The sequence below is a fragment of the Phyllobacterium sp. 628 genome, from assembly GCF_014189505.1.
In the GTDB taxonomy this organism is placed as follows: Bacteria; Pseudomonadota; Alphaproteobacteria; order Rhizobiales; family Rhizobiaceae; genus Phyllobacterium.
The window spans coordinates 2,923,676-3,153,606 of sequence record NZ_CP050301.1 but is presented as its reverse complement, the minus strand read 5'-3'; the positions used below and the strand labels follow the sequence as shown (position 1 = coordinate 3,153,606).

The following is a 229,931-nucleotide window of genomic DNA, read 5'->3' as shown; positions in this document are numbered from 1 at the left end:
AGGCCTTTGGGCGGGTTCCTTTGACAGGCCGCAGGATTGGCGGAAATTGCATGAAGGCAGCATGGAAACACCACCTTCATTCATTGATTGGCTGGTCGATGCGATCAATAGCGTTTATGGCTGGATTGATCAGAAATTGGGAGAGCTCTGGTGAAATTATACGATGGAGGCCGTGCGCCCAATCCGCGCCGTGTAAGAATATTTCTGGCGGAGAAGGGCATCGAGATACCGTCTGTGCCAATCGATATGGGGGCAATGGGACACCGGTCCGCTGAAATTACTGCACTCAATCCGTTACAGCGCTTGCCGGTGCTTGAACTCGATGACGGTACAATCATAACGGAATCCGTTGCGATTTCCCGGTACTTTGAAGAATTGAACCCCGAACCAGCGCTGTTCGGCAAAGGTGCTGTGGGCAAGGCCCAAGTGGAGATGTGGCAACGGCGGGTGGAATTGCATCTGCTGGCGACCGTTGCCGCTGCGTTCAGGCATATTCACCCGGCCATGGTGGAATGGGAAGTACCGCAAATCCCCGAGTGGGGCGAAGCGAACAAGCCCAAGGCACTGGCTTTTCTGGATATTCTCGATGAACGACTGGGCAAAAGTGCGTTCATAGCAGGAGATGACTATTCCATCGCTGACATTACGGGACTCGTGGCCATCGATTTCTTCAAGCCGGCACGCATCCAGATGCCCGAACATGTGACCCATGTCCGGCGTTGGCATGATGCGGTTTCAAATCGGCCGAGCGCCAAGGCATGATATTTTGAGCGCGCCTGCCTCCGTTCTTTCTGGCTTGTCATTTGATATCAAGGCGTGCCGGTTATGCCGTGACGCACCGCGTTATCTGCCGCCTCTGCCGAATGAACCGAATCCGGTCTGCGTCGCATCGCAGACGGCACGTATCGTCATTTGTGGTCAGGCGCCGGGCATCCGCGTTCACAATACCGGTATTCCGTTCAACGATCCGTCCGGGGATCGGCTGCGCGAGTGGCTGGGGGTGGACCGCGATACGTTTTATAACCCTGACCTATTCGCCGTTGTTCCGATGGGTTTTTGTTTCCCCGGCTATGACAAGCATGGCGGAGATTTGCCGCCGCGCAAAGAATGCCGCGAGACATGGCATGACCGGGTCTTTGCAGCCATGCCGCAGATAGAGCTTGTACTGGCGATTGGTCAGTATGCGCAGTCCTATCATCTGGGCAAGCGCCGTGGCGCGAATATGACCGATACCGTTTTGCGCTGGCAGGATTATTTCAATCCCGCAACCGGGCCATCGATTTTGCCTCTGCCGCATCCGTCATGGCGCAACAATGTCTGGCTGCGCAAGAATCCGTGGTTCGGGGAGAATGTTCTCCCTGTGCTGCGGGAGAAGGTCAAGAATCTAATTTAGGCGTAGGCCGGATGAAATTTTTTCGAAATTTACAAAGTTTAGAATAATTTTCTTGTACCAAGGTCGAATAACGGACCATAAAGTATCCCATTCCAAGGGGACCGTAGATCATGGACAGACTTGACCGAAAAATTCTTCGCCTCCTGCAAGAGGACGCAACGCTGGCGGTGGCTGATGTTGCCAAAAAAGTAGGGCTGTCCACGACGCCTTGCTGGCGGCGCATCCAGAAGCTGGAGGAAGATGGGGTAATCCAGCGCCGGGTCGCCATTCTTGATCCGGTTCGGGTCAACACACGCGTTACCGTCTTTGTCTCGATCCGTACCGGGGCACACAACAATGAATGGCTGAAGCGTTTTTCTGAAGTGGTTCAGGAATTTCCGGAAGTGGTCGAGTTCTACCGCATGAGCGGCGATGTCGACTATCTCTTGCGTGTCGTCGTGCCGGATATTGCGGCCTATGACGCGGTCTACAAGCGGTTGATCGCCAAGATCGATATTCGCGATGTGTCCTCAGCTTTTGCCATGGAACAGATCAAATATACCACGGAGCTGCCGCTTGATTATATGAGCATTGAAAAGGAATCGGGCTGATATCATCAGGCCGATTCCTTCAAGGCGGGCTTACTTCTCCAGCCGCGCCAGCAGGGATGATGTATCCCAACGCTTTCCGCCCATCGTCTGCACCTGCTTGTAAAACTGGTCAACCAGCGCGGTCACCGGCAGTTGTGCGCCATTGCGATCCGCTTCTTCAAGGCAAATGCCCAAATCCTTGCGCATCCAGTCGACGGCGAAGCCGAAATCATACTTACCGGCGTTCATGGTCTTGTGACGGTTTTCCATCTGCCATGAGCCTGCCGCACCTTTCGAGATGACTTCGATGACCTTTTCGATATCAAGGCCTGCCTTTTTGCCGAAGTGAATGCCCTCGGCAAGGCCCTGGACCAGACCGGCAATACAAATCTGGTTGATCATTTTGGTTAGCTGACCAGCGCCGGCCGGACCCATTAATCCGACCATTTTGGCAAACGACTCAATAACCGGCTTGGCCTTGTCAAAAGCCTCCGACTCACCGCCCACCATAACCGTCAGAGCGCCATTTTCAGCACCTGCCTGGCCGCCGGAGACCGGAGCATCGAGAAAATGAAAGCCACGTTTGCGCGCTTCCGCATCCAGTTCCCGGGCAACTTCAGCTGACGCGGTGGTGTGATCGATAAAGATGGCGCCCTTTTTCATCGCATGAAATGCACCATTCTCGCCGATGGTTACTTCGCGCAGATCGTCATCATTTCCCACGCAGGAAAACACAAAATCTTTATCCGCTGCGGCTTCTTTCGGTGTTGGCGCGTGCTTATCCTTGAATTCGTCCGCCCACTTCTTTGCTTTCTCGCTGCTGCGATTGAAGACGGTGACGTCATGACCGCCGCGGGTCTTCAGATGACCGGCCATCGGGTAACCCATAACGCCGAGACCAATAAATGTGACTGTTGCCATTCCGTAGTTTCCTCTGTCAGATAGGCTATGTGTTCGAAATATTGCGGGAGGTTAGGATAATGCGGCGGATCATCAAAGGCCTATTGTGGATTGTTTTTTCGCTTATTCCCCTCGCACTCCTTGCCGCTGGCGTCGGTTATGTCTGGCTGGCACGGTCCGTCGCGCCGGCAACCGGGGAAATGGTGCTGACAGGTCTCAGTGCTCCGGTAAGCGTGACGCGTGACAAGAATGCAGTTCCGCATATTGTTGGCAGCAATGTGAATGACGTTTTGGCGGCACTCGGCTTTGTTCATGCGCAGGAGCGGCTGTGGCAGATGGAAGTGACCCGCATGGCCGGGCAGGGCCGCTTGTCCGAAATGTTCGGTGACAAGACTGTCCCGACAGACCGGTTTTTACGATCCCTTGGTGTTTACGAATCCGCTGTCGCTTCGACTGCGGCGCTTGATGAAGCTGACCGCAAGCGGGTGGATGCCTATGTCAGTGGTATCAATGCGTTTATCGATAGCACCGGACGTCCTTTCGCATCGAAATACTCGCCGGAATTTGTCATTCTTGGCTACAAGCCGGAAAAATGGACTGCAGCTGACGTCATCGTTGTTTTGAAAATGATGTCGGTCACGCTGGCCGCCAATATTGATCAGGAAGTGTATCGTCTGAAGTTTGCCCGGCTTGGCATGACAGATGCAGAGATGACAGACCTTTTGCCAGCGGTTGCTGGTGATAACCCGCCGCCAATGCCCGATTTGAAACAAATTCTTGGGTTGCCAGGCGGGCCGATCAAAACCGGAGCATTGGAAGCTGAAAATCAGTTCGCGTCACTTAACGCGATCATGTCCACCGGCGCATCCAACAATTGGGTGGTTGGCGGCGCCAAGACGGAAACAGGCAAGCCAATCCTTGCCAACGATCCACATTTAGGTTTAATGGCACCGGCCATCTGGTATCTGGCGCATCTGGAAGTGAAAAACGCGGATGGTACGAGCAAAAATCTCGCCGGCGTGACCTTGCCGGGGGTTCCATTGGTGCTGCTCGGGCGCAATGACCGGCTGGCGTGGGGTTTCACCAATACCGGGTCTGACGTGCAGGATATTTTTGTCGAACGGATCAATCCGGCCAATCCAAATGAGTATCAGACGCCACAGGGCTTTGCCGCTTTCGAGAAAAAGCCCGTGACGATCAAGGTTAAGGGTGCGGATGCGGTTAATTTTGATCGTTTGAGCACGCGGCACGGTCCGGTTCTGCCTGCGGATTATCGCGGGCTGGATCATTATTTGCCTGAAAATACCGTTGCCGCATTGTCGTGGACGGCCCTTGCAGGCGATGACAAGACTATTTCTGCCGGTTTGAAGCTTTGGGATTTCGCGAGTGTTACGGAATTCCAGAATAGAATGCGGGATTTCGTAACGCCGATGCAATCAATCGTCATCGCCGATGTCGACGGCAATATCGGCCTGATTGCGCCGGGGAGGGTACCAATGCGTGACCCGGCCAATCAGATCATAGGACGCGCACCTTCGCCCGGTTGGGATGCGACTTATGACTGGAAAGGTTACATCCCCTATGAGGATTTGCCGCGCAGCTACAATCCGTCCGACAATGTCATCGGAACCGCCAATACCAAGATGGTTGATGCGGCTTACCCGCATTTCCTGACTTTCGACTGGGATGAGACGTGGCGCTTCGACCGTATCAAGGCATTGATTTACGATACGAACCAGCAATCGATGGAGACCAATCGCAAAGCGCAGGGTGATGCCTACTCCAATGCCTATGCAGCGCTTGGGCCGGTTATGCTCAAACTGGTCGAAGGGCGCAAGGACATAGACCAGACAGTTCTCAAGCAGTTGAGCCAATGGGATTATGTGGAAGACCGCAACCGCGTCGAGCCGCTATTGTTCGAGGCCTGGCTGCGCATGGCAACAAAACGCATTGTCGAAGATGATCTCGGCGAGGCATTTCCAACCTACTGGCAAGGCCGCGTGACAGCAATGCTGCGCTGGCTCGGACCCAATCCGGCACGCGACTGGTGCGATGATGGACGAACCCCGGAGAAAGAAAGCTGCGGCGATGTTCTGGCGCTGTCGCTGACGGATGCGTTGAAGGATCTGGATAAGCGACTTGGCTCGGACCGTTCCAAATGGAGCTGGGGCGCACTCCACTACGCTTATGGTGCACATCGTCCTTTCGCGCAGGTGAGCCCGCTGGACCGGATTTTCAATGTCGATGTTCCGGCCTCCGGTGGAGCGTTCACGCTGGACCGGGCCAAGTCGCTGTTTACCGATGAGAGCAATCCGTACCGTGCGGTGCATGGCACGAGTTATCGCGGGCTGTTCGATCTGGCCGATCTCAACCGCTCGACTTACATCCAGACAACCGGCCAATCCGGCAACGTGTTTTCAGCCAACTACCGAGACTTCGCACAGAAATGGGCCGACACACAGGCGATTACGATCTCGACAGACGAGAAGGTCTATCAGGATGGGTTGCAGGGTATCTGGCGGCTGAAACCGCAATAGCACCTCAGGTGAGGGGCGTCATTACGGTCTTCTGATAGGCCGGGCGTGTCTTCAGTCGCTCATACCATGCCAGCAGATGCGGTTGGTCGGGGCGCTTGATGGGCATTTCAAACCAGGCATAGGCAAAGCAGCCGAGCGGGATATCACCCGCACCAAAGTCAGCGCCGGACAGATAGGGCTGTGAGGCGAGCGCCGCATCGGCAATAGCAAACATCTCGGTGCAGGCTTCAATGCCTTTTGCCTTGGCGGCATGATCCTGCTGGTCAGGTGCAAGCCGCACCGTATTCCAGAAAACATCGCGGAACGGACCGGCGATGCTGGACGTGGTCCAGTCCATCCACTTTTCCGCGCTGGCACGCACAGCGGCATCCTCGACATATAAAGAAGTCTTGCCGTATTTCGCCACGAGATAGCGGACAATTGTGTTGCTTTCCCAGAGTGCAAAGCCGTCGTCTTCAATGGTGGGCACGCGGCTGTTGGGATTGATGGCGCGATATTCGGGATCGGTTACAATGCCATGGGCACCACCAGCGGGAATGTTTTCGTAGGGAATGGATAGTTCTTCGGCTACCCACAGCGCCTTTTTGACATTGGTAGAGTTACCGCGGCCCCAGATTTTCAACATGATTTGGTTCTTTTCAATGATGTGATCAGCGTATCAGATGTCGCGTGATGCGGCGCTCCATCCAGTCCCAGATGTGACGCAATACTTCTACGAGCACGAGGTAGAAGATAGCGGCCCAAAGGTAGGCCTGGAAGTCGAAAGTGCGTGAATAAGCAAGCTTTGTGTACCCCATGAGGTCATAGACTGTGACCAACGCAACGATGGCGGAGCCCTTGATCATCAGGATGACTTCGTTGCCGTAGGGACGCAATGCAACAATCAATGCTTGTGGCAGGATGACTTTGCGGAACGTGACAAACTTGGAAATGCCCAGAGATGCCGCGCCTTCCCATTGCCCAAGCGATACGCTCTGGATTGCGCCGCGCAATATCTCCGCCTGATAGGCAGCCGTATTCAATGCAAATGCAAGAAACGCGCAATACCAGGCTTCACGGAAGAACCACCAGAGGCCGACATATTCGAGTTTTTCTCTAAATTCACTGACGCCGTAATACATCAGAAAGACCTGCGCGATCAGCGGCGTGCCACGGAAAAAATAGACATAGGCATAGGCAATTGCCGACCCGATCCTGTTCTTGCTCATTCTGCCGAAAGCGACAGGGACCGACAGGATGGCGCCAAAAATGATGGAGCTGAATACGAGTGTCAGAGTGGTGACGAGGCCCTGCCAATATTTTGGCCCGTAGGTCTCGATCAGGGTGATATCCCAAGCGCTATAGAGATCAAGCACGAGCCCGATAATCAGCGCGGCCCAGAAAGCAACGAGCAAGTGGCCGATAATCCGCGTTTTGGTCCAGCGTTTGGCCGGTGCGGGTGGACGGGTCACTGTTGCTGTGCGCGCATTGATGAAGGTTTGGGTCATCGACGCACTCCACTGGCTGTCGTGCGCTTTTCAATGGCGTTGATAACGAACGAAGAAAGGATGGCGAGCACCAGATAGATCATGCAGGCCGTACCATAAAACAGGAAGGCATGTTTGGTGACGCGCGCCGCAACGCCGGTTTGCCGCAAGATGTCGGCAAGTCCGATGGCTGAAACCAGCGCAGTGTCCTTGAGCAGGATCATCCAGAGATTGGAAAGACCGGGCAGGGCGATGCGGATCAGCTGTGGCAGAACCACTTTCCACATCGTCTGGCCATAGGAGAGGCCTATGGCATAGCCGCCTTCGTATTGCCCGCGCGGGATGGCGCGAAATGCCGACAGGAAAACCTCGCTGGCATAGGACGAGAACACAGCGCCCATGGCGAACATTCCGGCCAAGAACGAATTGATTTCGATCGTTCCGGAAAAACCAAGCATAGCGCCGAGCTTTTGGATGCCGATCTGAGCGCCGAAATAAACGAGAAACAGTGTCAGCAGTTCGGGCAGGCCACGGAAGATCGTGGTGTACATGTTGGCCGCGAGCCTGATGGACGGTTCCGCCGCCTGTTTGCCGAGAGCCACGAAAAATCCGATGAGCAGTCCAATGGGCAATGTCGCAAGTGCAAGACTGACGGTCACAAGAATGCCGCTTGCAATACTATAGCCCCAGCCGCCTTCACCAAATCCCAATAACGCAATTGAGCCCATAGGCTTCTTTCATTCTTTTGCAGGCCATTCCCCAGTGCCCGATTATCGGACCGGCCTGTCATTTTTTAACTTAAGACATGGAAAGAGATGGCGGGATTATCCGCCATCCTTGATTGGTCGATTCTGAAAACGAGCTTTGATTACTCGGCGCCGTAAACGTCAAGCTTGAAGTACTTGTCGTTGATTTCCTTGTATTTTCCGTTCTTGCGGATCGCCACGATAGCGGCAGAGAACTTGTCAGCCAAGGCAGTGTTGCCCTTCTTGACCGTCACGCCGGCGCCGGGGCCGTGGATGATTGGATCCGGAGTAATGGTGCCCAGAAGCTTGCAGCACTTGCCTGCATCGCTGTCGAGCCACTGGCCGAGCACAACCGAGTCATCCATCGCTGCATCGATACGGCCATTGGCGAGATCGAGCTTATATTCGTCAGCTGTCGGGTACATCTTGATGTCGGCGCCGCTATACTTGGCTTCGGCAAAGTTCGAGTGGCTTGTTGAAGCCTGCACACCGAGGGTTTTGCCCTTGAGTGATTCCGGCGTGACGTCCTTCAGCGCGGAATCCTTCGGTACGGCAATGCCTGGAGGCGTGTTGTAGTACTTCTTGGAGAAATCAACCTTCTTCAGGCGTTCCTCTGTGATCGACATCGATGCGATGATGGCATCGAACTTGCCAGCCTGCAGGGCGGGAATCATGCCATCCCAATCCTGAGAAACGAATGTGCACTGTGCCTTCATCTCGTCGCAAAGGGCCTTGCCGATATCAATATCGAAGCCTTCCAGCTTGCCATCCGGTGTCAGATTGTTAAAGGGCGGATAGGCTCCCTCCGAAGCAATGGTCAGCTTCAGAGCGTCCTCTGCGTGTGCCGCTCCCACGGACAAAGCAAGGGCAGCGGCAGCTAAGCCGAGTGCGAGACGCTTGGTGATACGCATTATTCAACCTCTCTTTTGTGGCCCGGCTGTTCCCCTGTTCTTTTGGACAGCCTTCCGGGCAAGGTCGCAGTTTTTCTACTGCTCCTGACCGAGGATATTCCCACTAGTTTTCTGTTAAAAGCAACCGGGAATCTTTCGTCACCGAGCGATTCAAGACGGCAAAACCACATAATTGTTACGGGATTATATTTTTCTTGCGCGAGCCTCTCGCGAAACGTCATTTCATGACTGCGTCAATGCCCAAGGTTCATCTCGCGCTCAATTAAATCAGCCAGTCCATCGACATCATTGAGATCGAAGACAGGAATCGCACTGTCTTCGATGGTAAAGTCACTGGCTACGGCAACAATGGTGGGGTCATGAGGGGCCAGCGGGTCACCGGCTCTGCCATCACGGCGGCGGGTTTCAATCTTTTTGTGGCCTTCGCGCTTGTAGCCTTCCACCAGCACAAGGTCGCAGGGAGAAAATCGGGCGATAATCTCATCCAGGGACGGCTCGTTCTCATCCGCCAATTCATGCATCAGCGCCCATCTATGGTCGGAAACAATCGCTACTTCGCCTGCGCCAGCCTTGCGGTGACGCCAAGAGTCGGTGCCTTCCTTGTCGATATCAAAATCATGATGCGCATGTTTGATCGTTGAAATCTTCCAGCCCCGGCGGATCAGTTCGGTGACAAGCTTGACTGTTAACGTCGTTTTCCCTGAATTTTTCCAGCCGGTTATGCCAAAGATACGGTGGGTCATGGCGCGGTCTTCCATTAATGCGATTCTTCAGCCCGCAACCTAGCCTGCTCCAGATCGCCGGGTCGATTGATATTGAAAAACGGATCGAAAGGATCACCGGATTGCGTGGCAACCAGCGGAAAATTCGCTATTCGATGCGGATGGGTTTCGATCCACATGCGAACGCGGCGATTTTGGGGGTCGTGTAGCCATTGCCGAAGTTCATCGCGCTGGGCGACCGGCCAAAGGCCGAAAACCGGATGCCATATGCCACCTGAGATCGCAACTGCGATATGGTCTTCACGCTGATCGACAGTTTTGCAAAGCACAGCAGCCAGATTGTCCGGGAAAAATGGCGTGTCTGTTGCAACCGTCAGTATATGGGTAAATGGCATAGACTGGTTGGCCGCCCAGTCCATCCCCGCAAGAATACCTGCCATGGGGCCGGCAAATCCCGCGATGTCATCGGGAATAACAGGTATCTGCAGATTGGCAAATGCTGCAGGATCGCTGTTGCTGTTGATCGCGATTGTATCGAGCTGCGCCGAGAGCCGGGCCGCAATACGATCAATCAGGCGATCATCGCCGAAGGGCAGGAGTGCCTTATCGTTTCCATCCATCCGGCTCGACCGTCCGCCTGCCAGAATAATGCCTGCAATGCGCAATGCCTAAACTCCATCGGGCGAAGAACTGACCGCCGCTGCTGTGGCGACCGGTACCAGCCGGCCGACAATACGCTCACGGTAGAGCGTATATAGCCCGCTGCCAATGACGATCACAGCGCCGATGATCATGGGAATATCAGGCAGATCACCAAAGAACAGGAAGCCGAGCAGGATAGCCCAAATCAGGCTTGTGTAACGGAAGGGTGCAACGAACGAAATTTCACCTTCTCGCATGGCAAGGATGATGAAGTGATAGGCCACGATCACACAGCACGAGGCGAAAAACAAAAGCGCGGTATTGGTCAGGGTCATCGGTGTCCATCCGCCCAAGGGAATGATCATGCCGATGCCAGCGACTGAGACGCCAACAGATGTGAGGGCCGATATCATCAGAACAGGGATAGTCTTGGGAACTCTACGTGTCGCGAGATCGCGCATGGCTGCGAAGATCACAGTGATGACGATAAGCAGCACATAATGGCTTACGCCATCGTAACCGGGACGAACAATGATGAGCACGCCTGTAAAGCCGATGGCAATGGCAATCCAGCGCCGCCAGCCCACCGGTTCACCCAGAAACACCGCCGCTCCAAGCGTTACTGCCAGCGGCAGGGCTTGCAGGATTGCTGACGTCAAGGCGAGAGGCACGTGAACCAGCGCAACGAGAAAGCTGACTGTACCCACGACTTCACCGACAACGCGCAGGATGGTCATCCGGTGCAGCGCATGGCGCAGCGGTATGAGCATGCCCTGATGCCAGCCAAGCAGCAGGATCATAATGGTTGCGAATGAACCGCGCACCAGCATGACCTGTCCCATATTCATGTGTTCGGCGACGAGCTTCACGGTGGCATCATTGAATGTGAAACTGGCCATGCCAATGGCCATATACAGGCTGCCACGAAGGTTGGGCGAAAGCGCCAAGGTGTTTATTCCAAATGAGAGCTGACGATTCTCCCCCAGAATCGCTGATATTGATATATCAGGCCAGACGGCTCTGCGCATTCGGAATGTTGGATAGAGACTGCGAAGACTTGTTTAACCGCCGGTTACGCTCATATGGCGGGAAACAGCCGGGCGATTATGGTTGCGGTCTATGATGAAATCATGCCCCTTCGGCTTACGGCCGATAGCTTCATCAATCGCATTGCTGAGCAGTTCGTTGCCCTCAGATGCCCGTAGCGGCTCGCGCAGATCCGCAGCATCTTCCTGACCAAGGCACATATACAGTGTGCCGGTGCACGTAAGGCGGACGCGATTGCAGCTTTCGCAGAAATTGTGCGTCATCGGTGTGATGAAGCCGAGACGGCCACCGGTTTCCTTGATCGAGGAATAGCGGGCGGGACCGCCGGTCTTGTAAGGAATGTCTTCCAGCGTGAATTCCCGCGCCAGATCGCTGCGTACCATCGACAGCGGCAGATACTGGTCCGTACGGTCGAGATCAATCTCGCCCATCGGCATGGTTTCGATGAGCGTCAGATCCATATCGCGGGCATGCGCCCAGCGGATCATTTCAGGGATTTCGTGATCGTTAAAACCCTTAAGTGCCACGGCGTTGAGTTTGATTTTAATACCAGCGCGCTGCGCGGCATCTATGCCTTCCAGAACGCGGTTCAAATCGCCCCAGCGGGTGATCGCATGGAATTTTTCCGGATCAAGCGTGTCGAGCGATACATTGATGCGCTTTACGCCGTGATCAGCCAGTTCGCGCGCGTATCGTGCAAGCTGCGAACCATTTGTCGTCAGCGTCAGTTCTTCAAGTGCGCCGGTGCGCAGATGGCGCGACAGTTCGCCAATCAGATGCATGATATTCTTGCGGACCAGTGGTTCGCCGCCAGTCAGGCGCAATTTCTTGACGCCTTTCTCGATGAAAGCGGTGCACAGCCTGTCCAGCTCTTCGAGCGTCAAAAGGTCTTTCTTGGGCAGAAATGTCATATGCTCGGACATGCAATAGGTGCAACGGAAATCGCATCTATCGGTCACAGATACGCGCAAATAGCTGATTGTCCTGCCGAAAGGATCAATCATAGGCGTCTGGGCAACAGGTCTGTCAAGCAATGCAATGTGGTCCAAGGAAACCTCCTTTTGAAGAAATAGGGCGGCGACCATCTGTTGTCCAGTCAATCTAAGGTTATGTCGCAACTGTGATTGCCGACTTGCGGCTCCATTCTTAGCGGCATAGAGAAGAATTCGTATCAAGGAGTAATATCATGACCAATGTCTGGCCCAAGGAACTGCGTGTAAGCAAGGATCGCCGGTCGCTGACTATTACGTTTGATACGGGAGAAAGTTACGCCTTAAGCGCGGAATTGCTACGCGTGGCTTCACCCTCGGCAGAAGTGCAGGGTCATTCGCCGGAGCAGCGTGTGACTGTGTCGGGCAAGAGCAATGTCGAAATCACCAAGATGGAGCCCATTGGCAATTATGCGGTGCGTATTACCTTTGATGATATGCACGATACCGGGTTGTTCAGCTGGGATTATCTGATCGATCTTGGCCGGAACAGAGACGAACGCTGGCAGGCCTATCTCGATGAACTGGCAGCGAAAGGCTTGAGCCGCGAGCCTGTCCTCACGCGCCGCTCCCATTAGGTCATCGCAACACGACGACTCTCGTGCCGATCGGTACCTGATCGTAAAGATATTTCACGTCGTCATTGGCCATGCGAATACAGCCGGAAGACATTGCCTGACCGATAGTCCATGGCTGATTGGTGCCGTGAATGCGGTACATGCTGGAACCGAGATACATGGCGCGAGCGCCCAGCGGATTGCCGGGGCCACCGGCCATGTAGGCTGGCAAGATGCGTCCTTTTCGGGCTTCGCGCGCCCGCATGATGGTTGGCGGTGTCCAACCCGGCCATTCCGCTTTCCGGGAAATGCGGTTGCTGCCGCTCCATGTGAAACCTTCACGCCCAACGCCGATGCCGTAAGCCATGGCGCGACCGGGTTCCGTCACGTGATAGAGACGGCGCTGTGCTGTATTGATCACGATCGTCCCCGGCGCATAGCCTGTGGCAAAAGAGACATATTGGCGTGGTATGGGAGAGCGATCCGATTGGTATTTCCCCGTTAATTTTTTAGGTTTTCCGGCAAGAAATATTTTCTTTATAAGAGTATCTCGCGCATCGGCAGGTGTTGTTAAAGTACTTATGCCCATCACGGCAAAGAAAAGCATAGTTATACGGAAATAATTGTTCATCGAATCCCCCAATCCAATGTTTCGAGTCACTTATGCTGTGACATTATTGCATGTTTTGCAAAAGAATTGATTTGGTCAAGGGTCTAGCGCACGAATCGCGATGAAAGCTGTGATGAATCGGGTTAAATGATACGAAAGTCGTATTCACCGCGCTTTTGGCAGTCCGTGTGAATATAAATCGGGGGGCGGGTTATTGTTAAAAGATTGTAAATAGGATGAGGCGAAACTGGCTGTGAATCATCATTCGTGGCCTGCATTGTCTGCGGGTTGAGACTGTACCATCTGGGCGAGCAATATGAATTCCTATTCGAAAAAGCATGCGATCTTTGTAGCTGCAATGTTGTCAGCAACAGCCATTTCCATGTCTCCGGCATCAGCCGCTGAGAATCTGATGGATTTCCTGTTCGGTAACCGGCGCGTTGAATCAAAACAGGTCTTTCCGCCCCAGCCCATACAGCCGACAGCGCCATCACGTTCGGCGCCGATCAAGCGCGTTACAGTCACCGCACCAAAGAATTACGATTACAAACCGGAAGCGCTGGTTCGTATCGATTTTTCCAAGATAGATCCGCAACTGACTGCCTCGGCGGACCATACATCTGATTCCAGTGCGCAGGTTCCGATGGAACAGTTTGGCCTGAAGCTGGATCATATACGTGCGGCCAACGTGCTGGCCGAAAAGGACATTGCTGATGCAATCGTTGCTTATTATGCAACCAAGCAGCAGCCCATCTGGACATCGTCATATGACGTTTCGGCCAAGGCGAAAGCTGTCGCGGCATTGTTTAACGCAGCAAACGAAGAGGGCCTTGATCCACAGGATTATGCCGTCAAAGTGCCTGCTGATGACTATGACAGGTCCAATATTCCCGCCCGCCTGAAAGAATTGGCCGATTTTGAGCTGAGCATGTCGGCGCGCGCCCTGCGCTATGCGATGGATCAGGGTGACGGCCGTATCAATCCGAACAAGCTCAGTGGTTTCTATGATTTCGCTGTTGACCGCGTTAAGGCGCGTGATGTCATCAACAAGCTGGCCTCGTCCAGCGATGCAGCTGCAGTGCTTCGCAGCTTTGAACCACAGAACAAGTGGTACACAGAGTTGAAACAAAATCTGCACGAGATCGGCGACAGCAGTGGCGAGACAACCGTGCGCGTTGCACCGGGCACGATGATCCGGCCGGGTGACGAAAACCCGGAGATTCGCAATGTTGTTGCCCTGATCAAAGCAAAAGCGCCAAAGGATTTCTTGGCCAAGCATGAAGCCGTGCTGCAGGCGCATGAGACTGCTACCGTGTATGACGAAAGTCTCGTCGAGGCGATCAAGGATTTCCAGACAAGTCAGGGCAAAAAGCCTGATGGTGTGATCGGCCGTGGTACGATCAGTTCGCTGCAGGGCGAAACGAACAGTTCCAAACGTGATCGCATTCTCTATTCGATGGAACGACTGCGCTGGTTGCCGCATGATTTCGGCAAGCGCTACGTTTTCATCAATCAGCCCGCCTACCGTGCCCAGTATTTTGACGACAATACCGAAAAGCTGGCGATGAATATTGTTGTCGGTTCGCCGACGAACCAGACCTATTTCTTCAATGATATGATTGAAACCGTTGTGTTCAATCCGTCATGGGGTGTACCGCGGTCGATCATTCTCAACGAGATGATGCCGAAAATTCTCAACAACCCGTCTTATCTCGAGAATAGCGGCTACGAAGTTTACGACAAATCCGGCCGGGTTATTCCGTCAAGCTCGGTGGATTGGTCGCAGGTTGCTTCCAGTGGCGGTGGTGTTGGCATTCGTCAAAAGCCAAGCCTCGACAATGCACTGGGCGAACTCAAAATCCTGTTCCCGAACAGCCACGACATTTATATGCATGACACCCCGGCGAAGTCCTATTTTAAAAAGGATATGCGGGCTTTGAGCCATGGTTGTATCCGTCTGGAACACCCGCGCGATATGGCTGCGGCGGTGCTGGGTGTACCGGTTGAGGAACTAAACCAATATTTCGGCAAGAATGAGCGTCAGGTTCGCGTCAAAGACCAGTTGCCGGTTTATGTTTCATACTTCACCGCATGGCCGGACGCGAAAACTGGTGCCATCCAGTATTATGACGACGTCTATCAACGTGATGCCTATATGGAAAAGGCGATCGACAAGACGCGCGCTGTCCGTCAGTCCGTCACTACTCAAACGACGGCGAAGCTTTAATCAACTTCGAAAGTGGGCAGGCTTTGGAACGCGAGTTTCAGGGCCTGCGACCAGCCTTCCGAGATGGCTTTGTAGTAGGGATCATTGTGTTCGATCCGCTTTTCAAAGCCAAGTTTGAGGCTATCTGATTCATAAAATTGCAGATCCAGGGGCAATCCGACGGAAAGGTTGGATTTGAGCGTGGAATCGAATGATACGAACAGAAGTTTTGTGGCTTCTTCGAATGTCATCGCTGGATCGTAGGAGCGCACAATGATCGGCTTGCCGTATTTGTGCTCGCCAATCTGAAAGAATGGCGTATCTGGCGAGGATTCAATGAAATTGCCTTCGGGATAGATCAGGAAAAGTCGTGGTTCGCCGCCCTTGATCTGCCCACCCAGAATAATGGATGCGCCGAACGAATCCGCACGCTGGCCATCTGAATCCACGTCGTGAATAACACTCTTGATTGTGTCGCCGACAAGCTTGGCCGTCTGGAACATGGACGGCATGTCGAAGATCGACGGAGCCCGTTCAGATGGTATTTTGGTCCGCTCATTCAGGATGCTGATAACAGTCTGGGTGGTCGCCAGATTGCCGGAGGATAAAAGCGTGATAACGCGGTCGCCACTCTTCGCCCAAGTGTACATTTTCTTGAACGTTGAAATGTTATCGACGCCGGCATTGGTTCTTGTGTCGGACATAAACACAAGGCCGCGGTCCAATTTAAGCCCGACGCAATAGGTCATAGCGAATCCCGAATTCCAAAAAAGTCTGGGCGATTACTGCTCTACATTGAGGTCTACGGCAAGTGATTCCATGCCGGCACCGAAGCGCATACCGGAAATTGGAGCCGCTTCATTGTAGTCGAGACCGCAGGCAATACGCACATAGGTCTCGTTCGGGCAGATATCGTTGGCCGCATCAAAACCCACCCAGCCCAGCCCATCAATATGGGCTTCAGCCCAAGCATGGGTGGCTGTCTGCTCGATTGTATTGGTCAGCATCAGATAGCCGGAGACATAACGGGCGGGGATTTTCAGCACGCGGGCTACCGAAAGAAACACGTGTGTATGGTCCTGACAGACGCCACTGCCAAGAACGAGTGCTTCTTCAGCGGTTGTATTGATATTGGTCGTGCCAGGTGTGTAAGCCACCACCTGATGCAGCTTGCTCATCAGTTCGTGCATTGTCGCCAGTCTGTCGTCCTTGACGTTAAGACTGGCGGCCAGATCGCGTACGGCTTCACCCGGCTTGGTCAGATCGGTTTCGCGTTCGTACAGCCAGGTGGGCATGAAATTGTAGACCTTGCCGTGAACGCCTGTGCGATCTTCCGTCTCCACCTGTCCGGCAGCGCGAATGACAAGTTCCTTGGCATCGCGGTTAACACGCACGAGTTGCGTCCGGTTGCCATAACCATCGCGGTAGCTGGCTTCCTGCTCCGCACCCTCGACTGTTACGGACCAGTCAATGACCTTTTGCCCTGGAGAACTTGATGGGTGCAGGCGCAGACGCTGAACAGCGTACTGCACTGGGGAATCGTACTGATAGCGGGACGTGTGCTGAATGTTGAGGAGCATGTTTTTCAATCAAAATTGTAGGCTTCGGCAATTTTGCTGCCTAGCCCGTTTGTCTGATAGATCAGGTCGCTCAAAAACTCATGCAGACCATTGTCGAAAATAGTGCGGATCTCATTGTTCTCAAGCCTCGTCATAATGCTTTCCGACATGTCATGGCACTCGTGACGCTTGCCGTAATCATTGGCCAGAAACTTGAGGTTATCGACAATATTGGAATAGCAGAAATTCAGGGATCGCGGCATACGTGAATTGAGAATGAGGTAATCGGCAATATTCACCGGATTGTATTCGACATCGTAGACCCAGCGATAAGAGCGGTGCGCGGAAACCGAGCGCAAAATCGATTCCCACTGAAAGTTATCGAGCGTCGTGCCGACATAAGAAATCGATGGCAGAAGCACGTAATATTTAACATCGAGAATGCGCGCCGTATTGTCGGCGCGTTCGATGAAGGTACCGAGACGGGCAAAATTAAAAATCTCGTTGCGCAGCATCGTGCCATGGAATGCACCGCGAATAATCGCGGTCTCGCGCTTGATCTGATCAAGGACGCGAGGCAAATCCGTTTCTGGGATCGGCGAGGCAAGCGTTGATTTCAGGATCATCCATGTCTCGTTGACGCTTTCCCAAGCTTCACGTGTCAGCGCTGTGCGTACCATGCGGGCATTGGAACGGGCTGTCTCGATGCAAGACATGACGCTCGATGAATTGCTGAGATCACGAAGCAGATAATCGGAAACCAGACTGGCGTTGAATTCTTTGTATTTTGCGCTGTAGCCGATTTTGACGCCGGCGCTCATCAGAACAGATGACCATTCCTCGGGTGCATCGGATGTTTTCGTCAACGCCATCCGCAAGCCGGCGTCGATCAAACGCGCCATATTCTCTGCCCGCTCAATATAGCGGAACATCCAGTAGAGACCATTTGCGGTGCGACCAAGAAGCATGTTTTGGTTGTATCCCTCTTTTATTTATTGTCGGGGCCGTCTGTGGCAGCCCTCATTCCCCATAAAATAGCGCAATTAGTCGTCGAGAACCCAGGTATCTTTTGTACCGCCTCCCTGACTGGAATTGACGACAAGTGAGCCTTCCTTCAAAGCGACGCGGGTCAAACCGCCCGGTGTGATGCGGATGCGGTCGGATACGAGCACGAAAGGGCGCAGATCAACGTGGCGGGGTGCCAGACCCTTTTCGGTCATGATCGGGGTCGTGGACAGCGCCAGCGTGGGTTGTGCTATGTAATTCTTCGGGTTGGCTTTAAGCTTTAGCGCGAAATCTTCCCGCTCTTTCTTGGTGGCGGCAGGGCCGACCAACATGCCATAGCCACCGGAGCCGTGGACTTCCTTGACAACCAGTTCTGCCAGATTTTCCAGCACATATTTCAATGTGTCGGGCTCGGAACAACGGTGGGTTGGTACATTTTCAAGGATGGCCTTGCGCCCCGTATAGAATTCGATGATCTCCGGCATATAGGAATAGAGCGCTTTGTCGTCAGCAATGCCTGTACCGGGTGCGTTGGCAATGGTGATGTTGCCCGAGCGGTAAACGTCCATGATCCCTGCTACGCCAAGAGCTGAATCGCGGCGGAAGGTGAGGGGGTCGAGATAGGAGTCATCGACACGGCGATACAGAACGTCGATGGCACGATTGCCTTCGGTGGTTCGCATGACCACTTTGCCATTTTCAATCTTGAGATCGCTGCCTTCGACAAGCTCGACACCCATCTGATCGGCCAAGAATGCGTGCTCAAAATAGGCTGAATTGTAGATGCCGGGCGTGAGAACTGCGATGGTCGGCGTTCCCTTGCATCCGGGCGGTGCGACGGCTGCCAGTGATTGCCGCAGCAATTTGGGATAGGTTTCTACCGGGCGCACCTTGATCTGCTGGAACAGCTCCGGAAACAGCTGCATCATTGTTTCGCGGTTTTCCAGCATGTAAGAAACACCCGAGGGCGTGCGGGCATTGTCTTCCAATACGTAGAACTGGTTCTCTTCGGTCCTGACAATATCGACCCCAATAATATGGGTGTAGACGTTACCCGGTGGCCGGAAACCGACCATTTCCGGGAGATAGGCGTCGTTATGGGTGAATAGCTCCCTTGGAATGCGGCCCGCGCGGATAATTTCCTGACGGTGATAGATGTCATCAAGGAAGGCATTGAGCGCCATGACGCGTTGTTCAATGCCCTGTGACAGGCGGCGCCATTCGTTGCCAGTGATGATGCGGGGAATAATATCGAAGGGGATCAGACGCTCAGCGGCTTCTTCATCGCCATAGACAGCAAAGGTAATGCCTGTCTTGCGGAACACATTTTCCGCATCTCGCGCTTTCTGCGCAAATCGTTCCGGGTTCTGGGTATCCAGCCAGGACTGCAACTGTTCATATGGCGGGCGTACCTGGCCGCCGGTTTTGATCATCTCGTCAAATGGCTTCACTCAAAATCCCCTTCACATGCGATTCATTCAAGCGCGTTGGGAAAAAAAGCAAGCACATTCCGCCATTTACGTTGGGAGCATCAAAATAGCTTAAAAAATAGGCAGCAGTTCCAGTTTTGGGGCAAATTGGCCTCGACTTCAGGTTAAACCGTAGGCGGCGAGGCGATCTGAGGCAGAAAGAAACCCGGATTGTTGCAATCCGGGTTTCGGAATCATTTAAATATCAAGCGACCTAGCGCAATACGCATTGGCGACGTGGTCCATTGTTTGGCTGATAGGTATTGTCATATGCGCGGTAAGACCGGTAGCGGTTGTAGCAGGCCTGTGTGTGGTAGCTCGTACCGCGCCTGATAACACGATCATTGTTGATAGAGTTGCCAATGATCAGGCCACCGGCAAAAGCGGCAAGCGGAAACCACGCACCGTTATGATACCGATATCCTGGACGATGATAGCGATAGCCGCGATGGCCTCCGTACCAGCGATCACCGCGCCAACCACGGTCACCTCTCCAACCACGGTCACCGCCCCAATGACGATCACCACGCCATCCGCGATCACCGCGCCAACCACGATCGCCTCTCAACGGACGCATACGCCAATTGCCATGATCTCTTACTTGCATCACTTGTGAGTTGCCTTCAATGGATTGGGGCACGATCGGTGCAGAATAACTTGCAACTGTACCCGCTGAAATCATGCCAATAGACATGGCCGCTGCGGTAAATAACGAAATGAGCTTTCTCATATTTCCTCCTGGAATCCGAAGATTTATCTTCGTTTTCATGCATAGAGTGAAGAAATGCCAGACAGTGCGCGAACTCGCGCAAAGTCGATCAATGCTGCAACGCTTGATTGCAGCATTTGTTCCTTGATACGACATTTTTCTATGAATGGTTCAGTGCTTGAAAGTTACATTCCAGCAGTAAAATCAAGCGTCGACAGCGTTGATCAGCTTTTCGACAAGCTTCATGTCCAATTCACGATAGTGTGAAATCACGCGGCTCGGCTCATAAGCTGAAACCGGCAAATCCGAATAGCCAAAGTCCACCGCTACCACGGGAATTCCAGCGGCCTTGGCTGTATCGATATCGGTGCGGCTATCACCGATCATCAAGGCGCGGTCACGGTCACCGCCGGCTTTCTTGATTGTCTCAAAAAGATGCCGTGGATCGGGTTTGCGAAAAGCAAATGTATCCGAACCGCAAATGGCGGTGAAGCGCGCTGTTTGTCCCAAAGCGGTCAGCAGGTTTGTCGAAAGACCTTCGAACTTGTTGGTGCAAACGGCAAGGAGGTAGCCTGCGCTTGCCAGATTATCCATGACATCTTCGACGCCTTCATACAGGGCGGAATGACCGGGCATGTTCTTGCTGTAATGTTCGAGAAACAGGCCTATGAGCCAATCCAGCTGTTCAGGACTGACGATTTTTTGTTGTGCTTCGAAAGCGCGCTGGATCATCACACGGGCGCCTTGCCCGACATAACGGCGCAGCGCAACCGGATCGACCGTCTGCATTCCTGCAGCATCAAGGCAATGGTTGAGACTATCGAGCAGATCAGGTGCAGTATCGACCAGAGTTCCATCCAGATCGAAAACCACAATAGGTTGAGACATTTTGCGCACCTGAGAAATTAGCGTTAAACCTGTGATCATCACTCAATACACGTTTTGGATGATGTCGCCATCGGCCATCACTTACACTGAAGTATAAGTATTGGGTAAAATCAGGTATCGAGCCTTGACCCGGTTGTCTGACGTGTTAGGGAGCCAAGTGTCAAGTCAAAGCGAGAGAGGGCGCCCCGGATGGATGCCAGGACATTGAAGATCAAGGCGGCAGCCGTAGCATTGACTTATGTCGAGGATGGCATGCGCCTCGGGATCGGAACCGGCTCAACGGCTGAGGAGTTCGTCCGGCTTCTGGCTGATAAAGTCGCTTCGGGATTGAATGTCATTGGCGTACCGACTTCGGAACGTACCGCTGCGCTTTGCCAGGAGCTTGGGGTCAAACTCACGACGCTGGAAGAAACACCGGAACTTGATCTGACAATCGATGGTGCAGACGAGATCGGCCCGGAACTGGCTTTGATCAAAGGTGGCGGCGGAGCATTGCTGCGTGAAAAAATTGTTGCGGCTGCTTCCGCGCGGATGGTGGTGATAGCGGACGAGTCGAAAAACGTGGAAATGCTTGGGCGCTTTCCGTTGCCAATAGAAGTCAACCGGTTTGGGCTCGCGGCGACAACTCTCGCCATTAAAGCGGCAGCTTCCCGGCTTGATCTCGCGGGTTCGCTTACATTGAGGATGACGGGAGCCGAAGCATTTGTTACAGACGGCGGGCATTTGATCCTGGATGCATCTTTTGGCCGCATTCCGGATACAAGAGCGTTATCAAACGCTCTGCACGCCATACCAGGCGTTGTGGAGCATGGACTATTTCTGGGACTGGCGCGCGTGGCCATTTTGGCCGGTGCTGACGGTATCCGAACACGAACACAGCCTTAACCGGCACAGTCTTGAGAAAAACGGAGCAAAAAATCCATGAACCGAGCAACTGGCTTTCGCCGTCTGATTGCACCTTTGTCTATCGCGATCATGCTGGGCAGTCTTTATTCCGCGCAGGCACAGGAAATTACCGCATCGCATCTTGCGGCTGCCCGTGCGGCCATCGCTGCAATCAAGGCAACTGACGTATTCGATTCGATTTTGCCGGATGCAGCGCAAAACCTGAAGGCAGAGTTGATCCAGAAGGATCCTAACCTTGAGTCGATCATCAGCAATGCCGTCGATGAACAAGCTTTGGCCTTGGCGGCACGCCGCGTTGATCTCGAAAATGAAGCTGCACGTGCCTATGCTGTCTCTTTTTCCGAAGAAGAGCTGAATGCCATTACCGGTTTCTACAATTCTCCTGCAGGCAAGAAGCTCCTGTCGGAAGGACCGATTGCGACGCGTGAAGTCATGAAAGCCGCCACCATCTGGCGCGGTGGCATCGCCCGCGATCTGGCACAGGCTGTTGCTGAGAAGGTTGTCGCTGCTGCTGCCGCCACGGCGCCTGCCGCAGCTCCAGCACCAGTTGCAGAAGAGCCAGCACCTGCTGCCGCTCCAGCACCGGCACCAGCCAAGCCTGCAAAGCCAGCTAAGCCTGCAGCACCGGCCAAACCAGCAGCTCCGGCCGCGCCGAAGCCATAAATACTTCTTTGTATTGTGATGTTGCAAAGCCCGGTTTCATCGCCGGGCTTTGTTCTTTTAAAGCGCCGATATAAAACCCATATGCAATGATCATCTGAACAGATTATTCGGAGTATTCCAGCATGGCGACCTATGACTATGACCTCTTTGTTATTGGTGGCGGGTCAGGCGGGGTTCGCGCGGGTCGTTTGGCTGGCGCTATGGGCAAGCGGGTTGGACTGGCCGAAGAATATCGCATGGGCGGAACCTGCGTCATTCGTGGTTGTGTGCCCAAAAAGCTCTTCGTTTATGCTTCGCAGTTTCAGGAACATTTTGATGCTGCGGCTGGCTATGGCTGGACCGTTGGTGAGACGAAGTTTGACTGGCCAACCCTGATCGCCAACAAGGATCGCGAAATCACGCGGCTTGAAGGCCTGTATCGTAAAGGCTTGGAGAATTCCGAGGTCGAAATTTTTGAAAGCCGGGCGGTGCTGGTCGACGATCACACGATCGAGATATTGAGTACCGGCAAACGCGTTACTGCCGATCAGATCTTGATCGCTACCGGCGGGCACCCAAGCCCGCATCCTTCGTTGTCGGGCAATGAGTTCTGCATAAGCTCAAACGAGGCTTTCCATTTGGAGAAGCTGCCGAAAGCCATCGTGATCGAGGGCGGCGGTTATATCGCAGTGGAGTTTGCCAATATCTTTCATGGCCTTGGCGTGGATACGACACTTGTTTACAGGGGCACGGAAATCCTTTCACGTTTTGATCAGGACCTCCGTTACATGCTGCATGCGGCCATGGTGGAGAAGGGCATCCACATCCGTTGTACGGAAATCGTTACCAAGGTTGAACGTGGAGATGGCGGGCAGAAGCTTGTGCATCTGTCCGGCGGTGAGCAACTCCTCGTTGATGAGGTTATGCTGGCGATAGGACGCGTGCCGAACACAACGTCGCTTGGTCTCGAAAAGGCTGGTGTCGAGGTGGACGCACTTGGAGCGATCAAGGTTGATGCCTATTCGCGCACCAGCAAACAGAACATCTGGGCTGTTGGCGATGTGACCAACCGCGTTCAACTGACGCCGGTCGCCATCCACGAGGCCATGTGTTTTCTTGAAACAGCATTCAAGTATAATCCGACCAAACCAGATCATGAGTTGATTGCTACGGCCGTCTTTTCTCAGCCTGAAATTGGGACTGTCGGGCTGACTGAGCATGATGCTGTCAAGCAGTTTAAGGAAATCGAAGTCTACCGTGCAGTGTTCCGGCCGATGCGCAATACGCTTTCCGGCAGTACGGAAAAAATGCTGATCAAGCTGATTGTCGATGCGGCAACCAGGAAAGTGGTCGGCGCGCATATTCTCGGACCCGATGCGGGCGAAATGGCGCAGTTACTGGCTATTCCGATGAAGGCGGGCTGCACGAAGGAAGACTTTGACCGGACGATGGCGGTGCATCCAACAGCGGCGGAAGAGCTGGTGACCATGTACAAGCCGACTTACCGGGTCGTTGATGGTGTCAAGGCCGACACATAATGGACATCAGTTTGCTGGCCGAACGGGATGATGTTGTGGCCTATTTTGGCTACGGCTCGCTGGTTAACCGCAATACGCTGCGCACGAATATTATCCATGCCATTCCGGCCCGGCTGCTGGGATGGCGCAGGTTGTGGCGCCCTCGGCCTGACATGCCGGGCTTTCCTGCGGCTTTGCTTTCAGTCGCCCGAGAGGAGGGTGCCAGCATTGACGGACTACTGGTGTTCGATCATCGAGACAATCTGGCGTCGGTCGATCTGCGTGAGGTTCATTACGACAGGCGCGATGTGCACATTGGGCATATCGAGACCGACAGCCCTTTGCAGTTGAGCTGTCCAGTCTATGTCTACGAGGCCCAGCATGACGTCCCGCGTCATCCGGAGCCGCCCATAATCCTGCAATCCTATCTCGATGCAGTGATGCAGGGCTTTCTGATCGAGCACGGGGAGGCCGGATTACGCCGGTTTGTTTCTGAAACACGGCACTTCGACACACCTATCTTGCGAGATCGTGCGGTGCCCACTTATCCGCGTTCTGTCACCACCAGCGATGAGGAACGGTTCCTTTTTGACGGGCTGCTTAACGAGAGGAACGCGGTTTTTGTGGAAATGCCGGAGGTCAGACAGACTGGCGTTGGTAGTCAATTGGCTTAAGCGACCCGTTGCTCTTCACGGTGAATTGCGTCTCGCGGTTCGGTGCCGTTCAACAACCAGTCAATGACGGGCGGCCACAGCGTTGCTACATGGCTTTTGCGGAAAAAGCCGAGATGTCCAATAGAGCCGCCCGTTGATTGCTCGGGACTTAACCACAACTGGATTACCGGGGCGTTGCTGTAATGCATGAGCAGATGCTCGACCGCCTTGGGCGTCCCCCACGGATCATCCGTTATGCCAACCGCAAGTAGCGGCGTGCAAACCGATTGGAAGTAGCGGGATTCCGGCGTCCTGACGTCACCAAACAGGAAGTTCGGGCTGCGGCACCAGCGGGCCCAGTCACGGAAGACACTGCCGGGCAATTCTTCGCCTATACCGCTCCATTTGGGCAAGCGGCCAAGCGACATGGCAATCGGCAGGGCAATAAGGTTCATCTTGGCGAAGACGGCAAAGGGTTCCGCCGTATTGCGGTAATAGCCGGAAAGCGACGCCATCGAGGTATAACGTTCAAAATCGCCGGACCGGTTGCTCAGCCCAAGCGCAAGGCCGCCGTAGGAATGGCCAATGCCTACAAGGGGTTTTCCGCCTGCGTTGCTTTTAAGAAGGTCAATTGCGGCTGGAAAATCCAGCACGCCCCAATCCTTCATACCAAGACGTGATTTCCAGCGTTTTGGCACAGCCGATTTCGCGACACCGCGATAGTCATATGTCAGGACTTTTGAAGCGCCGGATGCAAGCAGCTCGCTGGCAAAATGGCGATAGAATGTGTTGGGAACAGCAGCGGCGGAAGAGATCAGGACCGCTGGCCCATCGCCTTTTCCTTCAAACATGGTTCCTTGCAGTGGAAAGCCATCAGAGGCTTCAAAAGCGATGTCGCGCATGGCCGCTCCAACTTTGACTTTAACGTCAACGTAAATCAAAATGCCGCTTGCGACAATGTCCATTTCGCCTTTCCGCCACAAACCTTAACGGGACTGGTATATTGGGGATATTTCCACTATATGAGCGCCTCCGGAAAGAACCGGAAAACTCAAACCTCCCGCTACCAGTGCGGACAATCGAAAACAGGTGCAATAATGACGAAGAACTGGACACCGACTTCCTGGAGAGGCAAACCGATCAAGCAGGTGCCTTTTTATCCGGACGCTCAGGCTGTGAGCGATGTCGAGGGCCGTCTTCGTACATATCCACCACTCGTTTTTGCAGGTGAGGCGCGAAAGCTGAAGCGCCAGCTCGCTGCCGTATCCAAAGGGCAGGGCTTTTTGCTGCAGGGCGGCGATTGTGCTGAAAGCTTTGCGGAACATGGCGCAGATAATATCCGCGACTTTTTCCGCGTGTTTCTGCAGATGGCGGTTGTCCTCACATTTGGTGCGTCGCAGCCGGTGGTGAAGATTGGCCGTATTGCCGGCCAGTTCGCCAAACCGCGTTCCGCTGACACCGAAATCAAGGATGGTATCGAGCTGCCGGTTTATCGCGGTGACATCATCAATGGTATGGAATTCACCGAGGCTTCGCGTATCCCTGACCCGAACCGTCAGGAAATGGTTTACCGCCAGTCAGCCGCAACGTTGAACCTGTTGCGTGCATTTGCTCAGGGTGGCTATGCCAACCTCGAGAACGTGCATCAGTGGATGCTTGGCTTCGTTTCGGATAGCCCTCAGGGTGAACGTTATGAATCGCTGGCCCGCACGATTTCCGACACGATGGATTTCATGCGCGCTGTCGGCATTACGTCCGAAACCAATCATACATTGCGCGAGACGGATTTCTACACCAGCCACGAAGCTTTGCTGCTTGGTTATGAGGAAGCATTGACCCGCGTCGATTCCACGTCGGGCGACTGGTATGGCACATCCGGCCACATGATCTGGATCGGCGATCGTACGCGTCAGCCAGACCATGCCCATGTCGAATATTGCCGTGGCATCAAGAATCCTCTCGGCCTCAAGTGCGGTCCTTCACTGGAGCCAGATGGTCTGATCAAGCTGATCGACCTGCTGAATCCGGAAAATGAGCCGGGCCGCCTGACCCTCATCGCCCGGTTTGGCCATGACAAGGTCGGCGATCATCTGCCGAAGCTGATCCGTGCGGTGCAAAAGGAAGGCCGCGATGTGGTCTGGTCCTGTGATCCGATGCATGGCAACACAATTACGGCCAATGGCTACAAGACACGGCCATTCGACCGTATCCTCAAAGAGGTCGAAGGCTTTTTGCAGTTCATCATGCGGAAGGCACCTATCCCGGTGGCATCCACATCGAAATGACCGGCAAGAACGTCACGGAATGCACCGGCGGTGCACGGGCTATTTCGGCAGAAGACCTGTCGGACCGTTATCATACCCATTGTGATCCGCGCCTCAATGCCGACCAGGCGCTGGAACTGGCGTTTCTTGTTGCTGAACTTCTCAAGAAGGAACGCAACAGCCATCCGCAGAAGATCGCCGTGAACGGCTGATAGAAATTAGACAATAGTCTATGAATACAGAGGGCGGTCTTTCGGGATCGCCCTTTTCTTTACAGGGATATTCGACAACAAAGCCGAGCAGATCACACATCTGTCAGAACATCGGATCGTTTTGGCTGGAATTTTAGTTCCTGGGATTCTATCAAGGTTGCATGACAACAAAACCTTCGCGCCGAATCCGCCTTACATCGTCTTTCCGTTCCTTCATTGAAAGTGAAGCTTCTGGCGGCATCATTCTAATGGTTGTTGCGGCTCTGGCGTTGATCATTGCCAATTCCCCGTTCAGCGAATGGTATTTCGGCCTTCTCAAGACCTATGTTGGGGGCCTCAGCATTCTGCATTGGGTGAATGATGCCCTGATGGCAGTGTTCTTTTTGCTGGTCGGTCTGGAAATCAAACGCGAGATGATCAGCGGACAATTGTCGAGCTGGTCGCGCCGTGCATTGCCGGGATTTGCCGCGGTGGGTGGCATGCTGGTACCGGCTCTGATCTTTCTGGCTTTCAATCAGGGCGAAACTGCCCGCGGCTGGGCTATTCCGTCGGCAACGGATATTGCCTTCTCGCTGGGCGTACTGTCTTTGCTGGGATCACGTGTGCCGCTGTCCCTGAAAGTCTTCCTGACGGCGCTCGCCATTATCGATGATCTTGGCGCTGTGATCATCATCGCCCTGTTTTATACAGAAGGGCTGAATATTCCGGCTGTAGCCGGTGCTGCTGCCATCTTCATTATCCTGATGGGTATGAACCGTTTTGGCATCGTAAGGCTTTGGGCTTATCTTATTCTGGGTGTGATCCTTTGGATATTGGTGTTCAAGTCCGGTATCCACGCTACCATTGCCGGTGTGCTGCTGGCTTTGACAATTCCGATGCGGGGATCGCGCACCGAAGAGGGCACGACTGAATCACCGTTGTTGAAACTGGAACATGCCATACAGCCATGGGTCGGTTTTGCCATTGTCCCGATTTTTGGCTTTGCCAATGCCGGCGTTTCCTTTAGTGGCGTTTCGCTATCCAATCTTGCTGATCCGGTGCCGTTGGGCGTGGCTGCCGGTCTTTTCTTTGGCAAGCAGATCGGTATTTTTGCCTTTGCTTATCTCGCGATCAAATCTCGTCTCGCCGAACGTCCGGCCGGAGCCAGCTGGTTCCAGATTTATGGCGTATCGATCCTCTGTGGCATTGGCTTTACCATGAGCCTGTTTATCGGCCTGCTGGCTTATGCCAATTCGCCGCTGTTGCAGGACGAGACGAAACTGGGCGTGTTGCTTGGATCGCTGTTGTCGGCCTTGGTCGGTGCGTTCTTCCTTCGCTTGTCGCTCGGGCGTTCGTCAAAGGCGTGATTGCGAAAGGCTGAAAGCGCTGGTCCGTCTATTCTTGGGTTTGGACTGAATGGGAGTTGCCGTCATGGCTGAATTGCATAGCGGATCGTGCCTGTGTGGCAATATCAGCTTCAAGACACGCGGAAAATTGCGCGGCATTGTCTATTGCCACTGCTCGCAGTGCCGCAAGCAATCCGGTCATTATTACGCAGCGACCAATGTCCAGAACGATGACATCACCATTTTGGGTGAAGACAACATCAAATGGTATGCGGCCAGCGAATATGCGGCGCGTGGTTTCTGTAAGAATTGCGGATCGGTGATGTTCTGGAAGCATCACGATCTGGATTATATTTCGGTCATGGCGGGATCGTTTGATCAGCCGTCTGGCCTGCGTGGAGAAACGCATATTTTTGTCGGTGACAAGGGTGATTATTACGACATCAAGGACGAGTTGCCGAAATACGTGGCAAGCGGCGGCGGTATTGTTGTGGCTGGTGACTGACCTCGTATCGAATGAGAAGGATTGACGCGCGCTGATCTGGCTTTATAGCTGCCGTTGATCGGACGGGAGCAGATCATGCAGCGGCTTATACTGGCATTCGTCAATTCCATGCGTGCGCTGAGGTATTTGGCGGTGCATGAAAAAGCAGTTCAGCAGGAACTCATTCTTTTTATCCTGTCGATCCCGATCGCCGCCGCCATTGCGCCTTCCGTGCTGATTTTCCTGATTTTGACGGGCTCCGTGCTTATCCTGATCATGATCGAAGTGCTGAATACGGGTATTGAAGCTGCATGCAACGCGGTTTCGCGCGATTTCCAGCGGGACATTCAGATCGCCAAGGATTGCGGATCACTGGCCGTGCTGATCTCGGTTGTTCTCGTCGCAATCGTCTGGTTCTATACAATTTGGCACGTGTTTTTTTCCTGAAGCGGCGTGCGAGTCGCATTGTTAAATCTCCAACGAAATGATATATGTTCATTATGAGCAAAAATACCGACATCCTTCGTATCGCCATCGCCCAGCTCAATCCTGTTCTGGGTGATATCAAGGGAAATCTGGCTAAAGCGCGTGACGCGCGAGCGGATGCGGCCCGGCAAGGGGCCGACCTCGTTCTCTTCACGGAGCTGTTTATCTCCGGCTATCCGCCAGAAGATCTCGTGCTGAAAGCAGCTTTCATCGAGGCGTGCGAGAAGGCGGTCCAGGATTTTGCGACGGATACAGCCGACGGTGGGCCGGGCGTGATCATCGGTACACCTCTGCGCCGTGAGAGCGGCCTGCACAATTCAGCCGTTGTGCTGGATGGCGGGAAAGTCATCGCCGAGCGCTTCAAGGTTGATCTGCCAAACTACGGCGAATTCGATGAAAAGCGCGTGTTCCAGGAGGGGCCCATGCCCGGACCGGTCAATTTTCGCGGTGTGCGCATTGGCATTCCCATCTGCGAAGATATCTGGGGTGAACTTGGCGTTTGTGAAACGCTGGCGGAGAGCGGCGCTGAAATTCTCTGTGTGCCCAATGGCTCACCTTACTATAATGGCAAAGTGGATATCCGCCATCAGGTGGTGTTGCGCCAGGTCATCGAGACCGGCTTGCCGCTGATTTTTGCGAACCAGTTGGGCGGGCAGGACGATCTGATTTTTGACGGTGCGTCCTTTGCGTTCAATGCCGACAAGAAGCTCGCATTCCAGATGTCGCAGTTCGAGGAACAGCTGATCGTCACGACCTGGCGGCGGGGTTCGGACGGCTGGTCCTGCACCGAGGGCCCTATGTCAAAAATCCCGGAAGGCGAGGAGGCACAGTATCGCGCCTGCCTGCTGGGTCTGCGTGACTATGTCAACAAGAACGGCTTCAAGGATGTGGTGCTTGGCCTTTCGGGCGGTATCGACTCGGCCATCTGTGCGGCGCTCGCCGTCGATGCGCTGGGGGAGGAGCGTCTGCGTGCCGTCATGATGCCATACACCTATACTTCCAAAGATTCGCTCAAGGACGCCGAGGATTGCGCCAAAGCGCTCGGTTGCCGCTACGATATCGTGCCGATCTTCCAGCCGGTTGAAGGCTTTCTGAAAGCGCTTGGCCCGACTTTCGAAGGCACCAAGGAAGGCATCACCGAAGAAAACCTGCAGAGCCGTGCGCGTGGCACGATCCTCATGGCGATTTCCAACAAGTTTGGTTCGATGGTTGTCACTACGGGTAACAAGTCGGAAATGTCGGTCGGTTATGCCACGCTCTATGGTGATATGAACGGCGGTTACAACCCGATCAAGGACATCTACAAAATGCAGGTTTACGCCATGTCCGAATGGCGCAACAGGAATGTTCCGGCTGGTGGACTTGGTCCATCGGGTATTGTGATCCCGGAGAATATCATCAAAAAAGCACCTTCCGCCGAACTGCGTGAAAACCAGACGGATCAGGATTCGCTGCCGCCATATCCAGTCCTCGACGATATTCTTGAGTGTCTCGTTGAAAACGAGATGGGCGTGGATGAAATCGTTGAACGTGGTCATGAGCGCAAGACGGTGGAGCGTATCGAACACCTGCTCTATCTTGCCGAATACAAGCGCCGGCAGTCGGCACCGGGCGTAAAGGTAACGCGGAAAAACTTTGGCCGTGACCGGCGTTATCCGATCACCAACAAGTTTCGGGATCGCGGTTAAGCCCGATTGCAGCAAGGTCGGTGCGTGGTTCGACAAGCTCACCATGAGGGAGAGTGAGGATTGCAGGGAGTCATATTCTGTAATGATTCCGATTGTTTCTGCAGCTACACTTCCCTCATGGTGAGCTTGTCGAACCACGCGCCAATATTATTGCAGCCATCTCTTTTTCTTAAGACTAAGGTCTAGTGTTGCAATCGCGCCGCACCAGAATTTGAAAAGCGTTTGCTCAAAAAATAGGCGCTTGGCGCGTCATTGCGAGTCGCCTATAAGCCATCTTTCCGGCAATAACGCTCGGGAGGTTTAGAATGGCACCAGTTTCAATGTCCCCTCGGGGCGGCGTCCGTTCCTGACACGTGATGATGAAAAGCCCAAGGGCTTTTCAATTGACTTCACCGGTCAAGAATACTCATCGCCGACCTTGGCCTTTCCTGTACTCAGGCAAGTCGCCAAACCAAATATGCCGTATTGAGTCCCTTGTTCTGTACCGCGGCATTCTCGTCTGAAATATATATTTGAGGCCGGTGCGCTTTTGCACCGGACGATTGTCATGTCATTTTTTCGTCTTGCTCTTCGCGGCGGAGCTTTCCGCAGCGTTCTTGGATTCACCTGGTTACACTGGCAAAAACAGCCGGTGCGTCTGACTATTATCCTTGGCGCAGTGTTGCTTTCGACACTGGCCGACGTGTTGACGCCGCTTTATTCCGGACGTCTGGTTGATGCGGTGGTCAATGGCGCAGCGACGGAAGTTGTTGTGTGGAATGCGGCCATTGCCGCGTTCTCTACGCTGCTTGCCCTGTCTTTGGGGGCGATCGTCATGCGTCACATCACGTTCATGCTGATTGTCACTCTGACGCTCAAAATGATGTCGGATATCGCGTCCGGGGCATTCTATCGTGTTCAGCGTTTCTCGACGGACTGGCATGCCAACAGCTTTGCCGGATCCACTGTGCGCAAAATCACGCGCGGCATGTGGGCGCTTGATCTGTTGAATGACACATTGCTTCTGGCGCTGTTTCCGTCCGTCGTCATGCTTGTCGGCTCAACAGCGCTGATGGCGTGGTATTGGCCCATGATGGGCGTGGTCATTGGCTTGGGCTCATTCATCTTCGTTGCTGTTACCGCGATGATGTCGCTTGGCTACGTTGCACCAATGGCAAGTCTCGCCAACCGCTGGGATACAAAGCTCGGCGGTTCGCTGGCGGACGCTGTCAGCTGCAACATGGTCGTCAAGGGCTTCGGTGCGGAAGGCCGTGAGGATGCACGGCTGCAGAAAGTTCTGTCCAAGTGGCAGGACCGGACGCGGCGCACGTGGATTCGCGGCACGCGCAATGGCACGACTCAGGGTTCGATGCTGCTCATTCTGCGGGCGGCTGTCATCGGCTTTGCGCTGTGGCTGTGGTCAAAGGGGCAGGCGAGTGCGGGTGATATTACGTTCGTGCTGACATCGTTCTTCATCCTGCAGGGCTATCTGCGTGAAGTTGGCATGCATATCCGTAATTTGCAGCGTTCGATCAACGATATGGAAGAGCTTGTTGACATTCAGAGTCAATCGCTCGGCATTGATGACAAGACGGGTGCCAAACCCATCCAGATCACCGATGGCAAGATCGTGTTCGACAATGTGACGTTCCATTATGGTGTGCATCGCAAGCCGCTCTATGACCGGTTCTCGGTAACGATCAAGGCGGGTGAGCGTGTGGGTCTTGTGGGCCATTCCGGCTCGGGCAAAACCACGTTTGTGAAGCTGATCCAGCGTTTGCATGACGTAAAGGCCGGTCAAATCCTGATCGATGGTCAGGATATTGCCGGCGTTACCCAGGCATCACTGCGTCAGCAGATTGCCATCGTGCAGCAGGAACCAATCCTGTTCCACCGGACGCTGGCCGAGAATATCGCCTATGCGCGGCCAACAGCCACGCAGAGCGAGATCGAGGAAGCAGCACGGCAAGCCAGCGCGCATGATTTCATCACGGGTCTGCCGAAAGGTTATGGCACGCTGGTGGGTGAGCGCGGTGTCAAGCTGTCCGGCGGTGAGCGTCAACGCGTGGCTATCGCCCGGGCTTTCCTTGCGGATGCTCCGGTTCTTATTCTGGACGAGGCAACGTCGAGCCTTGATTCAGAATCAGAAGTGCTGATCCAGCAGGCGATGGAACGGCTGATGCAGGGGCGGACGACACTGGTGATCGCGCACCGGCTATCAACGGTGCGGGCGCTCGATCGGCTTTTGGTCTTCTCGCATGGCCGGATTGCCGAAGAGGGTAATCATGAGGCCCTGATCCAGTTGAAAGCCGGTATCTATCGTGGCTTGTTCGAGCGGCAGGCGCTGGAACTGACCAAGGGTCTCGTGCTCAATGATGGATAAAGCGCTGGCATAAAAAGTGTGCGTGGTTCGACAAGCTCACCATGAGGGAAATGGAAGGCTGCAAAGCCAACAACAAAGTTTGCAGAAATTATCTTCCTGCAACCCACAGTCCTCCCTCATGGTGAGCCCCGTCGAACCACGCACGATGGTTTTGCAAGAACGTTCAACGTTGATGCTATAGGCCGCACGAAAGTGCGGCCTATATTGATATTCACTCGTCGTTCCGATATGCCCGACGCATGACCATTACCGTCCGTTTTGCACCATCCCCCACCGGCTATATCCACATCGGCAACACGCGTACTGCCTTGTTCAACTGGCTGTTTGCGTTGAAGAATAACGGCCAATTAATCCTGCGCTTCGATGATACAGATGTGGAGCGCTCCAAGACCGAATATGCCGATGCTATAGCCACAGATATCGAATGGCTGGGGATCAAGCCCGCGCGCATTGAATACCAGTCGAAGCGCTTTGCGGTTTATGATGCTGCTGTTGAAAAGTTGAAAACGGCCGGCTTGCTTTATCCCTGTTACGAGACGGCGGAAGAGTTGGAGCGCAAGCGCAAGCTGCGTCTCGCGCGTCGTCTGCCACCGGTCTATGGCCGTGATGCGCTGAAATTGACGGCTGAAGACCGTGCGAAACTGGAAGCGGAAGGTCAACCGCCGCATTGGCGGTTTCTGCTGCCCAATTTCAAAGATGATCCATTCATGCCGGTCCGTACCGACGTGCATTGGAACGACATTGTACGTGGTCCGGAAACCGTTGATCTTGCTTCGCTTTCTGATCCTGTTCTTGTGCGGGAAGACGGCACCTATCTCTACACATTGCCATCTGTCGTTGATGATATCGATATGGGCATCACCCACATCATTCGCGGCGATGACCACGTAACCAACAGTGGTGTGCAGATTTCCATTTTCGAAGCGTTGGGGGCCAAAGCGCCGGAGTTGGGGCACCACAACCTTCTGACCACCATTTCAGGCGAGGGGCTGTCCAAACGTACAGGTGCGCTGTCGGTTGGCAGTCTACGCCGGGATGGCTATGAGCCAATGGCAGTCGCCAGCCTTGCCGTGCTCATCGGTACATCGGAGAATGTCGTGGCGGTGTCGGATATGGCGGCGCTGGCGGAAATTTTTGATCCCAAGGCCACGTCGAAATCATCATCCAAATTTGATCCGGCGGAACTGGATACACTCAACCGCACGCTCATTCATGCGATGCCATTTGAGGCGGCTCAGATCCGGTTGACCGGGATGGGCATAGAAGGCACCAAGGCCGAAGCTTTCTGGCTAGCGGTGCGCGGCAATCTCTCCCGCGTTTCTGATGCCGGTCTCTGGTGGAGCATCATTCAGGATGGCCCGGTCAGCACCGAAGCGCTTGCCACCGAGGATATTGATTTTGTCCGTGCGGCCTTTGATGTTCTGCCGCCGGAACCGTGGAACCGCGAAACCTGGAAGCTATGGACTGATGCCGTGAAAACCCAGAGCGGCCGCAAGGGAAAGCCCCTGTTCATGCCGCTGCGCATCGCGCTTACTGGGCTGGCTTCTGGCCCGGAACTCGCAGATTTGCTGCCCCTTCTTGGTCGGGAAGGAACGTTGGCCCGACGACCCTAACCTTGCGGTTGGGATCAATGGGTTTGTCCGGTGACAGCGGTTTTGGTTGTTCGGCTTCAACTTTCGGTATTGCAGGCGTTCCCATCTGAATAATCGAAGATGGTTTTTTGTCGGTGGTCGTCGCAGGCGCTGCCGGCTCAACCTTGGCCTCAACCGGTACAGCTGGTTTGCTCGCCTCAGCGGGTTGGGCTGGCTTAGCAGGCGGCAAAGGTTCGGCTTTAACAGGTTCGACCGGTTTTATCGGGTGTGCAGGCTCAAGCGCCTGTTCTGCTGGAGCGGGAGCTGACGTTTTGGGCGGTTCCAGCTTGGCAGGTTCAGCCGGTTGCATCGTCTGCGCTGGTTTGGTCGCAGGCGCAATCCCCACAGGCGGAAGCGGCTTTGCCGGTTCTTTGGCAATTTCCTTTGGATTTCCCAAGGTGGTGTAGTTTCCAGCCGTCCGCTGGCAGGAACATTGCGGTGTGCCATTCGCGCCGACCTTGCGGAATTTGAACGCGTTGGGCATGTCCGTATAGGCCTGACCACGCAGCGATGTCATCTGATCGACTGTTTCACCTCGGGTTGCGTGGTAAAACAGTTTCGCTCCCGGGCATTGTGCCTGACATTGTGCTTCATCGCGTCCAAAATTTTCAGCACCGGTGGCGTAGGAAATAGGGAAATAATAGCCATCGCAAGTGCGCACGCACAGCGTCTGAAATTGTCCGCCATAGACAGGTGTTGTATCGTCCAGCGGCTCGGTTTGATCGGGCTGTTCGTTGCCAAGAATTTCGTAAGGGCGCCGGGGCGCAGGCTCGCGCGGCGGGATTTCGCGATCTTCGTCATAGGAAGCGGTGCAATTGTTAGCATCAAGCGCAGCCTCGACCCGGTCGCGGCGCAGGCTGAGTTCGTATTCGTCCGTATCATAATCATTGTTGATTTCGCGCAGCCGCTGTTCCATGCGGATACAGATATCCGAGGCCGCCGCCGCGAACTGCGTCGATATCAGCAGTGCGCCCATGGCGAATGCTGCAAAATGGATGACCCGTTTCATATAGTGCTCAAGCCCTGCCAAGATCATGCGCAACCAGTTTGGCTGAATGCGCATGAACCATCCATGAACGTGCGGCAGCAATAAGACGCCCGCTTATTATTCCAGGCGCTGGGACGCCTCGACAACGGCCAGCGCCGTCATGTTGACGATACCACGCGATGTCACCGAAGGCGTCAGAATATGCACCGGCTTGGCAGCGCCGAGCAGGATCGGCCCGACATGCAGCGCGTCTGTGACGGATTTGACGACGTTCAACGTAATGTTTGCTGCATCGAGATTGGGGAATACCAGAAGATTGGCTTCGCCGCTCAAACGGGAATGCGGCAGTACACGCTCACGCAGGATTTCCGACAGGGCGGAGTCGCCATGCATTTCGCCATCCTGTTCCAGATCCGGTGCCTTGGAGCGCAGGATTTCCGAGGCAGCGCGCATCTTTGCGGCACTTTCAGAATCGCGCGAGCCAAAGTTGGAATGCGAGAGAAGTGCAGCCTTCGGCTCGATACCGAAGCGGCGAATTTCATTGGCAGCAAGAACGGTTTTTTCCGCAATTTCTTCCGCGGTCGGGTCAATGCTGACATAGGTGTCCGTCAGAAACAGAATGCCGCGCTGCGAGATCAGGAGACTCAAAGCCGAGAAATTGCGAATACCTTCCAGCTTTCCGATAATCTGATCGACATTGCGCAAATGCCGCTCGAAACGACCTTCAAGCCCGCAGATCATGGCATCGGCTTCGCCGCGAACAATCGCCAGTGCCGCAATGACCGTACCGCTGGCGCGGACCATGGTGCGTGCAACTTCTGGTGTCGTGCCCCGGCGCCCAGTGAGATTGACCAGCAAGTCAACGTAGTCGCGATAGCGCGGATCGTCCTCCGGATCGATAATATCGAAATCCGTACCAACTTTGATCTTCAGGCCATAACGCTGGAGCCGTGTCTCGATAACCTGCGGACGACCGATCAGCGTCGGAATGGCTGTGCCTTCTTCAAGCACCACCTGTGCAGCACGCAGCACGCGCTCATCTTCACCATCGGCATAAATGACGCGTTTCTTTTCAGCTGTGCGCGCCGCTGTGAAGATCGGCTTCATGATCAGGCCGGAGCGGAAGACAAAGCGGTTCAGCCGGTCAAGATAGGCATCAAAATCTTCAATCGGACGGTCAGCGACACCTGTCTCCATGGCTGCCTTGGCAACAGCAGGAGCTATGCGCAGGATCAGGCGGGGATCAAAGGGTGAAGGGATCAGATAGTTTGGACCGAATGTTGGTGTTTCACCGGAATAGGCACGGGCGGCGACATCCGATGGCTCTTCCCGGGCGAGGGCAGCAATAGCCTTCACCGCCGCCATCTTCATTTCTTCATTGATCGCCCGAGCGCCGCAATCGAGCGCGCCGCGGAAAATATAGGGGAAACACAGGACATTGTTGACCTGATTGGGGAAGTCGGAGCGCCCGGTACAAATCATGGCATCAGGCCGTGCCGCACGTGCGTCCTCGGGCATGATTTCAGGGTTCGGATTGGCAAGCGCCATGATCAGCGGGTTGGGCGCCATTTGCTTCAATAGTTCCGGCTTAAGCACACCGGCAGCAGATAGGCCAAGGAACACATCGGCACCGCCGATAACGTCAGCCAGCACACGGGCGTCGGTCTTCTGCGCATAAACGGATTTCCAGCGGTCCATCAGCGTATTACGGCCGTCATAGACGACGCCATCAAGATCGCAGACCCAGATATTTTTGCGATTGGCACCGAGCTTGACCAGAAGGTTGAGACAGGCGAGGGCGGCAGCACCAGCGCCTGATGCGACGATCTTGACCTTGGACAGATCCTTGCCGGCCAGTTCCATACCATTGAGGATCGCAGCGGCAACGATGATGGCTGTGCCATGCTGGTCATCATGGAAAACCGGAATGTTCATCTTGGCGCGGAGGATTTCTTCCACGTCGAAACATTCCGGTGCCTTAATATCTTCAAGGTTGATGCCGCCGAAAGTCGGCTCGAGTGCGGCAACAACGTCAACGATCTTGTTGATTTCCTGCGCATCGATTTCAATATCAAAAACGTCGATGTCAGCGAATTTCTTGAACAGGACTGCCTTGCCTTCCATGACAGGCTTGGACGCGAGGGGTCCGATATTGCCGAGACCAAGCACGGCGGTGCCGTTCGAAATAACAGCAACCAGATTGGCGCGGCTGGTATAGTCGGCGGCCGTGGCTGGATCGGCATGAATGGCCAGACATGGAGCCGCTACGCCGGGGGAATAGGCTAGGGCCAGGTCACGCTGATTTCCAAGCGGTTTGGTTGCCTGGATTTCCAACTTACCTGGCCGGGGAAAGCGGTGATAAAAAAGTGCGCTCTCATCAAGGTCAGACTGGTTGGGCGTGTTGTCCTTGGCCATGGATCAGATCCTCCGAAAATTGGCTGGTCGCATTGTGGGATTTGCGATTCAATCTTTTTAGCATGCATAAATGACATGAAGAGCCATAAATGAAGTCTATTTTGTTACAAGTGTTTATCTTTCGAAACCACTTACTTTTCGCCAGCGTCATAAGACTGTGACATGAATCAGGTTTGTGTCGGCGTGTAGATACCCCGTGTGTATCAGCGCTGAACGGAGATCAGCATCATGGTCGAGCCAGAGGCCCGCAAGTTCCGTACGATCTTTTTGTCCGATGTTCATCTCGGCTCAAAGGGTGCGAAAGCGAATTTCCTGCTGGATTTTCTGAAGTATCACGATGCCGATACGATCTATCTCGTTGGCGATATTGTCGATGGCTGGCGTCTGCGCCGCAGTTGGCATTGGCCGCAGGAACACAATGATATCGTGCAGAAGCTTTTGCGCAAAAGTCGCAAGGGCGCGCGAATTCTTTATATTGCCGGCAATCATGACGAATTTCTGCGCGATTTTCAGGGCACGCATTTTGGCGGTATCGAGGTCATGGACCGGACGATGCACGAGACTGCGGACGGCCGTAAATTTCTCGTGATCCATGGTGATCAGTTTGACGTGGTCGTGCGTAATGCCCGGCACATCGCCTATCTTGGTGATTGGGCCTATGACGCAGCGCTGGCGATCAACACCGTCATGAACAAGGTTCGGCGCATGCTTGGGCTGCGCTACTGGTCGTTCTCGGCCTGGGCAAAATTCCGGGTGAAGAAGGCTGTCAATTTCATCGGTTCCTTCCAGACCGTGGTTTCCGAAGAAGCCCGCCGCATCGGCGCCGATGGCGTCATCTGTGGGCACATCCATCATGCGACCATCGAACAGATCGACGGCATTGAATACATCAATACGGGCGACTGGGTTGAAAGCTGTACGGCGATTGTCGAACATAATGACGGCAAAATGGAGCTTATTTCCTGGACGCATCTGATTGGCGAGAAGGCTGGTTTTGCCCCGGTTGTCAAACTGGAAGACAAGCGGCCCAAGGCGGCGAATGCGGCCTGATATCCTTCTCCGGCAAGGATTATTCCAATGAAAAGGCTCGTCATTGTTTCCGATGCCTGGCATCCGCAGGTGAATGGTGTCGTGCGGACTCTGACAAAACTGCGCGAGCAGATGGAAGCGCGCGGCGTTGAGGTGACGATCATCTCGCCTGCGGATTATCGCTCCGTGCCATGCCCGACCTATCCGGAAATCCGTCTGGCCTTGACCCATCCGGCTGCGGTGAAGTCCCGGATTGAGGCATTGCAGCCCGCTTTCGTTCATATCGCGACTGAAGGTCCGCTTGGTATCATGGCGCGGCGGGCATGCCTGAAGAACAAATGGCGTTTCACCACCAGCTTTCATACGCGTTTCCCGGAATATCTGCGCGAACGCCTGCCGATCCCCTTATCATGGACCTATGGCTTCCTGCGGCGGTTTCATAATGCTGCCGAAACCTGCCTTGTGCCAACGCAATCCATCTATGAGGAATTGACGGAACGCGGTTTTGATACGCTGAAGGTCTGGACGCGCGGCGTTGACCGCGCGCTGTTCAGACCGCAAGCGGACGTCGATCTTGGTTTGCAACACCCGGTGTTTCTGTGTGTCGGCCGCGTTGCGCCGGAGAAAAATCTGGAAGCATTCCTGTCGCTCGACCTGCCGGGAACGAAGCTGATTGTCGGCGACGGTCCAGACATGGACGAACTGAAACGGAAGTTCCCTGATGCTGTCTTTGCCGGCAAGAAGGAAGGCGAAGACCTCGCCCGCCATTATGCGGGTGCTAATGTTTTCGTCTTTCCCAGCCGCACCGATACGTTTGGTCTTGTGCTGCTTGAAGCCATTGCCTGCGGGCTTCCGGTGGCGGGTTATCCCGTTGCTGGCCCTAAAGATGTCATCGGTGCGACGGGCGCAGGCGTGTTATCAGCCGATTTGCAGGAAGCGGCACTCGGTGCCTTGAAGATGGGGCCGGTCGATCCCGATACCAAACTTCAGGGCTTCAGTTGGGAAGCCTGTGCCGATATTTTCGAAGAAATTCTCACGGCGGTCGTTGCCGTCAAACAGCCCATCGGCCGCCGGACTAAGGCTGCGCGGACTGTGTCGGCGCGCTAACGGGTTTGGTTTCCACTCGTATTACAGCCGTTGCTGCCAGTTGATCGTAAATCGGGTCGTTTTTCTGGGAAACTGAAACAATAATCCATATTGTCCAGCCAAGTTGGATGATGAACGCGATCGCCACGAAAAAGAAAACACCTGAGAAATTAGGTGCGGCTTGTAGACTCTTAAAAAATAGAAGAGCAAGAACCAGCAAACCGGGGATCGAACCGATCCACATGGCCAAATTTCGCTGGATTGCTTTGCGCAGCGGCAGACCTGAACGCGTTACATCAGCAATATCGACAGCTCGTATTTTTACAGCGCGCTTTCCGAAGGTGGAACCGGACTTAAATTCCATAAAAATAAGATATGCCAAAAAGATAATTATAGCTGGAATATCCATTGACCACGCAGTTCGTGGAACACTGTCAGGTCCGAGAGTGTAAGTTTGACTGACTGTTGTCGTGACAGATCCTTGCTCGGTGCTTTTGCTGATGACCAACTCTCGTGACATGTCGAAGCCAAGAAGACCGGTGTGACAATCGGTTATCGAGTCGTAATCAGCGGGAGGTGGAGGGTCAAGCTTGATACCCTCCGGCAGTGCAGACACTGAATAACAAATTGTGGTCGTAAACCCAAAGGTGCCCTGAACAGCTCCATTTGTTTGTGCGTAGAGTACCATTACCAATATCTGCAATGGTAGCAATACGATGATGGAATCGATTAACAATGCGCCGACCCGCCGCCAGAAATCTGATCGTTTCGGCTGAGAATAGTCGGATGTATCTGTCATTGTGATCTTGCCCCCGCGTGATCATATTTGCGTTAAGGTGAATGGATTTTTTGGTAAATACAATTCAAAAACGAAAATAAACTGTGCAACACCAATCATATATTCGAAATTTTTCGCCGGGGGCTTTTCCGTTGCAATGAATACTTAAACCCAACAAAAACCTTCAACGCTTCTAGGTCGTTGTCGCAAATCGTGATACTTCGGGAGACGGATCAATCTATATATAACATGCCGTTCCGTCTATTCTCCGAAAGTCCTACCCGATGACAGCCGCAACTGCGGATAATTTTCACGACAAACCGTCTCGTTTCGAGTTGCGGCTTGCTCTGGCTTACTTTGCTATCTTCATTTCGAGTGGTTTGCATCTGCCGTACTTTCCGCTCTGGCTCGAATTCAAATCGCTGTCACCGACGGAGATCTCGATCGTGCTGTCCATGCCGCTATTCGTGCGTGTGATTGCAGCGCCCCTGGTTTCCATTCTTGCGGATCAATCGAATGATCGCGCGCATATCCTGACGATCGCGACCATTCTTGCCGTCATTGTCGCGGCGTTTTACTTTTTGCCATTCAATTTTTTCGGCATCCTTGTCGTTTCGCTGGTCTTGGCCGCGCCCTGGACATCGCAGGTGCCATTGGCCGATACGATTGCTCTTTCAGGTGTGCGCCGCTATGGCGCTGATTTTGCGCGTATGCGTGTCTGGGGCTCTATTGCCTTTCTGCTGGCGTCCTTTGGTGGCGGTGTGCTGATCCAGCATACGGGTGAATGGATTATCCCAACGGTTCTGCTCGGGGCTCTCATTGCTGCCTGCGGGATGAGTTTTGTTGTGCCGCGCATTGGCAAGCCGCGCCGTCTGTCGCCGCTCTCTGACATTGATATGGCCGATGCGGGCAGGGCACTGCGGCGTCCGGCATTCGTAACGTTTCTGATTGCCACTGGTATCACGCAGGCCAGCCATGCCTATGGCTACAGCTTTTCCGCCATTTACTGGAAGTCGATTGGCATCGAGGAAACGGTGATCGGCGCCCTATGGTCGATCGCCGTTGTGGCGGAAGTGATTATGTTCACCTGCTTTCGCCGGGTGTTCGGGCGTCTGCATCCGGCCCGGGTTCTGATGATCGGCTCCGGTGTTGCTATCTTCCGCTGGACTGTCTTCCCGTTGATTGTGCCCGCTGGCTTTGGCGTCACCGGCTTTTTCGTGGTGCAGAGCCTGCACTCGTTTTCCTTCGCACTCTCGTTTCTCGGCATGCAGAAGATGATCGCCATGACCATTCCGGAGGAAAAGGGCGGCACAGCACAGGGCATCTCCACGTTTTTCATCGGTACATCGCTGGCAATCATTACGATGGTCTCTGGCCCGCTTTATAGCGCCACCGGCATTTACGGGTTCTATGCAATGGTCGTTCTGGCCGCGATTGGGCTTTTCCTCGCCAACGTTTCTCTTAAGCTGGAACAGCGCGAACGCTGAGGCCCTAGCCCCAGAGTTCTGGCTCCGGCGGTGCAACGCTGCTGCCTTCGAAGGCAAGGCCCGGCGCGCGGTCCTCTTTAAGAATCAAAGGGCCATCGAGATCGACAAAGTCTGCGTCTTGCGCCACCAGAAAGGCGGGAGCCATGGCCAGTGACGTGCCGACCATGCAACCAACCATAATCCCAAAACCCAGTTCGCGCGCACGCTTTTGCATGCGCATGGCTTCGGTCAAACCGCCTGATTTGTCGAGCTTGATGTTGATGCTGTCATAAATGCCGAGCAATGTGTGCAAATCGTCGGTACCGTGGGCGCTTTCATCGGCGCAGATCGGCACCGGATGGGGGATTTTTGCAAGAATGGCGTCTTTTCCGGCTGGAAGAGGCTGCTCAATCAAAACCACACCTGCCTTCGCAGCCGCGAGCATGTTTTCGATAATATTGGCGTCGGACCAACCTTCATTTGCATCAAGGATGATCCGGCTGTTCGGCGCGGCCTTTGCGACTGCACGAATGCGCTCGACGTCGTTTTCGCCGCCAACCTTCACCTTGATCAAAGGCCGTTCCGCGAGCGCTCGAGCTGAAGCTGCCATAGTTTGGGGATCGCCGAACGAAACAGTCACTGCGGTGGTCAAGGATTTTAAGGGCGGCAGGCCAAGCATGTCCGCTACCCGTTGTCCGCTTTGTTTGGCTTCTAAGTCCCAGAGCGCGCAATCGACGGCGTTGCGCGCCGCACCTGCTCCGATCAGTCCAGGTAAATCGTGCCGGGTAGCACCTTGAACCAGAGCCTCGCGCAGCTTTTCAATCTCAGCGCAGACAGAATCGAGACTTTCGCCGTAGCGTGCGTAAGGCACACATTCGCCGCGTCCGGTGTAGGGCCCGTTACTCAAAGTGCAAAGCACGATTGCCGCTTCCGTCTTGGAACCTCGAGAGATTGTAAACGTTCCAGCGATGGGCCAGCGTTCGACGGATACGATCAGATTTTTTCCCATTATGCGCCTTAGAGCCTTGCCTGCTTAAATGGAACCGTTCTGCCGGAGGGAGTTTGTGGACAAGATCAAGGGATTTGACGAGACCGATGTTTATCCATCGGGCGAGGTCAAAGCCCGCAGGAATTGGCCCAAATTCACCCGGCCCTTCGGGTTTCCGGCTGGCGGCCAACCACTTTGTCAGGCAGCTTCGTCCGATGGGTAAACATCGGCCTCGCTACCTTCCGCGTGGATTGTCTCGCCATCCGAGAAACAGAACCGGTTCTATTTAAACAGGCAAGGCTCTAATTGCTACAGTGACATCAAGAGCGAGACTCGATATGTGTGAGGGATGTTGACCGATAGAGCAAACAATTCAAGTGCTTCTACGGCCGCGGCGCCACATGTTGATCTCAGCATTGATGGTGATCGGGCGCTGATAACGCTTGCGGGCGCATGGACGACACGCAATATGCGGCGCGTTGATGAGCAGATGCGCGAAATTGGCCGCAAGAATGGCTTTTCCAGTGCAGTCATTGATCTATCAGCGGTCCAACTGCTCGATACAGCCGGGACTTGGCTCGTGGAGCGTTTGCGCACAGCGCTGGAAAAGACCGGCAAGGAAGTCACCATCCAAGGTCAGTCGGCGAGTTGGTCTGCTCTGTTTGAAGCTGTGGGCGAAGCAGCAACAGCGCCGGAAGAAATCGTACACGTTGACCGACCGTCGATGTTCACCAGTTTTTTCGAATGGATCGGCCGCCGCGTCTATGCGTTTCGCGATGACTTCATCATGTCGATGCATATCCTTGGTGCAACCATTCGCGGTGCGCAGATGAAGGGCAGCGGGCGCAGCGGTATCCGCCCTGCGGCTATCGTCCACCAACTGGAAAGCATGGGAATCGGTGCGGTGCCGGTTGTTGTGCTGATGTCGACAATTATCGGTGCCATTATCGCTCAACAGGGCGCATTTCAGTTGCGTTACTTCGGCGCTGAAATTTTCGTCGTCGATCTGGTCGGTATTCTGGTCTTACGTGAAATTGGCGTGCTCTTGACTGCGATCATGATTGCGGGCCGCTCCGGCAGTGCGATTACCGCCGAAATCGGCTCGATGAAAATGCGGGAAGAAACCGACGCGCTGACAGTTATCGGGCTCAACCCGGTTGGCGTTCTGGTGTTTCCGCGGCTTGTTGCGCTGGTTATCGCCTTGCCATTGCTGACCATTATTTCGGATTTTACCGCTCTGCTGGGCGCATCCATGATCACCTGGGCCTATTCGGGTATTTCGCCTGAAGCATTTTTAACGCGGTTACGCGATGCGATTGATTTGTCCAGTTATCTCGCTGGATTGATCAAAGCGCCATTCATGGCAATGATTATTGGTGTTATGGCTTCTGTCGAAGGCATGAAGGTTGGCGGCAGCGCGGAATCGCTGGGTCAGCGCGTCACAGCCTCCGTGGTTAAATCCATTTTTGTCGTGATTGTCGTCGATGGCATTTTCGCAATTTTCTACGCATCCATCAATTTTTAGGTTCAGGGACGCCCAAGGCGAATGAATTCAGCAGCAGATAGCCAGAACAACGGTCAGCACGCGGACGAAGTGATCCTCTCGGTTCGGGATGTCAGCGTGTCTTTTGGACGTTCGTCTGTGCTCGATCATTTGTCGCTGGATGTCTACCGCGGTGAAATCCTTGGCTTTGTTGGTGCATCCGGCACCGGCAAATCGGTTCTGATGCGCACCATTCTGGGTTTGAACCAGAAGCAGCATGGCGAGATCAGCATCTTCGGACACGATATCGACAAGGCGAGTGATGAAGAAAAACTTGGCGTCGATATGCGCATGGGCGTTCTGTTTCAGCACGGTGCGCTGTTCTCATCTCTGACTGTTATGGAAAACATTCAGGTACCAATGCGCGAATATCTCGATATTCCGCAGAAGCTGATGGACGAGCTTGCACGTTTGAAGATCGATCTTGTCGGTTTGAAGCCTGATACGGCGGAGAAGTTTCCATCTGAGCTGTCCGGCGGCATGATCAAGCGCGCCGCTTTGGCGCGGGCTTTGTCGCTCGATCCCGAAATCGTTTTTCTGGACGAGCCGACTTCAGGTCTTGATCCTATCGGTGCTGCCGAGTTCGACCAGCTCATTGCCAACCTGCGCGACACGATGGGTTTGACGGTCTATATGGTGACCCACGATCTCGACAGCCTGTTCGCTGTGTGTGACAGAATTGCCGTACTGGGTCAGAAAAGGGTTCTGGTTGAAGGAACCATTGAAGATATGCTGGCGTTTGATGACCCGTGGGTTAAGGAATATTTTCAAGGCAAACGTGCACGCCAGATTGTGTCGAATGGCAAAACCCGGCGACGTACAGGGCGCGAGCAGATTGTGCAACAGTCCGAGCAAGCGCCGAAGGGACAGGGTTAGGTGGAATAATCGATGGAAACCAAAGCCAACTACGTTCTGGTCGGAGTTTTCACGCTTGTGGTTTGTCTCGCAGCGTTTGTCTTCGTTTACTGGATTGCCCGTTACGGTGACCGTCAGGAAATGACGACGCTGGAAATCCGCATTGCCGGTTCTGTTACAGGTCTGGCCGAAGGCAGCCAGGTTCTCTTCAATGGTATCAAGGTGGGCAGCGTCCGCCGCCTGAACATCGACAAGACCAATCCCGACGCGGTTATCGCCCAGACTGAAATCGATAGCTCGACGCCGATTACACGTTCGACACAGGCCACCCTGGGCTTTCAGGGTTTGACCGGTCAGGCCTATGTGGAGCTCAAGGGCGGTAAGATTTACGAGCCCCGGCTGCTTGAAGAAGCCGACAAGGATGGGGCTGTTGCCCGTATCGACGCTGATCCGTCCGTGGTGAACAACCTTCTGCAGAAAGCACAGGACATTCTGGAGCGCGTCAATGCGGCCATGAGTTCGATCGAGAGCTTTATCACCGAAGTGAAGGGCCCGTTGGTTGATACGGTCAATAATACGAAGAAGTTTACCGACGCGCTGGCCAAAAACTCCGATGTGATCGACAAGTTCAGCCAGAGCGCCGAGGATGTGCAGTCCGTCGTACGCGAAGCACGCGAAATGATGACGCGGCTCAATGCGGCATCGGTGCGCGTCGATGGCGTACTGGCAAAAGTCGATAATCTTGTTTCGGACAAGGATGGCAGTGTGATCGCTGAAGCGCGTGATACGCTGAAATCCTATCGCGAAGTGGCTGACAATTTGAACAACAGGCTTGGACCAATTACCGATAATTTGAACCGTTTTTCCGGGCAGGGGCTGCGTGATGTTCAGGCACTCGTTACCGAGAGCCGCCAGTCTGTTCAGCGTATTGAGCGGGCGATCACCGATCTGGAGAAAAACCCGCAGCGGGTGATTTTCGGTGGCAGCGGTAATGTTCCGGAATATGACGGCCGTACACGGCGTTGACTTTGACAAGGCTGCATCGCATGAAGGTTAATGAATCATGAAGCTTTGCATGACAGGGACGAGACCATTGGTGAATTCAAGAACGACGATTGCCGCTCTGCTGATGGCCTTGTCCGTGACGGCGTGCGCCGGAACGAAAAAGCTCGATACATTTGATCTGACCAGTCCGTCACTGTCCGACAGCGCGTCGAAGAAACATGGCAGCCGCCAGATATTGATTGCAGCTCCATCGGCACTGAAAGCGCTGGATAGCGAGAATGTGGTTGTGCGGTCTGGCCCGAATTCGATTTCGTTCCTGAAAGGGGCCCAGTGGTCCGATCGCCTGCCCAACATTGTGCAGACGCGATTGGTGCAAGCTTTTGAGAGTTCGGGCCGTTTTGGCGGCGTTGGTCGCCCGGGCGAAGGACTGGCGATCGACTATCAGGTCATCAGTAATATCCGCACGTTTGATATTGATGCTTCGGGCAAGGAAACAGCTGTTATCGAGATCGCGATCAAGATTCTCAATGACAAGAACGGCACCGTGCGGGCAACGCGGGTGTTCCGTTCAACAGCGCCGGTCGGCGGGCAGGGCAATGCAGCTTATGTCAGTGCCCTTGATCGTGCGTTTGACAGCGCCGCAGGCGATATCGTCACCTGGACACTGTCGGTTATTTAAATTCTAAGCGGCCTGCTTGAAGGTTCCGGCTTCTGGTCCGGACGCGAAGGGTAATTCTTCGTCTTGCCAGCCGGTAATACCACCAATCATGATCTTGACCGGGCGATCCAGCTTGGCGAGCTTGAGCGCTGCCTGATCGGCGCCATTACAGTGCGGTCCGGCACAATAGACCACAAACAGTGTGTCATCGGCCCATTCAGCCATACGCTCTGCGGATATTTCTCTATGGGGCAGGTGGATTGCGCCCGGTATATGACGCCGTTCATAGGCGGCTGAGGTTCCCACAACATGCAGAAGAACAAAGTCCTGATCATCTGATTTCAGCGCTGACGCGACGTCTGCGCAGTCGGTTTCCAGCGAAAGACGCCGGGAAAAGTGTTCTATAGCGATCTTGGCCGGGGCTGCAGGATAGTCTGTGACATAGCTCATTGTGGTTCTCCTGTGGTGATGTGCAATCAATAGAACAGGCGGTCAGGGGCTGGTAGTTGGCGAGATTGCCATATATCGTCAAGATCATGTCAAACACGTCATTAGCCCCGAAACTTGAAAATCCGCTCGTTGTTGCCGTTGCCTATGACGGGCTCTGCACATTCGAATTTGGTCTCGTCGTCGAAATGTTTGGTCTGCCACGGCCGGAGATGGGAGACGATTGGTACAAGTTTGCCGTTGCGAGCATCGAAATGGGGGAATTGCGTGCCACCGGTGGCGTACGCATTCTGGCAGATGGCGGGCTCGATCTGTTTGAACCGGCTGGCACCATCATCATGCCTGGCTGGCGCGGCGTCGAGCATTCTGTGCCTCAACCCCTGATTGAGGCCTTGCAAAAGGCGCACCGCAATGGCGCGCGTATCCTGTCGATCTGTTCCGGCGTGTTTGTCCTGGCGGCGGCGGGCCTCTTGTCTGGACGCCGGGCGACGACGCATTGGCGTTATGCCGATCTTTTGGCCGAGCGCTATCCGGATATCGAAGTGGAACACAACGTCCTTTATGTCGATGGGGGAAGTGTACTGACGTCGGCAGGAAGTGCGGCGGGCATCGATCTCTGCCTGCATCTGATCCGCCGGGATTTCGGCACGGAAGCGGCGAATAAGGTAGCGCGCCGGCTGGTGGTCGCACCGCATCGTGAAGGCGGGCAGGCGCAATTCGTTGAACGGGCTGTGCCGACACCGCATGAGGGTGCAAGATTGTCGCCGTTGCTCGAACGGATGCGCACTGATCTTCAAAATGACTTTTCAATTGCCACGCTGGCCCAGGCTGCCGGTATGAGTCCGCGTACCTTTCTTCGACGTTTCGAAGCAGCGACGGGAACGACACCAGCCAAGTGGTTGTTGTCGGAACGGCTGGCCAAGGCGCGGGAACTCTTGGAGCAATCGCAGCTTTCTATCGAGCTGATTGCCGAGTCGACCGGCTTTGGTACGGCGGCAACGCTGCGGCACCATTTTCGCCAGCAACTGGCGACAACGCCCACCGCCTACCGTGAGATGTTCGGGCAGGGGTTGCAGATTGCTTGAGGAATTCTCCGCTTATCTCCCCCCTTGCGGGGGAGAAAGAATTTTCTTGGATTTAGCGTTGGCTAAATCCTTAGAAAATTCCAGAGAGGGGATTTGCTAAGCCGAAGAATATCCCCTCTCTTGCGATTTTAGGCACTTGAGCTTCGCTACGCTCGCTAAGATGCCGAAATCGCTTTCTTTCCCGCAAGGGGAGAGATACCCGGCATCAGCTATTGATCCCAAACAAACGGCAATAAAAAACGCGGCACAAGGGCCGCGTTTTTTAATCTATGGAACTACCCGTTTAGCGCAGGCGGTTACTCGCATGGGCCAGCATCGTGTAGACCTTGCCGGTGTCTGACGTCAGATAGTTCTGTGTCAGGACATTGTCGCGGTCGTTGCGGGCAACGTCTTCGAGCAGGCGTTCGAAATCATCCATGTAGCGGTCGACAGCACGGCGGAATTCACTGTCCGCCTGATACTTGCGCTTGATTTCATCGAACGTCTGCTGGCCTTTCAGCGTGTACAGACGGCGGGTGAACACATTGCGCTCACCAGCACGATAACGCTGCCAGAGTTCAACTGAAGCCTCATGATCGATCGCACGGGTGATATCGACCGAGAGGGAGTTGAGCGACTCAACGACCTGACCGGGTGAGCGAGCTTCCGGTGCCTTGGCCTTGGGCTCAACCGGCGCTTCGTCGCTGGACGCGCGGCGGAGCAGATCCGATACCCAGCCATTGCCCTGCGGCCGTGCCTGTTCCGTGTTGCCGCGTACATCCAAACTGCCACGGATAGCCGGTGCTGCTGCGGCAGCTGCCGGAGCCGTTGCCCGAGGCGCAGCAACCGGTTCTGTGCGCTGTGGCTGCGGTGCCGGAGCAACGGCTGCTGCCGCACGGGCAGGAGCTGGAGCGCGGGCCGCACGTGCTTCACCAACATCGGTCAAGCGGCCGGATTTCTGCACGATTTCCGATAGTTCCTTCAACGCATTTATCTGCTCGGAAACAGCCTTGCGCATCTGCGCGGTCGACTGCTTGGCTTCTTCCGGCATGTCCATGACGCCGCGCTGCAATTCGGAACGGGTCTCTTCGAGTTCCGCGCGGATGGCAGCCGAGGAGCGGCGGATTTCGTCCGTCGCATTGGCGAACTTCTGCGATGCCTGTTCGACAACTTCCGAAATCGAGTTGCGGATCTGTTCGGTTGTCTGGGTTGCCCGGCCTTCGGCGCGGTCGAAAGCAGAAGACACCAGAGATTCGAACGACCGCATGGTCTTTTCGATGCTCTCTGACTTTTCCACCAGACCGGTCGCAAGGCTCTGCAATGCTGCCTGACGATCGTCGAAGGTCGAAGCAAGGTTCGACTGCGACGAGTTGATCAGTTCGGATGCTGCAGTCAGCATCTGGCCGTGATCGTCGAAACGCTTGGCGATGGAGGCGATATCCACAAGTGTCGTGTTCGACAGGGTCGAAAGCTTGCCGATATTGCCATCGATAAGGCGTGTCGAGGACTGGAAGGACTCGGCCGCGCGCGTGGCGTTCTCGGCAAAGGTTGTCGTTGTATCGAGCAGACGGCCGTCAATGTCACCCAGGTTTTTGGTGGCCATATCGATCAGCTCACCCAGCTTCGCATTGGAAGAGGAGAGGCGGTCGATGAGGTTGCTGACGTCGTCTGTCAGACCTGCCTTGGCCTGCTGCACGGCAGTGATGGTCTCTGCAGTGCGGCTGGCAATGGCGTTGATCAGGGCAGCATTTTCCACGCGCAGCCGTTCGGTGGCTGCAGTGGTTGCTTCGACAAGCTGTGAAGCCAGTGTCCGGCCATTGTCGGCAAGGCTCTCGACCAGCGGCTGGGCCGTATTGTCGAGAATGCTGATAATTTCCTGCGAACGGGCGGAAAGAACTTCGTTCAACTCACGGGTACTTTCAGCCAGCTTCGATGCCGTCGAATCTGTTGCTGCCGAGAAGCGGGCTTCCAGAGCTTCCAGATTGGCGGCGGCTTCCGTCGCACGGTGACCAAGGCGTTTTTCAGTTTCGGCAAGACTTTCGTTCATGCGCAGGCTGAATGCCTCGCCATGACCGTCAAGCGCTTCACCGGCCTTCTGAGCTTCACCGGTGAGAGTGGAAGCGGCTTCGGTGATCTTTTCACGCAAGGTGCGGGCAACGACGGAAGCGCTCTGTTCAAGCGACTTGCGAACATTGTCGACACCCATGGCAAGCGCGCTCTGCATAGTCGTTGTACGCTCGTCGATAGTGCCGCCATGATTTTCGAAGGCCTTTGCCAGCACTTCGGCGCTGTCCTGCAAAACTGCCTGCAGGGCAACAGTACGGTCGCTGATTGCGCCTGCCTGACCGTCCAATGTCTGGTTGATGGCGGCGTTGCCCTGTTCCATGGCAGCGCGAATGCCGCTGATACGGTCATCAAGCACGCTTGCATGGGCGTTCAGTGTATCACCGATGCGAGCGTCGCTGTCCGCGAGGGTTGCAGCGATAATGGCAGCGCGATCATCAATCGTGTTGATGTGAGATGCCAGCGTATCACCAATGCGGGCATTGGTATCCGACAGTGCAGAGGTGATGGCCGCAGTGCGTTCATCAATTGTACTGGCATGTGACGCAAGCGTATCGCCAAGACGGGCATTGCTGTCCGCAAGGCCAACCCGGATTGCCGATGCCCGTTCATCGATAGCTGTAACATGTGCAGTCAGGGTATTACCGATCTGCGCATTGCTGCTGTCAAGGACGGAGCGGATGCCAGCTGTGCGCTCGTCGATAACCGACGCATGGCCTGCCAATGTCTGGCCGATCTGCGCATGGGTATTTTCAAGTGCTGCCTGGATAGCCGCTGTGCGTTCGTCCAGAGCGGAGGCATGCGACGAGAGGGTCTGGCCAATACGTGTGTCGCTGTTGGCAAGAGCCTGTTCGATGCCGGCGGTGCGATCTTCAATGGCGCTGGCATGGGATGCCAGAACATTGCTGATGCGCTCGTCACTGCTTGTCAGTGCACTTTCAATGCGGCTCGTGCGGCCATCAACGGATTCAATGAAGCCGCTGAGCGTGCCATCAATCCGCGCACCGCTGTTGAGCAGTGTGGATTGGATTTCCGCATTGCGCGCATCGATAGCCTGCGTATGCGCTACCAGTGTTTCACCCAGTTTCGCGTCGCTGCCTGCGAGTGCCAACTGGATATCCTGATTGCGCTCATCAAGGCTTTTCGCATGGGAATCAAGGGTTTGTGCAATCTTGGAATGCGTATCGACAAAAGCGGCGCGCATACCGGAGGTGCGGTCGTCCATGATCTTGCCATGGGCTTCGAGTGTCTGACCGATACGGGCGTCACCTGCCAGAATGGCCGCTTCAATGCCTGCACTGCGGGCATCAATGCTGCGGGCATGCTCATCAAGCGTTTGACGGATGCGTTCATCTGTATCCGAGAAGGCTGCATGCATGCCGGAGGTGCGGTCTTCGATGGCCTTGGCATGCGAATCGAGTGTCGCACCGATACGCGCATCATTGTCAGCAAGTGCGGCACGCAAGCCGGCAGCACGGTCATCAATCGATGCCGTATGGCCATCAATGATTTGGCCGATAGCCGCCGTGCTGGTTTCAAGCACGGACCGCAGGCCCGATGTGTGATCGCCAAGCTGGCCGGCATGATCGCGAATGACTGCAGCGGCGCGTTCGGTTTCGCCCGACAGCGTTGCAGCAAGTGCATCGCGACTTTCGGCAAGCTTGTCGGTAAAGGCGGCTGTATTGGCTGACAGCAGGCTGCCAACCGACTCGGAAAGGCTTGAAAGGTCGTTGCCGATCTTCGCCTTTGTCTCGTCAACGATACCATCAATCGAAGCACGGCCATCGCTGAAGGTCTTGGCGATATCGCGGGTGCGTTCGATCAACTGTTCATTGATCTGGCGTGCACGGGCTTCGAGAGCCGAATTCAGGCGCTCTGTGCTTGCATCGAGCGACTGGGCGCGGGTTTCGAATTCAGACAGCAGCGAGCGGCCACGTTCATTGATCGTGGTGTCCAGTCCGGCAAGCCGTGTATCGAATTCGCCGACGAGTGTCTGGGTGGCATTGCCAAGCAGCGAAAGCATGCTGTTGGTGCGGCCATCCAGCGTGTCGGCCAGCTTCATCGTTACATTATCGGTTTGTTCCGAAAGAGCTGCGATCCGCATTTCCAGAAGATTTGCAAAGGCTTCGCCCGATGTGGTGATCTTTGCCGAGATGTCATCGGAACGCGAGCCGATCGACTCGGAAATCGTCTGGCCGCTCTGGGTCAGGCGATCAATCAGCGAATCGCCGGACTGGCTGATCGACATTGTCAGGTTGGTTGAAGCGTTGAGCAGGTTATCGCGCAGCGAATCGCCAGCAAGCGACAGTTCATCCTTCAACTGCTCATGTGCACTCGAAATCGAGGCACGAACACGTTCCGCATGGCCGATAACCGATTCGCGTTCACCGCCGAGGCGGTCCACGAGAGTACGGATGCGGTGTTCATTGTCGGTGTAAACGCGTTCAAGCTGGTTAACTTCGGTTTGAACCAGCGTTTCGAGTTCAACGGCACGGGCGAGGGTACGCTCGACGCCTTCGCTCATGGCAGCGACTTCACGGCGCACGGCCTGACCCAGCGAGGCCACACGGTCGGATGACAGCATTTCCGGTTCAGACAGGCGCATCGCTGCTTCAGCCATGGAACGGGCGGCGTACTGCATTTCCTGCGCACGGCGAACCATCAGGGCAAATGCCCAGAACAGCATCACCGGAACGATGATCGCGACGGCGAGGGCAATCGTGTGCGGCGCAGCGGCGAAATCGGCAAAAGAGCGAATCGACCACAATGACGGACCGTAAAGCGCATGACCCAGCACCAGCACGCCTGCAGCCCAAAGGACGCTGACGATTGCCGTGATGAGATTGTAAGACCGCGGCGCCTTTACAGATGTGTTCGAACGGTTCGAAGCCGTATTCTGCAGCAAGTCATCATTTGCCGGCTTGAATGTCTGCTGGGGTACGGCAGGCATTTTCGGCGGCGCTGGTGGCGCGGCCGGAATCGGGTTCGCAGCCTGGATTTGCGGCTTGGGTGCGGGAAGCGGAATCGTGTTCTCTGTGGCGAGAGATTCCTTGATTTCAACCGGTTTCACCGGCTCTGGAACCACGGGCGGAATGTGTTTTTCCGCTGCCAGTTCCTGAGCTGCCTGCGAAATCTGGGCCTCAAGATCGTTAAAAGAGATCAGATCGTCATCGATCGGCGAAAGATCCATATCCATGCCGAGCGTCGACTCATCGAAATCAATTTCTAGAGCCTTTTCAAGAGCTTCACCAAGTTCATCCTCGGCTTTCGCTACTTTATTTTTCGGGGCTGTGGCCATGTTTACCTCGCAATATTGGGCGGTGACCACATGTGGAGCCAGCCGCGCCATACTCTTTACGCCTTAAGTGTATCGTACTGGCACATGGATTGGAAAGAAACAATGGATTCTGGAAATGCTTAAAAGTTTAAACACAAGGTTAATTTTTTGGGGTCGAACCAAATTTCGCCAGAATGTCAAATTTAACCATTTGTTCAGCATATCCGGCCAATTCCGGGGGTAGTGGTCATGCTTTAACCCAGAATATCCGGCATTCGATTAAACTTGTGCATTCATTCGAGTCTGTGTTCAGGAGAGTATCATGGCATTGCCACAACAAGCGTCAATGGCGTTTGCGCTGCCCGGCGGCGAAACATCCAAACCATCGCGCAAGCGACCTATCGATCTCGTTCACCTGACACGCGAGACGTTTGGTAACAGGGCACTTGAGACAGAAATCCTCAGTCTGTTCTCCCGTCAGATTTGCACAATCGTTGATCGTCTGTTGCAAGCCAACGTGGATGAGCGCGTGCGTCTTGCCAAATCGCTGAAGGGTTCGGCGCGGGCTATCGGCGCTTTTCGGGTTGCCGACATGGCTGAAACGATCGAGCGGTCCCCATCCGATACCAAGCATGTGCACGAGCTTCGTTTTGAAATCGACGATGTTCGCGATTATATAGCGGCAATCACCCGCTAGCGGCTGTCAGGCTGCGTCAGGGAGTGCAATTGACTTCCCGGCCCAAATCCCTATTTCAGCGGTAACTTTTCTGCTTGGGGCATTTCTCATGACAAAGATCACGTTTGTCACTTTCGACGGCGTCCGGATTGATACCGACGCCGAAAACGGCTCGACCGTAATGGAAAGTGCCATCCGCAATGCGGTTCCCGGTATCGATGCTGAATGCGGCGGTGCCTGCGCTTGTGCGACCTGCCATGTCTATATTGCCGATGCATGGAAAGACGCTGCCGGAGAGCCGGAAGCGATGGAAGAGGACATGCTGGACTTCGCTTATGATGTGCGCCCCAGTTCGCGACTTTCCTGCCAGATCCGCGTTTCCAATGAACTTGACGGCCTTGTCGTCCACGTTCCGGAACGCCAGGCCTGATTGCTGGCCTGATATTTTCTCATCGATCGATTAGAATTATGCCATTTCGGAGCTTTGACCGAAGTGGCATATTGCATTGGCTTGACCTGCGAAGACGCAGTCGATAGGCGCAATATAGCCCGCGCAAAGAACGCGCTAGCCAACCTCCCTCTTTTCGCCTGCATGCATGTGCAGATTGTCTTGCCATGAGGAATTGTCGATGAGTGAAATTGTCAAAACCGACGTTGTGATCATTGGGGCTGGGCCTGTCGGTCTGTTTGCCGTGTTTGAACTTGGCCTTTATGACCTCAAATGCCACCTTATTGATATTCTCGACCGCCCCGGTGGTCAGTGCGCCGAGCTTTACCCGGAAAAGCCGATCTACGACATTCCAGCCTGGCCTGAAATCAGCGGGCAGGGACTGACTGATAGGCTCATGGAGCAAATCAAACCGTTTGCGCCGCAGTTCCATTTCAACCGCATGGTCACGCGGCTGGAACGTCAGGCTTATGGCCAGTTCCACGTGGAAACGGATGAAGGTGAGATTTTCGAAGCCAAGGTGGTGGTGATTGCCGCCGGCGGCGGTTCATTCCAGCCCAAGCGCCCGCCCGTGCCCGGTATCGAGGCGTTTGAAGGCAAGAGCGTCTTTTACTCGGTGCGCCGCATGGAAGAATTCCGGGATCAAGACGTATTGATCGTGGGCGGCGGCGATTCGGCGCTGGATTGGGCACTGAACCTGCAACCGATTACGCGCAGCCTGACAGTTGTTCACCGCCGGGCAGAGTTCCGCGCAGCGCCGGACAGCGTGAAAAAAATGTTCGAATTGGTTGAAAGCGGCAGCGTACGCTTTGAACTTGGACAGGTTTCCGGTCTGAAGGGCGAGGACGGCGTTTTGACGGGGGCAACGATCAAGTCAGCGGATAGTGAAATTGAACTTCCCGTCACGCGCTTGCTGCCATTCTTCGGACTAACGATGAAATTGGGTCCGATTGCGGATTGGGGTCTCAATCTGCATGAGAACCTCATTCCGGTGAGCGTCGAGACTTTTGAAACGTCGCAGCCCGGTATTTTCGCCATCGGCGATATCAATTGGTACCCCGGCAAGCTGAAGCTGATCCTGTCAGGCTTTCACGAGGCTGCATTGATGACGCAGGCTGCCAAGCGCATTGTCAGCCCCGGCGAACGCGTGGTGTTTCAATACACGACATCATCGACAAGCCTGCAGAAGAAGCTGGGCGTGAATTGACCGAGGGAAGAAGGTCCGTCGCTCGAATTACTTCTTCTCCAGATCGCGTTTGATCCGGAACACCAGCAGGCGTTCAAACCGGCTTTCAAAATTCTTGCCTTCAACGCGATCAAACTGGATTTGCGCAGCGTCCTGCTTTTGCATCAGCTTGGTCATCAATAAACTGGCATCGGTTTTCATCGCGTTGCAATCACTACGCCAAGGCAGGGCCTTAAGCGCGCGCTCCATGTCGAAGGCGGCCGTACGGGCGATGACAATATGGCTCTCCTCATGCCGCTTGATGTCCTGTGAGAGCGTATCCCAGATCAGTGCGAGGTCCGGTTTGGCCGAAGCCCGCTGCTTCCAGCGCGGCAGGTGAACACGGGCATGAATGGTGATGTCAGACTCAACGACCCGGCAGCTTTTGTCATCAGAGCCATACTTGATCTGCGTATTGAAGCGCATTTGCGTCGCGCCGGGATGACGTGGACCGGTTTTGTGGAGTTGAGGTCCGCGGCGAGTCAACTCGCGATCGAGATCAGCTGCAGTCTTGCCGGAGAGGGTGAAATACTCATATTTGCGCAGGACCACAGCCGCGTTCGCACTTTCAACCAAAAATAGAAAGGAGCATGCAAGGGCCGCCGTTCTGGCAATATTCTTCATGAGGATGGGTCCTTGTCACATCAAGCCACGTCAGACTTACACGTCTTCATCTAACACTCTAGAAGCAAAAACGTTGCGGATGAATTGACGTGGCAGAGGTTCTGTTCAAAAACAGACGCAGCATCGAGCCGGTAGAGGAGTATCCCTATGCAAAGAGAGTGGCGCCTGGCGCACGGGCGATCCCTAACCCTTGGTCCGGCTTCAATCATCATGGGTGTTCTCAATGTGACGCCGGACTCTTTCTCCGATGGCGGCGTGCATCTTGCACTGGACAAGGCCATTGAGGGGGCAAGGGCGATGATTGCCGAAGGTGCGAGCATTATCGATGTCGGGGGCGAATCGACTCGTCCGGGCGCAACCCGCGTCGATCCGCAAACTGAACAGTCGCGGGTTCTGCCGGTGATCGAAGCTCTGGCAAAAGAAACCGATGGGTTGATCTCAGTTGATACCTATCGCGAGGAAACAGCCCGGCTTGCCGTGGCGGCTGGCGCGCATATCGTCAATGACGTTTGGGGCGTGCAGCGTGAGCCGGCGATTGCCGATCTTGCGGCGGAAACCGGTGCGGGTCTCGTCATCATGCATACGGGGCGCGAGCGGGAACGCGATCCGGATGTGATCGTCGACCAATTCGCCTTTCTCAATCGCTCGCTGGAAATTGCCAGACTGGCCGGTGTGGCACAGGATCAGATTGTGCTCGATCCGGGCTTCGGGTTTGCCAAGGAAACCGAAGAGAATCTTGCTCTGATTCAACGTTTTGGTGAACTTCAGGCCTTCGGTTATCCGTTTTTGGCTGGCACATCGCGCAAACGCTTTCTTGGTGCGGTGACAGGTCGCGACGCGGACCAGCGCGATGCGGCAACCGCCGCGACTTCGGCGATATTGCGGCTGGCAGGGGCGGATATTTTCCGTGTACACGATGTCAGGCCAAACCGGGATGCCCTCGTTGTGGCCGATGCTATTCTCCAATTGCGAGGCCAGAAGAAATGACCATTCGGTACAGGACGTGGCTGGGTCTCGGCGGCAATATTGGGGATCCGGTCCAGTCAATGGCAGAAGCCTTGCAGGTGCTGCATCGGCGTGATGATACGCGCGTGGCTGCTGTTTCGCCCGTCTATCGCACGCCACCGTGGGGCAAAACCGATCAGGCGTGGTTTCACAATGCCTGCGCACAAGTGGAAACCTCTTTGCTGCCGGAAGATTTGCTGGGGACCTGTCTTGATATTGAGAAACAGATGAAACGCGAGCGGAATGAGCGATGGGGTCCGCGCATCATCGATATCGACATACTTGCCTATGAAGGTATGGAAAGTTTCGTGAGCCAGTCGCTGACACTTCCGCACCCGCGCATGACGGAACGTGCCTTTGTGCTGGTGCCGCTCGCCGATATCGCGCCTGAACTCGTGATCAACGGGAAGACCATCGTTGATTGGGCTGATTTATGTGACCGCTCAGGCATAGAAAAAGCCCGCGCTGACGCGGGCTGGTGGAAGGAAACAACGCCCGACAGACCTTAGTTCTTGGCGATGCTGCCGACGGCCGTACTGTCCACACGCTTCAGAGTCATGCCGACGACAGGAATAAGTGTATCTTCAAGCCGCACCGAGATGGTGACGTTCAGCATGTTGTCACCAGTGAACTTTGCCAGCATGGCACCGGTCAGCTGCTTGCGGGTGATGTTGAGCACGACACGGTCGCCGGAAACACTGCCCCCAGTGATATCAAGGCCCTTGCCGGATGCGCCGTCAAGGAATGTTCCCTTGTAGGTGCCGCCTGAACGGGCAATCGTCGCCTTCATCGGCTGATTGAAAATGCCAACGCGGCAGGTGCCATCCAACGTCATGCCGGGAGTGTCGTCCGGTGTCGAGCCATCAAGGGTGCAGGTGAACTTCGTACCCTTGTATTTGCCGGCGACGATTTCGCCGGGGCCAACCCATTGGCCTTCGACGGTCTGGAAAAATTCCGCGTCTTTATCCTTGGCTTGTGCGGAAAACGCGAAAAGCGCGCAGGCGAACAAAGACATGGTAGCGGCAGCTGCGCGTGTTTTCATCAGGATACTCAACACAAATCATTGAAATGGCGTTGACCGATCATCGGTCGGAATGGTTAACGGATGGTTGTCATTCCTGCTGAAATTGCAACCCCATCCCCAGAATTATTCTTTCTTTGCACCACCAATACGCGCGATATCGCCGATAAAATCGCCAATTCCCGGCCGTTTTTCCGCATTGAACGGGAATGGCCGGACGAGATCCATCGCAGAAATACCAATGCGTGCGGTCATAAGCCCATTGATGACACCTTCACCCAGACGCGCTGACAGTTTTGCTGCCAGACCATGACCAACCAATTGCTGGATAATGCTGTCGCCCATGGCAACCGTGCCAGTCACAGCGAGATGCGCGATGACATTGCGGGTCAGTTTGAGAAAACCGAGTGTTCCGGGCCGTCCACCGTAGAGTTCGGACAGGCGGCGGATCAGACGGGCCGATCCGAACACGACATAGCCGATATCAACCAGCGCGCGCGGGCTGACCGCCGTAACAATTGAGACGCGCTTGGATGCAGCAAGAATCATTTCCCGCGCTTGCCGGTCCAATGGACGCAGCAGTTCGGTTTCCGTGAGTCGGATGAGATCACGTCCGTCGATCACATCATCACGCAGATCGTGCAGCAGCGCGCGGCCCTTGGCCGTCGCAGGCATGCTCTCGGCAATATTGACCAGCTTGGCAACAGCGGCTTTTGCCTCGCGTGCGTCATTATCAGCCGCCGCTTTCGCTGCTTCGTCACGCAGTGACTGAACCGATGCCAAACGGCGCAGGGCGAGGCCCTCGCGGACGACAATGGCAAACAGGGAAAAGGCGGCGATAATCCCGACGCCGAGGGCAACCCAGCCGAGCCATGGCGCCCGTTCGAACAGGGTACGGATAAGGCTGTCGGCCCAAAGACCAATGGCGAGCGATACCAGTACGCCCAGTGCACCGGTCAAGATCGAGGCGAAGGAGAGACGTTTCTTGCGCGGCAAGGCAGGCGGCGGCGTCAGGGCGTCCAGTTCATTTGCCGCTGCGGGATCGAGATCGAAAACATCAACTGGTGCGGGGGTAATCACCGCAACGTCTTTGATGGCGGTTGGCCTGCGGGTTTCGGTCCGTGTTGATTTTTCTGTCGCACTCTTCTCAACCGTCTGGGGTTTCGGTTGATCGATGCGAAACGCTGCTGGCTTGCGTGGGATGCTATCGGTCATGCGAGGCGGTCTCCGATCAGGAACTGAAGCGCGCGATCAAGCCGGATATGCGGCAGCGATAGGGTGAAACCCTCTGCGGTCTTTTCCAGCTTGGGAGGACGGAAGCGCACGAAGCGAATGGCCGGGTCTTCAGAAACTGATTCCGGTCCTTCGAAAATTGAATCTGGCTTTGCCGGTAAGTCACCGGGAAATATGGCGGTTTCCGTCTTGCCGTCGAAGCGCTCACCGTCGATGGTTTCGCCTTTCAGCGGTGTTCCGATGATAACGGGCAGGATTTCACTGCCTTGCGTGACGGTTGCCTCACGAGTGGTACGCACGGCTGCCATGGCCAGTACATCGACATTAGCGCCGGAGAAATCGACGCGTCTGACGGCCCGATCAACCAAGCGGCGTACGATGGCCTGCAGCCGGTCATGGCTTTCATGGTGCAGATGATCGGCTTTGGTCGCCGCGATCAGAATGCGGCCGATGCGCCGTTGCACGAGGCCCGTCAGGAAATTGGTGCTACCGGGGCGAAAGCACGACAGGATTTCCGTCAAGGCGCGTTCCAGATCAGCTATGGCCGATGTTCCGGCATTCATCGCCTGCATGGCGTCCACCAGCACAATCTGCCGGTCAAGCCGCGCTATGTGCTCGCGGAAGAATGGTTTGACCACATGGGTCTTATAGGCCTCGTAACGGCGCTCCATCATGGCGGCGAGCGAACCGGGGCGGTGCTTGCCTGCTCCAAGGTTCGGTAGGGGCGCAAAGGTGAGGGCGGGTGACCCATCGAGATCACCTGGCATCAGAAAGCGGCCGGGTGGCAGGGTAGACAGAGCCCGCTCGTCGGCTTTGCCGGCCTTGAGATAGCCGGTAAAGCTGCGTGCAAGGCGCTGTGCCGTCACCTCGTCAGCCTGGATATCCGGATCGGTACTGTCTGCAACCGCCAGCCATTCCGCTGCGAGTTCGTGGCGGCTTTCCAAACGGGCCAGCTCAAACGAATCCTTGGAGAATTCGGCAAAGGTTTTGTTGAGCAGCGGCAAATCCAGCAGCCACTCGCCGGGATAATCGACAATATCAACCGAGAGCTTGCCGCCGGAGAACATGCGGTTCCACATGGAAGCGGATTCATATTCGATCGTCAGCCGCAGTTCAGAAATGGCGCGGGTTGAATCGGGCCAGATGCGATCTTCAATGAGTGCCTTCAGATGATCCTCGTATTGGAAACGCGGCACTGCGTCGTCAGGCTGCTCTTCGAGGTAAGCCTTGGCGATGCGCCCGGATTTTTGTGCCTCGAACATCGGCAGACGCCCGCCATGGATCAAATTGTGCACGAGAGCGGTGATGAAGACGGTCTTGCCTGCCCGGGAAAGCCCAGTCACGCCGAGCCGCAAAGATGGGGAAACCAGTGCGCTGGTACGGTCCGCCAGCGTGTCGAGCGCGATCTTCGCCTCGTCGGTCAGTGTTGTCAGTGTTCCCAAGTCAATTGCCCTGTGCTTTCGCCCTGTTACCAGCCGGATATAGGCATGGCGCGTCTAACGACAAGAAGTTGGCTTTTTTCAGAGGTGTTCGGACGGTGAAAGGAACGTCGACAATATGCCTGTACCAGGGCGAATTTCGGCCAAAGGTGAGGGGAACTCGATCACTGCGAGCCCGGATGTTGGAAAACCCGCTGCAAATGTCGGATGTGCAGGCGGGCTGCCGCGCCCGGCGAGAGCAATAGCCACATCCTCCATCATCGGATTATGCCCCACCAGCATGACAGAGCTTGCTGTTTCGTGCTCGAGCCCCGCCATGCGGATTGCGGTCACATAGCTGTCTGCACTGCCGGAATAGAGCTTTTCCAGGTCTTCGAGGATGAATGGTGGTTTGAGATTAATATGTTCAAGCGTTTGGCGTGCCCGTACAGCAGTCGAGCAAATAATAATCTCGGGCTTGAGAGCGAGACGCTTCATTTCTTCGCCAAGAAGACTAGCCGCTTCAATGCCAACAGAATCCAAAGGTCGATCAAAGTCTTTCTGACCTGGGGAAGGCCAGACTGCTTTGGCGTGTCGGAGTAAATAGACCTGGCTCATCTCTAAACTCCAAGTTGTGGCAACGCCAGATAAGGTGTCATGGTTCGTTTGCGGACACAAATAATGGATAAACCTCTGCGACAAATGACGCAATTCTCAAAAAATTGTGCAAAACCGGCCTGTCCTATTTCTGTGCGACCTGCATTTCAGACAGGCAATACCTTCCCGACCTAACCGGATCAAAGCAGCTTAAATCACGAATTGAACCCGATTTCGGCTCAATTATCGTGTTTTCACCCTTTCATGTAATGGCTTTATGACATTTTTTGCCGATTTTTTGAGCAAAATTGCCTTGTTCGAATCCGCATGACCCTTGTCGTTTTGCAGTTGTGCGCCCTTGTGACACGACCTATATAGGCCTCCTCGCGTCTCATAGGTGCAGGGTGATTCAAAGATGAATAAACTTATCGATCTTGACTACAAGCCCACGGATGACGAGCCCTTCATGAGTGATCGGCAGAAATCCTATTTTCGTGAAAAACTGATCAACTGGAAAAATGACATTCTGCGGGAGGCGCGCGAAACGCTTGAAATCCTGCAGCAGGAAAATGCGAACCTGCCAGATATCGCTGATCGTGCGTCGTCTGAAACCGATCGTGCTATCGAGTTGCGGGCGCGTGATCGCCAGCGCAAGCTGATCTCCAAAATTGATGCTGCCTTGCAGCGCATTGATGATGGAACCTACGGATTTTGCGAGGAGACGGGTGATCCGATCAGCCTGAAGCGGCTGGACGCACGTCCGATTGCTACACTTTCGATTGAGGCGCAGGAACGTCACGAGCGACGCGAGAAAGTTTATCGCGACGATTAATGCGAACTCATTCGATACCAATAAAAAAGCCCGGATAGTCCGGGCTTTTTTATTATCTGGGACTTAGTCAGCGTTTTTCCGGTTTGGAAAGATCGCCGAGTAGGCGCTCCATCTCGTCCTCGATGCTACCGGCATCCTTGCGCGCTTCCGCATCAGGCGCGATGTGAAGCTCACCCTCAAGGTCAGTTTCGAATGCATCAAAGTCGATGTCTGCCAGATTGATTTCCGGTTCCTCGGCTTTTGTCGGGCCGAGAATGTCCAATGACGACTCGTCGTGGGTGGGTTTTACACTCTCGTTTCGTACTGCAAACGGGAAAGCGGCAGCCGTTGTAGCTCTGGTTTCGCTTGCCGTAGTCACTGTGGGAGCTTCATCATCGAAATGCGGCAGCGCATCAATGCGCGGTTCGTTGCGCTGCGTGGGCTCGTGCCGCTGTGTCGAGCCAAACGATGGTGCGGCAGTGCGCTCCCAGCCATTGTCCCGCTGCGGCGCGCCGAGGCTTGGTGCCTCAACGGGTAGCGTTGCGGGAGCAGGTGTCGACACAGCCTCCGGAATGTTGACCGGCGGTATGGGCGCCATCGGCGGAATGGGCGGTAACGGCGTTGCTGCTGCGACCGGACGCGCCGGTTCCTGTTGTTGAGTTTCCCGCGCAGGTATTGCCGGCTGGGATGTAGCGACTTGAGGTGCTGCGGACCGAATGGGGATGTGCGGTGCAGCTGCTGGTTGGGCAGGCGCTACAGGGCGCTGGACAGGTGTCGGCGCGACCGGAGGGGCAACCCGTGCTGCCGGTGCAGTAGGCTGCGGGCGCAGCGGTTCGCTCGGCTTGATGTCAGTCTTCGGTTCGGCTTCTGCCGGAGCGGCGTTTGCCGTTGGCTCAACCCGCGACTGCGGTTTGGCAAATTGGCGGATATTCTGCTCGATGACCAGATCGCTCGGGCCGCCGATCATAATCAGATGTTCCACATCATCCCGGCGTACCAGAACCAGACGCCTGCGATTGTCTACCGCTGCTGCGTCGGTGACGGACAAGCGCACCTGCCGGTTGCGGCCACCAGCCACAAATGTTCCGCCAGTCAAGCGCCGGAGAACGGCGAAGACCAGCAGAAGCAGGACAATAACCAATGCAAACAGAAGGACGAACCCGACAATCGGGGCAGCGGTTTCGCCGACGATAGCGACCAGCCAGTTATGCATGACGAACTCTCCTTTACAATCTCCGGTCCAAAACGCACGTCCCCCGACATGGACCCCGGAGTGATATTTCGTGCGACACTAGTGCGAGCTTTTGCCTGCTGCAACCCTGATGCATACGCAGTGTTTCGGAAGCCGGTTCACATAGAGGCGTCACGGGCCGTATTTGCTGCGCGAAATCGTGGAATAATAGCTGCTTGTTGAAGGTTGGGGTTTATACAGCTTCAAAGATATGATCCAAACGATTCGGAACCAGCGTTGATCGCAAGATCGCAGCCGGTTCAAAATGTGGTGGCCTGCCCGGGTGGCTCCGCGATGCAAAGAAGGGGTTTGAGACGCATGTCTCAAGAGACGAATAACGATCTTTATCCAGAGCCGATCATCGCCAACACGAAATCAGCCAAGGCTGCGTTGCGGCTTATCATTCTTGGTATTCTGCTGGTGGGCGTTTCTGTCCTCTATTTCATCTATCGCGACCATTTAGGGCAACAATTCCTTCTCGGGCTTCTCGGCACACTGGCGATGACAGGGGTATTCTACCTCTTCGGCTCGGCTATCAATGTCATTCAGTTCACCCCGCGCGGCACCAGCGATGAACTGACGCGCGCTTTTGTTGATACCTACCCCGAAGGTACCGTTGTTACCGATCAGAAGGGGCGGATCGTTTATGCCAACCGCGCCTATGCCCAACTGACGGGTGTTACCAATTCAAACGATGTGCGTGCCATCGAGCACATTCTGTCAAACGAGAGTGCGGCGTCCGATCCCATTTACCGTCTTGCCAATGCCGTAAGGGATGGCGTGCCGGGCCAAGAAGAGCTGCGGCTGTCGCGGCCACTTGATCCCGCACGTGAGCCCGTTCCGACGTGGTATCGCGTCAAGGCACGCGCAGTGGCTGGTATTCCCGGCCAGACTGCACCGGTTTTTGCCTGGCAGATTGCCGATATTTCCGCTGAACGTGCCGAACAGGAACGGTATTTTCAGGATATTCAGGAAGCGATCGATCATCTTGATCATGCTCCTGCGGGTTTTTTCTCCGCCGATCCGGACGGACGCATCATTTATATCAATGCGACGCTGGCGGAATGGTTAGGCGTTGATCTGACTAAATTCACGCCGGGTTCCATGACCGTTCGCGACATTGTCGCTGGAAATGGCATGTCACTTATCAATGCGGTGAAAACCGACCCCGGAACAAGCCGCAACACGGTGATTGATCTCGATCTTGCCAAGGCTAACGGCCAGAGCCTTGCCGTACGCTTCTACCATCGGGTGCAGACACAGCGCGATGGCAAGCGTGGCCCAACACGAACAATAGTCCTAAACCGTGCCGAGGGTGAGGACAATTCAGCTGCTCTGCGCGCCGCGGAAGTGCGGTTCACGCGCTTCTTCAATTCCGCGTCGATGGCGATTGCTGCCGTTGACGCCTCCGGCAAGATTCTGCGCACCAATGCCCGTTTCCTTGGCTTGTTCTCGCCGGTGGTTGATCGTGATGCGATTGACCGGCGCACGCCGCTGGAAACCGTTGTGCATGAACGCGACCGGGAGGCCTTTGACCGGGCGCTAGCCGCCGCCTTTGCTGGCAAGGCTGAAATCTCGCCGGTTGATACGGTCATTCCGGGACATGAAGAACGGCATCTGCGTTTCTATATCAGTCCGGTTTTTGATGCGGGATCAGAAGAAGGCGCCGAAGAGGCTGCTATTGTCTCGGTCGTCGAAACCACCGAGCAGAAGGCGCTTGAGGCCACTATGGCGCAGAGCCAGAAAATGCAGGCGGTTGGTCAACTTGCCGGTGGTATTGCGCACGATTTCAACAATGTTCTGACGGCCATTATCATGTCTTCGGATCTGTTGCTGACCAATCATCGCGCGTCCGATCCGTCCTTTGCCGACATTATGAACATCAAGCAGAACGCCAACCGCGCGGCGTCGCTGGTGCGGCAGCTGCTGGCATTCTCGCGCCGCCAGACCTTGCGGCCGGAAGTGCTTGATCTGACCGATGTCATTGCCGATGTGCGTATGCTGCTGACGCGTCTTGCCGGTACGCAGGTCAATCTTAAGATCGAACATGGCCGTGATTTGTGGCCAGTGCGCGCCGATTTGGGCCAATTCGAGCAAGTTGTGGTCAATCTGACCGTGAATGCGCGCGATGCGATGCCGGAAGGTGGCGACCTGATCATCCGCACGCGCAACATGAACGAAAGCGAAAGCGCTAGCCTGAATTACCGTGATCTCATTCCTGGTGATTACGTGCTTGTTGAAGTTCAGGACAGTGGCACGGGCATGGCACCCGAAGTGATCGAGAAGATTTTCGAGCCGTTCTTCACCACCAAGGAGGTGGGCAAGGGTACCGGTCTCGGCCTGTCAATGGTCTACGGTATCATCAAACAGACTGGCGGTTCGATCCATTGCGAATCCGAACTGGGCAAGGGCACAACGTTCCGCATCTTCCTGCCGCGCCATGTCGAGGCTCCGGTTCTCAACGAAGCGGGCGAGGTTGTCGTCGCAGAAGCCCCGAAGAAAGAAAAGAAGGTCGAGAAGGCCACCGATCTTTCCGGCACCGCAACGGTGCTTCTTGTCGAGGATGAAGATGCCGTGCGTATGGGCGGTGTCCGGGCTCTGCAATCGCGTGGCTATACGGTGCACGAGGCCTCAAGCGGTGTTGAAGCGTTGGAGGTCATGAAAGAGCTGGACGGCAAGGTCGACATCGTCGTTTCCGACGTGGTCATGCCGGAAATGGATGGCCCGACCCTGCTGCGTGAATTGCGCAAGGAATACGGGGATATCAAGTTCATCTTCGTGTCCGGTTATGCGGAAGACGCTTTTGCACGAAACCTGCCGGAAGATGCCAAATTCGGCTTCCTGCCGAAACCGTTCTCGCTGAAGCAATTGGCAACGTCAGTCAAGGAAATGCTGGAAAGCGAATAGACTGGTGGCTGTTTGGCATTGAGTTGATACTTCGAGCCTTTTCGAAGCGTTCCGGTTATCGTCGAGCCAATATGAGTCCGGTAACAACACGGGACAATGCCATGTCGAACAATGCAAAGTTTGCGGAAATTGCTGCGCTCGCCGGAGATCCCGGCCGGGCCAGCATGTTGACCGGTTTGATGGATGGGCGTGCCCTGACAGCCAGTGAACTGGCACAGCTTGCCGGGATCACAGCGCAGACTGCCAGCAGTCATTTGATGCGGATGACGGAAGCGGGGCTCCTGCAGGTGGAAAAACAGGGACGGCATCGCTATCACCGACTCGCGTCATCCGCTGTGGCACAGATGATTGAAAGCATCATGCAGGTTGCCGCACCTGTGGTGACAAATAAGACCGTGCGGACGGGGCCGCGTGATGCTGCCTTGCGGGCAGGGCGTACATGCTACGACCATCTGGCGGGACGGCTTGGCGTCTCCATCACCGATGCACTCGTTGATGGCGGTCACCTCGAGCTCGGTCAAGATGCGGGCGAGATGACCGGTGCAGGTCTGTCGCTGTTTGATCGTCTAGGCATTGATGTTGGTTCGATTGCCCAAAAGAAGGGCCGTATTCTTTGCCGCCCATGCCTCGATTGGAGTGAGCGGCGCCCGCATCTGGCAGGCGCCATCGGCGCTGTGTTGTGCACCCATTGTTTTGACAAGGGATGGATCAGGCGCGTTGAAGGCTCCCGCGCAGTGCTGGTGACACCGAATGGACAAAGGCATTTGCGTGAATCCTTGGGTGTCAACTTGATGTAGCAGCACCAGCATAGTGCGTGGTTCGACAAGCTCACCATGAGGGGGATTGAGGATTGCAGGGAGTTAGATTCTGCAATTTTTACGATTAGCTTTATAGCACCACTCTCCCTCATGGTGAGCTTGTCGAACCACGCACCATGGTTACGCAGCATCCAGCTATAGCTGCTCAAGAATCGTTTAAATGTGCCTGGTCACCCCGCCATCCGCGCGAATGTTCTGGCCGGTAATATAGCCCGCATCGTCAGAAAGCAGAAAAGCTGTCGTTTTGGCGATCTCGTTCATGGTGCCAAGACGCTTCATCGGGATGCCGCTCTCGGTACCTGGCTTATGCTCAAGACTATCGATAAAGCCCGGAAGCAGCGCATTCATGCGAATGTTGTCGGCCGCGTAGCGGTCCGCATAGAGCTTGGTATAGGCACCCACAGCAGCGCGATAAGCGCAGGAGACAGGAAAGACGAGGCTTGGTTCAAACGCCGCAAACGTGGTGATATTCACCCATGCGCCTTTGCCTTGCTTGATCATGTAGGGCGTGACGAGGCGTGCCATACGCACAACGCTCAGCACCATCAGATCATTGCCTGTCGCCCATTTCTCATCGGTGATATCGATGAGGTCGCCCTTTGGGGGATGGCCGGTATGATTGACGACGGCGTCGATGCGGCCGTAGGCTTCCGCTGTCTTGGCAACCAGTGTTTCAAGATCTTTGGCCTCGCCGGCGGAGCCCTTGATACCGATTGCACCCAGTTCAGCCGCAAGCTCGATGGCGCTGCCGGATGGTGACATCAGCCCCAGTCTGTAGCCTCTGGCGTGCAGCTCGCGCGCTATGCCTGCGCCCATGCCGCGTCCTCCGCCGGTGATGATTGCTACAGGTGTGTGTGGGGTATCGGTCATTGCAGTTCCTTATCCATGCAGTTTGAATGAGCGGAGCATCTTTGATTAGACCCGGCTGCGCAAACGAATTTCACCCGGCGCAATGCTCAAATTTTTTGAACGGGATGAGGTTTTGATTCAGCAAGCCCCTTGAAATCACTGATCTCATGGTGAAAGATAATCGCATGATCAACCGTTCGACCATCGTGATGCTTTGCACAATGCTCCTTTTCAGGGGTGGTGGAGAGCTATTGCGCTGACGTCGACGCGATCATTCACCAGACCCTGCCATTGAGGCGAGCAGGGTCTGACCAATGCTCTCCTCCAACCAACGGAGAGCAAAATGACAGACCAGAATTTATCCCCACCCGATTTCAGTGCAGTTTCGATCCGAGCTGCACGCGTAGCCGATTTTGAGCAAATCAACGCTCTGGCAAGTCTGCCGGGCTTTCGCGCCGGTACGCTTCGGTTGCCGTTTCACAGCGCCGACCAGACACGCAAATGGCTTGAAAGTCTGGGTGCGGGCACGACAAGCATTGTCGCCGAGATCAACCAGCAGATTGTCGGCCATGCCGGTCTGCACCGATCCGACGGACGGCGTGCCCATGCGGCAAATCTCGGCATTGGTGTGCATGATGATTTCACCAGGCGTGGCATAGGCAAGGCTTTGCTGCGTGCCCTGATTGATGCCGCTGACAATTGGCTGAACATCAAGCGCATTGAATTGACGGTCTATTGCGACAATGCAGCGGCAATCCGGCTCTACGAAAAATTCGGCTTTGAGCGGGAAGGATTGCATCGGGATTACGCCTTCAAACAGGGCGGATTTGTCGATGCCGTGGCGATGGCCCGGTTAAGAAAAATTTAGCCGGTTCCTCTCCATATTTTGCCGTATTCACTCGTATATTTGCCACAACTCCAACGGGGATTTGATTCCATGATCAAGAAGTTTGCCATCGGCTGTCTGGCGGCAACGTTTCTGGCCGGTTGCACCACAACCGATCCATATACGGGCGAGCAGAAAATATCGAATACGGCGGGTGGTGCGGCCATCGGCGCGGCAGTGGGTGCGCTGGGTGGTCTTGCAGTTGGCGGCGGCGGCAAATCCGGTCGCAATGCGGCGCTGATCGGGGCGGGGATTGGCGCGCTGGCTGGCGGTGCAGTCGGCAATTACATGGACCGTCAGGAATCAGAGCTGCGCGCCCAGCTGCAGGGAACCGGCGTTTCGGTGACCCGCAATGGCGATCAGATCATTCTGAACATGCCATCGAACATTACGTTCGCTACCGATCAGGATGCGGTGAAGCCGCAATTCTACGCAACGCTTAGTTCGGTTGCCGTTGTCTTGCGTAAATTTGACCGGAGTATCGTTGATGTTTACGGCCATACCGACAATGTCGGCGGACAGCAGTATAACCAACTCCTGTCCGAACGCCGGGCGCTATCCGTTTCGAACTTCCTGACCCAGCAGGGCATCGATAACAGGCGTTTTTCCGTTCGCGGCCTCGGTATGGACCGGCCGATTGCTCCCAACACCACGGAAGCCGGACGCGCCCAAAACCGGCGCGTCGAACTGCAGATTTCGCCGCTTACTTAATTTTTGTAAGGGCAACAGCAATGCGCGCCCCAAGCCGCGCATTGTTTTCCACCAGAGCGATGTTTGCCTTCAGGCTTTCACCGTTGGTGATGTCAAGAATTTCCGACAGAAGATATGGTGTTACGGCTTTGCCCGTGATGCCATTTTTTGTGGCGCGTGCCAGAGCTTCACGAATGTATCCGCCCATGATTTCTGCGGGAATTTCGCTTTCCGCCGGGATGGGATTGGCGATCAGCATGCCGCCGACAACACCGATGGCGCTGCGGGCCGCCTGAAATTTCGCAATGGCTTCGGGCGTATCGAGACGCAGGGGTGCCTTCAGATGCGATTGCCGCGACCAGAAGGCGGGCAGAATATCCGACCCGTTTACAACAACCGGTACGCCTTTGGTTTCAAGCACTTCCAGCGTCTTTTCAATATCCAGAATCGCTTTTGCACCGGCCGAGACAACGATAACCGGTGTGCGGCCCAGTTCTTCCAGATCAGCGGAGATGTCAAAGCTCTTCTCTGCGCCCATATGCACGCCGCCAATGCCGCCGGTCGCAAACACCTTGATGCCAGCAAGGTGGGCAGCAAGCATGGTTGCAGCAACCGTGGTGCCGCCGGTGCGGCCTTCCGATAGCGCAAAGGCTAGATCAGCGCGCGAAAGCTTCATTGCGCCTTTCACCTGCGCCAGTGCCTCGCGCTCTTCGGCGGAAATGCCAATCTTCAGGCGGCCGTCAATAATGGCAATCGTTGCTGGTACGGCGCCGCCGGCGCGAATGATTTCTTCAACATCGGAGGCCATGCGGCTGTTGTCCGGGTAGGGCATACCATGGGTGATGATCGTGCTTTCCAGCGCTACGACGGGCTGCCCGGCATCGAGTGCCTTCTGCACTTCCGGTGCAACATCCGTGAACGAATTGAGAGCGATGGTGGTCATGGTTATTTCCTTTGTCTTGTCCTTGGCCGTTCTAAAGAAGGGGAACAGCAGCGGGAATATGCGCAAGCGCGGTATTGAAGGTTTTGGTTGTGAAAAGCGGACTGGCCGAATGCGTTGCCAGCGTCAGCATGGAAGCCGCCATGCCTTCGCGCACGGCCTCGTGCAATGGCATGCCGCGCATCAAGGCAGCAATTGTGCCGCCAGCCAATGCATCGCCTGCACCGGTCACATCGGCAATCTCTGAAACCGGGGGTGGCAGAAGCGAGAAAGCGCCCGCATCGGAATAGACAAGCGCGGCTTCGCCGCCATTGCTGAGTACAGCATTGCGTAAACCCGCAGCACGCAATGCTTGGCATAGTTCGCCGAGACCCGCATGAGCGGGAAGATCGGTCAGAGCCAGAGCTTCACGCCGGTTGAGGAACAGGCAAGCGAGATCACCGAGAATAGATTTTAGCCGGACAGCTTTGGCGGGAGAAATCGCCAGTGCAAACAGTGGTTTGTAACCGGCGAGACCGGCCAGCCGTTGCAACGCTTCCGCAGGCAGGTTGGCATCGCCAAAAATTGCGTCAGCGGCAGCAATTGCATCGCGCACTTTCCGGCGGCGCAACTGCTTGGGAAGCACTATCTCATAAAGTGCCATGTCAGCAATGGCGGCAACCACATCGCCGCGATCATCGAGAATGGCTGTATAACTCGGCGTTGCCCGGTCCATGAAAACAACGGAGCTGTCTTTGATTCCGGCTTTCTCAAATGCGGCGCTGATGACATCACCCACCCGGTCGCCACCGCGCACCGACAGCATTTCGGCCCGCACGCCGCGTTGAACGGCCAGCCGCAGGGCATTGAACACGCCGCCGCCAGGCTCTTCGCGCATGATGCCGGGATTGGATGCGCCCGGGACAAAGGGCACGCTGCTTTGCCCGCGCCGGTCCATATGAGCGCCGCCGACAGCAAAGAGCAGCGGTGTGTGATCCTGGGTCATGATTGATTGCTTCGGCTGAACAAAACTATGGGTTGCAAGACACATGTCTTGTTTCTTCTCTAGATGGGTCCATGCTTCGGCGCAATCGTCCGAACGATTCAGAATCTGCAAATGTCCATTTTGCCTTTCAAGGATATTTCCGGCCGAAGAACATGTGGACAAGGCCATCAGGTCAATACCGAGAACGTTATAAGAACATTTTTTGATTATTATTGTATTTCAATGATTTGCGCATCTTGCAAAATGAGAACAAAACAGATACAAATATCTTCAAAGACCGGAGCGTCCGGACTTCATGGATAGCACAGGGGTAGTGTAACATGGCTCAAAATTCTTTGCGGTTAGTTGAGGGTAATTCGGTGGATAAAACGAAAGCGCTGGATGCGGCATTGTCCCAGATCGAGAGGGCCTTTGGTAAAGGCTCGATCATGCGGCTTGGACGCAACGAGCAGGTAGTGGAGATCGAGACGGTTTCGACCGGTTCACTTTCACTGGATATAGCCTTGGGCGTCGGCGGGTTGCCGAAGGGCCGTATCGTCGAGATTTATGGGCCGGAAAGTTCCGGTAAGACAACACTCGCGCTGCATACGATTGCTGAAGCCCAGAAGAAGGGCGGCATTTGCGCTTTCGTTGATGCGGAACACGCGCTGGACCCGGTCTATGCTCGCAAGCTTGGTGTGGATCTGGAAAATCTTCTGATCTCGCAGCCTGACACAGGCGAACAGGCATTGGAAATCACCGACACGCTGGTGCGTTCGGGTGCCATTGATGTTCTTGTTATCGATTCTGTTGCGGCACTGACCCCGCGTGCGGAAATCGAAGGCGAGATGGGTGATTCTCTGCCGGGCCTTCAGGCTCGTCTGATGAGCCAGGCGCTGCGCAAATTGACCGCGTCCATTTCGCGTTCCAATTGCATGGTCATCTTCATCAACCAGATCCGCATGAAGATTGGTGTGATGTTTGGCTCGCCGGAAACCACAACGGGCGGTAATGCGCTGAAATTCTACGCGTCGGTGCGTCTTGATATTCGCCGTATCGGTTCGCTGAAAGAACGCGAAGAAGTTGTCGGCAACCAGACCCGCGTCAAGGTCGTCAAGAACAAGCTCGCTCCGCCCTTCAAGCAGGTCGAATTCGACATCATGTATGGCGAAGGCGTATCCAAGGTCGGCGAACTGGTCGATCTCGGCGTAAAGGCTGGGATTGTTGAAAAGTCCGGTTCATGGTTCTCCTACAATTCGCAGCGTCTGGGCCAAGGCCGTGACAACGCAAAATTGTTCCTCAAGGAAAACCCGGAAGTTGCCGATGAGATCGAACTCGTCTTGCGCCAGAATGCTGGTCTTATCGCCGAGCAGATGCTGGACAAGGGGCCCGATGACATTGAAGACAATGACGGTCCCGAGGCTGCAGAAGGCTGATCCCAAGGGACAGACCGCTTCTGGTTTTTGATACCAAACCCGCATTCAGTTTCTGGATGCGGGTTTTTCTTTTGCGGGATATCGTTTGCCGGTTCAACCGGTGGTGGCAAGTGGGTGGTCTGTGCCGGGATTTTCTGGACAGGCGGCGGCGGCGTCGCTACAAGCGTTGCGTTCCGCTCCTTTGATACGAAAGGGGCCTGTTCCGCTTTGGTAAAAGACAAGTCAGAAGGCAATACACATGAGTGGCGTCAACGAGATCCGGTCGACATTTCTGAACTATTTCAAGAAGAACGGCCATGAGATCGTGGCTTCGAGCCCGCTCGTGCCGCGCAATGACCCGACGCTGATGTTCACCAATGCGGGCATGGTTCAGTTCAAGAATGTTTTCACGGGACTTGAGCAGCGCCCTTATAGCCGCGCGACCACCTCGCAGAAGTGTGTCCGCGCTGGTGGCAAGCATAATGATCTGGATAATGTCGGCTATACCGCCCGGCATCACACTTTCTTTGAAATGCTCGGCAATTTCTCCTTCGGCGATTACTTCAAGGAAGAGGCAATCAGCCTTGCCTGGAACCTGATCACCAAGGAATTCGGTCTCGACAAGAACAAGCTGCTCGTCACCGTTTATCACACCGACGATGCGGCAGCGGGTTTCTGGAAAAAGATCGCCGGGCTATCGGACGACAGGATTATCCGTATCGCTACCAGCGATAATTTCTGGGCGATGGGTGATACCGGCCCTTGCGGTCCATGTTCGGAGATTTTCTACGATCACGGTGAGGACATCTGGGGTGGACCTCCCGGTAGTGCCGATGAAGATGGTGATCGCTTCATCGAGATCTGGAATCTCGTGTTCATGCAGTTCGAGCAGGTAACGAAGGAACAGCGCATTGAACTGCCGCGTCCGTCTATCGATACCGGTATGGGGCTGGAGCGTCTCGCCGCTGTTCTGCAGGGTGAGCACGATAATTATGATATCGACCTGTTCCGTGCGCTCATCCGTGCGTCGGAAGATGCGACGGGTGTTAAAGCTGAGGGCAAGTTCCGCGCCAGCCACCGCGTCATTGCTGACCATCTGCGCTCGTCGAGCTTCCTGATTGCCGATGGCGTTCTGCCGTCGAATGAAGGCCGTGGCTATGTGCTGCGCCGCATCATGCGCCGCGCCATGCGCCATGCGCAGCTTCTCGGCGCCAAGGAACCGTTGATGTGGCGTCTGCTGCCAGCGCTCATTCGCGAAATGGGGCAGGCTTACCCTGAGTTGATCCGCGCAGAGTCGCTGATCTCTGAAACATTGAAGCTTGAGGAAACCCGCTTCCGCAAAACACTGGATCGCGGCCTTGGCCTGCTCAGTGATGCGACGGAAAATCTGGGTGAGGGTGATCGCCTCGATGGCGAGACGGCTTTCAAGCTCTATGACACGTTCGGCTTTCCGCTGGATTTGACGCAGGATGCGCTGCGTCAGCGCGGCATTGGCGTTGATACGGATGCATTTGCGGCAGCGATGGAACGCCAGAAGGCGGAAGCGCGCGCCCATTGGTCTGGCTCCGGTGACGCTGCCACGGAAACAGTCTGGTTTTCGGTGCGCGACAAGGTCGGTGCCACGGAATTCCTCGGTTATGAAACTGAAAAGGCTGAAGGCGTTGTTACCGCATTGGTGCGTGATGGCGCGCAGGTTGATAGCGCCGCTGAAGGGGAGAATATTGCCATTGTTGTCAACCAGACGCCCTTTTATGGTGAATCCGGTGGCCAGCAGGGTGATACAGGCGTCATCTCCGGTGATGGTTTCACCGTGGTCGTAACCGACACCCAGAAGAAGAATGACGGCGTGTTCGTGCATCTTGGCAAGGTGGTCAAGGGGGCCGTAAAGCTAGGTGTGCCGGTTGAACTCACTGTCGATAGCATACGCCGTACGCGTATCCGCTCCAACCATTCGGCAACTCACCTGTTGCATGAGGCGCTGCGTGAAACGCTCGGCACCCATGTGGCGCAGAAGGGTTCGCTCGTTGCGCCGGATCGCCTGCGCTTTGACTTTTCACACCCGAAGCCGATTTCGGACAAGGAACTGGCTGTCATCGAAGATCTCGCCAACGAGATCGTTCTGCAGAACGCGCCGGTATCAACGCGTCTGATGGCCGTGGATGATGCGATTGCCGAAGGTGCCATGGCGCTTTTCGGCGAGAAATACGGCGATGAAGTGCGTGTGGTCTCCATGGGTACGGCGCTGCATGGTGAGAAAGCTGGCAAAAGCTATTCGACTGAGCTTTGCGGCGGAACGCATGTGCGGGCGACGGGCGATATTGGCCTAATCCGCATTGTTTCCGAGAGTGCCGTCGCTGCGGGCGTTCGCCGTATGGAAGCACTGACGGGCGAGGCGGCTCGCCGCTATCTGGAAGAGCAGGATGAACGCGTCAAGGCGATCGCCAGTGCGCTGAAATCCTCGCCTGCCGATGCATTGGCCCGTGTCACGGCCCTGATGGACGAGCGCCGCAAACTTGAACGGGAACTGACCGAGGCGCGCAAACAGCTGGCGCTGGGCGGCTCTGGTGCTGGCGGTGCGCAGTCGGAAACGATCAACGGTGTCGGGTTCATTGGCAAGGTCGTCACCGGCGTCAATCCGCGCGATCTGAAGCCTCTGGCCGACGATGCCAAGAAGAGCGTGGGCTCCGGTATCGTTACCTTTATCGGTGTCTCGGATGATGGCAAGGCCAGCGCCGTTGTCGGTGTGACCGACGATCTCATTGGTAAGTTCAGCGCAGTCGATCTCGTTCGCATTGCCTCCGCAGCGCTTGGCGGTGCCGGTGGCGGCGGCCGCCCTGATATGGCACAGGCCGGCGGTCCGGATGGCTCGAAAGCCGAGGCTGCGGTAGCGGCAGTGCGTGAAGCGCTGGCTGGTTAAGCCCAATTTTCTACCCAGCCGCGCATTGTCGCGGCTGGCATCAATCCAGAGTTGGACTTTGGCATACAACTTAGTATCTATGTGGAAGCCATTGATATAATAGAGAATTTTGTATATATTTTTCGTATTGAAAAGCGCATCAATATTATTGTTTGTATGTAAATCATCACAACCGAAGAACTTCTGAACTGAATAGTGATTGTCTGGGTTGGCCTGCGAAGGTTGACGCTTTCATCGCGCGGCGAGGTATTGAGGTTAACCAGAACACCTCCAAATCCCCGCAGCTTATAAGGTAGCGCGGCAACCCCAACTGCTGACGGGAGCTTGCTCGGTTTGTTGAGGAGCCAAAGTATGAAGCGAAGTATGACTTTAGTGATTACATCGCTCCTATTGAGTTCTTGCTTGCCAAATCCACCACCCAAAATCGTTACAGACCCTCATTTGGGAGTGAGTATTGCCTATGGTTCATTCGCAAATGTTGCGGTGGACACCTCTTATCAGCTGTTTATTCCGCCGTTTAATTCAAGCCATGATGAATACGGCTTCTCCACGCTTCTTGATCGTCGCGGGAAAGCTTCCTTAAGTGAAGCATGGAGTTTTGGAAAAAAGCTGCATTATGAAAAAGGGGAGGTTCATACAATGCGGTGCAGCGACCGAGGGAACTGTCCAACGTTAGAATCCGGTATTGTAATGCTCGATGAATCTGACTTTCAAACAGGCGCAAAAAGTGGCTTCGAGTTCGAATTGATCGGAAAGGGTGGAAGAGCGATCGGGAAGATTGCACCGGAAAGTTTTCGCGAAGTCTTAGCCCTTAAAGGTAAACTTGTTCCGGTTGCAACCTCACAGGCAAAAGTGACCAAACCGTTGCCGCAATAGTCCCCTTTTTCAGTACCCGCTTGTTCCTAACTCGAATGCCAAGTTGCAAAGAAAAAGCCCCGGTAAAACCGGGGCTTTTCGTATTTGATGCTCTGCCGGTTCTGGCAGCCCGGATCAGGCAGCCATGGCCTTCTGCAGGTTTTCGTCGATCTTGTCGAGGAAGCCTGTCGTGGACAACCAAGGCTGATCCGGACCGATAAGCAGGGCAAGATCCTTGGTCATGAAACCGGCTTCAACCGTGTCAACACAGACCTTTTCCAGCGTGGTGGCAAACCGGTCGAGTTCCGCATTGCCATCGAGCTTGGCGCGATGCGCAAGGCCGCGTGTCCAAGCGAAAATCGACGCGATGGAGTTGGTCGAGGTTTCCTGGCCCTTCTGATGCTGGCGATAGTGACGCGTTACGGTGCCGTGCGCGGCTTCAGCTTCAACAGTCTGGCCATCCGGTGTCATCAGAACGGAAGTCATCAGGCCGAGCGAGCCAAAGCCCTGTGCCACGATGTCGGACTGTACGTCGCCGTCATAGTTCTTGCAGGCCCAGACATAACCGCCGGACCACTTCAACGCCGAAGCGACCATGTCGTCGATCAGGCGATGTTCATAGGTGATCTTCTTTTCGGCAAACTTGTCCGCGAATTCGGCGTCGAATACTTCCTGGAAGATATCCTTGAAGCGGCCGTCATAGGCCTTGAGGATGGTGTTTTTGGTCGAGAGGTAGCACGGAACGCCCCGGTTGTAGGCGTAGTTGAGCGAGGCACGGGCAAAATCGCGGATGGAATCATCCAGATTGTACATGGCCATGGCAACGCCGGCGCTTGGCGCATCATAAACATCGTGTTCGATCGTCTGGCCATCTTCGCCGACGAACTTGATCGACAGCTTGCCCTTGCCCGGGAAGCGGAAATCGGTCGCACGGTACTGATCGCCGAAAGCATGACGGCCAACGATGATTGGCTGTGTCCAGCCCGGAACCAGACGGGGAACGTTCTTGGCAATGATCGGTTCGCGGAAGATAACGCCGCCGAGAATGTTGCGGATGGTGCCGTTGGGCGACTTCCACATCTTCTTCAGGCCGAATTCCTCAACGCGCTGTTCGTCCGGGGTGATGGTGGCGCATTTGACGCCGACGCCATACTTGTTGATCGCATGGGCAGCATCAATCGTGACCTGATCGTCAGTCGCGTCGCGATGCTCAATACCAAGGTCGTAATATTTCAGATCGATGTCGAGGTAGGGATGGATCAGTTTTTCTTTGATATACTGCCAGATGATGCGGGTCATCTCGTCGCCATCGAGCTCGACGACAGGGTTTGCAACCTTGATCTTTGCCATGAATAATCAGCCTCTTTATCGCTGGTCCGGGTATGCCAGCATCGGTTTTCAATGAGGGTTCGCGCCCCTATAGCACTCGCAAACAAGAACGCAAAGACTGGCTTTAATTGTTTAATGGCAATCTTGGCGGAATATGAAGCGGGCACAGGCCCTATGCACGATTGCCCGCTGAAAAAACGCGTTGTATGACGGCGGCATTCACAATGGATTGATCATGGCAGGCACAGACAGACAGCGCACCCTCATCGCCGAAGGCCCGGCAATTATTCTGGTCGAACCGCAATTGCCGGAGAATATCGGCATGGTGGCGCGGGCCATGGCTAATTTTGGTCTGGCGGAATTGCGGCTGGTCAAGCCGCGCGAGGAGTTTCCCAACGAGAAGGCGCGATCGGCCGCCAGCCGCGCTGATCACATCATCGATGGTGCAAAGGTTTACGACGATCTGCCCTCGGCCATCCAGGACCTGCATTTCGTTTATGCCACCACGGCGCGGGAACGCGATGCTTTTAAGCAGGTGCGCGGCCCCGTCGAGGCTGGGCAGACATTGCGCCAGCGCTTCAACCAGGGTGAAAAGACCGGGATTCTTTTTGGCCGCGAGCGTTTCGGCCTCAATAATGACGAAGTCAGCCTGGCCGATGAGCTGGTGACATTTCCGGTCAATCCGGCATTCTCGTCTCTGAATATTGCACAGGCGGTTTTGCTCATGTCCTATGAGTGGATGAAGTCAGGATTGGCGAAGGAAACGGACACGGCGTTCCGTGGGCCGGAGCTTGAACCTGCGCCCAAGGAGCAGTTGCAGGGCTTTTTCAACCATCTGGAAGATGCTTTGCAGGCGCGTGGCTATTTCCGGCCGATGGCGCGCAAGGAAATCATGGTCAACAATCTGCGCGGCGTGCTGACCCGCGCCGGGTTTTCCGACTCGGAATTGAAACTTCTTCGCGGTGTTGTCGTTTCGCTGGATTATTTCAGCCCCAAGACGCCGCGCGGCTCGGGCGCGCCGGAAGGCCGCAAACGCGAAAAGCCTGCAAAAAATCAAACCGGTCACGAGGATACGCCAAGCGATGAGTGACAAGGCAGCGGACCGGCCAATCATTGCGTTCGACAGCGGCATTGGCGGATTGACCGTGTTGCGCGAGGCGAGGGTGCTGATCCCGGACCGCCGTTTTGTCTACATCGCCGATGATGCGGGATTCCCCTATGGCGATTGGGAAGAGGAACCGCTGCGCGAGCGCATTGTGGGCCTGTTTGACGGTTTCATTGCCAAGTATGATCCGGAGATCATCATCATTCCCTGCAACACGGCATCCACGCTTGTTCTGGATGATCTGCGGTCAGCGTTTCCATCTGTGCCTTTTGTCGGTACCGTTCCGGCGATCAAACCGGCGGCAGAGCGCACGTCATCCGGCCTCATCACGGTTCTGGCAACGCCTGGTACGGTGAAGCGCGCCTATACGCGTGACCTGATCCAGTCTTTTGCCACCAAGTGCCACGTACGGCTTGTCGGCAGCCAAAATTTGGCACGCATGGCCGAAGCGCATATACGTGGCGAACATTTGGACGACGCAGCAGTTCTGGCTGAAATCAAACCATGTTTCGTCGAGATGGATGGCAAGCGCACCGATATTGTCGTGCTGGCCTGCACGCATTACCCGTTCCTTGCCAATGTGTTCCGCCGTCTGGCGCCATGGCCGGTGGACTGGCTCGATCCGGCTGAGGCTATTGCGCGCCGCGCATTGTCACTGCTCAAGCCAAACGGTACAGGGATGGAGCCAGAACATGGCGATGACATCGCCGTCTTCACCTCAGGCAATCCGGATTTCTCCACCCGCCGACTGATGCAGGGTTTTGGTCTCGATACTGCTTAACTCTTGATACCCTTGAGTGAATGGCGGAAGTTGGAACTTCCGCCATTCATTATCTTCAAGCCAAAACTGCTTCCGTCTTTTCTGCGGAAGCAAATTCCTTGCGGATAACAGGCGCAACTTTCGTGCCGTACAGCTCAATCGCCCGCAATGTGTTTTTGTGCGGCAGGCTGCCAAGATCGATTTGCAGCATGAAGCGATCATGCTTGAAGTAGCTGTGCTGCAGCATGATCTTGTCGATCACTTCCTGCGGCGACCCGACCAGAAGCGCGCCGCGCGGGGTGCGGCCAGCTTCAAACTGTGCCCGGTTGCTTGGCGGCCAACCGCGTTCGCGCCCGATCTTGTTCATCACCACTTCGTAGGACGGCCAGTAATCGTCTCCGGCAGCCTGTGAGGTATCGGCGACATAGCCGTGCGAGTTGATACTGACCTTCAGCGTCTCCGGTGCGTGGCCTGCCTTGGCACCAGATTCGCGGTAGAGATCAACCAGCGGGGCAAAGCGATGCGGTTCGCCGCCAATGATGGCGACAGCGAGCGGTAAACCGAGCGTGCCGGCACGGATGACAGATGCCGGCGTGCCGCCAACAGCAATCCATACGGGCAGGGGATTTTGCAACGGACGCGGATAGACGCCAAGATTGTTAATCGGCGCGCGTAAGTTGCCATTCCACGTCACGCGTTCATTGGCGCGCAACTTCAATAACAGATCGAGCTTTTCGGTGAAGAGTTCGTCATAGTCGTTGAGGTCGTAACCGAATAACGGGAAAGACTCGATGAACGAACCCCGGCCAGCCATGATTTCCGCACGGCCCGAGGAGATCAGGTCGAGTGTGGCATATTCCTGAAAGACACGAACCGGGTCTTCCGAGCTCAAAACCGTAACAGCACTGGTCAGCCGGATATTTTTGGTGCGTGCAGCACCGGCAGCCAAAACCACAGCAGGCGTCGAAATAACGAAATCCGGGCGATGGTGTTCACCGATGCCAAAAACATCGAGACCGACCTGATCAGCCAATTCCATTTCTTCAAGCAGATTTTGCATGCGCTGGTGCGCGTCGATGGCAACGCCGCTCTTGGGGTCGGGAGCCATGCCTGCAAATGTATATATGCCGAGTTCCATGATCTTCACCTTTATTCTAACGTTGCTGCTTAATTAAGCGCGCGTTGGTGGCTTGTGAAGAACGCACATTGCGGTTGCCAAGGCACCAAAGGAAACCGCCCCGGTCGGGGCGGTATATGGTGCGTGGTTAGCCCTTCGACAAGCTCAGGAAGCTCACCATGGGGAAGATTACGGATTGCAGGGAGCTATATTCTGCAATGTTTCTACTCGGCTTGCAGCCATTTTTTCCCTCATGGTGAGCTTGTCGAACCACGCATCATGATCATGCTATCAATACCCAACGGTAAAGCGCTCTTTGACGTGTTTTGGCGTCTCAGCTTCATCCAGGATGGCGACGGCGAGATCGGAGGCACTGATTGTGCTTTTGCCCTCGGCGCTGAATACCGGGTTGTCCTTGCCAAGGCGATAGGCACCGGTACGCGGGCCGGGTACAAGCATGAATGGCGGCGAGACAAAACTCCAATCCAGACCATTTTCGCTCTTCAGATCGTTCAGAGCCTGGCGGGCGCCGAGTGCACCTTCCTTGTATTCTGCAGGAAAATCAGGACCATCGACGAATTGTTTGCCTTCCTGATTCAACAGGCTGCCAGCACCACCAACGACGATCAGACGCTTCACGCCAGCCTTCTTGGTGGCTTCGCTGATGGCCTTGCTGGCCTTGATGTGAACGGCCTGAATGTCAGGAACACCCCAGCCCGGATTATAGGCTGAAAGCACAACGTCGCTGCCTTTCAACTTGTCGGCCAGATCAGCCACATCGAGCACATCGGCCTTAACCGCGGTGACACCGTCGAGCTTCTCGACCTTATCGACATTGCGCACGAGCGCCGTAACGGAATGGCCGCGCGACACGGCTTCTTTCAACAATTCTGTGCCGACAAACCCTGTGGCGCCAATGAGTGCGATTTTCATATTGATCTCCTTGTTGATTGCGTACGGGCTGATCGCGTACGGATTGTTTTCTGGTTACTCTTAATAACCATCTATGCTACAGGACGAGCCTTGTGAAGAACGCACTTTTTCCGTTTCAGGGCACATGGAAGTAACCGCCCCAGTAAGGCTGAGGATCAATTGAAATGAGCATTCATTCAAAACCAGACGGCGATGTGCCATTGCTTTCAACTTCGGCAGCTATGGCTACCGATGGTCTCGGTCTGTGCCCGATGCGTGAGGTATTGGATATTGTGGGTGACAGTTGGAGCCTGCTGGTGGTGATCAATCTGCAAGGCGGTCCACGCCGCTTCAATGTGCTGCGCCGCATGGTCGAGGGCATTTCACAGCGGATGCTGACCGTTACGCTGCGCTCGCTGGAGCGGGATGGCCTCGTGTCCCGCACCGTTAAACCCAGCTCACCGCCTGAAGTGACCTATGCGCTGACGCCAATTGGTCATTCCATTGCGGTTCCGATTGGTGCTCTGGGTGACTGGGCAGTGAAAAACCGCGACAACCTGCGCAGTGCCCGCAAGGTTTTTGACGAGGCACTGCAGGGATAGGAATTCGTGGCCGCTGCATCGGCATTGTGCGTGGTCCGACAAGCTCACCATGAGGGAGATGCGAGGATTGCAGGGAGCTATATTCTGCAATACTTCCGGTTAGCTTTACAGCACCACTCTCCCTCATGGTGAGCAACTGTGTTTATGTTTGAATGTTTGGTTGCCAATCTGTTTGGTTTTTGATCATTGCGTTGAGGGTGACGATGAGCTTTCGCATGAGTGCGACAATGGCCAGTTTGAAGGGCTTTCCGTTGGCTCTGAGCCTTTGATAGAAGGCGGCGAGCGGGTGTTTTGCGCAACGTATGACGCTTAAGGATGCCATATAGAGGACGCGGCGGATGCCTGCCCGTCCGCCCTGGCACTTTCCGCTGCGGCTGCTGTTTCCCGATTGGCGCGGATGCGGAGCAACGCCGGTCAGGCTGGCCGCCTGACGGCTGGATAGCGTGCCAAGCTCGGGCATGGAGCCGATGAGTTCGGCGGTCAGGACGGGACCGGCTCCCGGCATCGAGGCGATGCGCCTTGCCGTTTGTGCCTGTGCGGGATTGCGGGCTATGGCGCTGCGTATATGTGCTTCCAGTGTCTTGATGGCTTTGATGTGCTGGTCCATCAACACGCCAATGATGCTGGCAGCATCCGCATCGCCCATGCGCGCCTCGTGGCTTTTCAGCTCACTCAGTCCGGCAATCAACCGGCGGCGCAATGTCGTCAACTCTTTGATGGCGCTCATGGTTGTGGACCGGATCGCCGGTTTGCGGGTGGCAACGGCAACCTGCAGTGCCCGGGCAATGGCGATCGCATCCAGCCGGTCCGTCTTGGCCCGCCGGCCCGTCAGGCGGCTATGGGAGCGCACATCGGAAGGATGCAGGCAATAGGCTGCCATGCCAGCTTCACCCAGCACAATCAGCAGGCAATCCTCATAACCGCCTGTGGCTTCACAGCCAAAGGCAACCCCTTCCAGCACACCGATGCGCTGCAGCAAAAGACCAACGCCTGCGCGGCTGTTGGGCACCCGCAGTTCCAGCCCATCAGGCAAACAATGCAGATCGAGGTAAGCCTTGCTCACATCGATGCCGACAAAACGCGTAAACTGTGTCATGATGAAAACCCCTGGCTTGTCATGCGGGGTCGATGCCCCTGGCAACTGTTCGGGTGTCATCGAAGGACCGGGCCTTGCTCACCATCGGACTGGCAAACGTCCGGCTGTCGAAACGGCCTCAGGTCCATCGGTCCACGTGCCGTCAATGGGCACGTGGACCAAGCCAGTATACACACTTCAAACAGACAAGCTTGTCGAACCACGAACCACGCGCAATGGTTCTGCAGTTCTCCCGTTGGAACTCTCAGCCTATCCCCACGTTCTCCCTTTGTAAAAAATCAACAGGGAGAAACCCAATGCCTGCAAAATCTCAAGCTCAGCAGAAAGCGGCTGGAGCGGCACTATCGGCCAAACGCGGTGATACCAGGAAAAGTGAACTCAAGGGCGCATCGAAGAGCATGTACGAATCGATGAGCGAAAAGCAGCTTGAAGAGTTCGCCGAGACAGACCGCAAGGATCTGCCCAACAAAGTCAAAAGCAAGAAATAACCCTGAAAGCGCGCTGCTACTGGCACAGGCGCGCTTTGCAACTCTTGCCATGACAGCCAAGATCAAGGTGTATATTACCCTGATGGGCTGCGTCGCCGTCGGGGCCAATCACCGTCATAAACTGCTCGCAGCTCGTTTTATGGATTGACCGCCAGAATTCCTGTTCCTCGGGCGTTCCCTTCCAACCTGTCGCCAGCTCCGTGGTTTTGCCGTTGGAGAACTTGAACGACATGATGTCGAGCGCATTGGCAAAGGCATGTTCCGATACGCGCCCCTTATGGCCATTGTTAACCTTGCGGCATTGGTAGTCTGATCCGGTACCAATGCTTTCGATCCCGGCACCGAAGGATTTTTGCGCTGCTTTTTCAACATCGCCAATCCAGACGGCGAGCGTCCCGGCCATCGTGCAGTTGGTTGTTACCGGGGCGGCAAACTTTATCGGATTTTCCTTGCCGATCGCTGTGATCTTAAGCGGAGAGCGTTCGCCGCACATGCCTTCGGACAGCGGGGGGATAATTTCGCCCTGAACCTCGCCGTTCATCAATGCAGGACAGGCATTTTGATAGACACGATCAGGCGACGTGGCCGGATCAGATTTTTCGGCCGTATCTTCGTCATTGGATTTCGGCTGGGATTTTCCTTCCGCCTCATCTTCAATCGGGCGATTAGGCCCCAGTTGTTCGGCGGGTTTCACCTCTGGTTTATCGGCCGGTTTGGCATCATGCTCGGGCTTTTGTTCTGGAACGGGTGTTGTTTCAGGATCAGCCTTCTGCACTGCCTCAGCGGGCTTTTCCTCAGGTTTGGGCGCGTCAGCAGCAGACTCGCTTCCCGGTTTGCTCTGTGGAACGGGGGGAACGGCGGGCAGTGCGGGGCGATTGCTAGCGCTGTGATGCCTTCGCTGCCTTGCATCGGCAGTGTCGGCTGTGCTGATCAAAGCTGTTGTTGCAAAACATGCCGTGAGGAATAAAAGGATCATCGTCGAACAGCGCGACGGCGTCGAGAATAGGGTCATTTCCGGCTCTACTCCTGTTAAGCGTATAGCCTAACGCCTGACAGCCAATATCGGTTTCAATATTTATGACCGGCCGAAATGCGCTGCTTGGCTTGACATCATCAAACCTTCACACTAGAAGCCACCCCAGCGCAGGGCTTAACAGCTCTGCGTTTCATTTGACGTGTCCCGTGAGTGGTTTCGCAAAGCGTGCGTGAATCATTCTGTCAGTCTTCAAAAACAGAAGGCAGAGGAGGGCGCGTTTCCTTGAATCGGAGCGCGAGCTTCGATTTGGTTTGGTTGAAAGGAAATGCGATGAGCAAGCGCGAATCGTCCAAGTATAAAATTGATCGCCGTATGGGCGAAAACATCTGGGGTCGTCCTAAGTCCCCGGTTAACCGTCGTGAATATGGTCCTGGCCAGCATGGTCAGCGCCGCAAGAGCAAGCTTTCCGATTTCGGTGTACAGCTGCGCGCCAAGCAGAAGCTCAAGGGCTTCTACGGCGACATTTCGGAAAAGCAGTTCCGCAAGACCTACGAAGAAGCTTCCCGCCGCAAGGGCGATACCGGTGAACAGCTGATCGGTTTGCTGGAGTCGCGTCTGGATGCAGTGGTGTACCGCGCCAAGTTCGTTCCGACGATCTTTGCTGCGCGCCAGTTCGTCAACCACGGTCACGTGAACGTCAACGGCCGCCGCGTCAACATTCAGTCCTATATCTGCAAGGCAGGTGACGTGATTGAAGTTCGCGAAAAGTCGAAGCAGCTCGTTATCGTTCTGGAAGCCGTTCAGCTTGCTGAGCGCGATGTTCCTGAATATCTCGAAGTTGATCACAACAAGATGGTTGCCAAGTACACACGCGTTCCGGCCTTCTCCGATGTGCCATACGCTGTGCAGATGGAACCAAACCTGGTTGTCGAATTCTATTCGCGTTAATCAGTTCTGAGTTTATGAAGAAGCCGCCCAGGAGCAATCCGGGCGGCTTTTTTTATCTTGTATCTGCCCGGAGCCAGTATGACCGACCTTCAAGATGTCATTGACAGCGTCTATCAGGACCTTGCGAGCCGCATAGGCGAAGGCAAGCTGGCGGATTATATTCCGGAACTCGCCACTGTTGATCCGAAGCAGTTTGGTCTGGCGCTGGTCACGGTCGATGGTCAGATGCATGTGGTAGGCGATGCGGATACGTCCTTCTCCATCCAGAGTATCTCCAAGGTGTTCACGCTGACGCTGGCTCTTGGCAAACTCGGTGATGGCTTGTGGAAGCGCGTCGGACGCGAACCCTCGGGCAATGCCTTCAATTCCATTGTTCAGCTGGAACAGGAAAAGGGCAAACCGCGCAATCCTTTCATCAATGCTGGCGCAATTGCCGTTGCCGACGTGGTGCTTGCAGGCCATCTGCCGAAAGAGGCGATTGGCGAGATTGTCCAGTTCATCCGGCATCTGGCCGATGATGAAACCATTGCCATCGACCACAACGTGGCGCGTTCCGAAACCAATACCGGCTACCGCAATGTGGCGCTTGCGAACTTTATGCGTTCCTTTGGAAATCTCAATCATCCGGCTGAGCACGTATTGGGTGTCTATTTTCACCACTGTGCCATCGCCATGTCATGCCGCCAACTGGCGCATGCGGGTCTTTATCTCGCCTCTGCCGGACGCAATCCGCTCAACGGTGGGAGTGTGGTGTCTGCGGGCAGGGCAAGGCGTATCAACGCGCTGATGCTGATGTGCGGGCACTATGACGGTTCGGGTGACTTTGCGTATCGGGTCGGTCTTCCGGGCAAGAGCGGCGTTGGCGGTGGTATTCTCGCTATTGCCCCCGGAAAGGCATCGATTGCCGCGTGGTCGCCGGGTTTGAACGAAAACGGCAATTCCTTGCTGGGTTCTGCGGCGTTGGAACTTGTGGCGCAAAGGACGGGCTGGTCGGTGTTCGGGCAGTAAGCAGGCTTGGTTTCCACGATGAGCACTGAGGGAGGCGTGTTATCTCCCCCCTTGTGGGGGAGAAAGCGATTTCGGCATCTTAGCGAGCATAGCGAAGCTCAAGTGCCAGAAATCGCAAGAGAGGGGATCTTTCGAGTTTCCATTCTCACTTCTTTGCCTCGTGTAAAATATGGGAGCATATACCATCAAGATTGTTCAGGATTTCATTGTTCCAGAAACGTAACGTTTTAAACCCTTTGGTTTCAAAATGAGCATCGCGTTTTAGATCAGATTGCGAACCAGAATGTTGAGCGCCATCAAGCTCAATGATCAATCTTGCTTCGAAACATATGAAATCAATGATGTAGCGATCAAATGGGACTTGGCGTCGGAATTTTAATCCGTTTAATCGCTTGTTTCGAATGGCTTGCCATAACATGTTCTCAGCCAAAGTCGCTTCCTTGCGCATTTCGCGCGCAAAGTTAAGAAGTTTTGGCGGTACGTACTGACGGATGTCTGATCCCCTCTCTTGGATTTTCTAAGGATTTAGCGAAGGGCTAAATCCAAGAAAATCCTTTCTCTCCCACAAGGGGAGAGATAAGGGTCGCATTGCTGTCGGCGCCGTTCAATTGAACTTTGGTCTTGGCATAACAAGAACCGTAGAATTGAGAATCATTCCTTGCGTTCGATCATGGGCCAAGGCAATGAAGGCGCCAGAGGTGTTACTATGACCATCCATGATCAGGATCTGACAGATGCGGCGGGTTGCCACCCGATGTTTCTCGGTGTGCCGTCCAATGTTGAGTTCAATAAGCTGCGCAAGCGGCTGTTGCGCAATACACGGCAGGCCATTGATGACTTTGCCATGATCAAACCGGGCGAGCGCTGGCTGATCGGACTTTCGGGCGGTAAGGATTCCTACGGGCTGCTGGCACTATTGCTTGATCTGAAATGGCGCGGGCTGCTGCCGGTTGATCTGCTTGCCTGCAATCTTGATCAGGGCCAGCCGAATTTTCCAAAACATATTCTGCCGGATTATCTGAAGGCAAATGGCATCGAGCACCGCATCGAGTACAAGGACACTTATTCGATCGTTACTGACAAGATACAGGAAAACCAGACCTATTGTTCTCTCTGCTCGCGCCTGCGGCGTGGCCATCTCTATCGGGTGGCGCGGGAAGAGGGCTGTTCGGCGCTGGTTCTTGGCCATCATCGCGAGGACATTCTCGAGACTTTTTCATGAACCTCTTCCATGGCGGGCGCCTTGCAGCCATGCCGCCAAAATTGCTCAATGATGACGGGGATATCATGGTGCTGCGGCCACTGAGCTATTGCGCCGAGGACGATATGGAAAAATTCGCCAGTGCGATGCAGTTCCCCATCATTCCCTGCGACCTCTGCGGCAGTCAGGATGGCCTGCAGCGCAACATGATGAAAGCCATGCTGACCGACATTGAAAAACGTATGCCGGGACGCAAGGAGATCATGATCCGCGCGCTGGCCAATACAAGGCCAAGCCATCTTCTCGATCGCAAGATTTTTGATTTTGCTGGACTTGCCGCAAATGGAGCCGACGCCAGTGCACTTTGATGACAATGCTATTGATTGGTTGAGCGATTTGCTGGCGGCGGTGGCCGTTCAGGAAATCATGCCGCGGTTCCGCCAGTTGGACAGTGCTGACATCAAACAGAAGACCTCTGCGCTCGATCTGGTGACCGAAGCTGACACCAATGCGGAACGGGTCATTACAGCACGCCTGCGCGAGCGCTATCCCGATGCATTCGTTCTGGGCGAGGAAGCCTGCGAACTGGATGCGTCACTGCTCGGCAAGTTGAAGGACGCGCCGCTGGCTTTCGTCATTGATCCTGTCGATGGCACCTACAATTTCGCCACCGGTGTGCCGCTGTTCGGTGTCATGCTTGCGGTGGTAGTCAATGGTGAGACGGTCGCCGGTATCATTCATGATCCGGTTGGCAAGGATTGGATCATCGGTATGAAAGGGGCGGGAAGTCATATCCGCTCGGCGACTGACGTCAGAAGCAAAGTCTCGGTTGCGCAGCCAACGGCAGTGGGCGAAATGCTCGGTGCTATTTCCTGGCAGTTTCTCAACGATCCGTTGCGTTCAACGCTGGCGCGCAACCATGCCAAGTGCAAAGCGTCCTTCGGATTTCGGTGTGCAGCGCATGAATACCGGCTGATTGCATCGGGTCATGCGCATTTCGCGCTCTTCAACAAGCTGATGCCGTGGGACCATCTTGCCGGTGTGCTTATTCATCAGGAAGCGGGCGGCTACGCTGCCCGCTTTGATGGTTCTGCCTATCTTCCCGCGCATCTGGATGGCGGCTTGCTGGTCGCGCCTGACAAGGCAAACTGGCGGGATTTGCGCAGCACGCTCTGGTCAGAATAGAGCAATCGCCGGTAATCAAACCGGCGGATTGTGTGGATGGAAGAGCTTGCCCTTTTCGGCAATCAGCACAAACATCAGGCCGATCAGCGAAACGACGAAATATCCCAGCACCAGCGGCAGTGTTGTTCCGTCATAGGCTTGACCAATCAGAGCACCAATCGCGCCGCCACCAGCCGTGCCCATGAAGCCCAGCACGGACGATGCCGTGCCGGCCACATGGCCAAGCGGTTCCATCGCCAGCGCGTTGAAGTTGGAGCCGATCCAGCCGAACTGGAACATCGCCATGGCAAACAGCAGCAGATAAAGCGGGAAGGGCGTTGGGTGCGGCCCAAACAGGGTGAGCAGCAGCCACACCGTGTTGATCGTGAGGAAACCCATCAGCGCACCATGCGACAGGCGGCGCATACCATACCGGCCGACAAAGCGTGAATTCACGAAGGACGAGAAGGCCATCATGATCGCCACGGCGGAAAACGCCACCGGGAACCAGATGCCAAGGTCATAGATGCCGATATAAATCTGTTGGGCTGAATTGATGAAGCCGAAAAGCGAGCCGAACAGGAACGCGCTGGCCAGTGTGTAGCAAAGTGCTACCCGGTTGGTCAGAACGATCTTGAAACCCTGTGCGACTGATTTGAGCGTGAAAGGGCGGCGGTCCGCCGGATCAAAGGTCTCCGGCAGGCGAAAATACATCCATAGAGTGATAGCGGTTGCGAGAACGGCCATGAAAATGAAGATGAGATGCCAATCGCCGAATATCATCACGACTTGACCGGTCCCCGGAGCGATGACGGGTACGATCATAAACACCATCATGATCAACGACATGACTTCGGCCATTTGCCGCCCGCCATAAACGTCGCGGACGATGGAAATCGTGATAACGCGCGTCGCGGCCGAACCGATCCCTTGGATGAAGCGGAAAAACAACAATGATGCAAAGGTGGGCACAAAGGCCGCACTGAATGCCGCAATGATATAAATAGCCAATCCGCACAGCAGCGGTGCTCGGCGGCCAAAGCGATCCGAGAGGGGGCCGTAGAACAGCTGGGAGACCGCGAAACCAAAGAGGTATGCAGAGATCACATATTGCCGGTGATTTTCGCTGGTCACGCCGAGACTGGCGCCGATCTGCTGCAAACCTGGCAGCATGATATCGATTGCCAGCGCATTAATTGCCATGAGCATGGCCATCAATCCGATGAACTCCACCTTGCCCATTCCCATCAGCCGTGGCGGGGTCGTCTGTAAGTTACTATCCATGGTATGACCTGCAAAACCAAAACAAAGACAAAGGCGCCGGTGTTCCCAGCGCCTTTAGAAAAAGATTCCGGATTTCCCCGGAACCGGTTGAAATTATTGCGTAGTTAGGCCGCTTTTGTAGCGACGCCCTTTTCGCTGAGCAGGGCTTGTAACTCGCCTGCCTGGAACATTTCGCGGATGATGTCGCAACCGCCGACGAATTCGCCCTTCACATAAAGCTGCGGGATGGTCGGCCAATTGGAATAATCCTTGATACCCTGACGCAGTTCATTGGATGTCAGAATATTCACGCCTTTATAGTCGACGCCGATATAATCAAGAATCTGTACGACCTGGCCGGAAAAGCCGCACTGCGGAAAGCCGGGCGTGCCCTTCATGAACAGGACAACGTCGTTGCTCTTGACCTCGTTGTCGATAAATTCATTGATACCGCTCATTTCGGCAACCTTTCATACCAAAGCACGACGAATCGTCATCAATGGTCCAAATTGATCTCTACTCCACAAATAGCGCTTCAATTCTGCCAAAACAAGGCTGGTCATTGTGTCATCTCGTATCACTTTAGTACTCTGCATCACATTTTTGGCAGTTGTTGCAGCTATTGTCTGGCTCATGCGACCCGTCGCGCCCGTGAAAACACCACCGAAACCCGAGATCAATATGACTGATAGTGACCTTCCGGCTATCTGCAGGACAATGACATTCGAAGGCGTGAATTCCATCGTTTGCGAAGTCGATCTGCGTATCTTTAAGATTGATCTTGCCCGCGCGGGCGCCGATGGAAAAGCCTATGGTTCTCTGCAGGCATTTATCGATGCGCAGTTAAAGGATGCACGACCGGTCCTTTCGATGAACGCCGGCATGTATGAAAAAGACCTGTCGGCGGTCGGCCTCTACGTGGAGGATGGCAAACAGGCATTCCCGCTCAAGACCGGCGAGGGCGAAGGCAATTTCTTCCTGAAGCCAAATGGTGTGTTCTTCATCGATAAGACCGGCACTCCAGGAATCCTTGAAACCGGTGCCTTTGCAACTGCCGCTGTCGATCCCCGTATTGCTACGCAATCAGGTCCGATGCTGGTTATCAACGGTCAGATCCATCCACGCTTTGAACCAAACGGTGCTTCGCGTTTCATCCGTAATGGCGTCGGCGTTCGCGATGCCAACACGATTGTTCTGGCGATCTCGAAAGCACCGGTCAGTCTGGGAAGTTTTGCCCGGCTGTTCAAGGATGGGCTGGGGTGCGCCAATGCGCTGTTCTTTGATGGCGGGATTTCAGCGCTGTCGAATGATCGCAAGACGCTGATCGGCGGGATGGACCCGGTTGGGCCCATCATCGCAGTATTCAAGAAGTGAGTTATTCAGGAGCACTGGTCTGCAGGGCCAAGGCATGCAACACGCCGCCCATATTGCCCTTCAGTGCGTCATAGACCATCTGGTGCTGTTGAACGCGCGACTTGCCGCGAAAGCTCTCAGCCACCACTTCTGCCGCATAGTGATCCCCATCACCGGCGAGATCGCGGATGGTTACCTGAGCGTCAGGAATGGCATCCCTGATCATTTTCTCGATGTCGTGCGCGTCCATAGCCATAGTCAGTCTCCCAAACGTTACCTGTCTTTCAGCAAGACGGGGTCATGCAGCCTGTGTTTCATCGCTGTCCTGACCATTCATATAGTCAGGGAACCACGATTCGTGTGCTTTTGTCAGGTCTGCAACAGATATGGAGGCCAGCCGTTCGATCGTCAATGTATTGCCGCCAACTGTTCCAAGCTTGCGGAACGGAACGCCCGAGCCTTCGGCGTTGAGCGTAATGAAGTTGGCCATATCAGGGGCAACGGCGATCAGATAACGCGCCTGATCTTCGCCGAAAAGCAGCGCATGCGCCGGGCCTTCACCCACGTTGACACTGGCGCCCTTTGAAGACGCCATGCACATTTCTGCAAGAGCAATGCCCAGGCCACCGTCGGACAGATCATGGCAGGCGGTGATCTGGCTGTTGCGAATGGCTGAACGGACGAAATTGCCGTTGCGCTTTTCAATGTTGAGATCGACGGGCGGCGGCGGGCCATCGGCACGGCCGTGCAGGTCGCGCAGGTAGACGGATTGGCCGAGATGCGTGCCGTCGCCGCCGATGAGGATCAGCACATCGCCATCATGCATGCCGCCGATCTTGGCTGTCTTGGTCCAGTCGGGGATGAGACCCACGCCGGCAATGGTTGGTGTCGGCAGGATCGCCTGACCATTGGTTTCGTTGTAAAGCGATACGTTGCCAGAAACGATTGGGAATGCGAGCGCGCGGCAGGCATCGCCGATACCGCCAATGGCTTTGACCAGCTGTCCCATGATTTCAGGACGTTCCGGATTGCCGAAATTGAGATTGTCTGTTGCTGCGAGCGGCTCAGCGCCAACAGCTGTCAAGTTGCGCCAGCACTCCGCCACCGCCTGCTTGCCGCCCTCATAGGGATCAGCTTCGCAATAGCGGGGCGTCACATCGGAGGAGAAGGCAAGCGCTTTGCTGCGGTGGCCTTCGATACGCACGACGCCTGCGTCGCCACCGGGAAGCTGCAAAGAATTGCCCTGAATCAGTGTGTCATATTGCTCATAGACCCAGCGGCGCGAGCACAGATCAGGCGAGCCGATCAGCTTCAGCAAAGCCGCGCCGTAATCATCAACATCTGGCACACTTGATGCCGGAAGCGGCGCGTGCTTGCCGGGTTCCATCCATGGACGGTCATATTCGGGAGCCTGATCACCGAGATCCTTGATGGGCAGATTGGCGACTTCTTCGCCCTGATGGATAACGCGGAAACGCAGGTCATCGGTTGTGTATCCCACAATCGCAAAGTCCAGACCCCACTTCTTGAAGATGGCCTGAGCTTCTGCTTCCTTTTCCGGACGCAGAACCATGAGCATACGCTCCTGGCTTTCCGACAGCATCATTTCATAGGCGGTCATGCGCTCTTCGCGCACCGGAACATCGTCCAGCTTCAGTTCAATGCCGAGATTGCCCTTTGCGCCCATTTCCACGGCCGAGCAGGTCAAACCGGCAGCGCCCATATCCTGAATGGCAATGACGGCACCCGATGCCATCAGCTCCAGCGAAGCTTCAAGCAGGCACTTTTCGGTAAAGGGGTCGCCAACCTGAACAGTCGGGCGCTTTTCTTCGATCGATTCGTCAAATTCAGCCGACGCCATAGTTGCCCCGCCAACACCGTCGCGACCGGTCTTTGCACCGAGATAGACAACGGGAAGGCCGACGCCTTTGGCTTCGGACAGAAAGATCGCATTGGTCTTGGCAAGGCCGGCAGCAAAGGCATTGACCAGAATGTTGCCATTGTAGCGGGCGTCGAAATTGACTTCACCGCCCACGGTCGGAACGCCGAAGGAATTGCCATAGCCGCCAACGCCTTCAACCACGCCTGACACCAGATGACGGGTCTTTGGATGCGAGGGAGCGCCAAAGCGCAGGGCGTTCATAGCGGCAATCGGACGTGCACCCATGGTGAAAACGTCGCGCAGAATACCGCCAACACCGGTAGCGGCGCCCTGATAGGGCTCTATATAGGATGGATGGTTGTGGCTCTCCATCTTGAACACGACGCAATCGCCATCGCCGATATCGACAACGCCAGCGTTTTCGCCGGGACCCTGAATAACCTGCGGGCCGGTTGTCGGCAGAGTACGCAGCCACTTCTTGGAAGATTTGTAAGAGCAATGCTCGTTCCACATCGCCGAGAAGATGCCAAGCTCGGTAAAGCTTGGCTCGCGGCCGATCAGATCGAGAATGCGTTGATATTCGTCCGGTTTCAGCCCGTGCGAAGCAACGAGTTCCGGTGTGATCTGGACTGTGTTGGAGAGACCCATGGGTAATACCAATTCCATTGCGCTTTTCTTGGGTTCTCTTAGAGCAATTTGTTCGGCGAATACACCGTCAAACGTGGAAAAAATGTCGCTTGTCCGGTTTCGTCAACAGGCGGTGTCGGATGATGATTTATTCTCAGCGCTGTATAACCCACCGCATAACCATTGTGCGTGGTTCGACAAGCTCACCATGAGGGAGATGGAGGGTTGCAGAAATTTAAATTCTGCAACATTGGCGATGAGCATTGCAACTCGACCATCTCCCTCATGGTGAGCTTGTCGAACCACGCACTAAATGCCCTGCCATCCTCACGAATAACTATCATAACTCGCATTGTCGCTTGCCATCAGCCGCCGCAGGATCGTCAGGCCATTGGCCACTTCTTCATGCGTGCCGGGCACTGAATAGCCGAAACGCACGCGATGGAAGGTCTTTTCCGTCCGTCCGGCCTTGAATTCATCCTCGTCGTCGATCAGCACTCCCTCATTCAGCGCGGCACTTTTGAACGTAGCAGATAGCCACGGTTCCGGAAGTTTCACCCAAATAAACGGCGAATAAGGATGCGAATTGAAATCGACACCGGCGAAAATGGATCGTGCCAAACTTTCACGCGCTGACGTTTCTTCCCGCACCTTGAGGCGGATGGCATCCGCTTCACCTGAGTTGACCAACTGCGCGCCGAGTTCCGCCATGAGGAAGGGCATACCGCCTGTCACCATCTTATGGGCAGTCAGTACACGCGAGGCGAGGTGAGGCGGACAAGCCACCCAGCCGCCCCGGACACCGGCGGCGACGGACTTGGACAATCCGCCAATATGAAATGTGCGCTCCGGTGCCATTTCGGCAATCTTGACAATATCGAGATTGACCAGAGAGCCATAAATCTCGTCTTCAATGATCCAGACATTGTAGCGCCGGGCAATATCGACAATCGCGCGGCGATGCTCTTCGGGCATGGTTGTAGCAGTCGGATTTTGCAGAGAAGGCATCAGGAAGACCAGCTTGGGATGCTGCTGGGCGCAGAGCCGTTCGAAATCATCCGGCGTCGCACTGCCATTTTCCGTGTTGATGATGATGCTGCGGCGTCCCATCAGATTGGCACTGCGGGCAGCCGAACAATAACTCAGGTCCTCAAAGGCAATGCGGTCGCCGGGAACCGTCACCGCAGCAATAATGGCGAGGATCGCTGAATGCGCACCAAGCGTCGGCACAATCGAACTGACGTCCGGGTGCCAATCCGCAGAACCAAGCCAGCGGCTGCCAGCCTGCTGCCACGAGAGAGGCAAAGTGCGGGAATAGCTGGCAATCTCGGCGGGATAGGTTTTAATGATGTCACGCAAAAAGTGGTCCATCACTTCCGATTGCCGGACATCAATGGCTGCTGTGCTGTCGAGCCGGATATTGCCCGGAGGAATGATGTGAGCGCGCGTCCCGCCAAACGGTTGCGAATGCTGGGTTGTCGGTAGTTCGATCAGTTTGGTCTGCTTGTGATCTATCACATAGGTGCCGCGGCCAACCTCGCCGCTGACAAGCCCGCGTTCGCGAATAAGGTTATAGGCGCGGCCCACCGTGCCAATGGTCACGCCAATGTCAAAGGCGAGGTTACGCTGGGGCGGTAATTTTGTCCCGGGCGGCAGCACGCCGTCCGCTATGTCGGATTCAATACGCTCAGCCAGCTGCAAATAGAGCGGGCCTTTGCCGTGATTAAGTTCAGGAAGCCAATTTGTCATGGTGACAATTATGTATATTGCGATTCCAATTGAGTCAATTCATTACAATTCCGCATGAAATTCGAGTCAACCTGACTTGGAAGGATGGGAATTATGAGTACAATTGATGCAATCGAAAGAGAATGTGCCGATATAAAGCTTGCAAACCGCGATTTGCCAGCGTTCGGCTTGGGAAGCAATACGACGGCGTTCAGCCGAATGGTAGAATGGTTTTGCGTGGCTATGAGAAAACATCGTACCCGCATTCATCTGAACGAACTTTCCGCTGAGCAGCTCAAAGACATCGGGATGACGCCGTCTGACGCGCGGCGCGAGTCGCGCCGTTTCTTTTGGGATTGAGTATCGCACTGCAAACCAGGAGATAGCCGGTTTTTCGCCTCGCAAGAATTGCTCAATCGGGATCAGACGTGCTGATACGGGCCTTCAGTAATATTGAATGAAATTTTTCAAAATTACATATATATTACATCTCAACCTGTTTCAGGGAGGCGACTATGGTTACGACTTTTGTAGAACCAAACCGGCCTGTTACCCGAGGCCTGACATACGCTTCACAGCCCGATTATCTGGCCCAGTTCGCCGGATGGATCGAAAATGCGATCATGAAACGCCGTACAAGACTCCAGCTCGGAAAACTGACCGATGAAGGGCTGAAAGATCTCGCGCTGACCCGCGATCACGTCGAAGCTGACCTCGACCGTTATCTTTCAGCCTGATAGGGCGATGCCGGTGCGCAAGGCACCGGCTTCTTTCTTTTACTCAGCTTTGAGCCGAGCAGGATGATTGTCCCGCAGCCCAGCGGCGCACGTCTGCCGCAATGCGGTTGCCAGACGAATGGCTCATCAACGGACCAAATGCTTCAACCTTGGCGGGATTGCCTTCCGCGTGAACGACCAGCAATGGCCGGTCGCCGGGATTGTTTGCCGGTACGACCAGAATACGCGGACGGCCTGAATAGGAATTCAATTCGGGCGCGAGGCGGTAAGGTTTGAAAGACGGGTCCTTGGACTTGAACCAGCAATTATTGGCGGCAATAGCCACACGTTCCATTGTCGCAAGCGCGGCTTTGTCTGAGCCAAAGGCGAGGGAGCCCGGCCCGGATTTGCTGGGTGATTGGCATCCGGCAAGCGCCATAAGCGGAATCATTATGGCAAGGCCAATCGTTTGCTTCTTCATCCAGCTATCTCTCTAATAATAAAATGGTGATCGGTTCAGCTTGTTTCGAGTTCCCCGAGGAACACTTTCAAGGCATCCGTCATTTCGAACCAGACCAGCGATAGCACCGGATCCTGAACAATAAGTTGCTCATAGGCATCGAATTTCGGAAAAGGCTCCAGTAACCGGGACCGGCGCGTCATGACGCGGAAATGGTTGAAGAGAAAGCGGATCGGCGTGAGCCATGCGTCGGCCATTGTCATCTGTTTGCCCAGCGCGTAGGGGCCGTGACCGATGCGGTGCTCGATCTCCTGCAGACCGGCCTCCAGTTGGGCGAAAAGCTTGGTGATACGTGCATCATCCTTGGATTTGGTATGGATAAGCTCAAACAGCTCCATAACAGGTGCCAGGATTTCCAGCTCGGCCAGACGCGCCGCCATGCGAACGACAGCGCGATCACGCGAGTCGGCAGGCAACAGGGCGGGTTCAGGGAAATGTTCTTCCAGATATTCGGCAATGACCGTCGCTTCGACGATTGTCAGGCCTGAGCCGGTAATCAGCACCGGAACGCGGTTAAATGGAGAGATGCTGCGAAACTCTTCCGGAATCGGAAAGCCCGGCGGCGGAGCCACAACCTTGATTGGCGCTTTCTTGTAATAAGCGATGCTGCGAACAATCGAGGAGTAGGGGGAGAGCGGCCGCGAGTAGAGTTTCATTTCTCAATTCCTCCATTTGAGCGCCGTTCCAACGCATTGCATGTCGAAACGGCAGAACTCAAACGTATAGGATTCTACTCAGGCGGCAATCCCAAGAATGCCCGCGAACAATGCGCGGCCATCGGTACCGCCATGGGCGGCTTCAATCAGGTTCTCAGGATGGGGCATCATACCGAGAACATTGCCCTTTTCGCTGATAATGCCGGCAATATCGTTCATTGCGCCGTTCGGATTGGTGCCTTGTGCGTAGCGGAAAACCACCTGACCTTCGCCTTCGATACGGGCAAGTGTTGCTTCGTCAGCAAAGAAATTGCCGTCATGGTGGGCAACCGGGCAGCGAACAATCTGTCCATGCGAATAACCGCGGGTAAAGGCAGTGTTGGCATTGGTGACTTCAAGTTTGACTTCGCGGCAGACGAATTTCAATGATGCATTGCGCATCAGGGCCCCGGGCAAAAGTCCGGCTTCCTGCAGAATCTGGAAACCATTGCAGACGCCCATGACCATAACGCCCTTGTCGGCTTTTTCGCGGATGGCCTGCATGACAGGCATGCGTGCAGCAATCGCGCCACAGCGCAGATAGTCGCCGTAGGAAAAGCCGCCGGGGATGACGATCAGATCAACATCGGGGATTTCAGTGTCCGTTTGCCAGACAGTCTGAGGTGCCTTGCCGGAAATCTTTGTCAGCGCCGCAATCATGTCACGGTCGCGATTAAGGCCGGGAAGAAGTACGACTGCTGATTTCATTTAGATAAGCTCCACCGCATAATCTTCGATGACTGTGTTGGCGAGCAGCTTTTCGCACATCGCCTTGACGTTGGCTTCGGCAACGGCCCGGTCCTTGGTGTCGATTTCGACATCAAAAATCTTGCCCTGGCGTACGGATGCAACGCCATCGAAACCAAGACTGCCCAGCGCGCCGACAATCGCTTTACCCTGAGGGTCAAGAACGCCATTTTTCAAGGTTACAGTGACACGTGCCTTCATCGACTGTCTTCTCCGAGATTGTTCAATCAGTGTTGTTTATTTGACCAGCACCGGTCCGACCGGACGCGTTTGCTCATTTTCATTCATAATGCCCAGACGTCGCGCGACTTCCTGATAGGCTTCGATCAAACCGCCCATATCACGGCGGAACCGGTCCTTGTCCAGCTTTTCGCTGGTCTGGCTGTCCCAAAGGCGGGCGGAATCAGGCGAAAACTCATCGGCGACAACGATACGCATCATATCGCCTTCCCACAAACGCCCGCATTCGATCTTGAAATCGACAAGCTGGATGCCGACGCCGAGGAACAGGCCACTGAGGAAGTCATTGACGCGAATGGCAAGGGCCATGATGTCATCGATTTCTTGAGGAGCAGCCCAGCCGAACGCTGTGATGTGCTCTTCGGAGACCATCGGATCATCCAGAACGTCGTTCTTATAATAGAACTCGATGATCGAGCGGGGCAAGACTGTGCCTTCCTCGATGCCAAGACGTTTTGCCAGCGAACCGGCTGCAATGTTGCGCACAACGACTTGCAGCGGGATGATCTCGACTTCCTTGATCAACTGCTCGCGCATGTTGAGGCGGCGGATGAAGTGGGTCGGTATGCCCATACGATTCAGCTGCGTAAAGATATACTCGGAAATACGATTGTTCAGAACACCTTTGCCATCAATGACTTCATGCTTCTTGGGATGCAGCACGGTGGTATCGTCTTTGAAATGCTGAACAAGGGTTCCTGGCTCTGGTCCTTCGTAAAGGATTTTGGCTTTGCCTTCGTAGACACGGCGGCGACGGTTCATTGCAGGTCTCTGGTATTGGAGTTATCGGTCGGCCTTGGTCACAGCCATCATGTTGGCGCGCTAACTATCTTAAAAGCAAGCATTCTACAATGATACTTTGTAGAGCTCCCCGGTTTTATGGATTATATGGAGATTCTACGACAAAGTGACCCATGTTTGACTGGAGAGTTCCAATTCAGACTTTCGATTTTGTGCAAAACAGTTATATGAAACCCAAGAAACAAATACGCATCGGGGCTTTGCCCTAAAAACGCCCAAGACCGGAACGCCATATCATACTGAATGGCCAATTCATTTTGCGGGAGCAAGAGAGGATGACAATGGAAGATCGCGAGAATGCCTTTGAGAACAAATATGCACATGATGCGGAAGTGCGTTTTCGGGCAGAAGCACGGCGTAACAAGCTGATTGGCCTTTGGGCAGCTGAAAAGCTGGGCAAGACTGGCGAAGAAGCTGAGGCCTATGCGCTTGAAGTCATCAAGGCTGATTTCCAGGAAGCTGGCGACGACGACGTTTTCCGCAAGATTCGCGCCGATTTTGATGCGGCCGGTGTTGATAAATCGGATCATCGCATTCGCCGCACCATGGACGAAATGCTGGCTGAAGCTATCCGTCAGATTCAGGGTTCCTGATTGTTTTCACTTCGGTGTTTATTGAAAACCGCCCTTCGTGGGCGGTTTTTTATTGGCGTGATGCCGTCATTTTTGCTTCACTGAGCCACGAGTCGTTCAGACCAGTTGAATCCGGGAGCCATCATGCCGTTAGCGTCACGCCTGAGAGCGGGAGAAACTGTTTTCTCCGCCTGGTGCAATTTGCCGTATCCATTGGTTCTGGAAACCCTGTGCAAGACGGATTTCACCGCGTTCATGCTCGACATGCAGCATGGTGCGTTTGACACGGAATCGGTGTTGCACAGCGTCGGTATCATCCAGAACGCAGGCAAGCATACGGTAGTGCGCATACCGGTGGACCGTTTCGACATGGCAAGCCGGGCGCTGGATTTCGGGGCTGAGGGTGTCATCGCCCCGATGATCAACTCCGTGGAAGACGCCCGCCGCTTCGCGACGTCGATGAAATATCCGCCAGTCGGTGAGCGCTCGTGGGGGCAATTGCGCGGACGTCCAGGCAGTTACGGTGCTGGCGGCTCCGGCGCTTATCTTGCTGAAGTCAACCAGAAGACGCTGGCCTTTGCCATGATCGAAACCCGCGAAGCCTTTGCCGCGCTGGATGATATTCTGGCTGTCGATGGTATTGACGGTGTCTTTGTCGGACCTTCGGATTTTTCCATTGCCTGGAGCAATGGCGCAGAAGTCGATGCGGGTTCGCAGGCTATTATCGAGCCGCTGAAAGAAATCGCTGCCAAGGCACGGGCGGCAGGCAAGCTCTGCGGCATCTATGCGGCGAATGCCGAATTGGCCAAGCGCTTTACAGGTCTCGGCTTCACTTATCTCCCGCTTTCGGTCGATACGGCCTATCTGCAAGTTGGCGCGCAGACATTGCTGGAAGCGGTTAAATCATAGCTGCGAGATAAATTTCGCAAAGACCATTGTGCCTTCCGGCCATGGCCCATGGCCGGATTCGGCGTTGAGGTGACCGGATTCACCCGCGTCGATAAACAGTGAGCCCCAGGCGGCTGCCAAATCTTCGGCGACCGCATAATCGCAATAGTGATCGTTGCGGCTAGCAACGACAATTGATGGGAACGTGAAGGGGTCACGCGGGTAGGGACCGAATGTCATCAGATGTTTAGGCCGGATTTTCGGATTCGACACGTCAGGCGGCGTGACCAGAAACGCGCCTTTGATCTTGCTGCCAATCTGCGGCAGGGCATGGATGAAGGTTGGCACCCCTAGCGAATGCGCCACCACGACAACCGGAAGCGTTGCTTCGTTGATAGACTTGACCACTTCGGCAACCCAATCCTCGCGGACGGGTTTGGACCATTCCTTCTGCTCGACACGGCGTGCGGTGGAAAGTTTTGCTTCCCAGCGGCTCTGCCAGTGATCGGGGCCGGAATTGGTGTAACCGGGAATAATGAGAATATCGGCGTCTTTGACTTTCATGGTCCTCATTTAGGAAAAATATCGGCAAACCGCAACGCTGCGTGACGGTAAACAATCGTGGTTCGCTGGTTCACTATTTGTGAACATGCTGTTCGCTCATGCGTGACTTGTATCCGGACGCAGAACAACCGACTTTAGTTCCAACGAAACAAAATGGATCGCAGAAAGCATATGAGGGTCACACGCAGAGATATCGTTGGTGGCGCCGGTGTGCTTGCCCTTGACGCGATCGCGGGAACAGCCCGCGCGGAGAGAAAGATGAGCGACGTACTTTTTGCAGCAACAGCCCCGACCCATGTGTCCAAGGTTGGCATCAAGGCCAAGGACGCTGATGCGCTGTCAAAATATTACAGCGACGTGGTTGGTTTGCGTGAATTGTCACGCAGGGGCCAAACCGTTATTCTTGGGGCAGGCGACACACCACTTCTGGAAATCGAACAGGCATCCACGGTGCGTGCTGATGATCCGCACAGCGCCGGGCTTTATCATACGGCTTTCCTGTTGCCACGGCGGGTTGATCTCGCTCGCTGGGCACGGCGTGCCATCGATCAGCGCACGCAGATTGTCGGCGCGTCAGATCATCTGGTCAGTGAGGCGATCTATCTGACCGATCCTGAAGGCAATGGCGTCGAAATTTATGCTGATCGTCCGCATGAAAGCTGGAAGTGGAATGGCTCATCCGTACAGATGGGCACAGCCGCGCTCGATGTCGGCAATCTGCTTAGTGAACTGAAGCCTGATACCGCGGCTTGGAATGGTGCGCCTGATGGTGCCATGGTGGGCCACCTGCACTTGCGTGTTGGCAATGCCAAGGATGCGGAATCGTGGTGGCACACCGAACTCGGAATGCAGACTGTTGCCGGATTTGGCGGAAGTGCCGTGTTTCTTTCAACGGGCGGCTATCACCACCATGTTGCTGCCAATTCGTGGCAGAGCAAAGGTGCGGGCAAGCGTGACAACGATCGGTCGGGTTTGGCTTGGGCCGAATTTGTCTCGCAAGATGCCAAGGATGAACGTGAGATCATCGACCCTTGGGGCAATGTCATGCGAATTGTTCCCGCCAAAGCCTGATCTCACAAAAAAGCCCGCAGAATTGCGGGCTTTTTCTTTGGTCAATCAACACGAGTTTAAGCTTCGCCGAACACCCGCTTGAAGATCGTATCGACATGCTTGGTATGATAGCCAAGGTCGAATTTCTCCCGGATCGTGTCTTCCGGCAGCGCAGCACGAACGTCCGCATCGGCCAGCAGTTCCTCAAGGAAATCCTTGCCCTGTTCCCAGACCTTCATCGCATTGCGCTGCACGAGACGATAGGAATCTTCGCGCGAAACGCCAGCCTGTGTGAGAGCAAGGAGAACGCGTTGCGAATGGATAAGACCACGGAACTTGTTCATGTTTTTCAACATGTTATCTGGATAGACCAACAGTTTTTCAATGACGCCGGTCATGCGGGCCAGAACGAAATCCAGCGTGATCGTCGCATCCGGGCCAATCATGCGCTCGACGGACGAATGGGAGATATCCCGCTCATGCCAGAGTGCCACATTTTCCATAGCCGGAATGGCAAAGGCGCGAACCATGCGGGCAAGGCCGGTGGTGTTTTCGGTCAGCACAGGGTTGCGCTTGTGCGGCATGGCGGACGAGCCCTTCTGGCCCGGAGAGAAATACTCCTCGACTTCAAGAACTTCCGTGCGCTGCAGATGACGGATTTCCACCGAAAGCCGCTCGATCGACGAGGCGATGACGCCAAGTGTGGCAAAATACATGGCGTGACGGTCGCGCGGGATCACCTGTGTCGAGACCGGTTCCGGCTCCATGCCGAGCGACTTCGCCACATGCTCTTCGACATAGGGGTCGATATTGGCAAATGTGCCAACCGCACCCGAGATAGCGCAGGTTGCGATCTCGGCACGCGCCGCGACGAGGCGGGTGCGGCAACGTTCAAACTCGGCATAGGCCTGCGCCAGCTTGACGCCGAACGTGGTCGGTTCGGCATGAATGCCGTGGCTGCGGCCGATAGTGACTGTGTCCTTGTGCTCGAAAGCACGCTTTTTCAGCGCCGCAAGCAGCTTGTCTAGATCGGCCAGAAGAATATCGCTGGCGCGCATCAACTGGACATTGAAGCAGGTGTCGAGCACGTCAGATGATGTCATGCCCTGATGCACGAATCGCGCATCCGGACCAACGATCTCGGCAAGATGCGTCAGGAAAGCGATGACGTCATGCTTGGTTTCGCGTTCGATTTCATCAATGCGGTCAATGTCAAAGGTCGCAGCGCCACCCTTTTCCCAGATCGTTGCGGCCGCTTCCTTCGGAATGACGCCCAGTTCGGCAAGCGCATCGCAGGCATAGGCTTCGATTTCAAACCAGATGCGGAATTTCGTTTCCGGGGACCAGATGGCGACCATTTCGGGCCGCGAATAACGCGGGATCATATTGTGTTCCTATAGGCAATCGATGGGCGGATGAGTGTGAAACCTGCTCTAACAGACCAAGACGCTGTACTCAACGCGGCTTTTCAGCCTGCACGGCGATATGGCCAGAAATCACTGTTGCGTGGTTACCGCCAACCAGCGGTGGTCGGGGCCCTCAAAGCCCATTGTGCGGACGGCAATCAAAATGGCGAGAGCAGGTTTGCCGTCTGCGAGGTAGAACGTCTGGACTGCGCCGATACTGTAGCCTTGCGGACAACTGCGGCTGGTTGGAATGGTTTTGTCCTCGTGCAAGGTCTTGATATCAGCTGACTTGCCCTGCTGCAGCTTCAGGCGAAAACCCTTATATGGTTCGGGCTCTGGACACTTATCCGGACGCGGCACATCGATTTCGTCCAACGTCACCGTCAACGGTTCGTCTATGGCCGGGAAAACCGGGCGGGGATTGAAGGTGACCTTGAATTTGTCTGCCGATAGTTCGGTGATCGGATTGGCAGCAACCGTATCACCCGAATTGGCGCGCAGCTCCTTGTCGGTAAATCCTGTCACGCCCTGCGCGTCACGGCCGGCTTTTTCGCGCGCTTCTTCGATGGATGCCTTTTCTTCGTCAAGACGCACACGAACCGGGGTCTTCGGCAGAAATGTGTCGGTTGCGGTGTCAATGTAATAGCGGTTGGCATAGGGAAATCCCGAGCCATCCTGAACGCCATATTCCTCGAAGGCAAACACCTTGCCATCCCTGGAAAACCCGAGGATATCGAGTTTGGCGGCATCTCCTGCCTGCGCTGCTAAAGACCATGAACTTGCGACAAGGACGACAGCGGCGCTGAGCAGGGAGGTGAGACGCATCATGAACCTTTGAACGTTGCGTTGCGGATCAACTCGATATTGGCGCGGTAGGAAGCTTCCGAACCGCCTTTGAACACCGCAGATCCGGCAACCAGTGCGTTTGCACCAGCTTCAACAGCCAGCCCGGATGTTTCGTGCGTTATACCGCCATCGACTTCCAGATCAATTGGCCGGTCGCCTATCATCGCTTTGACCTTGCGGATTTTCGCCAGCGTTTCCGGAATGAATTTCTGGCCGCCAAAACCCGGATTGACGGTCATGACCAGAATGAGGTCGACATCGTTCAATACGTATTCGATGGCGGATTCCGGTGTTCCGGGATTGATGGCAACGCCAGCCTTCTTGCCCAGCGCGCGAATAGCCTGCAACGAACGGTGCACATGCGGGCCCGCTTCTGCGTGGATGGTGATGATGTCGGAGCCAGCCTTGGCAAAGGCTTCAAGGTAGGGATCGCAAGGCGAAATCATCAGATGCGTGTCGAAAATAGCATCAGTCAACGGACGGATGGCTTTGACCACCTCCGGGCCGAAGGTGATGTTCGGGACGAAATGCCCGTCCATGACGTCGATATGCACCCAGTCAGCACCTGCTTTGAGAACAGTGGTGACTTCCGAGCCAAGCTTGGAAAAGTCCGAAGCGAGGATGGATGGGGCGATGACAAGCGGACGGCTCATGGCGTTCTCCGGTAGAGGTGTTGTGCGCGCCCGTTACCATGCGCTGCCAGCAGGCACAATGAAAACCCGCTTCACAGCCGTTAAGAACGCGCGCTCCACACAGGAAACAGGTCATTCGGCATCGCTGTTGCCGCGTAAACCCCGCGCGCCACAGCCCGCGCCATTGTTGAGGCTGCTGCCGCACAAAGCTCGATGAATTCGTCGATCTCTGGCGCGCGCTTGCTGGTTCCGGTGGCGAGTGCAAACACCAGATCGCCGTCAAATGGTGTGTGCGACGGCCAGATCGCCCGGGCAAAACCATCATGCGCGGCAATAGCGAGACGCTTGGCCTGTGCCTTGGTCAATTGCAGATCTGTCGCAATGACGGCGATGGTCGTGTTGGTATTGCTGTCGGTTTCCTTGAATTTTGTCCTGATATCCGCTGCATCGGCAGGCAGCGGGTGAGGCAATCCAAGGCCGCCAAATTCGCCGCCAATCTCAAAAGGTGCCGCCCAGAAATGGCGCGTGCGGCTGACCGTCACCGATCCCAATGCATTCACGGCAACAAGAGCGCCCATGGTGGCGCCGCTTGGCAAAATAGATGATGCCGAACCAAGCCCGCCTTTCAATCCCGTCACCAGTGCACCGGCACCAGCGCCTGTCGAGCCGATGGCGAAGTCGCGCGAAGCAGACTGCACGGCCTGATATCCAAGCTCGCGATAGGGCGGATAGAGGCCCCAATCCTTGTCGCCGCCATTGATCAGATCAAACAGGATAGCTGCCGGAACGATAGGAATGCGCTGGCCGCCGACCTTGAAGCCAATCCGCTTCTCACGCAACGCCGCCTGCACACCGGACGCGGCGTCGAGACCAAAGGCCGAGCCGCCCGATAAAACCAGTGCATTGATTGTTTCGACTGTGTTGTGCGGCTCCAACAGGTCGGTTTCACGCGTTCCGGGCGCGCCGCCGAGAACCTGTACGGCTGCCGTTGCCGGTTCATCGCACAGGATAACGGTTGTGCCTGACTTGATTGTCTCATCCTCAGAATTGCCGACGCTCAATCCCGCAACGTCAGTAATGAGATTGCGCGGCCCGGTTTTCAAAGGCATCAGTTGCTCTCCTGCACGAACTGTTTCCCGTCATAGCGCTGCAGACGGTAGGTATCGGCAATCCGCTCTCCATGCGCATCGAATTGCACAGGGCCAATGGCGGTTTCAAAGACATTCTTGCGCAACAAATCGGCAAGGGAAGCGGCCTGCGCCTGCGCGGTCGTCAAAAGCTGCACAGCAACTTCGCCCGCAGCATAGGCAGGAACGGCATAGCCCTCTGGCACTTTACCAGCCAGTTCAAGGGCATTCCTGGCATTGCGGGCGCTTTCGAGTTTGCCGGGATCGCGCGGCGCAATCATCAAGGTTCCCGCCGCGAGATCGCCGCCGCCGATGGCGGCTTCCAGGCTTTCTCCGCTGGCAATGACGAGCGGATAATTCAGCGCTGCTGCGCTGCGGCCGATGGCAGCCACATCATCACGCTCGCCGCCGATAAACACCTGCGTGGCTCCGGCCCGCTTCAACCGGCCGACAAGTGCGTTCTGATTTTCGAGGCCGGGACGATAGGTGTCGGCGAAGACCGGCTTCAGCCCTTTTTCTTCCAGCCGTGCCCGAACCGCCGAAGCCAGTTCGCGGCCAAAAATCGTCCCGTCGTCGATGATGGCATAAGGTGACGAGCGCCAGAGATTGGCAAGAATATCGCCAGTCTCGCGTGCAGCATTGCGCTCGGAAGGCGCGATACGGAACACCGGATAGGGTGTATCCGTGCGCATTTCGGTCAAAGTCTGCGCCCGAACGCCGGGTGTGATGACGGCAATACCCTTCTGACTGAGAATGGGCAGGGCCGCCTCAAGCGATTCTGTGCACAGGAAGCCAATTACGATTGTTGCATTGGCAAGCACCATTTCTTTTGCCGCCGCTGCACCGCCCGCCCCATCGCATTTGTCGTCAGCGGTCACGATGCCGATATCTTGTCCCTGCCTGTTACCTGTAACGGCGGCACTTGTGCCATCCACGATCTGATTGCCCAGGCGCGCAAAGGAACCGGAAAGCGGCGCAATGACACCGATTTTGTCCTGCGCATATGCGACACTGCCAAACAACAGGCATAGGCCACACGTTGCTGCGCGTATCATGGGATTCATTGCGATATTGCCGTACCTTAAACCGAAGGAGAACCAAACGTTCGATTTGGGTAAAGGTTTCCTTCTCTCTGCGCAATCCGGCTCTATATAAAAGGGTAAGTATGATGGGATAATATCGGCGTCGGATGCAGGATGCTGAAAAAATATTCTCCCCCTATGTCTCCAGCGCATGTTGCGTTAGTGATGGTTTGGACAACGGAATAAGAAAATTGCTTATCGCCAAAGATCAAAAGATAGAACCGCTCGCATTTCGCAATGCCATGAGCCATTTTGCCGAAGCGGTCCATGTCATCACCACCGATGGGCCGGCGGGCAGGCGCGGCGTGACGATTTCGGCTGCCTGTTCAGTTTCTGATAATCCGGCAACAATTCTGGTCTGTCTCAATCGCCAGCATGATTTCAATCATCTGTTCATCGAGAATCAGGTCTTTGCGCTGAATGTCCTGTCGGCAGGCCAACAGGCCGTCTCCGAAGCATTTTCCGGCAAAGGCGATCTGACGCAGGAAGACCGGTTCGCTATGGGTAACTGGCAGACGCTGCAGACGGGCGCGCCCGTGCTGATCGACGGGCTTGCCAGCTTCGATTGCCGCATCATTGCCACCCACGAAGTTGCGACGCATTATGTGATATACGGCAAGGTGACGGCGCTCAACATCGGGGAGCGCAGCCAATCCCTGGTTTATCTCAACCGTGCCTATCACGGCGTTGGAGAATAGAGGCAATAGCGGAGTTTTCATGGCCGACGTTTCGTCATTGCCGCAATCGATCGAAGATACGCTGGTGCTGCTGGAAACGGGTGGCTATGTGGCAGACCGGGCATTGGCAACGGTACTTTTCCTAAGCTTGCGGATGAAACGGCCGCTGTTTCTTGAAGGCGAAGCGGGTGTCGGCAAGACCGAAATCGCAAAGGTTCTGGCATCGACGCTGGACCGGCCTTTGATCCGGCTGCAATGTTACGAGGGGCTTGATGTTTCCTCTGCCGTCTATGAATGGAACTACGCGGCGCAGATGATTGAGATCCGGCTGGATGAAGCGACGGGCAAGGTCGACAAGTCAGCAATCGAACGCAATGTGTTTTCCGAAAAATTCCTGATCCGGCGGCCAGTTTTGCAGGCACTCTCAGGCGAAGCGGGCAGGGCACCGGTTTTTCTGATCGATGAACTGGACCGGACAGATGAAGCTTTCGAAGCATTTCTGCTCGAAGTTCTTTCGGATTATCAGGTCACAATACCCGAATTGGGAACGATCAAAGCCGCCGAACCGCCGATTGTGATCATCACGACCAACCGCACGCGTGAAATCCATGATGCGCTGAAGCGGCGCTGTCTCTATCACTGGGTCGATTACCCGACGGCGGAACGCGAGCTGGAAATCGTTCGCCGCAAGGTGCCAGCCGCCAATGAGCGGCTTTCGGACGAAATCGTCCGCTACGTGCAGAAACTGCGGGAAATGGACCTGTTCAAGCTGCCGGGTGTTGCGGAAACAATCGATTGGGCCGGTGCATTGACCGAAATGGACAAACTGGCACTCGATCCCGAGACAATCTCCGACACGATCGGTGTGCTGCTTAAATATCAGGATGATATCGCCCGGATTGCCAGTGGCGAGGGGCGGCGTATTCTCGACGAAGTCAAGGCGGAACTGAACGCGGCTTAGGGCGTCTGTAGGATATGGAGACATTCACTTCTTCACCGCACAACGCCCGGCAGGATAGTCGGCTTGCCGACAATATCGTTTATTTTGCCCGCACTCTGCGAAAAGCCGGACTGCGGGTCGGACCGGCTGCGGTCAAGGATACCATTGAGGCAGTGCTTGCCGGTGGCATAGGGTCACGCGATGATTTTTACTGGACATTACATTGCGTTCTCGTCACCCGGCGGGAGGATCATGCAACATTTGACGAGGCCTTCCGGCTCTATTGGCGTTCGCGTGAGTTGATCGAAAAGATGATCGCCATGTTCTCGCCGGTCGCGGTGGCGCACGAGCGATCAAAGCCTAAGGCGGCGGAAGCGCGGGTGGCCGAGGCGTTGTTTAAGGGCAATGCCCGTCATGAGCCGCTTGAGCGTCCGCCTGAAATCGATATTGACGCGCGTTTTACCTTTTCCGGCAAGGAAGTCCTGAGATCGAAGGATTTTGCCCAGATGACTGGTGACGAGCTGACACAGGCGCGGCGTGCCATGGATCAACTGACTTTACCCGTGGACAAAATAGAGACGCGGCGTTTTCGCAGCGATCCGAAAGGGCAACGCATCGACCCGAGAGCCATGATGCGCTCCAGTCTTCGCACGGGCGGCGATCTCATCCTGCCGAAATTCCGTTCGCGGCGTGAAGTGCATCCGCCATTGGTGGTGCTGGCGGATATTTCGGGTTCCATGAGCCAATATACCCGTATTTTCCTGCATTTCATGCATGCGATGATGGGCAAGCGCCGCCGGGTGCATTGTTTTGTTTTTGGCACGCGCCTCAGCAATATTACACGGCCATTGCGTTACCGCGACCCGGATGACGCCATTGCTCATTGCACCGGTGCCGTGCACGACTGGTCCGGCGGTACGCGGATCGGTGAGACCTTGCGTGAGTTCAATGTGCAGTGGTCGCGGCGGGTTTTGAGCCAGGGTGCAGTGGTTCTGCTGATTACAGATGGACTTGAACGGGAAGAAACCAGCGGCCTGGAGGCGGAAATGGAACGGTTGTCCAAATCCTGCCGCCGTCTGATCTGGCTCAATCCGTTATTGCGCTTCGAAGGTTTCGAGCCGCGCGCTCGCGGTGTCAGGGCGATGCTGCCCTATGTCGATGATTTCCGCGCTGTGCATAATCTCGATGCGCTGGATGATCTGTGCAAAGCCTTGAGCCGCCCTGCGGAAAAAGCCAACGATCCCAAGCGCTGGTTGCAACGTGCCTCTTTCCCCGAGCGCGGGTTGCACGCATAATGGTGCTGGAGGCACTGCCATGACTGCACACAATATGAGCGAGCTTGATCCCCTGCTGATTGCCGAGAGCTGGATGTCGGATGGCCGCAATATCGCTATTGCGACGGTTATCGAGACGTGGGGTTCAGCTCCGCGCCCTGTCGGCAGTCATCTCGTGATGGATGACAAGGGCAATTTTGAAGGTTCCGTGTCGGGCGGATGTGTGGAAGGCGCTGTCATATCGGAGGCGATGGACGTCATCACCTCGGGTGAGCCGCGCATGCTGGAATTCGGCGTTGCCGATGAAACGGCATGGCAAGTGGGTCTGTCCTGTGGCGGGCGTATCAGAGTCTATATCGAGCGGCTGGGCTGAGCGCGTATCGTGGATCCCTATTGCCTCAAGAAACTGAATATTGAACGCCGGGCCCGCCGGGCTGCGGTGCTTTTGACGGATATTGGCGATGGCCGCGACCGGGTTATCAAGGAAGGCGATCCTGTTGCTGGTGAACTTGGCGCGGTGATTGCCAGCCGGTTCCTGTCGGGGCAGTCAGGCGTCGCTGATATTGATGGACGCCCATTCTTTCTCAATGTCCATCTTCCGCCGCCCCGGCTTGTGGTTGTCGGTGCAGTCCATATCAGCCAAGCGTTGGCGCCCATGGCGAAGTTTGCTGGCTATGATGTCGAGATTGTCGATCCGCGCACGGCGTTTGCTACGCCGGATCGGTTTGCCGATGTGAAACTGTTCGCGCAATGGCCGCAGGACTATCTGAAGTCCCATCCGCTAGATGCCTATACGGCGGTAGCTGCTGTTACCCATGATCCGAAGATTGACGATCACGTGCTGGAACAGGCGTTGAAAGCCGGATGCTTCTATGTGGGTGCGCTGGGTAGCCGCAAAACCCATGCCACGCGGGTTGAACGGTTAGCGGCACTGAAGCTAAGCGAGAGTGAGATTGCTTCTATTCATGCACCGATCGGGCTTGATATTGGTGCGGCCAGTCCTGCCGAAATTGCCGTTGCCATTCTGGCGGAGGTCATCAAGGCATTCCGGGCCCGCGCGCTTCGTACATTGCCAAAGCTGGAAAAGTCCGCATGATTTTTGGTGAGACATCTCTCGACGAGGCACTGGGAGCCATTCTTGCCCACTCGACGCATGCAGGCGCGGTGAAGCTTCGAAAAGGCCATGTGCTGACCCCGGCTGATATTGATCAGTTGCGCGCCGCAGGGGTGCTGCACGTCGTGGCCGCGCGGCTCGATCCGGATGACCTTGAGGAAAATGCCGCTGCACGGGTTATGACTAATGCTTTGCAATGGTTTGGTGTGCGGGCAGGTCCTGCATCAACAGGGCGGGTGAATTGTTATGCTGAAACAGCCGGTCTGTTTCAGGTGGATGCGGATATTATCAATGCGATCAATGCAGTTGATTCATCGGTGACGATTGCCACGCTGAAACCCTTTGAGCGGGTGGAGGCCGGGCAAATGGTGGCGACGATCAAGATTATCCCTTTTGCAGTACCTGCGTCAGTCATTGCGGAGATAACCGATCTGGCACGTGGCCGCGATGCTTTCGGTGTGCATGCGTTTGCCGGTCTGCGTGTTGGGCTCATTCAGACCACGCTTGCGTCGGTCAAATCCTCGGTTCTCGATAAGACAACGCGGGTGCTGGATGCGCGAATAGTTGCCAGTCATGGAATCTTTGTAGGCGAGTTGCGCCCGGCACATGAGGCAACCTTGCTCGCTGCTTCGATCCGGCAATTGCAGCGCAGCAGCGACATTGTCATTGTTTTCGGTGCTTCGGCAGTCGTCGACAAGGATGATGTGGTGCCTGCTGCAATTCGTGCTGCAGGTGGCAATGTTCATCATATCGGCATGCCGGTGGATCCGGGAAATCTGCTGGTGATGGGCGAACTTGATGGAAAACCGGTCATCGGCGCGCCGGGATGTGCCCGCAGCCCCAAGGAAAACGGCTTTGACTGGGTGCTTGACCGGCTGATGGCCAATATACCGGTAGGCAAAGCAGATATTGTCAGGATGGGTGTTGGCGGCCTCCTCATGGAAATACCAACGCGTCCGCAGCCGCGTGACCCGCGGCCGCTTTTGCAAAAAGCCACCGTTGCGATTGCGGTTTTAGCCGCAGGACAATCGACACGGATGGGTGGCGCCAACAAGCTGCTTGCCACTTTCGATGGTGTTCCACTCATTCGCCGGTCGGCTCAGATGGCCATTGAAGCAGATGGTCAGCCTGTCATTGCGGTGCTCGGTCATATGGCGGAGCAGTGCAGTGCTGCTCTGGACGGGCTCAATATCGTTGTCGCGCTCAACAAGGATCACGCCAGTGGACTGGCTTCGTCGCTGCATACGGCCATCCGGCATGTTCCCGCATCGTCCGACGGCTTGATGATCATGCTGGCGGACATGCCTGCTTTGTCCTCAGCAAATCTGCAGAGCATGATCCGGCAGTTTCAAAGTGCAGGTGGACAGTCTGTCGTGCGTGCCACCTATGAGGGCAAGCGTGGCAATCCTGTTATCCTGCCGCGTTTTCTATTCGAGGAAGTGTTTACCCTTGCAGGCGACGTCGGCGCGCGACATCTGGTCGAGCGTGGCGATATTCCCGTGATTGATGTGGAGCTTGGCGAAGCTGCTGCCATTGACGTCGATACGCCGGATATGCTCAGCCGTGCCGGCGGCACTATCGTCGAAACCGTGCGGTAATCAGAGGGTTTTCATTTGCTCAGAACTATTTTTCTTGCGGCGATGGCTGCTGTCAGTCTTTCGAGCGCGGCGTTTGCCACACAGCTTGAGCCCTATAAGGACGATGTTTTCGCATATCCCGGTATTCTGAAAACTGCAGACAATGGTGATTACACGGTCGTTGATTATAGCGAGATGCGCGATATCAACGGGCGTGATGTTGTGCCTGAGCTGCGCGTTAAACCGAAATATTTGTCGCTGGATCCGAAAAAATCGCAAAAAGATCTGGTGGTCACCACCGAAACTGGTCCGGTCAAGGTTATGGCCGTTGGCAAGCTTGATCCCGGCGCATCTGTCATCACTATTTATCTGCACGGGCAGGGCGGCAATCGCCAGCAAGGCATGAATGATTTTACCTTTGGCGGTAATTTCAACCGGATCAAGAACCTCATGGACCGTAATGGCGGGCTATATCTCACGCCGGAATTCCGCGACTTTGGCGACAAGGGCGAAGCTCAGGTTGCCGGGTTGATCACCTATTTCAAATCGCAATCGCCGCAGGCCAAATTGTTCGTCGCTTGCGGCTCCATGGGCGGCAACCTGTGCTGGCGCCTCATACAGGATGGGAAGGTTTCCAAGGACATTTCCGGGCTGATCCTGATGGGATCATTGTGGGATGACAATTTCATCGGCTCGCCCGCGTTCAAGCGGCGTGTCCCGATCTTCTTTGGCCATGGCAGCCGTGATCCGGTCTTTGCAATTGACGATCAGGAAGCTTTCTACCGAAAGATTCGCACATCGGCCAAGGGGTATCCGGTACGCTTCACCCGTTTCGAGACCGGCAATCACGGCACGCCCATACGCATGACTGACTGGCGGGCCGTGCTGAATTGGATGCTCACGGTTTCGTTATGAGGAAGAGGCGGGGATTGTGGCAATAAAGTCCCATTGTGGCAGTTGTGCCACTAGACAAATGGTTAAAAGCGAATAGTTTCCGGCCTAATCAGACATCACCCTGCGATGAGACTTTGCGGAGAAAGCCATGCGCCTGCCAACCACCATTTTTAGCCGGATTGCCCCCTTGGCAGTTCTCATTCCTTTGGCCGCATGTTCTACGACCGGTGAGCCCAATATGGGCCCCACGTTCGCAACATTCTCCCCGGTTCGCCCCCCGGTGAGCTCAGCTTTGGCCGGTCCGTGCATCTCGGCCGCAGCGAGCAAATATGTGCTCTCCGAGAACAACATCAAGGCAGTCGACGAGCGCGCCGTTGGCAGCGGCATCAACGAAGTCTCTCTGAAAGTCGATATCCGCGATGCACTCTGCACCGTTACTGACAAGGGCAAGGTCCGTTCTGTCGTCGATACAATGCCCAAGAGTGCCGATCAGGTTGCGGCCGAAGAGGCAGCAGCCAACAAGAAAGCTGCTGGCCCAGCCACCGCTCCGGCAAAGAAATCCAAAAAGAAACAGCAGGAACAGCAAGGCTGAATGTTCCAGCTTTTATAATGATCCGGCGCAGCGAAAGCTGCGCCGTTTTTATTTGATCGGCGGTGCAGCGGGGACAAGCACCCGTAACTCGCCTGCGTGGATTTTGATTGTCACGTCACGCTCGAGCTGCACGAGTTCCCCATCAATGGTTGCTTTTGCATGGCCATGCAGATGCGGGAAATGCAAGTCGATCTCCCGGGCGAGAATTTCGTTGACGTCATTGTTCTTGCGCCATGAACCCATAAGGACGGTCGCTGCAAGCTTTGTTACCGACAACGGGGACAGGCGTTCGGCGATATAGATACCTAATTCTCCCCGGTCGAGCACGTCGGCGATCGGCAGCATGCCTTGCCCATAGGGATTGTTGGAGACGGAGATAGCCGAGACAGTGCGCTCGGTTGGTGCGCCATCAATCGTCAGGCGAACCAGAAAACGTGGCGGGCGGCCGATCGCCTTGGCGAAGGCCCGCATGCTTGCCAGCCGTTTGCCCCAGCGCGAATTGAATTCCAGGGTGTTGCGCAGCTTGATCATCTGCGGCTGAAAACCGATGGAGAATTGATGAACGAAGGTCTCGTCGTTTGCTGTCGAGATATCTATGGCTTGAATTGTTCCGCTGGCCAGACTTTCCAGCGCCGCATTTAATTCCAGCGGGATTTTCAAAGATCGGGCGAAGAGGTTCATCGTTCCGGCAGGAAGAACTGCTAGTGGCACACCGGCTTTCCAAGCAAGCGCCGCAGCAGCAGAGACCGTTCCATCGCCGCCGCCCGCCATCAGAACGTGATTTTCTTCGCTGGCAGCATTTTTGAGTGCCTTGACGATGTCTTTACCGGCAACGATCTCGCTTTCGAGTGTGTGGCCGTGTTTTTCAAATATTTCCTGTGCTGTGCGGGCGAATGCATCCATGTCCATCGTGCGAAACGTACCGCCATCACGGTTAAAAATGGCATGGACTTTCATGAATGATCCCCGGCAGGTGACATGCGATAACAGATCGACTGTGATCGACTGCTCCGAATGTGGCAATGCGCAATCAGCTGTTTGGTTCCGTACCTTCGCGCACTTCTGTAGCCAAATGTGGACTGGAAAAACCGAGTTTCTGCAAACCGTGCAAGATTTCCGGCGCGCTCATGAACAAATTCCACAACAGCCCGCTTCGATGGTTCTCAACCATGGCAACGATAGGTCCCTGATCGATCCCGAGATAGGTGCGCGCAAACCAGCCGCTGGTTTGTGAGAACGCATCGACGAAACCGAAACGGCCCCAGATTTTTCCTTCGGGTTGTCCAAAAAAATGATACAGGGCGGCCATGGCTTCTTGGGGCAGATAGGGCAGGCTGCATATGGCGGCAGTGGGAGCAATCAGGCCAAAATCGGAAGCGGGGGAACTGACGACATAGCCAGCGGGACCGTGACTTGACGTCAATCCCCAACAGTCCGGCCCATAGCCTTTATAGCCGTGAGGATTGTTGACGCAGTGCTGATAATTGATCTGGACATGACTGGTGTTCTGCAACCAATAGTCCGCGTAGCGGTCCGTAAGCCCACGCGGATCAAGACCGCAGAACGAATAATGCGCGAAGAACAAAGGTCCGCCAAAATCCGGGCCGAGCGGCAGATTGATACCGTAATAGTCGCGGCCATTGACGAACTGGCTACCGGTCGCAAAACCTTCATGATAAATTTCCGCATCAATCGAATGCCGGGATGCACCAGCAGCTATCACATAGGTGATCAGTGCTTCATTCCAGCCGCGGATTGGGACGTTGCGGGCAAAATGGAATCGCGGGCTGTGATGCCAGTACAATACTTTTTCATCGTGCTTGATATGAGCAGTCCATTCGACAGCGTGCCACAGCCGATTGATCCGATCACGTATGGCTGTGTCGGCAGGGGAGGCTGATGCAAAATACTGCCGGACGCAGATCAGACCTTGAAAAAGAAACGAGGTTTCCACCAGATCGCCGCCATCATCCCGAAAAGAAAAGGGAATGGTGGAACCGTCCGTGCCGTTAAAGAAATGCGGAAAAACGCCGTGATAGCGCTTCGTTCGCTCAAGCGCGGTGAGCATTTTTTCAATCCGGGTCATTGCATCGGAACGTTCGATCCAGCCGCGTTCGATTGCAACGACTATGGCCATGAAACCAAAACCGCTGGCTCCGGTGGCTACGAGGTCGTTGGCGGGATCGGCATTTTTACCCGAGCGGTCGCGCGCAAGGCCGCTCGGATGCGCACCCTTCCAGAAATACTCGAAACTGGCCCGTTGCACCCTGTCCAGCAGCGCGGCATCGTCAGCCGTTACGCCGATATTTTCGTGCACGAATCTTTGATCCATAAAGGCTGAATATTCCTGCTAAAGGGCACAATGACGCTGCATTTGCCGGATTGCATCGGACGATTGTCTGATCTTTATACCATGTGTAGCGTGATCATCAGTTTGCCAAGATCAAATTCGATTGCGGCGATCAATCCCGTGTGAAAGGCCCATGATGCAGAACGTCGAATACCTTTTCCAGCCAGTTGCTCAACCCGTCCTCAGTGTGACCGGGTCGGAAAAACTGTTTCCGGTTCACCGGATTTACTGTGTCGGGCGCAATTATGCCGACCACGCTATCGAAATGGGTCATGATCCGAACCGCGAACCACCGTTCTTCTTTCAGAAAAATCCGGATAGTTTGGTCAAGGACAATGGCAATTTCCCCTATCCATCCGGTTCGAACGATGTGCATTTCGAAATGGAAATGGTGATTGCCCTTGGCAAGGGCGGAACAGATATTGCCGTGGACAAGGCACTTGACCACGTATTCGGTTATGCGGTGGGGCTTGATATGACCCGGCGCGATTTGCAGGGCGAAGCGAAGAAGCTGGGCCGTCCCTGGGAAGTTGGTAAGGCGTTTGAAGCTTCGGCACCCTGTTCGGCAATTGTGCCGGCGTCAAAGACCAGTCACCCAAAGTCGGGCGCTGTCTGGCTCAATGTCAATGGCAAGGAGCGCCAGCGCGGTGATCTCAGCCAGTTGATCTGGAATGTCCCGGAAACCATTGCCTATCTATCGACACTGTTTACGCTGCAGGCTGGAGATTTGATCTTCTCCGGTACGCCAGCGGGTGTGGGTGCCATTGTGCGCGGCGACGAAATGCATGGCGGCGTTGATGGTATTGGCGAAATTCGGGCAAAGGTTGTTTGATTGTTGATACTGTTGCCATCAGCTTTGCCAGCGAAGGGAAACATTTCCATCGTATTTGCTTGAAAAACAGCAAAATATTTTTTGGTGTGTGCCTGTGGAAAACAAACCCGTGTTTTCAGCGGGCCGCGCTGGAAAATGCCTTAAGTGAGGTATTTTCCGGAGAGATTTCAAGGAACTGTCGCATTAATTCGATAGTACGCCGGATAACTAAATTTCCGTCACATTTTTGTTAGAAAAGCCCCTGTTGTCTTTGAAAATAAATGCTCTATTGATGAGCTAGTCTTTTGTAAATCCACCCTCTAGAGCGACCGTTTTATGAACCACCGCATCCTCTTTGGCTCCTATCCAATTCCGCGCTTTGCCGGAATTGCCAGCCATAACTTTGTGGTTTGGACTGATGAGACGGGCCGTCCGCTCTATGAAATCAATGGTGGCGCTGTTAATCCCGACGGCAGTTTCAATTATTGCGCCATTCGTGGCCGTTTAACCGCTGTTGTGACGGACTATTCACAGCGCGACCTGATCTATTGCCCGGAATTCTACGTGCGCCCCACGTCACGCACGACGTTGCTGCTCGAGGGCAGTTTTACGTCCGTGGCTACACGGTGGCGGGCTGCCGTTGACGTCGCAGCGCGTATCCGTACGTCGGGCCTTGGTTATTCCTTCTTGATTCAGAACAGCAATTCCGTGGCGACCGCTATTGCTGAAGGTATGGGGTTAACCCCGCCATCTACTGCCGTTGGGCGCGTCCGCGCTCCGGGATCGTATCGTCACCTCGCCTTCGATCGCGCGGCCTAGCACAATTCATCATAATGCAATAACAAGCACACAATAGTGCACTCGATTTTGGCTTGGCCAGAGTTGAGTGTTACCGTTGTTATGGCTTATTGCCGCCATTATTACGGAGCTTATCGCGCCCTGCTCAAAATCATGGTGATTGTGAGCATCCACTGGAAAGACTAGTCATTGATATCGGACCCAGCCACGTCAACGGTTCATAGCAACGAGAAGACGCTGCAGCGAATCAACGCGCGTGCGCAGTTGAAGTTGCCATGGGGCAAGAAGACGAAATCGGCTTTGTTCGCGTTCTTTGGTGTTGGCGTCGCGGTGCTGAGCTTGCTGGTCCTGACGCACCTGTCGAGCGAAATTTCCATTCGTGAGGTCAAACACTCCATCCATGCGATACCCGGCAGCACGTTGCTGTGGGCCCTTTTCTTTACATTCGTCAGTTTTGCTGCCGTGGCGCTTTATGACGTCGTAGCGGTTGAAACCATCGCACCAAAGCGGGTGCCTTACTATATTTCAGCCATGGCTGGCGGTGCCGGTTATGCCATCTCCAACGCTTTGGGCTTTTCATTGTTGACCGGCGGTGCATTGCGTTATCGCGTCTACGCCGCCGAAGGCATCAATGTTGCGGATATTGGCCGCATTATCGGGACGTCGTGGCTGGCGATCTGGTTTGCTTTCACAATCATGATTGCCGTTGCGCTGGTTATCGATCCATCGCGCATACCGTGGATTGTGTCATTTGGTCCGGTGCTCGATCAGCTTGTCGGCGCATCCATTCTTGTTGCTGTTGCCGTCCTGCTGTTCTGGCTGTCACGCCGTGAACGCACCCTGCAGGTTGGCCGTGTTTCCGTGCGCCTGCCATCGTCGCAAGGCGCGATGCTGCAGATTATTGCCGGTCTGATCGATGTGGCAGCTGCTGCCGCAACGCTCTATGTCCTGATGCCTCATGGGGCGGTTGGCAGCATTGCTGCCTTCGCGCTGATTTATGTTGTGGCCGTTGCACTGGGCATTATCAGCCATGCGCCTGGCGGTATTGGCGCATTCGAAGCGACTATCATTGCAGGTTTGGGGATAGGGCAGAACCCTGACGCGATTGCCGCATTGCTGGCTTACCGGGTGATCTACACGCTTATTCCGTTTCTGGTGGCGATTATTGGTTTTGTCATCTCGGAATTTCTGCGTCGCCGCCACCTGATTGCGGGCCCGACCATGCTGGCGGTGCGGGTGTTTGAAACACTGATCCCGCCGCTCTCTGCCGGTATCGCGTTTCTCGGCGGTATCGTCCTGCTCATCTCGTCGGTTACCCCCGATTTCAGCCGCCGGCTCGAGGTCTTGTCCGATTTCGTACCGATGCCGTTTCTGGAAATGTCGCATCTCGGTGCAAGCTTTGTTGGTTTGGCGCTGCTGATCGTGGCACGCGGGCTTGCTCGCCGATTGTGGCGTGCTTGGGTCATGGCGGTCATCCTCTTCAGTCTGGGCGCAGTCTTCTCTCTGGCGAAGGGTCTCGATTGGGAAGAGGCACTGGCGCTGACTCTGATGGCCGGTGTCCTGCTCCTGTTCCGCGATTCATTCTATCGCAAGCCGATGGGAGAGAGTTTCCGGCTGACATGGGGATGGCTTGCCAGTATCGGCACAACGGCGTTTGCGGTGCTGTGGCTTGGCTTCTTTACATTCCGCCATGTGGAATATGCCAATCAGCTTTGGTGGGAATTTGCGTGGGATGCGCAGGCCTCCCGGTTCCTGCGTGGCAGCGTGCTGCTTCTCACTGTCCTGGCGGCGATCACCATCAACACGATTATCAATGGCGTCGGGCGCGGCAAGCTGCGCGCACAACCGATCCCGGATGATGTGCCTGAACTTGTTGCAGCATCGCCGCGTGCGTCCGATGCGCTGGCGCTGCTGGGTGATAAGCGCTTCCTCATGGACAGCAAAGCGCGCGGGTTTGTCATGTATGCCCGTTCCGGCGGCAGTTTGGTGTCGATGGGTGAGCCGGTTGGCAGCGACGACGCTATTCCCGATCTCGCTTGGGCATTTCGCGATATGGCAGACCGTGCCGGTGCCCGTACCGTTTTCTACGGTGTCGGTCCTGAGCGGTTGCCGCTGTTTCTTGATATGGGACTGACGGCCTTGAAGCTGGGTGAGGTAGCGCGCGTCGAACTCAGCGATTTTTCACTGGAAGGCTCAAAGCGCCAGCCGCTGCGTTATGCTGCCCGGCGTCTGGAGAAAGAGGGGATTTCGTTTGAAATCCTGCCAAAGGAACAAACACCCGCCGTTATGAATGAATTGCGGGACGTTTCCGACGCTTGGCTGGAGATGAAATCCGGTTCTGAAAAACGCTTCTCGCTCGGTTCATTTGAAGCCGCTTATCTCTCACATTTTGACATTGCGGTGTTGCGCAAGGAAGGCGTCATCGTGGCATTTGCCAATGTCTGGCGTGGCGCCGGGCAGAAGGAAATCGCTGTCGATCTGATGCGCCACCGGCCCGATGCATCCAGTGTTATCATGGATGGCCTGTTCGCCAATCTGCTGATGGCGGCGAAGGGTGAGGGGTACCAATGGTTCAATCTTGGAGCTGCACCGCTCTCCGGTCTTTCAGACAGTCATCTCGCCTCGCGCTGGAACCGTATCGGTTCATTTATCTACAGACGGGGTGCTGAATTTTATCGATTTGACGGATTGCGCGCATTCAAGGATAAGTTCGGCCCGAAATGGACGCCCTATTATCTGATTTGCCCCCAGGCCTTGCCACACCACGTTCGCTGATTGATGCAACAAACCTGGTAAGTGGCAGCCCCTTCGAGGTCTTTAAACGATGAAATTCCTGCGCAGGCCGTATCTGTATCTGATTGCTGCCCTTCTCATCCTCAGCATTATCCTTTCCGCCACCGCCTATTATCTGCCCGGATTCGGTTTCGGAACATCAGGACGTATTCTGGTGACATCAGAGCGTCTCAGCAATGTGCCGCTGTTGCAGCCAAAGGGAAAGCCGACGGCTCTTGCCATTCTCGTGTCGCAGAAGGGCGGTATTGCCGCTGATGACGAGGCTCTTTCAAAGCTGCTGCTCGACCGCGGTTTCCTCGTTCTGACTGTTGACCTGGAAAAATGGCGCAAGGAACTCAATCAGGATACAGGCGAATGCACCTATTTCGTCTCTGATCTCGAGGGTATTGCCAAGGAAGCTCAGCGTATGATCTCTCTCGATACCTATATGCATCCTGTTGTGATCGGAATCGGCGAGGGCGGTGTCATGTCCTACGCCTCCATTGCCAACTCTCCGGCGGCTACTCTTGCCGGCGCGGTTGCCCTTGATCCATCGGTCGCGCTCAATACCAAATTGCCTTCCTGTGAAGGGGCGGATTTCGAGCCGGTAGAAGGACAAGGTTTCAGCTATTCCTACGATGCTGATTTGCCGAACCCCGCGACCATTGTACGTGAAAAGCCTGATCCGGCACCCTCTGGCCCGGCAACGGCCGGCTACTTCAAGGCGCAGGAAAAGTTTGCGGCGACCAAGCCGGAACGCATGCAGATCGCCGTGGACGCAGCGCTCGAAATTGCCAAGGAGGATGCATCGGCGGATTCCTTGCCGATCACAGATATTCCAAGCAGCAATGGCCCGGCAAAATATCTGGCCGTTTTCTTCTCTGGTGACGGCGGCTGGCGGGACATCGACAAGTCGGTGGGTGACATCATCGCCAAGGAAGGCGTTCATGTTGTGGGTGTTGATTCCCTGCGCTATTTCTGGTCGGTCCGCCAACCTGAAGATATCGCCAAGGATATCGGCCGCATCATCAAGAAGGCCGATCCGACAAGCAAGCTGCCGGTGGTTCTTCTGGGTTATTCATTCGGTGCAAACACCATTCCGTTTGCCTGGCCCTTTATCCCGGACCATCTGCAAAAACGCATCACGATGGTTGGTTTGATCGGTACCGAAGAAACAACGCCGTTCCAGGTATCAGTTGGCTCATGGCTTGGCATGGGCGGCGATAATGAGGTTGCGCCAGCTGTTGCCAAGCTGCCGCCGGAAAAAGTGCTGTGCGTGTATGGTTCTGAAGAAGATGACACCGCCTGCACGGATCCTTCGCTCAGCACGGTGCAGAAGATCCTGCTGCAGGGCGATCATCACTATGATGAAAAGTATGACACCCTTGCCGCCAAGTTGATGGAAGCAATTGCCGCTCGCCAAGCGCCGTAACGGGGTAGCGCTGTGAAGGAATATGGTCGCCACGGTAAACATGGCGGCCTTTTTCGTGCCCAGTGCACGCGTGTTCAATTGCAAGAGCAATCACGCAAACTCCGGTCAGTGACCAGTTGTCTTGGAAGAGCCGGTTTCAAGGTTGAACTGCTCAATTCTGGCTGGCCGCCCCAGATAATTGCCCTGTCCGCCCTGACAAAGCTCCCGTGTGAGGAATTCCATCTCTTCCCGGGTTTCGATGCCTTCCGCCAACACCGGTAAGCCGAGACCATTTCCGAGGCCAATCACCGCCTTCACGATAGTCGCAGATTGCTTGTTCTTATTAACGGATTTGACGAAGGATTTATCGATCTTGATTTTGTCGAAGGGAAAAGAACGAAGATTGGAAAGGGATGAGTACCCTGTTCCAAAATCATCCATTGCGATTTTAACACCAAGTGCCTTCAGTTTGCGAAGTGTCTGCAACGCGCTGGCGCGGTCTTTTATCAGGGCCGTTTCGGTAATCTCCAGTTCGAGATGCGCCGGGGGTAAGCCCGTTTCCATCAGGATGTTTTGCACATTACCGGCAAATGTCGGGTCGCGAAGCTGGACTGCAGAAACATTGACCGCGATGATCAACGGCTTTTTCCATGCGGCAGCTGTCAAACAGGCTTGGCGCAAGACCCACTCCCCGATCTGCCCGATACTGCCGTTCTCTTCGGCAATAGGAATGAATAGGGCAGGCGAGATTTCTCCCCGATCCGGATGATGCCAACGCAAAAGCGCTTCGAAGCCAACAATCTCACCATCGCTCAACGCTTTCTGCGGCTGGTAAACCAGGCTTAACTGACGCTTGGCAATGGCATGCCGAAGTTCGTGTTCAATCTTCCGGCGCTCGTTTGCCGCTGCTCCCATGGCTGCCTCGAAAAAGCGGTAACCGCCACGCCCTTCCGTCTTGGCGCGGTGGAGGGCGGTGTCTGCATGCACAAGCAGTGCCTCTTCACTTGTGGCGTCATTGGGATAGATAGCTATACCGATACTCATGGAAATGAAGCCGCCACTGTCTGCAGTCTCATTCTCAGTCTGCAGCAAATCTATGACGTTCTGGGCAACAAGACTGGCAGCCATTGGATCAATCAGATCAGGAGCAATGATCGCGAATTCATCGCCGCCCAAACGCGCCAGCATCTGATTGTTGCTGAGGACGCTGCCGGCATGTTTGGCAATCTTTTGCAGCATTGTGTCACCCGCCGCATGTCCGAAAAGATCGTTCACTTCCTTGAAACGATCAAGATCGAGATATAGCAGGGCAAGACAATGGCCTGACTCAATGTCGAGTGCTGCGATGTCCTGACGGAGTTTGTTGGTGAAGCTGCGGCGATTGGGGAGGCCGGTCAGTGCGTCGTGGTGAGCAAGGTGATGAATGCTCGCTGCGGCCGTATCGCGATCCCGCAAATCCCGCACCGCAATAGCTTTGCTGCTGTGCCCTACAAAGTCGATGGTTTTCAGGACAATCTCGACTGGAATGGGGCAGCCCTCGCGCGGAAGCAGGAGTGTTTCAAAAATCCCTGCATGGTTCTGGGCAAAGTCCTCGCTGTGTACAGGGTCTTTGAAAATCTGGTCAATGCGGATATCGCTGTACGGACTGCCTTCATGCCCGCTCAAAACGAGGAAGCTGTCATTTGCGGTCAGGATGTTGGTACCATCACAAATCACCAATCCCTCAGTCGCTACATTAGCCAAGCCTCTCATCCGCTCGATTTCAAGATTTTCCTGACGCCGGTTGCGCAGGTCAGACCATAGACTGAGAATCGCAACGGTGAGGATGAACAGGCTGAGCAGCATGACAGTCATGATAACCGCCGCCGGGGGCACCACACTGTTCAGCACCGACAGAGCGGAAGGCGAAAGTATAGCAGGTGCTCCCATCGCTATAAGGCGGTGGCTGGCGACAACCGCGACAAGCAATGAGACGCCAATCAAAAAGTTGGCGCGTTTCCAGCGCACTGATGTCATGCAATAAACCATTGCACCGAAACCGACGCCAACCACCAGTGAAACGGCTATCAATAACGCATCCCGCGCAGGCTGGTCTTGAGCATCGAGACGGGTAATGCCGGTGTAGTGCATTGCAGCCACACTGGCGCCGATAATGCCTCCGCCCAAAAATACAGAGCGCAGTCCGCGTGCGGGTAATGAAGCGGCCATTCCGATACCCACCAGAAAAATCGCCGCCGCCATGGAAATAAGCAGCCGCGAGGTTCCGTATTCATTGAGATTGTCGTTCCCATACATCAGAACGGTAATGAAATGGGTCGCCCAGACACCCAAACCACCCGAAATGGTGGTTATGAGTAATCGCAGCCGGCGCGCTTGTTCGCCGGCGAGCTTAATCTGATAAAAAATCTTGATGGCAGCAAGGGAGGCAACCACACAGATCATGACTGCAATGAAAAGCGAACCTAAATCGTGGTTGCTCACGATGTGATTATAAATTTCCAACATTATCGGTCTCAAAATATGAATGAATAAACTTAAAAGCTTCGTTGTAACGGATATTCATTGCGGTGCCGTTAATGTGGCGAAAAACGCAATCTGCAATGTGTATAAGGTGGTGTGGCTACACCGGTAGGCAAGTTTTCAGAGACTCGACATGACGCTTGATCAGTTACGTATCTTTATCGCCGTTGCCGAACGTAATCATATTACGCAAGCTGCCACGGCTCTCAACATGACGCAATCGGCAGTTAGTGCCGCGGTAACAGCGCTGGAAACCAGACATGGGGTAGCACTCTTTGACCGGATAGGGCGCTCCATTGTTTTGAACCAGACCGGGAAGGTCTTTCTGAAGGAAGCTCAGGCCGTTGTCGCGCGGGCAAAGGCAGCCGAAACGGCGCTGGCGGATCTCGTAGGATTGATGCGCGGTGAACTCTCCATCATGGCAAGCCAGACCATCGCGGGATATTGGCTGCCGGAAAGACTGGCCGCCTATCGAAAGCGTTATCCCGGTATCGCGCTGGATATTCATATCGGTAACACGGAGCAGGTTGCCACCGCCGTCGAAGCCGGAGCGACAGAGATCGGGCTGGTGGAAGGCAATGTCGAACACCCGCTGATGACCAGCAAAATCATCGCAGCGGATGATATGGTCATTATCGTTGGAGCCGGGCAGCCATGGGCCGTTCACCGGGTTGTCGAACCCAAAGACTTTACCAATGTTGCATGGGTTCTGCGCGAGAAGGGGTCCGGTACGCGCTCGGCGTTTGAACATTTGCTTGCATCTGTTGGCATGGATGTGTCGATGCTCGACGTTGCAATGGTATTGCCTGGCAACGAAGCGGTGATCGGTGCTGTTGAAGCGGGGGTCGGTGCAACGCTCATTTCCCGCAGCGTCGCGTCATCGCGATTGCGTGCCAAGCTCCTGCGGGAAGTTACTTATCCTGCTGCCGCGCGCCCGTTTCATCTGTTGCATCACCGTGAGCGGTATTACAGCAAGGCGGCGGAAGCTTTTGTTTCGCTGGTTAGTGAGCGTGCTTGAATTAAATCATTCGATTTTGTCGAATGGTTTAACATTATTTATGCGTTGGAGATGATGAGTAGGGTTTTGCTAGTGTGATCTCAACAACCATATAGAGATCAAATCATGACGACGCTCGATACGTCCAGCCGGTCCGTTCCCCGCACAACAATCCAAAGCAAAACTAGTCGCAACATTATTCGCCAATTCACCCCTAACTGGTTTGCGGCAACAATGGGCACCGGTATTGTGTCCGTTGCTCTTGGGCAGTTTCCTGAACATCTCATGATATTCACGGCTGGCGAGGCGCTGTGGGCGCTGAATATCGTGTTCTTTTCCGCGTGCAGCGTGATCTATGCCGTAAGATGGCTGGCATACCCGCACGAAGCAAAACTGGTATTCGAACACCCGGTTATGTCGATGTTTTTTGGCTGCATTCCCATGGGATTGGCGACCATCCTCAACGGATTTCTGATTTTCGGTATTCCCCATTTTGGAAACGCCGCCATTGCTATCGCCTCTGGCCTTTGGTGGATTGATGTAGCGTTGGCCGTTGGTTTGGGTCTTGCCGTGCCTTTCCTCATGTTCACACGGCAATCGCACTCCATGGAGCAGATGACCTCCGTATGGCTTCTGCCTGTCGTGGCCGCAGAGGTGGCTGCTGTCAGTGGCGGGCTATTATTGCCGCATATCGCGGATACACCCAGCCAGCTTACGGTGCTGCTGGCGAGTTATGTTCTGTGGGCTTTGTCGGTGCCGCTGGCTATGGGCATTCTTGTCGTGCTGTTCCTGCGTCTGATCCTCCACAAACTGCCAACAGCCAGCATGGCTGCGTCGAGCTGGCTGGCTCTGGGACCGATTGGAACCGGTGCGCTTGGGATGTTTGTCTTGAGCGCCAATGCAACTGATGTTCTCACAGAGCACGGGCTGGGCCTGTTGGCCAATGCGATCTCAGGAGCGAGCCTGCTCGCCGGTATTCTTTGTGGGGATATGGTCTGTGGTGGCTCGCCATGGCCACCATGATCACGATCCGGTATTTTCGCAATGGTGTGCCATTCAATCTTGGCTGGTGGGGGTATACGTTCCCATTGGGCGTTTATGCCGTCGCCACCCTGCGTTTGAGCCACATTTTTCCCGTGACCAGCCTTGCGCTATTCGCGAATGTGCTGGTTCTGGCCTTGGCCGCGATATGGCTCATAGTGGCTGCCCGCACTGTTCGCGGTATCTGGCTTGGATATGTCTTTGCCGATCCAAGCCTCATAGTACGGGCAGGTTAACCTGTCACTTCAGCTGCTGTCTTACTTTTGGTGGCCGGTGACGTTTCAATCTGAGCTGCGGCAGCCTTGTTTCTGGCATTGGCATCCGCATATCTTTTGGCGATAACAGCGCAGGCCATCAGCTGTATCTGATGAAACAGCATCAGCGGCAAAACGATACTGCCGATATTTTGCCCGGCAAAGATCACCGTGGCGATTGGTACGCCGCTGGCGAGGCTCTTCTTTGAACCACAGAAAGTAATGGCAATCTCGTCTTCGCGGGAAAAACCGGCCCAGCGACTGCCAAACATCGTGATGACCAATACCAGTGCGAGCAGGACGATGTTGACGGCGATAACAACGGCGAGATCACGCAGCGATGTGGTGCGCCACAAACCTTCATTCACGGAATCGCTGAAGGCCAGATAGACAACCATCAGGATCGAACCGCGATCGACCGGCATCAGGATCTTCTTCTTGCTGCGGATAAAATCACCGATCCATGGCTGTAAAACCTGGCCCAAAATGAAGGGGGCGAGCAATTGCAGCAGGATGGATTGCAATGCGTCAAGCGAGAAACTGGCGTGCCCGCTGGCAGAGAACAGCAATCCTGCGAGCAGCGGTGTCAGGAACATGCCGAAAATGTTGGATGCTGAAGCTGAACAGATTGCTGCCGGAACATTGCCCCCGGCGATCGAAGTGAACGCGATGGATGACTGCACGGTTGATGGCAGGACACAGAGAAACAGGATGCCCGTATAAAAAGCCGGTGGGAGAATGGCAGGAACGAGGAAGCCTGCACCGAGTCCGAGAATGGGGAACAGGACGAACGTGGCCGCAAGGATGGTGAGGTGTAATTTCCAATGCAGGAAACCAGCAATCACCACATCCCGCGACAAACGTGCGCCATGCAGGAAAAACAGCAGACCGATCGCCACCTTTGTTGCCATGCCGAAATAATCAGCGGCGTCACCGCCTACGGGAAAGAACGAGGCAAACACCACGGTTGCAACGAGCATCAGGGTGAAATTGTCAGGTAGAAAACGGGACATGGCTATTCATTCCAGAACGATAGATTTGCCGTAACATCATCTATCATGATACAGGATGCAAGAAATAACACTTATCATGTTTCAGGATGACATATGCTAGACCTGATGCAATTGCGCAGTTTCGTCGCTCTTGAACAAATGGGCAGCTTTTCGCTGGCGGCGAAAAAGCTTGGCCTTGGCCAATCGACGGTCAGCCAGCACATCCAGCGGCTTGAAGCCCAACTGGGGCGTAGCCTGGTTCAACGGGATACCCACCGGCTTTCCCTGACCGCCGAGGGGAGGCGCTTCTCGCCCATGCGCGTACCATGCTGACGATCAATGGCGAGGTTCAGGCGCTGTTTGCCGAGAATAGTTTGCGCGGGCACTTGCGTCTCGGTGTATCGGAGGATTTTGTCACAAGCCGCCTACCGGATGTGCTTGAGGATTTTGGCCGCGCGCACCCTTCGGTTGATCTCGAATTGACTGTTGCGCTGAGTGGCGTTCTCTATGAAATGCAGGATCGCGGCGAAATCGATCTGGTTCTGGCCAAGCGCAGGCTTGGGGATGCGCGCGGCGAGCTTGTTTATCGCGAGCCTCTGGTCTGGCTGGCGCGCGATCCCGGGCGTATTACCGGAAAACACAAGGCGTTGCCCTTGATCGCTTTCCCGCCACCAAGCATCACCCGCCGCGTCGCGCTGGAAACCCTGGAGAAACACCAGATACCATGGCGGATCGTATGCACCTGCAGCAGCCTCAGCGGTCTGATCGCCGCTGCACGGGCAGGCATGGGTGTGCTGGTTCAGCCACGAAGCATGGTGCCTGCCGGATTGCTGGAAATTCCTGCGGGACGGCTCCCCCAGCTCGAGGATGTTGAATTTGTTCTGGTGCCGCGCAAGGGCGCAGACCAGGAACTGATTTCCGCACTGTCCAAGGAAATCCTGTCCAATGTCAGGAATTTCCCGTCAACGGGTTGATCAAATCTCTTTCAATCCGCTGAACACCAGCCCGGTTGGGTTGGCTTTAGCCGTCGCCTTGATCGTGGCAATATTGGCGCTGACCTTGTTGACGTCCGCATGCATATTGCCCTCGTCGATTTCGAGAACGGCGATGCTGCAGCGCATCAAGGGAAAGTGGCGTTCACCGCCGGAACGGTCGTGGGCGCGAATGGCCCCGGCGGCGCGGTCCTCCGGTGTATAAAGATCAAGCACATTGCTCTGGAAATCGTTGAGCAGCACGGTCAAGCGTTCTTCAATATCGGCGCGGCTGCCACCCGTAACGCCAATGAAAAAATCGTCTCCGCCAACATGACCGAGGAATTTATCTTCGCCAACAAAATGGTGCCGGAGCAGGGAGGCAAAAAGACCAATAGCCAGATCGCCTTTCTGAAATCCATAATTGTCATTGAACGGTTTGAAATTGTCGAAATCGCAATAGCAGAAGAAACGTGCGGATGAACCGTCCCGCATCGCATCCTGAACATAGTCGCGAATGGACCGGTTGCCGGGAAGGCCGGTCAACGGGTTCTGATCCTGCGCAGTCTTGAGCTGTTTTTCGTTGATAATTTTCAGCAGCGATGAAGCGGATAAAACCCCGGCATAACGCAGGTTTTCTGTCAGGATCACACAATCGCTGCCGTCGATCCCGGCAAAGATCTTCAGCATTTGTTCGGCTGGCGTATCAAGGTCAGCTATTGGTGTTCCGGTGACGAAGTGAGATATGCCGCGCTGGTATATCCGGTTCTTGAGCAAATCCCGCCCGAAGGGATGATAGATCATCGCTTTGACGTGATATTCGTGCAGGACCCCGCGAGGCTCGTCATTGGCGCTTAAAACCGGGAAAAAGCTCTGTTGCGGGTTCTTGCGAAAGAGCTCAAAGACATTGTCGAGATCGTCATTCTCGCGCACGGCGGGCAGGCGCTGCACCTGCGCGCGGATCAGGATGCTGTCGAGTGTCGTCGTTTGTCTGCGGCCTGTTCCTGCATGTTCGAGATGCGGATAGGCGTCCTGCAGTTCTCCGGCATTGGTTGTCGGGCGGGCAATGTAATAGCCTTGGACAAGGTCGCAGCCGAGATCCCGGCATATGATAAACTCGGCTTCCGTTTCCACGCCTTCAGCGATGACGCGCGCGCCAAGCATGTGCGCCATTTGCACGATCTGTTTGACGATGTGACGTTTGCGCGGGCTTGCATCAAGTGCGGAGATGAAATGCCGGTCGACTTTGACGTAATCCGTCGGATAGTCGCACAGGAGCTTCAGGCCGTTGAAGCCGACGCCGAAATCATCAATAGCAAGCTTGAATCCCGTATGGCGCAATTTTTTGATCAGCGCGGCAAAGGCAGGGTCCTTGGTATTGTCAAAACGCTCGGAAAGTTCGAAGCAGATCGAGGAGGGGCGTATGTTGGCTTTGGTCAGATTGAAGGCCAGACGTTCGATAAAATCACTGCCAAGACTGATCAGGCGTGCATCAATGTTGATGAAAAGCATCCGGTGGGCAAAGCCGGGCAGGACGGAAAAGCCCGCAAAGGCCCGGTTGTTGATCATCTGTTCCAGCTCGGCGAGCTGACCAACGTCGTGGGCCTTGTCCAGAAGCTCGGGGGTGAGCCAAATCCCAGCCGGTCGAAACCCCGCATCAGCGATTCATAACCAAATGTCGCCCCGGTTGCTGCCTCGACAATGGGCTGGAATGCGGTTTCGATGGCGAGCTTGGCGAGTGTCACGAGCTGATCGTCACCAAATCGACGTAAAACCAGCATTTCGGCGGGTTGGAATGACATGAGGAACTCCGGCATGAATGCGAATTGCCGCCGGATATTTTGCCATTACCTTTGAATATTCCGTTTCTGCCAGATGACAGTTTTATGAAGTTTGAGATAGTCACGCAATTGGTGCGTGTAGTCAGTTGTTTTTGCGGACCCGTTCGTTCAAAGTTCACCCGATATTTCCCTCCGTCGCTGGTCCAACTCTTCACTGTAGCGGCGCAATGTATGGCTTTCAGTGAGCAGGCCTACAACTTTGCGCTCGATGAGGTTATCGACCACGGCCAGCGCTTCACTTTCCGTTTTGTCGAAAATTGCCATAGCCTGTTTGGCATTCATCTGTGGGTGCAGGAAATCGCCCGGATATTTCAAAAGGCCGCTGATACCCTGATCTTGTATCGTTGGATCAACGATTTCGGAATGCACCTCCGGCACGAGAACGATGCCCGCATATTTCTCTGTATCATCCAGCACAACGACGCGCTGTGTGGAACCAAGCGGAAAGTCATGCCTGAAATCGGCGATGCTCATGTGGATGGACGCTGTGCGCACATCGCGGCGCATGAGCCGGTCAACCGTCAGATTGCGGATCCAACCCACATCATGGGCACTACGGATACTTTCACCGCGCAGATGGAAACGCCATGTCGCGAAGGAATAGCCAAATGTATTTCGCACTGTAAGGGAAGCGGTGATAACGGCTGCCAGTACCAGCGCCGTGATGGGAAAGTCTCCGGTTATTTCCAAAGCAAGAAACGTCATGGTGAGCGGGCCGCCAATGACTGCAACCGCCAGCGAACTCATGCCGACGACAGCGTAGATAACTGGGGTAAGTGTTGCATGCGCAAAAATGAATGGGGCTGAATAGGCGAAAATCTTGCCAAGCAATGCGCCCATGAACAGTGAGGCGAAGAACAAGCCGCCGCGAAACCCCGAGCCGATGGAAACAGCAGACGCTGTTGATTTGAGCAGGAGTATTCCAAGGAGGGACGCTATCGTTGCCGTATGATCGAGATTGAGATGCAAAGCACCATGACCGCCAGAGAGAACTTGCGGCGAGATCAGTGCCAAACCACCGACAACGGCGCCGCCTATGATAGGCCGTATGGAGGGAGGCACCGAGCTTTTGCGTGTAAGCTCTTCAACGAACGAAACGCCCTTCATCAGCAGGATGCCTGCTCCGGCACACAATATCCCGAGCAATAGGGCTGGTACGTAGTCGGCAGTCACGACGGTGCCAAAATTACCCACGTCGATCGTGAAATCACTGCCGACCAAGGCGCGTGCAACCATGGTAGAGATTAGTGCAGAGACGACAACAGGTGCCAGACTGACGATGGTATAGGACCCGATGATCAGCTCGAACGCATAGAACGAGCCAGTCAACGGCGCATTGAATGCAGCGGCAATCGCTCCTGCAGCGCCGCAGCCAATCAATATACGCAGCTCCGCCCGGCGCAATTGCAGGGATAGGCCAAGTTTGGATGCGAGACCTGACGCCAGCTGTGTATAGCCGGCTTCCAGACCGACGGATGCGCCAAAACCATTGGAAATAATGTTCTGACCCGCCACGATGAGACTATCGTTGAGCGAAAGCCGCCCGCCATGCAGTGCATTGGCCTCGATCGGATCGACCATCGGCCGCTTTCGCCAGCGCGCCAATATAAGGGCGACGATGCCGAGCAGGACGCCGCCCGCGAGCGGGGCGGTAAAGACCACCACCTGATCCATCGTGCTCATGGAACTCAGCCGTTCGCCATCGGCGATTTTGAAAATCAGCTGATGCATTTCCTGGGTAATCAGGCTCATCCCGGTTACCACGACACCCGAGACAACGCCAATCACGGCGGCGGCCAGAACAAGCCCAAGCTCGTTACCGCGCGCGAAAGCCCTGAGACGGCTTGGTGCCAGAAAAATGGATAGAACACCGAGACGGCGGATGTTGAATTTACGGAACATTTTTGACTGCAAGGATGAAGGCGTCTGCCTCGGCAGGTTTATACTGAACCCATGAACACGTCAAAAAACTGGGACGCGTAAAATGTCAGGAGTGCTAGTTTCGCGTGTAACCCGGACGGTGCGGCTTCCATGCCACTGGCTTGAGCAGAGCCTTGGCAGCGGCAGCCTCCGCTTGCTCCCGGCGTAACTGATGCGCGCGTGCGGCATCGATTGTAAGCCGCAGTTCAAAGTTTTTGCGAACGGCGCGATCAACAGAAAGTTGCGCTAGTTTCTGGACGTCAGAGACGCCCGAGGTGAAAATCTGAAGAATTATCCCGGCAATCTCTTCCGAATATACCTTGGACCGCGGTCCTAGATCCAGCATGCGAAATGCTTCGGCATAGGCCTGACGCATGATCGCCACGTCCTGCGGCGAATATATCGGCCCTGCTGAATCACAGAAAATCATGTTACCCCCGACACACAACAAACAGAATATTTGCCGTTACAAATCAGTCAGCCCGCTATCAAACTATTTATAATAGTTTCCAAGAACAACTGGGAATCCTGTCGCGGCAAAAAATCATGTCCGGCGCGTTTATTCGCCTTTCAATACAGACATGTGACTTGCGCTGCCTTGGGTTAATGCGGACAGGTCTGCGACTGACCGTTCAGGCCCTGATGTTTGATTTCGAACGCCGCTTTGGCCACATCACCATTTCTGGTGATCGTCACGATATAGATGCTGTCAAAATCATCTCCGTCCCACTTCGGCACCTGCGCGCTGTTGCCGCCATTGGTGGTCAGCAGATCGCTGACGATGTTGTCGATCTTCTTGTGCTCCCACGCGACCAGAACACGCGCATTGCGGAGAGGCGTCTTGGTCAGAGCTTTGGCAAGATCATCAGCATCAGACACGCCGATGCTGACATTGACCGGCAAGCCGAACGATATTGCCGTAGGTTCGACAGTCGCCAGCGGACGAATGTAGTCGTAGCGCTTACCATCGTCCTTTTTCTGATCCGAAGGATTGGGAGCGAAGATGAAGTCGGGCCTGCCCAATGTCTTGGCGATCACCGACGGCAGCGCCAACGCACGGTTCAATCCCTGGCAATTGAGCTGTCCAAGGCCTTTCTCTGGCTTCTCGCCATGCCGGATGAAGGCAATGGTTTCCGTTGTGGCAGCACTCCAAGCGGGAGTTGCGGCAAATGTCAGAGCCATCATGGCGACAACGATCAATGATGCGAATGGGCGTAGCGCCATGGCTGGCTCCTCAGTTTAGCAATTTGGTGTTCCGGCTAACCCAGACAGCTATCGGATTCTTCAAAAATGTCTAGCTAAGCTTCGTGGCATGGCCATCCAACGTGATTTGACAAGCCCAATATGAGGAGTGGGGCGATCGCGGGCTGGCATGGTCTGCGACATCCTCAACAATCCGCCGTTTCACCGCTGACGTGAAAAAATATACTTTTATGTTAAAAACAGCCACTTAAGGATTGATAAAGGTTCTTTGATAAAGAAAAATGCAATCAAAAGAAGATGGGGACCGTAACTTGACCAAACACACACCGCTTCAGACAAGAATTCGCGACCAGTTGCAAAGACGCTTTGGGGAAGATTTGCATGTTGGCGACAGGGTCAACGAGGCCGAAATTGCGGATGCATTGGGGATTTCACGTACGCCCGTTCGCAAAGTGCTTTGGCAATTGCAGAATGAAGGTGTGGTCAGCTACGAGCAACACCGTGGATTTCGACTGGCGGATGCGAGCGCTGACGTTCTCGAAGCGGACGCTGACAAGGACGAACTGCTTGACGAGCGTGTGATGCGCGACATGGCGCTGGGTAATCTCAAGAGCGTCATCAGCGAACGGGCATTGATGCAGAAATATGCGGTTCCGCATGGCATTCTCATGTCCACCCTGCGCCGGTTGATGCGCGACCAATTGGTGGAACCCTCTGTGGGGCACGGCTGGATATTCTCGGATGTCAGCGCGGTGGCCCTCGAAAATGGCTATAATTTCCGCCAGATTCTGGAGCCTGCAACCATTCTGGCCGACCCTTATTTCATCGATGCGGAGGCCTTTGAAGCGCTCGATCGCGATCATGTCAACACAATCAAAAATATAGAGAAGCTTGACCAGCGCCGCCTGTTCGATCTGGATGCCAAATTCCACCGGCTTATTGCACTGGGCGCACGCTCGACCCACCTTGTCGATGCCATTGAACGGCAGAACAATATCCGGCGCGTCAATGAATATATCGGGTTTTCGCGGCTTGATCGTGTTCGCGAATCGTTGACTGAGCACCGGAACATCATAGCTGCCTTGCTGCGTGGGGAGCGCCAGATGGCGGCGGCGTTGATGCGGCTGCACCTGCAGGTGTCGCGGGATGAAACGTTCAAATATATTGATGAGGATCTCGAACGGGTCCGGTCTGGTGGCGTTCACCTGTCAATGGATGAAGATTAACCGCAGCTGGCGCTTTCCCATTCTGTCGGTTTTGAGTTTGAATATATCATAATGCAATCTTTTCATGCGATGCTGCGATGCCTTTGGCAGCGCGGCATGCGGGTATATTTATAAAATTCTCGCAAATATTCCAAATGCCGGCTATTTAAACCGCTTTTTCAAAGATGGCGGCGAGATGGTTTTGCTGCTGTTTAATGCCCCAACCTTTCTTGTTCTATGTAGGTAAAGTATTTTATATTGACAAAACGCAATATGTGGACGCTGAATGTGGGCGATGTGATAAGCACGTCGGTGCCTTTGGGAGGGACACATGGATACAACCGTTCAATCTTGGGAACGCCGGGAAGTCGGCAGCTTCTTTCATACATTCTCTGACCTTGCCTCATTGCGCGAGGATGGGCCCGCCATCGTCGAGAAAGGCGAGGGTGCCTATATCGTTGATACGGCAGGCAAGCGCTATTTCGAGGGAAATTCCGGGCTTTGGAACATGACGCTGGGCTTTTCCGAAACACGACTTGCCGAGGTTGCTGCCCGCCAATATGCGGAGTTTCCCGGGTACCACACCTTCTTTGGACGAAACTCCAAACCGACGGTTGCTCTGGCGGAGCGCATGATTGCCTTGGCGCCTGTGCCGATGAGCCGGGTATTTTTCACCAATTCAGGTTCTGATGCCAATGAATCCGCAATCAAGCTACTATGGATGATGTGGGCAGCGGAGGGGCAGCCGCAACGGCGCAAGCTGCTGACGCGCAAGAATGCTTATCATGGTGCGACGGTTATGGCGGCGGCGCTGACGGCCAAGGACTATAATCGCGCCTTTGGCCTGCCGAGTGCGGAGATCGTCACGCTCGATTGCCCGCATAGCTGGCGCAATGCACTTCCAGGCGAGAGCGATGAGGAATATTCAGCCCGCCTTGCAAGCAGATTGGAACAGCAAATCATAGCAGAGGGTCCGGAGACCATTGCCGGTATGTTTGCCGAGCCCATTATGGGGGCCGGTGGGGTGATCGTGCCTCCCCATGGCTATTTCCGCATGATTCAGCCTGTGTTGAAGCGATATGGCATTCCGCTTGTGGCTGACGAGGTCATTTGCGGCTTTGGCCGGAGCGGCAATTTATGGGGCTCGCAAACCGTCGGATTGGAACCTGCAATTATTGTGGCGTCCAAGAGTATGTCAGCGGGCTATTTCCCCATGGGGGCAGTGATGCTGTCGGCTGATATCGATAAGCGGGCAACCGCCGCCAGCGAAATGTGGGAAGAGTTTCCGCATGGCTACACGACGGGTGGTCATCCGGTTGGCTGTGCCATCTCGCTTGAAGCGATCCGCATTATCACCGAAGAGGGCGTACTGGATAATATCCGCAAGGTGGGCCCGCTTTTCCAGGCGGGTCTGCGTAAGCTGGCCGAACATCCGATGGTGGGGGAAGCGCGTGGCGTTGGTTTGATGGGCGCGCTCGAAATGGTGGCCGACAAAAAAACCAAAACAGCCCATGCGGCTGAGTATCGGGTTGGCGACCGGATTGCCAAGGCCGCCCGCGATCTTGGCTTTATCATTCGGCCTCTGGGTGCTTCTGTTGTACTGGCGCCGCCGTTCATTTCGACACAGGAACAGATCGAAGCTTTGCTCGATGTTCTCCAACGCATTCTGGACGATGTTCACTCAGGAATCTGCAAACACGCTGCCTGACTGATCCTTGCCGCCACGCCTTATTCAGGGCGTGGCGGCTTTATCGCTCGGGTTATCAAGTGGACAGGCCCGCATAGTCGCCGAGTTTTTTGAACTTGCTAGAGATTTGCGATAGCCGCGCTTCCCATTGCGGATCGGGCGACTGTCCTTCGATCGTGCGGAAATATGCCTGCAGCATGCAGGCAATGGCAAAAGGTTCGATCAAGGAAGCCTTCACCGCCCAGGCAAAAACCAGTGCGAAGATGAAGCCGCCTGACGACCATCCGCCCGGTATCCAGTAAACAACAGCCGCTGCTGGTGTCAGCATCAGAATGAAAACGGCGATTGACAGAATATAGACAATGATCGTCACAAAGGCTGCGTTCTTGAGCATCGTTCCGCTGTTCTGGGCATACAGAACCAATGCCTTTTGCGCGGTTTCCCATGCGTTATCGCTGCGCGTGCGCAGGGTATAACCGAGGATGACTTCGTCAATGAAACCAACGGCAATGCGCAGGAATGCACGGATCAGCGACATGAGCGAGTCAAGCCCGGGAATGGGCAGAAAGGATGTTATGCCCTGCACCAGTCCCGTAATCGCCGCCAGAACACCTTTGATCAACTGATCAACAGCAAACAGAATACTCGCCTCGGCAAACCGGCTGGAAACGATCTCCTTCGCATAGGCGATTTGCCCTTTATTGTCCGGTAATGGCCTGCCGTCGATCAGTTCAACGAGAACGGCAATGTGTCCGGCTTTGACAATGTAAAGCACGTATTCGCGCAAGAGATAGAGCACACCGGCGGTCAGGCAAAAACCTGACAGGCCACCGATGAAGGTAGAACTGGCGCGAAATTCTTCGTCACCAATTCCACCTATTCCCCAGCCAATCCCGGCACCGGTACCGGTGACGAGGACATAGGCGAGAGCCATGCCGAAATAAATCATCATTCTGAATGCAATGAAGGGTGCGGTTTGCACCATGAGGCCGAGTGAACGGCCAATGCTGAAGTTCCACATAATGTCCTGCCTGATATCGGGAGTGTGCAACCGCCGTGGACGCAATATTTGGCATTTTGTCTGTCAATCCGCCAGTGCTGATTGCATCCGCTCGTTCGGGTGCGTTTTGCTCCGCCGGCGAGTTTTGCGCGCCGCCGGAAAATTTGAAGATTTTCATTTAGCTTTGAGGAGTTCCGCCTTCTTCGTTGTCATTGCCGGCTGCCGTTCATCGCCAAAGCCGTACAAACATATTTCGTCGGCAAGTGCTTCAACATGGGTTCTCCCTTGCATATGTGTTCAACGGACTCAGGCGTTGCATATAGCTTAGAATTTTAAGCCAGAGCGCCATGCGGTTTTATCATACTTTTGCATTTTACAAGACTATAGCGCAAAATTGTCTTGCCCGGAAACAAGTCGAGCTGATAGATAGGCGGTCGAAACATGTAAAATGAAAATTCTGGACACGCACAATGAGCAAGATTCATATCAACCTGACCATGCTGAGGGCTTTGATTGCTATTGTAGAAGAGCGCGGTTTCTCGCGCGGTGCTGACCGGATCGGTGTCAGTCAATCGGCCGTCAGCCACGCCATCCGTGGTCTGGAGCTTGCCGTAGGTTCACCGTTGATCGAGCGGCAGCGGGGCAATGTCGAGCTGACAACGATAGGCGTAAAGGTTATCGAAGAGGCGCGGAATGTTCTGCAAGCCATTGAGCGTCTGCGCAAACTTGGACACGATAAAAATGTTTGCGGAACTGTCCGGGCTGGTATTGTTGCCAGCATCTCATCGCGGATAGCGCCAGCGGCGTTGCGTGATCTGCGCCGTAATTTCCCGGATATAAGGCTCGATATTTGGGAGGGAACGGATCAGGAAGTGCATGAATGGGTGAAAAATGACCTGATTGACTTCGGTATTGGCGGAGTCAGCGACCATTTGCATGCTGAGCATTTCATGGAAGACAAATTGCGTTTGCTGTTGCCGGAAGAGCATGTGCTGATTGCGCAAGAGGCTATTTCGCTGGCGGACCTCCAAGGGGCGCGATTTGTCATGCCGGCAATTGGATGCGGACCGCACGCCGATGCAATCCTCAAAAGTTCAGGTATCGATATCGATGTGATCGTTCGCGTGCGGGAGAAGGAAACATTGTTTTCCATGGTCCGCTCGGGTGTCGGCGTTGCGATCCTGCCGGAGCTTGTCTTGCCAACTGCCGTGGGTGGGTGCGCGTCGCGACCACTCACGCCGTCACTGTCGCGCATGCTCTATCTTTTGCGCGGTGATGCGGACATAAAGCCTTCGGCTGCGGAAGTGGCGGAAGCGTTCCGGAGGGCATGTTCAAGTTTTGCTTTTTATTCGCCTGAGGAAACAATTTTGGGCCCCGATGCAATCAGCGAAACAGCTGCCTGAGATTTGGGATTGTACTTTGTTCTGGTTTTCCGGCCGCAATAAAGAATGCCGGACACAAGGCCCGGCATTTTATGATGGCTTCCATGGGATTAGTGGACGAAGCCCATATAGCGGGGCAGCGACAGTGTGATCTCCGGGATGAAGGCAATCAGCAGGAGGCATACGAACAGGATCGCCAGATATTTGGCGATAGGCCGTACGGTTGCCTCCAGTGATACCCCGCCGACTGCACAGCTTGTATAAAGTCCAAGCCCAAGCGGTGGCGCGAACAGGCCAAGTCCCATCGCCACGATCAGGACAATGCCATAATGCAGCGGATGGATGCCAAAACTCTGCGCGACCGGAATGAGCAGGGGCCCGAAGATGATCAGTGCGGGAGCGCCTTCCAATGCGGCACCCATGATGATCAGGATCAGTATCGATGCGATGATAAACGCCCAAGCTCCTGCGCCGTGGCTGAGATTGATCATGGCTTCCGCCAACATATGCGGTACCTGATCGATAGTCAGCGAGAAGGCGACGGTCTGCGACGCTGCCACCACGAACAGGATCATACCGGCCAATGTGGCCGAGCGCACGAACAGCGTCACCGTGCTACGCCATGTCAATTCCCGGAACACGAGCTTACCAACCAGCAAGGCATAAGCGACAGCAAAAGCGCCGATTTCCGTTGCCGTGGCAAAGCCGGAGCGATAGCCGCCAAAGATGATAACGATGACACCGAGGCTGACTGCACTGCTCCAGAGCAGGTTTTTCAGGCTTCGCCCGGAGGTTTCGACCGGAGCAGGTGGTGCTTTTTTGGAAAAGATGATGACGCCAAGGATCAGAGCGCCGGCCATCAGGGCTGCCGGATAAATGCCGGCTGCGAACAAGCCGCCGATGGACAGGTTGGCGACATAGCCCAGGATAATCAGGTTGATGCAAGGCGGGATGGTTTCCGCCATAACGGCACTTGCCGCCAGCAAGGCAACACCTTCAGATGGATCGTGGCCCGAGCGGCGCATCGCCGGGATCATGACGGTGCCAACCGCCGTCACATCAGCCAATTTCGAGCCTGAAATGCCGGAGAACAGCACCATGCTTAAAATGGTGACGATGTTCAGTCCGCCTTTGCGTTGGCCGACGCCGCGGCGCAACAGTTCAATCAGCCGGACGGACATGCCGTTCACTTCCATGGCGAGACCGGTCAGCACGAAGAATGGCACGGCGAGCAGTACGAAATTGTCGATGCCGCTCGATGCCTGCTGGGCAAAGACAGCAAAGGGAATGAAACCGTCACCCCAGATATAGAGCAGGGCACCAACGCAGAGCGAGAAGGCAATCGGTATGCCGCTCGATAGGCAAATTGCGAACCCGACCAGCATGAGTGTCAAAGGGCTGGGGGCGAAGGAAGGCACCAGCGTGCTCCAGATGGCCACAACACCAATCAGAACAAGCAGCCCCGCCAAACCAGCCGCTATATCGGCCGTGCGATAGGCGAGAAGCCGCGCGGCGGTAAAGATTGCCATACCGAAGCCGCCGACAATCAGCGGGTACATGAAGAGATTTTGCGGCAGGCCAGTTGATGTCACCTGTGTCGATGCGGACTCGCAATATTGAATTGTGAAAACAGCAACAGCCAGTGTCACTCCGAGCTCGATCCACAGGCCCGCAGCTTCCACACGCGATGCCTGATGCGGTTGCAGTTTGTCGCGCAGAATGCGGATGCCGACGTGATTGCCCTTGGCAACAGCTGCCGCACCGCCAAGGAACGCTAACGTGATCAGCAGCATCCGGGCAACTTCATCGGCCCAGAGAATGGTGTCGTTAAAGACAAATCGCCAAAGAACAGCTGTTACGACCAGGAGAAGATCGGCCGCCAGGGCGATGGCAGCGAAAATCTCGACAATTCGCAAGAGAGCGCCGACAAACGGCGCGCCCCTTACGGCTGGCGCGTGAGCGGTGGGTAGTGCAGCCTCGACGGACATGACTGACCTCAAGCCTTGGTAATGGCGTCAAGCACAGGCTTGGTGCTTGGATAGGCCTTGGCAAACTCGCTCCATAGCGGCGTGACCAGCTGTTTGAACGCCGTACGATCGACCTCGTGCGTTGTCACACCATTGCTGCGCAATTTGGCAAGCGCACTGGCTTCGATCTCGTTGGCCTTGCTGCGCTGGAATGTCGATGCTTCTGCGGCCGCCTCGCGGAATGCTGGCAGATGTTCTGCCGGGACTTTCGACAGCGCGCGCTTGCCGATAACAATTGTCTGCGGGTTACAGATATGTTGTGTCAGCGAAATGTGCTTGGCCACTTCGTAGCATTTGAGTGCAAGGACAGTTGGTGCATCATGCTCCAGTCCGTCGATCACGCCGGTCTGAAGCGCAGTATAGACTTCACCAAGGGACATCGGGGTCGGCGACGCACCCATTGCCTTCAAGGTTGCCACGAAATTGGCAACCGGAAGCACACGGATCTTTTGTCCTTTGAGCAGTTCCGGCGTATTGGCTGGAGTGCGGGCTGTTACATTGCGGCCGCCCAAGCTATAGGCCCAACTGACGACTTCAACGCCGATCTTGTCGGCAAAAATACCGTTCAGCACCTTGCCAGCGCTGCCATCCAGCACTGGACCGGCTGCATCCATGGAATTGAAGAGATAACCGAGGTCAAGTACGCCGATTTCAGGCGCCAGTGTTCCCCATATTGAAGAGCCCGATATCATCATGTCGACAATGCCAAGCTTGACCTGTCCGACAATGTCGGCTTCCTTTCCAAGCTGATTATCCGGAAAATATTTGATCTCGACGGCATCGCCGAGCTTGCTTTTCAAGCCACTCTGAAAGCGGTCATACCAGAGCCAGTGGGCCGAATTGGGATCGGCCGGCAGGGACGAGGACATGCGCAGGGTAATAGGGGCGGCTTCGGCTTTTGTCGCACGGCTGATAATGGCAAATGTACCGGCACCGGCAAGACCAAGGCCAAATGCGCGGCGTGTCAGGCAAATATCCTTCATAGTATCTCCTCCACACGGACCACTTCGCGTGGCCCTGATTGTTCATAATGCCGGGCTGCCGGCATTATCCCCTTGGTGCCGCCCAAAACATGAGCGGTTTGAAACACGGCGGCAGGACTCCTCAACCTGATCGCCGTGCTGTTCAGTCATGCGAAAGCTTTGCTTGGTTCAGCCGGATTCATGTGCGACACCATTGATGTGCCGGGTGTTTTTGGCACTCTGTCATGGTACGCAAACATGCCGTCGCTTGACCCCAACTGGCTTGGCATATACTAGTATGGTAGTATGATATGGTAATCGTTGCAATGCAAGTGGATGGGAGAAGCTAATTTGACAATCGATCTCAGCCGCGGTGGTTCAACGGCGCACCGGCTTGAAAAAGAGCTGCTCAGGGCTATTGTTTCGCTTGAATTACAACCGGGCGTCCGGTTATCCGAGGCCGAGATTGCCGAGCGTTATGGCGTGTCGCGCCAGCCTGTGCGTGAAGCTTTGATAGCTCTCAGCAAACAACAATTCGTTGAAGTGCTTCCACAGCGCGGCACTATAGTCGTCAAGATTTCTATTCCAAAAATGCGGGAAGCCCGCTTTCTGCGCGAGGTTATCGAGAGTGCGGTTGTGCGCCGGGCTTGCGAACAGTTTGCTCCGGCAAGCCGCGAGAAGATTGACGAAGCGCTGGAATCGCAGGCCCGCGCTGCGGCAAAAACCGACCACCTAGCTTTTCAAAAATTTGATGAGCAGTTTCATATTGCCTTGGCGGAGGGGGCAGGCTGTCCGATGGCCTGGACAGTCGTCGGCAACCTCAAGGCGCATATGGACCGCGCGTGTCAGCTGACGCTGCTCAATGCCGCTGCCATGCAGTTGCTGATCGAACAGCATCAGGCAATCATTAATGCCATAGACGCTCGTGATCCCGACGGCGCGGAAGCAGCCATTCGCTACCATCTTACCGAGATACTGCGCGCTTTGCCCGAGATCGAACGAAACCATCCGGATCTGTTCGAGTAACTGATCCGGACGGCTTTCAGTGCACGGAATCGTGCCTGCTGGATTTTAGTTCGCGGCCCAAGATCAGCACAATCACAGCCGCAGCCGCGAGGCAGAAGGCGAGCACGCCCATGCCGAGCTGGAAACTTCCGGTGCTTTGTTTGATCCAGCCGACGAGATAGGGCCCGACAAATCCACCGAGATTGCCAACGGAGTTGATCAAGGCAATACCACCAGCGGCTGCCGTCCCCTGAAGGAAAACCGAGGGCATGGCCCAGAACGGTCCAAGGCTCGCATAAATGCCGATGGAAGCCACGCCGAGGCAAAACAAGGCGATCAGGTTGGATTGCAGGTAGACGCTGCCGATGAAACCGATGGCGCTGACCGCCGCTGCAATTGCCACATGCCAGACACGTTCACCGTGTTTGTCGCTGTGCCGCCCCCAGAGCAGCATGGCGATTGCGCTCGCGATATAGGGCAGTGCCGTGATGAACCCGACTTGCGTGTTGGAAAAGCCCATAGCCTTGATCATCTGCGGCAGCCATAGGCCAATACCATAAAGCCCGATGACGATACCGAAATAGACAAGTCCCAAAAGCAGGACGCGGCGGTCAGTAAGCGCGGGCCAAAGCCGGTGCTGGGTTCGTCCGGGATTGAGCTGGCGATCCTCTTCAAGTTTTTCCTGCACAATCCGGCGTTCCGTCAAGGTCAGCCACGGTGCCTGTGCCGGGCCATTGGGCAAGAGGCGCAACACGGCCAGACCCAGAAGGCAGGACGGTATGCCTTCGATGATGAACAGCCATTGCCAGCCTTTCAAACCCCAGATGTCATTGATGCCGATGATCAGACTGGAAAGCGGGGCGCCTACCGCGCTGGCCAGCGGCACGGCCGCCATGAACAAGCCGATGAACTTTGCCCGCTGTGCCGCTGGAAACCAGTAGGTGAGATAAAGGATCATACCGGGGAGGAAGCCCGCTTCGGCGACACCCAGCAAAAACCGCAGGATGAAGAAGCTCCACGGCCCCTGCACAAATGCCATAGCGGCCGACACAAGCCCCCATGTGATCATGATGCGGGCGATCCACAGCCGCGCGCCGACCTTTTCGAGGATGACATTGCTGGGAACTTCGAAGAGGAAATAGCCAAGAAAGAATATGCCCGCACCCCAGCCATAGACATAGGGTGTAAAACCGACATCATCATTCATGGTCAGAGCTGCGAAGCTGATATTGACGCGATCAAGGAACGCAACGAGATAGAGCACCATCATGAATGGAATGATGCGCAGGCTTATTTTCCGGTAGGGATCTACCGTTTCATTCAATGACATGTTTGCCTCCCCAGCCCCAATGTCTTCGTGGTCTGCTGATTCCCCTATCAGGCCAGACCGATACCTTTTTTCTTGAATTCATCCAGAACAGTCTCGTTGATATTCGAGATGATGTCGATACGGCCATTGCCGGGATCGCTGATCCAGAACCGTGTCAGCAGCTTGACGCTCTTGTTCTCAACGCTTGCCGTGTAGATTTTTGCCCCAGGTTCTTTGAGGACGCGCGGCTGTTTCTGCACAGCTGCCAGAAAGATGGCGCGGGCGGCGTCCAGATCGGTATCCGCCGATACCGTGATTGGAAATTCCAGCCGTACATTGCTGTCGGACAATGTTTCGTTGACGATGGTGCTGTTGATCAGCGTGTCATTGGAAACAAGCACGTCCAAACCATCCGTGGTATGGATTGTTGTGTAGCGGATTGTCATCTGGGTGACGCGGCCAACAATCTTGTCACTGATAAGGTTATCACCCACCCGCACAGAGCGTTCAAACAACAAAATCAAGCCGCTGATATAACTTGCCGCAAGCTTCTGCAGGCCAAGACCAATACCAATGCCGAGCGCGCCGCCAAAGGCGGCCAGAGCTGTCAGGTTGATGCCAGCGAGCGATACAATGATAAGTGCCGCAACAACCCACATCGCGACTGAAATGATCCGCTCCAACGCCAATGCCAGATTGGGTTGCAGGGTGGTTTTCCGGTGAAGCAAGCGCTGCACCGTTTCGGAAGCCCAGATCGTGACGATGAGGACAATAGCCCCGAAGAACAGAACATTGAAAACAACCTGGGGGCTGATCTTTGCGTCACCAATCTCTATCTCGGCGTCGAAAAAGCTCTTGATCGCCGGATTTGTCTGACCGAACAGGTAAATAAGCAATGCCAGCCAGAACAATACCTGTGAAGCCCGCAATATCGAGCGGAAGGGGTCGCGCGGCCGGAACAGTTGCTCGACGATCAGCCCGAGGACACGAATGATAAGAAAGAATCCCAGTGCACCACCGGTGACAAACATAAGCAGATTGGCGAACGTTCCGCTAAAAAGACGCATGAGCAGGAACAGGAACAGCATCAACAGCAAAATGGTCGAGAGGTAGTCGATCAGAATTCTGATGCGCGAGGTTTTCGGCCATCTCCGTTGCAGGCGCCGGGTAATCCACGTTGCTGTAATGAATGAGACGATAATGGCGAGGACGGTCAGGAAAGCGACAAGTGGATTTTCCAGAAACAACGAAAGGGCGCCGGTCGTTAAACCTGCCAGTTGGTCTGCCTCTGCCTGCTCCATTTCGTGCCCCGAGCCCACAAAACTGCGGCATTGCTGCAGCTTGATGAATATGTTCACTGTTGCAACTTGTGGCACAAACTTAGTCGCAAAAACAGATGGTGTGCGACAGGCATTTTAACCGGCTGACTTGACAGTACTGCGGGAGAGGGCTTCCTTCCATTGCGCTTGGAAAACGCTGGCCGTCTTGTGTCGGGCGAGCATCATTTTGGCAATGAACTTCAATGGGATAGCCGCATGGTCGGCAAAGGTGAATGCGGATGAAGATTTCGGATATGAACTGGATGCAGGTGGAACAGCGCGTCGCCAGTGATGATCGCTGCATCCTGCCGATCGGTAGTGTCGAGCAGCACGCTTATCTCAGTCTCTGCACCGATATGATTCTGGCTGAAAAGATCGCTGTCGATGCCGCAGAATCCTCTGGTGTGCCGGTTTTCCCCGCCTTACCCTATGGACTGGCCGCATCCTTCGCGGATTTCCCTGGCACCTTGACCTTCAGTCTTGCAACCTATGTCGGCGTGATCCGCGATCTGCTCGACAGCATGCATCGCTCGGGTTTCCGGCGCATTCTTGTCGTGAACGGTCATGGTGGTAACACACCTGCGGGAACAGTGATTTCGGAATGGCTCAACAGCCACCCGGACTCCTCCGTCAAGCTTCATGATTGGTGGCGGGCACCGAAGACGTGGGCAAAGGTGATGGAGATTGATCCTGCTGCTTCGCACGCGTCATGGATGGAGAATTTTCCATGGACCCGTATTGCCGGAGCGGCAGTGCCTGCGGAGCCCAAGGACCAGATCGATTTTAACAGGCTTGCGCGCGTTGATGCGAAGCGCAAACGTGAAATGCTTGGTGAAGGCAATTATCACGGCCTGTTCCAGCGTCCTGATGCGGATTCGCTGGCTTTATGGGAAGTGGCTGTTGCCGAGACGCGGGATCAGCTCGATAATGGCTGGCACTGAACCGGACTGACTATTCCACCGGATCGTGATGGCAGACGCAGATTTTGTTGCCTTCGGGATCCCGAAAATAGGCGCCGTAATAATTGGGATGATAATGCAGGCGCAGACCGGGCGGGCCCTCTCAGCGTCCACCATTGGTCAGCGCCAGAGCATGGATATTGTCGACGCTTGCGCGGTCCGGTGCCAGAAATGCCACCATCTGTCCATTGCCGGGCGTCGCGGCTTCTCCGTCAAACGGCCGTGACAGCAGAAACAGCGGACGTCCGCCGCCTTGGGGCTGCCAACCAGCCCAAGGCTTGCTCATATCGGAGAACCGCAACGGATTGCCCAACATCTCCATGATCGGTGCGTAGAATTCGAATGCGCGTGTGAAATCATTGGCGCCGACATTGATATGCGAAAACATGAACTTCTCTCCGGGGCTGCCAGACAATGGCGAATGACGTATTTGGCACCCGATCAGACTCGGATTTTGCTCGAAAACTAACACGAAGGGCGTTGCCTGCAAGCGCGGCAATTGTGTATCGATGGTTTTGCGAATGAAAGGAAAATCCAAATTGTCTTCAATAGCTTCCCCGGTTTTCACCAAACCGTTTTCAGCCCTGCTTTTCGATATGGACGGAACCATTCTCAATTCCATCGCTGCGGCGGAGCGCATCTGGGGTGACTGGGCGCGGCGGCAGGGGCTCGATGTTGAAGCCTTTCTGCCGACAATGCATGGCGTTCGCGGTATTGATACGATCCGCCATCTTGCTCTTCCGGGCATTGATCCGGAAATGGAAGCTGCAGAAATCGAGCGGGCTGAAATTGATGATGTTGAAGGTATTGTCCAGATTGCTGATGCGGCGGCATTCCTGAATTCCCTGCCGCCACAGAGCTGGGCTATCGTGACTTCAGCGCCTATCCTGCTCGCCAAGCGGCGGCTGGAAGCAGCGGGATTGCCGGTGCCGCAGACCATGGTGACAGCGGAAGATGTGTCCATCGGAAAACCTGACCCGGAATGCTATCTGCTTGGCGCCAGAAAGCTGGGCGTGGATATCAAGGATTGTCTGGTGTTCGAAGATGCGCCCGCTGGCATTAAAGCCGGTGAAGCTGCCGGAGCGGACCTCATGGTCGTGACGACAACACACCAGCATCCGGTTTCAACACCCCATGCGACGATTGCCGATTACAGCCATATTGCAGCTAAAGTTGGTGATGACGGCAAGATCGAGATCGTTAAAAGCTGATCATTAAAGGAAGGCGGCACACACTTAGTGCGCCGCCTTTGATCGCTGCTGATTAGACAGCACCTGGTACGACCAGAACCAGCCACGCAATGACCGGGCCGATAATCGCGATCAGCGCGCTGTAAACCAGCAGTTTGCGCAGGACGCTTTCACGTTCGGCTTCCGGCGCGTTCGCTACCACAAGTGCACCATTGGTCGAGAATGGACTTGTATCGACAATCGTCGTCGAAATGGCTATGGCCGCTACGACGCCGATGGCGCTGATATGCCCCTGCATCAGAAATGGTACGGCGAGCGGAATGATAGCGCCGAGCAGCGCCGTGGACGAGGCAAAGGCGGAAACAATCGCGCCGACGAAGCATAGAAGCAGTGCAGCCAGGAGCGGCATACCGAGCCCCGATATCCCTGATGCAACATAATCCACGGTACCGGCCTTCTGCAGCACGCCGACATAGGTAATGATACCGGCGATCAGCAGAACCGTAGACCAGCTGACCTTGTCGATGGCAGCCTTTTGCGTTTTGGGTGAGAGGAGGGCGAGGCCTACGGCAACGGTGATCGCGACAAGTCCAACATTGAACTTGAAGACGAGAGCGCCAACCGCAAGGGCGGTGAGGCCCACCAGAGTCATCAGGCGCTCGCTGGTCATGCCTTCGGTAGACGGAATAGCCGCGCCGGTAGGCGATACGGAACTGCGGTGATAGGCGGGCGAAGCGGGCGTGCCGCCATGTCCGACGATGGAGCGGGATGCGCCTGCAACATGCGTATCAGGGTCCGGGCCGGATGCGGCAGCATGTTCGCGCAGGTTTTTCCAGCCGCCGAATACGAAGAACACGACAATTGCAATTGCCAGATTGAAGAACAGGCTCGACAAGAACAGCGAGGTAGGGCCGTAGGGCAGGCCGGCCTTCTGGACGATCTGGTTGGTAATGCCGCCATATACGCTGATGGGTGAAAAACCGCCGCCCTGTGCGCCATGAATGACCATCAGGCCCATCATGACAGGGCTAATGCGGTATTGGGTGGCAAAACGCAATGCCACTGGTGCGAGAATGGCAACCGCTGCCGGACCAAGCGCACCGAAGCCGGTGATGATCGCCGCGACAAGAAACATCACCCAGGGAATCAGCGCCATATGTCCGCGCACCAGTCGGACAGCCCGCTCCACCAGCCAGTCAATGGTGCCATTGTTCTGGGCGATACCGAAAAAGATAGGTGATGCCGACCAGCGTCAGAAACAGATCACTGGGAAAGCCCGCAAAGATGTCATTGGGCGTCATACCCATGATGAGGGAACCGACGATGAAGGCGGCAGCAAAAGCCAGCGCGCCCATATTGATCGGCAGGATCGTCGCAATGACGAACATGGCGATCAAAACAAGTATGGATAATATCTCGATATTCACGGCAAAATCCTCCCTTTACGGCACTCCCTATAGCGGCCGTTTTTCATTGGTGGTTGCGGCGTAAGCTCCCCCTACACCTTTCGTCTCCCCTCCATCTTCACGATGGTGGAGCAGTCAGCATTCAAGCGCTGGCCTTGCTGGCATAGATATTGCCATATTGTTCGCGCAGGACATTTTTCTGCACCTTGCCCATGGTGTTGCGGGGCAGGTCATCGACAAAAATAATCTGTTTCGGCTGCTTGTAACGGGCCAGCCGGTTCTGCAAGGCATCGAGAATCGTACGCTCATCGAGGGCAGAACCGGATTGTTTGACCACGATTGCAGTCACACCCTCGCCAAAATCCGGATGAGCAACGCCAATCACCGCGCTCTCGATAACGCCCGGCAGCTGGTCGATCTCGCTTTCGACTTCCTTTGGATAAATGTTGTAACCACCTGAAATCACGAGGTCTTTGCCGCGACCGACAATATGCACATAGCCGCGTGGATCGATCTTGCCGAGATCGCCGGTGATAAAGAAACCATCGTCGCGGAATTCCGCCTTGGTCTTTTCCGGCATGCGCCAGTAGCCGATGAAAACGTTCGGCCCCTTCACTTCAATCATGCCGGTTTCATCAACTGGTAGCACAGCTCCGGTCTCCGGATGTGTCACCCGCACGGTGACGCCGGATAGCGGGAAGCCCACTGTTCCCGCTATCCGGTCACCCTCATAGGGATTGGATGTATTCATATTGGTTTCGGTCATGCCATAGCGCTCAAGGATGGCGTGGCCGGTGCGCTCCTGAAATGCGCGGTGGGTGTCGGCCAATAGCGGTGCCGAGCCGGAGATAAACAGGCGCATACCTGTAACCGCTTCGCGGGTCAGCCCGGCATTTTGCAAAAGCCTGACGTAGAATGTTGGAACGCCCATCATGGCGGTCGCCCGAGGCATTAATTCCAGGATTTCCGCCGGATCGAATTTCGGCAGCAGGAACATGGATGCACCCGATGTCAAAACCACGTTGGTCGCAACGAATAGACCATGCGTGTGAAAAATCGGCAGAGCATGGATCAGACGATCGTCTGCTGTAAACCGCCAATGATCGCGCAGGGTCAATGCATTCGACAGCAGATTATTCTGGGTCAACATCGCGCCTTTGGAGCGGCCTGTAGTGCCCGAGGTATAAAGGATTGCAGCAAGATCATCGGGTGCTCGCGTTGCATCGACAAAATCCGGGGATTCATCCTTCGCAAGGTCAATGAGCGAGCCCCCGCCATGGTCGTCAAGCGTTTCGACCAGCGCACCATATCTGGCGGCAACAGCCTTGATGCCCTCTGCGGCTTTTGGTGCCACAACAACCAGCCTTGGTTCTGCATCGCCGATAAAATAATCAAGTTCAGCCAATGTATAAGCGGTATTCAACGGCAGATAGACAGCACCGCAACGGATGCAGGCCAGGTATAACATCAACGCTTCTGCGCTCTTTTCCACCTGCACCGCTACGCGGTCACCCGGCCTAATGCCAAGCGTATCGATGGCACCGGCAATCCGGCCAGACCATTGCAGCATGTCGCCATAGGTCCAGATACGGCCTTCGCCGGTTTCAATAAACACGGCGTCGTCGTCAGCAATGCAGCGGCGGAGGGCGTCAAACAGATGATTGCTCATGAACTCAATTCCTTTCTGCCTGCTTTGTTCTTGTCATGCCCGGTGTCTTTCGGGTTGGCCTTTGCTGGGGGAGGCGTACTGCGAACCGTTTTGTCATTGCGCAGCAGTTTCTTGATCAAAGGTGCGGCAACAATTTCATTGCGCTGGGCGAATGCCTCGTGGTTGGTTTCGATATCATCAAGCTTGTAGAGATAATTGACCATCAGTCCGTGCGCCTGCCGCATGGCGCGGCTCGACCGGTCACCGAGGAAATTTATGCGCTCCAGTCTTGCGCCATTACCCAGATGAAAACGCGCAACAGGATCGATTGCCCGGCCATCTCCGGTTCTGCCCCTCAGGAAATACCAAGCGGCAGCAGGCATCAGAGCCGTCTTCACCGCCGAGGTTGTCGCTGTGTCATCAGTCCAGCCGGTATCATCCAGCGCGGCGAGGGTAGCCTGATCTTCCGGTGTCAGCACGTCGGAATGCTCGTTGCGCCGTTCGCGTGCCAGCCAGCCCGCAAAGCCAGGAACGGGTGAGAGCGTGACGAATGTATCGAGTTTTGGAAGGTCGCGCCGCAAATCTTCAACCACCTGTTTGATCAGGAAATTGCCGAAAGAAATGCCGCGCAAGCCGACCTGACAGTTGGAAATCGAATAGAACACTGCGGTTCTGGCGTCCTGTGCCTGAATGGGTGCACGCGTTTCGTCCAGAACATCCGAGATCGTTGCCGGAATAGTCTTGGTCAGCGCCACTTCCACAAAGATTAGCGGATCATCGGCAAGCTGCGGATGGAAAAAGGCAAAGCAGCGCCGGTCGGCCGGAGCCAGACGCCGACGCAGTTCGTCCCAGTTGCCGATTTCGTGCACCGCCTCATAATGGATAATCTTTTCAAGGATATGTGCAGATGTTGACCAGTCGATGGGACGGAGAAGCAGGAAACCCCGATTGAACCATGAGGCAAAGAGGTGGGCAAAGTCGGCGTCAACAGCCTCCAGATCCGGCGTGTCTGCCTTAAGGCTCAGCAGCTTTTCACGCATACGCACAAGGGTGGAGATACCGCTTGGGGCAAGATTAAGCCGCCGGATCAGTTCCTGTCTGCGCGGCTCCGCTGCCTGATGCAGATCCAGCACGGCCTTGGCGGTGCGTTCCGTACGATAGGTATTGATAGCCTTGTCGAGCTTGTCGGAATCGGGCCCGAACTTGCCGGAGAGAAGCAGCATGAAATCACGCTGTTCTTCATCGTTCAGTCGGGACCATTGCTGCAGGATTTCTGCTGCCAGCGCCATGCCCGATGCTTCGCCACGGCTCGACAGCAGCATGTTACAAAGGTGCTCGAGTCCAGCAAGGCCGGAAGGCATCCGTTCAGTACGCGGCGTAAACGACAACAGTTTGCGGCCGCGTTCCGTTATCGTTTGCACCATATCGCTGAAGAAGGATGTACCGGTCATTGCAGAACTCCGATCCGAAGGGTTTCCAGCATCGTCAGGGCAGGCATGATGTGCATCTCTATCCTCCCCCATGCTGCCTTCCCGCAGGTTCCGACTATAACGCATCTGACATGACAGCGCTTGTGCGGTGGTTCCGCGCAGCGCATCAAACCATTCGTTTGTTCCAATCCCTCCTCCAGGATGGTATGAATGATTGAGTGATATTGTATGTAAAGTCAACTATCTTGTATACAAGAATTCTTACATTGCATTTTATGAGGAATCATGGCCGAAAATATTGTGCAAAGACTGAGGGATGAGATCGAAAACGGTATTGTCACCAATCAGTATTCTCCGGGAGAACGGCTGGACGAAGTGCAATTGGCAACACATTTCGGCGTATCGCGCACCCCTGTCCGGGAAGCCCTGATGCAGCTCAGTGCCATTGGCCTAATCGAGATTCTGCCCACGGCGCGGTGCGGTGGTTGTCGAGCCGGGACCGCACCGAATTTACGAGATGTTTGAGGTCATGGCTGAGCTGGAAGGCATGGCCGGTTCACTCGCTGCCCGTCGTCATACCGATGCAGACCGGACATCGCTGCTCGCGGCTCACGCGAAATGCGAACAATCGGCCCGAGCTGACGATACGGATACCTATTATTATGACAACGAGGTTTTCCATCAGGCGATCTATGCTGCCAGCCACAGCAGTTTTCTAATCGAACAATGTCTGGCACTGCATCGACGCCTGCGGCCATACCATCGTCTGCAGTTGCGCGTGCGCAACCGCATGAAGACCTCTTTCAGCGAACATGCCGGCATCGTCGAGGCTATCCTTGCAGGGGAGGCTGATAGCGCGCGTAGCCAACTTCGCCAGCACATTGCCGTGCAGGGAGACCGCTTCAGTGATCTGGTTGCGACACTCGCGGCACAGCAGCAGGGCGTTTCGGTTTAATCCCGTCTCAATCTGGAGCCGTATGCCGTGAAACTCAACGGAAATCAGAAATTGGCAACACTGCGCGCGGCCCTTCGATGGTTTCTGGCACTCATTTATTGCGCTGCTGGCATTCTCCACATTTTGCGTCCGCAATGGTTCATGCAGATTACGCCCGCATGGGTGCCTTATCCTCTGCAAGTTATTCTCCTTACAGGTGTTTGCGAAGTTTTGGGCGGACTAGCGCTTCTGGGGCAGCGGTTTCGCAAGGCTGCGGGTTTTGCCTTGGCATTATACGCGGTCTGTGTGTACCCGGCGAATATCAAGCACGCAATTGATAGTCTGTCCGCAGCCAACGTGACACTCGGATGGTGTTATCACGCCCCGCGACTGGCGTTTCAGCCAGTTTTGGTCTGGTGGGCATTATTCGCTGGCGAAAACATAAACTGGCCGTTCAATCGCCGGGTTGAGTAATCATACCGACAAATCCTGTAGGCGGTGCAGGGCTCAAAGCGGCTGATTTCAAGTGCCGGGCAGTTTTGACGCCAGAATGTCAAGCATCTGGATGTCGGGCGGGCTGGCGAAGAGTTCATCTGCCCGTCCCATCAGTAGTTTGGCCAGATCACCGGCAAGATGGGCATCGCGCCCATTGGCGGTATTGAACACATCAAAAATTGCAAATGTGGATGGACCGCTGCGTACCGCGAACCAGGAGACCGTGTCGCGCTCCTTATTGACGATTGCCAGTCCTGCGGTAAGGAAAGCCGCAACATCATCTTCCTTGCCTGCTTTGGCTTCAAGCGGCACATAAAGACCATACTTTACCATCGGATTATCCTTTTCTGCCACCAGGTGAAAACTGGCCCCAATTCATACCGTGTCCGCGGGGCCAGTCGGTTCTTCGCTTAAAAACGTAGCTGGAAAAGACGTTACATCTTTGGCAGTAAGACCTTGTCGATGACATGAATGACGCCGTTCGACTGCTTGACGTTGGCAATGGTGACGTTGGCAACTGTCCCGTTTTCGTCGGTCAAAGTCAGCTTGTCACCTTTGTACTTAGCCGTCCAGACACAACCACCAACGGTCTTTACCGGGTGCGCACCTTTGTCATCATCAACCATCTTCATGATTGCCTTTGAATCGGCATTGGCTGCAACCACATGACAGGTCAGGATTTTGGCAAGCTTGTCCTTGTTCTCAGGCTTCAGGAGCGTATCGACCGTGCCCTTGGGCAATGCGTCGAATGCTTCATTGGTTGGAGCAAAAACTGTGAATGGACCCTTGCCCTGCAAAGTTTCCACAAGACCAGCCGCCTTAACGGCTGCGACGAGCGTGGTGTGATCCTTGGAGTTCACGGCGTTTTCGATAATGTTCTTATTTTCGTACATGGGTGCACCGCCAACCATCGGATTTTCCGCATAAGCGGCTCCCGAGATCAAGACAGATGCAAGTGCAACCAGGCGAATTGTTTTGATGAGCATTTCTCTCTCCACTGTTCTTTCCCTTTGATTGGGAAGCGGCGGAGTTACGAAAGGCTTTCTGTTTTAGTTTCAAACGAAGACAGGTCAATTTGAAGAAGGTTGCTATTTCACAACTTGAAAAGAAAGCGAAACACCGGCGGCGCGATGCAATTATCGCGCCGCCAGCAACAGATCGGGCGTTAGACCTTGCCGCCGTTCTTTTTGCAATCGCTGCGGAACTTGTGACGTTCCTTGCCATGCAGACCCTTGGCGTCGGCCTGTGCCGAGCAAGCCTTGGAAATGGCTGTTTTGGCCGGTGTGGTTGCTGCAGGTGCAGTAGCCTTCTTGGCCATGGCGCCGGCAGCGGGCTTCATGGTCGTCGTCGGCGCAGCAGGGGCTGTTGTTGTTGCTGCCGGTGCGGTTGTCGCCGGAGCAGCAGTCTGCGCCATCGCGCTGGTGCCGACAAAGGCGAGAAGGGCGGTGGCTGTAAGGGTGGCAACTAATTTCATGGTCGTTTCCTCTGAGTTACAAACCGGTTTGTAGCGCTGCAAGATTGTTTCTTCATCGACGCTACGGTTGCACCAGAGCACTGCTTGCATTTCGTCGGGCGCATTTAATTCAACAGAATCAATGTGCCCGTGCGTCATGCCAACATTGCTCGCGAGTGAGGTTATTGACGGACCGTGGTTTCTTTGTGTGCGCGAAAATTAAATTTCGTTTAACTTTTGGTTGCATTTGCAGTGCCGCTGTCTCAGTCAAATTCAGGCGCATTGCAACGATCACTGTGGTGTGTTCAACAAAGACGGGTGACACATGAGCGGTATGAGGCACTGCAAATGAAATCATATGTGTTGGGTAGCGTGGTCGGTGCCGTGCTTGCCTTGGCCGTTGCTATCATTAGCCTTGAAAGCCTCGATGCGCAGGGCAACCAGCTGTTTGGGCTTTTTCTGATCGGGTTGTCCATCATAGGCCTGCTTGCAGTCCTGTTATTGATCATATGGATCTATTATCTGACGCGGGACAAAGGACGCACACCCTTGTGCGCACATGGCATAATGTGGGGTCCGGTTGTGTTGGCTGCGTGCATTGTGCCGGTGTCGGAAAGCATGGATGACGCGCGCAAATCCCGTTTTGAAGATGCCCATCCGGTTATGCAGGAAATCCATATCAATCTGACCGGGCGAGATCTTTGGTTTGACCCTCGAAACACCGGAGGCACCCATTATACTGAAATGCCCATGCGCGGAGACAAACCGGAAAAGTTTCTGGAATGGTCTCTTTACCCGTCACCTGAACTGATTGGTTCAGGCGCATTTCTTTACGAAGGAAGCCGGCTTAAGCAAAATGTTCGGTCTATGCGTCTGTATACGGGCGAGCTCCTGGAGGAAAAAACCAAATCCATCGAGGTGCTGATTGCCAATAAACCGAGCTATCCCGATACGGATCGTCTCGCATCCGTCATGGGATTTCGGCAAGGCCATGATGCAACAATTCTGGTTCATCAATATTACCACTACCCCGATCATATTGAGGTTGCTCCAGCTCTTACCCGTTTTGCCGGCTCACAACGCGATCGGCTCTGGGGGAAAATTCAGCCTGTGGTCGAATTTCGCGGTGTCAATCTGGGGCAACAGCCGATTGCGAGACTAGAAATCAATGGTCAGGCGATGTCTTTGGGCGAGGAGGCCTTCAGTGTCGCAGACACATGCTTTTGGGCCAATACACCCGTGGGTGAGGCGATCCTGACACTGGACCAGCCGCTGCATTTGCGCTGGCAAACAATCGAACCGCCGCATCGCTGGCAAGAAGCGACGGTCCCCGTACCGAAATTTCTCACAGAAAATAGCAAAGGTGAGAGGACCCGCGTTCCCTCGGTAGTGCTTTATTTTACTGGCGAAGGCAGTGTGTTTGCGGAACGGTTTGAAGCCATCGATCTCCCGGCTCAGAAATTAGGAGTTCGTACGACTGGATTGCCGGAGGGCATGGCCAGCCCGCCACCGTGCGGCATGGCTTATGCAGGTTATAATCCCGAAACCGTGCAACTATTGCCACGATAGTCACGGCCGTGTTTGCTTGACGGAGAAATTCACCGTGCCTATACCGGCATGGCAAACAGACAGCAGTGAAGTCCGATGAAAGCCGCCAAGCTCGCAACCCGCTAAGCCGTAACAACTTTTTCAATCGTTGTTGCGGCATTCAAAGTTCTCAATATCACCGTGAGTTGGGATCGATGATCGCCGCCGAACTTCTCGTTCGCGTGGGATTTTTGCTATGCTTCCTAAAAACTGGAACTACACGCTGCCAGCTGCCCTGCTGCTGATGGCGCCCTTTGATCTGCTTGCTTCGCTTGGCATGGATATCTATCTGCCAGTCGTTGTTTATATGCCTGAGGTGCTGAACACAACGCCTGCTACCATTCAGTTGACACTCAGCCTTTACATGATCGTGCTTGGCTGCGGGCAACTGCTGTTCGGGCCGCTCGCTGACCGTATCGGCCGCAGACCCGTGCTACTTGGCGGTGCGCTGCTCTTCTGTCTTGCCTCGATTGGCCTTGCTTTGACCCACTCTGCCAGTGTGTTTGTGGCGTTGCGCGTGCTGCAATCTGCCGGTGGCGCCGCCGCACTAGTGGCAACGTTTGCCACTGTCCGTGATGTCTATGCCGAACGGCCGGAGGGTGCGATCATCTATGGCCTGTTTGGTTCCATGCTGGCCTTTGTTCCGGCTTTCGCACCGATAGTGGGAGCGCTCGTCGATCACGCGGTTGGCTGGCGCGGCATTTTCTGGCTGCTGGCAGGTCTTGCCGCTCTGGCGGGCTTGCGGGCATTTATCGGCTGGCCAGAGACCCGGCCGATAGAGACAACGCGACAGGCGTTGTTTGGCAGCTTTGGCCGTGTTCTCGGCAGTCTACCGTTCTGGACCTATACGCTCGGGTTCAGCACGGCGATGGGCACGTTCTTTGTCTATTTCTCGACGGCTCCCGGCATCCTCATGGGGCAGCTTGGGCTTTCATCCACCATGTTCAGCCTGGTCTTTGCGACAGTCGCGCTGGTGATGATCCTGTGCAGCCGTTTCGGTGCCTTCTTTGTCACCCGGTGGGGACGGAGTGGTTGCCTCATCAGGGGCATGGCGCTGTTTCTGGCAGGTGCCGCGCTGCTGGCATTGGGGCAGCTGTTCCTGCCTCTTTCGATAGCAACCTTCATTGTTCCGATGTGGGTGATGGCCGCCGCCATTTCCGTGACCTGCGCCGTGGCTGCCAATGGAGCAATACGGGAATTTGGCGATATTGCTGGTACAGCGACGGCTCTCTACTACTTTGTCGAGAGCGCGATTGTCGGCGTCGCGGGGACTGTGGTTGTTGTCCTGCTGCCTCCAGTCACTGTCTGGCCGCTGGTTGCATTTACTGCAATGGCGGCAATCGCCACGCTTGGCATGACGTCCGTGCTGCGGGAAAAGTCTTAGCTCGCCTCAATATTCGCGATCTCGACCAGATTGTAGTCGGGATCGCGGATGTAGATTGATCGGAGAGGCCCTGTTGCACCGGTACGGGCGACAGGGCCTTCCTCAATGACAATATCCAGTGCACCGAGGTGAGCAATGACGCTCTCCAGCGGTGTTGCCGTGATGAAGCATAGATCGCCGGAGCCAGGCGTTGGTGCTTTTGCCTTGGGCTCGAATTCATGGCCCGCCTGATGCAGGTTGATCTTCTGGTTGCCGAAACGCAGCGCCTTGCGGTCCTGACCAAAGGTTTCCACCATCATACCAAGTGCGTCAGCGTAAAACGTGCAGGTCCGCTCGATGCTTTCGACCGTCAGAACCAGATGGTCTATATGATTGATATAAACCGTATTCTTGGCGGGTTTGGGCTCGCGGTAGGATTCGAGTTCTGTGTCCAGTTCAACTTCTACAACATTGGTGAAGACGGTCGTTGCGATCATGATCCCGGCAAAGGCAACAAGGTTGACCAGTGTAGGCTCGTCATAGCGCGCTGCCAGCCGCTCCCATAAACGCTCTGGTATAGCTTTGGAATCCGCGACAATTGCCTTGCCGAAATCCATCAGGACCGTCTCGTCATCGTTGGGAATGATGGTCTCAGGCTGCAAGCCGGAATCAATCAGGGCGCGGCGAAAGAATGTGACGGGAATGTCGGCGTGGCTTGCCTTCGAGATAGCCAGCGACAAAAGCCAGATTGCGTGATCGGGAATGGCTGGGCGCAATTGCTCGCGCAGAGTGAACCATTCCGCATAAATGCGGTGCGCCACGGGTGAGTGCAGCATGATGCGTTTCATGTTCGTCATGCGGCCGCGCAGTTGCAACTCGCGGTCGTGCTCGGCGCGAGCCTCCGGCGATGCCTGTTCATACACAATCTGAGAAATGCGGCTCATGGGATATCCGTGCGTGACAAAGTTTCAGTTCGCGGCGGGCAGAGGTGGGCGGGCAGGGTGGGCTGGCCGCTGCATGACCACCTCAAGGCATATATTTTCTCCCGTCACAGCGCCATTGAAAACAGCCAAAGCCGCACGTGATTGGAGCTGTTTTGTCCTTTCGCCGGCTTCTGGAAAATTCGATCTCCCGTTTCGCGGTTTGTTGAAAGGTTATTCGCCTGCTGCACTGCACAAAAGATCATCATCCTTTGCTGAAACTTTGTGCATTGACGAATATCCGGATGAAACAAGGCGTTTCTTTCTTGAAGTTTAACACTGCCTACGGGGGCCAGATCATGACTAAAACCACGGAAAACCATTCAAAAAACTGGAGAATTACCCGGCGCGCAGCCCTGTTCGCCTTGCTTGCCTCAGCCATCACGCTTGCAAGCTTTGCCGCTCCGCAGTCTTCCTTTGCCGCCGACAAGTCGATCAAGGTCGGCATTATCAGCGGTGAAGACGAAGACGTCTGGAAGATCGTAACGGCAGAAGCGGCCAAGAACGGCCTGAAGATTCAAACTGTCGTCTTCAATGATTACACCCAGCCGAACGAAGCGCTGGAGCGCGGCGATCTCGACGCCAATGCCTTCCAGCACAAGCCTTACCTCGACAATCAGATCAAAACGCAGGGCTATCACATCGTGCCGGTCGGCTATACCGGTGTCTGGCCAATCGGCCTCTATTCCAAGAAGTTCACCAAGATCGCCGAGCTTCCGGCAGGCGCTGTCATTGGTGTGCCAAACGATCCATCCAACGAGGGCCGCGCTTTGCGGGTTCTTCAGGATCAAGGTGTGATCAAGCTCAAGCCCGATACCGGCATTCTGGCAACAACGGCGGATATCGTTGAAAACCCGAAGAAGGTGAAGATCAAGGAATTGGATGCGGGCATTGTCGGGCGCTCGGTCGAAGACCTGGATGCCGCTGTGGTCAACACGGACTGGGCGCTGAAGAGCGGTCTTACCCCGGCAAACCGCATCGCTCAGGAAAAGATCGATGACAATCCATACCGCAACTTCATCGCTGTGAAGGCCGGTCAGGAAAAAGAAGCCTGGGTAAAAACCCTCGTTTCTGCCTACCAGAATGACAAGGTCAAAGCCGAATTCGACCGTGTCTACAAAGGTACGGGTATCAGCGCTTACTGATAACGCACTGAAAACAATGCACATATAACAAGGCGGTTCGCGGCATGAAGATGCGGCGGACCGCCTTCGTGGTTGAAGCGGGTGCGATTGTGTGCACCTGTTCGAAGGGAAAACAGATGAATTCGCATGTCTCCGTTCCTGGCGGAATTGCTGCTGTCACCGCTGATATCGATGTCGTCCGGCTTGAGAATGTCAAACGGCATTTTGGCACCACGCCAGCACTGGATGGTGTCTCGCTCAGCGTCCGTAAGGGTGAAATCCTTGGCATTATTGGCCGTAGCGGTGCAGGAAAATCCACCTTGATCCGCTGCCTCAACGGGCTCGAACGGCCGGATTCCGGTTCGATTTTGGTTGAGGGCAGGCAGATTACCGGGCTGGATGAACGCGAGCTGCAACCCTTGCGCCGCCGCATCGGCATGATCTTTCAGCACTTCAATCTTTTATCGGCCAAGACAGTGGAGGAGAATGTTGCTCTCCCCTTGAAAATTGAAGGACGCCCCAGAACCGAACGGCTGAAGCGGGCGCGGGAATTGCTGGAACTGGTCGGGCTTTCCGATAAGGCCAAAGCCTATCCCTCATCATTGTCTGGCGGGCAGAAGCAACGTGTCGGTATTGCGCGCGCATTGGCGGCGCGTCCGGCCTTGCTGCTTTCAGATGAAGCCACATCGGCGCTCGATCCGGAAACAACCCGTTCCATTCTGGCGCTGCTTAAAGATATCAATGAGAAGCTCGGCCTTACCATTCTGCTGATTACCCATGAGATGGAAGTGGTGCGCACCATTGCCGACCGTGTGGCCGTCATTGATGCCGGGCGGATTGTCGAGCAGGGGCCCGTCTGGTCGGTGTTTGCTGATCCGAAGGCGGAGATCACCAAAAGTCTCCTTGCCGGTATTCGCCCGCAACTTCCGGCACATATCGCCAAAACGTTGTCCGCCGAGCCCGCTGGTGATGCGGTGCTTGGTGTTGATCTGGCAGGTGCGGCCGCGCAGGGCACATTGCTGGCGGAGTTGCCGGGTGCTTTCCGCCTTCTGCACGGCGGCGTTGATCATGTGCAGAACCAGGCAGTCGCCCGGCTCTATCTCGCGGTTCCCGTCGCCGGTGCTCAAACAGTCATTCAATTTCTTGAGGCCCGCACGGCCCGTATAGAGGTACTTGGTTATGTCGCCAGCAATGCTTGATCTTCTCATCCAATCGGTCTGGGAAACACTTCTGATGACCGGCGCTTCGGGGCTCATCTCGCTCGCGGCGGGATTGCCGCTTGGTCTGGCGCTGGTGGCGACAGACCGGGGTGGTATCGCGCCCAATCCTTGGATCAACAGCATCCTTGGCGCTGTTATCAATGCGTTCCGCTCGGTGCCGTTTATCATCCTGCTGGTGGCATTGATCCCGTTGACGCGCCTGATTGTCGGCACATCCATCGGTACATGGGCGGCCATCGTTCCGCTGTCGATCGGCGCAACGCCCTATTATGCGCGCCTCGCCGAAGTGTCGCTGCGCGAGGTGGATCGCGGGCTGATTGAAGCCGCGCGCGCCATGGGTGGTAATCGCTGGACCATCATCCGTGAAGTTCTGGTGCCGGAAGCGTTACCGGGCATCGTCGCGGGTTTCACCGTCACACTCGTTACCCTGATCGGCGCTTCCGCCATGGCTGGTGCCATCGGCGCAGGCGGTTTGGGTGATCTTGCGATCCGCTACGGCTACCAGCGTTTTGAAACCTCGATCATGATTGCGGTCGTCATCGTGCTCATCATCCTTGTCTGCGGCATCCAGTGGGCCGGAGACAGGCTGGTGAAGCGGCTCGATCACCGCGCTTAAAAGAAGCGGTGGGCTGGCCTCTCCAGACCGAGATTTTCCCGCAAGGTGGTGCCTTCATAGTCGTGACGGAAAATGCCGCGCCGCTGCAATTCCGGCACCACCTTTTCGACAAAGTCATCCAGACCGCCCGGCAGATAGGGGAACATGACGTTGAAGCCATCCGAGCCATCGGTTTCCAGCCATTCCTGCATCTGATCAGCAATGGTTGACGGCGTGCCGACAAAGGCAAGACCGGAATAGCCGCCAAGCCGCTGCGCCAGCTGGCGCACGGTCAGGTTCTCGCGCCGTGCCATATTGACCGCGCGTTCCAGACCGCTCTTGCTTGCGTTGGTGTCGGTGATATCCGGCAGCGGGCCATCAGGATCGAATTTTGACGCATCCTGCCCCAGCGCAATCGACAGGGAACCGATGGCATTGGCGTAATGCACCAGACTATCGAGATGCGCGCGCTTGGCCTGCGCTTCCTCAACCGTATCACCAACCACGACGAAGGCACCGGGCAGGATTTTGAGATGGCTATGCGGGCGGCCGATTTTGTCCATACGGGCACGGATATCGGCATAAAGGCTCTGGCCATCGGCAAGATTTGCCGGAGCGGCGAACACCAGTTCAGCTGTCTCTGCCGCCAGCTGGCGGCCCGGATCGGACGATCCAGCCTGCACGATAACCGGCCATCCCTGCACTGGACGGGCGATGTTGAGAGGGCCGCGCACAGACAGAAACTCGCCCTTATGGTCAAGCACATGCATCCGTTCCGGGTCGAAATACAGCCCGCTTTCGGCGTCGCGGGTAAAGGCGTCATCGGCGAAGCTGTCCCATAGGCCCGTAACCACATCGTAGAACTCACGCGCCCGCCGATAGCGCTGGTCATGTTCCATATGGTCTTCCAGACCAAAATTCAGCGCCGCATCCGGGTTGGACGTGGTGACAATGTTCCATCCGGCCCGCCCGCCGCTGATATGGTCGAGTGAGGCAAAGCGGCGCGCAATATGATAGGGCTCGTCAAAAGTGGTCGAAGCGGTGGCAATCAGACCAATATGCTCTGTCGCGCCCGCCAAGGCGGAAAGCAGTGTGAAGGGCTCGAACGAGGTCACCGTATGGCTGCGCTTGAGGGCTTCGACTGGCATGTTCAGCACTGCAAGGTGATCAGCCATGAAAAACGCATCGAACTTGCCACGCTCCAGCGTCTGGGCAAAACGCTTCAGATGGGCGAAATTGAAGTTGGCATCGGGATAGGCACCGGGATAGCGCCAGGCTCCGGTGTGGATGCTGACAGGCCGCATGAAAGCGCCAAGATGCAGCTTGCGTGTCTTGCTCATCACTTATGTCCTTCCGTGAAGCAGCTTCCGCGGGGAGGAATGCGGGTGCCGTATCAACTGAGATGGGAATGTCAGGTCTGTTGTACCAGCCCCGTACGCTTGGCTATGAACTTTTCTATCGCGGACATGCCGTCATAAATCATGACGGCGAGAATACCGACGATCAGGCCGCCCTGCAGCACGAAAGCGAGATTATTGGATTGCAGCCCAGCAATGATCACTTCACCCAAGGTTTTCGCCGCGACGGTTGAACCGATGGTTGCTGTCGCCAGATTGATCACCACGGACAGGCGAATACCTGCCAGGATGATTGGCATTGCCAGTGGCAGCTCTACTTTGATCAATCGCTGCCAGCCGGTCATGCCGACACCGCGCGCGGCATCGGTGACAGTCGGTGGCAGGGTGGTGAGGCCCGTCAGCGAATTCTCGAAGATCGGCAGCAGGCCGTAAAGAAATAGCGCGATCAGTGTCGGCTTTTCGCCAAAACCGACAGCAGGCACCGCAAGCGCCAACACGGCGACAGGCGGGAATGTCTGGCCGATATTCACGAGGCTGCGCGACAATGGCAGGAATTCCGCGCCGATTGGCCGCGTAACCAGAATGGCGAGAGCAATCGCCACAACAGTTGCTCCGGCCGTTGCAATCGCCACCGTGCGCAAATGCAACAAGGTCAGGGTGAGCAAGCTGCCCTGATTGTAAATCGCCGGTGCATTATTTTCCGTCAGCGGACGAAACACCGATGCAAACCATTCCGGTCTGATCAGAAAGACAATCAGCAGGGCAAACACCAGCAGCCGCAGAATGGTCGGGAAGCGCAGCTTCATGCGGCTGGCCTTGATGCGCGTTTCACCAGACCTTCGACAGTGACGCGTCCGATGGCCTTGCCTGCTTCGTTGATGACGGGCAGGGCGGGACGGCCCGACCAGAGAAGCTCGGCCAGCGCATCGCGCTGCGAGGCAGATGCCGGAATGGCTTCGCCCTCCGCATTACCGGGCTCCACCGCATCACCGGTGGAATTGAGTGAGAGAAAGCGGAAAGGCCGGTCTCCGGTGCCAACCAGCGTGGCGACAAAATCCGTTGCCGGATTGGCGAGAATTTCCGCCGGCGTTGCATATTGGAGCAAATTGCCGCCATCCATCACAGCGATCTTGTGACCAAGGTGGATGGCTTCTTCCATGTCGTGAGTGACAAGAATGATGGTCGTGCCGAAGCGCTTTTGAATGGAAAGCAGGTCTTCCTGCGCCTTGGAACGGATCACCGGGTCCAATGCGCCGAATGGCTCATCCATCAACAGGACGTTCGGTTCGGCTGCCAGCGCCCGGGCAACGCCGATACGCTGCTGCTGGCCCCCAGACAGTTCATGCGGATAGCGCGGGCCAAAAATTGTCGGATCGAGCTGGAATAGCGACAGCAGTTCTTCAACACGTTTGTCGATCTTCGCTTTATCCCAGCCGAGCAATACCGGTACGATGGCGATGTTTTGCGCCACAGTGCGGTGCGGAAACAGACCATGCCCCTGAATGGCGTAGCCAATGCGCCGGCGCAGCTCGTGTCCGGGCAGGGAGCGATTGTCTTCGCCGTCAAGCTTGATGATGCCCGACGTCGGTTCCACCAGCCGGTTGATCATGCGCATCAGCGTTGTTTTGCCGGAGCCTGAAGTGCCGACGATCACAGTGACCGTGCGAGGCTCAACGACAAGCGACACATCGTTGACGACGGTTGCTGCACCATAACGCTTGGTGATGTTCTCGATTTCGATCATGCGGATGTCCTCGAGTGGGATGGTGAACTCAATTCAACGGCTGCATCCAGAATGGTTGCGGCGGCAAATGCGAGCAAAACAGTGGGAACAGCCCCGAGCAGCACGAGATCCATGGCGGTCTGCCCGATACCCTGAAACACAAAGACACCGAAGCCGCCGCCGCCAATCAGCGCGGCAATGGTGGCAAGGCCAATGTTCTGCACCAGTACAATACGCACGCCCGTCAGGATCACCGGAAAGGCCAGTGGAAACTCTACCTTGAACAGGCGCTGCCGTTCCGTCATGCCGACGCCGCGCGCGGCATCATTGGCCCCGCTTGGCACGCCTGCAAGACCGACCACCGTATTGGCCACAACAGGCAGCAGCGAATAGAGGAACAGAGCGACAAAGGCCGGAGCCATGCCGATACCCTTGATGCCGATTTCAGCCGCGCCGGGCACATGGGCGGCAATCCAGCCAAGCGGCGCAATCAGGATGCCGAACAGGGCGATGGACGGGATGGTCTGAACGATGTTGAGAACGTTCAAAACAATCGCTCGCAATTTCTGCACGCGGTGGCAGAGCACGCCAAGCGGGATGCCGACAAGAACGGCAGCCACGAGCGATCCAATCGTCAGCGTAATGTGCTTGCCAGCCTCCGTCCAGAAGCTGTCGGCGCGTGCACCATATTCCTTGAGGATCGACAGCTTGTCCCAACTGCCGGAGGCGAGAACACCGCCGATGAAAGCACCTGCCAATACGAGCACAATGATACGCATCAGCGGCGTCGGTTGCAGCCGTGTCAGGGCATCTGCCGCCAGCAGGGCAAAGGCAAACAGCAGCAGCCAGAAGCCGGACGCGGGAGAAACGCGGGCATAGGTATTGTTGGCGGGCGTAAGGTGCTCCGCCGCCAAGCCGATGAGCAAGAACAAGGCAATCAGCGCGGCAAAACTGGCTGCGAGGCGAAAGGTTGCGGGTGTGCGAAAAAGCCCGATCAGCACAGCAATGCCTATGATCGCCAGAAGCGTTGGCCCGGCCCATGCGGGTAAAGAGTTAAGCAATGTCTGTGGTTCACCGGCCACGATCCGGTTGGCCCGGAATGTGGCAAACGGAGCCACGGTCACGGCATAACCGGTGATCACCGCAATCACGACACCAAGTTTGTCCAGACGCACAGGCAGGCTCTCCTCTTGCTGCAACAGGGCAGGGTTCCCGCCCGCCCTGTTTTCAGACAAGTGTCTGGCTTACTTGAGGAAGCCGTTCTTTTTCAAAAAGTCTTCGGCAACAGCCTTCGCCGGCTCGCCGCCAACCTGAACGCGGCCGTTGAGGTCCTGCAATGTTACGAGATCAAGCTTTTCGAATACCGGCTTCAAAAGCGTTTCGATCTCTGGATGTTCCTTCAGAACGGCTTCGCGGATGATCGGCGCAGGCTGGTAGACGGGCTGCACGCCCTTGTCGTCGTCCAGAACCACAAGGCCGGATGGAGCAATGCCGCCATCGGTGCCATAGACCATCGCTGCATTGGCGCCATTGGTCTTGTTGGCTGCGGCACCAATGGTGGCTGCCGTGTCGCCGCCCGAAAGCGTGATCAACTGGTCAGACTTCAGGGTAAATCCGTAAGTCGTCTGGAATGCCGGCAGTGCGGCGGCCGAATTAACGAATTCGGAGGACGCCGCGAGCACGATGGTGCCGCCTTTGCTGACATATTTGCCAAAATCCGAAAGTGTCTTCAGCTTTTCAGCGTCGGCCACTTCCTTGCGCACGGCAATCGCCCAGGTATTGTTGGCAGGCGATGGTGTCAGCCAAACGATCTTGTTGGCATCGTAATCAAGCTTTTTTGCTGTCTCATAGGCCTTTGCGGCATCTTTCCAGGCAGGGTCGCTGGCCTTCTCGAAGAAGAACGCGGCGTTGCCGGTATATTCAGGATAAATGTCGATTTCTTTTGCCGTAATCGCCTTGCGCAGGATCGGTGTTGCGCCAAGCTGAATACGGTCGGTTGTGGCAATCTTGTTGGTGTTCAGCACGGCCAGAATGATGTTGCCAAGGACACCGCCTTCGGTGTCGATCTTGGAGGAGACGACGACCTGCGCGCCGGCAGATCCGATAGTAAGCGCCAGAGCAAAGGTAGCGCCGAGAAAGGTTTTGCTTTTAGACATTCTTTTCGTTCCCTTATGGATATCCCGTGTCGAGACGACCTTTTAATCACGATTGCTGTGATCGGTCCGGGTATTTATTTTCGCGAAAGTGCCCTGCAACGAAAAATTTGCAGCTTTTCGTTCAGCCCAAGCTTGTCCTATTTCGCGCCATGTCTCAAGTCTGCTGTGTTTGTGGAGGAAGATAAAATGGCTGGGTGATTGCGCGGCGGCGTCTCAGATTGACTGGGGCCAGCTTTGGCAGGTACGACAGTCACGTCATGAACGTTATCATCTATCACAATCCGTCCTGCGGCACGTCCCGTAATGTGCTGGCTCTCATCCGCAATGCCGGTATCGAGCCGACAATTATTGAATATCTGAAGATCCCGCTGGCGAGGCAGGAACTCAAGGATCTGATCCGCAGGGCCGGGATGACGGTACGCGAGGCCATGCGCGAAAAGGGCACGCCTTACGCGGAGCTTGGGCTTGATGACCCTTCATTGAACGACGAACAATTGCTCGATGCGATGGAAGCCCACCCGATCCTCATTAACCGGCCCTTTGTCGTCACGGAAAAAGGCGTCCGCCTGGCTCGTCCGTCTGAACTGGTGTTAGACATTCTGCCGAACCGGAAACAAAAACCATTCGTCAAGGAAGATGGCGAGGTCGTGATCGACAAAGACGGAAAGCGCGTAGTCTGATCTTCTTAAATCTGACAAGTCAGGCGACCGCGCTGCATACGGCGGCAAAATGAATGGATGCGGCAACCAGAACGAAAGAATGCCATATCGCGTTGTGAAAGCGCATGCGTTCAAGAATGTGGAAGATTACGCCAAAGGAATAGACAAGCCCGCCTGCAAGGATAAGCCACATCACCGTTGCCGACAGCGCAATGGTTAGCTCCTGATAGCCGGCGACCCCGCTCCATCCAAGTGCAAGATAAAGCGCAATGGAGAGCCGGTCGAAGCGGTGCGGTTTCAAGAGTTTCAGCAGAATACCGGCGAGGGCGATTGCCCACACAATTGACAGCAACCACCAAGTGCCACTCTTGGCCATGAAAGGCGTGTAGGTTCCGGCAATCAGCAGATAGATCGCGGAATGATCGAAGCGCCGCAGAAAAAGCTTCGCCGGTGATACAGGCCAGATATTGTAGATTGCTGAAAGTGTGAAGGAAAGAACGAGCGTCGCGAGATAGACGGTCATTGCGGCATAGCTCGTCGCCTCGCCGGGCGCCAATGCGAGCATGGTGATTGCGCCAGCTATTGCCAGAGCAACGCCGGTCATATGGACGACGCCGTCAGCCCACAGTTCCGCAACAGAATAGGTGCGGAAAATGGCCGTGGGAAAGGTGGGCGATGCCGTCAATTCAATTTCCTTCGTTGCTCGTTGGCGATTTTCAAGCTCCTGATCATTTAGCAACAAAACGGCTGTCCGGGTAAATGCCAAGGCGTCGCAGGCCCTGTACGTCAGGTCGAATGACGCTTTGACAAAGACAACCCATGATTGTCAGGCATTTTCCAGGAGCTTGATTCTGACGACACTGACAAAAAATCCTTTCGAGTGTTCATTTCAGGCCTTTTGCAGCAGGCGCACGGGAAAACGGCTTTTTGGCAAGACATAATGGTAATCAATTGGAATCCTGCAATATTTTGTCGGAATTGTTGAATACTGCCCCTGCGTAATTCCAGTTGGTTACTTCTCTAATTTAAGCCATAATCATTTCATCACATGGGAAGACTATGGGTTTTGGGGGAAACCTACATCTGGTGCCAGTTTCTGAAATAGCGCCGTTGAAATTGAGGGAGTTCAAAATGACCATCACACGGAATCTTATACTGGCTGGAATCATTGGCGTGGCATCATTTACGGTTGCACCGGCCTATGCTCTTTCGGCAAAGGAATGCAGTACCAAGTATCAGGCTGCCAAGGATGCCGGTACGCTTGGCGGCTTGAAATGGAATGATTTCCGCAAAGCCCAGTGCGCCGATGCGACGCCAGCAGCCGCTGCTCCGGCAGCGCCAACCAAACCTGCAGCCAAGACAACGGCAGCAGCCCCGAAAGCCGCCGCTCCGGCGGATTCCGGCGGCGGGCTGACCATGAAGGAATGCAGTGCCAAATATCAGGCTGCCAAGACAGCGGGCACACTGGGCGGCCAGAAGTGGAATGATTTCCGCAAGGCTCAGTGCAGTGATGGAGCGGCAGCTGCTGCGCCAGCCGCTACACCAACCAAAGCCGCCAAGACTGCAACTGCACCAGCAGATACCGGTGCAGCAGCCGGTGGCCTGACCATGAAGGAATGCAGTGCCAAGTATCAGGCAGCCAAGGCTGCCGGAACATTGGGCGGCCAGAAGTGGAACGACTTCCGCAAGGCTCAGTGCAGCAGCGGCGCCACGGCAGCGGCTGATGACACAGCACCGGCACCTGAAACTGCGACCTACAAGGATGAACCGCCAGCAGCCACTACGGCTGCTCCGGCTGGCGTTGCTTTCCCGCGCGCTATCTCGGCAAAATACTCCACTGAAAGCGCTGGCAAGGCCCGTATGCATACATGCCTTGAACAGTACTATGCCAACAAGCAGAGCAACACGCTTGGTGGTCTGAAGTGGATCCAGAAGGGTGGCGGTTATTACAGCCTGTGCAATACCCGCCTGAAGAGCTAATCCATATTAAATAACGAAAGGCGGGATTTTATCCCGCCTTTTTCTTTTGCTGTCTGTGCGCCTATCAATGATATTGGGTTGGGCAATTTCGTGATTTCAGCCGTAAACGACCCGGTTACGGCCCTGATGCTTGGCTGAATAAAGATATTTGTCTGCAACCGCCAATGCCTCTTCCAGCGACTGGCCGGGCGTATGCAGTGCGACGCCGATGCTGACGGTAACGGGCGTTGCATCAAGCTCCAATTCCTTGCTGATGCTGCGGATGGCAATCAGGATCTTATGCGAGATCCAGTTGGCTCTTCCAAGATCGGCATCGGTGAGGAACACGGTAAACTCTTCACCGCCGATACGTGCTGCCAGATCGCGTTCGCCGATATTTGATTTGATGACGCGGCCAAGTTCGTGGATGACATCGTCGCCTTTGGCATGACCGTACCGGTCATTGATGGATTTGAAATGATCGGCGTCGATGTAGAGGAGGGCACCGGCACTGTCGATGGGGCGCGAACTTGCAAAGAGGCGCTGCGTCTGCAGATAGAATTCAGCCCGGTTGAGAAGGCCCGTGAGATCGTCCTTGCGCGATTCCAGATCAAGCTGTTCAGCCAATTGCTTCAATTTAAAGTTCAAGGCGACCAGAAATGCACCGAGGGGTAGGCTGACCAGCACCACAATCCCGGTGGTAACGGCGGCAACCCGATAGGGTGTCTCAAGGCCAACGATGTAAAAGCCAAGCACGGCAAGGATATCGGACGATATGACGGCCATGCCGACCATAATCGCGACCTGTTTGAACGGCGAGAGCGCGCCGAACTTCGTCATCCATGGGTTGTCAATGTTCATTTATTGCCGAATAGGTTGTGTTCAGCCTATTCAGCCAGAAACAAGTGAACAAAGCTATGCGCGGTTACACTTAATTCTAAACAATCCGTTTTGACTGAAACACGCCCATTTTCAACTGTCGAGTGCGTAGCTGATACGGACCGTTGTGCCGACGTCGGGCACCGAAGTGATCTTCAATTTACCAGCCATGGTTTTTACCAATTCCATACAATTGGTGAGACCAAGCCCGAGGTGAACACCTGCTTTGGTCGAGAAGAACGGCTCCTTAGCCTTCGCCAGCGTAGAAGGGCTCATCCCAATTCCGTTATCGGCAACGACAAGCACCAGTTGCGGGCGTTGCAAGAAGCGCCGGTTGACGCTCGCCCGGATGGCAATCATCGGATCCGGGCGTGTCGCCACTGCATTGGTTGCGTTGCGGACGAGCTCATCGATGATGAGATGGAACTGAGATGCCGGAATAAGGGAAGTTCGGGCAGCCTGCTCGATATCGAGCTGCAGGCTGATCGGGCTCTTGGAGACGATGTCAGCCAGCAGCTCACCCAATTGCACTTTCTTGAATTGTGTCTTGGAGTGACCGATCATCATCAGCCCCTCATTGATGCTTTCCAGCTCGGCAATGGTGCTCCGCGCTGCTTCGGTCATTTCCGACGAAGGAATGCTGTTATTGCCGACATAGCCGAGAAAGAGCCGCAGAGCCGCAATGCGGGTGCGTGTCATATGCGCAAACAGTGCCGAGAAAGAGCGGATGTGCTGATCTTTGCGCCGCGCCAGCAGGTTGCGCTGGTGAATCAGTAGTCCTGTGAGAATGAGCGCTCCGGCCGCGCCCAGCAGCTTGTTTCTCGCCACGTCAGCGGCAATGGTTGCCGTGCCTTGCAGCGTTATACTGTGTGCCAAAGTCGAGCCAGCCGTGCGGAAAATATCCGTTTCAATGGTCTGGACAGTTTGCAGCGCCTTGTCGAATTGATTGCCCGCCTTGATCTGCGGTATCAGGACGGTATCGACGGTGGCTATAGTTTTCTTTAAAGCGGCAATGTCAGGCGCGTCAAGAAACCGATCAGCGTAATCAAGCTTTTCCAGAGACTTCAGATTGAAGTTCATCAGCGTGACTTCTTGCAGCAGTCGAGGTTCGACCTGGCCCGCCCGGGTGGCCAGTGTCAAATATCCCTTGATGCTGGCGATCTTTTCCCGCGCCTGCGATGCCCGAACCTGAACCTCGAAGGTTTGGCTCATGATTTCATTGGTCTGGATACGGTATAGATCTGCTCGTATGAACGACCAGGAACAGAGCAATGCTGCGCCGATCAACACAATGTAGAAGAGCGGATCAAGATACTTGTCCAGTTTCATGATCAGTCGGCCGGCCGGACTGACGTCGCGAACCAAACCCATATGGAATTACGGGCAGGCACATAGGGTTTGGGCAGTTTGGCCAAAGGCCATACTATATAGAAGGGCCCGCCATCATCCAGTGACAAGGGGATATAATCCTGACCCTTGGGGCAGGTGCCGTTTTTCTTTTCATCATCCGAACACGCTCTTTCCAGCGCGACGATCGGGGCGAACTCGCTCACTTCTTCCATGGTGATTTTTATAATGTAATTATCGAAAGCGGCAACTTCGAGATTGGTTTTGTCGCCGATCTTGTATTTGGCCACCATGTCTTTCAGCGATGGGCCGCGAAAATGGATTTTGACGCCGTTGGTCCAGGGTGTTTCCGTTATCATGTCCACCATGGGGAAAGCCTGTTTCAGCTGTTCCTGTGTGAACGTTGCGAGCGGATCACCCGTGACGGACTGCATCTGGATCATTGCCGGATCGTCATTGGCAAGTGATACGCCGGGGATCATCAGGGTACAGGTCAACAATGCCGTCGCCAGAAAAGCAGCCAGATTTTTCCTGAAGTACCCACACCCCTTGTGGCCGGTATTTTCCGAGGTGGCAGTTTTGGGCGTTCCTGCTTCTGCCATCATGTGTCTTCGTCTATGCAATTCCAAAAATGTCCCCATCATAGCCCCTTTGGCAGGAGCCCGGTCTTCAAAAGCTTTGCGCGTGCTCGTTTATAATATTTTTCTGCCGATGCCGCGTCGATATCAAAGCGTTCCCCGAGCTGTTCATATATTTCTTTGCGGCTGATACCTGATGGCCGTTGGCGCATCCAGCCGAGTATTTCTTGTTCACGTGGTGTAAGGCCCGAATGATAAAACTCTGGCGGTGCTGTTGTCTCGTTAGAAAGCCTGACGCTATAACCGCGCTCGGCAACCTCTTGAAGCACATCCACCAGGGCTCCTGGCCTTATATTGTTCTTGGCCAGATATCCGACGACGCCGAGTTTCTGGCAATGTTCCCACTCTTCCTCCGTATCCGAACCCGTGACGACAAAATGAATGGCGTCAGGTGACAACTCTATGACAACCTGAACAACATCGAAACGGTCATCTTGCGATTTCGGATCATAACCCGGAAGACCTGGATCAATAACCACGAGATCGAACTGCTGCGATTCCAGCAAATCGAGAGCAATCGTTATGTTGGCCGCTCCATGCACGATGGATGCCGGCAGTGCCGCCTGTAATTCATGAATCAAGGCAAGTCGCATCAGGTGTTGATCTTCAATGATCAGCACCTGTGTATGCTTGGATGTTTGTTCCGACATTGCCATCACGCGCATTCCCGATTGCACGCCATCATACTCTGTAAAAAACAGCGGCGCATAAGAGAGTAGTGCGATTTCTACAAAGCGCAAAATAGGGACAGCTTTGTCCCTATTTTTCTGAAGATAAGGGCATAGTGTTCCGAGCGAAATCGAAGCGGTGCATCAGGGGACCTCACGGCGTGACTTTGGCTATCATTACCATCGATGGTGTCCGGGTTAATCCTGCCGAGCGCACTCCTTCATTTACAGCTGTGCTTGAACGGCACAAACATTCCAGACGTGAGTTGCAGTGGATCGTCCGGGCTTGCACGGATTGTGCAGATTCTAGTCAGGAAGATGCTGCGTTGGACCGTCGCCTTGCGGCGGCAACCGATGTGGAACATCACGCAAGAACAGCTGTTTTGACCTATCCGGCCAAAAGTCTGGAAGAATTTGCGGCGAAAGCCCAGCATATCTGTTCGCTTCTGCTGGAAAATGACGACAGTTTGGACAAATACGAGCTGTTTTCGATCCTACAGATGCTAATCGCACAACCACAGTCGGAATGCCAATAAACCATCCGCTGCCTGTCGTCAGATTCGGGCCCGTTCAAGGGAAACAGCCCGGTGTTGTACAGGCCATATGTTTCAGGGACGGTTATTTTCGAGGGAATGGATGACCATGCTGACCGTTTGGGAGAATTCCCAAGATATTGATATGGATCCGAAGACCGTTGAACTGATCAGCGGAGCCGAAGCCTTGATTCAAAAAAGATCAGTCCCTTGGCTGCGCTCTGCGACGAATTGCGCAAGCGGCTTGAAGCTTACAAGGATTCGCGCAATGCCGCTGAGCAGCAGGAGCGGTGGCGGCATGCCGTGGTGCTGCATAGTGAAATCATGGAAGTGTGGAAATCTGCTTTTCTCAATGCACGTGCGGCGGTTGACGATTATTTGCGCAACTATGATTTGAGCAGCTTTTTCACCGGACGCGAAATGCTCGTGGATTCGCTGCATGGACGTTGCAAGCCATCGGTTGGAATCGCGCTTTCCGTCATGCAGTTCGAAAGCGAACGAAATCTGCGCACCTTGGCGGAAATCCCTGTGGAGCTCGCTGTGAGCTGCGATATGGCGGCGCGCAAACTTCTTCGCGTTGTCTCGACCAGCAAATACCGCTGAACAAGCAGGTTTGAAAAGAGCGCCTGCCTGTTGGCCGACGCAGGCATATCGCGAGTGGCGTCGTATCCGCCTCAGCCTGTCGCCATGCACGTGAAGCAGCGGTCAATTGAGCATTGTTCGGAAATCAATCACGTCCAGTCTCGTCGAAGATATGAGGGTTTGAGTCATCAGGGCCGCGCAACTATTTGATTAAATGATAAAATAGCAGACGCTATGCTGCTTGGACTATGCGCGGTCAATCATCTTTTGTGCCCGGCTTGCATTTTTTAGACGACTGGTCTATTATTCACCCATGACGAAGATCGATACACGCACGGTGCTGGTGGAGGAAGGGCTGAAAGCTCTTCTCTCGCATGGTTATGAAGGAGCGGGGATTGGTCCCATCCTCAAATCGGCTGGCGTACCCAAAGGGTCGTTCTATCACTTCTTTCCCAGTAAGGAGGAGTTCGCCTCGGCGGTGCTTGCTTTTTATTTGGAACGCAATCAGGGGGTTCGCACCCGTCTTCTCACTGATAAGAGCAAGTCGCCCTTGCAACGCTTGCGCGCATATTTTGTCCATCATGAGCAGGAATATGCCAAAGAAAATCCCATCGGCGGCTGTCTGCTCGGCAATCTTGCTCAATCGATTGCAGCGCATAGTGATGTTCTAAGGCTGGAATTGCACCGCGCTTTTGCTGCATGGCAGCGTGACTTCCAGACTGTTCTGCGTGAGGCGCGGGATGTGGGCGAATTGCCCGCGCATCTCGATCCGGACCAGACAGCTGCCTTTCTGATCGATGCCTATGAAGGCGCGCTTGTCCGCATGAAAACTGAGGGCAGTATCGCGCCACTACAGCGCTTTATGACAATGACGCTGGACTGCCTGCTGACGAACCACAAATAACCATTGACGCAGGGCGCCTTGCGAGGATGCCTCAAACAAAAGGAGCTATATCATGTCTATTTACAAGACGACTGGTCTACTTGAAAGTGTAGAGTTTAATCACATTGCAAAGCAGCGGGAAAGCCACTCCCTTCTCTTGGTCATTCAGAAAGGCATCATACAAGCGTGGAAAAATGCCCGCGCGCAAGTAGACCGGTCTAACGAGCAGCGGGTCAGCAAGTTGAGTGATCATCTGCTCGCCGATATCGGTATCACCCGTCAGGAAGCAGAAGAAATTGACGCAAGAAAAGCCAAATGAACCAGCGTCTTCTCCCTCTGTTTTGATCGATTCTTGAACCTATCCGGCTCGACAGGAGTGTTGAAACGCTACTGGTTGATCTCTCGCCCCAATGGCTGACAACGTTGACAGCACGATTTGACCATCGCCCGTGTAAACGCGATTTTATTCGCGGCAGGATGGTCTTGTCGCTGCAGACCGATAGTATGGGGTGAAGTTGTTACCGGCGATTTGAAACCAGAGACGTTACGATGCGACCAATTTCTGCCACAGGGTTTCTCCTCGCTATTTTGCCCTGCCTTTCACCATCTCCTTCCATGGCCGCTTCCGGCCCATCGTTCAAATGTTCGCAGGCTGCCAGCGATGTTGAACAGGCCATCTGTGCCGATCCGGCATTGGCGAAGGTTGATCTCGCCATTGCCCATGCATTTCAGCAATTGCGGATCAGGCTTGATCCGGACGCGGGCAAGGCTCTCGCCAACGATCAGAAACTGTTCATTGGTGTCCGTGATAGTTCCCTCAGCGAAAACGCAACGCACACAACTCCGGCAGAGAACAAGGCATTTCTTGACGAAGCGATGCGTAGCCGCGCGGAGTTCCTCGCCTCTATTCAAACCGGTACGCAAAAGGATTTTGCCGGGACATGGGAGACGCTGAGCGGGCGGATTGTTATCCAGCGGGAAGCAGGAGGCATGCTGTCTGTTGCTGCCACTGCGGTGGACCAGTACGCGGGGCGCTGGATTTGCGATGCAAGCGGCAAGGCCAAGCCGGAGGGCAGGCGGCTATCCATCGTTGATGACCAATCCGACTCGACTTTGATCCTGAAACTGGAAGGCGCTGTTCTCAACGTGCAGGAAAACCCGAAACTGGGTGAAGGTGAGTCCCCAGCTTATTGCGGCGTGAACGGCTCGCTTGCGGGAACTTATTTCCGCGTGAAGTGACAGCCGGACGGTACGTTCACCACTCATCTAAATTTGAATATATTCAATAGCTTGCATACTTTGACGAATGTAACGCCGGGCTACTGCCGTGTCTTGCGGGCATAGCCACTTGCCGATTTCTCCCAACGAATTTTCCTTCATCCGCCGCTTGTATCCCATTTTCCTGCGATACATTTTACGATGCAATTTAAAGTTATTGTTTACAGATAGACTCAAACGATATATCTTTTGATATGAAAAGGAGAATAAGCAATGTTTAGAAATTGTAATCACGAACGATCCGACCGCGACGAGCGGTTTTTCCTCCATGCAATGGCACGCGGCTTCGGCCGTCATGGCGGTGGTCCAGAAGGCCCCGGTGGTGGCGGGCGTTTTGGCCGCAGAGGTGGTGGGGGCAGGGTATTTGCCTCTGGCGATCTGCGTCTGGTGCTGCTTGCGCTGGTCGCCGAGCGGCCGCGTCACGGCTATGAACTGATCAAGGATATCGAGGAACTGTTTGGCGGCGCCTATGCGCCGAGCCCCGGCTCGGTTTATCCGTCCCTGACATTTCTTGAGGAAATCGGTCAGTTGAGCGCCGAGGCGAGCGAAGGCTCAAAAAAGCTTTACACCATCACCGGGGAAGGCACGGCCTATCTGGCCGAGAACAAGAACCTTGTCGATGCCGTCCGCATGCGGATGGGTATGGTTGCCCGTTCAATGGCAGGTCAACGCGCGCCTGAGGCGATCATGCACGCCATGGATACGCTCAGAACCGCACTCAAACTTCACAGCCATGGCTGGGATGATGCGGAAGTCGAACGTGTCGGCAAAATCCTCAATCAGGCAGCCCTAGATATCGAAGCCGGCAAGAAAGACTAGAATACAATGCGTCAGGGGCGGCACTTGAAAAAGTGCCGCCCCTGATTGTCTTATTCGTAATTCAATTGCTTTTGGAAGCAGATCAAGCCTGACGGCGCGCCATCGGCAGCACCGAACCCGGCGTTGCACCATCGGCGAGTGTTGCAGCACGTGCGACATCAATGCCGGTCGCTACAACCGATACGCGGAAAACGCCGTCCAATGCATCGTCGAACGTTGCGCCAAGAATGATGTTGGCCTGATCGTCCACTTCTTCACGGATGCGGGTAGCGGCTTCGTCCACTTCGAACAGGGTCATGTCGCGGCCGCCGGAGATTGACACCAGAACGCCTTTGGCACCCTTCATCGATTCCACATCCAGCAGCGGGTTGGCAATCGCAGCTTCGGCTGCAGCCTGGGCGCGGCCCTGACCGGTGCCTTCGCCTGTGCCCATCATGGCACGGCCCATATCGCGCATAACGGAGCGCACGTCAGCAAAATCCAGATTGATCAGGCCTTCGCGCACCATCAGGTCGGTGATGCAGGCGACGCCGGAATAGAGAACGCGGTCGGCGGTAGCAAAGGCATCGGCAAATGTCGTGCTGGCGCTGGCAACGCGGAAAAGGTTCTGATTAGGGATGACAATCAGCGTATCAGCGCTGTCCCGCAATTCTTCCAGACCCTCTTCGGCCATGCGCATACGGCGCGTTCCCTCAAACGAGAACGGCTTGGTCACAACACCAACAGTCAGAATTCCCGCAGCGCGTGCAGCGCGCGCGATTACAGGTGCGGCGCCTGTACCGGTGCCGCCACCCATACCGGCGGTGACGAAGCACATATGCGTGCCGGCCAGATGGTCCATGATTTCGTCGATGCTTTCTTCCGCTGCCGCCCGTCCGATTTCCGGATGCGATCCTGCACCGAGACCTTGCGTAACATTGGCGCCAAGCTGGATCAGCCGAGTGGCTTTCGTCATGGAAAGCGCCTGCGCATCGGTATTGGCCACGATGAACTGGGTGCCCTGCAGGTTTTCGCGGATCATGTTATTGACCGCGTTGCCGCCACCTCCGCCGACACCGAACACAGTGATATTCGGTTTCATCTCGGAAATTTCCGGCTTCTGCAGGTTAATCGACATCGTGTAATCCTTATTCCTGACCGGTGATCATTGCCGGCATGCAGGTATGTCATTTAAAGACGGGGCTAGCGCAGAGAATCAAAGCTTCTCCGTACCCCAATGTCCCGCAAAGAATCAGACAGCGGGTTTCGGCGCAAGCCCTGAAATGGCATATCGTGCGGTTGCGTTGTCAAAAGTGTGGCCGCCGCCATATGCGATGAAAATAGCCACAGAAAACGCGGCTGCCAAAAGGCAGCATCTGCGGCACCAGACCAATTTGGGAACCATGCCGATACTTTAAAAGTTTCGTTTGAAGTCCCTGACAAGGAGAATTGCCTATGGAACTCGATCCCCAAAACGCCATCAGTGCTATCCAAACCGGTGTTCAGCAGGCGAGTGCTCTTGTGGTCACCTATTCCTTCTCGGTTATAGGTGCCATCGTCCTGCTGGTGGTCGGTTATATCGTTGCCGGGCTGGTCGAACGATGGCTGTATGCCGGGTTGGGGCAGGTCAGCGGCTTTGATCTGACGCTGCGGCGGTTCTTCTCAAAAATTGCGCGCTATGCTGTCCTCGGGCTCGTTATCGTTATGGTGCTTGGTCAGTTTGGCATCCAGACAGCCTCGGTTATTGCTGCGATCGGTGCGATCGGATTAGCCATTGGTCTGGCTCTGCAAGGCACGCTGCAAAACATAGCAGCTGGCATTGTGCTTTTGGCGCTACGGCCATTCCGGATCGGCGAATATGTTGAAGTGGGCAGCGTTACCGGCACGGTCGAAGAAATCGGCTTGTTTGCAACGCGGTTACGGGCAGCCGATGGTGTTTACCTTCTTGCGCCGAATTCAACCCTGTGGACTCAACCGGTGAAGAATTTCAGCCGCAACGGTGTCCGGCGCAATGATATCAGCATCAATATCGACGGCGAAGGCAATATTGATCAGATTCAGAAAGCCTTTGTGAAAATGGCTACCGGCGACAAGCGCGTTTTATCCGATCCAGCGCCTGCCGCTTTTGCCTCCGATCTGACGGACACGTCTGTTGCGGTTACACTGCGCTACTGGACCTCAGCCAGCGATTTTGCCGCTGTTAAAGCGGACTTCACCAAGGGTACCCGCAACCTTTTCCAGGAAAAGCAAATGGCTGCCGAATGATTAAGATGTGAGATTCATTTGGAACTACAGACCGCGACCCGCGTTTCCTCTAAGATGCAAATGAATTTTAATCAGGAGCATGGAGGGAATAATGTTTAAAAGTTTAGCTATTGCAGGTGCAGCAGCGTTGACACTGATGTCTGTCGCGCCGTCTTTCTCGCAGTCATTGCAGATTGGCCCGGACGGTGTACGTCTTGTCGAGCCGCGTGTTGATCGGCCTATGCGGCGGGGCATGGATATCAGTGAACGGGAAGCCGTCCGCGTTGCACGTTCTGAAGGGCTGCGATCCGTCGATAATGTTGACCGCACCCGGTCCCGCTTCATAGTGGAGGGTACGGACAGACGTGGAAACGATATGCGCGTGAGCGTTGACCGGCGTACCGGTGAAGTGATTTCCGTCGATTAATCGTGCCGTATTGGGTGAGAGAACGGGCCCGGATGGATACCATCCGGGCCTTATTCATTGGGTGCTCTTGTCGCCCAGGCAGCGTGAAAAGGAAGGGCAGTGTGGTGCCTCTTCACAGGCTAAGCAAAACTCCATAAATTCCGCCTGCTGACCGGCAAATTACGACGAGGGTATGAGCCCAAATGGCTTTCAATTTCCTTTTTGACGGACCTGTTGGGGCAAACCATACGATCCTGCTTGCTCATGGAGCCGGTGGTGCAATGGATTCTCCAGCGATGACAGGCATCGCTCAAGCTTTGGCGTCAGCCGGATCGCGCATTGCCCGGTTTGAATTCGATTACATGGCGGCCCGCCGGACCTCTGCCGGTCGTAAACCGCCGTCCCGAGCGGAAAAACTCATTCCGCAATATCTGGCTGCTATCAAGGCGCTGGATGTTAAAGGCCCATTGTTCATCGGCGGCAAATCGATGGGCGGCCGGATTGCCAGCATGATCGCTGACGAGCTCCATGCATCCGGGGATGTTGAGGGGTTGCTGTGCCTTGGTTACCCGTTCCATCCCATCGGAAAACCAGATCAACTGCGTACGGCGCACCTTGCCGAGCTGAAAACCCCGGCGCTTATTGCGCAGGGAACCCGCGACCTGTTCGGTACGCGTGAAGAAGTGTCCGGCTACACACTCTCCAGCGCTATCGAGATTCTCTGGCTCGAGGATGGCGACCACGACCTGAAACCGCGCAAGGGTGTCTCGGGTTTCACGGCTGCCGATCATCTCAAGACATTGGCGGGCAAGGTTGCTGCGTGGACCGATAAAGTCACGGATGCCACCTCTAAATAGCTTTCGCTCCAAGCTCCGTGCACCAGTGGGCAATCCTGTCCTTTGATATCCGGTCTCGTGCATAGGCAGGAAGGTCATCATCGAAGCGTTCGGTTTCCGTAAACGAAAATGCAGCTTCGCCATAGCCGTTCCAGGCTTCTTGCAAGCTGCGTTGCCGGTGGATGCCTTGGCGCAAGGTAAACCAGATGCGGTTTTGGATCGTGCCAAGATCCGGTGCACGTCCGACCCAGCGCTGACCTGTCGGTATACACAGGATGGCAAAAATCCCACCAACCGTTTTTCGTTCCTTATAGGCAGCAAGCGCAGCCTTTCTCTCGTCGTGTTTCATATCCTGCCTGTTCGATGTCTTGGCATCGCCAATAATATTATACGGGTAATATTGACTGTCATTAAATTACCCGGGTATATTTGTCCAGCCATCGCTTGTTGGTTGCGTATATTCGTACGCTTGCAGCGGGTATCGGGTGTCAAAATCGCGAATGGAAAGAGGGACCACGCCATGCCCCAGGTCGTAGCAAACCGGATTGCCATCGAATACGATACGTTCGGATCCGGGGATTCTGAACCCATTTTGCTGATCTCCGGCCTTGGCGTGCAGATGATACGCTGGACGGTTCCGTTTTGTGAACATCTGGCGGAGCAGGGTTACCGGGTTATTCGTTTCGACAATCGCGATGTTGGCCTTTCGACCCATTTCAGTGATCCAGTACCCGATCTGGCTGCCGTGGCGGAAGCTGTCTCGCGTGGTTTGAAGCCGCGCGTGCCCTATACGCTCTATGACATGGCTGACGACGCGATTGGCCTGCTGGATGAACTTGGCATTGCGCAGGCACATCTTGTCGGCAGATCATTGGGCGGAATGATTGCGCAACTGGCGGCAAGCGTTTATCCGCATCGCAGTCTGTCGCTGAGCGTGATCATGTCGAGTACAGGCAATCCGAAACTGCCTCCACCTGCGCCTGATGCGATGGCGACCCTTATCAGTCCTGCCCCGGATCCGTTGATTGATGAAGCGGGGTTTCTTGATCACAGCGTTGCCGCGTCGCGGATTATCGCCAGCCCGGCCTATCTGTTCGATGAGACCGCCCAGCGTGCTCAAGCTTTGCGTGAGTTCAAGCGGGCATATAATTCCGGAGGGTTTGGCAGGCAGATCGCCGCTCTTGCTGCCACAGGCGATATTCGCGCGCAATTAAAGGCCATCACTGCCCCAACGCTGGTCATTCATGGGCAAGCTGACAAACTCGTGCCGTCGGCGGCGGGCGAGGATATCGCTGCGAATATTAACGGGGCTGAACTCATGGTGATCAAAGGTATGGGTCATGATCTCCCGCCCGAATTGTACGAAACCGTGATAACGGCCATCGTAAACAATGCCCGCCGGGTGCATGGAAACTAATATTCAAACCGGATTCTTTGGCCGTCAAATTTCAGGCGGAAAAACTGCCCGACAGAACTCAATTTATGCGTTCTGCTCTGCCGCCGGTGCCCGAAGGATATCAATCAAAATACCCCGCTCGGCGAAAGTCGGGCGGTTGCGCGGCCATGTGATCCAATAGCCTGCTTCCATGCGCAGCGCGCGGTCGGCAAGGCAGATCAAATATCCGGATTGAATGGCGCTGTCGCACAGCGGCAGCGATCCGAGCAGAACGCCAGCTCCGGCTTCTGCTGCTCTCAATGCCTGCACGAACGTGTCGAAACGCAGGCTCGGTGCGGGCTGTATGTCGGCCCCTGTCGCAATCGACCAATCGCGCCAGCCGTCTCTCGGGCCGGATGTCGCGATGCGCGGCAAGGTTTCCCAATTCCCGTTTTCCTGCACGAGGGCAGGTGAGGCGACGGGGGCAAGTTCTTCCGCATAAAGCCGCTGGGCTTCCCGTCCAGGCCAATTGCCGTCGCCAAAACGGATTTCGAAATCGGCCTCAGATCGTTCGTAGTCCGGCAGGTGCTGGATTGTCTCAAATGACAATTGAACGTGCGGAAGCTGTTGAGCGATGTTGCGGAGCCGCGGTACGATCCAGAGTTCGATGACCGACGATGACGCCGCAACGGTGATCTTGCGGCGCGGCAGTTCGAACAGATTGGCGGTGCTGTGCAGGAGCTGGTTCAGCGCGCTCTGGACGTGCGGCAGCCACGATTCTCCCTGGATGGACAGGATAACCCCGCGCGCCTGCCGATTGAACAATTGCGCGCCCAGTTGCAATTCGAGGTTTTTGATGCGCTGGCTGACCGCAGCCTGTGTCAGGCCCAGTTCATTGGCCGCTGCGGTAAAGTTGCCGAGCCGCCCTGCAGCTTCGAAAACCCTGATCCATTCGAGTGGCGGCAATGTTTGATGATGATCAGCCATAACGGTTTTGATGCCATCCCGTGGGTATTCTTTGTTTATGCTTATGACGGAATGTGTGTGAAATGTCGAGCATTGCCAGAGGCGACAACTGGCGATCGTTGGCTGGCAATGACCAGCGATGAATTGATAGCCGCTCCTATAAAATACTCCAAAATCCATCGGTTCCGGCTTTTCGGCGGCATATATGTCAGTTTGCCACCTGTCATAAGCTTGGAACGAGATTGATCTACTCCTTCAATAATGTGGTTTTAAACCTATATGGTTTGCATTGCCCTTCCTATTCGGGCTCAAACAGCGAAAGAACAAAAGACAGTGCAGGATAATCAACCACGCGAAAGTAAGGGAATAGCCTCGACCCGATTGTATGAGTTGGCTGCGCTTAGCCAGTCGCGTGGCGGGCTTGAAATTGGGGACATACTCTCTGCCATGGGGCAAACGGGTACGGCCTTTATTATCCTGTTTCTGGCTCTGCCAGCCATTACCCCGATCCCAGGTCCCTTCGGCATGGTTTTCGGAACGGCTCTGGCTCTGGTCTCGCTCCAGATCATCGTTGGACGCCAGACCATCTGGTTGCCACAGAGTTTGCGCCGCCGCCGGATTTCATCCGCAATCATCAGCCGCATTGTTCAACATGCAGCCCCGATTATTGCACGGGTGGAAAGACATATGCGCCCGGGCCGCCTTGAGGCCTTCACGGGAACTTCGGTGCAGATGCTGCTCGGTATCCCGGTGTTTCTGCTGGCCGTTATCATTGCGTTGCCTATACCCTTTGGCAATCTCATGCCTGTATTTGCTCTGACAGTCATAGCCGTTGCCCTTATGGAACGCGATGGTTTGATAACGTTGATGGGATTGGTCTTGTCCGTCGTAGCATTCGGTGTCACTTTCGGCCTGCTCTATGCGGGCGCATCAATGCTGGCGGCCGTGCAAGCGTGACTGCCTCTCTTTGAGAACAAATTCGGGTAAATCAAATGAAGGATCACTTGCCGATTGCAGTCGTATTAGCTGGCATTGTTGCTTACCCGATTTTCGCCGCAGACCGCGTTTTTGCGTCTGATAAGCCCTAATAACAGACACAAGCATCACCTTGAACTAATGTTCTCTTATTAATACAGAAGCAATTTTATGTAACGTTTACTGTGGTTTTTACCCAAGATTTAAGTTTTTGGCGCAATTTGTCTGAATTTTTCTGAGATCATACTTCTCTTGCTTGACAACGCATTATGCGCTGCCTCTAAGAGGTCCAACGGCATTTTTTCTGGTGCCGGACAACACTGGCCTGCCCCCTTGAAAGTGGTCCTTTATGAAGTATGGCTTTTGAGCCGATAAAGGATATTGAGAATGCCAAGCAAACGACACAAGCCCGAAGAGATTGTCATGAAACTGCGTCAGGTAGATGTTCTAAGTTCGCAGGGGGAAGTCGATGGCAGAAGCCATTCGATCGATAGGTGTGACGGAAGTAACATATTACCGGTGGCGGGCCGAATACGGCGGCTTGAAGGGTGATCAGGTCAAGCGGCTGAAAGAACTGGAAGCGGAGAATGCGCGTCTTCGGCGGGCTGTTTCGGATCTGACGCTGGACAAGATGATCCTTGCTGAGGCCGCAAAGGGAAACTTTTAAGCCCCGCACGCCGCCGTGCCTGTGTGGAGCATGTGGTTGAGGAATTTGACGTGTCCGAACGACGGGCATGCCGGGTTCTTGGCCAGCATCGATCCACACAGCGCAAGCTCTTGAAAACACCGGACGATGAAGCGGCACTGACCGCCGACATCATTGCACTTGCTCTCCAATATGGCCGCTACGGATATCGCCGCATCACAGCGATGCTGCATCGTGCGGGTTGGGTGGTGAATGTGAAACGGGTTGAGCGGATATGGCGGCGTGAGGGGCTCAAAGTTCCACACAGACAACCCAAGCGCACACGTTTATGGCTGAATGAGAGTTCGTGCATCCGGCTTCGACCGGAATACCCCAACCATGTCTGGTCCTATGACTTTGTTGAGGCTCGCACGCACAATGGAAGGAAAATCCGTATGCTCAATGTGATCGACGAATTCACACGGGAATGTATTGCCATCAGGGTGGACAGAAAGTTGAAGGCGACGGATGTCATCGACGTTCTGTCTGATCTGTTTATCCTGCGCGGCATTCCTGGTCACATCCGGTCCGACAATGGCCCTGAATTCATCGCCAAGGCCTTGAGAGAGTGGATTGCTGCCGTCGGTGCCAAAACCGCCTACATCATGCCGGGTAGTCCATGGGAGAACGGCTATTGTGAGAGTTTCAATTCAAAGCTTCGGGATGAACTGCTCAACGGAGAAATCTTCTACACACTTAAGGAGGCACAAATCGTCATCGAGAATTGGCGACGGCATTACAATACTATCCGACCCCACTCATCCTTGGGTTACAGATCACCTGCTCCCGTGGCTATTGTCTGGCCGTCTCAAAATGGGCCAGCCTCAACGCCAGTGATGGCAATCAGACCAAGTCTGCACTAACATTAAACCCGGATCGCCTCATGGGGGCAGGCCAATAAGTCGATAATACGACATAGCTGCGCGTAGAAGTCACTCCGGGCGTTTCGTAGAGCCGTGACAAAAGGCCTTCCAGTGCCCTCGTATCCTCGGTGCGGACCTTCAGCAGCATGCACGAATCGCCAGCCACCGAATGGATTTCCTCGACCTCCGGAAGCTCGGAAATTGCCATAAGTTCCGGGGTCTTCCCCCAGCCCTTGGTATCAACATGGACGAATGCCAGCAATGGCTTGCCCACGGCCTTGGGATCGACAAGTGCCACGGTGTCACGAATACATCCGCTGCGCCGCAACCGCTTCACGCGTTCGTGCACCGCGGGCGGTGAAAGTCCCACGCGATCACCAAGTTCAGCATAGCTGACGGTTGCATCGTCCACGAGGACGCCTAATATTTTTCGGTCGATCACATCCAGTTCACGCCGGGCAGTCACTTTCTGCAGAATATCATTTGCTTCTTCATTCATCTGCGTAATACCCATTGATGCTGAATTAAATACGGTCATTATGGCGATATGTCGAAGATTGATCAATCAGCCAAATTGGCATCAGCGCCACCGATTCCTGCACTTGCTTACCTCCTCACGGGATGTATAGCGGTGATCGGGTCCAACTCTTTGGTTCTCGGCCCAATAGCTCCGGCCGTCGCTTCTTCCTTTGCAACAAGTGTTCCGGGGGTAATGACTGCATCTGCAGCCTTCGGCTTGGGTACATCCGCGAGTGCCCTGTTTCTCGCCCGTTACATTGATCGCATCGGCGCGAGCAATATGCTTCGGGGCGCCCTGGGCTTTTTGGCTGTGGCGCTGGTTGCCAGCGCGATAGCGCCATCATTGATGGTGTTGGTCATCGCACAGCTTCTCGCCGGTATTGCTGCCGGAGTAGCCATGCCGGCAATCTACGTTACTGCGGCGGCCATCGCTCCGCCGGGCCGGGAAAGCGGAACAATTGGTGTCGTGTTGACCGGATGGACGCTCAGCATGGTCGCAGGCGTTTCACTGTCGGCTGTGCTTGCAGACCTGGTGAATTGGCGTGCGGTTTTTGCGGCAGTTGCCGTTTTAGCCGTTATCGCCGTTCTCGGACTAACAATGGCATCGCTGCACGATATCAGAAAGAACGATCCGGCACCCACGCCTTTGGAAGCGTTGCGCATTCCGGGGATAGTGCCGCTTCTTGTAGCTTGCGGGGCATTTATGACCGCGTTTTATGGGGTCTACGGCTATCTCGGCGATCATCTTCATACCGGGCTCGGACGCCCGGTCAGCGCCAATGGGCTGGCAGCCCTTGCTTATGGCATCGGCTTTGGAATGGCTGTGTTTCTGGATGGCGTGATTGATCGCCTCGGTGCGCGCCGAATAATGCCGTTCGCCTATTTGATCGTTGCAATCGTTTATCTCGCAATGGCCGCTGCAAGCAGCCACTTCGGCCTAACCTTGGCGCTTGTCGCGGCTTGGGGCGCCGCCAATCATGTGGGGCTGAACGTGCTTGTAACCTGTCTCACCGCGCTCGATCCTGCGCGGCGCGGCACGATCATGGGGCTGAACAGCGCGGTCACCTACCTTGCGGTGTTTGTTGGAACGACTGCATTTGGGCCGCTCTATTCCAGTTTCGGCTTTGCTGCTACGGCAATTGCCGCCGTGCTTCTCATGCTAATCGCCGCATTGGCTGCAGCCTGGCGTATTCTGTTGCCAGTTCAGCTTGGAAAGGATGAATCGTAGCAAGCGAGGGCCGTTGTCTTCAGGGCGCTCGTTTATTCCGCAACAAATCCCGCATCCACGGAGAAACCCGCCAAGTCGACGGTTCACGTTGACCTGCCGCCGACCAATACCAGACTTGCCAGGCGTGCGTGGGGAAGTTTCCCGAGAGGCGAATCAGGAATTGATACCAGCGCGCATCCGACGACAAGTCGTCATCCAAATCTTCAAAGGATTGGATGATGAGATCTGCGAGCGTGAAAAGAATATCGTCGTCAATTGTCTTGTCGTCATACAAAGCGAGATAGACGTCCAGAGAACCGGGATCAGCGACCTCGAACGGCCAATCCTGTTGCCATTCGTCGAAAGGCAACGCCAATTTCTTCGACAAAAAATCAATGGACGCCCGGGTCCAATAGCGTTGAGGGAAGGGCGGCTTCATATAATGAATCTCACTTGGTTTGAGAATATATGATCCAACGTGGACCGCCATGGGATTCGTCCCTATGCGGTCCCTGAATTGGCTCTTGCGGCTCTATAATGGGATGTAGCTGAATGATGAGCCATTCTCGCTGATTTTGCCAACACCCGGAGAGGCAAGATGCGCGCCGGCCACATATACATTGGGGCGCGTGGCAAGGCGAAGCATCGATAAACGGCTGGAACGGGCCATATCCTGATCGGCATCATACTCCCAGGTCAGTTCCGGCCGGTCGAACTGAATCGACTGAACGTGGACAATGTCGCCCCAGATAATCAACGTTTCACCGGCGCTCGATACTTCATATGCGGTATGGCCAACCTCGTGGCCGGCTGCGTCTACGGCCGTGACGCTCGAGCTTAGCTTGAAACCACCGTCGATCGATGTGCGAAGCTGGCGGAAGCGGGCAACCCGCTCGATCTTGTCGAACAGCCGGATTGCGGCTCTTGCAACGAAAAGCTGCTGGAGCTTTGGGAACGCATCCGAACCATCTGCAGCCACCAAACCATGAGCGTGATCTTCGTGAGTGTGCGTCAATGCGATCGTGCTGATTTTTTCACGCTCAACACCGGCTTCCTCGAATGCAAGAAGAAGTTCGCCCATCGTCGAGCCTAAGGAGTTCGACGCTCCCGTATCGATGAGGATATGTTCGTCGCCATCAATGATCAGGAAGGCGTTAACGGAGAGCCGGAGCTTACCACCGACCAACTCGACTTGGTTGTGAAGATCTTTGAACGGCTGGTTGCCTGCCTGACGTAAACGGCTGGCGGGCATGTCTATATAGCCATCCCGCAGCGCAATCACTTCGATCTCGCCGAGACCGTATCGAACAAAATTGGTACCGGAAGTCAGTCTCTTCATTCTATCCTCTTTCACATTTTCAAAGGTCGCGATCAGCCGGGGAGGCGCGCACGAAACAATGTGCAGCCGTCTGCCAGGCGCGATCTGGAAATATTCTGGAACCCAGCCTCGCTCATCCACGCGCGATACTGGGCTTCAGTGTACGATTCGCCGTGGCGATAGAGGTTCAAGAAGGTGAGATTCAGAAAGACACCTTCAGGCGGGCCGAGGCGGTCATCATCGACGACACCCCACCCCGCAATTGCGATCTCGCCTCCGGGTGTGAGGCAACGTGCTGCGTTCAGGATCGACATGCGCGCCTTGTCCGGAGGAAGGACCTGAACGACGGCCTTCAGGATCGCCAGATCGTGCCGACCGATCGATGGTGCGACCGTTATGTCCCCCGTTTCGACAACCACGTCGTCAGCACCGTATTCTGACAGGATATCTGGCGCGACCGCTGCGACCGTTGGGAGTTCCATCAGCGTGGCCGCAATTTGCGGCTGCTGCTCGCGAAGTCCAACGAGAATGGTCCCGGGGCCACCGCCGATGTCGATCACCGAACGGATCGCCGAGAGATCCATCTCCCGGGCCAGTTGTCGTCCGAAAATCATCGCGCCCGGTGCGAGCATGCGGCTGAAAGCTGCCGCGGCCTCGGGTCCCGCTTCGGAAAAGTCGTGCAGCGCAGTTGGCCGGTTCTGTCGCAGCGAATCTGCGGTCAGCAGGTCAGCGCCCCAGAGCTCGCGCAGGAGTGTATGATCGCCGCCACGATAGGTCGGCTTGGAGGCGTCGAGGAAGGCTGACGCTTCGGCTCCGTTGCGAAATTGACCGTCCTTGACTTCGAGGAGACCGATGCTGGCAAGTGCATAGAGGAGCCGCGACAGACGATCGGGGTCGACTTTGAGTGCGGCTCCAAGGCTGTCAGCACTTACCGCGCCGCCACCGATCTGTGTGAATATGCCAAGATCCAGCCCGGCGCGAAGAGCCAAGGCGGGCGGCACCGCTGCGATCAGGCTATCGATCCGGTCAGAATCCACCATGTCACATCTCCTTTGTCATGGAATCGAAGAGCATTTGTAGTCGCATGGTCAACATGTGGCGGCTTTCGTACTGGGTCTTGACCCAGAACCTTTTCTCTACCTCGCACTGTCATCCAGTAGCACTAAATCGTGAAGAAGAGAGGCTCGTCTTTACTCGCGCACTCTCCTCGCAAACTCTTATTGCCCTCATCAACAAGTGGTTCAACAAAGTTGAAGCCCAAAGGCGGTACGGAATACGTTTCACACTCAATGCGCCCGATGCGGAATGATCCTATGTGCTCGCGGAGTACCGCATAGCGTTTGTATCTTCCGCTTCCCGAGAGCTTATTCTCACCGACGTGTTCTGATCCGGCCAATTCAATGCGGTGTTCAGCATTGATCCCTGCGCTAAAATATCCGCGAACGTCAATCCGCGCTTAAAGGGTCGACTCAACTGCAGAACGCAGGAGAGCAGCATTTTTTGCTCATGACGCGGTGATCTTTTTAACCTGCTCAATGCTTGAATCGAAGAAAGCCTGAGCGAGGGCTTGGTCGTTAACAGTGCGCGCAAGTGTCATTGCCCCAACCATTATGGAGAGAATGGCCAAGGCTTTCCCCTTTGTCGCCTCATCGTCCTTTTCGGAAATCATACGTTCCAATATACCGAGATACGTCTTTATTCCTGTTTCGAATGAAGCCTTTACGGTGGCGCCTTGCCGGGCGGCATCCGAACCAAGTGCCACGACAGGACAGCCTTCCATCTTTTCGTCTTGATGTGCCGCACTCAAATAAAATGCGATAACGCCTTGCAACTCATCCATAGGGTTAGCTGCTGCTGCCGTAGACCACTGCTGGGTTGCACTTTCCAAAGCCCGGGCAGACGCCTGTGCGATGAGATCCTCTTTGGATACAAACTGTTTATAGAACGCACCCTGCGTCAATCCAGCGGCCTCCATCAGACCCTTTAGCCCAATTCCATCAAAGCCATGCTGCCTGAAAAGGCGGCTCGCGGTTTCAATGACGGCTTGGCGATTTTCCGAAGCTTGAACGCGACTTACACGCATTTTGATCTTCTTTCATTATAGATTTCGTTCGAACTCTATAATCGATAGAAGGTCACCATGCAAGTTTTCTCAGTTCATCATTGCCGTGAGCACATCTTGTGGGCAGCGCAAAATGCGAACTGCCGGCTTACCAGCGGTACACCAACTCGCCTCGCATGTAATTGCTTCTAATTTAGATTGCGTTCGAACTTTAAATTGAATATAGAGTTTGACCACAATCTAAATTGCGCCGGTGCGCGTATTCTCACGAGGATTATAAACATGAGGCGCAAACGGCTTCTTTTCATTGGCACACTGGTGCTGACGGCCACAGCAATCACGGCAGCTGTTCTTTTTCACAATGGCCAAAGCGGGACGCATCCGCTGCAACCGATCCCCGTGTCGTCCCGCAACTTGTCAAAATTGTCGAAACTGCCTGTGTGGCTGGCACTGTGAGATCCTTCACGGGCACGGTTGCAGCGCGCGTACAGAGCAATCTTGGGTTTCGCGTTCCGGGCAAGATTGTCGAACGTCTTGTCGATGCCGGTCAGCAGGTCAAGGCTGGTCAACCTTTGATGCGCATTGACGACACGGATTTGCGTCTGGCCTTGACCGCGAAACGCAATGCGGTTGTGGCCGCGCGAGCGGTCTTCGTTCAGGCGAGCGCCGACGAGAAACGCTATGCGTCACTGGTCAGGGACAAGGTTGCAGCGACCCCGCAGCGTTACGAGCAAGCCAAGGCCGTGCTGGACACGGCTGAAGCACAGCTTGCTGCGGCTGAGGCGGATGCTAACGTTGCCGAGAACGAAGCGACCTATTCCACTCTGGTGGCTGGCGCAGACGGAACGGTGGTTGCTGCTCCCGGAGAAGCCGGACAGGTCGTTGCTGCTGGACAGACTGTGGTTCAACTGGCGCATGCGGGGCCGCGTGAGGCTGTGGTCGCTCTCCCTGAAACGATACGTCCGGCGATTGGCTCAGAGGCGGAAGCCAGCGTCTATGGTGGCACCGGGCAGGGCGGGTCTGCACGCCTCCGGCAAATTTCTGATTCTGCTGATGCCCAGACCCGCACCTATGAGGCGCGTTACGTGCTTGGGGGAGATGCCGCTTCGGCACCACTTGGCTCCACGGTTACGATCACAATCTCTAACAGCGAAAGGCAATCAGAAGTCTCGGTGCCGATCGGTGCCGTACTGGATGACGGCAATCGCACAGGGGTCTGGGTTTTTGATCGGGGCTCTTCGACCGTGCGCTTCGCTCCCGTTCAGATCAAACAGCTCGGCGGGGAAACCGCCATTGTCACAGGTATCGAACTAGGACGGGAGGTCGTGGCGCTCGGGGCCCATCTTCTCAAGCAAGACGTTGCCGTCAGGACCACGCTTCAGGCAGAGGCAGCAAACTGATGAGCTTTAATCTTTCCGCGCTTGCGGTTCGTGAGCGAGCCGTTACCCTGTTCTTCATCGTGCTTTTGGCTGCGGCAGGTGTCTACGCTTTTGCCAAGCTCGGGCGGGCAGAGGACCCGTCCTTTACCATCAAAACCCTGACGGTCACAGCTGCATGGCCGGGCGCGACGGCGCGCGAGATGCAGGACCTCGTCGCCGAACCGCTTGAGAAGCGCATTCAGGAATTGACCTGGTATGACCGGGTTGAAACAACAACGCGGCCGGGCTTTGCTTTCTTGACAGTCACGCTGAAGGACAGCACGCCACCCGGTGCCGTCGAGGAGGAGTTTTATCAGGCTCGTAAAAAGCTGGGAGACGAAGCTCGAAACCTGCCGCAAGGTGTTTTCGGGCCTTTTGTCAATGATGAGTACTCTGATGTGAGCTTTGCTCTTTATGCCTTGAAGGCAAAGGGGATGCCCATGCGAGAACTCTTGCGACAGGCAGAATTGATCCGACAGGACCTGTTGCATGTGCCAGGCGTCAAGAAGATCAACATTCTCGGCGAGCGGCCAGAACAGATCTTTGTCGAATTCTCCTATGATAAGCTCGCTACTCTTGGAATCTCCGTACAAGACATAGCCGCTGCGTTGCAGAGGCAAAATACAGTCACGCCCGCTGGCTCCATCGATACAAAAGGGCCGCAGGTTTTCATCAGGTTTGATGGTGCTTATAACAATAGCCAGGCAATCGCCGACACTCCGATCGTCGCTGCCGGACGCACATTGAAGCTCTCAGACGTTGCTAATGTTCGCAGAGGTTATGAAGACCCCGCGACCTACATCATTCGCCATGAGGGTGAGCCCGCAATCATGCTCGGTGCCGTGATGCAGCAAGGCTGGAACGGGCTGGACCTTGGTAAGGCTCTGGAAGAGAGATCAACGGCGATCGCACAGACATTGCCCCTTGGCATGACGCTCGCCAAGGTGAGCGATCAGGCGGTGAACATTGATGAGGCGGTAGGCGAATTCATGTTGAAATTCGCAATGGCGCTTGGCGTGGTGTTGTTCGTGAGCCTGGTCAGCCTCGGTTGGCGTGTTGGCATTGTGGTGGCGCTCGCCGTTCCGCTGACGCTTGCCGTCGTATTCCTTATCATGCTGGAAAGCGGCAGGTTTTTCGATCGCATCACGCTCGGCGCACTCATCCTGGCGCTTGGACTGCTGGTGGATGATGCAATCATTGCCATCGAGGTGATGGTGGTGAAAATGGAAGAGGGTATGGATCGCATCAAGGCAGCCGCCTATGCCTGGAGCCATACTGCAGCACCCATGTTGTCCGGAACACTCGTTACAATCATTGGATTGATGCCGGTTGGCTTTGCCAGATCATCCGCCGGGGAATATGCCGGCAACATCTTCTGGGTGGTAGGCTTTGCGCTGATTGTTTCCTGGATCGTCGCGGTGATCTTCACACCTTACCTCGGCGTAAAAATGCTGCCCGCGATCAAGCCGGTAGAGGGCGGGCATCACGCGATCTACAATACTCCAAATTACCGGAGACTACGGGGACTTATCACGTTTGCCGTACGCCATAAGTTCCTGACGTGCACTGTCGTCGGCATCATCATGGCTCTCTCCGTCGTTGGAATGGGGGTGGTGAAACAGCAGTTCTTCCCGACGTCGGATCGACCCGAAGTGCTTGTCGAGGTCCGCTTGCCGGAGGGCACAAGCATTGAAACGACAACCGCCTCTGTTGAAAAGTTGGAAAAGTGGCTGAAGGACCAGCCCGAGGCGAAGATCGTCACCAGCTACATCGGCCAGGGAGCGCCGCGCTTTTTCTTTGCAATGGCACCCGAGCTGCCCGACCCCGCCTTTGCCAAGATTGTCGTGCTTACTCCTGATGCCGAAACGCGCGAGACATTGAAGCATCGGCTCAGGGAAGCGGTATCCGCAGGCCTTGCTCCTGAAGCCTTCGTGCGTGTCACGCAGCTTGTATTTGGCCCATATACACCATTTCCCGTCGAGTTCCGTATTATGGGACCTGATCCGAAACAATTGTATCAGATTTCGGAGAAAGCACTCGACATCATGAAAGGTGTGCCCGACGTCAGGCAGGCAAACCGCGACTGGGGTAATCGTACGCCTGTTCTTCGCTATATCCCCGACCAGGAGCGGCTTAATCTGATCGGCCTTTCGCCCGCCGAGGCTGCCCAACAGATGCAGCTTCTTCTGACAGGTATTCCCGTTACGCAGGTCCGCGAGAATATTCGCAACGTGCCTGTCATAGCCCGCAGCGCCGGCGAGAACCGTCTGGACCCCGCGCGGCTGGCCGATTTTTCGCTGATGAGCCGCGATGGCCGCCAGGTTCCCCTTGATCAGATTGGACATTCCGAAATTCAATTTGAAGAGCCCATACTCAAACGTCGGGATCGAACGTCAATCATCACTGTCCGGTCGGATATCAATGAAGCGACGCAGCCTCCGGAGGTCTCACAGCAGGTCATGACGGCGCTGCAGCCATTGATAGCCTCGCTTCCAGTCGGATACCGCATCGAAATGGGCGGAAATATCGAAAGGAATCCCTCAAGGCCAACGGTGCGCTCTTGAAAATTTTTCCAATCATGATCGCCGCCATGCTGATTGTCATCATCCTGCAGGTCCGGAGCCTTTCGACAATGACCATGGTTATGCTGACGGCACCGCTCGGCCTTGCGGGCGTGGTTCCGATGCTGATCGCTTTCAATCAGCCCTTTGGTTTCAATGCCATCATTGGATTGATCGGACTGGCTGGTATCCTGATGCGCAACACACTGATCCTGACCGAGCAAATCAAGGAAAATCAGGCTGCTGGCCTTGATGATTATCATGCTGTCATCGAGGCTACAGTGCAACGCACGCGACCGGTGATCCTAACAGCACTCGCGGCTGTTCTGGCCTTCATTCCACTCACGCATTCGGTGTTCTGGGGCTCGATGGCCTACACGTTGATTGGCGGTACGGCAGCGGGTACGGTGCTCATCCTCCTTTTCCTGCCAGCTCTTTACGCCGCATGGTTCCGCATCAAACCGACCGCGGATGACCTGCCCAAGCCTGCTGTGCTGACAGACGCAATGGAGGTGAACACACCAAGGGCAGCAGAATAGATGGAATGCTGCCCTATCACTTTCCGAAGGAAACCACTGGTTGAGCCCGCTTTCTGCCATATCGATCCGAAAGCTGGCAGAGCCATGGAGCGGCGGCAAATTGGCAAAGAGCCTCGGCTCCGAGGACGAGGCCGAATATCAGCGGGGTCGCGCCAAGGTCTTTGATAAAGAAGGGCAGGATCGGTAAAATGGCACCACTGCTCGCGTCATCAAGGCTGACGATCACGAAGGCTGGCAGTATCAGTCGCCAGTCCAGTTTCAGATTACCTTCTATAGGCTGGGAGGATGTCGTTAGACCGTCCATCTTATGCCTCCTGCCCAAGACCAACGCGAGCCAGGTAGGAGTCGATCTCACTGGACGCATCTTTCCCGAAGATCGCGCCAACATATCCGTCCGGGCGGATAATGACTGTTCCGCCATCGACAATGCCATAGGCTCGATTGAAGTGGCCTCCATTATCCATGAGGTCACCATCCGGGCCAACGTGATGCACCGTCAGGCCGCGACGGGACTTTGAGGACGCCTCCTGTCGCGCGGCATAGGTGATCAAGGTCCAGTGGGGACCTGTCAGTAGGTCGAACAGCCGTCTCGGTTGCCCCGCCGCCGCCATGAGCGGAGCGTCCGGCGCGCGGTCTCCCGCAAGTAATCCTCCGAGGCGTGGAGGAATTTCGGTTGATAGAACTGACTCGGGATAGCCGATATCGAGTTGGTGCACACTTCGTCCTCGCCGGATGTCGCCCCGCTTCATCGCGTCAAGAAGCCCAGTCGACAGTCCCAGCATCGCCTCCGCAACAGGACGACGCTCCGCCTCGTAGCTGTCCAGCAGACTGTCGTCTCCTCCATCGATTACAGCTGCCAATTTCCAGGCAAGGTTATAGGCATCCTGCACGCTCGTATTAAGACCTTGCCCGCCGGTTGGCGGATGCGTGTGCGCAGCGTCGCCAACAAGAAATGTGCAGCCGACGCGATAGTGATCAGCGAGCCGAGCGTTCATGTTAAAGGCCGACGCCCAGGAAACAGACAGGACAGCGATATCGGAACGCCCCGTCCTCTCGGCCACAAGTGCTGTTAATCCTTCTGCCGAAAGATCGATCTCGCCTTCTAGCGGGATTGGCCCTTGCACCTGGAACATGTCGGTGCCTGCAAGTGGGCAGATTGCGATCTGTCGCTGCATGTCTCCCTCGCCAAAACGGTGCCACACCTCGCGGCCCAGTCCGGTCAAAGTGACATCTGCAACAATTGCGCGGACACCCAACGTCTTTCCGGGAAACCCGATTCCAAGGGCATGACGAACAAAGCTCCGTCCGCCGTCAGCGCCGACAAGATAGCGGGCACGGATCGTGGTCTCACCGCTCCTGCGAGCGATTCGCGCGGTCACGACGCCTTTCGCTTCATCGAATGCCAGTAGCTCGCATCCGAATTCGGGATACAGCCCGAACTCGGCGAGCCGGTCACGCATGACACGCTCGGTCAGGAACTGCGGAACCATAAGCGGGATGTGATAGGGTTCGGAAGGTGAAGAACCGACGTCCTCGACAACGTCGCTGTCCACGAAGCTTTCATCGTCGCGATATGCGCGTTGTTTGGGGTAGACGCCGCCTACCGCAACGATTTTGTCGAGAATGCCAAGGTCTTCGAAAATCTCCTGAGTGCGTGGCTGAATGCCTTTGCCACGCGAGCCGCGAAATGGATCGTCGAGCTTCTCTATAATCCGAAACGTTATTCCGCGTCGGGCGAGTTCAAGGGCCATTGTCAGTCCTGAGGCTCCAGCGCCGCAAATCAGGATATCAACATCGTATTCGGTTTTCATTGTCATCTCCATGATGTATGTGTATTATGCACATAACAGGAGAATAGATATGCCGTCAAGAAATAATGTGCAAAATACACATATATCTGCGCAGCTTCGTGAGCTGCACAGTGCGTTGATCGATATTGTCAGTGTCATGAACCGTCCGCAGCGGGACGAAGCGATGGTACGGGAGGCAGGAATATCGCTGGACCGCGCGTTGTTCCCGCTGCTGGTCATGGTGGAGCGCTTGGGCCCAATTGGCGTGGTTGATCTGGCAGATCGTGTCGGGCGAGACTACACGACCGTCAGCCGACAGGTGGCCAAGCTGGAAACCCTGGGGTTAGTGGAGCGACAAGAAAACGCCGCCGACCGCCGGTCACGGGAAGCAGTTATTACCTCCGTGGGAAAGGCGATGACAGATCGTGTCGATGAGGCGCGGGAGCGAATGGGATTAGCAATCTTCGAGAGCTGGCCGTCAGGCGAGGTCGAGCAGTTTGTCACCCTTATGAGAAAATTTGCAAACGCGGTAAGCAAGGAAGCTTAATACCGAATAACGGAAACTGGACAGGCCCCTTTTGACCGCTTCGGGGCGAAAGGTGACTTCAGCCGTGTGTTCGCCCAGAGTAATCCCACGGCATTGGTTCGTCGACGCGGCTCTGCTTATGGACCATTGACGATGGAGGCGAGCGTGGCGGTAAGGTACGCTAACGGATCGACAGCGTTGATTCTACAGGTCTCGATGAGGGAAGCGATAGTCACCCAATTCCCTGCTTCGACAGTCGGAAACGGTTTGAATAGATCCCGTGAATAGGCTCGATATTGATATTCCCACGCAATAGTCCATCCGACGTAGAACACCCGGCAGGACTGCATATCGAAGGTAGGCGTTTACCGGATCTGTCTAAATCACGTTGGCGCGAAAATATTGTTTGACTGCAGCTTCCATCCCTTTTGTCACAAGATACTGTTTTACTGCTCCGGCAACCAAATTTCCCGCCACTGCTTTGGCAATGCTTCCGACTCCGGGAGAAAGATACACTGCATACATGCCGTCCAGAACAGCGGCACCAAAATATCTCTTGGTCATTGTTACATCCAATTCAATGATGGGATCGAGATCGGGAATTTCATCCGCCATCAAAGCGGCATTTGTGACAACCGTTGCCAACGATCGGTATTTCTGACTAGCGATCATGGTCTGTACGCGTTCGACTATGCTGACAGACCCATCTTCATTGAGATCCTTGTCGTCATAAAATGCTGCCGCGGTAACAAATTTTCCACCGATGAATCCCACTGCTCCTAACGGTTTCTGACGATAGTTGCGTACGATAATCCATTCAATCTTATCAATCGCCATGTCAAATCCCCTCCAAAACAAATTGACCGCCAAGCGATCTGTTTGAGACTAAAGGTAAAAAATAAGACTTTGTGTCGCTCTGATGCAACCAACCAAATGTACTAGCTCAAGGCGAGGGATTGAGTGCTGCCTTGAACGGAAGGGCCGTATTGCGCGATGTGATAAATCAGCAATGGTCTCATCAGTTGAAGCCCCGCTATCCTTCGGGACGGCGGAGTTTTTCGTGGCGATCAGTTTGGTTTTCGGTGTTTCACTCATTGAGATTTCCGGTCACGTTCACCGATGGAAAGTGGCAATCACCATATCGAGATAAATGCCGTTACTTGTGATTACACCAAACAGCGCCACAACTTTCACAATGTTGATCCACATGTAAAGCGTAGAGCGCGCTCTATATATTTTGTCGCCCATGATGAGTGGAGAGGGAAAGGCGCGAAAAAATTTTTCAGTTAAATTTAACAACCAGCCATATCTATTGACAAGAAACGGGGAACCGAACGCGATGATTGATATTCCCGGCAAGCTGCGTTCCAGAATCATCAGCGGATTGAAATAATCACTTAGAAAGCCATGCAAGGTATCCGATGGAGATACCTCGGCGTATAGAAGGTAAGAATAAGTGAGCGCTGACATCAGAAACATCGCGCCGTAGGCCTTCGCAATCAGTCGAAGATCATTTTTGGTATCACGCTCATAGTCACGGGCCAGAATTCCTGTCATTTCGGCTTCTTTCCGTCAATTTTGCAAGTTGTGTGACCGCGCATCAACTGCAAGTCCGAAACGTGTTTCTCACCCGCTTGGAAATTGCAATGTACAGGATGCCAATTGCACTCAGAACAGTCGTCAAAGTGGTGACAAGAAAAACTGGCAACATAACATCTTTTCGCAAGGCAGGGTCGGACGAGAAGAGCGGAGCTAATTCGTGAAAACAATAGACATACCACATCCGTGAGAGAACGGCTATTATCATCAACCCGATGAGCAATTTCGGTGTTCTGCGATCATAGTTGAAGAGTAGTTTCAGAGTCCAAGCCCCGAAAACTAGCCAGATCAAATTGAAAATGATGCCCCCAACGGTTGCATTATACAGTTTGGCTTCAATACCAGAGTTGAGAATACGCAAACCCCAACTATACAGATCAATCCCTGATTTTACGACCACGTAAGCAAAGATCACAACTATTGGAATCAACCACCCGCCGATCCTGACATTCGGCAGAACTGTTGTGGGTTCGCGTGGGGCTGTATCATCCATGAATGCTCACCCTCATCGGATAGTTTGGTTCTCGGGCTTTTTTTATAACCCGGGGATGATATTGGTTGGAAACGATGGGCAGGCGCCATCTGGCAGTCGTCGAAGCGATCAGAATAGTTCGCCGTAGCCTTCGAAGCCTTTATTTCATCGTGCTTTTCCGGTGAGAATTACTCGGTTAATTTCACAAAAATTGCCCCATATGATGATGAAGCGAACTGATGTCCCCCAACAGCCAGCATCGGATTGTAGGCCTTGCGCAGCAACCTTGCTTTGGTGTGCGTGTGGGTTGCTCGAATATTGGTGATGTCGGAATCAACTTCTGTCTTGAGGAACTGAGGCGGTTTCGGCTTTCCCCAGCGAAGCATTGAAAGCTCGAGTCCGCCTTCTTCATATTGGAGAGCTATCGGGGCAGGGTATTATTGTCGAACTCGGTTTTGTTGGTGCGGTTGCCAATCCCTTTGAAGAGATCGTGCATCGTTCATTTGGGTGATTATGACTAACTGCATTTTTTTCAGCACATTGCGGAATACCGTACCCAAAACCCCAGGCAGTAACAGGATAATTTAACGACCTTTGTTCTTTCTCCATTTCAGGAGATAGCCAAATCCAGGGCCAATAAGGATTCCCCCAATTACCCACTCTGCGAGGCTCAAGGGGCGCTCATCAGGATCGTGTCCCGTGAGGTAGAGAAAGAGGAAAAATGCCAATATGCCTGCAGCCAAGAGGGCCAATGAGATCCATAAACCCTTAGAAGAGCTTTGCATGGGGCTAAAATCCTTCCTATTGGCCAGGACAATTCAGAAAACAATCCGCAAATGTCATCGTTTTCAAAAAGGTGCATCCCAAGAATGGAGAACTCTAGTTTTTGAGCCAACCTTTACGCACTTGTGGGCAAACACGTAGTTTGCCCACACCCACACCACCATCAATCAACGGCTTAACTGCAGCCGCTTGTGCTTCCGCATGTGTCGCACTTCAGGCAGGTGCCGTTGCGCACCATGGTGAAGTTCGAGCATTCCGAGCAGCTGTCGCCGGTATAACCCTGCATCATCGATTTGATGCGGCGGTCAGACATTACCTTTTTGGCTTCAGCCTTTGCTTCTTCCGCAGCAGATTCCGCTGTAAGATCATCGAACAGCGCGGATGCAGCATGTGCATCTTCCTCGGCATGATCCTTGGCGCGTTCCTCATATTCACGCTTGAAGCCCGTAGCTTCTTCCTGCGCCTGTGCCACAACCGGTTTGGTTGCGACAGCCACCGCAGAGCGGGTTGCCAGCGCTGTCACATTAGACGCCATGACAGCCTTCGGTGCGCCAGCGCCAAATCCCTTGGGATCAGGCGCGCCGGGGCTGACCATTTTCAGGACAGCGCCACGGGTCAGACCCTTGGAGACCGGTTCGGTCTTTCCCTCGGAAATACCGCGGCCAAGCGAGGTATTGGAGAAGTCGGACTGATCCACATGGGCAAGATCATGGCGGTCGAGATAGGAGACGGCCAGTTCACGGAACACGTAATCGAGGATCGACGTGGCATTCTTGATCGCGTCATTGCCCTGAACCATACCGGCTGGTTCGAATTTGGTGAAGGTGAAAGCCTCGACATATTCTTCCAGTGGCACGCCATATTGCAGGCCGAGCGAGATGGCGATGGCAAAATTGTTCATCATGGCCCGGAAAGCAGCGCCTTCCTTGTGCATGTCGATGAAGATCTCGCCGAGACGGCCATCATCGAATTCGCCGGTGCGCAGGTAGACCTTGTGACCGCCAACAACTGCCTTCTGGGTGTAACCCTTGCGGCGGTTCGGCAGTTTTTCGCGGTCGTGGATATATTTCTCAATGATACGCTCGACGATCTTTTCGGTAACCTGCACCGCACGGGCGGCAGCAGGGGCCTCGATCAGCGCCTCGATTGCATCATCCTCATCGTCGTCGGAATCGGCGAGCAGCGAGGAATTCAGCGGCTGCGACAGCTTCGAGCCATCGCGGTAAAGCGCGTTGGCCTTCAGTGCAAGCTTCCATGAAAGCATGTAGGCGGATTTGCAATCATCAACGGTGGCTTCATTGGCCATGTTGATGGTCTTGGAAATCGCACCGGAGATGAAGGGCTGCGCAGCGGCCATCATACGGATATGGCTGTCAACTGAGAGGTAACGCTTGCCAATCTTGCCGCAAGGATTGGCGCAATCGAAAACCGGATAGTGCTCTTCCTTGAGGAACGGCGCGCCTTCCAGCGTCATCGCACCGCAAATGTGGATGTTGGCAGCTTCGATTTCCTTCTTGGAGAAGCCAAGTGCCGGCAGCATTTCGAAGGAGAAATCGTTGAGCTGCGCATCGGTGAAGCCGAGTACATTCTTGGCGAAGTCTTCTCCGACAGTCCACTTGTTAACTGCGAATTTGATGTCGAAGGCTGATTTCAGCGCCGTGTTGAGCGTGGCGATGATCTCATCGGTAAAGCCCTTGGCCTTCAGTGAACTCGGATTGATCGCAGGTGCCTGGTTGAGATTGCCGTGACCGACGGCATAGGCCTCGATTTCCGCGATCTGGCTTTCGGAATAACCGAGCGTGCGCAGGGCTTCCGGTACGGCGCGGTTGATGATCTTGAAGTAACCGCCACCGGCGAGCTTCTTGAACTTGACCAGCGCGAAATCCGGCTCAATGCCTGTCGTATCGCAATCCATGACCAGACCAATTGTGCCGGTCGGCGCAATAACAGTGGCCTGCGCATTGCGGTAGCCATGCTTTTCGCCCAGTTCGAGCGCCTTGTCCCAGGCCGAACGGGCATGGGTGATCAGGTCCTGATCCGGGCAGTCGGAAGCAATGAGAGCAACCGGGTTGACGGCGAGGCCTTCATAGCCCTGCTTTTCGCCATGGGCGGCACGGCGATGGTTGCGGATAACGCGCAGCATGTTGGCGGTATTGGGCGCATAGCCGTTGAAAGCGCCCAGCTCCTTGGCCATTTCAGCCGAAGTTGCATAGGAAATGCCGGTCATGATGGCGGTGAGGGCACCGCCAATGGCGCGGCCTTCAGCGCTGTCATAGGGAATGCCCGATGTCATCAGCAGGCCGCCAATATTGGCGTAGCCGAGACCGAGTGTACGGTATTCATAGGAAAGCTTGGCAATTTCCTTGGAGGGGAACTGCGCCATCATGACAGAAATTTCGAGAACGATGGTCCAGAGGCGGGCCGTGTGCTCGTAACCGGTGATGTCGAACTTGCCATCCTTGCCGCGATAGGTCAGCAGGTTGATCGAAGCAAGATTGCACGCCGTGTCGTCAAGGAACATATATTCCGAGCATGGGTTCGACGCGCGGATCGGGCCAGCTGCCGGGCAGGTGTGCCAGTCGTTCATCGTCGTATTGAAGTGCAGACCCGGATCAGCCGAAGCCCAGGCGGCATAGCCGATCTTTTCCCACAGGTCGCGGGCCTTCAGCGTCTTCATGACCTTGCCGTCCTTGCGGGCAGTCAGGTTCCAGTCGCCATCATTTTCCACAGCGCGCAGGAACTCGTCCTTCAGCGAAACGGAATTGTTGGAGTTCTGGCCAGCGACGGTGAGGTAGGCTTCTGAATCCCAGTCGGTATCATAGGTCTTGAAGTCAATATCCGTATAGCCCTGCTTGGCGAACTGGATAACGCGGTAGATGTAATTCTCAGGAACCTGGTTCTTCTTGGCTGCCTTGATCTCGCGCTTCAGCGCCGGGTTTTTGGCAGGCTCGTAGCAATCGCCATTGTCGGCTTCGCAATTGACGCAAGCCTTCATGATGGCGGCAAGGTGCTGCTTGACGATCTTGGAACCGGTGACGAGAGCGGCAACCTTCTGCTCTTCCTTCACCTTCCAGTCGATATATTCTTCGATATCGGGGTGATCGACATCAACAACCACCATCTTGGCAGCGCGGCGGGTCGTGCCGCCGGACTTGATGGCGCCAGCAGCGCGGTCACCGATTTTCAGGAACGACATCAGGCCGGAGGAGCGTCCGCCGCCGGAAAGCTTTTCGCCTTCCCCGCGCAGATAGGAAAAATTGGAGCCGGTGCCGGAACCATATTTGAAGAGGCGTGCCTCACGCACCCACAGGTCCATGATGCCGCCTTCATTGACCAGATCGTCAGCAACGGACTGGATGAAACAGGCATGCGGCTGCGGATGTTCGTAGGACGACTTTGATTTCGTCAGTTTGCCGGTCTCGGGGTCAACATAATAGTGGCCCTGGCCGGGGCCATCGATGCCATAGGCCCAATGCAGGCCGGTGTTGAACCATTGAGGGGAATTTGGGGCAACGCGCTGAGTGGCGAGCATGTAGGCTAGCTCGTCGCGGAAAGCGAGTGCGTCCTCTTCGGTATCGAAATATTTGCCCTTCCAGCCCCAGTAGGTCCAGGTACCGGCAAGGCGATCGAAAACCTGACGCGCATCCATTTCCGAGCCATAGCGGTCATCGGCGGGTAGGGCAGCCAAGGCTTCTTCATCGGCAACCGAACGCCACAGCCATGAAGGGACGGAATTTTCCTCAACCTTCTTCAGCTTGGCCGGTACGCCTGCTTTACGGAAATATTTCTGGGCGAGAATATCGGCGGCTACCTGACTGAACTGGGCCGGCACATCGATGTTTTCCAGACGGAATACAACAGAGCCGTCAGGATTTTTGATCTCACTCGTTGCTACGCGGAAATCGATCTCCGCATAGGCTGATTGATTCTCTTTGGTAAAACGCCGTTCGATCCGCATCTGTTTCGTCCTTGTCTCTATATATAGTGTTCATCAGGCGCTATGTGAAGAGGTTCAGCGCACCGTAAACACAAACCCGCCCTATCCGGTTTCAGCTCCTGAAACCGGCTCTGTCGCCGTTACCCATCACCGATGCAGTTTCCCGCTTCTGATCCCGGGCCTGGCGGCCCTTTTTTTGACGCCTGTTTTGTGACTCGTCCCAAGTGAGACTGCCACACTATCTGGTGTTGAATATGCCTGTAAACACTAAATATTGTGTTAAGACACCATTTACCCAACAAATATTTCTCTGTGCACAATACTAATTTCGCTGTTGCAAACGCGCGCCATCCTTCACGTGCGCCATAGGACGCAAGCTGCGAAAAACACTGCATAAACTGGAAAAAAGACCGGTCACATTACTCCCCGGTCACGCCACAAACGCAACGACTGCCCTATAAAAAGTGACTCGGGGGTCAGCGTCAAGAATTAGTTTTTTACATAATTGTGACCGCAACATCTTGTGTGTCACATATGTGGATAACGGGGAGAACTTTTTATGCTGTTTTTACAATCAGCTGCCCGGAAAGCCGCTCCCACTCGGGGCTGGTTCGGGCGTTATTATTTTGGTGCCTTGTCTTTCAGACGCTCATATTCAACCGCATCGCGTGTCGCATTTTCCGTATCGCCCTTGGCATTATAGGCAATGGCGCGGTTGTAATATGCTGTAGGATTGTCGGGTTGCAGCTGGATGACGGCAGTGTAACCGGCAATCGCTGCGTCAAGATCACCTTTCTTTTGATAGGCATAGGCCTTGCCATACAGGCTATCCACATCACCGGGCGCCAGTTTAAGCGCCGCATCGTAATCGTCGATTGCATGGTCGTAGTCGCCCAGATCGTGCCTGGCATAGCCCCGGCTGTACCATGCGTCTTTGTAATCCGGCTTTAAAGTGATAGCTTGCGAATAGTCTGCAACAGCCAGATCCAGCTTCTCCGCATCGAGGTAGGCATTGCCCCTGTCATAATAGGCCTTCGGGCGCAGTTCCGTGGGAGCCTTGTCGATCCAGGTTGTGCAGTTGCTGATTCGCAGTTCTGGCGCCGCCGTTACCGCATCTTCGATGCAGGCCTGCTCAATCTTTTTCAAATCATCAAGCGCCAGTGCGGATGTGGAAGTGGTCGCCAAAAGGGCGAGAACAAAGGAAAAGCGGACAGCCATATCGCAAACCCCGAGCAATCAGCGCAAACTGATAAGCGCCGGATCAAAACTCGCAATGAGGGCCTTTAGTTCCGGTTCTTCGACACGGCGTACGCATTCTTCAATGCTTACCCATTCAAGGCGGCGTTCGCCGCGTTCCGGCCAGTTCTTTTCCTGTTGTGAAAAATGCATGGGGTAAACATCGACAATAAAGTCGCCGCATTCGCCTTCGCTCATATCATGCTTTTCATAGCGATAAGCGCCGATAGAGAAGGGAGCCATGTCCCCGCGTGCACCAGCCTCTTCATAAGCTTCGATGCGGGCGGAATGTGCAAATGTCTTGCCAACCATCGGCCAGCCTTTCGGCAGCACCCATCGCCCAGTGCCGCGACTGGTGATCAGAAGAATCTCTGTCTGGTGCTTTTTGACCCGGTAAACGAGCGCAGCAACCTGACGAATTCTGCCATCCGGCATTTCAATCCGCTTTTCGGTCACGATCTCGTTGGCGTAATTTAAATTCAATGCTCCACTCTTTATTTGCGTTTTGTTTCAATGATTGTGGACCGATTCGTCCAAACAGCAATCACTCAATGACTACTGTTCCTAGCTTATATGCGACTTGTGTCCATTTTTTGAACAGCAGTGCAAAAAAATCACAGTGCTGTGGTCAGCGTTGAAATACCCGCTTTTACCCCGGCGGCTCTATTGAACTAAAGACAGGTAGAAAGCTGTGGCCACTCGGCGTACTCTGATTTCTGCAATCAGCGGGGGAGGCTCGATGGTATTTACACGCTCCACATATGATGCCGATACGTCGCAATTTCCAGATGGGGCCGCGCCGATGGATGAGGGCGCCAGCATCATTGCCTCGTGCGTCTATGCCAATGGCCAGCGGGTTGCCGATATTGCCATTGATGATGCAGGTGACTGGGCGCACAAGGAGGGGCATGTTGTCTGGATCGGCCTTCTCGAACCGAATGGCGAACTTCTGCACCGGGTGCAGAAGCAGTTCGGTTTGCACAGTCTGGCGATAGAAGATGCCGAACACGCGCATCAGCGGCCAAAACTGGAACAATATGGGGATGCCATCTTTGTGGTCGCGCGTACAGCGCAATTGATTGACGGCCGTGTGGCCTTTGGTGAAACCCACGTTTTCCTTGGCAAAGGTTATATTGTCAGTGTTCGCCACGGCGCATCCACATCCTATGCTGCTGTGCGCAACCATTGGGAAACGTCGCCCTATGCCCTGTCCAAGGGCGAGGATTTTATCCTCTATGCCATTCTCGATTTCATCGTCGACAATTACATGCCGGTGCTGGAATCCATCCATGACGAGGTGGAATCGATCGAAGACAGGGTTTTGACCAAACCCATGACCAACAGCGACATCGAGCGGCTGTATATGCTGCGGCGGGACCTTTTGCGTCTGCGCAACGCCATCGGGCCGCTGGTGGATGTGTGCGGGCGTCTCAGCAACACGGATTTGCCGCAGATACAGACAGCGATGCAACCACTGTTCCGGGACGTGACTGACCACGTGCGCACGGTTCAGGAAAAGATCGATGGTTTGCGCGAGGTGTTGGCCTTCGCATTTGAAGCCAGCCTGCTTGTGGGACAGAGCCAGGAAACCGCAATTGCCAAGCGGCTGGCCTCGTGGGCGGCGATACTGGCCGTGCCAACGGCCATTGCCGGCATTTATGGCATGAACTTCCGCTACATGCCCGAACTTGATAATCCCATGGGCTATTACGAAGTCATGGGATTCATCGCTGTTTTATGCGTGATACTCTGGTGGCGCTTCCGCAAGAATGGCTGGCTTTAACCGTCAGCCCTTATGGCCCTTGATGATAGGCACCTGATAGGTCAGACCCATATCCCATGGGAAATAAATCCAGGTGTCCTGCGAGACCTCGGTAACAAACGTATCGATGAGCGGACGGCCTTTTGGCTTGGCATAAACCGTGGCAAAATGCGCCTTCGGCATCATGGCGCGCACAACGGCGGCTGTTTTGCCGGTATCGGTCAGATCGTCGATAACCAGAATGCCTTCGCCTTCATTTTCCAGAAGACGCGGATCAACGTCCTTGAGAACCTTGAGTTCACCCTGTTCCTCATAATCATGATAGGAGGCGATGCAGACAGTCTCGATCATGCGGATGCCGAGTTCGCGGCAGATGATCGCTGCAGGCACCAGACCGCCGCGGGTGATGGCAACCATGGCACGCCATTCGCGCTGCATGCCGGCGACACGCCAGGCAAGGGCGCGGGCGTCCCGATGGAATTGGTCCCAGGAAACCGGAAAAGCTTTATCGGGCAGAGACATGGCGCACTCCATCAGGAAAAACGAAACAGGCGGAGGCTAATCCGCAAAGGAATGCGTTTCGCAATAGCTGGAAATGCCTGCTCATGGCAAGCCGCTTGCGCGGACTGCCGCACCAAACATGTGATTAACGGTTGTGACGGGTTGAATATCTCAACGAGACATCAGCGTCAGGCAGGGCATGTCGGATATGAACGAGCTCGTTACGCCGCCGAAAACCCACTCTTTCAGCCGTGATTGGCTGTACGCGCCCATCACCACCAGTGTCACCTTGTCCTCTGCAATCTTGCGGCGCAGGATCTTGTCGGCGGCCTCGCCATTGGATTCGAGAGTGAACGGATTCACGTTGACACCATGACGGCGCAGCGCATCGGCAAGCGGCGTGCCGGGAATGTCCATGTTCGGATCGGTGGTCTTCCTGGGATCGATCCAGATGACATCAACCCGTTCTGCCTTAATGAGGAAAGGCAGGGAATCGAAAGCGGCGCGAGATGCCTCGCGCTTGCCGTTAAAGGCAACAAGAATGCGGTCGATCTTGGCCGGCAGTGCTGTCTTGTAAGGCACGAACAGCACCGGACGGCCGCTTTCCATGACCAGTGGGTCTGTCACGTCGTTGACGCTGTCGGGATCATCCGGATCGGGTTGTCCGGCAACGATAATATCAGCGCGCAGGGCGCTTTGGGTTACACCCGATGACGGGCTGCTGCTTTCAGAACGGACAATGCGGAACTCGTGCGAGATTCTGCCTTTAGCCATTTCCTTGTTGAACAATGCGGCGATGGCTTCCGAGTTTTCCTTGTGGCGCTGTTCATGTGCCTCGAACAGGGTCGTATCGGCAAAGCCCGTGGGGTCCGCGTAGACGATGGGAGAGGGGATCGTGTAGAGGCCGATAATATGGGTGTGCTCGCTCGATGAGGCAATCAGCTTGGCCGCGCCCAGAACTCTTCCTGTCTCGCGTTCGCTGCGGATAAAAGCGATGATCGTGCGAAATGCCATGTAGGCCTCCATCGGTTGATACGTCGATCCTGCTATTGGGATCATTATACGCTTCGAACGCAAGACCGGCGCGTGTGATTTTATCGCAGGTGCGAAATAGAACGCCTGCCGACCGCTGCAAGTTCCTCAGATTTCTCAGGCCGGCGTTGCCGCTGTAAGCTGTTCGACCATGGTTCTGACAGCCTGTTCGGCTGCGGCAAGCTTGTCTTCGTCGCGCGCACGCACCACAAGTTCCGTAGAAAACCTGTTGTTGTCGTATTTTGGATAGGAACCGATGATCGTATTGGGATGCGCTGCCTGAATATCGCGCAGCGGAATGGCAATCGTGCCTTCGCCAAAGGGACAATTGATCGAGCGCGACAGCAATTGCTTGCCAACCTTCAGGGTCGGAATCACATTGTCAAGCATCGCCTGAAAGATCGATGGCACCCCGGCCATCACGTAGACATTGCCGATATGAAAACCCGGCGCCGTCGACACCGGATTGTCAATATGCACCGAACCGCGGGGCATCCGGGCCATCCGCTGGCGGCTTTCGGTGAATTCCATGCCGCGCGCCGCATAATTGTCGCCCATCAGCTTCATGGCCTTGGCGTCGTGCTCACAGGGTACGCCAAAGGCCTTGGAAATGGCATCGGCAGTGATGTCATCATGGGTCGGGCCGATGCCGCCGGACGTGAATACATAGTCATAGCGCGGACGCAGGGCATTCAGCCCCTCGACAATGCGGTCTTCCTCATCGGGTACAATCCGTACTTCCTTCAAATCAATGCCGACCGCTGTCAGAATATCGGCGAGATGACCGATGTTTTTGTCCTTGGTTCGTCCAGACAGCAGTTCGTCGCCAATGGCGAGCATGGCGGCGGTTACGACTTCATTCGTCATCACGATTCTCCTAGCGGGCAGGCGAACCTAAATCTCTCGCCGAAGCGCTGCAAGCCGTCCGGTTATAGATAACGGGCATTTGACCTTTCCAGCGCCGCCATTTGTCTGGGTTGGTGACAAGTTCGGCCATAAAGTGGGCAACGTTGATCCGGCTGGTGGACCCAGGATTGAAAATCGCGCTGCGAATGGGGGAAGGGTGCTCGTCATAGTCTGTAATGGCGTCCGCATTGGTCAAGCTGTCCGGTCTGACAGCGGCCCATTCGATGTCGGGATGGGTTTGACCAATCTCAACGCGCAGAAAGTCCGCTGCTTTTTCGTTGTCCGCGTGCGGCGGCACCAGCAATCGTACCAGACCAATCACACACTTTTCAGCCCATGAAACGCGTTCGGAAAGATCGCGATTGCTGTTGCCGGCCGTGTTCATCAGCACAAATTTGACCGGTTGTTGCGGTTTGCCGGTTATCACTGCCTTGCACAGGCGGCGGGTGGCATCTGCAACGAGCCTGCGCGGCTGGCCGTAAATCCCCTTGAAGCTCATGTTATGACCCAGGCACGAAAGAATGGCATCGCAGCCTTTGACGTGTTGCGCCATATCAGCATCAGTGAGATCGGAGACCACCGTGCGGATGATCGTCAGGTTTTTGCGATTGCTGAGATTGTCAGGCAGCGATGACTGCGGCCGGATGATGGCTCTGACAGGCATCCCACGGCCCAGCAATTGACCCACAACCAGCCGGCCGGTCGCGCCGCTTGCCCCCACCACAAGAACAGTCATTCCATATCTCCCGATCAGGCAAACTATGGCAAAAACATCATCCCGCGACCACTATTGAATAAGCGCTACTTGTGCAGCGTTTGGTGAGCCAAAAAGCTGCATTTGTGGGAATGGCCCCGACAAGCGACCGCTGGGTTTTGCATTTCCAGCTCCTGATATCTGGTGCGGACGGCGGGGGTCGAACCCGCATGACCTATGGCCGAGGGATTTTAAGTGCCGCAATCTGTAACGAGAGTGTGGGGCGGATGAGGGCAGAGAACCCTTAGGACATCGTAATAGTGTCGGATTTTAAGCAGGTTGTGTCTGCAAGCTCCGCCATGTCCGCATATGTATCTTAGTGCTTTGATACAGTCTGTATCAGCATCTGTATCACACTATTTAGTGCCGCTTAGCTCGTGGACTACGGTGACCACTAGATTTGTGTATGTTAGGGCCAGCCTGAAGCACTGGTAGCGAAAAGATGCTATCAGCATGTATCCTTTAAATTATTAGACTTTGATAGAACGGGGTGGGGAAAATGCATCGATGGGAAGAAGAGCTTTCAAAGCACCCAGTAAACACTACTATTGCGCTTTTCGAAGAACAGGCCAGTCGGGATGTTCCCATCGAAGACCCTTTGCTCGTTATTGAGAAGAACCGGTTCTTAAAAGTCGCACTGTTAGTTAAGGACGTAATACAAAACCTTGATCCAGACCTTGTGGCCTGCCCCCTTGAAAGTGGTCCTTTATGAAGTATGGCTTTTGAGCCGATAAAGGATATTGAGAATGCCAAGCAAACGACACAAGCCCGAAGAGATTGTCATGAAACTGCGTCAGGTAGATGTTCTAAGTTCGCAGGGGAAGTCGATGGCAGAAGCCATTCGATCGATAGGTGTGACGGAAGTAACATATTACCGGTGGCGGGCCGAATACGGCGGCTTGAAGGGTGATCAGGTCAAGCGGCTGAAAGAACTGGAAGCGGAGAATGCGCGTCTTCGGCGGGCTGTTTCGGATCTGACGCTGGACAAGATGATCCTTGCTGAGGCCGCAAAGGGAAACTTTTAAGCCCCGCACGCCGCCGTGCCTGTGTGGAGCATGTGGTTGAGGAATTTGACGTGTCCGAACGACGGGCATGCCGGGTTCTTGGCCAGCATCGATCCACACAGCGCAAGCTCTTGAAAACACCGGACGATGAAGCGGCACTGACCGCCGACATCATTGCACTTGCTCTCCAATATGGCCGCTACGGATATCGCCGCATCACAGCGATGCTGCATCGTGCGGGTTGGGGGTGAATGTGAAACGGGTTGAGCGGATATGGCGGCGTGAGGGGCTCAAAGTTCCACACAGACAACCCAAGCGCACACGTTTATGGCTGAATGAGAGTTCGTGCATCCGGCTTCGACCGGAATACCCCAACCATGTCTGGTCCTATGACTTTGTTGAGGCTCGCACGCACAATGGAAGGAAAATCCGTATGCTCAATGTGATCGACGAATTCACACGGGAATGTATTGCCATCAGGGTGGACAGAAAGTTGAAGGCGACGGATGTCATCGACGTTCTGTCTGATCTGTTTATCCTGCGCGGCATTCCTGGTCACATCCGGTCCGACAATGGCCCTGAATTCATCGCCAAGGCCTTGAGAGAGTGGATTGCTGCCGTCGGTGCCAAAACCGCCTACATCATGCCGGGTAGTCCATGGGAGAACGGCTATTGTGAGAGTTTCAATTCAAAGCTTCGGGATGAACTGCTCAACGGAGAAATCTTCTACACACTTAAGGAGGCACAAATCGTCATCGAGAATTGGCGACGGCATTACAATACTATCCGACCACACTCATCGTTGGGTTACAAATCACCTGCACCCGAGGCCATCGTCTGGCCGTCTCAAAATGGGCCAGCCTCAACGCCAGTGATGGCAATCAGACCAAGTCTGCACTAACATTAAACCCGGATCGCCTCTTGGGGGCAGGCCACTTGCACCTTTTGAAGTTCTCTCCGTGTTGAACAATACATTAGTTAGCAATGGGGTAGTTGCTAGTATTCAAGATTTCGCAAACAGTTCGAATCCAGAAATGTTTCGACAAGCGAACAATCAAATTGCCTCAAGTTTGGGCTACATCTATCAACTCAGTTCATTGAAAATCTCTCGATCCACCGGAAAGGCGGATAGTGAGGCCAGTACGAAAACCTTTGAGCAATTTGTGAATCAAACTGAGAGTACATATCAGGCATATCGGAAAAAGATCACCGAAGCCGAAGAAACTGTTGAAGTTGCATCTAAAGAAATCGAGGCCGCTCAAACTTCTATTAAACAACTCGAAGATGCCTTTAATTCCAAAATGGTGGAATGGGCAAATCAATCTACAGAAACGCACAATGAGCAGACTACGAGGTTTACTGACGCGCAAAACACTCGCCAGAGTGACTATACCGCTGCTCTTGATCTCATAAAGAGTGAGGCCAATGAACAGCTGAACATATTCTATCAAGACGTGACGGTTTCCGCAGATAAAGACCATGTCAGCTTAAAGTCCAAGTTGGACGAGATTCAGCAAGATGCGGAAAAGAAGCATGGGCGCATTTTGGAACTGTATGGGCTGGTTGCGTATGACAGTGTGACAGGGGGGTACAAAAGCGTTGCGGATATTGAAGAAAGGGCTGCTAACAGATGGCGGCAGTTCACAATCGCCTGCATCGGCGCAACGGTTTTGTGGTTATTGATAGCGATATGGCTATTTAAACCTGATTTGGAACCAGAACGTTTGTTTTGGTCAGAGATTTTTAAAGGGCTATCTCTAACGGCACTTCTTATTTCAACAGCTGTTTATGCATCAAAACAGTCTACATTGCATCGTTTGAACGAGCGACGCGCTCGCTCCTTCTTCTTACAGGTGCAAGCTTTTGATCCATTTATATCTGATCTTCCGGAAGACAAAAAGGTGGCGCTTAAAGAGATTTTGAGTGGCAAAATTTTCGGGGGTGTTGATTTTTCAGATGAGAATAAATCGATTGCGACGTCTGAATATGAAGGGATGAATAACGCAATTGACCTGTTAAGCAAGCTTCAACAACTTACTCAGAAATAGTTTTAGTCTGGTTCACCTTAAGGCCGTATTCCACTGAATGGGATATTAAGTGCCACTTTGAACCGGGATGGGGTGTTAATTGGTGGTGCGGACGGCGGGGGTCGAACCCGCATGACCTATGGCCGAGGGATTTTAAGTCCCTTGCGTCTACCAGTTTCGCCACGTCCGCGCGCCTTGCTTTTCAACGGTTAATACGATTCCGTCAACTGCCAGTTTGCCGGTAACGTGCTTTTTGCGCGCGTGCAATGTTGCTTTCGTTGCAGGCCCGCGCGTGCAGACTATATTGTACCTCCGCAGAGGAGGAGTCATGACAACCATAGCGAGAAGTGCGCGTGCGGTATTTGAAGCGCAGATCCAGTGTATCTTGACCGACGACCGGACAACGCAAATGTCCCTGTTTGCCGAGGATTGCGTGTGGGAATTTCCATTCGCAGGCGCGGACCGCCCGAAACGCATTGAAGGCCGCGCTGAGATTGAACGGATCATGGCGCCGATCTGGGAGCGGGGAAGGCAAATGAAGCTGCCACCCGCCACCTATACGCCGCTGGCGATCCATGAGACGGCCGATCCTGAATGCATTATAGCGGAGTTCTTGTTTGGCCCCAGCGGCGAGGGCAACCAGTTGACCTTTGTACAGGTCGTTTATGTCCGCGATGGCAAGATCCGGCTCATGCGCGAATATGCGGATCATCTCGCCCGCACCCGGCTGATCGAGAAGATGGAGGCGGCGGGTTAGGGATATACGAGCCCGCGAGTTGGGCGCAAGAATCGAGGCCCGGTCACGGTCCCACGCCCATGGTTCGATAACCGGACCTCGAAGCCGGAAGCAACCGGCACAATAGTGACGTATCGGCAGCCGCATAATTTAGTTGAATTTTTGGTTTAATTTTCAGCGCTAGTGCATTCAGGCATAAGCACAAAAGGAAAGGGCGGGATACTGACCGATCCCGCCCTTTCGCCCCACCCCAGGAATTGTTCTTAATTTTGGTGAGGCTTCAATGTCTATGTGAGATTTGCTGTTCAGAAATCCGTCCCTAACCCCACTCGAAAAAGCGCACGAGATAATCAGCGCTTCTGCCGTTTCACCACCCACTGGCTCCCGGCGGCGATGGTTGTGGACGTTATGCTTCGATCTTTCTCCCTGAACGATGCAACTACCCCTTGGACATTAGTCACTTGAAACGGGATGAAAAGGGACGCTGCTGTCCCCCTTTGTAAAATTTGCTGGCTCTATCCGTTTAACGCCTTGGAATAGTTGGAGTTAGTTGCGAAAAATTTTATCAACATTTGAGCGTTTGGTCTGCCGTTGCTGTTAAGCTCGCAGTTGACCTTGCATCCAACATTCGTACCGGTGGATTTTCCCGGTAACTTCGACTAGAAGCGGCCCACACAAAGGTGCCAGGAAACAATGCCAGCCACATCGGTTCACTCCCCAATTGGCAGTATCAGGCAGTTCGCTTCGGAAAATCCCGGGCTGCTGTTCGTTCTGCTGTATTTCGCCTTTCAGGTGTTTTTCCTGACAACGATTTCCAATGGTGCCGGTGTCGATGATGCCGAACAATTGGCTTATGTCGGCGCATTGCAATGGGGATATGGCGGCTCGCAGGCGCCGCTCTATACGTGGATCAACAGCATTGCCGGGAATATCCTGGGCATCAGCCTTTTCACCATTTTTCTCGTGAAGTTCGGCATGCTGGCCAGCCTTTTTGCCAGTGTTTACTTTGGCGCGCGCCTGCTCGGCACATCGAAAATGGTGGCGACAGCCGGTATGATCGGCGTGTTCCTGCTGCCGCAGATTGCATGGGAATCGCAACGCACCCTCACGCATTCGGTGGGCGGCACGACCGGTTGTGCCTGGGCATTTCTAGCTTTCGCCTGGCATATGAAATCGCGCTCGTGGCATTCGGCCGTTCTGCTTGGGCTGGGCGTCGCCGCCGGGCTTCTCGGTAAATTCAATGCCAGTTTTTTCCTGATCGGGCTGGTTCTGGCTGGTTTCTCGGTGCCCGCTTACCGCGCCGTACTGTTGTCCCGCACCACGATATGGACCCTTGTTGCCTTTATTGCCGCGGTCACCCCCACGGGTCTGTGGGCGCTTTCGCACATGGAAAATCTTCTGGCACGATCGCACAAGTTCCAGATGAATGAAGGCGGGCAGCTGATCATCAGCCGGTTGCATGGCGAATGGAAACTGTTCCTCAACGGCATTCTCTTCTCCGGCGTGGCGCTGGTGTTTTTCGCGATTGCATGGTGGAGAAGCCGCGTCCAACAGATCACGCCGAAATCCGCTTGGAGCGATGGCGAAACATTTGTCGGCCGCATTCTGTTTTTTGGCTTGGCCTGCGTTTTTGTCGGCGTGCTTATTTCAGGCGCGGCTGAGGTGAAGGATCGCTGGCTGCAGCCCGTACTCTTCCTTTCACCGCTCTACCTGACGATTCTGCTGGGGCGCTATATTGCTTCGGATCTGCCGCTGAAGCGCTTTGCCATTGTCGGCGCGCTATGCGCATTGGCAGTTATCCCCATACTGGCCGTCAACATTCTCTATGCTCGGGATGGTGGTGCACCCTCGATAGGCCAGTTGGACTATGCCAAGCTTTTCGCTGCAACCCGCGCCGATGGCTATTATCAGACGGCGGTATCGGATGGTCCGCAACTGCCGGGCAATCTGCGCATCTATGACAATTCCATCAATCCGGTGCATCTGGAAACGCCGAATGCCATATCGCGCATTCATTTTCCTGCGCTGTTTATCTGGTTTGGCGAGGGCCTCAATCCGGTTGTATCAAGCCTGATGCAAAGCTCCGGTGTTGCCACCCCGCCTGCAAACATCAAGCAGGTGACGCTGAGCTTTAAATATTATCCAGACCAGACGAAGGTTGTGAGCTACGTGGTCATCCCGGCGCCCTGAATTCAGACGCCGGGATATTTCATCAATCCTCGACAAACACCTCGTCCCGCTTCTTGCGGATGCTGGGCAGCAGGACGACCACCAGAACCGCAGCAGCGAGGATCAGCAGTGTCAGGCTGATTGGCCGTGTCACGAAAGTCGACGGATCACCGCGTGACATGATCATCGCGCGGCGCAGATGCTCTTCCAGCAATGGTCCCAGCACAAAACCCAGCAGCAGCGGTGCCGGTTCGCAACGCAGCTTGGCCAGTACGTAACCGATCAGACCGAAGAAGGCGACGGCGAAGAGGTCGAACACGTTGGAATTGACGCTGTAGACGCCGATGGCGCAGAACGCGATAATCGTGGGAAACAGCATGTAGTAGGGGATGGTCAGCAGCTTTACCCATAGCCCGATCAGCGGCAGGTTGAGCAGGATCAGCATCAGATTGCCAATCCACATGGAGGCGATGATGCCCCAGAACAGTGCGGGTTGTTCCGTCGCCACATTGGGACCGGGCACGATGCCCTGAATGATCATCGCACCGATCATCAGTGCCATAACGGGGTTGGCCGGAATGCCGAGCGTCAGCATCGGAATAAAGGATGTCTGCGCGCCCGCATTGTTGGCTGATTCAGGACCGGCAACACCGGCAATGGCGCCCTTGCCGAATTCCTGCGGTTTTTTTGATACGCGCTTTTCCACCGTATAGGAGGCGAAGGACGCAAGGATCGCACCGCCACCCGGCAGAATGCCAAGTGCCGAACCGATGGCCGTGCCGCGCAGGATCGGCGCTGTCATTTCCTTCCAGTCCTGCTTTGTCGGCCAGAGGTTGGAGACCTTTTTGATCATCACCTCCCGGTCATGCTCGTTTTCGAGATTGCGCAGGATTTCGGCGATACCGAACACGCCGACCGCCACGGCAACAAAATTCAGCCCATCCGACAGTTCGAGAATGCCGAGATTGAAGCGCGGCGTACCGGTGTAGATATCCGTGCCGACAAGCCCGAGCAGCAGCCCGAGTACCACCATGCCGAGCGCCTTGATCACGGAGCCATGGGCGAGGGCGATGGAGGAGACAAGACCGACAATCATCAACGAGAAATATTCGGCGGAACCGAATTTGAGTGCGATGGCAGTCAGCGGCGGCGCAAAGACGGCGACGAGGAATGTCGAGACCGTTCCGGCAAAGAACGATCCAATAGCTGCAATGGCCAGCGCCGCCCCCGCGCGCCCCTTTCGCGCCATCTGATAGCCGTCAATAGCGGTCACGGCGGATGAGGATTCGCCCGGCATATTGATCAGGATAGCCGTAGTCGAGCCGCCATATTGCGCGCCGTAATAGATACCCGCGAGCATGATCAGCGAAGAGACGGGCTCAAGCTGAAAGGTGATGGGCAGCAGCATGGCGATGGTTGCCGTTGCACCGATACCGGGAAGCACGCCGATGAGCGTGCCGAGAATGACCCCGATAAAGCAGAAAAATAGATTCCACGGCGTTCCGGCGGTGGCAAAGCCAAGGGCGAGATTGTTCAGAAGATCCATCGTCAGGCCCTCACTGTCCGAGCCATGGACCGAACCGCCGGAAGGGCAGTCCGAGCGCATAACTGAAGACCATTACGGAAAACAGTGTGAGGCCGCTGACCAGCAGCAGCGCCATAGCGGGTTTCATTTTTACGCTGGCAAACGCCGCCAGCAGTGCGGTCAGAAACAGCGACGGTACAAAGCCAAGGCCGCGTACTGTCAGGCCAAAAAGAATAGGCGCTGGCAGGATGAACAGGATACCGCGCCAGGCAATCGGGCCCATAGGCTCATGCTCGAGCTGCGTGCCCTGAATAATGACGATGATGCCGAGCAGCACAAGAATGCTGGCGAGCACCAGCGGGAAATAGCCCGGCCCCATGCGGAATGCGGTGCCAAGATCAAGCCCGTAGGCCTGAATGGCGAAAACCAGACCCGCCGCAATGAACAGCAGACCACAGATCAGGTCGCGCGAACTGAAACTCAACGATTTCATGAAACCCCCACAGTTGCCTTTTCGGCTTGTTGTGTCCGATACGTCGTCACATCTCCCCGTGCAGGGGAGATGACACATCAGAACGGAAAACCCGTTCAATCAGTCGGCATATTGTCCGGCAGCTTCAATCACCGGCTTCCAGCGGGTGACTTCGCTTTCAAGCTTGGTCTTGAGACCGGCTGGTGTTGCTTCCGCATCGGTAACCGGCACGGTGCCAAGTTCGGCAAAGCGAGCAACGACGTTCGGGTCTTTCAAGGCCTTCTGCAGCGATACGGAAAGCTTCTCTGTGACGTCTTTCGGCGTGCCTTTTGGTGCGTAGATGCCATGCCAGATACCAACCTGCAGACCGGGCAGCCCGGCTTCCGCAACCGTTGGCAGATCAGGCAGGGCAGCGAGGCGCTTTGCCGATGTCACGGCGTAAGCCTTGATCGTACCCCCCTTGATCTGCTTGGTGGTGTTGGTTGTCTGGTCGCACATCAGATCGACCTGTCCGCCGAGTAGATCGGTCATGGCAGGACCTGTGCCCTTGTAAGGAACGGTGACGAGCGGGGTCTTCAATTCGCTCATAAACAGCATGCCGCACAGGTGCGATGCGGCGCCGATACCGGCATTGGCTAGCGTGACCTTGTCGGCATTGGCCTTCACATATTCAACGAGACCTTTCAGATCCTTTGCCTCGAGATCCTTCTTGGCAACGATGGTCATTGGAACATCGGTAACGAGCCCGACATATTCGAACGCATTGAGCGTGTCATAGGGCAGTTTGCGATAGAGCGTTGCACTGGTCGCCATGCCGATGTGATGCAAGAGCAGCGTGTAGCCGTCTGCTTCGGCCTTTGCCACCTGCGAGGCACCCAGCGTGCCGCCTGCGCCACCGACATTTTCAACGATAATCTGCTGGCCAAGATCCTTGGACATGGATTCTGCTACAAGCCGGGTCACAGTATCTGTCGGGCCACCCGCCGCGAAAGGTACAACCATCGTGATATTGCGTTCAGGATAGCCTTCGGCCTGAGCGCTGCCGGCAAGCAGTGCGATAGTCGCAGTTGTAGCCAGCGAGAATAAGAGTTTGTGCATTAATATTCCTCCCAGAGTATCACCCATGAATGACTTTGATATGTTGCACCGTGGTTCCGCCATATCCTTTTTCCCTCCCGGATATTGGCGACCCTTACCGATGCCGTGCATTCAATACTATCGGAGGCAACCTGAGCCGGTATGTCAAGTATTTCATAGGTTTCGCGATTTTTTTTGATGATTGTGCGGTGAACACGGTCGCAAGCGACTTTTTGGTATATGGATTATCTACATAGTGAATGAGGTGATGAGATGAGCAGACAGGCAAAGACCGGCAATAAACCGCAGACATGGACAGAATCAGCGCCGTTGCTGGTTGATGTCGCCATGGGCCGTAAACATGCTGATCTTGTCGTGCGCAATGGCCGTCTTGTCAGTGTTTATTCCGGTGAGATTATCGCGGGTATGGACATTGCTGTTGTTGCCGGACGATTTGCCTTTGTTGGTCATGGCGTTGAACATTGCATTGGACCCAAGACAAAGGTGGTCGATGCCGGGGGGCGCTATCTGGTGCCGGGCCTGTGCGATGCGCATATGCATGTGGAAAGCGGCATGGTGACGGTCACCGAGTTCACCCGTGCGGTCATTCCGCATGGCACCACATCAATGTTCATTGATCCTCATGAAATCGCCAATGTGCTCGGCCTGGAAGGTGTCAGGCTGATGCATGACGAGGCGCTTGAGATGCCGATCAATGTGCATGTCCAGATGCCAAGCTGCGTGCCGTCAGCGCCGGGATTGGAAAATGCCGGTGCCTCGATCACTCCCGCCGATGTGGCTGAAGCCATGACATGGCCAAACATCGTGGGTCTGGGTGAAGTGATGAATTTCCCCGGCGTTGCCAACAATGACGCAACGATGCGCGGCGGTATCGACGCGACCGTCACGGCCGGAAAAACGGTCGGCGGACATTTTGCCTCGCCGGAACTCGGCCGCGCTTTCCACGGCTATGTAGCGGGCGGACCGGAAGACGACCACGAAGGCACCCGCATGGAAGACGCGATTGCCCGGGTGCGGCAGGGCATGCGCGCCATGCTCCGGCTTGGCTCGGCCTGGTATGATGTGGCCAGCCAAATCAAGGCAGTAACGGAGCAGGGGCTTGATCCGCGCAATTTCATCCTGTGTACAGACGACAGCCATTCCGGCACGCTGGTCAATGACGGCCATATGGACCGCGTTGTGCGCCATGCCATCGCGCAGGGCCTGAAGCCGGTAACGGCGATCCAGATGGCAACGCTCAATACCGCGCAGCATTTCCGTATGGAACGCGAGATCGGCTCGATCACGCCGGGACGTCTTGCCGATTTCCTCATTGTTTCGGACCTCGCCAACCTCACCATTGACCGCGTCTATGGACGCGGGGTTCTGCTGGCGGAAAAGGGCAAGCTTGTTACGGAAATTCCGGCCTATGATTATCCAGCCTTTGCCAAGAACACGATCAAGCTGGGCAAGAAGCTTGCTGCCCGCGATTTCGACATCAAGGCGCCTAAACCAACCAAACATGTGACGGCGCGGGTGATCGGCGTTATTGAAAATCAGGCGCCCACCAAGGCGCTGGAGGCCGAACTCTCCGTCTCCGACGGCATTGTGCAGATGGACCGGCGCAACGACGTTTGTCAGATCGCGCTGGTGGAGCGGCATCGGGGAACAGGGGCTGTGGTCAATGGGTTCGTGTCGGGATTCGGCTACACGCTGGATTGCGCCATGGCCTCAACCGTCGCGCATGACAGTCACCACATGATCGTTGTCGGTACCAACAAGGATGATATGGCGAAAGCTGCCAATCGTCTGGGAGAAGTCGGCGGCGGCGTTGTCCTGTTCTCCAAAGGCCGCGAACTGGCGCTGGTGGAAATGCCGATTGCCGGATTGATGTCCGATCAGCGGGCTGAAGTGGTCGCAGCCAAGGCCGACAAGCTTGTCAACGCCATGCGCGCCATGGGTTGCAGTCTCAACAACGCTTACATGCAACACTCGCTGCTGGCGCTGGTGGTCATTCCGGAATTGCGTATTTCGGATGTCGGCATTATCGATGTCAGAACATTCGAGAAGGTTGATCTGTTCCTATGACTGCATTCATCAAGGCCGTGGACCGCGCGACAGAAAAGATGCGCGCGCTGTTCCCGGAAACACCGCTGCAACTCAACCATTACCTTTCGCACAAATATGGCGCGCGGATTTGGCTGAAGCGTGAGGACCTGTCGCCGGTCCGGTCGTACAAGATACGCGGCGCTTTCAATTTCATCGCGCACTACCTGAACGAGCACAAATCTGAAGATTTGACTTTCGTTTGCGCCTCCGCTGGCAATCATGCGCAGGGTTTTGCCTTTATTTGCCGGCATTTCGGCAAACATGGCGTTGTGTTCATGCCTGTAACAACACCACAGCAGAAGATCGACAAGACCCGCACCTTTGGTGGCGAATTCATCGAAATCCGTCTTGTCGGCGATATTTTCGATCAGTGCTACGCCGCCGCGCAGGATTTTGCAGCGGAAAAGGGCGCGGTCATGGTGCCGCCTTTCGACCATGCGGATATTATCACCGGGCAGGCAACCGTAGCGCACGAAATTGCCAGGCAGTTACCGGACAAACGCAAACCGGATCTGATGATCCTCCCCGTTGGCGGTGGCGGCCTGTCGGCGGGCGTAACGCGTTATCTCACCGATCTTGGCTGGGAAACCCGGTTCCGCTTCGTTGAACCCGCAGGCGCGCCGAGCCTGAAGCGCAGTCTGGAGGCAGGTAAGCGAGTCAAGCTGGATACGGTCGACAACTTCGTCGATGGCGCGGCGGTTGCCGAACTTGGCCGTGAAAACTTCAAACTTCTCAAGCATTTCACTGCGGATTCTGTGACTTTGATTCCGGAAAATCGCCTGAGTTCAACTATCATCGAAATGCTCAACATTGAGGGCATTGTTGTTGAACCCGCCGGTGCACTGGCCATTGATGCGCTCAAGGATTTCAAGAAGAGTGATATTAAGGGCAAACGTATTGTTCTGGTCATATCAGGCAGTAATTTTGATTTCGAACGCCTGCCGGAACTGAAGGAACGCTCGCTTCGCTATGAAGGGTTGAAGAAATATTTCATCTTCCGTTTCCCGCAGCGTCCAGGTGCCTTGCGTTCATTCCTTGACCTGCTTGGCCCGGAGGATGACGTTGCCCGCTTTGAATATCTGAAAAAGTCGGCGCGCAATTTTGGTTCCGTGCTGATCGGTATCGAAACCAAAAACAAGGCGAACTTCGACGCATTGTTCAAGCGCTTTGATGAAGCTGGCTGGGCCTATCAGGATATCACCGAGAATGAAACAATCGCCGGGTTGATCATCTAGCACAACTAGCAACATCCATTGGTTGCAGTTCGTTCAATCCCCTGTAAGATTATGCATAAGGGCAAAGGGGTTGGCAGGACGTAAGGGAAAAATCCCAGCGTCAGGCTTTGAGGTGGCATGGGGCGTAAAACGACCTACATCATTCTGTTTCGCGGCGTCGGCGGTGCAACATTGCTGCCGGTACAGCCGCTAAAGGCCTCGCTTCTGGCAGACGGTTTTGAGAAGGTCGCTACCTATATCAACACTGGCAATGTGGTTCTCATCTCCGACAGAACGCCCAGGCAAATTATTGCAAGAGTCTCAGCTATCTGTCGGGAAAAGTTTGATTTTTCCAAATCCATCATGATTGTCAGCAAGGCTGCATGGAAGAAGCTTATCGCAGGCAATCCGTTTCCTGACGCGGCAAGCGAAGGCAACAAGCTCCACGCTTACGTGCTTGAAGATGCGCCGGACACTGCTGCAATCGAAGCGCTGGCACGCAAGAACGCCGGTCCGGAACAGTTCGTGGTTGCTGGCAAGGTGCTTTATTATTACCCGCCGCAAGGCGCTTCCGATTCCAAACTCTTCAGCAAAATCGAGTCGACACTGAAAGTGGCAGCAACGGCTCGCAACTGGAACACGGTGATGAAGCTCGCGCAACTGGCGGAGCAGATCGACAAAGGGGCACCATGACCAAATATGTCGTGCTTTTCAGAGGCATCAACGTCGGCGGCAACAAGATCGTCAAGATGGAAACATTGCGCATGGTTCTGGGTGTGGCCGGGTTCAATGATGTCAAGACATACGTCCAGAGCGGCAATGTCATTTTGACGTCCGATCAAACAGCCCGCCGTGTTGCGGAAACGATCACTGAAATTTTTCCAAGAACGTTTGGTTTCCCCTCACGCGTCACCATCCGCAGCGAAGATGAGTGGAACTGCATGGTCAATAAAAATGCCTATCCGCAGGCGCTGGATAACCCGAAAGCCCTGCACGCGGTGGTTATGGACGACGATCCGACGGATGCGGCTCTCATTGAGCTTGCCAAAAGGGCCAATGACTCGGAAGAGTTCACAGTGCGCAACCGGGTGCTTTATCTCTATACCCCGGAAGGTTTCGGCACTTCGAAACTCGCAGAAGCTCTCGACAAGGTGCTGAAAGTGCCGCTGACAGCGCGCAACTGGCGCACTGTCCTAACGCTGCAAGGTATGCTCGCGGCGGTTTAGCGCATTTTCCAGCACGTGGAAAATGCGTGGATCGGCGCATTGCGCCACATTGAAGCGCATATAGCTATGGGCTGACTGGTTTTGACTGAACACGTTGCCGGGTGCGAACACGATGCGTTCTTTCAACCCTTCCTGCGCCACTTTGGCCGCATCAACACCATCGGGAAGCTTGCACCATAAAAGCATGCCGCCGCGCGGTTCGATCCAAGGGACGATGCCGAGCGCTTTCAACTTTGCGCTGGTTTCACCCATGCTGTGGGCGAGACGCGCCCGTAAATGGTCCATGTGCTTGCGGTATGTTCCGTCTTTCAACATCAGCAGGACCAGCTCTGATGCTAGCCGACCGCCACCGAATGATGTGGCAATGCGCAAGTCCACCAGCCCGTCAATCCAGTCGCGCCGCGCCGCGATAAACCCGCAGCGCACCGACGCCGAGAGGGATTTGGAGAAGCTGCCCATATGTATAACGCGCTCCAATCCATCGAAGGCGGCGAGACGCGGTGCAGGTTCGTGCTCGAAATCAGCAAAGATGTCATCTTCAATGATTGTGAGGTCGTGTTGCTCAGCCAGCTTCAACAACCGGTGTGCCGTCAGCGGTGAAAGTATCGCTCCCGTCGGGTTATGCAGCGCCGAATTGGTGATGTAGAGGCGAGGCCGATGCTCGATCAGAGCCTCGGCAAACCGCTCAAGATCGGGGCCGGTAGGGGTATATGGTACGCCGATCACCTTGACGCGGTGCGCCCGCAATAGCGCGTGAAAGTTGAAATAACAGGGATCATCGACAATCACCGCATCGCCCGGCTCGACCAGAAAACGGCAAAGCAGATCGATGGCTTCTGTTCCGGACTCGGTAATCATGATCTGGTCGAGTGCCGCCTCAATCCCATGTTCGGCCATGCGTCGTGAAAGGAGCTGGCGCAGCGGTTTCAATCCAGAGGGTGAAGCATAGTCGGTGAGCACGGCGTCATCAGCGCGGGCAAGTGTCCGCAAGGCGCGGCGGACACCAGCTTCGGGCATCCAGGACGGCGGCAGCCAACCGCATCCGGGTTTGCACATATCATCATTGGTTTCCAGTGAGATGCGAGACACCCAGAGCGGGTTGATGGCGTGATCAAGCCGTGGCCCGATCTCAGACAACGACAGCGGCGGCATGTGCCCCGCCACATAGAAACCTGATCCACGCCGCGACTGGATCGTCCCGTCCGCAGCAAGCCGGTCATAGGCCTCGACAATGGTGGACTTGGACACACTCATCGTTGTTGCAAAGCTGCGGATCGAGGGCAGGCGCGCCCCGGCGCCCAGCGTGCGCCCGGCAATTCGCTGGCGAATTGCCTGCATGACCCGGTCCACGAGAGTTCCCGCGTGATCGCTTATTTCGTTCTTCTGATCCATCTGTGCTGCTCACAGTCCCATGACAGTTTGGCAAAATTGTACTGTACCGTCTCTGGAAAATCCATAGCCGTCAGTTGATACCGGGAGCGATTTTGTCTGCACAGAACCACTCTGTCCGGACGAAATGCTTTGAGAAAATGAGGTGTGATAATGGACAAGATGACGAGCGGCTGGATCAATGGATTTGTCGGGATGCTGATTTTCAGCGGCTCGCTTCCGGCCACGCGCGTTGCCGTTGCCGATTTCGACCCGGTATTCCTGACAGTTGCCCGCGCGAGCATCGCAGCGCTGCTGGGACTGGTGATGCTTTTGGCTTTCCGTGAAAAACGTCCGGCAAAAGCCGATCTGATGTCGCTGTTTGTTGTGGCATTGGGCGTCGTGGTTGGATTTCCGCTGCTGACAGCGCTGGCTCTGCGCCACGTTACGTCTGCCCATTCCATCGTGTTTATCGGCCTGCTGCCGCTCTCAACCGCCATTTTCGGCGTGCTGCGCGGCGGTGAGCGTCCGCGGCCGGTCTTCTGGCTGTTTTCCTGTCTTGGCAGCCTGTTCGTTGTCGGGTTCGCGCTGTTTCAAGGCATCACGACCTCAGTAACGGGCGATTTGCTGATGTTCGCCGCGATTATCGTCTGCGGTCTCGGTTATGCGGAGGGTGCGCAGCTCTCACGCAAACTCGGCGGCTGGCAGGTGATTTCCTGGGCGCTGGTTCTATCCCTGCCGCTCATCCTGCCGCTGACACTTTATATCATGCCGCATGATTGGAGCGGTATTGGGCAGGGCGCATGGCTCGGTCTTGGTTATGTCTCGTTGTTCTCAATGCTGATCGGTTTCATCTTCTGGTATCGCGGTCTGGCCCAGGGCGGCATCGCGGCAGTGGGGCAATTGCAATTGTTGCAGCCGTTTTTCGGCCTCGTCCTTGCCGCGACCCTGCTGCATGAAACCGTGGGCTGGTCGATGGTCCTGGTCACCCTCGGCGTGATCCTTTGCGTGGCAGGCGCCAAGCGTTTCGCGCGGTAGATTGGGCGCAGAACGCTGGATTTCAGCCAATTTCCTTGCAAAGTGTATCGTTACAGTTTACACATCACTATGATTATGCGCTTTCGACATAAGGGCTTGGAGAGTTTCTACCGCACCGGATCCATACGAGGCATACAACCAGCCCATGCGCCAAAATTGTCGCGTATTTTATATGCTCTTGAGAATGCGACGCGTTCCGAAGAACTTAACTTGCCCGGTTACCGGTTACATCCGTTAAAAGGCGCGCTGAAAGGGCACTGGTCAATATGGG

215 protein-coding genes, 1 tRNA gene and 12 pseudogenes (2 of these 228 running past the window's edge) are annotated in these 229,931 nt (G+C 55.0%); 114 read left to right on the top strand and 114 right to left on the bottom strand.

The window, feature by feature from the left end; translation table 11 throughout:
• From HB779_RS17160 to HB779_RS17145, 4 genes are all read left to right on the top strand, one after another.
• Positions 1-154: the 3' end of a thermonuclease family protein gene (locus HB779_RS17160; RefSeq protein WP_188343471.1), read on the top strand. It extends 449 nt beyond the left edge of the window; the window shows 154 of its 603 coding nt (coding positions 450-603); the start codon falls outside the window, past its left edge; its stop codon occupies positions 152-154.
• Positions 151-762 carry a glutathione S-transferase gene (locus HB779_RS17155; RefSeq protein WP_188343470.1) on the top strand — a complete coding sequence of 204 codons (612 nt, stop codon included), beginning with the start codon at positions 151-153 and terminating at the stop codon, positions 760-762. The genes HB779_RS17160 and HB779_RS17155 overlap by 4 nt, the downstream gene beginning before the upstream one ends.
• Before the next feature lie 4 nt (positions 763-766).
• Positions 767-1,393 (top strand): uracil-DNA glycosylase family protein, encoded by a 627-nt coding sequence (locus HB779_RS17150; protein ID WP_244642406.1) that lies wholly within the window; start codon positions 767-769, stop codon positions 1,391-1,393.
• Positions 1,394-1,503: 110 nt separating this feature from the next.
• Positions 1,504-1,983, top strand: a complete 480-nt coding sequence (locus HB779_RS17145; RefSeq protein ID WP_091877656.1) for an Lrp/AsnC family transcriptional regulator — start codon at positions 1,504-1,506, stop codon at positions 1,981-1,983.
• 30 nt (positions 1,984-2,013) lie between these two features.
• Here HB779_RS17145 and HB779_RS17140 read toward each other — a convergent pair whose 3' ends face one another.
• Entirely contained in the window at positions 2,014-2,883 is an 870-nt protein-coding gene (locus tag HB779_RS17140; RefSeq protein WP_188343469.1) for an NAD(P)-dependent oxidoreductase, read from the bottom strand.
• Positions 2,884-2,942: 59 nt separating this feature from the next.
• On the opposite strand from HB779_RS17140, the gene HB779_RS17135 reads away from it, so the two are divergent.
• Positions 2,943-5,399, top strand: coding sequence for a penicillin acylase family protein (locus tag HB779_RS17135; RefSeq protein WP_188343468.1), 2,457 nt, complete (start codon positions 2,943-2,945; stop codon positions 5,397-5,399).
• A gap of 4 nt (positions 5,400-5,403) precedes the next feature.
• Here HB779_RS17135 and HB779_RS17130 read toward each other — a convergent pair whose 3' ends face one another.
• From HB779_RS17130 to moaA, 8 genes are all read right to left on the bottom strand, one after another.
• Positions 5,404-6,024: a glutathione S-transferase family protein gene (locus HB779_RS17130; protein WP_188343467.1), complete on the bottom strand. Its 621-nt coding sequence runs from the start codon at positions 6,022-6,024 to the stop codon at positions 5,404-5,406.
• Between the two features lie 25 nt (positions 6,025-6,049).
• Positions 6,050-6,886: an ABC transporter permease gene (locus HB779_RS17125; protein ID WP_188343466.1), complete on the bottom strand. Its 837-nt coding sequence runs from the start codon at positions 6,884-6,886 to the stop codon at positions 6,050-6,052.
• Entirely contained in the window at positions 6,883-7,593 is a 711-nt protein-coding gene (locus tag HB779_RS17120) for an ABC transporter permease (RefSeq protein WP_188343465.1), read from the bottom strand. Before HB779_RS17120 ends, HB779_RS17125 begins: the two co-directional genes overlap by 4 nt.
• A gap of 140 nt (positions 7,594-7,733) precedes the next feature.
• Positions 7,734-8,522 carry an ABC transporter substrate-binding protein gene (locus HB779_RS17115; protein ID WP_188343464.1) on the bottom strand — a complete coding sequence of 263 codons (789 nt, stop codon included), beginning with the start codon at positions 8,520-8,522 and terminating at the stop codon, positions 7,734-7,736.
• 233 nt (positions 8,523-8,755) lie between these two features.
• On the bottom strand, positions 8,756-9,265 hold the full coding sequence (mobB, locus tag HB779_RS17110; protein WP_188343463.1) for a molybdopterin-guanine dinucleotide biosynthesis protein B: 510 nt from the start codon (positions 9,263-9,265) through the stop codon (positions 8,756-8,758).
• 14 nt (positions 9,266-9,279) lie between these two features.
• On the bottom strand, positions 9,280-9,909 hold the full coding sequence (gene mobA / locus HB779_RS17105; RefSeq protein WP_188343462.1) for a molybdenum cofactor guanylyltransferase MobA: 630 nt from the start codon (positions 9,907-9,909) through the stop codon (positions 9,280-9,282).
• A 3-nt stretch (positions 9,910-9,912) separates the two neighbouring features.
• Complete coding sequence (locus HB779_RS17100) at positions 9,913-10,833, bottom strand: DMT family transporter (RefSeq protein ID WP_244642405.1); 921 nt, start codon at positions 10,831-10,833, stop codon at positions 9,913-9,915.
• Positions 10,834-10,947: 114 nt separating this feature from the next.
• A complete protein-coding gene (gene moaA, locus HB779_RS17095; RefSeq protein WP_188345984.1) occupies positions 10,948-11,937 on the bottom strand; it encodes a GTP 3',8-cyclase MoaA in 990 nt (329 codons plus the stop codon).
• A gap of 182 nt (positions 11,938-12,119) precedes the next feature.
• Between moaA and HB779_RS17090 the strand changes: the two genes are divergently transcribed.
• Positions 12,120-12,500 (top strand): gamma-butyrobetaine hydroxylase-like domain-containing protein, encoded by a 381-nt coding sequence (locus HB779_RS17090; protein WP_188343461.1) that lies wholly within the window; start codon positions 12,120-12,122, stop codon positions 12,498-12,500.
• A 1-nt stretch (position 12,501) separates the two neighbouring features.
• On the opposite strand, the gene HB779_RS17085 is transcribed toward HB779_RS17090, so the two are convergent.
• Positions 12,502-13,068 carry a L,D-transpeptidase gene (locus HB779_RS17085; protein WP_371823937.1) on the bottom strand — a complete coding sequence of 189 codons (567 nt, stop codon included), beginning with the start codon at positions 13,066-13,068 and terminating at the stop codon, positions 12,502-12,504.
• 337 nt (positions 13,069-13,405) lie between these two features.
• Here HB779_RS17085 and HB779_RS17080 point away from each other — a divergent pair, with 337 nt between their 5' ends.
• Entirely contained in the window at positions 13,406-15,316 is a 1,911-nt protein-coding gene (locus HB779_RS17080; RefSeq protein ID WP_188343459.1) for a murein L,D-transpeptidase, read from the top strand.
• On the opposite strand, the gene HB779_RS17075 is transcribed toward HB779_RS17080, so the two are convergent.
• From HB779_RS17075 to HB779_RS17050, 6 genes are all read right to left on the bottom strand, one after another.
• Positions 15,313-16,044 (bottom strand): proteasome-type protease, encoded by a 732-nt coding sequence (locus tag HB779_RS17075; RefSeq protein ID WP_188343458.1) that lies wholly within the window; start codon positions 16,042-16,044, stop codon positions 15,313-15,315. The genes HB779_RS17080 and HB779_RS17075 overlap by 4 nt on opposite strands.
• A gap of 33 nt (positions 16,045-16,077) precedes the next feature.
• Positions 16,078-16,875: a transglutaminase family protein gene (locus HB779_RS17070; RefSeq protein ID WP_188343457.1), complete on the bottom strand. Its 798-nt coding sequence runs from the start codon at positions 16,873-16,875 to the stop codon at positions 16,078-16,080.
• A gap of 5 nt (positions 16,876-16,880) precedes the next feature.
• Positions 16,881-17,822: an alpha-E domain-containing protein gene (locus HB779_RS17065; protein WP_188343456.1), complete on the bottom strand. Its 942-nt coding sequence runs from the start codon at positions 17,820-17,822 to the stop codon at positions 16,881-16,883.
• Positions 17,823-17,897: 75 nt separating this feature from the next.
• Entirely contained in the window at positions 17,898-19,310 is a 1,413-nt protein-coding gene (locus HB779_RS17060) for a circularly permuted type 2 ATP-grasp protein (RefSeq protein WP_188343455.1), read from the bottom strand.
• Positions 19,311-19,542: 232 nt separating this feature from the next.
• Positions 19,543-20,022, bottom strand: coding sequence for a BA14K family protein (locus HB779_RS17055; protein ID WP_188345983.1), 480 nt, complete (start codon positions 20,020-20,022; stop codon positions 19,543-19,545).
• Between the two features lie 219 nt (positions 20,023-20,241).
• On the bottom strand, positions 20,242-20,934 hold the full coding sequence (locus tag HB779_RS17050) for an HAD family hydrolase (RefSeq protein WP_371823865.1): 693 nt from the start codon (positions 20,932-20,934) through the stop codon (positions 20,242-20,244).
• 180 nt (positions 20,935-21,114) lie between these two features.
• Between HB779_RS17050 and rpiA the strand changes: the two genes are divergently transcribed.
• The 4 genes from rpiA (at position 21,115) to HB779_RS17030 (ending at position 24,664) form a co-directional block, all read left to right on the top strand.
• Positions 21,115-21,810 (top strand): ribose-5-phosphate isomerase RpiA, encoded by a 696-nt coding sequence (gene rpiA, locus HB779_RS17045; RefSeq protein WP_188343453.1) that lies wholly within the window; start codon positions 21,115-21,117, stop codon positions 21,808-21,810.
• A gap of 36 nt (positions 21,811-21,846) precedes the next feature.
• On the top strand, positions 21,847-22,494 hold the full coding sequence (locus tag HB779_RS17040; protein WP_188343452.1) for a DUF2059 domain-containing protein: 648 nt from the start codon (positions 21,847-21,849) through the stop codon (positions 22,492-22,494).
• A 122-nt stretch (positions 22,495-22,616) separates the two neighbouring features.
• Positions 22,617-24,011, top strand: a complete 1,395-nt coding sequence (gene gor / locus HB779_RS17035) for a glutathione-disulfide reductase (protein WP_188343451.1) — start codon at positions 22,617-22,619, stop codon at positions 24,009-24,011.
• A complete protein-coding gene (locus HB779_RS17030; protein WP_188343450.1) occupies positions 24,011-24,664 on the top strand; it encodes a gamma-glutamylcyclotransferase family protein in 654 nt (217 codons plus the stop codon). Before gor ends, HB779_RS17030 begins: the two co-directional genes overlap by 1 nt.
• Here HB779_RS17030 and HB779_RS17025 read toward each other — a convergent pair.
• Positions 24,661-25,608, bottom strand: a complete 948-nt coding sequence (locus HB779_RS17025; RefSeq protein ID WP_244642404.1) for an alpha/beta fold hydrolase — start codon at positions 25,606-25,608, stop codon at positions 24,661-24,663. The genes HB779_RS17030 and HB779_RS17025 overlap by 4 nt on opposite strands.
• Before the next feature lie 132 nt (positions 25,609-25,740).
• On the opposite strand from HB779_RS17025, the pseudogene HB779_RS17020 reads away from it, so the two are divergent.
• The 7 genes and pseudogenes from HB779_RS17020 (at position 25,741) to gltX (ending at position 35,077) form a co-directional block, all read left to right on the top strand.
• Positions 25,741-27,119: pseudogene (locus HB779_RS17020) on the top strand (class II 3-deoxy-7-phosphoheptulonate synthase).
• A 161-nt stretch (positions 27,120-27,280) separates the two neighbouring features.
• Complete coding sequence (gene nhaA, locus HB779_RS17015) at positions 27,281-28,465, top strand: Na+/H+ antiporter NhaA (RefSeq protein WP_188343449.1); 1,185 nt, start codon at positions 27,281-27,283, stop codon at positions 28,463-28,465.
• Between the two features lie 64 nt (positions 28,466-28,529).
• Positions 28,530-28,949, top strand: coding sequence for a GFA family protein (locus tag HB779_RS17010; RefSeq protein ID WP_188343448.1), 420 nt, complete (start codon positions 28,530-28,532; stop codon positions 28,947-28,949).
• A gap of 75 nt (positions 28,950-29,024) precedes the next feature.
• Positions 29,025-29,375: a diacylglycerol kinase gene (locus tag HB779_RS17005; protein WP_188343447.1), complete on the top strand. Its 351-nt coding sequence runs from the start codon at positions 29,025-29,027 to the stop codon at positions 29,373-29,375.
• 53 nt (positions 29,376-29,428) lie between these two features.
• Positions 29,429-31,102 carry an NAD+ synthase gene (locus HB779_RS17000; RefSeq protein ID WP_188343446.1) on the top strand — a complete coding sequence of 558 codons (1,674 nt, stop codon included), beginning with the start codon at positions 29,429-29,431 and terminating at the stop codon, positions 31,100-31,102.
• A 547-nt stretch (positions 31,103-31,649) separates the two neighbouring features.
• On the top strand, positions 31,650-33,464 hold the full coding sequence (locus tag HB779_RS16995) for an ABC transporter ATP-binding protein (RefSeq protein WP_188343445.1): 1,815 nt from the start codon (positions 31,650-31,652) through the stop codon (positions 33,462-33,464).
• 239 nt (positions 33,465-33,703) lie between these two features.
• Positions 33,704-35,077 carry a glutamate--tRNA ligase gene (gene gltX / locus HB779_RS16990; protein WP_188343444.1) on the top strand — a complete coding sequence of 458 codons (1,374 nt, stop codon included), beginning with the start codon at positions 33,704-33,706 and terminating at the stop codon, positions 35,075-35,077.
• On the opposite strand, the gene HB779_RS16985 is transcribed toward gltX, so the two are convergent.
• Positions 34,995-36,158: a DUF2865 domain-containing protein gene (locus HB779_RS16985; RefSeq protein ID WP_188343443.1), complete on the bottom strand. Its 1,164-nt coding sequence runs from the start codon at positions 36,156-36,158 to the stop codon at positions 34,995-34,997. The genes gltX and HB779_RS16985 overlap by 83 nt on opposite strands.
• Positions 36,159-36,200: 42 nt before the next feature.
• Positions 36,201-38,498 carry an NADP-dependent malic enzyme gene (locus tag HB779_RS16980; protein ID WP_188343442.1) on the bottom strand — a complete coding sequence of 766 codons (2,298 nt, stop codon included), beginning with the start codon at positions 38,496-38,498 and terminating at the stop codon, positions 36,201-36,203.
• Between the two features lie 228 nt (positions 38,499-38,726).
• Here HB779_RS16980 and HB779_RS16975 point away from each other — a divergent pair, with 228 nt between their 5' ends.
• Positions 38,727-39,548: a UDP-2,3-diacylglucosamine diphosphatase gene (locus tag HB779_RS16975; protein WP_188343441.1), complete on the top strand. Its 822-nt coding sequence runs from the start codon at positions 38,727-38,729 to the stop codon at positions 39,546-39,548.
• A 27-nt stretch (positions 39,549-39,575) separates the two neighbouring features.
• Positions 39,576-40,634: a glycosyltransferase family 1 protein gene (locus tag HB779_RS16970; protein ID WP_188343440.1), complete on the top strand. Its 1,059-nt coding sequence runs from the start codon at positions 39,576-39,578 to the stop codon at positions 40,632-40,634.
• On the opposite strand, the gene HB779_RS16965 is transcribed toward HB779_RS16970, so the two are convergent.
• On the bottom strand, positions 40,603-41,412 hold the full coding sequence (locus HB779_RS16965) for an RDD family protein (protein WP_188343439.1): 810 nt from the start codon (positions 41,410-41,412) through the stop codon (positions 40,603-40,605). The two genes, HB779_RS16970 and HB779_RS16965, sit on opposite strands and share 32 nt — an antisense overlap.
• 263 nt (positions 41,413-41,675) lie before the next feature.
• On the opposite strand from HB779_RS16965, the gene HB779_RS16960 reads away from it, so the two are divergent.
• Positions 41,676-42,878: an MFS transporter gene (locus tag HB779_RS16960; RefSeq protein WP_188343438.1), complete on the top strand. Its 1,203-nt coding sequence runs from the start codon at positions 41,676-41,678 to the stop codon at positions 42,876-42,878.
• 4 nt (positions 42,879-42,882) lie between these two features.
• On the opposite strand, the gene dgcA is transcribed toward HB779_RS16960, so the two are convergent.
• Positions 42,883-43,866: an N-acetyl-D-Glu racemase DgcA gene (gene dgcA, locus HB779_RS16955; protein WP_188343437.1), complete on the bottom strand. Its 984-nt coding sequence runs from the start codon at positions 43,864-43,866 to the stop codon at positions 42,883-42,885.
• A gap of 55 nt (positions 43,867-43,921) precedes the next feature.
• Here dgcA and HB779_RS16950 point away from each other — a divergent pair, with 55 nt between their 5' ends.
• The 5 genes from HB779_RS16950 (at position 43,922) to HB779_RS16930 (ending at position 47,927) form a co-directional block, all read left to right on the top strand.
• Positions 43,922-44,068 carry a hypothetical protein gene (locus tag HB779_RS16950; protein ID WP_188343436.1) on the top strand — a complete coding sequence of 49 codons (147 nt, stop codon included), beginning with the start codon at positions 43,922-43,924 and terminating at the stop codon, positions 44,066-44,068.
• Positions 44,069-44,194: 126 nt separating this feature from the next.
• Complete coding sequence (locus tag HB779_RS16945; RefSeq protein WP_188343435.1) at positions 44,195-45,370, top strand: MlaE family lipid ABC transporter permease subunit; 1,176 nt, start codon at positions 44,195-44,197, stop codon at positions 45,368-45,370.
• 21 nt (positions 45,371-45,391) lie between these two features.
• Positions 45,392-46,264, top strand: coding sequence for an ABC transporter ATP-binding protein (locus HB779_RS16940; protein WP_188343434.1), 873 nt, complete (start codon positions 45,392-45,394; stop codon positions 46,262-46,264).
• Between the two features lie 12 nt (positions 46,265-46,276).
• Positions 46,277-47,269 (top strand): MlaD family protein, encoded by a 993-nt coding sequence (locus tag HB779_RS16935; protein WP_188343433.1) that lies wholly within the window; start codon positions 46,277-46,279, stop codon positions 47,267-47,269.
• A gap of 49 nt (positions 47,270-47,318) precedes the next feature.
• Positions 47,319-47,927: an ABC-type transport auxiliary lipoprotein family protein gene (locus HB779_RS16930; RefSeq protein WP_188343432.1), complete on the top strand. Its 609-nt coding sequence runs from the start codon at positions 47,319-47,321 to the stop codon at positions 47,925-47,927.
• A gap of 3 nt (positions 47,928-47,930) precedes the next feature.
• On the opposite strand, the gene HB779_RS16925 is transcribed toward HB779_RS16930, so the two are convergent.
• Complete coding sequence (locus tag HB779_RS16925) at positions 47,931-48,356, bottom strand: rhodanese-like domain-containing protein (protein WP_188343431.1); 426 nt, start codon at positions 48,354-48,356, stop codon at positions 47,931-47,933.
• An 86-nt stretch (positions 48,357-48,442) separates the two neighbouring features.
• On the opposite strand from HB779_RS16925, the gene ftrA reads away from it, so the two are divergent.
• Entirely contained in the window at positions 48,443-49,438 is a 996-nt protein-coding gene (gene ftrA, locus HB779_RS16920; RefSeq protein ID WP_188345981.1) for a transcriptional regulator FtrA, read from the top strand.
• A 283-nt stretch (positions 49,439-49,721) separates the two neighbouring features.
• On the opposite strand, the gene HB779_RS16915 is transcribed toward ftrA, so the two are convergent.
• Positions 49,722-54,779, bottom strand: coding sequence for a kinesin (locus tag HB779_RS16915; RefSeq protein ID WP_244642403.1), 5,058 nt, complete (start codon positions 54,777-54,779; stop codon positions 49,722-49,724).
• Positions 54,780-55,080: 301 nt separating this feature from the next.
• On the opposite strand from HB779_RS16915, the gene HB779_RS16910 reads away from it, so the two are divergent.
• From HB779_RS16910 to HB779_RS16900, 3 genes are all read left to right on the top strand, one after another.
• Positions 55,081-55,455: an Hpt domain-containing protein gene (locus HB779_RS16910; protein WP_244642402.1), complete on the top strand. Its 375-nt coding sequence runs from the start codon at positions 55,081-55,083 to the stop codon at positions 55,453-55,455.
• Between the two features lie 88 nt (positions 55,456-55,543).
• The gene (locus HB779_RS16905; protein ID WP_188343430.1) at positions 55,544-55,864 is read left to right on the top strand and encodes a 2Fe-2S iron-sulfur cluster-binding protein; all 321 of its coding nucleotides are present in this window, start codon (positions 55,544-55,546) and stop codon (positions 55,862-55,864) included.
• Between the two features lie 199 nt (positions 55,865-56,063).
• Entirely contained in the window at positions 56,064-57,089 is a 1,026-nt protein-coding gene (locus HB779_RS16900; protein WP_188343429.1) for an NAD(P)/FAD-dependent oxidoreductase, read from the top strand.
• A 27-nt stretch (positions 57,090-57,116) separates the two neighbouring features.
• Here HB779_RS16900 and HB779_RS16895 read toward each other — a convergent pair whose 3' ends face one another.
• Positions 57,117-57,731 (bottom strand): DUF922 domain-containing Zn-dependent protease, encoded by a 615-nt coding sequence (locus tag HB779_RS16895; protein ID WP_188343428.1) that lies wholly within the window; start codon positions 57,729-57,731, stop codon positions 57,117-57,119.
• Positions 57,732-57,878: 147 nt separating this feature from the next.
• Between HB779_RS16895 and folP the strand changes: the two genes are divergently transcribed.
• Together folP and folK are read left to right on the top strand one after the other, a co-directional pair.
• Complete coding sequence (folP, locus tag HB779_RS16890; RefSeq protein WP_188343427.1) at positions 57,879-58,718, top strand: dihydropteroate synthase; 840 nt, start codon at positions 57,879-57,881, stop codon at positions 58,716-58,718.
• A complete protein-coding gene (folK, locus tag HB779_RS16885; RefSeq protein WP_188343426.1) occupies positions 58,715-59,245 on the top strand; it encodes a 2-amino-4-hydroxy-6-hydroxymethyldihydropteridine diphosphokinase in 531 nt (176 codons plus the stop codon). Before folP ends, folK begins: the two co-directional genes overlap by 4 nt.
• Here folK and HB779_RS16880 read toward each other — a convergent pair.
• The 4 genes from HB779_RS16880 to HB779_RS16865 form a co-directional block, all read right to left on the bottom strand.
• The gene (locus tag HB779_RS16880) at positions 59,242-59,751 is read right to left on the bottom strand and encodes a hypothetical protein (RefSeq protein ID WP_371823936.1); all 510 of its coding nucleotides are present in this window, start codon (positions 59,749-59,751) and stop codon (positions 59,242-59,244) included. The two genes, folK and HB779_RS16880, sit on opposite strands and share 4 nt — an antisense overlap.
• Before the next feature lie 132 nt (positions 59,752-59,883).
• Positions 59,884-60,972, bottom strand: coding sequence for a YcjF family protein (locus tag HB779_RS16875; RefSeq protein ID WP_188343424.1), 1,089 nt, complete (start codon positions 60,970-60,972; stop codon positions 59,884-59,886).
• Positions 60,969-62,432, bottom strand: a complete 1,464-nt coding sequence (locus HB779_RS16870) for a YcjX family protein (RefSeq protein WP_188343423.1) — start codon at positions 62,430-62,432, stop codon at positions 60,969-60,971. Before HB779_RS16870 ends, HB779_RS16875 begins: the two co-directional genes overlap by 4 nt.
• A gap of 78 nt (positions 62,433-62,510) precedes the next feature.
• A complete protein-coding gene (locus HB779_RS16865) occupies positions 62,511-63,026 on the bottom strand; it encodes a histidine phosphatase family protein (RefSeq protein WP_188343422.1) in 516 nt (171 codons plus the stop codon).
• Positions 63,027-63,420: 394 nt separating this feature from the next.
• Between HB779_RS16865 and dksA the strand changes: the two genes are divergently transcribed.
• A complete protein-coding gene (dksA, locus tag HB779_RS16860; RefSeq protein WP_091877580.1) occupies positions 63,421-63,837 on the top strand; it encodes an RNA polymerase-binding protein DksA in 417 nt (138 codons plus the stop codon).
• 67 nt (positions 63,838-63,904) lie between these two features.
• On the opposite strand, the gene HB779_RS16855 is transcribed toward dksA, so the two are convergent.
• On the bottom strand, positions 63,905-65,029 hold the full coding sequence (locus HB779_RS16855; protein ID WP_188343421.1) for a flagellar biosynthetic protein FliO: 1,125 nt from the start codon (positions 65,027-65,029) through the stop codon (positions 63,905-63,907).
• A 336-nt stretch (positions 65,030-65,365) separates the two neighbouring features.
• Here HB779_RS16855 and cckA point away from each other — a divergent pair, with 336 nt between their 5' ends.
• Both cckA and HB779_RS16845 read left to right on the top strand, forming a co-directional pair.
• A complete protein-coding gene (cckA, locus tag HB779_RS16850) occupies positions 65,366-67,954 on the top strand; it encodes a cell cycle histidine kinase CckA (RefSeq protein WP_188343420.1) in 2,589 nt (862 codons plus the stop codon).
• A gap of 101 nt (positions 67,955-68,055) precedes the next feature.
• Complete coding sequence (locus HB779_RS16845; protein ID WP_188343419.1) at positions 68,056-68,751, top strand: helix-turn-helix transcriptional regulator; 696 nt, start codon at positions 68,056-68,058, stop codon at positions 68,749-68,751.
• A 177-nt stretch (positions 68,752-68,928) separates the two neighbouring features.
• Here the strand turns inward: HB779_RS16845 and HB779_RS16840 are convergent, their stop codons facing one another.
• Positions 68,929-69,642 (bottom strand): SDR family oxidoreductase, encoded by a 714-nt coding sequence (locus HB779_RS16840; protein ID WP_188343418.1) that lies wholly within the window; start codon positions 69,640-69,642, stop codon positions 68,929-68,931.
• Positions 69,643-69,964: 322 nt separating this feature from the next.
• Here HB779_RS16840 and HB779_RS16835 point away from each other — a divergent pair, with 322 nt between their 5' ends.
• On the top strand, positions 69,965-70,489 hold the full coding sequence (locus tag HB779_RS16835; protein ID WP_188343417.1) for a GNAT family N-acetyltransferase: 525 nt from the start codon (positions 69,965-69,967) through the stop codon (positions 70,487-70,489).
• Between the two features lie 69 nt (positions 70,490-70,558).
• Positions 70,559-71,218 carry an OmpA family protein gene (locus HB779_RS16830; protein WP_188343416.1) on the top strand — a complete coding sequence of 220 codons (660 nt, stop codon included), beginning with the start codon at positions 70,559-70,561 and terminating at the stop codon, positions 71,216-71,218.
• Here HB779_RS16830 and HB779_RS16825 read toward each other — a convergent pair.
• Both HB779_RS16825 and HB779_RS16820 read right to left on the bottom strand, forming a co-directional pair.
• Positions 71,211-72,140, bottom strand: coding sequence for a pseudouridine-5'-phosphate glycosidase (locus tag HB779_RS16825; protein WP_188343415.1), 930 nt, complete (start codon positions 72,138-72,140; stop codon positions 71,211-71,213). The two genes, HB779_RS16830 and HB779_RS16825, sit on opposite strands and share 8 nt — an antisense overlap.
• Before the next feature lie 31 nt (positions 72,141-72,171).
• Positions 72,172-73,122: a carbohydrate kinase family protein gene (locus tag HB779_RS16820; protein WP_188343414.1), complete on the bottom strand. Its 951-nt coding sequence runs from the start codon at positions 73,120-73,122 to the stop codon at positions 72,172-72,174.
• 320 nt (positions 73,123-73,442) lie between these two features.
• On the opposite strand from HB779_RS16820, the gene recA reads away from it, so the two are divergent.
• The 3 genes from recA to HB779_RS16805 all read left to right on the top strand — a co-directional run bounded on the left by recA (position 73,443) and on the right by HB779_RS16805 (position 78,309).
• The gene (recA, locus tag HB779_RS16815; protein ID WP_188343413.1) at positions 73,443-74,537 is read left to right on the top strand and encodes a recombinase RecA; all 1,095 of its coding nucleotides are present in this window, start codon (positions 73,443-73,445) and stop codon (positions 74,535-74,537) included.
• A gap of 238 nt (positions 74,538-74,775) precedes the next feature.
• A complete protein-coding gene (gene alaS / locus HB779_RS16810; protein ID WP_188343412.1) occupies positions 74,776-77,433 on the top strand; it encodes an alanine--tRNA ligase in 2,658 nt (885 codons plus the stop codon).
• 351 nt (positions 77,434-77,784) lie between these two features.
• Complete coding sequence (locus tag HB779_RS16805; RefSeq protein WP_188343411.1) at positions 77,785-78,309, top strand: hypothetical protein; 525 nt, start codon at positions 77,785-77,787, stop codon at positions 78,307-78,309.
• A 114-nt stretch (positions 78,310-78,423) separates the two neighbouring features.
• On the opposite strand, the gene HB779_RS16800 is transcribed toward HB779_RS16805, so the two are convergent.
• Positions 78,424-79,638 carry an NADP-dependent isocitrate dehydrogenase gene (locus tag HB779_RS16800; RefSeq protein ID WP_188343410.1) on the bottom strand — a complete coding sequence of 405 codons (1,215 nt, stop codon included), beginning with the start codon at positions 79,636-79,638 and terminating at the stop codon, positions 78,424-78,426.
• A gap of 214 nt (positions 79,639-79,852) precedes the next feature.
• Between HB779_RS16800 and HB779_RS16795 the strand changes: the two genes are divergently transcribed.
• Positions 79,853-80,707 (top strand): RNA methyltransferase, encoded by an 855-nt coding sequence (locus HB779_RS16795; RefSeq protein WP_188343409.1) that lies wholly within the window; start codon positions 79,853-79,855, stop codon positions 80,705-80,707.
• Positions 80,700-81,503 (top strand): glutamate racemase, encoded by an 804-nt coding sequence (gene murI / locus HB779_RS16790; protein ID WP_188343408.1) that lies wholly within the window; start codon positions 80,700-80,702, stop codon positions 81,501-81,503. Before HB779_RS16795 ends, murI begins: the two co-directional genes overlap by 8 nt.
• Positions 81,504-81,558: 55 nt before the next feature.
• On the opposite strand, the gene HB779_RS16785 is transcribed toward murI, so the two are convergent.
• Together HB779_RS16785 and HB779_RS16780 are read right to left on the bottom strand one after the other, a co-directional pair.
• The gene (locus HB779_RS16785) at positions 81,559-82,620 is read right to left on the bottom strand and encodes an LLM class flavin-dependent oxidoreductase (protein WP_188343407.1); all 1,062 of its coding nucleotides are present in this window, start codon (positions 82,618-82,620) and stop codon (positions 81,559-81,561) included.
• Between the two features lie 270 nt (positions 82,621-82,890).
• Positions 82,891-83,532, bottom strand: a complete 642-nt coding sequence (locus tag HB779_RS16780; RefSeq protein WP_188343406.1) for an NAD(P)-dependent oxidoreductase — start codon at positions 83,530-83,532, stop codon at positions 82,891-82,893.
• Positions 83,533-83,696: 164 nt separating this feature from the next.
• Here HB779_RS16780 and HB779_RS16775 point away from each other — a divergent pair, with 164 nt between their 5' ends.
• On the top strand, positions 83,697-84,113 hold the full coding sequence (locus HB779_RS16775; protein WP_188343405.1) for a helix-turn-helix domain-containing protein: 417 nt from the start codon (positions 83,697-83,699) through the stop codon (positions 84,111-84,113).
• A gap of 142 nt (positions 84,114-84,255) precedes the next feature.
• Here the strand turns inward: HB779_RS16775 and HB779_RS16770 are convergent, their stop codons facing one another.
• The gene (locus tag HB779_RS16770; protein WP_188343404.1) at positions 84,256-85,209 is read right to left on the bottom strand and encodes an IS110 family transposase; all 954 of its coding nucleotides are present in this window, start codon (positions 85,207-85,209) and stop codon (positions 84,256-84,258) included.
• A 296-nt stretch (positions 85,210-85,505) separates the two neighbouring features.
• Between HB779_RS16770 and HB779_RS16765 the strand changes: the two genes are divergently transcribed.
• The gene (locus HB779_RS16765; protein ID WP_188343403.1) at positions 85,506-85,697 is read left to right on the top strand and encodes a DUF3008 family protein; all 192 of its coding nucleotides are present in this window, start codon (positions 85,506-85,508) and stop codon (positions 85,695-85,697) included.
• A 16-nt stretch (positions 85,698-85,713) separates the two neighbouring features.
• Here the strand turns inward: HB779_RS16765 and HB779_RS16760 are convergent, their stop codons facing one another.
• Positions 85,714-86,709, bottom strand: coding sequence for an extensin family protein (locus HB779_RS16760; RefSeq protein WP_188343402.1), 996 nt, complete (start codon positions 86,707-86,709; stop codon positions 85,714-85,716).
• Between the two features lie 294 nt (positions 86,710-87,003).
• On the opposite strand from HB779_RS16760, the gene rpsD reads away from it, so the two are divergent.
• Positions 87,004-87,621, top strand: coding sequence for a 30S ribosomal protein S4 (gene rpsD / locus HB779_RS16755; protein ID WP_182549127.1), 618 nt, complete (start codon positions 87,004-87,006; stop codon positions 87,619-87,621).
• Positions 87,622-87,699: 78 nt separating this feature from the next.
• The gene (locus HB779_RS16750; RefSeq protein ID WP_188343401.1) at positions 87,700-88,629 is read left to right on the top strand and encodes a glutaminase; all 930 of its coding nucleotides are present in this window, start codon (positions 87,700-87,702) and stop codon (positions 88,627-88,629) included.
• A 145-nt stretch (positions 88,630-88,774) separates the two neighbouring features.
• Here the strand turns inward: HB779_RS16750 and HB779_RS16745 are convergent, their stop codons facing one another.
• A complete protein-coding gene (locus HB779_RS16745; RefSeq protein WP_188345978.1) occupies positions 88,775-89,122 on the bottom strand; it encodes an endonuclease domain-containing protein in 348 nt (115 codons plus the stop codon).
• A 213-nt stretch (positions 89,123-89,335) separates the two neighbouring features.
• Between HB779_RS16745 and ttcA the strand changes: the two are divergent.
• Both ttcA and HB779_RS16735 read left to right on the top strand, forming a co-directional pair.
• Positions 89,336-90,198, top strand: a pseudogene (ttcA, locus tag HB779_RS16740) (tRNA 2-thiocytidine(32) synthetase TtcA).
• Entirely contained in the window at positions 90,188-91,015 is an 828-nt protein-coding gene (locus tag HB779_RS16735) for an inositol monophosphatase family protein (RefSeq protein ID WP_371823935.1), read from the top strand. Before ttcA ends, HB779_RS16735 begins: the two are co-directional and overlap by 11 nt.
• Before the next feature lie 15 nt (positions 91,016-91,030).
• On the opposite strand, the gene HB779_RS16730 is transcribed toward HB779_RS16735, so the two are convergent.
• Together HB779_RS16730 and grxD are read right to left on the bottom strand one after the other, a co-directional pair.
• The gene (locus HB779_RS16730; RefSeq protein WP_371823864.1) at positions 91,031-92,278 is read right to left on the bottom strand and encodes a multidrug effflux MFS transporter; all 1,248 of its coding nucleotides are present in this window, start codon (positions 92,276-92,278) and stop codon (positions 91,031-91,033) included.
• A gap of 104 nt (positions 92,279-92,382) precedes the next feature.
• Positions 92,383-92,715 (bottom strand): Grx4 family monothiol glutaredoxin, encoded by a 333-nt coding sequence (gene grxD, locus HB779_RS16725; RefSeq protein ID WP_188343399.1) that lies wholly within the window; start codon positions 92,713-92,715, stop codon positions 92,383-92,385.
• Positions 92,716-92,938: 223 nt separating this feature from the next.
• On the opposite strand from grxD, the gene HB779_RS16720 reads away from it, so the two are divergent.
• Complete coding sequence (locus HB779_RS16720; protein WP_244642400.1) at positions 92,939-93,631, top strand: phosphodiester glycosidase family protein; 693 nt, start codon at positions 92,939-92,941, stop codon at positions 93,629-93,631.
• A gap of 1 nt (position 93,632) precedes the next feature.
• Here HB779_RS16720 and HB779_RS16715 read toward each other — a convergent pair whose 3' ends face one another.
• Entirely contained in the window at positions 93,633-93,866 is a 234-nt protein-coding gene (locus HB779_RS16715; RefSeq protein WP_188343398.1) for a BolA/IbaG family iron-sulfur metabolism protein, read from the bottom strand.
• A gap of 42 nt (positions 93,867-93,908) precedes the next feature.
• The gene (purL, locus tag HB779_RS16710) at positions 93,909-96,140 is read right to left on the bottom strand and encodes a phosphoribosylformylglycinamidine synthase subunit PurL (protein WP_188343397.1); all 2,232 of its coding nucleotides are present in this window, start codon (positions 96,138-96,140) and stop codon (positions 93,909-93,911) included.
• On the opposite strand from purL, the gene HB779_RS16705 reads away from it, so the two are divergent.
• Positions 96,139-96,411: a hypothetical protein gene (locus HB779_RS16705; RefSeq protein ID WP_188343396.1), complete on the top strand. Its 273-nt coding sequence runs from the start codon at positions 96,139-96,141 to the stop codon at positions 96,409-96,411. The genes purL and HB779_RS16705 overlap by 2 nt on opposite strands.
• Positions 96,412-96,446: 35 nt before the next feature.
• Here the strand turns inward: HB779_RS16705 and HB779_RS16700 are convergent, their stop codons facing one another.
• Positions 96,447-97,868 (bottom strand): PLP-dependent aminotransferase family protein, encoded by a 1,422-nt coding sequence (locus tag HB779_RS16700; RefSeq protein WP_188343395.1) that lies wholly within the window; start codon positions 97,866-97,868, stop codon positions 96,447-96,449.
• Positions 97,869-97,961: 93 nt separating this feature from the next.
• Between HB779_RS16700 and HB779_RS25460 the strand changes: the two genes are divergently transcribed.
• Together HB779_RS25460 and HB779_RS16690 are read left to right on the top strand one after the other, a co-directional pair.
• Complete coding sequence (locus tag HB779_RS25460; protein WP_244642399.1) at positions 97,962-98,207, top strand: DUF1127 domain-containing protein; 246 nt, start codon at positions 97,962-97,964, stop codon at positions 98,205-98,207.
• 155 nt (positions 98,208-98,362) lie between these two features.
• Positions 98,363-98,584: a DUF1127 domain-containing protein gene (locus tag HB779_RS16690; RefSeq protein WP_188343394.1), complete on the top strand. Its 222-nt coding sequence runs from the start codon at positions 98,363-98,365 to the stop codon at positions 98,582-98,584.
• 43 nt (positions 98,585-98,627) lie between these two features.
• On the opposite strand, the gene HB779_RS16685 is transcribed toward HB779_RS16690, so the two are convergent.
• The 5 genes from HB779_RS16685 to purC form a co-directional block, all read right to left on the bottom strand.
• Positions 98,628-99,044 (bottom strand): hypothetical protein, encoded by a 417-nt coding sequence (locus HB779_RS16685; RefSeq protein WP_188343393.1) that lies wholly within the window; start codon positions 99,042-99,044, stop codon positions 98,628-98,630.
• Between the two features lie 35 nt (positions 99,045-99,079).
• Positions 99,080-99,739: a glutathione S-transferase family protein gene (locus tag HB779_RS16680; protein WP_188343392.1), complete on the bottom strand. Its 660-nt coding sequence runs from the start codon at positions 99,737-99,739 to the stop codon at positions 99,080-99,082.
• Between the two features lie 78 nt (positions 99,740-99,817).
• Positions 99,818-100,486 carry a phosphoribosylformylglycinamidine synthase subunit PurQ gene (gene purQ, locus HB779_RS16675; protein WP_188343391.1) on the bottom strand — a complete coding sequence of 223 codons (669 nt, stop codon included), beginning with the start codon at positions 100,484-100,486 and terminating at the stop codon, positions 99,818-99,820.
• Positions 100,487-100,726 carry a phosphoribosylformylglycinamidine synthase subunit PurS gene (purS, locus tag HB779_RS16670; protein WP_188343390.1) on the bottom strand — a complete coding sequence of 80 codons (240 nt, stop codon included), beginning with the start codon at positions 100,724-100,726 and terminating at the stop codon, positions 100,487-100,489.
• Positions 100,727-100,762: 36 nt separating this feature from the next.
• The gene (gene purC / locus HB779_RS16665; protein WP_188343389.1) at positions 100,763-101,527 is read right to left on the bottom strand and encodes a phosphoribosylaminoimidazolesuccinocarboxamide synthase; all 765 of its coding nucleotides are present in this window, start codon (positions 101,525-101,527) and stop codon (positions 100,763-100,765) included.
• Between the two features lie 314 nt (positions 101,528-101,841).
• Here purC and HB779_RS16660 point away from each other — a divergent pair, with 314 nt between their 5' ends.
• Entirely contained in the window at positions 101,842-102,159 is a 318-nt protein-coding gene (locus HB779_RS16660) for a DUF1476 domain-containing protein (protein WP_188343388.1), read from the top strand.
• A 123-nt stretch (positions 102,160-102,282) separates the two neighbouring features.
• Entirely contained in the window at positions 102,283-103,047 is a 765-nt protein-coding gene (locus HB779_RS16655) for an HpcH/HpaI aldolase/citrate lyase family protein (RefSeq protein WP_188343387.1), read from the top strand.
• Here the strand turns inward: HB779_RS16655 and HB779_RS16650 are convergent.
• A complete protein-coding gene (locus HB779_RS16650) occupies positions 103,042-103,590 on the bottom strand; it encodes an alpha/beta hydrolase (RefSeq protein WP_188343386.1) in 549 nt (182 codons plus the stop codon). The two genes, HB779_RS16655 and HB779_RS16650, sit on opposite strands and share 6 nt — an antisense overlap.
• A gap of 171 nt (positions 103,591-103,761) precedes the next feature.
• Between HB779_RS16650 and HB779_RS16645 the strand changes: the two genes are divergently transcribed.
• On the top strand, positions 103,762-104,661 hold the full coding sequence (locus tag HB779_RS16645; RefSeq protein ID WP_188343385.1) for a VOC family protein: 900 nt from the start codon (positions 103,762-103,764) through the stop codon (positions 104,659-104,661).
• A 56-nt stretch (positions 104,662-104,717) separates the two neighbouring features.
• Here the strand turns inward: HB779_RS16645 and purB are convergent, their stop codons facing one another.
• From purB to HB779_RS16620, 5 genes are all read right to left on the bottom strand, one after another.
• Positions 104,718-106,025: an adenylosuccinate lyase gene (purB, locus tag HB779_RS16640; RefSeq protein ID WP_188343384.1), complete on the bottom strand. Its 1,308-nt coding sequence runs from the start codon at positions 106,023-106,025 to the stop codon at positions 104,718-104,720.
• A 111-nt stretch (positions 106,026-106,136) separates the two neighbouring features.
• Positions 106,137-106,874 (bottom strand): DUF2259 domain-containing protein, encoded by a 738-nt coding sequence (locus HB779_RS16635; RefSeq protein ID WP_244642398.1) that lies wholly within the window; start codon positions 106,872-106,874, stop codon positions 106,137-106,139.
• A complete protein-coding gene (gene rpe, locus HB779_RS16630) occupies positions 106,871-107,545 on the bottom strand; it encodes a ribulose-phosphate 3-epimerase (RefSeq protein ID WP_188343383.1) in 675 nt (224 codons plus the stop codon). The genes HB779_RS16635 and rpe overlap by 4 nt, the downstream gene beginning before the upstream one ends.
• An 80-nt stretch (positions 107,546-107,625) precedes the next feature.
• Positions 107,626-108,633, bottom strand: a complete 1,008-nt coding sequence (locus HB779_RS16625; protein WP_188343382.1) for a P1 family peptidase — start codon at positions 108,631-108,633, stop codon at positions 107,626-107,628.
• Positions 108,633-109,706: a branched-chain amino acid ABC transporter substrate-binding protein gene (locus tag HB779_RS16620; protein WP_188343381.1), complete on the bottom strand. Its 1,074-nt coding sequence runs from the start codon at positions 109,704-109,706 to the stop codon at positions 108,633-108,635. Before HB779_RS16620 ends, HB779_RS16625 begins: the two co-directional genes overlap by 1 nt.
• A gap of 224 nt (positions 109,707-109,930) precedes the next feature.
• Here HB779_RS16620 and HB779_RS16615 point away from each other — a divergent pair, with 224 nt between their 5' ends.
• From HB779_RS16615 to HB779_RS16580, 8 genes are all read left to right on the top strand, one after another.
• Entirely contained in the window at positions 109,931-110,431 is a 501-nt protein-coding gene (locus HB779_RS16615; protein WP_371823934.1) for a flavin reductase, read from the top strand.
• A gap of 19 nt (positions 110,432-110,450) precedes the next feature.
• Complete coding sequence (locus HB779_RS16610) at positions 110,451-111,371, top strand: MoxR family ATPase (protein ID WP_188343379.1); 921 nt, start codon at positions 110,451-110,453, stop codon at positions 111,369-111,371.
• A 14-nt stretch (positions 111,372-111,385) separates the two neighbouring features.
• Positions 111,386-112,645, top strand: coding sequence for a VWA domain-containing protein (locus HB779_RS16605; protein ID WP_188343378.1), 1,260 nt, complete (start codon positions 111,386-111,388; stop codon positions 112,643-112,645).
• A 19-nt stretch (positions 112,646-112,664) separates the two neighbouring features.
• Positions 112,665-112,997, top strand: coding sequence for an XdhC family protein (locus tag HB779_RS16600; RefSeq protein ID WP_188343377.1), 333 nt, complete (start codon positions 112,665-112,667; stop codon positions 112,995-112,997).
• 9 nt (positions 112,998-113,006) lie between these two features.
• Positions 113,007-113,720, top strand: coding sequence for an XdhC family protein (locus HB779_RS16595; protein WP_188343376.1), 714 nt, complete (start codon positions 113,007-113,009; stop codon positions 113,718-113,720).
• On the top strand, positions 113,717-115,336 hold the full coding sequence (locus HB779_RS16590) for an NTP transferase domain-containing protein (RefSeq protein WP_188343375.1): 1,620 nt from the start codon (positions 113,717-113,719) through the stop codon (positions 115,334-115,336). Before HB779_RS16595 ends, HB779_RS16590 begins: the two co-directional genes overlap by 4 nt.
• A gap of 42 nt (positions 115,337-115,378) precedes the next feature.
• Positions 115,379-116,230: an alpha/beta hydrolase gene (locus HB779_RS16585; protein WP_188345973.1), complete on the top strand. Its 852-nt coding sequence runs from the start codon at positions 115,379-115,381 to the stop codon at positions 116,228-116,230.
• Positions 116,231-116,357: 127 nt separating this feature from the next.
• On the top strand, positions 116,358-116,801 hold the full coding sequence (locus tag HB779_RS16580) for a hypothetical protein (RefSeq protein WP_188343374.1): 444 nt from the start codon (positions 116,358-116,360) through the stop codon (positions 116,799-116,801).
• Between the two features lie 48 nt (positions 116,802-116,849).
• On the opposite strand, the gene HB779_RS16575 is transcribed toward HB779_RS16580, so the two are convergent.
• The gene (locus HB779_RS16575) at positions 116,850-117,758 is read right to left on the bottom strand and encodes a diacylglycerol kinase family protein (RefSeq protein WP_188343373.1); all 909 of its coding nucleotides are present in this window, start codon (positions 117,756-117,758) and stop codon (positions 116,850-116,852) included.
• A 73-nt stretch (positions 117,759-117,831) separates the two neighbouring features.
• Positions 117,832-119,133: a glucoamylase family protein gene (locus tag HB779_RS16570; RefSeq protein ID WP_188343372.1), complete on the bottom strand. Its 1,302-nt coding sequence runs from the start codon at positions 119,131-119,133 to the stop codon at positions 117,832-117,834.
• A gap of 154 nt (positions 119,134-119,287) precedes the next feature.
• Here HB779_RS16570 and HB779_RS16565 point away from each other — a divergent pair, with 154 nt between their 5' ends.
• The 4 genes from HB779_RS16565 to HB779_RS16550 all read left to right on the top strand — a co-directional run bounded on the left by HB779_RS16565 (position 119,288) and on the right by HB779_RS16550 (position 124,964).
• Positions 119,288-119,983, top strand: coding sequence for a fumarylacetoacetate hydrolase family protein (locus HB779_RS16565; RefSeq protein WP_188345972.1), 696 nt, complete (start codon positions 119,288-119,290; stop codon positions 119,981-119,983).
• A 315-nt stretch (positions 119,984-120,298) separates the two neighbouring features.
• Positions 120,299-120,781 (top strand): hypothetical protein, encoded by a 483-nt coding sequence (locus tag HB779_RS16560; protein ID WP_188343371.1) that lies wholly within the window; start codon positions 120,299-120,301, stop codon positions 120,779-120,781.
• 168 nt (positions 120,782-120,949) lie between these two features.
• Positions 120,950-123,535: a bifunctional lysylphosphatidylglycerol flippase/synthetase MprF gene (gene mprF, locus HB779_RS16555; RefSeq protein WP_188343370.1), complete on the top strand. Its 2,586-nt coding sequence runs from the start codon at positions 120,950-120,952 to the stop codon at positions 123,533-123,535.
• A 49-nt stretch (positions 123,536-123,584) separates the two neighbouring features.
• The gene (locus HB779_RS16550; RefSeq protein ID WP_188343369.1) at positions 123,585-124,964 is read left to right on the top strand and encodes a virulence factor family protein; all 1,380 of its coding nucleotides are present in this window, start codon (positions 123,585-123,587) and stop codon (positions 124,962-124,964) included.
• A gap of 105 nt (positions 124,965-125,069) precedes the next feature.
• Here the strand turns inward: HB779_RS16550 and HB779_RS16545 are convergent, their stop codons facing one another.
• Entirely contained in the window at positions 125,070-127,424 is a 2,355-nt protein-coding gene (locus HB779_RS16545) for a bifunctional diguanylate cyclase/phosphodiesterase (RefSeq protein ID WP_244642397.1), read from the bottom strand.
• A gap of 172 nt (positions 127,425-127,596) precedes the next feature.
• Between HB779_RS16545 and HB779_RS16540 the strand changes: the two genes are divergently transcribed.
• The 3 genes from HB779_RS16540 to HB779_RS25620 all read left to right on the top strand — a co-directional run bounded on the left by HB779_RS16540 (position 127,597) and on the right by HB779_RS25620 (position 129,737).
• A complete protein-coding gene (locus tag HB779_RS16540) occupies positions 127,597-128,481 on the top strand; it encodes a LysR family transcriptional regulator (RefSeq protein ID WP_188343367.1) in 885 nt (294 codons plus the stop codon).
• Positions 128,482-128,586: 105 nt separating this feature from the next.
• On the top strand, positions 128,587-129,483 hold the full coding sequence (locus tag HB779_RS16535) for a C4-dicarboxylate ABC transporter (protein ID WP_256440609.1): 897 nt from the start codon (positions 128,587-128,589) through the stop codon (positions 129,481-129,483).
• Entirely contained in the window at positions 129,471-129,737 is a 267-nt protein-coding gene (locus tag HB779_RS25620; RefSeq protein ID WP_256440608.1) for a hypothetical protein, read from the top strand. The genes HB779_RS16535 and HB779_RS25620 overlap by 13 nt, the downstream gene beginning before the upstream one ends.
• Here the strand turns inward: HB779_RS25620 and HB779_RS16530 are convergent.
• The gene (locus HB779_RS16530) at positions 129,734-130,768 is read right to left on the bottom strand and encodes a bile acid:sodium symporter family protein (RefSeq protein ID WP_188343366.1); all 1,035 of its coding nucleotides are present in this window, start codon (positions 130,766-130,768) and stop codon (positions 129,734-129,736) included. The two genes, HB779_RS25620 and HB779_RS16530, sit on opposite strands and share 4 nt — an antisense overlap.
• A 93-nt stretch (positions 130,769-130,861) precedes the next feature.
• On the opposite strand from HB779_RS16530, the pseudogene HB779_RS16525 reads away from it, so the two are divergent.
• Positions 130,862-131,721, top strand: a pseudogene (locus HB779_RS16525) (LysR family transcriptional regulator).
• Here the strand turns inward: HB779_RS16525 and HB779_RS16520 are convergent.
• The 4 genes and pseudogenes from HB779_RS16520 to HB779_RS16505 form a co-directional block, all read right to left on the bottom strand.
• Positions 131,722-133,520: pseudogene (locus HB779_RS16520) on the bottom strand (GGDEF domain-containing protein).
• A gap of 147 nt (positions 133,521-133,667) precedes the next feature.
• Entirely contained in the window at positions 133,668-135,461 is a 1,794-nt protein-coding gene (locus tag HB779_RS16515) for a chloride channel protein (protein WP_188343365.1), read from the bottom strand.
• A 94-nt stretch (positions 135,462-135,555) separates the two neighbouring features.
• Positions 135,556-135,909: a hypothetical protein gene (locus HB779_RS16510; protein ID WP_188343364.1), complete on the bottom strand. Its 354-nt coding sequence runs from the start codon at positions 135,907-135,909 to the stop codon at positions 135,556-135,558.
• 173 nt (positions 135,910-136,082) lie between these two features.
• Positions 136,083-136,703, bottom strand: a complete 621-nt coding sequence (locus HB779_RS16505; RefSeq protein ID WP_244642396.1) for a hypothetical protein — start codon at positions 136,701-136,703, stop codon at positions 136,083-136,085.
• A 290-nt stretch (positions 136,704-136,993) separates the two neighbouring features.
• Here HB779_RS16505 and HB779_RS16500 point away from each other — a divergent pair, with 290 nt between their 5' ends.
• Complete coding sequence (locus tag HB779_RS16500; RefSeq protein WP_210302597.1) at positions 136,994-137,908, top strand: GntR family transcriptional regulator; 915 nt, start codon at positions 136,994-136,996, stop codon at positions 137,906-137,908.
• A 310-nt stretch (positions 137,909-138,218) separates the two neighbouring features.
• Positions 138,219-139,595, top strand: a complete 1,377-nt coding sequence (locus tag HB779_RS16495) for an aminotransferase (protein WP_188343362.1) — start codon at positions 138,219-138,221, stop codon at positions 139,593-139,595.
• A 55-nt stretch (positions 139,596-139,650) separates the two neighbouring features.
• Here the strand turns inward: HB779_RS16495 and HB779_RS16490 are convergent, their stop codons facing one another.
• On the bottom strand, positions 139,651-140,595 hold the full coding sequence (locus HB779_RS16490; RefSeq protein WP_188343361.1) for a hypothetical protein: 945 nt from the start codon (positions 140,593-140,595) through the stop codon (positions 139,651-139,653).
• Between the two features lie 449 nt (positions 140,596-141,044).
• Between HB779_RS16490 and HB779_RS16485 the strand changes: the two genes are divergently transcribed.
• On the top strand, positions 141,045-141,977 hold the full coding sequence (locus HB779_RS16485) for a LysR family transcriptional regulator (RefSeq protein WP_188343360.1): 933 nt from the start codon (positions 141,045-141,047) through the stop codon (positions 141,975-141,977).
• A gap of 89 nt (positions 141,978-142,066) precedes the next feature.
• On the opposite strand, the gene HB779_RS16480 is transcribed toward HB779_RS16485, so the two are convergent.
• Positions 142,067-143,944 (bottom strand): TRAP transporter large permease subunit, encoded by a 1,878-nt coding sequence (locus HB779_RS16480; RefSeq protein WP_188343359.1) that lies wholly within the window; start codon positions 143,942-143,944, stop codon positions 142,067-142,069.
• An 8-nt stretch (positions 143,945-143,952) separates the two neighbouring features.
• On the bottom strand, positions 143,953-144,966 hold the full coding sequence (locus HB779_RS16475; protein WP_188343358.1) for a TRAP transporter substrate-binding protein: 1,014 nt from the start codon (positions 144,964-144,966) through the stop codon (positions 143,953-143,955).
• Between the two features lie 315 nt (positions 144,967-145,281).
• Between HB779_RS16475 and HB779_RS16470 the strand changes: the two genes are divergently transcribed.
• A complete protein-coding gene (locus HB779_RS16470; protein WP_188343357.1) occupies positions 145,282-145,971 on the top strand; it encodes a GntR family transcriptional regulator in 690 nt (229 codons plus the stop codon).
• A gap of 16 nt (positions 145,972-145,987) precedes the next feature.
• Here HB779_RS16470 and HB779_RS16465 read toward each other — a convergent pair whose 3' ends face one another.
• Positions 145,988-147,280 carry an MFS transporter gene (locus HB779_RS16465; protein WP_188343356.1) on the bottom strand — a complete coding sequence of 431 codons (1,293 nt, stop codon included), beginning with the start codon at positions 147,278-147,280 and terminating at the stop codon, positions 145,988-145,990.
• A gap of 47 nt (positions 147,281-147,327) precedes the next feature.
• Positions 147,328-148,560 carry a mechanosensitive ion channel family protein gene (locus HB779_RS16460; protein WP_188343355.1) on the bottom strand — a complete coding sequence of 411 codons (1,233 nt, stop codon included), beginning with the start codon at positions 148,558-148,560 and terminating at the stop codon, positions 147,328-147,330.
• Between the two features lie 257 nt (positions 148,561-148,817).
• Here HB779_RS16460 and HB779_RS16455 point away from each other — a divergent pair, with 257 nt between their 5' ends.
• Positions 148,818-149,519: a creatininase family protein gene (locus HB779_RS16455; RefSeq protein ID WP_188343354.1), complete on the top strand. Its 702-nt coding sequence runs from the start codon at positions 148,818-148,820 to the stop codon at positions 149,517-149,519.
• Positions 149,520-149,640: 121 nt separating this feature from the next.
• Here HB779_RS16455 and HB779_RS16450 read toward each other — a convergent pair whose 3' ends face one another.
• Entirely contained in the window at positions 149,641-149,925 is a 285-nt protein-coding gene (locus HB779_RS16450; RefSeq protein ID WP_244642395.1) for a VOC family protein, read from the bottom strand.
• Positions 149,926-150,058: 133 nt separating this feature from the next.
• Here HB779_RS16450 and HB779_RS16445 point away from each other — a divergent pair, with 133 nt between their 5' ends.
• Positions 150,059-150,748, top strand: a complete 690-nt coding sequence (locus HB779_RS16445) for an HAD family hydrolase (RefSeq protein ID WP_188343353.1) — start codon at positions 150,059-150,061, stop codon at positions 150,746-150,748.
• A gap of 52 nt (positions 150,749-150,800) precedes the next feature.
• Here the strand turns inward: HB779_RS16445 and HB779_RS16440 are convergent, their stop codons facing one another.
• The 4 genes from HB779_RS16440 to HB779_RS16430 form a co-directional block, all read right to left on the bottom strand.
• Positions 150,801-151,916 carry an SLC13 family permease gene (locus HB779_RS16440; RefSeq protein WP_371823863.1) on the bottom strand — a complete coding sequence of 372 codons (1,116 nt, stop codon included), beginning with the start codon at positions 151,914-151,916 and terminating at the stop codon, positions 150,801-150,803.
• A 7-nt stretch (positions 151,917-151,923) separates the two neighbouring features.
• The gene (locus HB779_RS25770) at positions 151,924-152,154 is read right to left on the bottom strand and encodes a hypothetical protein (RefSeq protein WP_371823862.1); all 231 of its coding nucleotides are present in this window, start codon (positions 152,152-152,154) and stop codon (positions 151,924-151,926) included.
• Between the two features lie 121 nt (positions 152,155-152,275).
• Positions 152,276-153,802 (bottom strand): malonyl-CoA synthase, encoded by a 1,527-nt coding sequence (locus tag HB779_RS16435; protein ID WP_188343352.1) that lies wholly within the window; start codon positions 153,800-153,802, stop codon positions 152,276-152,278.
• The gene (locus tag HB779_RS16430) at positions 153,799-155,232 is read right to left on the bottom strand and encodes a malonyl-CoA decarboxylase (RefSeq protein WP_188343351.1); all 1,434 of its coding nucleotides are present in this window, start codon (positions 155,230-155,232) and stop codon (positions 153,799-153,801) included. Before HB779_RS16430 ends, HB779_RS16435 begins: the two co-directional genes overlap by 4 nt.
• A gap of 264 nt (positions 155,233-155,496) precedes the next feature.
• Between HB779_RS16430 and HB779_RS16425 the strand changes: the two are divergent.
• Positions 155,497-156,166: pseudogene (locus HB779_RS16425) on the top strand (GntR family transcriptional regulator).
• Between the two features lie 27 nt (positions 156,167-156,193).
• Positions 156,194-156,619, top strand: coding sequence for a DoxX family protein (locus HB779_RS16420; protein ID WP_371823861.1), 426 nt, complete (start codon positions 156,194-156,196; stop codon positions 156,617-156,619).
• A gap of 48 nt (positions 156,620-156,667) precedes the next feature.
• Here the strand turns inward: HB779_RS16420 and HB779_RS16415 are convergent, their stop codons facing one another.
• The 3 genes from HB779_RS16415 to HB779_RS16405 form a co-directional block, all read right to left on the bottom strand.
• Positions 156,668-156,973 (bottom strand): putative quinol monooxygenase, encoded by a 306-nt coding sequence (locus HB779_RS16415; protein ID WP_188343350.1) that lies wholly within the window; start codon positions 156,971-156,973, stop codon positions 156,668-156,670.
• 101 nt (positions 156,974-157,074) lie between these two features.
• On the bottom strand, positions 157,075-157,626 hold the full coding sequence (locus HB779_RS16410; RefSeq protein ID WP_188343349.1) for a fasciclin domain-containing protein: 552 nt from the start codon (positions 157,624-157,626) through the stop codon (positions 157,075-157,077).
• A gap of 179 nt (positions 157,627-157,805) precedes the next feature.
• Positions 157,806-158,114 carry a PsiF family protein gene (locus HB779_RS16405; RefSeq protein ID WP_188343348.1) on the bottom strand — a complete coding sequence of 103 codons (309 nt, stop codon included), beginning with the start codon at positions 158,112-158,114 and terminating at the stop codon, positions 157,806-157,808.
• 351 nt (positions 158,115-158,465) lie between these two features.
• Here HB779_RS16405 and HB779_RS16400 point away from each other — a divergent pair, with 351 nt between their 5' ends.
• Together HB779_RS16400 and cml are read left to right on the top strand one after the other, a co-directional pair.
• Entirely contained in the window at positions 158,466-159,662 is a 1,197-nt protein-coding gene (locus HB779_RS16400; protein WP_188343347.1) for a hypothetical protein, read from the top strand.
• A gap of 214 nt (positions 159,663-159,876) precedes the next feature.
• The gene (cml, locus tag HB779_RS16395) at positions 159,877-161,064 is read left to right on the top strand and encodes a CmlA/FloR family chloramphenicol efflux MFS transporter (RefSeq protein WP_188343346.1); all 1,188 of its coding nucleotides are present in this window, start codon (positions 159,877-159,879) and stop codon (positions 161,062-161,064) included.
• On the opposite strand, the gene HB779_RS25455 is transcribed toward cml, so the two are convergent.
• Complete coding sequence (locus HB779_RS25455) at positions 161,061-161,441, bottom strand: VOC family protein (protein WP_244642670.1); 381 nt, start codon at positions 161,439-161,441, stop codon at positions 161,061-161,063. The genes cml and HB779_RS25455 overlap by 4 nt on opposite strands.
• A gap of 27 nt (positions 161,442-161,468) precedes the next feature.
• A pseudogene (locus tag HB779_RS16390) lies at positions 161,469-161,987 on the bottom strand (hypothetical protein); the annotation flags it as partial.
• Between the two features lie 335 nt (positions 161,988-162,322).
• Between HB779_RS16390 and HB779_RS16385 the strand changes: the two are divergent.
• The 3 genes from HB779_RS16385 (at position 162,323) to HB779_RS16375 (ending at position 164,983) form a co-directional block, all read left to right on the top strand.
• Positions 162,323-163,168, top strand: coding sequence for a MetQ/NlpA family lipoprotein (locus HB779_RS16385; protein WP_188343345.1), 846 nt, complete (start codon positions 162,323-162,325; stop codon positions 163,166-163,168).
• A 116-nt stretch (positions 163,169-163,284) separates the two neighbouring features.
• Positions 163,285-164,346 (top strand): methionine ABC transporter ATP-binding protein, encoded by a 1,062-nt coding sequence (locus HB779_RS16380; RefSeq protein ID WP_188345969.1) that lies wholly within the window; start codon positions 163,285-163,287, stop codon positions 164,344-164,346.
• The gene (locus HB779_RS16375) at positions 164,327-164,983 is read left to right on the top strand and encodes a methionine ABC transporter permease (RefSeq protein WP_188343344.1); all 657 of its coding nucleotides are present in this window, start codon (positions 164,327-164,329) and stop codon (positions 164,981-164,983) included. Before HB779_RS16380 ends, HB779_RS16375 begins: the two co-directional genes overlap by 20 nt.
• On the opposite strand, the gene HB779_RS16370 is transcribed toward HB779_RS16375, so the two are convergent.
• The 5 genes from HB779_RS16370 to HB779_RS16350 form a co-directional block, all read right to left on the bottom strand.
• On the bottom strand, positions 164,980-166,302 hold the full coding sequence (locus HB779_RS16370; RefSeq protein WP_188343343.1) for an LLM class flavin-dependent oxidoreductase: 1,323 nt from the start codon (positions 166,300-166,302) through the stop codon (positions 164,980-164,982). The genes HB779_RS16375 and HB779_RS16370 overlap by 4 nt on opposite strands.
• Positions 166,303-166,373: 71 nt before the next feature.
• Positions 166,374-167,126 (bottom strand): ABC transporter permease, encoded by a 753-nt coding sequence (locus HB779_RS16365; protein WP_188343342.1) that lies wholly within the window; start codon positions 167,124-167,126, stop codon positions 166,374-166,376.
• Positions 167,123-168,064 carry an ABC transporter ATP-binding protein gene (locus tag HB779_RS16360; RefSeq protein WP_188343341.1) on the bottom strand — a complete coding sequence of 314 codons (942 nt, stop codon included), beginning with the start codon at positions 168,062-168,064 and terminating at the stop codon, positions 167,123-167,125. Before HB779_RS16360 ends, HB779_RS16365 begins: the two co-directional genes overlap by 4 nt.
• A complete protein-coding gene (locus HB779_RS16355) occupies positions 168,061-169,224 on the bottom strand; it encodes an ABC transporter permease (protein ID WP_188345968.1) in 1,164 nt (387 codons plus the stop codon). The genes HB779_RS16360 and HB779_RS16355 overlap by 4 nt, the downstream gene beginning before the upstream one ends.
• Before the next feature lie 63 nt (positions 169,225-169,287).
• Complete coding sequence (locus HB779_RS16350; RefSeq protein ID WP_188343340.1) at positions 169,288-170,199, bottom strand: ABC transporter substrate-binding protein; 912 nt, start codon at positions 170,197-170,199, stop codon at positions 169,288-169,290.
• Positions 170,200-170,456: 257 nt separating this feature from the next.
• Between HB779_RS16350 and arsC the strand changes: the two genes are divergently transcribed.
• Positions 170,457-170,879, top strand: a complete 423-nt coding sequence (gene arsC, locus HB779_RS16345; protein ID WP_188343339.1) for an arsenate reductase (glutaredoxin) — start codon at positions 170,457-170,459, stop codon at positions 170,877-170,879.
• Between the two features lie 19 nt (positions 170,880-170,898).
• Here arsC and HB779_RS16340 read toward each other — a convergent pair whose 3' ends face one another.
• The gene (locus tag HB779_RS16340) at positions 170,899-171,543 is read right to left on the bottom strand and encodes a hemolysin III family protein (RefSeq protein ID WP_371823860.1); all 645 of its coding nucleotides are present in this window, start codon (positions 171,541-171,543) and stop codon (positions 170,899-170,901) included.
• Between the two features lie 446 nt (positions 171,544-171,989).
• Here HB779_RS16340 and HB779_RS16335 point away from each other — a divergent pair, with 446 nt between their 5' ends.
• Positions 171,990-172,838, top strand: coding sequence for a hypothetical protein (locus HB779_RS16335; protein WP_188343338.1), 849 nt, complete (start codon positions 171,990-171,992; stop codon positions 172,836-172,838).
• Between the two features lie 96 nt (positions 172,839-172,934).
• On the opposite strand, the gene HB779_RS16330 is transcribed toward HB779_RS16335, so the two are convergent.
• From HB779_RS16330 to HB779_RS16315, 4 genes are all read right to left on the bottom strand, one after another.
• Positions 172,935-173,678: a GGDEF domain-containing protein gene (locus HB779_RS16330; protein ID WP_188343337.1), complete on the bottom strand. Its 744-nt coding sequence runs from the start codon at positions 173,676-173,678 to the stop codon at positions 172,935-172,937.
• Positions 173,679-173,789: 111 nt separating this feature from the next.
• Positions 173,790-175,025, bottom strand: a complete 1,236-nt coding sequence (locus tag HB779_RS16325) for a HAMP domain-containing sensor histidine kinase (protein ID WP_188343336.1) — start codon at positions 175,023-175,025, stop codon at positions 173,790-173,792.
• A 2-nt stretch (positions 175,026-175,027) separates the two neighbouring features.
• The gene (locus HB779_RS16320; protein WP_188343335.1) at positions 175,028-175,648 is read right to left on the bottom strand and encodes a hypothetical protein; all 621 of its coding nucleotides are present in this window, start codon (positions 175,646-175,648) and stop codon (positions 175,028-175,030) included.
• Positions 175,649-175,683: 35 nt separating this feature from the next.
• Positions 175,684-176,421 carry a response regulator transcription factor gene (locus tag HB779_RS16315; RefSeq protein WP_188343334.1) on the bottom strand — a complete coding sequence of 246 codons (738 nt, stop codon included), beginning with the start codon at positions 176,419-176,421 and terminating at the stop codon, positions 175,684-175,686.
• A gap of 89 nt (positions 176,422-176,510) precedes the next feature.
• Here HB779_RS16315 and HB779_RS16310 point away from each other — a divergent pair, with 89 nt between their 5' ends.
• The 6 genes from HB779_RS16310 to HB779_RS16285 all read left to right on the top strand — a co-directional run bounded on the left by HB779_RS16310 (position 176,511) and on the right by HB779_RS16285 (position 180,444).
• On the top strand, positions 176,511-176,885 hold the full coding sequence (locus HB779_RS16310) for a hypothetical protein (protein WP_188343333.1): 375 nt from the start codon (positions 176,511-176,513) through the stop codon (positions 176,883-176,885).
• A gap of 207 nt (positions 176,886-177,092) precedes the next feature.
• Positions 177,093-177,485, top strand: a complete 393-nt coding sequence (locus HB779_RS16305) for a hypothetical protein (protein ID WP_188343332.1) — start codon at positions 177,093-177,095, stop codon at positions 177,483-177,485.
• Between the two features lie 292 nt (positions 177,486-177,777).
• Positions 177,778-178,368, top strand: a complete 591-nt coding sequence (locus HB779_RS16300) for a TetR/AcrR family transcriptional regulator (RefSeq protein ID WP_188343331.1) — start codon at positions 177,778-177,780, stop codon at positions 178,366-178,368.
• 52 nt (positions 178,369-178,420) lie between these two features.
• A complete protein-coding gene (locus tag HB779_RS16295; protein WP_188343330.1) occupies positions 178,421-178,666 on the top strand; it encodes a DUF1127 domain-containing protein in 246 nt (81 codons plus the stop codon).
• Positions 178,667-178,896: 230 nt separating this feature from the next.
• Positions 178,897-179,586 carry a lysozyme inhibitor LprI family protein gene (locus HB779_RS16290; protein ID WP_188343329.1) on the top strand — a complete coding sequence of 230 codons (690 nt, stop codon included), beginning with the start codon at positions 178,897-178,899 and terminating at the stop codon, positions 179,584-179,586.
• A gap of 252 nt (positions 179,587-179,838) precedes the next feature.
• Positions 179,839-180,444, top strand: coding sequence for a PadR family transcriptional regulator (locus HB779_RS16285; RefSeq protein WP_188343328.1), 606 nt, complete (start codon positions 179,839-179,841; stop codon positions 180,442-180,444).
• A gap of 157 nt (positions 180,445-180,601) precedes the next feature.
• Here the strand turns inward: HB779_RS16285 and ftsZ are convergent.
• Positions 180,602-181,561: pseudogene (gene ftsZ / locus HB779_RS16280) on the bottom strand (cell division protein FtsZ); the annotation flags it as partial.
• Positions 181,562-181,878: 317 nt separating this feature from the next.
• Here ftsZ and HB779_RS16275 point away from each other — a divergent pair.
• From HB779_RS16275 to HB779_RS16265, 3 genes are all read left to right on the top strand, one after another.
• Positions 181,879-182,688 carry a mechanosensitive ion channel family protein gene (locus tag HB779_RS16275; protein WP_188343327.1) on the top strand — a complete coding sequence of 270 codons (810 nt, stop codon included), beginning with the start codon at positions 181,879-181,881 and terminating at the stop codon, positions 182,686-182,688.
• A gap of 91 nt (positions 182,689-182,779) precedes the next feature.
• Positions 182,780-183,094 (top strand): PepSY domain-containing protein, encoded by a 315-nt coding sequence (locus HB779_RS16270; protein WP_188343326.1) that lies wholly within the window; start codon positions 182,780-182,782, stop codon positions 183,092-183,094.
• 182 nt (positions 183,095-183,276) lie between these two features.
• Complete coding sequence (locus HB779_RS16265; protein WP_188343325.1) at positions 183,277-183,930, top strand: alpha/beta family hydrolase; 654 nt, start codon at positions 183,277-183,279, stop codon at positions 183,928-183,930.
• Here HB779_RS16265 and HB779_RS16260 read toward each other — a convergent pair.
• On the bottom strand, positions 183,923-184,258 hold the full coding sequence (locus HB779_RS16260) for a GIY-YIG nuclease family protein (protein ID WP_188343324.1): 336 nt from the start codon (positions 184,256-184,258) through the stop codon (positions 183,923-183,925). The genes HB779_RS16265 and HB779_RS16260 overlap by 8 nt on opposite strands.
• Before the next feature lie 171 nt (positions 184,259-184,429).
• Here HB779_RS16260 and HB779_RS16255 point away from each other — a divergent pair, with 171 nt between their 5' ends.
• On the top strand, positions 184,430-185,326 hold the full coding sequence (locus HB779_RS16255) for an alpha/beta fold hydrolase (RefSeq protein WP_188343323.1): 897 nt from the start codon (positions 184,430-184,432) through the stop codon (positions 185,324-185,326).
• Positions 185,327-185,389: 63 nt separating this feature from the next.
• On the opposite strand, the gene HB779_RS16250 is transcribed toward HB779_RS16255, so the two are convergent.
• Positions 185,390-186,271, bottom strand: a complete 882-nt coding sequence (locus HB779_RS16250) for a LysR substrate-binding domain-containing protein (protein ID WP_188343322.1) — start codon at positions 186,269-186,271, stop codon at positions 185,390-185,392.
• A gap of 312 nt (positions 186,272-186,583) precedes the next feature.
• Between HB779_RS16250 and HB779_RS16245 the strand changes: the two genes are divergently transcribed.
• Together HB779_RS16245 and HB779_RS16240 are read left to right on the top strand one after the other, a co-directional pair.
• Positions 186,584-187,207 carry an exopolysaccharide biosynthesis protein gene (locus HB779_RS16245; protein WP_244642394.1) on the top strand — a complete coding sequence of 208 codons (624 nt, stop codon included), beginning with the start codon at positions 186,584-186,586 and terminating at the stop codon, positions 187,205-187,207.
• A 405-nt stretch (positions 187,208-187,612) separates the two neighbouring features.
• A pseudogene (locus tag HB779_RS16240) lies at positions 187,613-188,773 on the top strand (IS3 family transposase).
• Here HB779_RS16240 and HB779_RS16235 read toward each other — a convergent pair.
• Entirely contained in the window at positions 188,754-189,272 is a 519-nt protein-coding gene (locus HB779_RS16235; protein WP_188343320.1) for an Lrp/AsnC family transcriptional regulator, read from the bottom strand. The pseudogene HB779_RS16240 and the gene HB779_RS16235 sit on opposite strands and share 20 nt — an antisense overlap.
• A 48-nt stretch (positions 189,273-189,320) precedes the next feature.
• On the opposite strand from HB779_RS16235, the gene HB779_RS16230 reads away from it, so the two are divergent.
• Positions 189,321-190,520: an MFS transporter gene (locus tag HB779_RS16230; protein WP_188343319.1), complete on the top strand. Its 1,200-nt coding sequence runs from the start codon at positions 189,321-189,323 to the stop codon at positions 190,518-190,520.
• Positions 190,521-190,539: 19 nt separating this feature from the next.
• Here the strand turns inward: HB779_RS16230 and HB779_RS16225 are convergent, their stop codons facing one another.
• The 4 genes from HB779_RS16225 to HB779_RS16210 all read right to left on the bottom strand — a co-directional run bounded on the left by HB779_RS16225 (position 190,540) and on the right by HB779_RS16210 (position 193,900).
• Positions 190,540-190,989 (bottom strand): hypothetical protein, encoded by a 450-nt coding sequence (locus HB779_RS16225; protein WP_188343318.1) that lies wholly within the window; start codon positions 190,987-190,989, stop codon positions 190,540-190,542.
• A 42-nt stretch (positions 190,990-191,031) separates the two neighbouring features.
• On the bottom strand, positions 191,032-191,838 hold the full coding sequence (locus tag HB779_RS16220; RefSeq protein ID WP_188343317.1) for an MBL fold metallo-hydrolase: 807 nt from the start codon (positions 191,836-191,838) through the stop codon (positions 191,032-191,034).
• Between the two features lie 32 nt (positions 191,839-191,870).
• Positions 191,871-192,857: a methyltransferase gene (locus HB779_RS16215; RefSeq protein ID WP_188343316.1), complete on the bottom strand. Its 987-nt coding sequence runs from the start codon at positions 192,855-192,857 to the stop codon at positions 191,871-191,873.
• 464 nt (positions 192,858-193,321) lie between these two features.
• On the bottom strand, positions 193,322-193,900 hold the full coding sequence (locus tag HB779_RS16210; protein WP_188343315.1) for a TetR/AcrR family transcriptional regulator: 579 nt from the start codon (positions 193,898-193,900) through the stop codon (positions 193,322-193,324).
• Between the two features lie 261 nt (positions 193,901-194,161).
• Between HB779_RS16210 and HB779_RS16200 the strand changes: the two are divergent.
• A pseudogene (locus tag HB779_RS16200) lies at positions 194,162-195,279 on the top strand (efflux RND transporter periplasmic adaptor subunit).
• A pseudogene (locus HB779_RS16195) lies at positions 195,279-198,397 on the top strand (efflux RND transporter permease subunit). Before HB779_RS16200 ends, HB779_RS16195 begins: the two co-directional pseudogenes overlap by 1 nt.
• Positions 198,398-198,413: 16 nt before the next feature.
• Here HB779_RS16195 and HB779_RS16190 read toward each other — a convergent pair.
• Positions 198,414-198,701, bottom strand: a complete 288-nt coding sequence (locus HB779_RS16190) for an MFS transporter (RefSeq protein ID WP_244642393.1) — start codon at positions 198,699-198,701, stop codon at positions 198,414-198,416.
• 1 nt (position 198,702) lies between these two features.
• On the bottom strand, positions 198,703-200,208 hold the full coding sequence (locus HB779_RS16185) for an FAD-dependent oxidoreductase (protein ID WP_244642392.1): 1,506 nt from the start codon (positions 200,206-200,208) through the stop codon (positions 198,703-198,705).
• 49 nt (positions 200,209-200,257) lie between these two features.
• Between HB779_RS16185 and HB779_RS16180 the strand changes: the two genes are divergently transcribed.
• The gene (locus HB779_RS16180; protein ID WP_188343313.1) at positions 200,258-200,734 is read left to right on the top strand and encodes a MarR family winged helix-turn-helix transcriptional regulator; all 477 of its coding nucleotides are present in this window, start codon (positions 200,258-200,260) and stop codon (positions 200,732-200,734) included.
• Positions 200,735-200,792: 58 nt separating this feature from the next.
• Here HB779_RS16180 and HB779_RS16175 read toward each other — a convergent pair.
• The 8 genes and pseudogenes from HB779_RS16175 to HB779_RS16140 all read right to left on the bottom strand — a co-directional run.
• Positions 200,793-200,961, bottom strand: a pseudogene (locus HB779_RS16175) (transposase domain-containing protein); the annotation flags it as partial.
• Positions 200,962-201,091: 130 nt separating this feature from the next.
• A complete protein-coding gene (locus tag HB779_RS16170; RefSeq protein ID WP_188343312.1) occupies positions 201,092-201,550 on the bottom strand; it encodes a hypothetical protein in 459 nt (152 codons plus the stop codon).
• A gap of 276 nt (positions 201,551-201,826) precedes the next feature.
• Positions 201,827-202,270, bottom strand: a complete 444-nt coding sequence (locus HB779_RS16165; protein ID WP_188343311.1) for a hypothetical protein — start codon at positions 202,268-202,270, stop codon at positions 201,827-201,829.
• Positions 202,271-202,313: 43 nt separating this feature from the next.
• Positions 202,314-202,805 (bottom strand): DUF2569 family protein, encoded by a 492-nt coding sequence (locus HB779_RS16160; protein WP_188343310.1) that lies wholly within the window; start codon positions 202,803-202,805, stop codon positions 202,314-202,316.
• Between the two features lie 167 nt (positions 202,806-202,972).
• The gene (locus HB779_RS16155; protein WP_188343309.1) at positions 202,973-203,170 is read right to left on the bottom strand and encodes a hypothetical protein; all 198 of its coding nucleotides are present in this window, start codon (positions 203,168-203,170) and stop codon (positions 202,973-202,975) included.
• Between the two features lie 572 nt (positions 203,171-203,742).
• On the bottom strand, positions 203,743-207,525 hold the full coding sequence (locus HB779_RS16150; protein WP_188343308.1) for a vitamin B12-dependent ribonucleotide reductase: 3,783 nt from the start codon (positions 207,523-207,525) through the stop codon (positions 203,743-203,745).
• A gap of 600 nt (positions 207,526-208,125) precedes the next feature.
• Positions 208,126-208,722, bottom strand: a complete 597-nt coding sequence (locus HB779_RS16145) for a tetratricopeptide repeat protein (protein WP_188343307.1) — start codon at positions 208,720-208,722, stop codon at positions 208,126-208,128.
• 18 nt (positions 208,723-208,740) lie between these two features.
• Positions 208,741-209,175, bottom strand: coding sequence for an NUDIX hydrolase (locus HB779_RS16140; RefSeq protein ID WP_188345965.1), 435 nt, complete (start codon positions 209,173-209,175; stop codon positions 208,741-208,743).
• Between the two features lie 367 nt (positions 209,176-209,542).
• Between HB779_RS16140 and HB779_RS16135 the strand changes: the two genes are divergently transcribed.
• Entirely contained in the window at positions 209,543-210,523 is a 981-nt protein-coding gene (locus HB779_RS16135) for a magnesium and cobalt transport protein CorA (protein WP_188345964.1), read from the top strand.
• Between the two features lie 3 nt (positions 210,524-210,526).
• Here the strand turns inward: HB779_RS16135 and gpt are convergent, their stop codons facing one another.
• The 4 genes from gpt to HB779_RS16115 all read right to left on the bottom strand — a co-directional run bounded on the left by gpt (position 210,527) and on the right by HB779_RS16115 (position 213,677).
• Complete coding sequence (gene gpt, locus HB779_RS16130; RefSeq protein WP_188343306.1) at positions 210,527-211,024, bottom strand: xanthine phosphoribosyltransferase; 498 nt, start codon at positions 211,022-211,024, stop codon at positions 210,527-210,529.
• Between the two features lie 150 nt (positions 211,025-211,174).
• A complete protein-coding gene (locus HB779_RS16125; protein WP_188343305.1) occupies positions 211,175-212,017 on the bottom strand; it encodes a universal stress protein in 843 nt (280 codons plus the stop codon).
• 135 nt (positions 212,018-212,152) lie between these two features.
• Complete coding sequence (locus tag HB779_RS16120; protein WP_188343304.1) at positions 212,153-212,902, bottom strand: competence/damage-inducible protein A; 750 nt, start codon at positions 212,900-212,902, stop codon at positions 212,153-212,155.
• Between the two features lie 10 nt (positions 212,903-212,912).
• Positions 212,913-213,677 (bottom strand): NAD(P)-dependent oxidoreductase, encoded by a 765-nt coding sequence (locus HB779_RS16115; protein WP_188343303.1) that lies wholly within the window; start codon positions 213,675-213,677, stop codon positions 212,913-212,915.
• Positions 213,678-214,194: 517 nt separating this feature from the next.
• Here HB779_RS16115 and HB779_RS25335 point away from each other — a divergent pair.
• From HB779_RS25335 to HB779_RS16105, 3 genes and pseudogenes are all read left to right on the top strand, one after another.
• Entirely contained in the window at positions 214,195-214,407 is a 213-nt protein-coding gene (locus HB779_RS25335; RefSeq protein WP_210302596.1) for a hypothetical protein, read from the top strand.
• A gap of 34 nt (positions 214,408-214,441) precedes the next feature.
• Positions 214,442-215,600: pseudogene (locus HB779_RS16110) on the top strand (IS3 family transposase).
• Positions 215,601-215,658: 58 nt separating this feature from the next.
• Positions 215,659-216,747, top strand: coding sequence for a hypothetical protein (locus HB779_RS16105; RefSeq protein ID WP_188343302.1), 1,089 nt, complete (start codon positions 215,659-215,661; stop codon positions 216,745-216,747).
• Positions 216,748-216,830: 83 nt separating this feature from the next.
• Here HB779_RS16105 and HB779_RS16100 read toward each other — a convergent pair.
• A tRNA-Leu gene (locus HB779_RS16100) sits at positions 216,831-216,916 on the bottom strand.
• A 138-nt stretch (positions 216,917-217,054) separates the two neighbouring features.
• Here HB779_RS16100 and HB779_RS16095 point away from each other — a divergent pair.
• On the top strand, positions 217,055-217,483 hold the full coding sequence (locus HB779_RS16095) for a nuclear transport factor 2 family protein (protein ID WP_188343301.1): 429 nt from the start codon (positions 217,055-217,057) through the stop codon (positions 217,481-217,483).
• 672 nt (positions 217,484-218,155) lie between these two features.
• A complete protein-coding gene (locus tag HB779_RS16090; RefSeq protein ID WP_188343300.1) occupies positions 218,156-219,652 on the top strand; it encodes a glycosyltransferase family 39 protein in 1,497 nt (498 codons plus the stop codon).
• Between the two features lie 22 nt (positions 219,653-219,674).
• On the opposite strand, the gene HB779_RS16085 is transcribed toward HB779_RS16090, so the two are convergent.
• From HB779_RS16085 to HB779_RS16075, 3 genes are all read right to left on the bottom strand, one after another.
• On the bottom strand, positions 219,675-221,177 hold the full coding sequence (locus tag HB779_RS16085; RefSeq protein WP_188343299.1) for a tripartite tricarboxylate transporter permease: 1,503 nt from the start codon (positions 221,175-221,177) through the stop codon (positions 219,675-219,677).
• A gap of 10 nt (positions 221,178-221,187) precedes the next feature.
• Positions 221,188-221,649 (bottom strand): tripartite tricarboxylate transporter TctB family protein, encoded by a 462-nt coding sequence (locus HB779_RS16080; protein WP_188343298.1) that lies wholly within the window; start codon positions 221,647-221,649, stop codon positions 221,188-221,190.
• Positions 221,650-221,748: 99 nt separating this feature from the next.
• Positions 221,749-222,726 (bottom strand): tripartite tricarboxylate transporter substrate binding protein BugD, encoded by a 978-nt coding sequence (locus HB779_RS16075; protein WP_188343297.1) that lies wholly within the window; start codon positions 222,724-222,726, stop codon positions 221,749-221,751.
• Between the two features lie 252 nt (positions 222,727-222,978).
• Here HB779_RS16075 and ade point away from each other — a divergent pair, with 252 nt between their 5' ends.
• From ade to HB779_RS16055, 4 genes are all read left to right on the top strand, one after another.
• A complete protein-coding gene (gene ade / locus HB779_RS16070; RefSeq protein ID WP_188343296.1) occupies positions 222,979-224,793 on the top strand; it encodes an adenine deaminase in 1,815 nt (604 codons plus the stop codon).
• Complete coding sequence (ilvA, locus tag HB779_RS16065) at positions 224,790-226,049, top strand: threonine ammonia-lyase IlvA (RefSeq protein WP_188343295.1); 1,260 nt, start codon at positions 224,790-224,792, stop codon at positions 226,047-226,049. The genes ade and ilvA overlap by 4 nt, the downstream gene beginning before the upstream one ends.
• Positions 226,050-226,166: 117 nt before the next feature.
• Complete coding sequence (locus HB779_RS16060; protein WP_188343294.1) at positions 226,167-226,721, top strand: DUF1697 domain-containing protein; 555 nt, start codon at positions 226,167-226,169, stop codon at positions 226,719-226,721.
• Positions 226,718-227,254 carry a DUF1697 domain-containing protein gene (locus HB779_RS16055; RefSeq protein WP_188343293.1) on the top strand — a complete coding sequence of 179 codons (537 nt, stop codon included), beginning with the start codon at positions 226,718-226,720 and terminating at the stop codon, positions 227,252-227,254. The genes HB779_RS16060 and HB779_RS16055 overlap by 4 nt, the downstream gene beginning before the upstream one ends.
• Here HB779_RS16055 and HB779_RS16050 read toward each other — a convergent pair.
• On the bottom strand, positions 227,222-228,646 hold the full coding sequence (locus HB779_RS16050; RefSeq protein ID WP_188343292.1) for a PLP-dependent aminotransferase family protein: 1,425 nt from the start codon (positions 228,644-228,646) through the stop codon (positions 227,222-227,224). The genes HB779_RS16055 and HB779_RS16050 overlap by 33 nt on opposite strands.
• 150 nt (positions 228,647-228,796) lie before the next feature.
• On the opposite strand from HB779_RS16050, the gene HB779_RS16045 reads away from it, so the two are divergent.
• On the top strand, positions 228,797-229,660 hold the full coding sequence (locus HB779_RS16045) for a DMT family transporter (RefSeq protein WP_188343291.1): 864 nt from the start codon (positions 228,797-228,799) through the stop codon (positions 229,658-229,660).
• A 69-nt stretch (positions 229,661-229,729) separates the two neighbouring features.
• Positions 229,730-229,931, top strand: the 5' portion of a protein-coding gene (locus HB779_RS16040) for a type II toxin-antitoxin system RelE/ParE family toxin (protein ID WP_188343290.1). It continues 77 nt past the right edge of the window; 202 of the gene's 279 nt are visible here — the first part of the coding sequence; it begins with the start codon at positions 229,730-229,732; its stop codon lies off the right edge, out of view.

Bases quoted from the DNA above. Each gene is read 5' to 3' on its own strand.
- HB779_RS16285 (WP_188343328.1), top strand. From the start codon at position 179,839: ATGTTTAGAAATTGTAATCACGAACGATCCGACCGCGACGAGCGGTTT.
- HB779_RS16360 (WP_188343341.1), bottom strand. From the start codon at position 168,064: ATGATCGAAATCGAGAACATCACCAAGCGTTATGGTGCAGCAACCGTC.
- cml (WP_188343346.1), top strand. From the start codon at position 159,877: ATGCTTCCTAAAAACTGGAACTACACGCTGCCAGCTGCCCTGCTGCTG.
- HB779_RS16410 (WP_188343349.1), bottom strand. From the start codon at position 157,626: ATGCTCATCAAAACAATTCGCCTGGTTGCACTTGCATCTGTCTTGATC.
- HB779_RS16155 (WP_188343309.1), bottom strand. From the start codon at position 203,170: ATGCTTCGCTGGGGAAAGCCGAAACCGCCTCAGTTCCTCAAGACAGAA.
- HB779_RS16895 (WP_188343428.1), bottom strand. From the start codon at position 57,731: ATGAAGAATATTGCCAGAACGGCGGCCCTTGCATGCTCCTTTCTATTT.
- purC (WP_188343389.1), bottom strand. From the start codon at position 101,527: ATGAACCGTCGCCGCCGTGTCTACGAAGGCAAAGCCAAAATCCTTTAC.
- HB779_RS16455 (WP_188343354.1), top strand. From the start codon at position 148,818: ATGAAGATTTCGGATATGAACTGGATGCAGGTGGAACAGCGCGTCGCC.
- HB779_RS16270 (WP_188343326.1), top strand. From the start codon at position 182,780: ATGTTTAAAAGTTTAGCTATTGCAGGTGCAGCAGCGTTGACACTGATG.
- purQ (WP_188343391.1), bottom strand. From the start codon at position 100,486: ATGAAATCAGCAGTCGTACTTCTTCCCGGCCTTAATCGCGACCGTGAC.
- HB779_RS16135 (WP_188345964.1), top strand. From the start codon at position 209,543: ATGGATGAGGGCGCCAGCATCATTGCCTCGTGCGTCTATGCCAATGGC.
- HB779_RS16165 (WP_188343311.1), bottom strand. From the start codon at position 202,270: ATGACAGGAATTCTGGCCCGTGACTATGAGCGTGATACCAAAAATGAT.
- HB779_RS16690 (WP_188343394.1), top strand. From the start codon at position 98,363: ATGGTTACGACTTTTGTAGAACCAAACCGGCCTGTTACCCGAGGCCTG.
- HB779_RS16375 (WP_188343344.1), top strand. From the start codon at position 164,327: ATGTCGCCAGCAATGCTTGATCTTCTCATCCAATCGGTCTGGGAAACA.
- purB (WP_188343384.1), bottom strand. From the start codon at position 106,025: ATGATCCCGCGTTATTCGCGGCCCGAAATGGTCGCCATCTGGTCCCCG.
- HB779_RS16260 (WP_188343324.1), bottom strand. From the start codon at position 184,258: ATGAAACACGACGAGAGAAAGGCTGCGCTTGCTGCCTATAAGGAACGA.
- ade (WP_188343296.1), top strand. From the start codon at position 222,979: ATGAGCAGACAGGCAAAGACCGGCAATAAACCGCAGACATGGACAGAA.
- HB779_RS16295 (WP_188343330.1), top strand. From the start codon at position 178,421: ATGTCTATTTACAAGACGACTGGTCTACTTGAAAGTGTAGAGTTTAAT.
- HB779_RS16945 (WP_188343435.1), top strand. From the start codon at position 44,195: ATGTTGACCGATAGAGCAAACAATTCAAGTGCTTCTACGGCCGCGGCG.
- HB779_RS17080 (WP_188343459.1), top strand. From the start codon at position 13,406: ATGAATTCCTATTCGAAAAAGCATGCGATCTTTGTAGCTGCAATGTTG.
- HB779_RS16910 (WP_244642402.1), top strand. From the start codon at position 55,081: ATGGCATTGCCACAACAAGCGTCAATGGCGTTTGCGCTGCCCGGCGGC.
- HB779_RS16970 (WP_188343440.1), top strand. From the start codon at position 39,576: ATGAAAAGGCTCGTCATTGTTTCCGATGCCTGGCATCCGCAGGTGAAT.
- HB779_RS16830 (WP_188343416.1), top strand. From the start codon at position 70,559: ATGATCAAGAAGTTTGCCATCGGCTGTCTGGCGGCAACGTTTCTGGCC.
- HB779_RS16680 (WP_188343392.1), bottom strand. From the start codon at position 99,739: ATGAAACTCTACTCGCGGCCGCTCTCCCCCTACTCCTCGATTGTTCGC.
- HB779_RS16620 (WP_188343381.1), bottom strand. From the start codon at position 109,706: ATGATACGCGCAGCAACGTGTGGCCTATGCCTGTTGTTTGGCAGTGTC.
- HB779_RS16540 (WP_188343367.1), top strand. From the start codon at position 127,597: ATGACGCTTGATCAGTTACGTATCTTTATCGCCGTTGCCGAACGTAAT.
- HB779_RS16050 (WP_188343292.1), bottom strand. From the start codon at position 228,646: ATGGATCAGAAGAACGAAATAAGCGATCACGCGGGAACTCTCGTGGAC.
- HB779_RS17040 (WP_188343452.1), top strand. From the start codon at position 21,847: ATGAACCGAGCAACTGGCTTTCGCCGTCTGATTGCACCTTTGTCTATC.
- HB779_RS16625 (WP_188343382.1), bottom strand. From the start codon at position 108,633: ATGCCTTTGAAAACCGGGCCGCGCAATCTCATTACTGACGTTGCGGGA.
- HB779_RS16560 (WP_188343371.1), top strand. From the start codon at position 120,299: ATGAACCACCGCATCCTCTTTGGCTCCTATCCAATTCCGCGCTTTGCC.
- HB779_RS17135 (WP_188343468.1), top strand. From the start codon at position 2,943: ATGCGGCGGATCATCAAAGGCCTATTGTGGATTGTTTTTTCGCTTATT.
- HB779_RS17075 (WP_188343458.1), bottom strand. From the start codon at position 16,044: ATGACCTATTGCGTCGGGCTTAAATTGGACCGCGGCCTTGTGTTTATG.
- HB779_RS16960 (WP_188343438.1), top strand. From the start codon at position 41,676: ATGACAGCCGCAACTGCGGATAATTTTCACGACAAACCGTCTCGTTTC.
- HB779_RS16055 (WP_188343293.1), top strand. From the start codon at position 226,718: ATGACCAAATATGTCGTGCTTTTCAGAGGCATCAACGTCGGCGGCAAC.
- HB779_RS16925 (WP_188343431.1), bottom strand. From the start codon at position 48,356: ATGAGCTATGTCACAGACTATCCTGCAGCCCCGGCCAAGATCGCTATA.
- HB779_RS16780 (WP_188343406.1), bottom strand. From the start codon at position 83,532: ATGAAAATCGCACTCATTGGCGCCACAGGGTTTGTCGGCACAGAATTG.
- HB779_RS16855 (WP_188343421.1), bottom strand. From the start codon at position 65,029: ATGCATAACTGGCTGGTCGCTATCGTCGGCGAAACCGCTGCCCCGATT.
- HB779_RS16835 (WP_188343417.1), top strand. From the start codon at position 69,965: ATGACAGACCAGAATTTATCCCCACCCGATTTCAGTGCAGTTTCGATC.
- gltX (WP_188343444.1), top strand. From the start codon at position 33,704: ATGACCATTACCGTCCGTTTTGCACCATCCCCCACCGGCTATATCCAC.
- HB779_RS16590 (WP_188343375.1), top strand. From the start codon at position 113,717: ATGATTTTTGGTGAGACATCTCTCGACGAGGCACTGGGAGCCATTCTT.
- HB779_RS16060 (WP_188343294.1), top strand. From the start codon at position 226,167: ATGGGGCGTAAAACGACCTACATCATTCTGTTTCGCGGCGTCGGCGGT.
- nhaA (WP_188343449.1), top strand. From the start codon at position 27,281: ATGACAACAAAACCTTCGCGCCGAATCCGCCTTACATCGTCTTTCCGT.
- HB779_RS16580 (WP_188343374.1), top strand. From the start codon at position 116,358: ATGCGCCTGCCAACCACCATTTTTAGCCGGATTGCCCCCTTGGCAGTT.
- HB779_RS16300 (WP_188343331.1), top strand. From the start codon at position 177,778: ATGACGAAGATCGATACACGCACGGTGCTGGTGGAGGAAGGGCTGAAA.
- HB779_RS16875 (WP_188343424.1), bottom strand. From the start codon at position 60,972: ATGACCGATAGCATCCCACGCAAGCCAGCAGCGTTTCGCATCGATCAA.
- HB779_RS16775 (WP_188343405.1), top strand. From the start codon at position 83,697: ATGAGCATTCATTCAAAACCAGACGGCGATGTGCCATTGCTTTCAACT.
- HB779_RS17130 (WP_188343467.1), bottom strand. From the start codon at position 6,024: ATGTTGAAAATCTGGGGCCGCGGTAACTCTACCAATGTCAAAAAGGCG.
- HB779_RS16385 (WP_188343345.1), top strand. From the start codon at position 162,323: ATGACTAAAACCACGGAAAACCATTCAAAAAACTGGAGAATTACCCGG.
- HB779_RS17030 (WP_188343450.1), top strand. From the start codon at position 24,011: ATGGACATCAGTTTGCTGGCCGAACGGGATGATGTTGTGGCCTATTTT.
- HB779_RS16585 (WP_188345973.1), top strand. From the start codon at position 115,379: ATGGCTGCTGTCAGTCTTTCGAGCGCGGCGTTTGCCACACAGCTTGAG.
- HB779_RS16230 (WP_188343319.1), top strand. From the start codon at position 189,321: ATGTCGAAGATTGATCAATCAGCCAAATTGGCATCAGCGCCACCGATT.
- HB779_RS16720 (WP_244642400.1), top strand. From the start codon at position 92,939: ATGACTGATAGTGACCTTCCGGCTATCTGCAGGACAATGACATTCGAA.
- HB779_RS16335 (WP_188343338.1), top strand. From the start codon at position 171,990: ATGACCATCACACGGAATCTTATACTGGCTGGAATCATTGGCGTGGCA.
- HB779_RS16090 (WP_188343300.1), top strand. From the start codon at position 218,156: ATGCCAGCCACATCGGTTCACTCCCCAATTGGCAGTATCAGGCAGTTC.
- HB779_RS16760 (WP_188343402.1), bottom strand. From the start codon at position 86,709: ATGACCCTATTCTCGACGCCGTCGCGCTGTTCGACGATGATCCTTTTA.
- HB779_RS16075 (WP_188343297.1), bottom strand. From the start codon at position 222,726: ATGCACAAACTCTTATTCTCGCTGGCTACAACTGCGACTATCGCACTG.
- HB779_RS25335 (WP_210302596.1), top strand. From the start codon at position 214,195: ATGCATCGATGGGAAGAAGAGCTTTCAAAGCACCCAGTAAACACTACT.
- HB779_RS16915 (WP_244642403.1), bottom strand. From the start codon at position 54,779: ATGGCCACAGCCCCGAAAAATAAAGTAGCGAAAGCCGAGGATGAACTT.
- HB779_RS16980 (WP_188343442.1), bottom strand. From the start codon at position 38,498: ATGGCCAAGGACAACACGCCCAACCAGTCTGACCTTGATGAGAGCGCA.
- HB779_RS16380 (WP_188345969.1), top strand. From the start codon at position 163,285: ATGAATTCGCATGTCTCCGTTCCTGGCGGAATTGCTGCTGTCACCGCT.
- moaA (WP_188345984.1), bottom strand. From the start codon at position 11,937: ATGATTGATCCTTTCGGCAGGACAATCAGCTATTTGCGCGTATCTGTG.
- HB779_RS16170 (WP_188343312.1), bottom strand. From the start codon at position 201,550: ATGGCGATTGATAAGATTGAATGGATTATCGTACGCAACTATCGTCAG.
- HB779_RS16770 (WP_188343404.1), bottom strand. From the start codon at position 85,209: ATGACACAGTTTACGCGTTTTGTCGGCATCGATGTGAGCAAGGCTTAC.
- HB779_RS16660 (WP_188343388.1), top strand. From the start codon at position 101,842: ATGACAATGGAAGATCGCGAGAATGCCTTTGAGAACAAATATGCACAT.
- ftrA (WP_188345981.1), top strand. From the start codon at position 48,443: ATGTCAAACACGTCATTAGCCCCGAAACTTGAAAATCCGCTCGTTGTT.
- HB779_RS17140 (WP_188343469.1), bottom strand. From the start codon at position 2,883: ATGGCAACAGTCACATTTATTGGTCTCGGCGTTATGGGTTACCCGATG.
- HB779_RS16480 (WP_188343359.1), bottom strand. From the start codon at position 143,944: ATGTCCGTCGAGGCTGCACTACCCACCGCTCACGCGCCAGCCGTAAGG.
- folP (WP_188343427.1), top strand. From the start codon at position 57,879: ATGCAAAGAGAGTGGCGCCTGGCGCACGGGCGATCCCTAACCCTTGGT.
- HB779_RS16190 (WP_244642393.1), bottom strand. From the start codon at position 198,701: ATGGACGGTCTAACGACATCCTCCCAGCCTATAGAAGGTAATCTGAAA.
- HB779_RS16650 (WP_188343386.1), bottom strand. From the start codon at position 103,590: ATGAAAGTCAAAGACGCCGATATTCTCATTATTCCCGGTTACACCAAT.
- HB779_RS17070 (WP_188343457.1), bottom strand. From the start codon at position 16,875: ATGCTCCTCAACATTCAGCACACGTCCCGCTATCAGTACGATTCCCCA.
- HB779_RS16180 (WP_188343313.1), top strand. From the start codon at position 200,258: ATGCCGTCAAGAAATAATGTGCAAAATACACATATATCTGCGCAGCTT.
- HB779_RS17010 (WP_188343448.1), top strand. From the start codon at position 28,530: ATGGCTGAATTGCATAGCGGATCGTGCCTGTGTGGCAATATCAGCTTC.
- HB779_RS16645 (WP_188343385.1), top strand. From the start codon at position 103,762: ATGAGGGTCACACGCAGAGATATCGTTGGTGGCGCCGGTGTGCTTGCC.
- purS (WP_188343390.1), bottom strand. From the start codon at position 100,726: ATGAAGGCACGTGTCACTGTAACCTTGAAAAATGGCGTTCTTGACCCT.
- HB779_RS16445 (WP_188343353.1), top strand. From the start codon at position 150,059: ATGAAAGGAAAATCCAAATTGTCTTCAATAGCTTCCCCGGTTTTCACC.
- HB779_RS16080 (WP_188343298.1), bottom strand. From the start codon at position 221,649: ATGAAATCGTTGAGTTTCAGTTCGCGCGACCTGATCTGTGGTCTGCTG.
- rpe (WP_188343383.1), bottom strand. From the start codon at position 107,545: ATGAGCCGTCCGCTTGTCATCGCCCCATCCATCCTCGCTTCGGACTTT.
- HB779_RS16845 (WP_188343419.1), top strand. From the start codon at position 68,056: ATGTCGAACAATGCAAAGTTTGCGGAAATTGCTGCGCTCGCCGGAGAT.
- HB779_RS17125 (WP_188343466.1), bottom strand. From the start codon at position 6,886: ATGACCCAAACCTTCATCAATGCGCGCACAGCAACAGTGACCCGTCCA.
- HB779_RS16220 (WP_188343317.1), bottom strand. From the start codon at position 191,838: ATGAAGAGACTGACTTCCGGTACCAATTTTGTTCGATACGGTCTCGGC.
- HB779_RS16320 (WP_188343335.1), bottom strand. From the start codon at position 175,648: ATGATGGCAGAAGCAGGAACGCCCAAAACTGCCACCTCGGAAAATACC.
- HB779_RS16415 (WP_188343350.1), bottom strand. From the start codon at position 156,973: ATGGTAAAGTATGGTCTTTATGTGCCGCTTGAAGCCAAAGCAGGCAAG.
- HB779_RS16510 (WP_188343364.1), bottom strand. From the start codon at position 135,909: ATGATTTTCTGTGATTCAGCAGGGCCGATATATTCGCCGCAGGACGTG.
- HB779_RS16330 (WP_188343337.1), bottom strand. From the start codon at position 173,678: ATGAACATTGACAACCCATGGATGACGAAGTTCGGCGCGCTCTCGCCG.
- HB779_RS16255 (WP_188343323.1), top strand. From the start codon at position 184,430: ATGCCCCAGGTCGTAGCAAACCGGATTGCCATCGAATACGATACGTTC.
- HB779_RS16805 (WP_188343411.1), top strand. From the start codon at position 77,785: ATGAAGCGAAGTATGACTTTAGTGATTACATCGCTCCTATTGAGTTCT.
- HB779_RS16150 (WP_188343308.1), bottom strand. From the start codon at position 207,525: ATGCGGATCGAACGGCGTTTTACCAAAGAGAATCAATCAGCCTATGCG.
- HB779_RS16185 (WP_244642392.1), bottom strand. From the start codon at position 200,208: ATGAAAACCGAATACGATGTTGATATCCTGATTTGCGGCGCTGGAGCC.
- alaS (WP_188343412.1), top strand. From the start codon at position 74,776: ATGAGTGGCGTCAACGAGATCCGGTCGACATTTCTGAACTATTTCAAG.
- HB779_RS17090 (WP_188343461.1), top strand. From the start codon at position 12,120: ATGACCAATGTCTGGCCCAAGGAACTGCGTGTAAGCAAGGATCGCCGG.
- HB779_RS17025 (WP_244642404.1), bottom strand. From the start codon at position 25,608: ATGGACATTGTCGCAAGCGGCATTTTGATTTACGTTGACGTTAAAGTC.
- HB779_RS16865 (WP_188343422.1), bottom strand. From the start codon at position 63,026: ATGAGCCAGGTCTATTTACTCCGACACGCCAAAGCAGTCTGGCCTTCC.
- HB779_RS16505 (WP_244642396.1), bottom strand. From the start codon at position 136,703: ATGGCGCTACGCCCATTCGCATCATTGATCGTTGTCGCCATGATGGCT.
- HB779_RS16935 (WP_188343433.1), top strand. From the start codon at position 46,277: ATGGAAACCAAAGCCAACTACGTTCTGGTCGGAGTTTTCACGCTTGTG.
- HB779_RS16115 (WP_188343303.1), bottom strand. From the start codon at position 213,677: ATGACTGTTCTTGTGGTGGGGGCAAGCGGCGCGACCGGCCGGCTGGTT.
- HB779_RS16575 (WP_188343373.1), bottom strand. From the start codon at position 117,758: ATGAAAGTCCATGCCATTTTTAACCGTGATGGCGGTACGTTTCGCACG.
- HB779_RS16605 (WP_188343378.1), top strand. From the start codon at position 111,386: ATGGAGACATTCACTTCTTCACCGCACAACGCCCGGCAGGATAGTCGG.
- HB779_RS25460 (WP_244642399.1), top strand. From the start codon at position 97,962: ATGAGTACAATTGATGCAATCGAAAGAGAATGTGCCGATATAAAGCTT.
- HB779_RS16905 (WP_188343430.1), top strand. From the start codon at position 55,544: ATGACAAAGATCACGTTTGTCACTTTCGACGGCGTCCGGATTGATACC.
- folK (WP_188343426.1), top strand. From the start codon at position 58,715: ATGACCATTCGGTACAGGACGTGGCTGGGTCTCGGCGGCAATATTGGG.
- HB779_RS16685 (WP_188343393.1), bottom strand. From the start codon at position 99,044: ATGAAGAAGCAAACGATTGGCCTTGCCATAATGATTCCGCTTATGGCG.
- HB779_RS16495 (WP_188343362.1), top strand. From the start codon at position 138,219: ATGGATACAACCGTTCAATCTTGGGAACGCCGGGAAGTCGGCAGCTTC.
- HB779_RS16235 (WP_188343320.1), bottom strand. From the start codon at position 189,272: ATGAATGAAGAAGCAAATGATATTCTGCAGAAAGTGACTGCCCGGCGT.
- HB779_RS16225 (WP_188343318.1), bottom strand. From the start codon at position 190,989: ATGGCGGTCCACGTTGGATCATATATTCTCAAACCAAGTGAGATTCAT.
- HB779_RS16370 (WP_188343343.1), bottom strand. From the start codon at position 166,302: ATGAGCAAGACACGCAAGCTGCATCTTGGCGCTTTCATGCGGCCTGTC.
- HB779_RS16275 (WP_188343327.1), top strand. From the start codon at position 181,879: ATGGAACTCGATCCCCAAAACGCCATCAGTGCTATCCAAACCGGTGTT.
- HB779_RS16465 (WP_188343356.1), bottom strand. From the start codon at position 147,280: ATGTCATTGAATGAAACGGTAGATCCCTACCGGAAAATAAGCCTGCGC.
- HB779_RS16120 (WP_188343304.1), bottom strand. From the start codon at position 212,902: ATGACGAATGAAGTCGTAACCGCCGCCATGCTCGCCATTGGCGACGAA.
- HB779_RS16965 (WP_188343439.1), bottom strand. From the start codon at position 41,412: ATGACAGATACATCCGACTATTCTCAGCCGAAACGATCAGATTTCTGG.
- HB779_RS16800 (WP_188343410.1), bottom strand. From the start codon at position 79,638: ATGGCAAAGATCAAGGTTGCAAACCCTGTCGTCGAGCTCGATGGCGAC.
- HB779_RS16750 (WP_188343401.1), top strand. From the start codon at position 87,700: ATGACCGACCTTCAAGATGTCATTGACAGCGTCTATCAGGACCTTGCG.
- HB779_RS17000 (WP_188343446.1), top strand. From the start codon at position 29,429: ATGAGCAAAAATACCGACATCCTTCGTATCGCCATCGCCCAGCTCAAT.
- cckA (WP_188343420.1), top strand. From the start codon at position 65,366: ATGTCTCAAGAGACGAATAACGATCTTTATCCAGAGCCGATCATCGCC.
- HB779_RS16365 (WP_188343342.1), bottom strand. From the start codon at position 167,126: ATGAAGCTGCGCTTCCCGACCATTCTGCGGCTGCTGGTGTTTGCCCTG.
- HB779_RS16125 (WP_188343305.1), bottom strand. From the start codon at position 212,017: ATGGCATTTCGCACGATCATCGCTTTTATCCGCAGCGAACGCGAGACA.
- HB779_RS16160 (WP_188343310.1), bottom strand. From the start codon at position 202,805: ATGGATGATACAGCCCCACGCGAACCCACAACAGTTCTGCCGAATGTC.
- HB779_RS16490 (WP_188343361.1), bottom strand. From the start codon at position 140,595: ATGTGGAACTTCAGCATTGGCCGTTCACTCGGCCTCATGGTGCAAACC.
- HB779_RS16610 (WP_188343379.1), top strand. From the start codon at position 110,451: ATGGCCGACGTTTCGTCATTGCCGCAATCGATCGAAGATACGCTGGTG.
- HB779_RS16570 (WP_188343372.1), bottom strand. From the start codon at position 119,133: ATGGATCAAAGATTCGTGCACGAAAATATCGGCGTAACGGCTGACGAT.
- HB779_RS16795 (WP_188343409.1), top strand. From the start codon at position 79,853: ATGGCAGGCACAGACAGACAGCGCACCCTCATCGCCGAAGGCCCGGCA.
- HB779_RS16730 (WP_371823864.1), bottom strand. From the start codon at position 92,278: ATGGATAGTAACTTACAGACGACCCCGCCACGGCTGATGGGAATGGGC.
- HB779_RS16350 (WP_188343340.1), bottom strand. From the start codon at position 170,199: ATGTCTAAAAGCAAAACCTTTCTCGGCGCTACCTTTGCTCTGGCGCTT.
- HB779_RS16210 (WP_188343315.1), bottom strand. From the start codon at position 193,900: ATGCGTGTAAGTCGCGTTCAAGCTTCGGAAAATCGCCAAGCCGTCATT.
- rpiA (WP_188343453.1), top strand. From the start codon at position 21,115: ATGGATGCCAGGACATTGAAGATCAAGGCGGCAGCCGTAGCATTGACT.
- HB779_RS16700 (WP_188343395.1), bottom strand. From the start codon at position 97,868: ATGACAAATTGGCTTCCTGAACTTAATCACGGCAAAGGCCCGCTCTAT.
- HB779_RS16435 (WP_188343352.1), bottom strand. From the start codon at position 153,802: ATGAGCAATCATCTGTTTGACGCCCTCCGCCGCTGCATTGCTGACGAC.
- HB779_RS17085 (WP_371823937.1), bottom strand. From the start codon at position 13,068: ATGGGCATAAGTACTTTAACAACACCTGCCGATGCGCGAGATACTCTT.
- HB779_RS25620 (WP_256440608.1), top strand. From the start codon at position 129,471: ATGGCCACCATGATCACGATCCGGTATTTTCGCAATGGTGTGCCATTC.
- HB779_RS16785 (WP_188343407.1), bottom strand. From the start codon at position 82,620: ATGGAACTCGGCATATATACATTTGCAGGCATGGCTCCCGACCCCAAG.
- HB779_RS17115 (WP_188343464.1), bottom strand. From the start codon at position 8,522: ATGCGTATCACCAAGCGTCTCGCACTCGGCTTAGCTGCCGCTGCCCTT.
- gor (WP_188343451.1), top strand. From the start codon at position 22,617: ATGGCGACCTATGACTATGACCTCTTTGTTATTGGTGGCGGGTCAGGC.
- HB779_RS16825 (WP_188343415.1), bottom strand. From the start codon at position 72,140: ATGACCACCATCGCTCTCAATTCGTTCACGGATGTTGCACCGGAAGTG.
- HB779_RS16515 (WP_188343365.1), bottom strand. From the start codon at position 135,461: ATGTTCCGTAAATTCAACATCCGCCGTCTCGGTGTTCTATCCATTTTT.
- HB779_RS16095 (WP_188343301.1), top strand. From the start codon at position 217,055: ATGACAACCATAGCGAGAAGTGCGCGTGCGGTATTTGAAGCGCAGATC.
- mobB (WP_188343463.1), bottom strand. From the start codon at position 9,265: ATGACCCACCGTATCTTTGGCATAACCGGCTGGAAAAATTCAGGGAAA.
- HB779_RS16765 (WP_188343403.1), top strand. From the start codon at position 85,506: ATGCCTGCAAAATCTCAAGCTCAGCAGAAAGCGGCTGGAGCGGCACTA.
- HB779_RS16550 (WP_188343369.1), top strand. From the start codon at position 123,585: ATGAAATTCCTGCGCAGGCCGTATCTGTATCTGATTGCTGCCCTTCTC.
- HB779_RS16975 (WP_188343441.1), top strand. From the start codon at position 38,727: ATGGTCGAGCCAGAGGCCCGCAAGTTCCGTACGATCTTTTTGTCCGAT.
- HB779_RS16325 (WP_188343336.1), bottom strand. From the start codon at position 175,025: ATGAAACTGGACAAGTATCTTGATCCGCTCTTCTACATTGTGTTGATC.
- HB779_RS16715 (WP_188343398.1), bottom strand. From the start codon at position 93,866: ATGGCTATGGACGCGCACGACATCGAGAAAATGATCAGGGATGCCATT.
- HB779_RS16405 (WP_188343348.1), bottom strand. From the start codon at position 158,114: ATGAAATTAGTTGCCACCCTTACAGCCACCGCCCTTCTCGCCTTTGTC.
- rpsD (WP_182549127.1), top strand. From the start codon at position 87,004: ATGAGCAAGCGCGAATCGTCCAAGTATAAAATTGATCGCCGTATGGGC.
- HB779_RS16985 (WP_188343443.1), bottom strand. From the start codon at position 36,158: ATGCGCATTCAGCCAAACTGGTTGCGCATGATCTTGGCAGGGCTTGAG.
- HB779_RS16600 (WP_188343377.1), top strand. From the start codon at position 112,665: ATGACTGCACACAATATGAGCGAGCTTGATCCCCTGCTGATTGCCGAG.
- HB779_RS16880 (WP_371823936.1), bottom strand. From the start codon at position 59,751: ATGTCTTTGTTCGCCTGCGCGCTTTTCGCGTTTTCCGCACAAGCCAAG.
- HB779_RS17055 (WP_188345983.1), bottom strand. From the start codon at position 20,022: ATGTCTATTGGCATGATTTCAGCGGGTACAGTTGCAAGTTATTCTGCA.
- HB779_RS16430 (WP_188343351.1), bottom strand. From the start codon at position 155,232: ATGACCGGTACATCCTTCTTCAGCGATATGGTGCAAACGATAACGGAA.
- HB779_RS16635 (WP_244642398.1), bottom strand. From the start codon at position 106,874: ATGATGCGTCTCACCTCCCTGCTCAGCGCCGCTGTCGTCCTTGTCGCA.
- HB779_RS16535 (WP_256440609.1), top strand. From the start codon at position 128,587: ATGACGACGCTCGATACGTCCAGCCGGTCCGTTCCCCGCACAACAATC.
- HB779_RS16265 (WP_188343325.1), top strand. From the start codon at position 183,277: ATGGCTTTCAATTTCCTTTTTGACGGACCTGTTGGGGCAAACCATACG.
- gpt (WP_188343306.1), bottom strand. From the start codon at position 211,024: ATGTCTCTGCCCGATAAAGCTTTTCCGGTTTCCTGGGACCAATTCCAT.
- dksA (WP_091877580.1), top strand. From the start codon at position 63,421: ATGAATAAACTTATCGATCTTGACTACAAGCCCACGGATGACGAGCCC.
- HB779_RS16045 (WP_188343291.1), top strand. From the start codon at position 228,797: ATGGACAAGATGACGAGCGGCTGGATCAATGGATTTGTCGGGATGCTG.
- HB779_RS17005 (WP_188343447.1), top strand. From the start codon at position 29,025: ATGCAGCGGCTTATACTGGCATTCGTCAATTCCATGCGTGCGCTGAGG.
- HB779_RS16840 (WP_188343418.1), bottom strand. From the start codon at position 69,642: ATGACCGATACCCCACACACACCTGTAGCAATCATCACCGGCGGAGGA.
- HB779_RS16140 (WP_188345965.1), bottom strand. From the start codon at position 209,175: ATGCCGGATGGCAGAATTCGTCAGGTTGCTGCGCTCGTTTACCGGGTC.
- murI (WP_188343408.1), top strand. From the start codon at position 80,700: ATGAGTGACAAGGCAGCGGACCGGCCAATCATTGCGTTCGACAGCGGC.
- HB779_RS16475 (WP_188343358.1), bottom strand. From the start codon at position 144,966: ATGAAGGATATTTGCCTGACACGCCGCGCATTTGGCCTTGGTCTTGCC.
- purL (WP_188343397.1), bottom strand. From the start codon at position 96,140: ATGGGTCTCTCCAACACAGTCCAGATCACACCGGAACTCGTTGCTTCG.
- HB779_RS16215 (WP_188343316.1), bottom strand. From the start codon at position 192,857: ATGGTGGATTCTGACCGGATCGATAGCCTGATCGCAGCGGTGCCGCCC.
- HB779_RS16085 (WP_188343299.1), bottom strand. From the start codon at position 221,177: ATGGATCTTCTGAACAATCTCGCCCTTGGCTTTGCCACCGCCGGAACG.
- HB779_RS16940 (WP_188343434.1), top strand. From the start codon at position 45,392: ATGAATTCAGCAGCAGATAGCCAGAACAACGGTCAGCACGCGGACGAA.
- HB779_RS16655 (WP_188343387.1), top strand. From the start codon at position 102,283: ATGCCGTTAGCGTCACGCCTGAGAGCGGGAGAAACTGTTTTCTCCGCC.
- HB779_RS16460 (WP_188343355.1), bottom strand. From the start codon at position 148,560: ATGGAGCAGGCAGAGGCAGACCAACTGGCAGGTTTAACGACCGGCGCC.
- grxD (WP_188343399.1), bottom strand. From the start codon at position 92,715: ATGAGCGGTATCAATGAATTTATCGACAACGAGGTCAAGAGCAACGAC.
- HB779_RS16470 (WP_188343357.1), top strand. From the start codon at position 145,282: ATGGGAGAAGCTAATTTGACAATCGATCTCAGCCGCGGTGGTTCAACG.
- HB779_RS16995 (WP_188343445.1), top strand. From the start codon at position 31,650: ATGTCATTTTTTCGTCTTGCTCTTCGCGGCGGAGCTTTCCGCAGCGTT.
- HB779_RS16530 (WP_188343366.1), bottom strand. From the start codon at position 130,768: ATGTCCCGTTTTCTACCTGACAATTTCACCCTGATGCTCGTTGCAACC.
- HB779_RS16705 (WP_188343396.1), top strand. From the start codon at position 96,139: ATGGGTAATACCAATTCCATTGCGCTTTTCTTGGGTTCTCTTAGAGCA.
- HB779_RS17145 (WP_091877656.1), top strand. From the start codon at position 1,504: ATGGACAGACTTGACCGAAAAATTCTTCGCCTCCTGCAAGAGGACGCA.
- HB779_RS17065 (WP_188343456.1), bottom strand. From the start codon at position 17,822: ATGCTTCTTGGTCGCACCGCAAATGGTCTCTACTGGATGTTCCGCTAT.
- dgcA (WP_188343437.1), bottom strand. From the start codon at position 43,866: ATGGGAAAAAATCTGATCGTATCCGTCGAACGCTGGCCCATCGCTGGA.
- HB779_RS16145 (WP_188343307.1), bottom strand. From the start codon at position 208,722: ATGGCTGTCCGCTTTTCCTTTGTTCTCGCCCTTTTGGCGACCACTTCC.
- HB779_RS16485 (WP_188343360.1), top strand. From the start codon at position 141,045: ATGAGCAAGATTCATATCAACCTGACCATGCTGAGGGCTTTGATTGCT.
- HB779_RS16250 (WP_188343322.1), bottom strand. From the start codon at position 186,271: ATGGCTGATCATCATCAAACATTGCCGCCACTCGAATGGATCAGGGTT.
- HB779_RS16820 (WP_188343414.1), bottom strand. From the start codon at position 73,122: ATGACCCAGGATCACACACCGCTGCTCTTTGCTGTCGGCGGCGCTCAT.
- recA (WP_188343413.1), top strand. From the start codon at position 73,443: ATGGCTCAAAATTCTTTGCGGTTAGTTGAGGGTAATTCGGTGGATAAA.
- arsC (WP_188343339.1), top strand. From the start codon at position 170,457: ATGAACGTTATCATCTATCACAATCCGTCCTGCGGCACGTCCCGTAAT.
- HB779_RS16450 (WP_244642395.1), bottom strand. From the start codon at position 149,925: ATGTTTTCGCATATCAATGTCGGCGCCAATGATTTCACACGCGCATTC.
- HB779_RS16290 (WP_188343329.1), top strand. From the start codon at position 178,897: ATGCGACCAATTTCTGCCACAGGGTTTCTCCTCGCTATTTTGCCCTGC.
- HB779_RS16565 (WP_188345972.1), top strand. From the start codon at position 119,288: ATGCAGAACGTCGAATACCTTTTCCAGCCAGTTGCTCAACCCGTCCTC.
- ilvA (WP_188343295.1), top strand. From the start codon at position 224,790: ATGACTGCATTCATCAAGGCCGTGGACCGCGCGACAGAAAAGATGCGC.
- HB779_RS16930 (WP_188343432.1), top strand. From the start codon at position 47,319: ATGACAGGGACGAGACCATTGGTGAATTCAAGAACGACGATTGCCGCT.
- HB779_RS16900 (WP_188343429.1), top strand. From the start codon at position 56,064: ATGAGTGAAATTGTCAAAACCGACGTTGTGATCATTGGGGCTGGGCCT.
- HB779_RS17120 (WP_188343465.1), bottom strand. From the start codon at position 7,593: ATGGGCTCAATTGCGTTATTGGGATTTGGTGAAGGCGGCTGGGGCTAT.